Raw genomic sequence first — 176459 nt, 5'->3', positions numbered from 1 at the left:
CATGGTACTGCACTCGGAAGGGTGTGGGAGAGTAGGACACCGCCGGACAACACCTCAAAAGGATCAACCCCTAGCAACGACGCTAGGGGTTGAACCACTTAAAACACAACACACCACCCGGGCACACACCACTCGGGCACCCCGGCGCACAGGCACCAAACACAGGACACCCCGACGCCCCAAGACAGCACCACCCGACACCAGCCCCCGCGCCACACCAAAGCCACAACGCGCGCACCCAGCAAACACCTACCACCCGCGCGGACGGCTCTCCGATTCGAACAGCTGACGGTAAACGCAGTGACTAAGATGAGTTCATGTCTTCTCACGAGTCCTTCCTTTCTGAGCTGCGTGCTTTACTATCCGAAGGCGCTGTCAGCTCAGCAGCAGAAGACCTGAACTTTTACTCCGTGGATCAAGGCCCGGTAGTCGACCTTCAATTACCCTTGGCCGTAATTTGGCCAACTGAGGTGTCCGACGTTCAGGCCGTGCTGAGATTAGCCGGTAAGCACGGTGTATCCGTGGTCAGCCGCGGTGCCGGGACCGGCGTCTCGGGCGGGGCACACGCCACCCGGAACTCAGTCATCCTGAGCTTGGAACGGATGAATCGGATTCTCGAGATCCATCCCGAAGATGAGATAGCCGTGGTGCAGCCCGGTGTGATTAACGCTGAACTGAACGAAGCCGTCAAACCCTATGGGCTGATGTATGCACCTGACCCCGCCAGCTACCGGCTCTCCACCCTCGGCGGCAATATAGCCACCAACGCTGGTGGCCTGCGCTGCGCCAAGTACGGCGTCACCCGTGACTCGGTGTTAGCTCTTGACGTGGTATTAGCCGATGGCTCCCTCATCCACACTGGACACCGAACGTTCAAGGGCGTGGCGGGTTACGATCTCACCGGCCTGTTCGTCGGTTCCGAAGGAACGCTCGGCATCGTGGTCGGCGCGACGCTGAGGCTGAAGTATCTGCCGGTTTCCTCGCGGACCCTGGCTATCTTTTTTGAGGATTTCCGCACCGCTGCCGCCGGCGTTCTCGCAGTAGGCAAGGCCCGGGTTCAGCCAGCAATTATGGAGCTTCTCGACGGAGCGTCGATGCAAGACATTGACAACAGAATGCATTCCAGGCTGCGTAGTCGCGGTGGTGCATTGCTGCTCATTCAGACGGACGGTTTTGCAGCTCAGGCTGAAGCAGAGGCAGTGGCCGCTGCGGTGGCGCCGCTGGGTGGCACTCTCTATCAAGAAGACCCGGAGGAGGCCCATCGACTTCTCGAGCTGAGACGTAACTCCCGGGGAATGGATGCCGATTTGGAAACCCGGGTTGGCGAAGACGTCGCGGTACCCCGATCCAGGCTGGTCGATTACATCGCGGCGACTGAGCTGCTAGCCGCCCGTCATTCGGTGAACGTGCGCGTGGTCGCTCATGCCGGTGACGGTAATCTGCACCCCACTTTCTGGATTCAAGACGAGGATCGGGAGGGCATCAACAGACTTAATGCGGCGCTCGATGAATCGGTCGAATTAGCACTGGCCATGGGCGGTACGATCACCGGCGAACACGGAATCGGCCAATTCAAATTGCGCTGGCTCGGCCAAGAGCAAAGCCTCGAGGTGAGGCAGCTGCAGAGCCGGCTCAAACTGCTCTTCGATCCCGAGCAGCTACTGAACCCCGGCAAAGCGATCTGATTCCGCAGATATCCCGATGATGCCGATGATATATTCATACGCAGTGATATGTGCCACACCGAAACCGTGAGAACTCAGTGAAATTAGATAAGCCTAGAATCCGAAATGCCAAAGCACCGGCGGTGCTCGTGCTCAGCGCACTGGCTCTGATCGGAGTGGGCTCTACTGCTCAAGCTGATGAGTTCGGCACGACGGCTCCGCCGAGCAGCAATCAGACCGAGGCTCCCGCCAGCCCTGGCACCGGCACCGCGATCCCCGCCCCACCAGCCACTGAAGATGCCCCCAAAGCTCCGCAGCCAGGGAGTGGTGGTTTGATCAAGCCAAGGCCGACTCTGCCTTCGCAGCTGGCCACCCCGGCCCCGGAAGTGAAAATCACTGAGCAGCCGGCTCCCACCGTTCAGACCCTTCAGCCCAGTAGCAGCCCGACTTCGGCAGCGGCGAGCAGCTCTGCTAGCTCGAGTACCGCGAGCGCGACAAGCAGCGAAAGCACTTCCGCCCGGCCCAGTAATAGCGTTACCCAGCTATCCAGCGCGCCCGCGCCTGCCTCCGCCAGTGACAATCATCCGGGTCCCAATCTACTGGTCGTGCTGTTGATCGTGGCAGCTGTTGTGGTGGTTGCCGGAGGGGCAGTGGGGATATTCGCGCTCAATAGGCCGAAAGCCGCACACCACTAAAAACTTGCGCCTCTTCGTCCGTGGAGCCGCTCAGGAGGGCTTTCCTAGGATCCGGATCAGCGGATCCGATGAGGCTGTTCCTGGTCGGGATATTCTTCGGCGGCATTATCTTCGGCGTCGTTCAGCACGCCGCCCTCGAGGAGCTTCATGGTGTCATCGTCTGCGGTGATAATGAGTGCGGCCTCGTCCCTGCGATGCCTCAGTACGGTATCGAGGTAGGACTGTACTGACTCGGCCAAGGGCACATTCCGATCTAATTTCTCGGAGATATACCAGCGGTGCTCCAGCACTTCGTGAACCACCTCGGCGGGTTCCAGCTTCCCGGAGAGCTCGCGGGGAATGGAACGCACGATCGGCTCGAAGACATGGCGCACCCAGGAGTGCGCACTGATTTCCTCATCCAGATCGGGGTTGTTGTCCGCCCGGTATGTATCTATGTCGTTCAACAGGCGTCTTGCCTGGTTCTCCTGAGCGTCCAAGCCGGTGAGCCGCAGTAGCCGCCTCTGGTGATGGCCGGCGTCCACGACCTTGGGCTGCAATTGGATGGTGGAACCCTCGGGATTGGTCTTGATCGCGTACTCTTCGACGTCGAAACCGAGTTCGTTGAGTCGCCGGATTCTAGCGCCAACGCGCCAGCGTTCGCCCAGCTCGAAGGATTCCTGATCGGTCAGCTCGGCCCACAACCGGCGGTAGGCATCCATAATCAGTTCACTGGTGGCCACTGGATCGACTTCGCCGTCGATCAATCCGCCCTCCAGCAGGTCCATCAACTCGCCGGCGATATTGACTCGGGCGATCTCCAGATCGTATTCGCGCTGACCACTTGAGAGATCGGGATAGAGCTCACCGGTTTCGGCGTCCACCAAATACGCGGCGAAGGCTCCGGCATCGCGTCGGAAAAGCGTATTGGAGAGCGAGACATCACCCCAATAGAAGCCGATCAGGTGCAGCCGGACCAGGAGTAGTGCCTGAGCGTCGATCAGCCGGGTCAGAGTGTCTTTGCGCAGCATCTGGGAGAAAAGCGCTCGGTAGGGCAAGGAGAACTTCAGATGCCGGGTGACCAGTACCGGATCCAGAGCGACGCCTTCCGCGGTACGACGCCCGGTGATCACCGCCACCGGTTCGACGCAGGGCACATCAAGCCGCTGCAACTTGCGCAGCATATGGTATTCATGCCGAGCTACGTGTTCCCCGGTCTCCTTGATCGCGATGACCGAATCGCCGAGGTGAGCGAAGCGCACCACGTGACGTGAAATGCCGCGAGGCAGTGCTGCCAGGTATTCACTCGGCCAGTCCTCCAGTCGGAGATGCCAGGGAAGATCCAGCAATTCAGGATCGCTGGCGGCCGCCGTGATATTGAGCGAACCCAGGACGGAACTGGGAACCTCGGATTCACGAGGTAGTTTTCCGTGCTGATCGAAGTTGGTGGGCTCGTCTCGCCATTGGGCGTCGGTCATAGCTGTTCTTTCTCGGGACGGCGATGGCTCCGAACGTCATCGCGCTTGGGCGAGGCGACGTCCGGAGCCATCTTAGCTACTAGCTTCTCTTAGAGTGAGATGCCGCGTTAGTCTCCCAGGCGGAGACCCGAGGCGCTGTCGAAGAGGTGGACGTGGCCCTGCTGGGGACGGACGTGCACGGTGTCGCCCTTGAGCGGTGGGCGGCGGCCATCGACGCGAGCGACGATGTCGTAGTCCTTGCCGTCCAGCGTGGTGTGGCCGTAGATATAGGCGTCGGCACCGAGCTCTTCGACGACGTCGACCTCAACCGGCAGGCCCTCGCCGTTGGGATCCGTTTCCAGATCTTCCGGACGCACACCCAGGGTCACCGTATTGCCAGCCGCGTCGTTGAGCACCTCGCGAGGCACCGGGTAGACCACGCCGCCGAACTTCACTCCGCCGTCAACCGTGGGCAGTTCGATCAGGTTCATCGCGGGGGAACCAATGAAGCCGGCCACGAAGACGTTCTGCGGGCGATCATAGAGATTCCGAGGAGTGTCCACCTGCTGCAAGATGCCGTCTTTGAGAACCGCAACCCGGTCTCCCATGGTCATCGCCTCGACCTGGTCGTGGGTGACGTAGACAGTGGTGACGCCGAGGCGCCGGGTCAGCGAAGCGATCTGGGTGCGGGTCTGCACGCGGAGCTTGGCATCCAAGTTGGACAGCGGTTCATCCATCAGGAAGACCTGGGGGTTACGGACGATGGCACGGCCCATGGCGACGCGCTGGCGTTGGCCGCCGGAAAGAGCTTTCGGCTTGCGGTCGAGGTAGGGCTCGAGATCGAGCAGTTTGGCGGCTTCTCGGACGCGCTGCGCGCGCTCTTCCTTGCTGACGCCGGCAATCTTCAGGGCGAAGCCCATATTATCTGCGACGGTCATGTGCGGATAGAGCGCATAGTTCTGGAAGACCATCGCGATATCGCGATCTTTCGGCGGCATATCGGTGACGTCACGGTCGCCGATCAGAATCCGGCCCGCGTTGACGTCTTCGAGTCCGGCCAGCATACGCAGTGAGGTGGATTTCCCACAGCCCGAGGGCCCGACGAGGACAAGAAATTCGCCATCGGCGATTTCAATGTTCAGCTTGTCGACGGCGGGCTTATCAGTGCCCGGATACAAGCGGGTAGCGTTATCAAAAGTAACTGTAGCCACAGTTATCTATCCCTTCATCGGCAGGTACGTGCCGAACGATCCGTAGTGAATGGTTGATATTCAGTTGTCCATCCACTATTTCACACTTTCAGCGTGAGCAGCGTCACACTCGGTGTGGTTGGGTATGGTTCCGCCGAAAGCTCAAAAGCGTCCCCAATAGTTCTGCTGTCTCGGTCACTGAGCTGATCCGGAAGGCCGCTGCGGTCTCGCCGTCGCCGACTTTCACGCCGACGTCGTCAGCTAGCAGTGCGCGAAAGCCGTTCTCATCGGTGGTGTCATCTCCGGCGAAGAGGATCGCCGTCGCCCCAGTACGTTTCCGCAGCAGTTCCAGGCCCTGGCCCTTGTCCACTTTCAGTACAGCAGCTTCGAGGACTCGTTTGCCTTCGTGCAGCTGGATCGGAAGTGCCGCCAGAGCTTCGATCGCCGCGGTGACGGCCGCCTCGGCGGTCTCCTCGGCGCTTTGCCGGGTATGCAGCACCGCCCCAGCGGGCTTCAGTTCGACGGTGACTCCGGGATAGTTTCCGGAAACTCCTCGCAAGATCTCGGTGGTCTGCCGAACCAGGTCTTCTTGTTCCGGGGTGAGTGCAAGGGGCGAAGCTCCCGGGCCGAACCAACTTTCCGCACCGTGACTGCCGATCAGCAGGGTATGCTCCGGCGGGCTGGCGGACTGCCTCAAGCTGGCCAGGGCGCGGCCCGAGATGAGCGCCGTCACGGTGTCCGGAAGTTCGGCCAAGGCGGCGAAGGCCTCTGCATTGGCGGGCAGCGCTCGGGCGTCCTCGGCTCGGGGAACCAGCGGAGACATAGTGCCGTCGAAATCCATCGCCACCAAAAGTCTCGGAGTCCTCGCTAGTTGCTTCAGCGCGTTCTGCAAGTCAGTGCTGAGCATCAGACGCTACGGAGCTGGTTGAGGAATTCCTGGGACCAGCGCTCCACATCGTGATCCAGGATCTGCCGTCTCATCAATCGCATGCGTCGCGCCGACTCGGCTGGGCGGATGGTGATGGCAGCCATGATCGCGTCTTTCAAGCCATCGATATCGTGCGGGTTGGTCAGGATCGCCTGGCGCAGCTGGTCAGCTGCCCCGGTGAACTCGCTGAGCACCAGTGCGCCGTCGTTATTCGCTCTGGTGGCGACGTACTCCTTGGCCACCAAGTTCATCCCGTCGCGCAGCGCGGTGACCAGCATGACGTCGGCCGCTAAGTAGAGCGCGACCATTTCCTTGAGCGGATAGCTGTGGTGCAGATAGCGAATCGCGGTGTGCTGGATGGTGTCAAAGGTGCCGTTGACCCGGCCGACAGTGCTCTCCACCTCTTCGCGGAGCATCCGGTAGCTCTCCACCCGCTCGCGGCTTGGGCTGGCCACCTGAATGAGCGTCACATCGCCGACATTCAACCGGCCTTCTTCGAGGAGCTCGCCGAAGGCTTTCAGCCGATGCCTGATGCCCTTGGTGTAGTCGAGGCGATCGACACCGAGCAGCACGGTTTTCGGATTCCCCAGGTCTCGCCTGATCTGGCTGGCCCTTTCCTGAACCTCCGGAGTGGCGGCGAGGGCGGAGATCTGGCCAGTGTCGATGGAGATCGGGAAGGCTTCCGCGCGGGCGGTGCGCTCGCCGATCCTGATCTGGTTCTGCTTCACCGTGGCATTGACGTAGCGGCGGACACAACGCAGGAAATTGCTGGCGTCATTGGGGCGTTGGAAGCCGATCAGATCGGCGCCCAGCAGGCCTTCCAGGATGGTGCGGCGCCAGGGCAGTTGGGCGTAGATCTCCAGCGGCGGGAAGGGGATGTGGTTGAAGAACCCGATGCGTAGATCGGGACGACTCTCGCGGAGGAACTTGGGAACCAGCTGAAGTTGATAGTCCTGAACCCAGACAGTGGCACCCTGAGCGGCAGACTTGGCAACCGCGTCGGCGAAGCGATGATTCACCGTGCGGTATGACTCCCACCAGGTTCGGTGGAACTCGGGGGGAGCTATCACATCATGGTAGAGCGGCCAGAGGGTCGCGTTGGAGAAGCCCTCATAGTAAAGTTCGATTTCCTCATCACTGAGTGGAACCGGAATGAGTCGCATTCCATCGTGGGTGAAGGCATCCAGCTGTTCGTTGGGGGCGCCGTGCCAGCCCACCCAGGCGCCATCGGATTTGCCCATCACCGGCGCCAACGCCGTCACCAAACCGCCCGGGGAACGCCGCCAGTCATCTTTCTCGGAGCCTTCGACGCGGTCCACGGGCAAACGGTTGGAAACGACGATGAAATCGAACTTTTTGGTGCTCTTCTTGGATTTATCGTTAGCTGACATTGTCTGCTCCCTGCCGTTTAGTCCCGCTAATAGCTTATCCATAGTTGGCTGACAGCCGGTTTTCCGGCTCCTCGCGGAGTTTTGCGAAGGCCTCATGAGTTGCCCGCGATGAGCTCGAGGAAGGGCGTCAAGGCTTTGCGGGCCGGACTCGCAGACCGGGGTTGAAGCTGCTTTCGAGGCTGGGGGAGCGCTGTGGGTTTCAACAGATCCCAGGCCCGATGAGGTGTCTATGCGGGATTGCCTCTAAAATGGAGAAGTTGACTATTCACGGCGTGAGCCGCGCACAGACATGAGGAACGATGAGTTCACAGAACCAACCGAAAATGACCAAGGCTGAGCGAACCGCGGCAGCCCGCGAGCAAGCACGACTGATTCGGGAAGCCGCGGTCAAGAAGCAGAAGCGGAACGGTTGGTTCATCCGCGGCGGAGTCGTCATTGCCGCGCTGGCGATCATTGCCGTGGTCACGCTTATCGTGGTGACCACCATGCAGAACAACGCTCCGATCGCCAACAGCGGACCGGTACCTGCGAATGCCAACGCTTTCGGCGGCGTCACGATCGGCAAGGACGGCAAGGTCACTCCGCCGGCGCAGACCGCCGGGAACGTGGATACGAATAATATTCCTACCGCGGCCGCAGCACCGACCCCGACCGGCACTGCCTCCGCAGCTGCCCGCGATCTGGGCAGCATCGGCATCAAAGCCAGCGCCGCAGGCCAGCCGGTGAGCATCGTGGTGTACATCGATTTCATCTGCCCGGTTTGCAAGGTCTTTGAAACGGCGAATGCTTCGGTTTTGAAGGAGTTCGCAGATCAGGGCAAGGTCACCTTCGAGTACCGTCCCACCGGTCTGCTCGATCAGCAGTCCACCACCAACTACTCCTCGCGTGCCGCTGCGGCAGCTGCCTGCGTAGCGAATAACAACCCAGAGAAGTACCTGGATTTCTTCACCAAGCTCTATGAGAACCAGCCCTCGGAAGGCAGCGCTGGCCTTAGCAATGACCAACTCAAACAATATGCTAAAGATCTCGGAGCGAATATCGACAGCTGCGTAGATGATCGGACGTATAGGCCTTTGGTCAACTTCGTCACTAAACAGGCTGGTTTGAGCGGTATTAACGCCACCCCGACGATCTACGTGGATGGGCAGAAGTTCGAGGGTAACGCACAGGCCCAGTTCACTGATTTCAAGGCTTTCGTGCAGGGAATCATCGATGCCAAGGCGGCGAAGAAGTAAATTTCCCTGAATTCTTTAAGTTCTTTGAGGCGCCTCCTCGGGCACCGGCTTGCTGTTCGCGGCTGCTGGTGCCCGAGGAGGCGTTTTTCGTGCCCTGAATATCTGGGCTAAACTTGTCCAGGCGCTTTCGGATACTTCTTCCGCTGGCGCTCACGCCTCCTTAGCTCAGTTGGCCAGAGCACCTGTCTTGTAAACAGGGGGTCGCCGGTTCGAATCCGGCAGGGGGCTCACCTGAAATCCCGTGCTTTCCATGTGTTTATAAGGGGAATCGCGGGATTTTCTATGCCCGGAATCATCTGCGGGGACCACCTTGATAGGGCCTCATATGTCATCAATTCCTCCCCCAAACCTCCCCCGATTCTGGAGCATCCCCATGAAAAGAAAACTCACCATCGCCGCCGTCATCATCGGCACCCTCACTATCCTCGTGCGGCGGAAACCCGGTCAGTATTGCTTCTGATCAGTCTTTCCTGAAAATCGTGAAGCCAGGTCTCGCCGAGGCGGGTACCGGTACCCTGCCGGATGCTGACCTCCTCCAGATGGGCAAAGACGTGTGCCTGCATTGAAGCAGGGTAAAAGCTTGGATGCGCAAATGAAGGCGATCCGTGACGCGTCTAAAGGCTGTCTTGGCGGCTGAGATTGGGTTCGTCTACGGTGCTGTGGTGGTGGGCTTCTGTTGGGTGGGTTAGGTGGGATGGTGGAGAGTTTTTGGATTTTGATGAGGCCGCTTTGTCAGCTATTGGCAATAGTGTCTATAAGGTCGAATAGGCCTGTCATATGTGACTTGAAGGCATCATCCGGCCCACCGAGATACGGAATATTCAGGTTGAGGGCGATGATTACGCCGCGGCGAGGGAAGCGCTAGAACAGCAAGTCCTTGAAGCCTGGCAACTCGTCTAAGTCAAGACCACTTAACTTCGGAGAGCCCCGCCAATGTGCGGGACTCTCTGAAGTTGATTCTGTGTTTTTCCTGAGACGCACTCACAGTATCCGTGATTCCTCCGTTATCAAATCACCAGCTTTCTTTCAGGTTTCGTTGAAATGGTTGAACTGTATTAATAAACACTCCGTATTAATTGAAAGGTTGGTTATGAAGGTAACGAATTTTGCAGGCAAGATTCTCGCTGTCGGCATGGCAGGAGGAGTGTTGTTGTCTGTTTTGGGGATGGCTGAACCGGCAAATGCTTCAACTGTCGAGAGCGCAAAAGCTGCTACTTGTAGCATCAAAAATGTCGCCTTGACCGCCGCAAAAAGTGGTACAGCGGTAATGGAAAGCTGCGGAGCGAAAGTTAGTGTCAGCCTCGGCACTCCCAAAACCGTTACTGCCAAGGAAATCTTGGCTGATAGTAGCTTGAGCAGTGCTCAGAAAACTGATCTGGTGGCTGCGGCTGCGGTGCATGTCATCAAGACCAATCATTGGTCGCAGTTCACTACTGGGGGGACATACACTCGCACCCAGAACGGGCAATTTTACTATGACGGTAAGGAAGTTTGGGTTACCGAATCTCGCTATGGTTGGCAGGGTTCTCACGCTTGCTTCACCAACTACGCAGGACCAGGTGTTGACCTGTCTGATAAGGCTTGCAGCGAAAGCGGTACGCTCAACCAACGCAACCTCTACTCAGCATGGACTGTGCGCGTGGTTGTAGCCGGTGTCCAGGTGGCCAGCTACGACGTAGATATGACTGCGGTTCTTTACCCGAACGGCACTATCTCCGGTTTTGGTGGTACGGTCGGTTAAGGACTAATTGAGGGGTGAATGAATTGGAGACAGTCGGAATGGTAATCTTCGCCATAATATCGGGGATTATTGCGGCAGCAGTTATTGTGTTCTGGATTACTGCGCTTATCCAGATAGCTAAGGAAAAAATGTTGGACCCAACTGCTAGAGCACTTTGGATTCTGATTGTTTTGTTCTTCCCTATCCTTGGTGCAATCCTTTGGTTTATTATTGGAAGTAAAAGTCAGCAAACTTTCAAGTAAAATACTGTTATATAAAAATAGTCCCCGACACCTTGAGGTGTCGGGGACTATTTTTATGCAGCGAGTTTGCCGCGTATGAATGTTTTTCGGAGGTGGTGCCACGAGCGGTTTCCTCGGTTGGGCCGGGTTTTCCTTTTCCTGTAAGTCTTACCCACGCCCCATGCGGGTTCGTCGTTATAGCTAGTTTGCGCGGTGCCGCAGTTGTCACTCCACACAGAGTTGTCCGTGATTGAGACATAGATAGCGTCAGAGTGCGGTGAGCTTCCCGTATAAGGTTGCCATTCCCAATCAGTATGCTCCCCAGCAATGCAGGACTCTGGCGCAGACATCAAGACCATTCAGCACATGTGCGGCCACAAATTCGCACTGAATACATGGGACATCTATGATCGCCTGTGGCGTAAGCATCTGGAGGAAATCCTAGCAAAGATGGACGCTTTCGTTGAAGCTGAAAGGTCAAAGTTGTGAGATGAATGATGGGTGTTAGGTTAGACCAGATTCTCCCCCAAAACTCCCCGGAAGGTGTGGTGCCCTTATGAATAAAAGCCAACATGGTCTGTCGCACCTGTCTTGTCAACAGGGGGATCGCCGGTTCGAATCTGGCAGGGGGCTCTCTTACTTTCATCTCAAATCGAGTGTGCAGATTTACACCGTTTGAAGGTGTTTTAAGATGTAGATCTGCACACTCGATTCAGCCTCTCGATGACGTTCAGAGCGATCTACTGACCTTCCCGCCGTCGTACCAATTCAGCAATCCAGATCGGGGCGAAGGGCGAGGTGCAGTTCGGCGGGGTCGGGTAGTCCTTGAGCACTTCCAGCCGCTCGCCAATCTCAATGGCCCGAGCCCGATATTCCGGGTGCTCGATTCCGATCTGTGCCAGGCAGTGGTTCATCGCCCACTGCAGACGCTCCGGAGCGTCCTTCATCTCAGCTTCGATGGTGTCGAGCAGCCTCGGAAGGTCAAGGCCTTCGGGGTTTTTTGCCACTTTCTCCGTGGTCAGGGCCCAGCCCGCGCTCGCGATCACCGGATCAGCATCGGCAAACCAGTTCTGGCGTAGCTCTTCGAAGTGCGGGCTCTTCTTCACCACGTAGTTGATCAGCCAATCCTGCACTTTTGGAATCCGGGCTTCCCGCAGCATGGTGTTCAACTCATCGCGCTCGAACAGCTTGGGACGGCAGATCAGGATTGCCAGCAGTCGCTCCGGAGTATCACCGGTCTGCCACAGTTTTGCCGCCAGTTCTTGCTGCGTCTTCAATCGCTTTGCAACTGCTCGTAGCTTGCTGAGATTCACGCCGTGGTCATCGCCGTGCTTCTCATTGATGGCGCGCATTTTCGGATCTTCAAGCGCGGCCAGCTCGGCCCTCACTTGAGCCAGTGTCGTCTCTGCCACTTCAGCCCCCTGTAGATAAGGTCTGCTCTTCAGCCTACAAGGAATGCGCAATTCGCCAAGTGAGTCGTGCTGCTACTCACTCTCGCTGGCGGCCTTCTGGACTTTGAGTGCTTTTTCCTCACGGGCCAGCTGCGAATTCCATCTGCCGTAGGCGAAATAGATCGCCAAACCAAGAACAGACCAGACAGCGAAGAAAATCCAGGTTTGAGTCGCCAGGTTGAACATCAGATAGATGCAGAGCAGGGCCGAAAGTACGGGGATGACAGGCCCGAAAGGCACCCTGAACGCAGGCTTCAGATCGGGCCGCTTGCGGCGCAGGATCAAGATTCCGATGCTCACCATGACAAAGGCGGAGAGGGTTCCGATATTGATCATCTCACCCAGCAATTCAATCGGTGTGAAGCCGGCCAGCACCACCACTACGACGCCGCAGATGATCTGCGTGTGCGCCGGTGTGGCACGTTTATCAGAGGTACGTGAAAGAGCCCGAGGCAGCAGGCCATCGCGGCTCATCGCCATGGAAACCCGGGAGAGCCCCATCAGCAGCACCATGATGACGGTAGTGAGACCGATCAGTGAACCCAGAGAGATGATCACCACCGCCCAGTCTGCTCCCACCAGCTGGAAGGCAGTTGCTAAGGAGGGGTCTGCGGCCTTCGCCAGCTCGGTATAGGGCACCATTCCGGTGACCGCCAGGGTGACCAGGATATAGAGCACGGCGACGACCGCGAGCCCAGCGAAGATACCTCGCGGCAGGGTGCGCTTCGGGTCTTTGACCTCCTCAGCACTGGTGGCCACGACGTCGAAACCGATAAAGGCGAAGAAGACCAGGGCTGCGCCGGAAATGATTCCGGTGAAGCCGTACATGGCGGGAGCGGAGCCGGATAAGAAGGAGAGGAACGGTTGGGTCAAGGCGCTCGCCGTGCTCGGCGGAGCGTCCTGTGCCGGTGGGATGAAAGGTGCGTAGTTCTGCGCCTTGACGAAGAAGAACCCGACCACGATGACGAAGAGGACGATGACGATTTTGATGATCGTGACGATGTTGTTGACCCGCGCTGACAGTTTGGTGCCAAGTACGAGCACCACGGTGAAGATCGCCACGACGATGGCCGGCCCCCAGTAGACGGTCAGCGGGCCGAGAGGGATTTCAGCGGGCAGGTCTATATTGACCGCCTTTAGGAAATCGGAGAGGTAGACGCCCCAGTACTTGGCGATCACCGCGGCGGCCATCAGCAATTCCAGAATCAGGTTCCAGCCGACCACCCAGGCCAGAACTTCCCCCATGGTGGCGTAGGTAAAGACATAGGCGCTGCCGGTCACCGGGATTGCGGTGGCGAACTCGGCGTAGCACATGATGGCCGCGGCACAGGTGATGGCGGCCAGGATGAAGGAGATCGTGACGGCGGGGCCCGCGTTCTGCGCGGCCGCTTTCGCTCCCACCGAGAAGATGCCCGCGCCCACAGCCACCGCGACGCCCATGATCATCAGATCCCAGGTGTTCAACGATCTCTTGAGTGTGCGGCCCGGCTCCGCAGAGTCCGCCATCGACCGCTCAATCGACTTGGTGCGCATCAGCCCCATAGTTTTTACCTTGTATCCATTCGAGTAACCAGATTCCTTAGCTGCCAAACTATCAACCTTAGCCAAGCCATGGGTGACCGACCTTCTTTTTCGGGGGTTTTCTCAGATATTGAGAAGGGCCTCTGAAAGAATAAGTGGATGGCTCTCTCCAGATTTCCGATCCGCAGAGTGGCTGAGGACCCGGAAAACGCCCTCGGCCGGGATCACTGGCCAGCAACTCTGCCTCCAGTCGCTCAGATCTTAGAGCTGGGATTGGATCTAACCCCCGCGACGATTCTGGTCGGCGAGAACGGCTCTGGAAAATCAACCCTGATCGAGGCGATCGCCCTGGCGTACGGGCTCTCCGCCGAAGGTGGCTCTACTGGTGCCCGGCATGCAACTCGGTCAACCGAGTCAGTTCTGGCTGAGCACTTGCAGCTGGTACGGAACGCCGGTGCTACTCGAAGGGGTTATTTCTTAAGGGCGGAAACCATGCATGGCTTCTTCACCTATCTGGAGGAAAATCCGAGCACCTTTCTCCAAGATCTGCCTTTCCATGAGATGTCGCATGGTGAGTCTTTCCTGCAACTCACCGCAGACCGGTTCCAAGGAGCAGGACTTTGGGTCCTTGACGAGCCCGAGTCGGCGCTTTCTTTCACCGGCTGCCTCAGCCTGCTGTCGATTCTGAAAGAACTGCTGGCAGCCGGCGAATCCCAGGTGATCATGTCCACTCACTCGCCACTCCTCGCGGCTCTTCCCGGGGCGCAGATTCTGGAAGTCGGCCCTTGGGGACTGCGCCCGAGGCAATGGGAAGGTCTGGATCTGGTTTCTCATTGGCGGTCCTTCCTCTCTGCGCCGGAAAGATACCTGAGGCAGCTCTAGCATCTGTGTTCATCGAGTGTAGAGATCTCCACACCCGATGAAATGACGTAGCCTGAATCCATGAATAGCGAAGAGATTCACGGACACATTTCAGACCTGGTACAGCGCGAGCAGGAATTGCGCAGTGCCTCTGCTTCGGAGGGCGACGCCGCCAGCCGAGCCGCCGAACTGCGCCAGATCGAAGTACAGCTGGACCGTTTCTGGGACCTGCTTCGGCAGCGTCGGGCGAGGATCGATGCCGGTGAGAACCCCAACGAGGCTGAACTGCGCTCCAGCGATGAGGTGGAAGGCTACCGCCAGTAGTCCGGGCCCCAATGGCAGCAAGCGCATCCCTTCAGCCGCCGACGGCGTCCCGCGGGTTACGCCGTCAGGAATCCGCTGTCAACCGCCGTACAGCAGCCCTGACCAGTTCTTCATCGGTCACGAAATAGGCGTTGGGGTCCGTGCCGTCGGCTGAGCCGAGGGCGAGCGCCGCACTGCGCGCGGCGGCGCCCTTGGCTTTGGCCGAGAGATGAATGGCGGAGACTCCGGCCTGGTCCCGAAGAGCCGGGATGTCATCGATCCGCACACCCCCGCCCGCCATGATCTCCAGGCCTGAGCCTGCCTGCACCATGGCTTTCAAGGTGGGAATTCCCGCGGCGGCCCGAGGTGCCTGGCCGGAGGTCAGAATTCTTTTCACGCCCAGCGCAAAGAGCGCGTCCAAGGCCCCGAGCGGATTGACCGCTTGGTCGATGGCGCGGTGGAAGACGATCTCCAAGTCAGGGTTCTCCGAGCGAGCAGCTGCAATGAGCTGCTCGGTTGCTTGAAGATCTACCTCTCCGTTCGCGGATAGAGCACCCAGGACGACGCCGGCAACTCCCTGCTGAGCGCACCAGCGGGCTTCTCGTGCTGCGGTGTGAAGCTCCTCCGCAGAGTAAACGAAGTCTCCTGGCCGAGGCCGGATCAGCACCTGGACGGGTAGCCTGCTTGCGCTCAGGGAAGCCTCGATCAGCCCAGCGGAGGGCGTGACCCCGCCTAGTTCAAGTGCACTGCACAACTCGATCCGGTCGGCTCCTGCGTGCTCCGCAGTAGCTGCTCCGGCGGCCGAGGCTACAGCGATTTCTAACTTCAAGGGCGGTCCCGATCATTCATTGGACGCTCACCGCGTGCACCGACGTGACACATCGCACCTCGGGGTTGATCTGCTGATGCACGAAACCCCTGATCGCCACCGCAACCTGAGACACCACTTCAGGAGTCCGATGGTCCAGGTCGATGCCGATTCGGGCAGTGACTTTCAAGCCATCCTGATGGGATTCGACCAGCACGGTACGCAGCGGCGGCGGTTCATCACCTCGGACAAAGGCCAGGAATTGATCTGCTGCGCTGCGCACTACGCTCTGCGGCGGATAGAGCTCGTTGACGCCGTCCACCGCCAGTACCACCGAGTTAAGTGCATCGACAAGTTGTTCGGAATCTGCCCCGCTCATCAATCACCAACTCCCTGGTTCGTTTCGTGCAGAATATCGACGATCGAGATATCGATCGCGCTGATCTTCAACTGCGTATGCTGCTCCAGTGTTTCACGGATCTTAAGACGCAGCTCATCGGCTAGCGCTCTCAACGGGGGGCCCCACAGGGCGGTGACCCGAACATCCACGATGACCGCCGACCCAGGATCGGCCAGTTCTCCGATCAGTCGGCAGCGTCCGATCATCGCACCGTCCAGCTCATCGCCAACCGCCCTGATCAGGGCGATGACCGAGCCTTCGGTCTGGCTCAATTCATCCTCGGGATCGGCTTCAGCCTCGACGGGTTCCGCATGCAGCGGAATGTCGCGGCCCGCGCGAGCCTCGAAGGCGATATTGCTGAAGATCGATCCCAGCCAGTCGGTGTCTTCTTCTGATTGAGCCTGTGAATCGTGGTCAACAAGTTCACGGGTCAGCGTGTTGAGCTGCTCCAGGGCATGGAGTGCAGCTTGGCATTCAGCACAAGCATCGATGTATGGATCGGCCGGTTGCTTTCCGGCCGCCAGATAGTCGCTGAGCTGATCAAGGGAGTGGCCGCAGCTGAGCAGATCGGGTGTTTTGCTCATCGCCATTCCTCCATTTCTTTCATAAGGGCTGCTCTAGCCCTGGCAAGTTGCCCACGGACCGCCGTGACACTGAGATCGAGTTCTTCGGCGATCTCCTGATAGCTGTTCTCGCCGATTTCGCGTAGTACCCAACACCTTCGTTGGACGTCGGGAAGGTGGCTAAGCGCTGAAGACAGCGCACTCAACTGTGAACCCGCCAGCGCCTGGCGCTCCGGAGATCCGGACTCGGGGCTGGCGATCTCCACCGACTCGAGGTCGGTGTTGTCCTTACGTTTCCGCAGCAAATCAATGCTCTTATGACTGACTATACGTAGCAGCCAGCTTTTGACCTTATTCGGTTCCTGTAGCGTGCCGAGCGTGCTCCAGGCTACTATCAGGGCCTCTTGAACGACGTCTTCAGCCTCGGCGTTGGAGCTGAGCAATCTAGTGGCATATGACCGCATCAGTAGCGCATAACGGCGTGCCAAGGTCTCAAAGGCGGCGACGTCGCCGTCCAGGGCGCGTTCAACCAGGAAAGCATCGCTTGCAGTACTGATTTTGTTCGGTCGGGTGTCCGCCACAAGCCTCGCCTTTCCTCTTCGGAATCCGGAACCAGGGTTAAAAGCGGGTCTGCCGGGACAAGTCATGGGGGATACTTGTCCCGGCAAACCCTACCTTTTCAGGAAGAAATTAGTCCTTCTTCTTGAAACCTTCCAGCAACTTCTCGCCAGCAGCCTTCAGGTTCTCACCGGCGTCCTGAGCGAAGTCTTTCACGTTCTCCACCGCGTCCTGGGCGAAGTCCTTGACGTTCTCCAAGGCATCCTTAGCACCGGCCTCAACCTGGTCGGCCTGTCCTTCGGCTTTGAGCTGGTTGTCGCCGGTCAGGTTGCCCGCAGCTTCCTTGGCGTTTCCGGCCAGGTCCTGCAGCTTGTTCTCAGCTTTGTCTTCGATACCCATTGTTATCTCCTTTGTGTGTTTTTCTTAGTGGAACGGGCGCTACTGCACCCGGTGTTCGTGTGACCAGCCGCTACGTGCTCCAGCATTGATCGAGATCAGCACCGGCAGCTCCCTGCCTAAGAGCCGGTCAAGACCGGTCACCAGGTTTTCAACGGAGTCAGCGAGTTGCCGGGGCGAGGACCCTTTACGAGCCTGAATCGAGATCTTCAATCCAGCCTGTTTTTTGATCTGCCAAGCACTCACCGAGCTGCTGAGAACCCGAGCATCTTGGTTGAGCGCTTCCTTCAGGGTGCTCTGCGCAATATCGTCACGCATCGTGAGGGACCCTTCGGGAGCTTCTTCTCTTTCCAGAACCCCTGTCCTGCCGCCGCCCTGGGATCCGATCCAGCAGAGCAGCAGAATCAAGGCGAGGATCAGAACAGCTACCAGGGCGAGCCAGATCCAGCTGATCTGCCAGTCGGCGATCTGGATACGGCTTGCCGCGAGTTGTTCGGAGAGCCAGTTCCGGCTCTGCGTCAATGAGTCAGTCCAGTACTGTCGGGCGGTGGGCCAAGCCCCGGCTAAGGCGGTTGCCAGACCGATAGCCAGCATGAATACTGCGAGGATCAGGAGCAGGAGCCGGTTCAGTCCGCGGTGAGTGGTACTCATACGCCCACAGCTCCTTGGGTATTAATACTGACGGATAGTCGGAGGTTCTTGGCCAAGTCCCAGGACTGAACCTCGGACTCCAAACCGCTCTGAATCGACTGTTGGTTGACAGCGATTCCCGACGTCGGGCGTACTTCGACCTTAGCCTGTGACCCCCGCACCTGTGCAAGCACCTGCTCGGGTTGCACTCGGGCGATCCGGCTTGCGGTGCGAGCCAGCGCCGAGGCGATGACCGAATCATCGACCACTACCGCGCTGCGCTCGCTGAGCAGAACCCTGCGGGCTTTACGCCCGGGGCCGAGCGCAGCGACCAGCAGAATCACACCGACTATCAGAATGCCGATGCCCGCCAATACCAGGCCGACGGGCAGCGTGCTCTCCGGAAGCCGGATCAACCAATCAGCCATCTGGGCCGGACTGGCTAAGAGCGGGGAATGCTTCAGCAAGTGCAGCACCAGCTCGGTGCCCAGCCACAGCAGGACCAGCACGAGAAGGACCGCTGAGACCACCGAGATAACTGCTCTAGAGCGGTGGGTTTCGCGGCGGATCATCCGGGGTTGAGCCGCCGTAGCTGCCGCGCTGGAAACCGCAGCAGAAGTCATCACTTGAGTGCTCATTGCAGCGCCGCCTTTCCTTCGGTGATGGTGTTGGAGAGATCGATATCGATCCGCCCAACCGTGGAGCCGGTGAGTTCCGTTGCACGGGCTCCCAGTACTCTGCGAGCAGCTGAGGCCTGAGCCACCAAATCTCCACCGCTTCGGGACAGTAAATTCGCGTCCTGCGCAATATCGATGAGCGAGGGAACCTTGACTGGAACGCTGACCTCAATGGCCAGCTTCCCGCCGTCGTCCGTGGCCTGTGCTTTGACCTGAGATGCCTTCAAGCTGAAGGCATCCGCAGCGATGGCCGCCAGCACCCGGTTCAAAGCGGTCCGAGAAATCCGGGTGTAGCCGGCCAAAGAGCCGGTGACCGGCGTACCGGCTGCCTGCGGGGCGGTTGCCCAGGCTTCTTGATCGGGGGTGTTGACGGCCTGGCTCATGAGGAGGTCCGTTTGCCGGTCAGTGCGTCGAAGACGCCACGCAGATCCAGCTTTCCTTCGAAGGTGCGACCCAGAATGGCTCCCACCACCATGAAGATCAGCATCAGGATGAATCCCCAGAAGCCGAAGGCCAGGGCTGCCGCTGCCAGGACGGCGGCTATTGCGATACCAGTGACTGTGCCGCTCATTCGACTCGGCTCCCTTCAATGGCCTTAGCGGAATCCTGAGTGTCCGAGCTCTTGTCATCGGAGGGGATGTGGATATCGCTGACCGTGATATTGACCTCGACGACGTCCAGGCCAACCAGTTTCTCCACCGCGCCGTAAACGGCGGAGCGAACCTGATCCGCCACGCCCTTGAGCGGCGAGGGGTACTCGACTACCAGGGTGATATCCACGGCGACCTGCTTTTCGCCGACCTCTACGGAGACTCCCTGAGTGAGATCGGTGTTGCCTACCACGTCACGAATAGCGCCTAGAGCTCGAGCAGCGCCGCCGCCCAGAGCGTACACTCCGGGAACTTCACGGGTGGCGATGCCGACGACCTTGGCTACTACCGCGTCTTCAATGGTGGTTTTGCCCGCATTGGAAGCGTTATCTGCGCTGCTCGGGCTGGCAGCCTTCGCTGGAGCGCTTGTGCTGCTCGCGGACTTTGCGGTGTTATGTGCCGGTGTGCTCATCGTCTCTCCTGATGGTTGATTGATGCTTTCAGAAGTAAGTCGGACGCCGGTGCGGAAACGTCACGCCTTATTCACTATGATCTGGATCACATCACTGCCGGGCTGTCGAGCGTGATTGGAAATCGTGGGGGTCTGCCCGGCTACACTGGAGCAATCGCCCCTGTGAAAGAAGCGAGGAAAGTCATTGCCAGCTTTTACCGCCCGGTTTGCCAGTTCCCAAGAACGTGAGAACTGGGATGCCCTGGTCACCTCAAATCCGCAAGGAGGCAATCTGCTGCAATCCGCGGCTTTTGCCGAGGTCAAAGCGGACTACGGCTGGAATCCGCGTTTTCTGGCCATTGAATCAGCGGAGTACACCAGCTACAACCTGGTGCTGGAGAAATCGGTTCCGCTGCTCGGCAAGCTGTGGTACCTCATCAAAGGGCCGGATATGGCCGAGGTGGAGCATATTCCGGATGCGTTGCGAGCGGTCCGCCGGCTGATCGATCAGCAACGGATGAATGTCTTCGCCTTGCGCATCGAGCCCGATGTGGTCGATACGCCGGAGGTGAGGCAGGTGCTGAGAGATTCCGGGATGCGCAAGACCCCCAATCTGCAGCCCAACGATTCCACGGCCCTCCTTGATACTAGCCCTGAACCGAATCTGCTGATGCGTAACTTGTCCTCCAGGGCCAGGAACGCGATTCGCCGGGCTCAACGCGAGGGAGTTGAAGTCGAGCAGGTAGCCGCCACCGAAGAAAATTTCCGCACGATGTACCAGCTGATGGCCGGGACCATCGCGGAAAAAGGTAAAACCGAGCTCAGGGAATTCGAGTATTACCGGAAGTTCTGGCAGGGCTTTATCAGCCGTGGGCAGGGCAGGCACTACTTTGTCTACGAAGATGGCCACGTCGCAGTCGGTGCCTTTGTGATCAACTACGGGCGGAAAGGCACCTATAAAGACGGCGGTTCGTTGATCAAGCGCTCCCGTTACGGCGATTCTCATCTCGTCCAGTGGGTCGCCATCAATGATTTGAAGCAACTGGAAACGCCCATTGTGGAATACGACTTCTGCGGTACACCGCCCGCTGACCGGCTCAAAGACCCCACACACCAACATTACGGATTGGGACTTTTCAAAACGTCGTTCAGCAAAACGGTGACCGACTTCGTGGGTTGTTGGGATCTCGTGCTGAGCCCGCTGAAATACCGGCTGTGGGAACTGGCCGGCGAGCGGATCGCCAGGCAGCTCTATACCCGACGCACAGGTCAGCAGTTCTACTGATTTTCAGCCAAGGAGGAGCGCCATGAACGCCAACGATGGCTCCCGGCACGACGATCAAGGCCCGGCTGCCAAGCGGGACCAGGGGCGGCCCGCTGAGGCGCGTCCGACGTCGAAACAGATTCCCAGTGTGCAGCGTTCAAGAGAGAATTTCGCGGCTCGGCGCGGGCTACGCAGATTAGTGCAGAGCGATGCTCCGCCCACCGCGCCGATGAGCATCGTCGATCGCCTGGCCGGCAGCCCTTACGCGAATCCGATGATTCAAGTCGGTGGCGTGGATAACTCCGCGCGGAAGACCATTGACTTCACCCTGCTGCTCGCTGAGACGATGTTCCGGTTCGGCGCGGGAGCGCTGGAAGTCGAGACCAGCATGATTGCGGTGACGGCTGCCTTTGGCCTGCGGAACATCGAAGTGGACATCACCAACCAGTCGGTCAGTATCAATTACGCGCCGAAAAACGCCACCCCGATCACCCTTTTGCGGGTGGTACGCTCCTGGACCAATAACTATGCGGGGCTCACCCAGGTTCATCAGCTAGTCACCGAGATCGTTTCCGGCGGAGTGGGGCGAGAAGAAGCTCAGCGCCGGCTCAATGACATTCTGCGCAGGCCGAAGCCCTATCAACGCTGGATGGTCACCACCAGCAGCGGCGTCTTTGCCGCCTGCGTGGTGGCGGTGATCGGTGGTGGGCTGGCGGGTGCACTGATCGCCATGGGCTCGACCCTGTTGGTCGGCCTGCTGAGCCGGTGGCTCTCCCGCTGGCGGGTACCGGATTTTTTCATCACCGCCACCGGGGCTTTCCTGGTCACCGCGATCGCTTTGGCCTTCGTCCGCTTTGAGATCCCGATTCAGCCCGGCGCCGTGGTGACCGGTGGCATTTTGCTCTTGCTGCCTTCGGGGCGGCTGGTCTCCGCGGTGCAGGATGCCATCAATGGCTTTCCGGTTACCGCTGCCGGTAGATTCCTCTCGGTGTTCCTCACCTTCGGCGCCATTGTCTCGGGTATCGCGGTGGCTTCGGCTTTCGGCGTGCTGCTGGGCGCCAACGCGAAGTCTGTCATCGACGCCCCCAAGTCTGAACCGCTGCCGCTCTATTTAGCCCTTCTGCTCATCCTCTTCGCCACGGTGCTGATCGGCGTGGTCGAGCAGACCTCGCCGAGACTGCTGATCCCCACCGCCATGGTGGGAGTTCTGGGATACTCGGTGTTCTTCGTGGTGGGACAGCTGGGTCTGGGCACCAGGCTGGCACCTGCCGTGGCGGCCGCCGTGGTCGGCATTTTGGCCAGGCTGATCGCCCTGCGGTTGGGAGCGCCGCAGCTGGTGGTGGCGGTGCCTTCGATCCTGTTTCTCTTGGCGGGGCTCTCGATTTTCCGGGCGATGTTCGTGCTGACCATCTCGAATGATTCGGCCCTGGACGGTGTGATCGGCCTGTTCAATGCGATCGTGGTGATCATGGGCGTCGCCGCCGGGGTGGTGCTGGGAGACAACCTCGCTCGGCCGCTGACAAAACTCGGCAAGCTTTCCGCTGGCATCGATCCGAGGCGAAATCGCCGTCGTTAACTTGTCGGAGCGGCTCGGTGCGAGTCTGGCTACGGTGACTATTTGAGCAGCCGTGACATTCTTCGGTCCGCCAGCAGCTTGCCGCCGGTCTGACAACTCGGACAATACTGCAGAGAACGGTCGGCGAAGGCCACTTCATGCACGGTATCGCCGCATACCGGGCAGGCTTCGCCGGTTCGCGTGTGCACTCGCATGCTGGAGCGCTTGGCGTCTTTCAGCTCTGAGGCGGGCTTTCCTGAAGCCTGGGCAATGGCTTGCTGAAGAATGGACCGGATTGAGTCAAAGAGTGTCTGGACCTGCTCTTCGCTCAGCGAGTTGCTCGGCGCAAAGGGTGAAAGCCTGGCCAGGTGCAGAATTTCATCGCTATAGGCATTGCCGATGCCCGCGATCTGGCGCTGATCTCTCAGCACGCCTTTGATCTGGGCTCTTTTCCGGGAGAGGATCTCCGATAGCTGTTCTACGGTGAAATCCTCAGCCAGCGGGTCTGGACCCAGCGTGGCGATGCCCGGCACCTCGGAGGCCTCCCGCACCAGGTAAATCGCCATGCTCTTTCTGGTACCCGCTTCGGTGAGGTCGATCCGGGCGTTATCGAAACCGAGCCGCGCGGTGATGTAACCACCGGGTTTGAGGGCAGCCGGGCGTTTCTGCTCAGCCGGAACCACCCCGGCGGAGAAACGCAACCAACCAGCTTTCGCGAGGTGGAAGATGAAGTGCAGTCCGACGTCGTCGGTGGTTGAAGGGCCGAAGCGCAGATCGATGAATTTCCCCTGGCGGCTGACATCTTTCAGTACCCGACCCAGCAGCTCCCGCTCGCTAGGTGCAGCCGTCTTCAGAGCGGTGAAGGAAGTGATCTGCACAGACTCCAGCACGCTGCCTGCCAGCTCAGCGTTCAAGAACTGGCTGAGCCCCACCAACTCCGGTAGTTCAGGCATGCATCCATTCTGCCCCGAGGCGCCGACAATGTCACCGCAGGCTGTTTCTCAGAGGATCTTACCGATCGGTTCGCGCTTCTCCGCCTGGAACGTGTCTTCGGTGCGCCCCCGTGCCCAGTACCCGGAGAGTGACACCTGGCTTCTGAGCAGCCCACGCTGTTTGAAGAGCACATCGCGAAGGGCCTTCATATACTCGCGCTCGCCGTGCACGAAGGCATCAACTGTGCCTTCCGGCCAGCTGGAGGTGGCCACCGCGTCGATCAGCAGGCTGCTAGCACCCGCTGGCACCTCGCCTCGGGTCAGCCAGTTCACGCTCATCCCCGCCGGAGCCTGGATGGTCTGAATATCAGCCTCGCTGCCGACCTCGAGATAAGCGAGCCCAGTGGCATCCGCGGGCAGTGCCTCCAAAGCCGCAGCCACCGCGGGAAGCGCGGATTCGTCACCGGCCAGTAGATACCAGTCAGCCTCGGGCTGGGGGCGGTAGGCGCCGCCTGGCCCGGAGAGCAACAGCCGGTCACCTGGCTGTGCGGAGGCCGCCCAGGGACCGGCGAGTCCTTCATCGCCGTGCACGACGAAATCGATGGCGAGTTCCTTGTCCTGCTGGTTGATCCAGCGCACGGTGTAGGTGCGGGTTACCGGCCAGTGCTCGCGTGGCAGGGTCTCTCGGAGCCCGAAGACATCAATCGGCTCGGGGTATTCCACCTCGGGTAGCAGGAAGTGAAGCTTGACATAACGATCAGTGAAACCGTTGTCCTGGAAAGCATCAAAGCCCTCTCCGCCGAGTACTACCCGCACCATATGCTCACTGAGCCACTCGGTGCGCAGCACCTCTAAGGCGATGTGCTGGCGAGACTTGGCGGGACTGGTTGCGGGCATGGAAACTCCTCGGTATTACTTAGGTTTACCTAAGTAGCCTAGCGCACTCGGTGAGTTAAACCACGGTCCAGTCGATAGCGGAGCTTCCTTGCTGCTCCAGAAGCTGGTTGATTTTACTGAAGGGCCGAGAACCGAAGAATCCTCGTGAGGCTGACAGCGGGCTGGGGTGCGGAGAGCTCACGATCGCGGTGGCACCGAGAAGCGGGGTCAGATTACGAGCGTCGTTGCCCCAGAGCAGCGCCACCAGTGGTTTGTTCCGGGCGACCAAGGCTCGGATGGCTGTCTCGGTGACGGCTTCCCAGCCCTTTCCGCGGTGCGAGCCAGGGCTGCCCACGCGCACACTCAGGACTCTGTTCAGCAAAAGCACCCCTTGCTGGGACCAGCTGCTCAGATCGCCGTGCGCTGCTGGCGGAATACCCAGATCGTCCTGCAGCTCGCGGTAGATATTGCTCAGGCTCCTCGGCAGCGGCCGGGTGTGCCGTTCGACAGCGAACGACAGTCCAATCGGGTGCCCGAACGTCGGGTAGGGGTCTTGGCCGACCACGAGTACTTTCACCTGTTCCAAAGGCTGCTGGAAGGCCCTGAGGACATGTTTAGGGGCGGGCAGGAAGCCCGGACCGCCATTGCTCTGCTGGGCGGTGTCGAACTCCGAATGCAGGAACCTGCCCAGATCTTTTAGCTGTGGTTCAACGCTGCGCAAGGCGGCAGCCCAGTCGGGGCTGAGCAGGCTCAACGGATCAGTGGTGAGTCGTTCGAGAGCTTCACGGTTGCTGAGTTCTTCCACTCCTCCATTCTTCACCATCGGGCAGGAAGCAGATAAATGACAACGGTGTGATTCCCCATTACCATGGAATGAGTAAAGGATCTTGGAACTGAGGATAGGGGAGTGTCGTGGCAGCGCTACCACTCACGTTGGAGGATTTAAACGCTGGAATCTCTTCCGGCGAAACCGCTCTCAGTGAGCGAGATCAGCAAATTCTCTCCTTGGAACGTCATTGGTGGAAGTATGCCGGGGCGAAAGAGCAAGCGATTCGCGATCTCTTCGACCTTTCCTCGACGCACTACTATCAGATCCTCAATTCACTGATCGACACCGAGGACGCGCTGGCCTTCGATCCGATGCTGGTCAAGAGATTGCGTAGACTACGTACAACGCGGCAACGCGCCAGGACGGCTCGCCGTCTGGGTAATTAACGAGCGCAGGCTCGTCGTCTGGCAACTCCACTGAAAGCGCCTTCCATGAGTAACTACCCGCGGGATGAATTCGACAATGTTCCGGAATCGTCCTCACGTCAGGGCGTTCACCGTTCGGTGATGTCTGAACCTCGCCGGAGCCTCTGGCCTATTCTGGCTTTCGCCGTCGTCGCCCTGGTGATCGGTGCGGTGGCTTTTCTGGTGATTCCGAAGCTCATCGGCGGAGCATCGACCGCGGCTGGGGACAGCAGCTCTAGCGCGTCCTCCAGTTCCACTGCGACCGCGACAAGGCCGAGTGCTTCACCCACCACCCCACCACCCACCACCCCTCCGCCGACGACCTCTAAGCCTCCGACGACGCCGAGTGCGCCGCCGCTGGATAAAACCCAGCCGGTCAATGTCTATAACGGTGCGGGAATCGGCGGTCTGGCAGCCCGGGTGGCTCAACAAGTGCGCGGTGATGGCTGGGTCGTCCCGATCAGCGCCAACTGGAGTGGAGTTCCGCAGCCAAGCTCGGCGATTTTCTACAATGGAGCCAGCCAGAAGACTAATGCCGAGGAACTGGGTAAATTGCTCGGCATCACTCGGTTGGTGGATACCGCTGAACTCGGTGTTCCGCTTGCAGTGGTGCTCGGCCCGGGTGCCCAGTAGCACTTTCGGCCAGGAGCACCTTCAGATGGCACTCTTTGGCACCACACCCGGTGTATCTCCCGGCTTTCCGAGCCGGGTCTGGCTACAGTTGTCAGCAAGCCGCTAGCCGGTGGCAGGGGCAGAAGCAAGGACGCTAGAGCGGGAGTCGTGATGAAGAAGCCGAGAAGTATCGGACTAGTGGGCTTCTTCGCCGTGGCACTGCTGCTCGCTGCCTGCTCGGGGCAGACCGGAAACGCCCGGATCGCCTCTCCTCAGCCTTCCGGCGTCGAAGTGCTGACCATCGGCTTGCTCCTGGACAACACCGGCGATCAGTCTTTTTTGAATCCAGCTCAGCAGGCAGCCGCGAAATTGGCTGTCCAGCAACTCAACCTGGCCGGTGGAGTGAACGGCCAGTCGGTCGAGCTGCTGCCATCCGACCCGGCTGACTCAATCGCCGATCAGCTCAGGAAATTGAGCGCTGGAAAGGCCTCGGTAGTGATCGGTCCCACCGATTCGGCTCAGGCGAGCGAGGCGATCGCAGCGCTCAGCAAGAGTCGCACCGTGCTGATCTCTCCGGCGAATGCAGCAACCGCACTGAATAAGGTCAGCAGCGGGGGCTATTACTTCCGTACCGCTCCGGTGGAAACCATGCAGGCGAAGCTGCTGGCCCGGTTGGCGGCGGACTCGGCCAAGGGTCAGAAGATTGCGGTGCTGTATGAATCCGCTGACAGCAGCAAGGAGATCGCTCAACAGGTGATTTCCGCGGTAGCCGATTCCGGGGCTCAGCAGACAGTCTCGATTGAGGCTTCAGATGCGGCAGCCGCCGCCGCAAAGGTGAAGGCTGAGAAGGCTGGATCCGTTGTAGTGATCGCACGGCAGCGTAGCCAGCAGATTCTGGCGGAATTAGCCAATGCTCAAGTGCCGGGTTCCACGCTTTTGCTGGACGACGGGGCAACTTCTTCGTACGGAGCCAATCTCGCGCTCAATGCGCTTCAGGGTGCCCAGGGGATTCTTCCCGGCGTCTTTCCGCCCGCGGCATTCCAGGAAGAACTGCTGAAAATTGATCCTGCCTTGACGTCGCTGAACTACGCGGCGGAGAGCTATGACGCTGTGATGCTCTCGGCCTTGGCGGCGATCAGGGCCAAAGACTCTTCGGGGGCCTCAATCGCTTCCCGGCTGATCGAGGTTTCGGGTGGAAGCGGCAACGGTCAGAAATGCCAGCAGCTATCCGACTGCCTCTCTCTGCTCAGCCAGGGAAAAGCCATCGATTATGACGGCGTCTCCGGGCCGGTCAACTTTGATGATCAAGGAAATATCACGGTGGCGAACTATCTGGTCTATCGCTACGGGGCCGGAAACCTTCCGGTGCTGAACCGCAGCGAACAAGTGAAATAGCTCTCTGAGGTTCGACCGCTCCCGGGTTTTATCGCTCATAGTGCTGCGCTCCGCCCCGACTGGGGCGGAGCGCAGCACTATGATGAATCGCCCCAGTGCTTAGTCCCGCAGTGGAACACCCCTGGCATCGGTGCGGAAGTTCTGCGAACCGGTGAGAATCAAAATACCTTCGATGAGTCCCCAGACGAAGGAGACGAAGGAGAGGATTCCCAGCGAGAGCACAGTGATCAGCAATTGCGCCACGGCCTTACCGATATAGCCCAGGTAGAAGTTGTGGATTCCCAGAGAGCCGAGGAAGATGCCGAGCAGGCCAGCTGCGATCTTTGACTTGGCATCGCCGCCCGCTGCGTAGGGTTGCTGATAAGGCTGCTGGTAGTAACCCTGCTGCGGAGGCGCCTGCTGATAGTTGGGCTGCTGATTGAAAGGAGCCGCCGGTGGCACCTGCGGAGCCTGATATTCGAAGCCCTGCGACGGAGCAGAAGCCTGAGGAGCAATAGGCTCAGTCGGTGCAGAGGGCGGGCTGAAGGGCGAGTCCGTCGGCTCCGACGGTTTATCCGCTCCGGCTGCCCCTGGGGTTTCACTCATGGTCATCTCCTTGCCTGAGGCATCCATAGATACCTTCTGCGTTATATATCTTCTTCTCTGGAAGATTATCCAAGAATTTTAGCGAAAACCAGAGTTGTTCCATTCAATGGGTGAGAATCGAGGGTATTCCCTGAGCGAAACTCCGGTTCGAGAGGTCATCTCCGCTTGCACTCTCTACCCGTGAGTGCTAATTATTGACTTAGCACTCTCCCATGCTGACTGCTAATTTTTAGCGGCCGGTCGGGGAGCCGACTGGTTCGGTGAGGCAGCGCGCGGAATGTACCGAATGCATGATGCGCCTGTCGTCCGTCGCGGGCACCTGACCGGTTATGAGAACTCACATGATTGTCCCGAAAGGACTGAAGCCTCCATGGCCAAAATCATTGCATTCGACGAAGAGGCGCGCCGCGGTCTCGAACGGGGTCTGAACACCCTGGCCGACGCCGTCAAGGTGACCCTCGGCCCGCGCGGCCGCAACGTCGTCTTGGAAAAGAAGTGGGGCGCTCCCACGATCACCAACGATGGTGTTTCCATCGCCAAGGAGATCGAGTTGGAGGATCCTTACGAGAAGATCGGCGCCGAGCTGGTCAAGGAAGTTGCCAAGAAGACTGATGAGGTCGCTGGCGACGGCACCACCACGGCGACCGTGCTGGCTCAGGCCCTGGTCCGTGAAGGTCTGCGCAACGTCGCAGCCGGAGCTGATCCGCTGAGCCTGAAGCGCGGCATCGAGAAGGCAGTTGCCGCCGTCACCGAGCAGCTGCTCGCTTCCGCCAAGGAAGTTGAGACCAAAGAAGAGATCGCCGCTACCGCCTCGATCTCCGCCGCTGACACCCAGATCGGCGAATTGATCGCCGAGGCCCTGGATAAGGTCGGCAAAGAGGGCGTCATCACGGTTGAGGAATCCAACACCTTCGGGCTGGAACTCGAGCTCACCGAGGGCATGCGCTTCGACAAGGGCTACATCTCGCAGTACTTCGTCACCGACGCCGAGCGTCAGGAGACCGTGCTGGAAGATCCTTACATCCTGGTGGTCAACTCCAAGATCTCCAATGTCAAGGACATGGTTGCCATCCTGGAGAAGGTCATGCAGTCCGGCAAGCCGCTGCTGATCATCGCCGAGGACGTGGAAGCCGAAGCACTCGCCACCCTGATCGTGAACAAGATCCGTGGCCTGTTCAAGTCCGTCGCCGTGAAGGCTCCGGGCTTCGGCGACCGCCGCAAAGCTCAGCTGGCCGATATCGCCATCCTGACCGGTGGTCAGGTCATCTCCGAAGAGGTCGGTCTGAGCCTGGAGAACGCTACCCTGGACCTGCTGGGCCAGGCTCGCAAGGTTGTCGTCACCAAGGACGAGACCACCATTGTCGAGGGCGCGGGCGACGCCGATCAGATCGCTGGCCGGGTCGCTCAGATCCGTGCCGAGATCGACAACTCAGATTCCGATTACGACCGCGAGAAGCTGCAGGAGCGCCTGGCCAAGCTGGCCGGTGGCGTGGCAGTGATCAAGGCCGGTGCGGCGACCGAGGTCGAACTCAAGGAGCGCAAGCACCGTATTGAGGACGCCGTGCGTAACGCTAAGGCTGCCGTTGAAGAGGGCATCGTCCCCGGCGGTGGCGTGGCGCTGATCCAGGCTGGTGTGAAGGCTTTCGAGAACCTGAAGCTCGAAGGCGACGAGGCAACCGGCGCCAATATCGTGAAGGTCGCCATCGATGCACCACTCAAGCAGATCGCGATCAACGCGGGCCTCGAAGCCGGTGTTGTGGTGGACAAGGTTCGCGGCCTGCCGATCGGCCATGGCCTGAACGCTGCAACCGGTGTTTACGAGGATCTGCTCGCCGCCGGCGTGAACGATCCGGTCAAGGTGACTCGCTCTGCGCTGCAGAACGCCGCCTCGATCGCTGGCCTGTTCCTGACCACCGAAGCCGTGGTTGCGGATAAGCCGGAGAAGAAGTCTGCCGCTCCCGCTGGTGGCGACGACATGGGTGGCATGGGCGGAATGGGCGGCTTCTAAGCCCTCTTCACCCTTCCTGATTTACCCGCGAGGGCCCCGCATCCACGGATGCGGGGCCCTCGCTCTTTACTCAGATTCCTGAAACGCTGTGACGCCTAGGAGCGTTGCTGCCACCGAGGGCCGTTGTCGCCCCTGGACAGCGACTCTCAGCATCACAGTGTCCGCTCAGAACAGCTTCTGGGCTTTGCTCTCTTCGGATTCTTCCAGTTCGAGCAGGAAGACCTTGCGCTCGATGCCTCCGGCGTAGCCGGTCAGCTTACCGTCTTGGGCGATCACCCGATGGCAGGGGATGAGGATGCTCAGTGGATTGGCGCCGACCGCGGCTCCCACTGCCTGTGCCAGGCTAGGGTCACCCAGTTGTTTCGCCAGTTCGCCGTAGCCGATCGTCTGCCCGTAATCGAGATCCCGGAGTAGCGTCCAGACCCGTTCTTGAAGTTCCGAGCCACGGGTTTCCAACGGCAGCTCGAAGCTACGACGTCGGCCGGAGAAATACTCTTCGAGCTGCTTGTGAGCAGCCAGGAGCAGTGGCGCGTCGGGGGCAGCGGAGCCCCACTGCGCTCGATCCGGTAGCTTCTTGTGCTCGCTGAAGTAGAGCCCGGTCAAAGCGTCCTCCGAGGCCAACAGGGTCAGCGTGCCGAGCGGTGACTCGATCTGGGTATACACGGTCTCCATTATGCAGGTCCTCGGTTTTATTCGGGTCCCGGGGACACTGTGATATTTAGGATACTGGTTCCGTTTGAATGAGAAGGGAAGGGAAGGGAACGAATCGAAACATCGGAGGATTAAGCACTTCAAACAGAGTCAGTGGCGAGAAGCGTCTCTTGCGTTTAGTAGCTTCCTCATGATGCTGTCAGTGACGACCGATACTCTGAGAATCAACTACAAGAGAGGAACGCATGAACATCATCGAGTTACGCGAGCCTGATCATAGATACAAACTCTGACTACTGGAACAAAATCGACGACGGCCCGTTATTTCATTATGAATACAGTGTTGAAGGATTCAGTGATAACTCGAGGATCACTGACGTTCACGGACACTCCTCGCGCGCGGTACTTTCGTCCAACCTTCGCATTGCGATTGAATGGGGACTCCATACTCGTCCCGATGACCCGCGTGAAAAAGAATCTCCTTTTGGCGTTACCTTCCCCGATCAGACAGCTACTGAGTTCTTCGTCGATGTGTTCTCGACGGTGCCATGATTGACCGACTGAGGATGATCCACGTGGATGGGCATCGAGCAATCCTGCCGCTACCTGATGTGTGGTCCGAGGGTGGAAAGCAGGTTTATTGCGTGACCCAGTGGCCGTACGTGGTGGCGAGGCTGCTCAACGATCTGGATGGCCATGATGAATTCGAACGTTATTTCAAACAGTCGATCATCGAACGTGCGAGTTCTTAGCTTCGAAGCGTAGTCAGAATTGTTTCGTCAATCTTAAGAAGTTAAGCAATAAGCTACCTGAGCGCGGGCGGAGCTAGAAGTTCAGATACCACTGCGTTCGAGTAGTTCGTGAACAGAGATCTCTAGCACGCTGGCGATACCAATCAACGTGGAGAGCCGAGGGTTCGATGGCGTCATGGCTTCTTTCCGCCCTGATCCCTTGCCGGACTCGATGAGTTGAACTTGGTTCTTTGTGATGCCTGCGCGGAAGGCCAAAGTCTCCTGAGATAGGCCATGTTCCTCGCGGAGTTGTCGTAGGACTAGTCCGAACTGTTTAGCTGCCGAACTGTCCCATCTCACCAAACCATCGTGCTAACCAGGCCTGAAATGAAACACCCTATATAAATGGTCAGTTATAAATGGTATAATATATGTTTATGTTGTGAATTTGGTGAAGTGGATGTGAGGTTCGAACAAACGAGACCGCATTGTCATCTTAAGCTGACGCGTGCACGGCTGGCTTGGGTTGCTGTAAGCCGCTCGAGGCATCCTTGACCAGGTAATGAAATGGGAATCTAGCAATGTGTTGATCCTTCGCGCTTTGACTTCTCTGTTGCTCGTAGCCGTTTAACATCTTGGCATTGACGGATAAATTCAAGATAGGCATCGCCCAGAAGCTCGGTAACCGATCTCATCTGACGATCCTTGGCTTGGTGAATTTTCCACGTGTTATGCAGGTAATCTGGGGGGCGGCACTTCATATAGAAAAGTAGCAGATCTCGACTGTTCGGAGGATGAGATTATCGCTCGGCATAAGGAGTGATCAAAGTTATCGACCCTGCGGATCTTTCTCTACCTCTATCTGAGTCTCATCAGGAAGCCACGTCCTCGCTAAAGGATTAGGGGGTGAATTTACCGACTTGAAAAGCTACTTTGCAAGGAATAGGTTAGGAAATTAATAAATTCGGATGCTTTTCGGAAGAATTCGTATTTACGTGATGCTGTCTAAGGAAATGACTACCTAGGATTTTTCTTAGGTGATCTAACAATGTAAGTCGTAACGAGAGGAAATAATGCGTTCTACAACGAAGTTCCGTACTAAACTATTTGCCGCGGGGCTGGCCGGAGGCGTCTTTCTGTCTGCGCTCGGTATGGCCGTGCCGATAGCTAACGCTGCTACCGTCCCAGGTTCATCGATCACCTCCGAGTTCTCTGGACTTGCGGATCAAATGAAGCTACCGGCCGCACCAACTGCACAGATCAAGGCGAACTTCGCCACCTTACCTGACGCAAAAAAAGCTACTCTCGTGAAGACATTGAAGAGCGATAGGCCCTGGGAAGCTCTTGAGTTAGGCGACGCGAAAACCAGCACAGTGGCAAAGCTTGTGTCTGGTGTCGAGAGTTTCGCTGCTCAGCAGCGAGCAGCCGTATATAACGTCACGTCAAACTTCTCTAAGCCGACCTATATCCTCGGTGTCAACACCGGTGCTTGGAACCTTCGTTACAACTACAACACCGGCAGCGGGCGAGTGCTCTCAGATAACTATTGTGAAGCCTGGTACAGCGGCTACACCGGATTCTGGAACTTTTCGATCTCGACGAACAAGTGGATCGCTAACGGCGAAGGTACTTGTATCGGACTCTTCCGTGGAAGCATCGTTTATCAAGGCTCAGGTCTTACAATGAACAAGGAAGCTGGGATGACGGTCAATGGTCCTGGAATACTCCGGACCTGGCTAAATAACATCTAGATAATAGGAGTGAGCGCATGGCTACGGATGCAACTAACATTGCCCCCGTCAAGAACAACGAAACAGTGCGCTCCTGGAGCATCTTTGGAGCCACACTTCTGACCACAGTGTTTGGAATATTCGCTCCGATCGTTTTCGTAGCGGCGATTATCTTGGCTGTGGTGGCAACGTTGAACATTAAGAAAGCAACTACTTCTCTGACTCGAGGACTACTGATTGCTTCGGTAGCTGTCGCAGGAGTCGGATTATTGTTCATGGGAGCGGTTAGTATTTCGCTAGCAATGGCCTAGTGGATAGAGCGTAGGTTCGAGCGAGGCACCACTATTAAAGGGTGGTGCCTCGCTCGTGCTTACTCTCTGAGGCGCGAGACCTGTGGAAGTACTTAAGGTGTTACGCATTCGCAACGCTTAATCTTGTCAGGATAGAAGCATTAACGAACCTGCCCAAGAACGCTCTCATTCAAATAGAAGTGCTTTCGGCTTGGTTCGGTGCTCGCAGTGATCCTGGCCGTACTGATAACGCCGGTAGGTCTCATTCTTGGCTTGATACTCAGCGGCGATTACAAGGATTGTCTGTGGAACAGGAAATGGGCTATCTTTGCGATCTGGGTAGGTGGAGTCATCACTTTGGTTAATCTCGGAATGGCTATGAGTGGACCGCTGCTATCGATTGGTTGATTTTTCGGTGTAAACTAGTAAGTTTTCTGCATGGAATTTCGGAAAATCTCAATCTATCAACGACCCGAACGCTTTTCAGCGAGAAAATTCTAGCGTGCTTATTTGCTTTTGCTCCACTGTCGGTAGTAATCGATAGGCTTACTCCTGAGAACCGGACTTCGATGAACAGGATGTTGCGATGGTGTGGTGGCCAGAACCGCAGAACATGGTCCATGCGCTTGGCCCGAGTGATGTTGTCATTGATATCCGGGACGCGGGAATGTACGAGAAGTGGCATGGTTTTCCTGGAATGGCTCGTGATGGACTAACTTGTCTTGATTGCGGGCGTGCGGTGCTGCCGAGGCGGCTAGGCGAGGGAACGAAGGATCAGCACGATATTCTGGCTCATTGGCCGGAAAAAGGACGAAATCTTGACGCAGATTGCCGAGAAGCCCGCGCTACTGGAAGCGGTCTCGGTTTGAAGCGCGCCCTGAAGTTCGCAATTGGAAAGCATCTTGAGTCAAGGGGATTTAAAGCCGAAATAGATCCTGCTCGATCAGGTGAGAACATCGATGTCCAGACGGCGTTCGGAATTCGTAAGATAGCCATTCGAGTAGAACTCGGCAACTTCAGCCGAGAAGATTACCTGGCTGCACAAGAAAGGCTCACCAAGCAGGGTTTTGAAGTGCTTTGGCTAACGTATCGCTGTAATTGGATAGATAAAGCCCCGGCGCTAGGTATCCGATTCGACACTGATGCGCCTGTAAGTGGCAGCTTAGATATGGGCGGATTTTTCCCGATAGTTGATAACGGCTACTTGCTCAACGAGCCAACACAGTTAAGGCAACCGGATAGGCACGAGGTCGGGCTCGGGACAGTTCTCGATCAGTTCATGTCAGGTGTAATCCAAAATCATTCGACTAGTTCTCAATATCAAGGATGGGCAACCACTGCTGCCTGGGACTTACATATAGTTTGGCTTCTCCGACGATACGCCATGGTCCGAGACAGACAGAATAAAGCGGAAGCTGAACTTCGACAGGCAACAGAAGATCACCACAATCAACTACGAGTGTTGGAGAAACGTCATCTAGACGACCAGCGTCTCCTCGGGAATCTTACTTCACAGCTGAAGTCCGCCCAATTGAACAATGGCAGTCTTCAGGAGAAGCTTGATCGACGGGCATTAGAGCAGAAAACAGCGAACGACTGGATAGATGAAGTCGAAAAACGTAGAAATTCAAGCCCTCTCGTCCGGCTTGCTCTCCGTCGACAAGCGGAGCTTCAGAACAAAAATGATTTGGAAGCTTGCACGAGTCCAACGCCAGGCTGGATAGATCGGTTCAACCTCATCTGGCCTTGGGGTGTTTTCGCCGTCATTCTTGGTGGACCGGCTATCGTCGTGGCACTTGTGGTCTTCGGCAAATTGCTATCTAACGCTGGGGGGGGTGGCGCTGGCCGTTGATTTTGGGGTTCGCTCTGCTGCCATTGTTTGGCTTGTGGGCGAGTCAGTATTGGTGCTGGGCTAGAGATACGATCTCACCTCAGAGGTGTCTCCGTAAGCGCACTAAATTCTGGGCACGCTGCTCCCAACGTGTTCATGCTCTTAATCTCTTCGATCTCTGGGGGCTGCTCTGCTCGATCGAAGCTATCGCGCTAACGATTTGGGGCGTACACTCACTTACCGCGGTATAGCGACTACTATCATGGGCCTGCCCCGGGTTTTGTTGACTCCTTGGCTTAGAGGACCTGCCACCGCTGATGACGGCAACGACGGCTATGAAAACTCACACTCATCGAATATGAAACAATCAACCACGCCGCACACCAAGCGGTCTAAGACCCCGAGTCGACAAAACCAGGGCAGGCCAGCTTTGGCTCACGCTCGCTCCGTGCGGAACATAAGATGACATCATGACGATTACTGCGGCCGCCGATGGTTCGGCTCTGGGAAATCCCGGCCCCGCTGGCTGGGCCTGGTACGTTGACGACAGCTGCTGGCGGGCAGGGGGCTGGCCTCACGGCACCAATAATCAGGGCGAGCTGATGGCGGTACTGGATCTCTTCCGCTCTACCGCTCATCTACCGGAAGAGCATCTCAGGATTCTCTGTGACAGCCAGTATGTGATCAATTGCGTCACCAAATGGATGCCGGGCTGGAAGCGCAAAGGCTGGCGCAAGGCCGATGGAAAACCGGTGCTGAATCTGGAATTGCTGCGCGAGATCGATCAGGAACTCATCGGTCGAAGCTACGAATTCGAGTGGGTCAAAGGGCACGCCGGTCACGATCTGAATGAAGCAGCCGATCTACGCGCCAGAGCGGTTGCTACGGCCTTTCAGAACGGTACAGAACCCCAGCCCGGCCCCGGCTTTGCTGGACAGAATGATCCGGTTACGAGTGAACTTCGGCCGATGGCGCTGTTATCGGAAGCTGACCTTTTCTCTACGGACGAGGAACCGGACCTTCTTTCCACTGTCGTCGAAGAGCCCGACCTTTTCTCGGTACTGGAAAGTGACCCAGTGCAGGCCGATCCGATCCAGGCCCTACAGGAATGCGATCGGGCGCTGCTGCACGCGGATCCCAGTGAAGCGGCGATCCTGCTGGCCGAGGACTTCGAAGAGATCGGTTCCACGGGCCGGTTCATCAGCAGGGACGCCGTGCTCGCCGATTCCGGCAGCCTGCCCGTCGTCACCCTGGAACCGTTGAGCGCGAACCTCGATCAGGATCTCGCGGTGTTGCACTATCGGGTTGCCGGTTCGGCGGGTACCGCCGTGCAGACCTCACTGTGGCGCCGCAGCACGGGGCAGTGGCGGTTGCAGTTACGGCAGACCACCCCTGAGCTGGACTAATCTTCGTCGGTGAAGTTCGCTACCCGGTACGGCAGATGTACCGCGAGGGTGGCTCCGCCACCGGTCGTTTCGCTCACCAGAACTTCGCCTTGATGGCTGGAGATAATCGCTGAAACGATGGCGAGTCCCAGCCCGGAACCGCCGGTGTCCCGGTTGCGTGAGCTCTCCGCGCGGTAGAAGCGCTCGAAGATCCGGGACTTCTCAGATTCTTCGATGCCCGGGCCGTGGTCACGAATCTGCAGAATGGAAAACTGCTGCTGGTTGATTTCCCGGATCCCGACAACGACCTCGATCGGGCTGCCTTCCGGGGTATAGCGCAGGGCGTTGGTCATCAGATTAGCCACCACCTGGCGGAGCTTCGCCTCGTCACCCAGGGTTGGTGCATTGACAGCGGGCCCATCATCGAGTCCCACCACGGTGATCTTGCGGTCTGGTGCGCTCGCCCTGGCGTCCACGGCGGCGTCATTGCCCAGCACTAGAAGGTTGATCGACTTATTCTCCGGAGGGCGCTGCTCATCGATCCTGGCTAGCATCAACAGATCCTCCACCAGAGTGCCCATCCGTTTCGCCTCGCTTTCGATCCGGCCCATCGCGGTGGAGACGTCGTCCTTGCTGGACAGCGCGCCATGCCGGTAGAGCTCGGAGAAACCTCGAATGGTGACCAGCGGGGTCCGTAACTCATGCGAGGCATCCGCGATGAAGCGCCGCATCCGGCGTTCAGACTCAGTGCGAGCGTCGAAGGCGACTTCGATATGCGCGAGCATGGTGTTGAGCGATTCGGAGAGCTTACCGACTTCCGTCGCAGGGTTCTGGATCTCTACGCGTTGAGAGAGATCGCCGGCGGCGATGGTGGCCGCGGTGCGTTCCACCCTGACCAGAGGCCGGAAGGAACGGGTCACCGTGAGATAAGCGATGATCGTGCCGACCGCCACCACGATGAACCCGGCGAGGAACATCACTAGGGCGATTCGGTTCACGGTGTCGTCGAAGTTCTCATAGGTCACGGCGACCAGGACGTAGCCGAGCCCTAAGGCGCTCTGCTCCACGCCTTTGATCTCCACCGGGGCGATCACCATGGCACGCCATTTAACGGAGTCGTTCTTATCGTGGATATCGAAGGGCTTCGCATTGATCGTCGTCGCTTCCGGAAGCGTGTAGAGCTGGAATTCCGGTTTGGCGACGGTGGGTGGCGACTGATTGACGATATCGCCGTTCTGATTCACGATCTGGAAATAAGTATCGTTCGCGGTGATGCTGGCGAAACCGGTAGTGACGATCCCGTTGTAGATGCGCAGCTTTGCGTCCACCTGCTCGAGCAGGGATTGCCGCAGCACGGAAAAGACGATTGACCCCAGAGCGATCATGGAAAGCACGAGCAAAACACTGATCAGGGTCACCAGCTGGGAGCGCAGCGAAGCTCGCCGCCAGAATCGAAGCAAAGTTAACGCTTTTCAGCGGTTCGCAGAACGTAGCCCACGCCGCGCTTGGTCTGGATCAGGGCGGGCAAGGAAGGATCGGCATCGACCTTGCGCCGCAAATAGGAGATGTACGATTCCACGATCGAGGCATCTCCGTTGAAGTCGTACTCCCAGACATGATCGAGGATCTGGGTCTTGGAGAGCACCCGATTGGGATTGAGCATCAAGTAGCGCAGCAGTTTGAACTCGGTGGGAGAGAGCTCGATCGTATGAGGACCCCTGCGCACTTCGTGGGCGTCGTCGTCAAGCTCCAGATCTTCGACCTGAATGATCGCGTCGTCGTCATCCCGTGGTCTGGTGCGCCGTAAAACGGCTCGGATTCGAGCCACTACCTCGTCGAGGCTGAAAGGCTTGGTGACGTAGTCGTCGCCACCCACGGTGAGCCCGGTGACTTTATCGTCGGTGTCATCCCGGGCCGTCAAAAAGAGCACGGGAAAATGCTTTCCCGCAGCGCGCAGCCGCCGGGTGACGGTGAAGCCATCCATATCGGGCAGCATCACATCGAGTACCGCCAGATCGGGGCTGCGTTCCTCCGCGGCAGCTAAGGCCTCTTTGCCATTGCCCGCCGCCACGACGCTGAATCCGGCGAAACGCAGAGAGGTCGACAGCAACTCTCGAATATTGGGTTCGTCGTCAACAACCAGCAGGCGCGCTTCGGGCTCGTTTTTATTCACAGCCCTATCATGGCCGATTTAGCTGGGAGTTTCCTGAATGCGACATGTTGGTGTGCTCTGCGCCAGCTGTATTCAGTCCTTGGCAAGATCTTTGACGTCCAGAATTCGGTAGGCGTAGCCCTGTTCGGCGAGGAAGCGCTGACGCCGGGCGGCAAAATCCTGATCCAGGGTATCTCGGGCGACCAGGGTGTAAAACCTTGCCGAACGGCCATCCGCTTTCGGCCGGAGCAAGCGGCCGAGGCGCTGGGCTTCCTCTTGACGTGAGCCGAAGGAGCCGGAGACCTGGATCGCCACCGAGGCTTCGGGCAGATCGATCGAGAAATTGGCCACCTTGGATACCACTAGGGTGTGCTCTTCCCCGCGCCGGAAAGCATCGAAGAGTCGTTGGCGTTCTTTGACCGGGGTGTCTCCCTTGATCACCGGGGCATTGATCCGCTCGCCGATCTCGTCGAGCTGATCGATGTATTGCCCGATCACCAGCAACTGATCTTCGTGATGCTGCTTGACTAGCTCCTCGACGACCGCGGTCTTGCTCTCGCTCGTGGCGCAGAGCCGGTACTTATCGGCGTCCTCGGCCATCGCATAGGCGAGCCGTTCATCTTTGGGCAGGTCGATCCTGACCTCGACGCAGTCGGCGGGGGCGATATAGCCCTGAGCTTCGATGTCTTTCCATGGCGCGTCGTAGCGTTTCGGCCCGATCAATGAGAAGACTTCGCCCTCTCGGCCGTCTTCTCTGACCAGGGTCGCGGTCAGGCCGAGACGCCGTCGTGCTTGCAGGTCGGCGGTCATCCGGAAGATCGGAGCGGGCAGCAGGTGGACTTCGTCATAGACGATCAAGCCCCAGTCATTCGCGTCCAGGAGTTCCAGGTGCGGGTACAGCCCGCCCCTTTTGGTGGTCAGCACCTGATAGGTGGCAATCGTCACCGGGCGCACTTCCTTCACCTGTCCCGAGTACTCGCCGATCTCGCCCTCGGTGAGCGAGGTTCGCTTGAGCAGTTCATCCCGCCATTGCCTGGCGGAGAGCGTGTTGGTCACCAGGATCAGCGTGGTGGTGCCACTGGTCGCCATCGCGGCGGCCCCCACCAGGGTCTTACCGGCCCCGCAGGGCAGCACGACGACGCCGGAGCCACCGGCCCAGAAATTCTCCACCGCGAGCTTCTGGTACGGGCGAAGCGCCCAGCCGTTCTCGCCGGTGGACTCGTTCAAAGCGATCAGGTGCGGAGTGCCGTCGACATACCCGGCCAGGTCCTCGGCGGGCCAGCCGATCTTCAGCAGCAGCTGCTTGAGCGCACCGCGCTGCGAAGAATGCACCACGACGGTCATCGGGTCGATGCGCGGCCCTAATAAATCGCCGATCTTCTTGGCCCGGATCACCTCTTCGAGCACCGGGAAGTCATCGGTGCGCAGCACGAGGCCATGAACCGGGTCCTTTTCCAGCCGCAGCCTGCCGTAGCGGCTCATCGTCTCCTCGATGTCCAGCAGCAAGGAGTGCGGCACCGGGAAGCGTGAGTACTTCAGCAGGGTATCCAGCACTTGTTCGGCATCCAGCCCTGCGGCGCGGGCGTTCCACAGGCCGAGCGGAGTGAGCCGATAGGTGTGAACATGTTCGGGGGCGCGCTCCAATTCGGCGAAGGCGGCGATCGCGTGCCGGGCTTCTGTGGAGTCCGGATGGTCGACCTCCAACAGCACGGTTTTATCGCTCTGCACGATCAGCGGTCCATCGGTCACTGCAACTCCCTCGTCAGGTTTTCTTGAATGATGTCCACATCCACGATCCGGTGGATTGAGATCACCCGTTCCGTTTCGCGGCTCGGGTCAAAGACGCGTACCCGGCCGTTGTTCACCGCCTGTGGAACAAGTTCCAAGCGCTCCGGATTCCCGGAGGAATCCACCACGGTCAGCCGCACCGAGTGCCGGTTCCTGATCGCCTCGCGTAGCGTTTCTATGCTGAGCTGCGGGACCACCGCGGAATTTGCCGGAACTCCGGCCGGTTTACTGCGTAGTGCCTTGAGCTGGACGGTGTGGTCGGCCTCAAGCGGTTCTTCCAACGGAGGCAGGGCCACGGTAGCCTTCGGCCGGGTGCTTCTCACGACGTCGCCCGCGCCCTCCAGCACGGGGGCGTAACCCAGTTGCCGCATCGCCCTGGCTAGTTCGCTGGTACTGGCCTGGCTACTCAGAATCCCCGGAGCGAGTTCTCGTACGCCGAGGGCGGCAAGCGCTGGCTCATGAAGCAAGGCCGTGATCAGGACCTCATCGGAACTGCGCAGGATGCTGCTCACGGCTTCAACCCGGAGCGTCCCGTGCCGGACAGCGGTATCCCGAATCAAGTACTCCAGCGGTTGCGGAACCGCTGTGCTGCTATGCGCAGCGAGGAAATCGACGATGCTCTGCGGCTCCCGCCCGGCGTCGAGTGCCCTCCGCACGCTCTGCGCTGAAAATCGGTAGGTAGTGGCAGGCCCCTGGCCTTCCCGTTCGGCCAGCAGAGCGAGTTCGGTGCTCAGCGAGGGTTCCAGGAAGCCCGGAGCCACCGCTGTCAGATCGCCCTGCAATAAGACTTTGTCGATGGCGGCGGGGAGTTGCGCCGCCAGACCGCGCGCCGCCTGGTCGAACTGCCCAAGGCTGAAGGAGCGACCGAACTCGGTGAGAGCGCCACTTCCAGTGAGGCCGAGCAGCTCTGCCTCGGCGAGCATCCCCCCGGCCAGCCGGTGCATCCGGCGCCAGAGCCGCGGGCGCTCCCAGCGAGCCCGAGCGAAGAGCGAATCGGGCTCTATTGCCGCTGTTTCTCCGGTTTGGGACGCCGGCGTCAACGCCTCGAGGGTGCGCAGCAGCAAGAGCCGTAGCTGTGGGGCATCCGTACGGCGGGCCTCAGCGGCCAGCAGATTGATCGTGCCCTGGCCGCCGGGCAGCGGTGCTCCCACCAAGGCTGGAGCGCGTTCCAGCTGGAGCCAGCCCTGCGCCAGCAGCAACCACTGCTGCTCGCGTGGCAATTCCCAGGAGCCCGAGACGGCAAGCCAGGTCGAGGTGTCTGCGTCCAGATGGATCAATCCGGCTGCTGCGCTCAGTTCGAGCAACAGCGAAAGCCGACCCTGCTCGATCTCCAGCCCTTGGGCGAGCGGGCGAAGAGCCCGGGTGCCGACGCCTCCGCTGCGAAGCGTCGGCAATGGCTGTTCATCGATGGCTTCCTGAAGGGCTCCGATTTCGCGCAGTACTTCAGCGATGGAACCGAGCGCGGCATTGTCTCGACGTGCCGTGCTGACGGGTATCTCCAGAGCTGGCTCAGGCTTGGGGGCGAAATCAGCCAGCAGCTTTCCACCGCGTTGCGCCATGCCCGCTTCGCGGGGCAATTCAACGTGCTCCGCATCGAGAGGGACCAAAACTGCTTCGGAGAGCAGGAAATCCAAGGCACTCGGTGGCTGTCCGGTTTTCTCGGTTCGATGTACCCGGGAGGTCCTCGGCATCAGGCCCAGCGGCCCGTCATCGAACCTGGAGAGCAGTTCCGTGGTCTTCTCCGGTGCCCGGCCAAGCAATTCCTGCCACCAGCCTGCTTGATCGAAGCGGGCAGCTAGGGTTTGAGCGGGGTTCGGTGGCTCGCTACCCTCGGAGCCCAGCCCGAGCCGGGTCACGCTGTGCTGCATCCAGTCGAGGGTTGAGCGTTGCAGCTCGCGATAGCTGCGGCCCAGGCCAGCGGGATGCGGACCGATCACTTCGTAGAGACTTCCCACCGGCAGATAACCGGTGCCGCTTCGATAGAGCAGGGCCAAGGAATTGAGCTTGCGGAGAATCTTCTCCAGCCCGGTTTTGGAAAGCCCCGCGATCAAGGGAGCCAGTTGGCTGGCGCTGAGCTGTCCGGTGTTGCTTCGATCTACTTCCACCAGAACGGCTTCCAGGACTTGCAGATGAGGTTTGTCCAGGGCGTCGAGCGCTCGCTGCACACTGATCCTGGCGCAGGCCCGGGCCGCCAGGGCCGCGAAGTCAGGTACCGGAGGAGAGACCAGATCCGGCCGCGCAGTGAAAAGCTCTCGCAGCGCGGCGTCGCTGCGAGAGGCCAGCTCCTGGCTGAGTGCTCGAATGGAGGACATCCTTCTAAAGCTACTCGCAACTGAGCCTGAGCTACAGCCGGAGTCCTCTAGAGTCGGCGTCTACGACGTATTGCGTGAATGATCGACAGGCCGAGCAGGATGAAGGCGGCGGGCAGGCTGTACATCACGATCCAGTTCAGCACGGGCCAGGATTCGCCGCCGGAGAGCCGTACCGCTACCAAGTAGCTCAGTACGCCGAAGCCGAGTACAGCGAGCAAGAGGGCTACTAGGTTGAGCAGTCGCCACCAGATCGCTGATGGCTCGGGCTGGGTCTGTGTCATGCGCTTAACGTTAACAGCGGGTAAAGCAGCTAACCTATTAAGGACAAACTATTGAGTATGAAGAGGTAAGTAACGTGCCCACCGGCAAGGTGAAGTGGTTCGACAACGAAAAAGGCTTCGGGTTCCTGGCGTCTGACGACGGGCAGGAGGTTTTCCTGCACGCCAATGCGCTGCCCGCAGGGGTGAGCGATATCAAAGTCGGCACCCGGATGGAGTTCGGGGTAGCCGATGGTAAAAAGGGTGCCCAGGCGCTAAGCGTTCGCATTCTGGATGCACCGCCCTCGGTGGCCAAGGCGGCTCGCAAACCGGCCGGAGACATGGCTGTGATCGTCGAGGACCTGATCAAGCTGCTCGAGCACACCGCCAACGGCCTGCAAAAGGGCAAGTATCCGGATAAAACCAGCGGCTCTAAGGTGGCTGCGGTGCTGCGCGCCGTCGCCAATGATCTCGATGCCTGAGACCGCCGAGACCAAGGTGGTCGCAAAGGCCGCCCATCGTTTCGGGGTTCCGGTGTGGCGCACAGCTAAACCGGACGCTGTGCTGGCTGCCGCCGTTGAGGTGGCGAAGCAGGAAATCCTCTCGATCGCCAAGCCGGATCAGCTCGGCTCTCACCTTGCCGTGCGCAGCGAAGGTGAGCGAGTGGCGACGCATCTTTTTGAATGCACCAAAGATGGTTACCGGGGCTGGCAGTGGTTCGCCGTGGTCACCCGAGCACCACGAACCAAGATCGTGACGGTCAGTGAAGTTGGCTTGCTGCCCACCGATGACTCGGTGCTCGCCCCGGAATGGCTGCCCTGGTCGGAACGGGTCCGTCCGGAAGACGAAGCGGCTGCTGCGGAGAAGCCCCAGCCTGCGGACTCCGCGGTCCAGGCCGCAGAGGCTGAGCCGGTTCTTCCTGAGGGCTCTGCCCCCGAATTCGACGATGTCGAGCCTGTCGAGGATCACGCCGAATTTGATGAAGCTCAGCAGGAAACGGATGCTCCGAAAACGGAGGGTTCCGCTAACTGAATAGCTGCCAGCTGAATATTTCGCGAGGCTGTGGCCGAGTCGCTCTCAGCGGCTCGGCCACAGCCTTTAATTCAAAGAGCTGAGGTTCAGGAGTTCTCGATCACATAGTCGATGCACCGAGTCAGGGCAGTCACGTCCTCCGGCTCGATGGCCACGAAGGTGGCAATCCGGAGTTGGTTCCTGCCGAGTTTCCGGTAGGGCTCGACGTCCACGACGCCGTTGGCGCGCAGGGTTTTCGCGAGAGCCGTCGCATCGATCGAATCTGCGAAGTCAATGGTCGCGATCACCCGCGAACGGTCTGCCGGATCGCTGACAAAAGGACTGGCCACCGCCGAAGCCTCTGCCCATGAGTAGATCCGTTGCGCGGAGTCCGCGGTGCGAGCGGTCGCGAAGTCCAGACCGCCCTGCCCGTTGAGCCAGCGCACCTGCTCATTGAGAGTCACCAGAGTGGTAAGTGAAGGCGTGTTGTAAGTCTGGTTCAGCCGGGAGTTATCGATTGCGGTCTGCAGGTTCAGGAAATCGGGGATCCAGCGTTCGCTTGCGTTGATCCGTGCGGCTCGCTCCAGAGCAGCGGGGGAGAATAGCCCGAGCCAGAGCCCGCCGTCTGAAGCGAAATTCTTCTGCGGCGCGAAGTAGTAGACATCGCTTTCGGCGATCTCCACGGCGAGCCCGCCAGCCGCTGAGGTGGCGTCGATCAGGGTGAGCGAGCCTTGATCGCCGCCAGTGACGCGTTGCACGCTCGCAGCCACGCCGGTTGAGGTCTCATTATGTGGCCATGCGTAGACGTCGACGCCGGGCTCCGCCACCGGGCTGGGGCGGCTGCCTGGGGCCGAGGTGATGATCGAGGAGGCCTCGAGGAATGGCGCTTTATCGGTGGCCGCTGCGAACTTGGAGCCGAATTCGCCGAAACTCAAGTGCTGGGCTTTTCTTTCCACCAGGCCGAACGTCGCGACGTCCCAGAACGCCGTAGAGCCGCCCACCCCGAGGACCACTTCGTATCCTTCGGGGGCTTTGAAGAATTCAGCCAGTCCGGAGCGGATATCACCCACCAGGTTCTTCACCGGGGCCTGACGGTGTGAGGTGCCCAGAATGGTTCGTTCGGCGGCTTGCAGAGCTTCCAGCTGTGCCGGTCGGGTTTTTGACGGACCGGCACCGAAGCGGCCGTCCTGAGGCAGCAGATCGGCCGGAATGCGGAGGAATGCGGGGGCGTCGGTCACGTGGATCTCCCAAAAAGCACAGGTTCGAAGATGCCCCAGCGTGAGGGGCAGGTTCGGTCTTGGACAGGTGGCTGTCTTTATTCTGCCATCAGCTTGAGCGCTGAGGATTTTCTGCGACTCAGCAGGCAGGATAAGTTAGATATAGGTTTTGAGCGTATGGCGGCGATGCAAGGGGTGTTATTCAGGTGACTGCTGATTTAGTCGACACTACAGAGATGTATCTCAAGGCGATTCTGGAGCTTGAGGAAGAGCTCATTGTGCCTCTTCGCGCGAGGATCGCTGAGCGATTGCATCATTCCGGGCCTACCGTATCGCAGACCATCGCGCGAATGGAGCGAGATGGTCTGGTCATCGTCTCCGGTGATCGGCACCTCGAACTCACTGAGCTGGGTCGTGAACGAGCCACCAGCGTGATGCGCAAACATCGGCTCGCCGAGCGCTTGCTCTCCGACGTGATCAAGTTGGACTGGGCCTATGTGCACGAAGAGGCTTGCCGCTGGGAGCACGTGATGAGCGAACAGGTCGAAGCCAAATTGTTCGAGCTATTGGGGCATCCGGAGGATTCACCGTATGGCAATCCGATTCCGGGGCTGGAGTCCTTCGGCGGGCACAAGGCGCGGGAGTTCACCGACGGGGTGGTGAATATGGTCTCTGCGATGGAGAAGTACACTCCGGATTCCAAGGTCACCATTGGCAGGCTTTCGGAGCGGATCCAGGTCGATCCGGAATTGCTCGGTCAGCTCGACGAGGCCGGGCTGAAACCTGGTGCGAGGATTTCACTCGAGCAGGTCGGGGAGTACATCTCGGTTCGAGTGCCCGGTGTGGAGGGTGCCTTGGAGCTGCCGCCCGAAGTCGCCGTGCATGTCTTTGTCTCCATTGACTGAGCCGTATAACGAATTGTTATCAAACTGCTCGATGACGTATGATTTAGTTTCGTCGCCGTAATCTTTTGGCGTTATCCCAACCAGCACTGAGCCTTGCCTCTGGTTGCGGAGAATAAGCAGTTCAGGCAAGGACGGGGGAACCATTACCGGCCGGTTGAATAACCGGTCTTGGGGTGAAGTCTTCGGTCAAAGCAAGCGTAAGCAACGAAAGACCGAAGGCCGGATCGCTCTCTAGATCCGAATCCGACAGCTAACCTCGCAAGTGATTCAAGAGAGGAAACTGGCTCTTTGAGCGTTTCAGCACCACAACAGCACGGCAGGCGTAGTGCTGCTCGAGAAGCCCTCGCAGCGCCCTCAATCGAACTTCAGAGCAGGCCGCGAGACGCCGCTCGCCGCGCTCGTCAGCGCGTCGAGCTGAGCCCCGAGATCCTTCCGATGCCGTCGGCGCCCGTTCCGACTCGTGGCCGCCGCAGCGCCGCGCTCAGCACGGACGTTCGCAAAGCCACGGCACTCAGATCCCCCAAGATCGCGCAGCGCAGCGGCTTGGTGCTCGCTGCGGCGTCGCTCTCCTTGGCGGTTCTGGTGCCCGGTACCGCAGCGACGTTCGCCCCAGCCGCCGCCCAGAGCAGCGCAGGCAGTTCCGCAGCGGTTTCCGCGGATGCCACTGCTGAATTGAGCTTCAGCCGCCCAGGCTCGACCGGGAGCCTGGATCCGGACAGCAAATTGCATGAGGCGCTGAGCGTCTCGGCGGCAAAGGTCACCCCCGCCGCCGCCAAGGGAAGCCTGGCGGCTCCTTTGACCAAGCTCGTGCCCACCTCACCTTTCGGCTATCGAGTCAATCCGCTGACCGGGGCGATGGGTGAACTGCATACCGGACAGGACTTCGCGATAGCCTGCGGCACCGATGTTTTCGCAGCTGCTGGTGGCACTGTGACTTTCGCCGGTTGGCACAGCGGAGGCGGTGGCAACCGGGTGGTGATCGATCATGGAAATGGTTTATCGACGTCCTATAACCACAACAGTTCTCTCGTGGTGAAGGTGGGGCAGAAGGTGAGTCGCGGAGAACTCGTGGCGCTGAGTGGAACCACCGGTGCTTCTACCGGATGTCACGTGCACTTCGAGGTGATGGTCAATGACAAAACAGTTGATCCAATGGGCTGGCTCTAAATAATTTTCACAATCTTTACACTGCTGATTTCAGGGCCTGATCGCGAATAAAACTGCCGGTCAGAGCAAGACTCCGGAGTGGATTAATTACCGGATTGTCACGGCTGTTTCCGAAATATAACTTTTCCGTGATCAGAATGTGACATTCCCCCGAACCTCATGTACCGTTGTTTTTGCGCCAAATTTTGTAGGAAGTTGGCGCTCTCGGGTAGATAGCCTAACTCTGCCATTACCTCGAGATCCGTTCGCAACATTCGTCTGGCAGAGACGGGGGAACCACATGCGGGCTTCTTCAATGAAGTCCTTGGGGTGAAGCCGCAGAAGTTCATCGGTCAATCTGATGAGTCAATGCGGCCGGGTGACTCCCATCCGAATCCGACAGCTTACCTCGCAGGCTTTGGGAGAGGTTAAAAGTGTCTTCAAAGGCATCTATCGGTCGCCACCGCGCGGCCACTGTCAGTAGCAATCGCCTGAGTGAAATTTCAAAAGCGGTTTCTTCAAATGCTGGCAGCTTTGGTCGTCAGGCAGCTGTTGTTGCCGTGGCCACTGGGCTTGTGACGAGCTTCGGAATCCCGGCTTTGGCCGCGAACACCGATGGCACCGCAGCTCAGGACGCAGCATCCAGTCGGACGACTTCCGACGTCGCTCAGGTTGTTTCAGCAGCCAAGAATCTCACTCTCAAGTTCCAGCAGCCCGCAACCGCCTCAAGCCTTGAGCTCACCCAGGTGGATGCGCAGGCTCAGGACGTGAAGCCGGCCTCGCAGCAGGTTGAGCAGAGCCAGGCCAAGGCGCCGGCCGCCGCTCCCGCCAAGGTCGCATCGCCCGATAAAGCTACCGTAGGATCCGGAAAGCTCTCCGGCGTCGCCGCAGTTGCTTACTCCGGCATCGGACACGCTTATGTTTTCGGTGGAACCAGCCCGGTGACCGGTTGGGACTGCTCAGGCTTCGTGCAGTGGGCTTATGCCCAGGCCGGCATCTCGATCCCGCGCACTAATCAGTGGGGCGTGATGGTCCAGACTTCCACACCTAAGCCGGGCGACCTGGTCGTTCAGAACGGTGGCTCCCATGTGGCAATCTACGTTGGAAACGGTATGGAGATCGGTGCTTTGAACCCCTCCGACGGAACTCAGCTCACCTCGGTGACCGCTGTGGGCTCCGCTGTTTTCTACACCATGCCCTAATCACTTGAGAAGCGGGCGCGGAGGCTCGCAGACAAAAACCTCCGTGTCATGAACGCAAACACATCGCATCGTAGCCAAGAGGAATTGAAAGAGAGACCCATGAGCAATCGTGAAGGGATCGCACGGCACCGAGCAGAGGTCGCTAAGACCAGCTCGATAGCAGTTATTGCCAAAGCCGTCAGCGACAACGCCGGTGGGGTCGGTCGTCAAGCTGCGGTTATTGCGGCAGCATCCGGTCTGGTGCTGACCACGGGGATCGCGGCCAACGCGGCACAGCCGACCGATGTCGAGCGTGACAGCAATACCTCCACCCTGAAGATTCAGAACTTGTCGCAGGCCGTCACGGCCTCTTCGAAAGTTCAGATCACTTTCCAGAGCCCGAAGGCTTCGTCTTCGACACCGGCCGCTGAGTTGAACGCTCCTGCCGTTGAAGCTCAGAGCAATAGCACCACCGCGGTAGCTGAGAAGCCTGCGGCCGCTGCTCAGGCAGTGCCGGCTGCTGCCCCTGCCGCTCCGCAGGCCACGAAAGCTGCTCCGACTGCTTCCAAGAGCGGTATCGGCGCGACCATTGCTGCAGCGGCTTACGCTCAGCTGGGAGTCGCTCAGGACTGCACCGCGCTGGCCAGTAACTCCCTGGCCGCCGCTGGCATCTTCTATCACGGCTGGCCGTCGGGTTATCTTTCACTGGGGCGCACCATCAGCCAGGGTGAAGCACAGCCGGGCGACTTGGTCTATTACAGCAGCAACGGTTTCGGTGGACAGCACATCGCGGTTTACGTAGGTAATGGCATGGCTGTGCACGGTGGCTGGAGCGGTGGCACCACCGCGCTGTTCTCGGTGAACATCAGCAGCGGCGCTCCTACCGCGTTCATCGCTATCGGGCACTAGTACCTGAGAGTTTTGACTGGAGTCCCACACCGTACGGTGTGGGACTCCAGTGCTTTAACGTTGCGTCCAGGTGAATTCTTTCCGACACGTGCTGGCGGAGCGGTGCAGAATTCGCTGATTCATGGGTGTTCCGCCTAGGCTTGTCTTGAGTTCAAGACTCGGGGCTGCGACAGGGCAGCCGGCTCCGCCGAAACGACTCCGGGTCAGCGAAGAGGAACTACGTCTATGCGTACTCTTGTTCTGAATGCTGGATACGAACCCCTTGCGGTTGTTACCTTCCGCCGGGCATTGATCCTTGTCCTCGCGGGCAAAGCCTCGGTTTTAGCCGAAGGCGACGACCCCGTGGTGGGTGCCCAGGACATTCTGGGTCGCCCCTCGGTGATTCTGCTCAATCGCTATATTCGCTTGCCGTATAACCGCCAGACGCCGGTCAGCCGGCGTGGTGTTCTGCGGAGGGACGATCATCGCTGCGGTTACTGCGGAAAATCCGCCAGCACGATAGATCACATTCAACCCAAATCTCGCGGCGGCGCTCATAGCTGGGAGAATCTGGTGGCCTGCTGCTTGAGCTGCAATAACCGCAAGGGAGATCACACCCCCGCAGAGATGAATTGGCAGTTGCGGCTGACTCCGCGGCCGCCACGCGGCGGGCACTGGCAGATTCGAGAACTGGAGAAACCTGTTCCTGAATGGGATCCGTTTCTGAGCGAATCAGCGGCCTGAGTTCCTGAGAGCCCGCTTAGCCAAGGATTCTCAGCACGTTCTGCGACGTCGTGGCTCCTATCGGTGAGAGAAATCCCCGCTGTCGCGCTCGTACAGCACAACTTGAACCGCATCTCTCGCTTAAGCTTGGAACTTCCTCACAACCTCTCTCGATGTCTTGTCGAGCCCCTACCTTGTGGATAGGCTGAGCGCTGGTTTGTCGCGTTGGCAATATCAGCTTAACCGGATTAGGCTCGATTAAATCGATACTAGAGATAAAAATCCCCGTGGAGGAGATCCTTGTGCACGATGATCGTCATCTGACTGAGGCCCGCTTGGACAGGTTCGTTCGCGAGCGCCTGGATCAGGCAAGCTATCTGAGGTCACTGCCGCTTGCCGTGAGTGGATGGGACGTGCCAGATGAGCCCGTGCCCTTCAGTGAGGCGATCCTCCAGCAGTATCGGCCCGTGACGAGCGGTGAGCCCTGGGGCGCCCCTTGGAGCACGCGATGGCTGCACATCACGGGTCAGCTACCCGAAGACTTGCTCTCCTCGGGGCACCGGCTCGAGATCGTGGCCGAGCTCGGTTACAGCGATGAGATGCCCGGCTTCCAGTGTGAAGGCATCGCTTGGCACCGCGATGGAAGCATCCTCAAAGCGTTGTCTCCGCGCAATAAATACCTTCCGGTAGAGCGATTGGGCATCGGTGCTGACGGCGCCATCGATTTCTATATCGAGGCTGCGGCAAACCCCGACGTCGCTCAGGGCTGGACCTTCCAGCCCAATCCCTTGGGCGATAAAGCAACCGCGGGCAAGAAGCCGCTCTACGTGTTCGGTGGAGTGGCCCTCGCGGTACTTGACGAGACGGTCTGGGAGCTGCGGCAGGATGTCTGGACCCTGGCCGGGCTGATGCACGAGTTGCCCACTGAACTGCCGCGCAGGCACGAGATCTTGCGTGCCCTGGAGCGGATGCTGGATGTGATGGATCCCGATGACGTCTCCGGCACCGCTGCGGCAGGCAGGGAGGCTCTCGCGGGGGTACTCAGTCAGCCTGCTTATGCTTCGGCACACCAGATCGTGGCCACCGGGCACGCGCACATCGATTCCGCGTGGCTCTGGCCGGTCCGGGAAACCATCAGGAAGTGCGCCCGCACCTTCTCCAATGTGGTGGCTTTGATGGACGAGCATCCGGACTTCGTCTTCTCCTGTTCCTCGGCCCAGCAGCTCTCCTGGATCAAGGAGTTCTACCCGGAGCTTTTCGAGCGCATTAAGCTCAAGGTTGCGGCCGGACAGTTCGTTCCGGTCGGCGGCATGTGGGTGGAATCCGATACCAATATGCCCGGCAGCGAGGCGATGGCTCGGCAGTTCTTGGAAGGCAAGAGCTTCTTCCGCCGCGAATTCGGGGTGGATTGCAAAGAAGCCTGGCTGCCCGACTCCTTCGGCTATTCGGGCGCCCTGCCGCAGATCGTGGCTTCGGCCGGCATCGACTGGTTCCTGACTCAGAAGATCTCTTGGAACCAGGTCAATGTCATGCCGCACCACACCTTCCAATGGGAGGGCATCGACGGCACCCGCGTTTTCACGCATTTCCCTCCCGCGGATACCTACAACAGCGAATTGAGCGGGCGCGAGCTGGCTCATGCGCAGAGCAACTACCGGGAGAAAGGGCGCAGCAATGTCTCCCTGGTGCCCTTCGGCTGGGGCGACGGCGGGGGCGGGCCAACCCGCGAGATGATCGCCGCGGCGCGGCGCACCGGCTCGTTAGAGGGCTCTCCGGCGGTCAGAATGGGCAGTGCGAAGAGCTTCTTCGAGCAGGCACAGGCAGAATACCCGGCGCCGCCGGTGTGGCTCGGGGAAATGTACCTGGAATTGCACCGTGGCACTTACACCTCGCAGTCGAACACCAAGAAGGGCAACCGGCGCAGCGAGCATCTGCTCCGCGAAGCGGAGCTGTGGGCCGCCACCGCGGCCGTGCGCAAAGGATCGGCCTACCCGGCCGCGGAGCTCAAGAGGCTCTGGCAGCTGGTCCTGTTGCAGCAGTTCCACGATATTCTGCCGGGCAGCTCAATCGCCTGGGTGCACCAGGACGCCGAAAGGAACTACGCCGCGATCGCCCAGCAGCTCGAAGGAATCATCACCTCCTCGATGCGTGCCCTGGTCGGTGAAGGCGACACCCAATTCACCTTCAATGCTGCCCCGCACGAGCGGTCGGGCATCCCTGCTCTCGCCGCCGCTCCCGCGGTGAGCGTTGATGCTCCGGTCGAGATCTCCGAACTCGACGGCGGCTATGTGCTGGACAACGGAATCATCCGGGCGGTCATCGACTCCAATGGCCTGGTCACCTCGCTGATGGACTATGCAAGCGGCCGCGAGGCCATTGCTCCCGGGGGAGCGGGCAATCATCTGGAACTGCACAGGGACACCCCCAATGCCTGGGATGCCTGGGACATCGACGAGTTCTACCGGCACAATGTCACCGACTGCCGTGAGGCTCGCTCCGTGACGCTGGAGAGCGCGGGGTGGGACGCCGTCGTCGTGGTCGAGCGGCTGATCGGCGCCTCGCCGCTCACCCAGCGGATCAGTCTCTCTGCGGGATCGCCCTCGCTGACCATCAGTAATCACATTGACTGGCAGGAGAGCCAGAAGCTGCTCAAGCTCGGCTTCGAATTGGATGTCAGAGCTGACCGGAGCGCCTCAGAGACTCAATTCGGCCACGTCTTCCGACCGACGCATACCAATACCTCCTGGGAAGCCGCCAAATTCGAGATCTGCGCACATCGCTGGATCCACGTCGCTGAAGCCGGGTACGGGGTGGCGGTCAGCAATGCTGCAACGTACGGGCACGACGTTACACGCGCGGTACGCGAAGCTGATGGCGGTACCACCACGACCGTGCGGCTATCCCTGCTCAGGGCACCTAAATCCCCGGATCCCTTCACCGATCGGGGAGAGCACGAGCTGGTGGTGACCATTCGCCCCGGCGCCCAGATTGCCGACGCCGTCGAAGAGGGCTATCGGACCAATCTGGCCCCGCGCAGCATCAGCGGCGCAGAGGCCGTGGAACCGCTGTTTAGCGTCTTCAATGCCGCCCTGGTGGTGGAGGCCGTCAAGCTCGCCGAGGACGGCTCGGGAGACGTCGTCGTCCGTCTGTACGAATCCTTGGGGGAGCGGTCCACCGGTCTGATCCGGGCGACCTTCCCGGTGACCGGCGTCGAGGTTACCAACTTGCTGGAAGAAACAGTGGAGGCTCCCGTGGGAGTGCTGCTGGGCGCTGACTCGGTCGAGCTGACCTTGCGGCCCTTCCAAATACTCACCTTGAGGTTCAAACGCTAAGCGGTCTCCAGAACTGGGCGGGGCCAGCTGAGTCGCACCGCCCCGTCCAGTTATCCCACTGAGTGTTACCAGAGTTGCTGAAGTGACGATTTGGTTATCACTTCTGTCACTTCCGTACCACTGAGTGGGATGGCTGGACACTGTTTGGTCGAGGTGCGGGTACTTCTTCGTCATGGGCACAAAAATGGAGGTGGGATATCCCGCCTCCATTTTCAATTTATACCTTGAGAGGGGGCTTGCGGCAAGGCCCCCTCTGAGGCGCACAATGGTCAGTCGCGGCAGCAATACCGAAGGCCGCGAGGATGAGAGCGAGAACAATCGTGATGAGCCCCCTGACCAGTAGCGCCTTTAACCTTCCCCAGAATCTCTCAGCTAAAGCCGATCCGGCGCTGATCGCCCAGGACGAGCGTCATTTCATCGCCATCGAGCGAAGTCTTGAACAGAGCATAACCGAGCTTTCCAAGCGCCTTGAGGCCGAGCGCAAGGCCCCAGCGGGTAAAGGTCAGGCGGCTCTGGACCGCGACCAGGAAATCCATCGGCTGACCGCGCGGCTGCGTGCCCTGCGCCGCTTCGGGCTGGACCTCTGTTTAGGGCAGATGATCAGCGCCGAGCATCCCGATCCTGTTTATATTGGCCGTTTCGGGTTGACCGACAGCTCCGGCCATCGCCTATTGCTTGACTGGCGCGGCCCGGCTGCTGAGCCCTTCTTCGGTGCGACGCACGCCAACCCCATGGGACTGCTCAGCAGACGGCGCTATCGCTGGGCGCAGGGACGAATCACCGACTACTGGGATGAGGTTTTCACCCCGGAAGGCCTGCAAGGCCGTGCTGCGCTCGATGATCAATCGGCGTTCATCGCCAGCCTGGGCGGCAATCGATCACCCCGGATGAGGGATGTGCTGGGCACTATCCAAGCCGATCAGGACGCAATTATTCGCGCGGGATCGAGGGGCGCACTCGTGGTCGACGGCGGCCCTGGAACCGGTAAAACAGTGGTCGCGCTGCATCGCACCGCCTATTTGCTCTACGCGGATCCGCAGCTTGGCCACCATCGCGGCAAGGTCCTGTTCGTCGGTCCGCATCAGCCTTATCTGAACTATGTGGCTGATGTGCTGCCCAGCCTAGGTGAGGAAGGCGTGCAGACTTGCACCTTGCGGAATTTAGTACCTGAAGGTGCTCTCGCCGTCGAAGAAACAGATCCTGAGGTGGCCCGGCTGAAGGCGACTGCAGCATTGGTGGCGGCGATTGAACCCGCCGTCGCGCTGTATGAAACACCTCCTACCGGCGGAATGCTGGTAGAAACCCCCTGGGCCGATCTCTGGTTGAGCGCCGCCGATTGGGCGGAGGCCTTCGCCGCCGCGGATCCAGCTTCTCCACACAATGAGGCGCGGGATCAGATCTGGGATGCGCTGATCCGGATCCTGGTAGATAAGCACCGTTCGGAACTGGAGGACTGGGAGGATGACGAAGACGAGTTCGATGCCTACTCGATCAAAGGCGAAGACGTCGAGAGCAGGTTGCGCCGCTCGCTCGCGGCCAACCGTGAACTGGTACAGACCTTCGCAAAGGCCTGGCCGTTGCTTGAAGCTGGCGAAATTGTCGGTGACCTCTGGTCGGTGCCCGCTTATCTGCGAAGCTGCGCCCCCTGGCTGCAATCCGAAGAGATCTCAGCGTTGCAGCGTGCTCAGCCCAGCGCCTGGACGGTTTCAGATCTGCCCTTTCTCGACATTGCGAGATTGCGGCTCGGCGATCCGGAGGCTTCACGACGGCGGCAACGCCAGGCTGCCGCTGCCGCCGCAGCACAGGAACGTATGTCCGATGTGGTGACTGATCTGATCAGGGACGACGACTCTGAGCTGGGCGTGATGTCCATGTTACGCGGCCAGGATCTGCGGGCCGCCTTGATTCACGACGAGGCCGCTGCGGCGGCCGGTCCGGAACTGCTCGCCGGTCCGTTTGCGCATATCGTGGTCGACGAAGCGCAGGAACTCACCGATGCGCAGTGGCAGATGATGCTGCTGCGCTGCCCATCCCGGAGCTTCACCATCGTCGGAGACCGGGCCCAGGCCAGGCACGGATTCACCGAGTCCTGGCAGCAACGACTAGAGCGACTCGGTTTCGACCGGGTGGAGCTGGCCTCGCTGACCATCAATTACCGGACGCCGGAAGAGGTGATGACCGAGGCGGAGCCGGTGATTCGGGCTGCGCTGCCGGATGCCAATGTGCCGACGTCGATCCGCAGCAATGGCCTTCCGGTCACCTATGCAGCTATTTCGGAGCTCCAGGTGATTATCGACGACTGGCTCTCGACTCATGACGAGGGCATAGTCTGCGTGATCAGCGCTCTAGAAACGCAGACGCTGTCCTTTGAGCCGAACCCACGGGTCAGCTTACTGACTCCGGAGCTGGTCAAAGGACTGGAATTTGACCTGGTTATCCTGATTTCACCAGAGAGCTTTGGCGAGGGGATCGAGGGCGCCGTCGATCGCTACGTGGCGATGACCAGGGCAACCGCGCAGCTCGTTGTCTTGAGCGGTTCGTAGGCCACCGGAAACCCCGCACTCAGTAGTTGTGCAGCACTCTCTGGAGGAACTGCTGAGTGCGCGGTTCGCGAGGTGCGCTCAGCAGCTGAGCGGCGGGGCCGCGTTCCACGATGACTCCGCCGTCCATGAAGACCACTTCGTCCGCGGTCTGCCGGGCAAAAGCCAACTCATGGGTGACGATCACCATGGTCCAGCGTTCCTCCGCCAGTTCCTTGATCACGGCGAGCACATCGCCCACCAGCTCAGGATCGAGCGCGGACGTCGGTTCGTCGAAGAGCAGTAGCTGCGGTTTGAGGGCGAGGGCGCGCACAATGCCGACTCGTTGCTGCTGTCCACCGGAGAGTTCGAAGGGATAGGCGTCCTTTTTCGCCAGCAGGCCCACCCGGTCCAGCAGCACTTCGGCCTCGGCGCTGACCTCAGCCCGAGGTCGCTTCTGGACCTGCACCGGGCCTTCCAGGATGTTCTGCAGAACCGTCATATGGGGGAACAGATTGTAATGCTGGAAGACCATCGCGGAGCGGTCTCTTAGCTGATCCAGTTCCCGCTTGCCTCGGGACGCCGAGAAGTCCACGGTGGTCGCGCCGATCGTAACGGTCCCGCCGTCGGGAGTCTCCAGCCCGTTCAAAGACCTGAGCACCGTGGTCTTCCCCGAGCCGGAGGGGCCGATTAGGGCCACCACCGAGCCTCTCCGGACCTCCAGATCAACGCCTTTGAGCACCTCGTTGGAGCCGAATGCCTTGTGCAGCCCGGAGACCTGCAATACGACTTCCGCTGCCTGAGGCTGAGAATCAGTGGGCGACATAGCGATCCAATCTCTTTTCCAGTGCGGACTGGATGGTGGAGAGCACAAGGCAGATCAGCCAGTACACCACGGCTGCTTCCAGATACAGCGTCATGAACTCACCATCCACCGAAGCGATCTGCTGGGCTTCTCGGAATAGCTCGGTGACCAGGATCAGTGAGGCGAGTGAGGTGTCCTTGACCAATGAGATGAAGGTATTGGACAGCGGTGGCAAAGAGACCCGGGCCGCCTGAGGCAGGATGATCCGCCGCAGAGTCAGTGAGCGGGACATGCCGATCATATGGCCGGCCTCCCACTGCCCCTTGGGAACCGAGAGGATCGCCGCCCGGATCACTTCGGCCGCATAACCACCGACATTGAGCGAAAGCGCAATGATGGCGCTGGGCCACGGCTCAAGCTTGAGCCCGATACTGGGCAGACCGTAGAAGATCACGAAGAGCTGCACGAGCAGGGGTGTGCCGCGAATAATCGAGATATAGAAGCGCCCGATGCCCGAAACCACTGGATTTCGGCTGAGCCGCATTAGTGCGACAAGTAGCGCGATGATCAATCCCAGCACGAAAGACGCCAGGGCCAGCGGTATGGTCGCCCGCACCGCACCGAGCAAAATCGGCCCGAGCGAACTCCAGATCAGGTCCCATGTCATGGTTCAGCCTAGCCTGCCTGCCGGGGACTACTTGGAAACGTCGGCGTCAAAGTATTTTTTCGAGAGCTTGCTCAGCGTGCCGTCCGAAGCCAGCTCGGTGAGCGCCTTGTTGATCGCCTCACTCAAGGCGGTGGACCCCTTGCGGAGAGCGAAGGCGCTCTCGGACTTGTCCGTGGTCTCCGCCGCGATCTTCAGTCCGGCATTCGGGGTGTTCTTCACGAAGTCCAGGTAAGTGAGCTTATCGTTGACGACGGCGTCCACTCGATCCTGCTGCAACAGGGCCACGGACTGCGCCCAGCCTTCCACTGATTGCACGGTTGCACCGCTCTGCTGAGCCAGCTTGTACCAGTTACTGGTCAGTGATTGTGCGGTCGTCTTGCCCTTGAGGTCATCGAAGCTCTTGATCGAATCATTGCTCTGCTTGGTCACGATCACCCCCGCCGAGACGGTGTAAGGGGCGGAGAAATCATACTTCTTCTGCCGATCTGGGTTGATCGAGATCTGGTTGGCGATCACGTCAAAGCGCTTGGCATCCAGGCCCGCGAAGATACCGTCGAACTGGGTCTCCTGGAATTTGGCTTTGACGCCGAGTTTGGCCGCCACTGCCTCGGCGACCTCGACGTCGTAACCGGTCAGCGAACCGGAGCCGCCCTCATGGTAGCTGAACGGCTTGTAGGTCCCCTCGGTGGCGATGACCAGCTCGCCTTTGCTGGTGACATCGCTCAGCGAATGATCAGCACCATCGGCAGGGCTGCTGGAACATCCGGCCACAGCCAATCCGAGGCTGAGCAGCAGGCCGACGGCCAGAACTTTTCCGCGTTTCATCGATCATCCTTTTCGGTTGTAAGCCAGCTGGATTCTAAGGCTCAGCGTGCGACATTATCAGCACAAACGTTCAGAACCCGCAGTTCTATTTCTTCTGATGACAATACAGTTCGGAGTTTTAGGAACAAACTGTCAGTATTTCGCGCTACCTTACTGATTGTGCCGAAAGAGATGGGGACCTCGCTTTGAGTATGGAAAATGCCGCGTGGCATTCGTTGTGGAGCACCGCGAGTGCCAAGGACGACGATGGCGGCATCAAGAAAGACACCCTGAAGCGAACCTTCGCCTTCGCCGGACCGTATCGCTGGCGGCTGGTGATTTTCGTGGCGCTCTCGGTGGCTTCGGCGTTCATTGCGGTGGCTACCCCCTTGCTTGCGGGACAGATCGTGAACGCCATTGTGGCTCGCACCGATCTGCAGTTGATTCTCACTCTTTCGGCACTGATCGCGCTGGTCGCCTTACTCGACGCCGGGGTGGGCCTATTGGTGCGCTGGCTCTCCTCCAGACTCGGAGAGGACGTCATCCTCGACCTGCGGACCAAGGTCTTCGACCACGTGCAGAAAATGCCGATCGCCTTCTTTACTCGGACCCGTACCGGTGCTTTGGTGAGCCGGCTGAACAACGACGTGATCGGAGCGCAGCAGGCCTTCAGCGGCACGCTCTCCGGGATCGTGAGCAATCTGGTCACCCTGGTGCTGACCCTGATCGTGATGCTCGGAACGTCCTGGCAGGTCACCGTGATCGCTTTGCTGCTGCTGCCCATTTTCTTACTGCCGGCGCGCCGGTTCGGCCGTAAGGTGGCTGGGCTGCGCAAGGAGTCGGTCAATCTCAATGCCAGTATGAGCATCCAGATGACCGAGCGATTCTCCGCTCCCGGGGCCACTTTGGTGAAGCTCTTCGGAAGACCCGCTGAGGAATCCCGGGAGTTCGAGGTCCGGGCCAGCCTGGTGCGCGACATCGGCGTGCGGACCACCATGATGCAATTCGTCTTCGTCACCGCGCTCACTCTGGTCTCAGCCCTAGCGCTCGCCCTGGTCTATGGTTTGGGCGGCTATTTCGCGCTGCGTGGAGATCTGGCGGCGGGCGACGTCGTCGTGTTGGCTCTGCTGCTCACCCGGCTCTATGCGCCGCTCACCGCGCTGGCGAGTGCCAGGGTGGACACGATGAGCGCCCTGGTGAGTTTCGCCAGGGTTTTCGAGATCCTCGATCTGAAGCCGCTGATTCAGCAGAAGCCTGATGCCCGGCCGCTGCCCGAAGGCCCGCTCAGTGTGGAATTCGATTCGGTCCGGTTCGGTTACCCCTCAGCGGATAAGGTCTCGCTGGCCTCGTTGGAGGAAGTGGCGATCCTGGATGCTCGCGGCGGCGAGGAAGTGCTGCACGGTGTGAGTTTCACCGCGGAACCCGGTCAGACGATCGCCCTGGTGGGATCCTCCGGAGCGGGAAAATCGACGATCGCCCAGCTGCTCTCCCGGCTATACGATGTGGATTCCGGGGCAGTGCGGCTCGGCGGGGTGGATGTCAGGGATACCACCTTTGAGTCGCTTCGAGCTTCTTTGAGTATGGTCACTCAGGACGGGCATTTGTTCCACGATTCCATTCGGGGCAATTTGCTGCTCGCCCAGCCTGAGGCCAGCGAGGAAGACATCTGGTCAGCGCTGCGCCGGGCGCGGCTCGCTGACGTGATTGCCGCCATGCCCGACGGCCTGGACACCGTGGTCGGGGAGCGCGGCTATCGGCTCTCCGGGGGTGAGAGGCAGCGGCTGACGATCGCCAGACTGCTTCTTGTGCAGCCCGCCGTAGTGATCCTGGATGAGGCCACCGCTGCGCTTGACTCGACCAATGAGGCCGCGGTCCAGGCTGCCTTGGGCGAGGCGCTGCGAGGCCGCACCGCGATTGTGATCGCTCATCGGCTCTCCACCATTCGCGAAGCGGATCAGATTCTCGTGGTGGAGGGGGGTGCGGTGCTGGAAAGGGGCAGCCATGACGAGCTGCTGGCGTTGCAGGGCCGCTATACCGAGTTATACGAGACGCAGTTCGCCTCCGGTTCGGCTGAGGTCAGGGACTCGCACTGAGCCGGGACCAGCTGGAACTGATGAGCTGATCCTTGTGGGGGCCGGCGACCTCCCAGATGACTCGCAGGTGCTCGGCGTCGAGCACCGTGTAGTCCACTCGATACAGATCCGCTGAGCAAGGATGCTCAGTTTGCCAGCGGCCCGAACTCAGATCGAGTTGATGAAAATAATCGCCGTAGTCGAAATACCAGTCCAGCACGCGCGGATCGGGCGTGGCACGTAGTAGGTAGTCCCGTTTGACGGGCACTCGGTGGTCGCGCGGCGCTGAGCCGACTTCTTGCGGAGCATCCCAGCGCAGGGTGCCCGATTCCCGATAGTGCAGGCCGGAATGGCTGGAACTGAATTCCAGATCGCCCTGAAACTCGCCCCGCTGGCCGGTGCTGCGTTCTAGCAGAGTCCGTTCAATGCGCCAGGAACCGAGCAGAAAAGCAGCCAGATTGGAGATTGCGACTGGCTGCTGAGCCGCCGCCGGGACTACTTGCGGAGAACTGCTGGGGGGCATGAGAACAGCCTAATTCAAAGATGGTTCGGGTGCCCTATGACAGGTAGTCCGTGGCGGAAGGGGATCAAAGCCGGGGGATCACCACGGGAGTTGACCGAAGGATGACGTCGAGCTCATGGGCGATATCCGTCGCCTTTCGCTTTCCATCGCGGGAGTGCTCTATGGCGATGGCGTAGATCATCGAAGTGGCGTGGGCAGCCGCGGAGACCCAGAGGCTATTCACCTTGTCGCCGCAACGACGGGCGATCGCCTCTTCGAGCAACTGAATTTCTTGATTCTGCAGGTCCCACAGCTGGGCGCGCGGGCGGGTGGTGGTGTCGAGAATCGCACGGAGCTGGTTGATCTGATCGGCGTTTTCGTCGTAGAACTGCAGATACTCTTTCAGCGCGTATCCCAGAGCCACTTCAATGCTTTCCTCTGCTGGGCGGTCCCCCAGTATTCTCGGAACCATGCCGAGGCCTCCGATGATCGGATCTAACACGATCAGGTCTTTGGTGGGGAAGTACCGGTACAGGGTGGAGAGACTGATATCGGCTTTTTCTGCGATCTCCTCCATGGTGGTTCGGTCGTAGCCCTTCTGGGTGAAGAACTCGAAGCCCACCTCGAGGATGGTTTGTCGGGTTCGGACAGCTTTTCGTTCTCGTAATCCCATATCGGCATCCTATCGTCTTCGATAATTGATTTCTTTTGGGTATTACTGCTTACTAGATGCTTTCCCTCGCCAAGCTCGAGGCGATCTCATTCAGCGACGCCGAAGCTGAGTGATTGGGCAAGAGATCGCTGCGGTGCACCAGCCCTGCTGCTCCGATCAAGGGGCCCTCATCTGCCAGTGCGGCCGGCACGACGTCGATACCCCGGATCGTATCCAGCGCGGCGGTGTCCTCCACCACGAGCTGGATCATCCTGAAGAGATCAGGGGTGATCCGGGCGAAACCGCCGCCGATGGCCACCGCTTCCAGATCGAGGAGCGCCGACGCGGAAGCGATGGCAGTGCCGATCGCCCTGGCGCAGCGCTGCACGGCGGCGATCGCCAGAGGAGACCCTTCCCGGTAGTCGGCGGCGAGCTCTTCACCGGTGGAGCCTGGCCAGCCGTGCTGCCTGGCCCAGTCCACAATGCGCGGTCCGGAGGCCATTCCTTCAAGGGTGCTGGAGAGATCTCGGCCGGCTCCGCTGTGGGAGCGCACTTGCAGCTGACCGATATGCCCGGCATTGCCTGATCGTCCGCCGATCAAGCGGCCTTCCAGGATCAGCCCGCCGCCGATGCCGGTGGAGACCACCATTCCCATCGCATTCCGGTAGCCTCGTAAAGCACCGAGCCAGTATTCGGCGAGCAAGATGCACAGACCGTCGAGTCGGAGCACGGTGCGTTCCGAACCGAGTCCTGAATGATGCGCCACGAGTTCGTGCAGCGGATAGTTCCGCCAGCTCGGCAGGTTGAGGGGGGACACCGTGCCATCGGGAATCGAGATCGGACCGGCGCTGCCGATCCCGGCACCGACAACGGCCCTTCCCACCGGGGCTATCGCCATTGTCTGGTCGATCACCCGTCGCACCGCATCGGCGAGGACTTCTCTTGAGCTCCCGCTGCCGGTGGGGGCGCGGTGGCGGGAACCTGCCAAGACCGCCCCGGCGTCGTCGATCAGTGCCGCCTCAACTTTGGTACCTCCAACATCGATGGCCAGGGCAAGAGGGCTCAGTGTTGCAGGTGTTGAATTGAAAGAGTGCGGGGTGCTCATCGGGCCTCATCGTCGGGGTAGGGGGTGCGGGGTGCTGCACGCCGAGCCTCAGGGCGTCGACGTGCAGCGGCCCGGATCAGGAAGCAGTCGTTGCGGCGGGGCTTCCTGGGTAGCTGGCCACCACCAGCCCGGAGACATCGAAGTCCTCGTTCAGGCCATCGAGGTGGATCCGAATCACCTCGCCATCGCGCAGATCGACGTAGTTGTCGTCGAAACGCGCCCCTGGTGCGGGAGAGAGCACCCGCGCCAGATAGCTATAGCCACGAGAGGTCAGCTCGATGGTAGCGGAGTGCGGTCCGGTTCTCTCGATCTTGGTCTCCAGGGTCGAGGGGCCGAATTCCAGGTCCTTGATCTCGGCGAGGAATTTGCGGTTGACCGGAAAAGCCGAATCCGGGCTCTCGACCCGCAGATAGCGGTTCGTGGTGGAGGGAATCGTTGCGGCGTCGATGCTCCAGACCGAGCTGCTTTCCCCGGGGTGCACGGTGACACTGATGGTCTGCTGGCTATCCACCGAGCCATCGAAGTTCTCCAGCGAGACGATTGCCTCGGTCGTGACGGTTTCCGGTCCGGAGTTGGTGATCCAGAGCTCGAAAGTGCCGTTCTGATCGTCACGGAAGCTCGCGATCACCGGGGCGTAGACCCGCTTGGTGAAGTAATAGCCGGCCTTGGGGACGGCGTCGTAATCAAGGATCGACCAGCTGAATCCGGGCCAGACGTCGTTGAACTGCCAGATCAGCGTGCCGCTGCAATGGGGCTGACGGCGCCGGTAGTGTTCGATGCCGAACTTCAGGCCCTCCGCTTGCACCGCCATGGTGAAATCGACGTATTGCTCGATGCCCTGAGGCAGCCCGGTGATGACTTCGAGCATCGCATCGCCCTTGTCTTTGGGGTGATCCTTGTTGTGCTCGTCGAAGGAAGGGCTGTGCACCGAGAGTTGTTCGGCCGGGATCCAGCGCTGCAGAGTGCTCAACTCCGGGGAGGCATGAATGCCGAACTCGCTGATGAATTTGCCCGAGTCATCGGCGTAACGACGGAAGTGACGGGCATCGCCGAGAGTGGGGAAATCCTTCTTCTCTGGGCCGAGGTTTATGCCGTGCCAAACTTCCCAAGCGTGCCGATCCCCGTCCAGGACGCCATTGGCCGCCATAAAGCCTTCGGCCTCCGCTACGCCCCAGGGGCTGCCGGGCCAGTACTCGACGGTGCCACCGAATTTCTCAACCGCTTCAGGGAGGATCCGGAAGAAGAAATCGTAGCCCCAGTCGCCGGGCTCGTAGTTCTGATAGGCGGCGCCGTGCAGGGCTTGGACTTCATTGTTGCCGCACCAGAGCGCGATGCAGGCCCGGTTGCGTAGCCGCCGCACTTGGTACTCGGCTTCCAGGGCGACTTCGGCTTGTAGATGGGGATCCGCGCTCGGGTAGTCGATGCAGGCGAACATGAAATCCTGCCAGACCAGGAGGCCTAATTCGTCGCAGGCGGTATAGAAAGCATCGTGCTCATACACGCCGCCACCCCAGACCCGCAGCATGTTCATATTGCCGTCGTGCGCCCGCTGCACGAGTTCGCGGTAGCGCTCCGGAGTCACCGAGCCGACCAGCATGCTAGCGGGCAGCCAGGCCCCGCCCCGAGCGAAGATCGGAGTGCCATTGAGGATGAAGCGGAAGAGGTTGCCGCCCTCGGTATCCGGCTGACGATCGAGGGTGATGCTGCGGATGCCGATTCGGTCATCCACTCGGTGAAGTTCGACGTCGTTCTCGGACAGGGTGACTTGCACCTGGTACAGCGATGGAGTGCCGAGATCATGAGTCCACCAAAGGTCGACGTCCTTCAGCGTGAGCTCTATGCTGCCCACTGCTCTATCGTTCAGGGCTGCCAACTCGAATTTGACGCTGGTATCTTGTCCGCTCGGGGAGACAAGGGTGATTTGAGCGGCGAGAGGTCCGCTGGAATCCAGCACATCTGCCTCCACGGAGAGCCGTAGCTTAGCCGTTCGCGCTTCAGCATCGACCTGCTCAGTGCTGACAAAGTGCGAGGTGATCACCGCGTGCTGTTCGCGAACCAACTCGACGGGGCGCCAAATGCCAATGGAAGGAATTCGTGGGCCGAAATCCCAGCCCCAGGAGAAGGCTGCCTTTCGGCGCAGAGTTGACAGCGGAAGCATCTCGGAGAACGGGTTCGCCATTTCCGCACCCTCTTCGGGTGCTTCGGTTCCAGCCATTGCGGCAGAGAGTTCAGCGAAACGGGTCATTTCCGAGATGACCGCGTTCGGGATCTCCAGGCCGTGCAGCGGCGGTGAGAAGCGGAGCAGCAGGGTGTTCTTCGGTTGCAGTTTGGTGGTGACATCGTAGATTGCGGGGCGGAACATATTCTCGTGTGAACCGAGCAACTCGCCATTGAGGAAGATATCCACCACGGTGTCTAGCCCATGGAAGATCAGGCGGAGCCGTTCGCCTGCGGTGAGATCAGCGGGGCCTTCAAAACTGCTGCGGAACCACCAATCCCGCTCTTCGATCCAGCGCACTGAAGCCTCATTGCGATCGTAATAAGGATCCTCAATGGTGCCAGCGGCAAGCAGTGATTCATGGACTCCGCCCGGAACCACTGCGGGAAGCCAATCATCGGCTTCAGCCCAAGTCTCAGGATCAGCGGAATCGAGTTCCGCGCCAATCGGAGTTGCCAGTAGCTTGAAGTCGGCCAGAGCGTTGGAAATGACAGTCACGGTAAGGTTCTTTCGTCGAATTTAACGGGTGGGCATCAGCGGGTTGGAAGAGTGCGAGTGATTGGAGCCGTGCGACCACCTTCATCGTGTTCATGGCCGATCTCGGGAACCCGGATAACCGCTAATGAGCCGAGGAAGCCCAGCGCGGCGAGGCTCAGGTACAGCGCAGGGAAGCCGCCGAGAGCGAGTAATAGCGGTGCGACAAGAGGCACCAGCGATTGCGGCAGCGAGTTGGCGATGTTGATGATAGCGAGGTCTTTGCCGGTGTCTTCGGTGTTCGGCAGCACTCGAGCGCACATCGCTAGATCGATGGAGAAGAACACCCCGGTGCCTACCGCGCTGATCACCGAGGAAACGATGAACCATTCGATTGAGGGCGCGAAAGCCGCGAGGATCAAACCGCCGCCCGAGAGCACGCCGGCAATGATCACGAACGGTTTCTGACGTTTCACGAGATCGGAGAGATACCCGGCGAGCAGGCTGGAAAGCACGAGCGAGACGACGCTCAGTGAGGAGAGGCCGAGCATAATATGGCCGAGTTCCTCAGTACTCACGCCGAAACGCTGCAGTAAGTAGAAAGCACCATAGCCGCCTGCGGCATAACCACAGGTGATCAGGAAGCGTACGATCCAGGCCCAGCCGAAGGCCGGGTGTTTGCGAGGGTTGAGCCAGAAGGACTTCGCCAGAGACAGCAGATTGAGCTGTTTTGGATGGCTGCTTTGAAGATGGCGTTGTTCTTTGATCAGGAACACTGCGATGATCGTCAGCGCGACCGAAACCACTGCGATGATTTGCCATTGAGCAGCGGAATCCGGGGTGAAGCCATTGACCAGGGCAATACCGATCAGCGGGCCAATGGCCAGGGTGACGCCCAGTAGGCCGGAGACCCCGCCTCGCCGCTCCGGCGGTACCTGATCCGGCATCACTGCGCCGGTCGCAGCGAATTGGAAGTTGGTCAGCCCCTGGACCAGGCACCAGAGCACGACGACCTGCCAGACCTCGGTCGTCACGCTGAGTGCCAGCAAGAGCAACGCGCCGGTGATCGATCCGAACAGAATCCAGGTACGACGTCGGCCGAAGCGGAAGGTGGTTCGGTCACTGATCCGTCCCGCAATGGGGCTCGCGATCATTGCCACAATGGCGCCGCAACCGGTCACGATGCCGAAGGCTGCGGTAGCGTCTGCGCCGTTGGCAATCGCGGTCAGCCGCAGGGTCAAGAGCAATTGAAGGGGAGTGAGCAGCGCGATGAAGAGTCCGATATTACTGAGCATGAGCGCCGGTACAAGCCGTCCGAGGGGAGTTCGCGGCTTAGTGGACCAGTCCTCATCGGCAGGGGGCAGAGAGCTTGCGTCGACGGCCATGGCACTCCTTTGTGCGATACATTCAATAATATGAAAGATACTACCAAAAAGAACTAATTGTCAATAAGTAGTTCATTTCGCAAGGTGCAGGAGGTTGAAAGACGCCGAATCCGCGATTCCTGAGATGGTGCACGAGTGGCTCATCTCGCGGGGGAATCGGCGGGGAAGCCAGTGGTTTAACCGGAGAGGGTTGGATAGCGCAGGGTGAGCCAGGGAGCGTTCAAGCAGAAAGGCGCCCCTCCCACGACAAAATCGGGAGGGGCGCCTTGTGGTTTGTTACTTTTTATTTTGCGAGTGCAGCGATCAGCTCAGCAGCGACGGCGTCGCTGGACTGCGGGTTCTGGCCGCTGATCAGGTTTCCATCACGCACTACGTGGCTGGTCCAGGGCGCGCCGCCTTCGACGATTGCGCCGCGCTCGGCGAGGGTTGAGGCGACGAACCAGGGCGTATTCTCGCCGAGTCCACCGGTCTTCTCCTCCTCGTCGGTGAAGACAGTCAAGCGGCGGCCTGCAAAGGCGAAGACGCCCTCTGCATTGATGGCGCTGAGCAAGCCAGCTGGGCCGTGGCAGAAGGGTGCGATGAGGGTTCCTGCCGCATTTGCTGCGGTGAGGATCGAGCCGAGGGTGGCATCGGTGGCGAGGTCGGCCATCGGGCCGTGGCCACCGGGCAGCACGATCGCTTCGTAGTCGGCGAGCACGACGTCGTCGAGAGAAAGCGGATGAGCCAGGCTGGCGTCAATTGCTGCGATATAGGCGGCGAACTCGTCAACACGAGCTTGGTCGCCGACCACCGATGCGGAGAGTGAGCCGGGGTCAACCGTCGGCTTGACGCCGCCCGGGGTGGCGATGGTGATTTGATGGCCAGCTTCTGAGAGATCGCGGTGTGCGACGACGAGTTCTTCGGCCCAGAAGCCGGTGGGGTAGGAGCTGCCGTCGGCGAGGGTGAGCGAATCGGCGGCGGTAACGACCATGAGAATATGAGACATAGGGACATTCCTTTCGACCTTGTAAGTCTCGTCCTGAAGGGCAACGCCGACGATCGGAATTCTGATGGATTCCATCAGTAAATTTATGCCCCAGCTGCGGCTCAGCGGATGATCCGGCTCAACTCGTCCGCCAGTGAGCGCAACCGCGGGATGCGAGAGATATCGCCGCTGCGGGTTGCCAGGTGAACGGTGTTGAGCGGGGCGAACTCCGGGGTGTGCAGCAGGGTGAGCGCTCCGTTTTTGAGGTCCTCGGTGACCAGGTAGTGCGGCAGCACCGACATACCGGCACCGGCGATGAGTGCTGAGCGGATACTACGCAGGTCGGGCACAACCGCGCTGAGTCGCAATTCCTGGGGGCGTCGGCCGAAGACTGTCCGCCAATACCTCCGAACGATCGGAAGATTTTCGGCGTAGGCAATGACCGGGATCTGGGTCCATCGATTGATGTCGGAGGTCACTGCGCTATCGGATAGTTGTTGCCATGCTGGAGCGGCGACGAGCACGAACTCTTCGTCGTAGAGCGCGGTCGCGGTGATCCCGTTGATGCGCGGGCGGATGGCGCTGATCACGGCATCGAGTGAGCCGGTCCGCAGTTCTTCGAGGAGGTCGTCCGCGAGACCGAATTCGAACCAGAGCGGCGCACCGACGGCTTCACTGAGCTCACGAAGGCGCGGCATGACCATGGTGCCCAGGAGTTCTGCTGGGCCGCCAATATGGATTGCCCGGGGCTGCGTGCTCGCCGAGGCTGACAGAGCAGCGATGTCATCGAGAGCATCGACGTGCGCGGCGAGCTCCCGGGCGAGCTCGCTACCCTTCCCGGTCGCCGATACCCCGGAGTGATTGCGCACGAACAGGGCGAATCCGAAGACCGCCTCGAGGGATTGGATATGGGCTGAAACCGTCGGTTGTGAAATGCCGAGCAGATTCGCGGCTTCAGTCAGCGAACCCGCACGGTACACCGTGACGAAAGTGCGCAGATGCTCGAAGTTCATCATGACTGATAAGCGTAACCCCTGGGATTCAGTTCACTGCGTGGGACGGCAGGGTGACTGCGTGCAAGGCGTCGACTACTGGTGCAAGCTCGGGTCGTGAGGACGCTTCCTCCAGAACTCTTTCCAGGGTTGCATCGTGGATCGGATGGGCGCGTTCGTAGAGTTCCCTGCCGGGAGCGGTGAGCTCGGTATAAATGCCACGCCGATCGTCTGCGCAGAGAACGCGCGTCAAAAGCCCCCGGTCTTCGAGTCGGTTCACCAGGCGAGTGGTCGCACTCGGGCTCAGTGCGGTTGCGCGGGCCAGCTGTTGCATCCGCATGTGCCAGCCATCCTGTCGCTCTAGGGCATCCAGCACCGTGTACTCCACGACTGATAGCCCAGCGGCTTGGCCCAGCTGGTTCTCCAGCTCTGATTCGATCAGTCCGTGAAGCGCGGCAAGCGTGCGCCACCCCCGAGCGCGTACCTCGACGGCGTCGTCATCGATGCTCATGCAACCACTCCTCAAATATACTTGCTTGCGCGTTTTATTTGCGTATGCAAGTATTATCTACTAAGACGCAATATCACGCGTCTGCAACTACTTATCGAATATACCAGGAGAATCATCATGCCCCTAGGACTGTTCGCCCTCGCCTTAGGGGCGTTTGGCATCGGACTGACCGAGTTCGTCATTATGGGCCTGCTGCCCGAGGTTGCGGCGGACTTCGGAGCTACCGAATCCGCAGCGGGTTGGTTAATCTCGGGCTATGCCTTGGCTGTCGTGGTCGGCGCCCTCGGACTGACCGCCGCAACCGCTCGACTGCCCCGCAAGCCCGTGCTACTGGGTCTCATCGTGCTGTTCATCATCGGCAATGTACTCACCGCTCTCGCTGAGGACTACAGCGTTGCCATGATGGGACGCATCGTCGCCGCACTGTGCCACGGTGCCTTCTTCGGCATCGGTTCGGTTGTCGCAGCCACCCTCGTCGCACCCGAGAAGAAGGCCGGAGCCATCGCCATGATGTTCACCGGTCTCACTGCCGCGAATGTGTTCGGCGTGCCGTTCGGCACTTTCCTCGGCCAGCAGTTCGGCTGGCGCTCCACCTTCTGGGTGATCTCTGCAATCGGTGTGCTCGCCTTCATCGGCATCGCCACTCTGGTACCTAAGCTCCACCGTCCTGATTCGCAGGTCAGCCTTCGCCGGGAATTGGCCGCGTTCCGCTCCGGCCAGGTGTGGCTTTCCCTGATCGTGACGATCCTCGCCTACGGCGGCATGTTCGGTGCCTTCACCTATATCGCCTATACGCTCACCCGGGTCAGCGGTTTCGAAGCCTCGGCGGTGCCGTGGCTGCTAGTGCTCTTCGGCACCGGCCTGGTGCTCGGCAACTGGCTCGGCGGACGCCTTGCCGACCGTTCCATTGACGGCACACTGATCTTCTTCATCGCCGCGCTTCTCGTGGTGCTTACCGTCTTCGCCCTGGTGGCCGGTTCCGGTATGGCGGCGGTGATCGCTTTGTTCCTGATGGGTGGCTTCGGCTTCGGAACCGTGCCTGGCCTGCAGAGCAGGATCATGAACTACGCTGGCTCAGCACCCACGCTCGCCTCCGGCGCGAATATCGGTGCGTTCAATGTGGGCAATGCCCTCGGTGCCTGGCTGGGTGGCCTCGGAATCGCTGCGGGACTCGGCTATACTTCCCCGATCTGGATCGGGGCGATCATCACCGCAGCGGCCCTGGTCGTGATGATTTTCGCCACCGCGAGCAGCAGAGCCCGCAAAGCGGCAACCACTCGCAGCGAGGTGGCGGATCTGAGCCGCGTGACGCCGGTCGCCAGCTGAATCGGTCAACCACGCGCTTTCGCGGACGGGGCTCTAGGACTGCTGCGTCAGCCCGAGCAGGAAGCCTTGATCGCGTCGTACTGCAACGAAACTGCGGCACTCTTCATGTGCCGCAGTTTCGTTGTTGCCATCGTGGTGCCCCTGGCGGGATTCGAACCCACGACCTTCCCTTTAGGAGAGGGACGCTCTATCCTGCTGAGCTACAGAGGCCGGAAACACCAGAGTTAGCTTACAACAGTGTCGCTCGGCAGCACGATGCGCTCCGGGCTTCGGCTCAGCGCCTCCGGCAGAATGCTAGGCCTCGCGGCGCAGATCCAGCCGCTCCGGAAGCGGCCGGAAACCAGCAGATCGATAGGTGGCGATTCCGCCGGTGTTGGAGCTCGGGGTGCAGACCAGGGCGCTTGAAGAACCCAGCTCGAGAAGTGCGGCTGCTGCGGCGAGGCTGATCGCCTTCCCGTAGCCGTGCCCCCGATGATCGTGATGCACTCCCATCGGCTCAAGGAGCCCAGGTCTGCCCTGACCAGCCGACCAGACAGTAGCCACCGCAACGGCATTCTCGCGATCGTCATAGCCGATCAGGGAACGGGCTTCAGCATAGGGCGATCCACTCGCCATGGCCCGCCAACGTTGCGGGGTGAAGCTTGAGCCGTCGAAGGCGGCCCTTACCACGGTGGCATAACGCTGTGCTTTTTCGGCGCCGATCACCTCGATCCGCATGACCGGGTCCGGCACCGACTCGTCGAGCTCTCGCCGCAGCGGCGTCCACAGCTCGTCGGGTTGCCAGCCGACCGCGGTCAGTAGCTCCCTGAGCAAGACGCCACTCGGGGTTTCTAGATGAGCCTTTCCGGCTGGCAGCACGCCATGCTCTGGCTGAACCAGATCCCGCACCAGCCGTTCAGCCAACTCCTCGTCCTGCTGTGCCTGGGGAGCAATGGTCAGTCGCAATAGCTGAGGGCCGTCCAGCAGCCCGAGCGCGAGAATCTTTCCCGCCCGGCTCCAGCACCGCACCGCTGCGGCCGTCGCCTCGGCACCGAATCGCCAGAACCAGCCCAGGTCCCCGGGGTGCAGTTGAAAACTGGCCTCGTCGTCTTGCCATTCCGCTAAAACCGCGAGAGCCTGGCCCAACTCGCTGACCTGCGGCTTGCTCATGACAATCGCCATACCGCGATTAAACACCGGTTGCCAGGCCCGCGCAGTCCTAGCCGGAGGTGTGTCTCCGGCTAGTCGGTCAGACCGCCGATCCAGCTGTGCACCAGCGGCACCACGCTGGAGCCCTCACCACTTGCAGCCGCCACACGTTTCATTGAACCTGCTCTGATATCTCCCACCGCGAAGATCCCCGGCACAGTGGTAGCGAGGTTCTCGGGTGGTACACCCTCCACCCAGGTTTCTTTAGGAACATCGCGGCCGGTCAGCACGAAGCCTCTTTCGTCCTTGATCACTTCCGCGGGCAACCACTCGCACAGGGGTTCAGCGCCCAGCAGCAGGAAGAGGCCACCGGCGTCATGGCGGCTCAATTCACCGGTGACGGTGTCTTTGAGTTCGATCCACTCCAGGCGCTCTCCGCCGCCGCCGTCCACGACCTCAGAACAGCTGCGCACCGTGACCAAGGGGTTGTACTCGATCTCATTGATCAAATAGTCCGACATGGTCTCGGCGAGGGTGGGTCGTCGGATCAGGATGGTCACCGAACGGGCATAACGGGAGAGATGGAGGGCCGCTTGTCCTGCTGAGTTTCCGCCGCCCACCACGAAGACATGCTGATCTTCCATCTCCCGGGCCGCCGTCATCGCCGAACCGTAGAAGACGCCCTGGCCGACCATCGAATCAATCGATTCGACCCGCAACTTCCGATAGGAAACGCCGCTGGCAATCACCACGGCCCTCGCCCTGAGCTCACCGCCCCCGGTCTGCAGGGTGTGCACGCGCTCTCCAACGGTGAGGCCTTCCACTGGCCAGCCGGTGAAGAATCTTGTGCCGAAACGTGTCGCTTGACTGCGCGCTCGCTGGGCCAGCCGCATTCCGGAAATACCGCGGGGGAAACCCAGGTAATTCCGGATCATCGAGCTGGTTCCGGCTTGGCCGCCGATCGCTTCAGCCTCCACCACCACGGTGGAAAGCCCCTCCGAGGAGCCGTAAACCGCCGCGGCGAGGCCCGCCGGGCCGCCACCCACAATGACCAGATCGACCACCTGGTCGACATCGATATCGCTCGGATCGCCATAGATGGAGATCGCGACGTCGTGCACTGTGGGCGCGCAGAACGGCTCACTGCCGAGCGCCCGGACAATAGGATAAACCGGAGTCTCGTCCTTCAGCTGAGCCAGCACTTCCTGCCCCTCCGGGCTCTCCGGAGAGAAGGTGCGCACCGGCATTCCCATCCGGTAGAGGAAATCGCGGATGGCGAGCGTGCCGCCGTCGAGCACGGGGGTGATGATGCGGACGGTTTCCGCCTCAGGGGCGGCCACCGTGGAACCCCAGTCGGAAAGCACCTCCGTGACGGCGGTGTGGAATTCCTCGTCCCGAACACCCCGTGGCATCAAGAGGAACGCATCGAATTTCCCTTTGGCCAGAGCCGGGCGCAGGGTCTCAGAGTCTTCGCGGAAGTTATCCATATGCGCGGTGACCAATCGCCGCGCGGTGGGGACCAGAGCGCGCCAGTTGTAAAAGGCTTTGAGAACGTGAACATCGGCCAGCCTGGAGTCTGCGACGTAGAGCGCTACCTGTCCGCCCGCTGCCCGGATCTGCTCGGTGACCTCAAGAGCCTGCTGGGCTGAACTCGCCGAATGCACATCATAATCGCGCTGATACCGCCAGAATTGCTCTTCAAGAACGTCAGCGTACTTATCGGAGACCAGGACAATTGCGGGATTGGGCATAACAGCAGTCTATGTTCCGGGGGAATCGGTCGACCAGCCATCAGCCGGGCGGTTCCGCGCTCAGCGGAGAATCCCGACTGGGCTCAGGATGCTGAGCCGCTGAGCAGCGCCGGATAGGGATACTGCGCTGAGCGGTGCTGGAAGCTCAGGATCGCCGGGTTCCGCACCTCACCGGAGTCGATCTCTATGGCTCGGCTGATGGTTTCATTCTCGGCCCAGGACGTCGGCCCGGCCATCACTGCGCTCAGGAAAGGCTGGAGGGCTTCGCTGATTTCCCAGCTCGCCGAGTTCCACAAATAGGAGGGACTGTGATCGACGCCGTAGTAACTGATGTGATCACCCACCTCAAAGATCGGGGTCTCGAAGGATGTGGGAACTGCCCAGCTGAAACCCATGCCGAGATCGCAGGACACATCGACGATCAGGCTGCCCGGTCGGAAAGCGGAGAGGTCCTGTTCGGAGAGGAACATCAAGGGCGCTGTCGGGTCCTGCAAGGTGCAATTGACTACCAGGTCGCTCTCCGCAAGGAACTCGGCGAGCGGAACCCGGCCACGGTCACTGATCACATGGCTTGAAAAAGGAGTCTGCGGGTCATGATCGAATTGGATGATCTGCACCGAGTGAATGGGCGAGCCAACCGCTGCCACGCCGCGGTTGGTCAGCACCGTGACATCGTGGATGCCGAGGGCATTCAGCGCGGTGACCGCACCTCGCGCGGTGGCCCCGAAACCGATCACCACTGCGCTGAGCCGCTGACCATAGTCACCCGTGGTGCCGCGCAAACTGAGCGCGTGCAGCACCGAGCAATAACCAGCCAGCTCGTTGTTCTTATGAAAGACATGAAGCCCGAAGCCGCCGTCGGAGGCCCAGTGATTCATCGCCTCGAAGGCGATCAGGGTGAGTTTTTTGTCCACCGCGAGCTGGGTGATCCGCCGGTCCTGCACGCAGTGAGGCCAGCCCCAGAGCACTTGGCCCTCGCGGAGCTCCTCGAGATCCGAGGGCTGAGGTTTGGGTAGCAGCACGACGTCGGAACTCGCGATCAGCTCTACCCGCTCCATCATGCCGCCCACCAAGGGAGCCAGCTGGGCGTCGGAGACACCGTTGCGCTCGCCGTACCCGCGCTCAAGCACGATGCGTCGGCGGAGCCTGGCGTCGATCCGGTCGAAATGCGCCGGATGAATGGCCAGTCGGCGCTCATCGGGCTTACTGGAATTCGCCAGGATGCCCAGGCTCAGTTTGCTCATCGGCTCAGCGTTTCTTGGGCTGGGCCGATTTCTCACTCAGTGTGAGATTGATCTTAGCGGCCTCGCCAGCGCGCTTATCGGCTCTCTTCTCTTTGATCGATTTGCCGGATTTTTTAGACGCGGCTTGCCGTGGCGATTTATCAGCCATTGGTGCTCCCTATAAAGGGGAGCCCGAATGACTCCATACCCCCGACAGTACACCCGCTACGGCTTCCCGGTGCTCGTCGTGGCAACCCAGCCGCTGTCGGCGGCTTTGGCTAGGCTGCTTTTATGACGAGCCAGCGCGAACAGGTCCGCAGTCTCTTCGGAGCCTGGGCGGTGATCAGCGTGATCCAGGTATTCCTTGCGGAGTTGGTGGTGAGTCGGTCCTGGGCGGGGGAGCAGTCCTATAGCCCGATCTTCAATGTGATCAGCGATCTGGGTGCTGCGCACTGTGGTATTCACAGTGCCCGATTCGTCTGCTCACCACTGAACTGGCTGATGAATGCTTCACTTGCTTTGCAAGGGCTGGGGATGATCCTTGGAGGCCTGCTGCTGAGTTCGACTTTGCTCGGTGTAGCTGCCGGTGTGAGGAGCTCTCGGGCAGCGCACGCCCGGCTAGCGCACTCCCCGGCGGCACAACTAAAAGCCGCGGCTTGGGCCCGCTGGTTGCTGGTGGCCGCAGGGGCGGGAGTGATCCTGCTGGCGGTTTTCCCCGAAGATACCATCAGCGCTCTGCACTTCACCGGTGCACTCACCTTCTTCGGTGCGGGCACCATCGCGCTTCTGCTGCTCTGGTGGATCTGGTATCAGCGCAGTGCGCTGAGCTGGGTACTTCTGGTCTTAGGCGTGGTGTCCGCCGTTGCCACCGTGGCCTTCGCGATCTTCAGCGTGTTCTTGCAGATCCCCGGGTTTCCGGATGGCCTGGTTGAACGGCTGATCGTCTACCCGCTGATCATCGGGCTGTCCCTGGTCGGCATCCGGGTGGCTCGCGGGGTGCGTCAGCAGCGGCTCGCTGAACGGGCTCGGTTAGCGGGCTGAATCTCCGCTGTCCCCGGTCTCTATTGACCGGGCGGCTTCGCCGGGCCTTTCCGCTTGCCCCATGGCGAGAACGCGAAGACGGCCGCGAGCAGGGAGATCACCAGCAGGGCCCAGGAGATCATCGTGAGGCTGCTCGCCCAGGCCACCTGTGCTGGATCGACAGGACTGGCCGCCAACATGGCGTCGATCAGCACATTGGCTACCAGCTGGACGACGGCGAAGAGCACCGGCGCTGCCCAGAGGGCCCAGCGCAGTGCGCGCCTGCCCACATTGAGTCCGATCAACAGCAGCCAACTGAAGCCGAAGACCAAGGGGAAGAGCGTGCCCGCTGTCTTGTGCACGTATTGCAGCTGCCCGAGGGCGTCGGCGTTCATCGCTGCCTTCAACCGGGTGATATCACCGGTATCAAAACCAAAAGCCATGGAATCCGGCATCGCCAGACCATTGGAGAGCTGGGTCATCTGGTTCAGAGTGAGCAGGTGAAAGTACCAGAACAGGAAAGCGCTGGCCACCACACCGGCGATCAGAATGAGATTAGCATTGCTCTTCGCCTTCGCGGGGCTGCGCTGCGTGCTGGGGTTCGCTGCTTGCACGGGGACCCCTGGCACCCCCGGGGTCGCCCTGTCACCGTGTTTGGCTGCGCGTTGAGCGGGAGTCTTGGCCATGGCACCATTCTTCCACTTTTGGCTGAGCAGCTCGGCTGCCTGTTGGCTGGCTCACGAAACTGGCTGTCCGGGTGATGAATTCGTTAGTGTCGAAGGAGTCCAGTATCGGCAATTTGGAAAGAGCCCATGCCAAAGTTATCCGTTGTTCCTACTGTCTTGGCGTTGCTTCTGGCCGTCTCACTCAGTTCCTGCTCGGCCTCCAGCGATAGTGGAACTTCGCCCAGCGGGTTCTCCATCACTGCCTCGGCATCCCCTTCAGCGGGGCTGATGGCCAAGCTGATTCCCGCGGATGTCAGGGTGCTCAACGAGCCCGCCCAGGCCAAGACCACTCTGGTGCTCTTCACCGATTACCAGTGTCCGTATTGCGCCAAGATGGACACCCAGATTCAGCGGTTGAAGACCGAATACCGGGATCAGCTGAGGATCGTGGTTCGAAACCTGCCGCTGACTAAGCATCAGAATGCGCAGTTCGCGGCTCAAGCAGTGGAAGCCGCTGCAGAGCAGGGCGCTTTGGAGAAACTCGCGAGCTTGGTCTTCAGCAAACAGGCGGAATGGGCTCAAGCGAGTTCGGGATTAGAGCAGCGATTTACTGGCTACGCTCAGCAAATCGGCTTGGATATCACGAAATTTAACAGCGATCTGAACTCTTCAAAGATCAAATCTCGGGTGGCCAGAGATCTACAAGATGCCACTGACCTAGGCTTGCGCGGCACTCCCTCATTGGTTTTGGACGGCAAGCTGCTCAGCGTAGATTCCACCGACTATCAGACGGTCAAAGGGCCGGTGGACCGGGTGCTGAGCGGTCGGTAAAGGTCGCTAAAGCCTGAGTAGGCTGGGAACATGCTTCAACCAGAGATCCTCGATCCCTCCCTCAACGACGCGCAGCTAGCTTCCAGTCTGGTGCGGAACGCCGCGATCCTGGCGTTCGCCATGCGCGAGGAAGGACTCACCGGTGAGCGCAAGACTTCGGTCTCCGACGTGGTCACCGCAGCGGATAAGGCAGCCGAAAAGTACGTGCTGCAGCAGCTTCGGGTCTGCCGCCCGGACGACAGCATCCTGGGGGAGGAAGGTGCCAGCTACGCCGGCAGCTCGAACCGGACCTGGGTGATCGACCCGGTGGACGGCACCTACAACTTCCTCTCCGGCTCCAGCTACTGGTGCTCGGCGATCGCCCTGGAACAGAACCCGGCGGATCGGCTATCGGCTGAGGAATCGGCGGATCCGGAGGTTATTCTGGGCGCGGTCTACCAGCCGCAAGAGGATAAATTGTGGCTCGGCGGCGTCGACCTCCCAGCCACTCTGAATGGAAGTTCCTTGGCCTCGCTACCCGACCAGCCGCTCAGCCAGCTGAGCGCCGGAACTTATTTGCACCCGAGCTGGCTGATGCAGCCGCTCGCTCGGGAACCTTGGCTCGCCGCCGTCGAACGGCTCGCCACTTTCCGCTTGCTCGGCTCCGGCTCTTGCGATCTCTCCCGAGTGGCCCAGCAGGAACTCGGCTGCTGGTTCCAGCACAGCACGGCTCTCTGGGACTGGCTGCCCGGAAAAGCCATTGTGCGCGCGGCCGGCGGCAGCACCGCCGTCGTGCGGGTCAATGGTTTGAACTGGTTCCTGGCCGGTGGTGCGACGGCGGTTGCTGAACTCAGCGAGGCGCTGCGCTCAGCAACGCTATGACAGCTGGAGCCGTTCTAGCAGCTTCAAAACGACCCTAGCTGTCACAGCGTTGGACGCCGGGGATCAGAAAGCGGGGGTGGCAGGAACTAGACTTGAAAAACCATGGATATGCTCTTCGACCCGCGTCCCTCCCCGTCCAGCTCAGCCCAGTCAGCCTCAGCCGTTTCGCTGCCCGAAATAGATGCGAAGGAGTTGCTGCACGGGCTGAACCCGCAGCAGGAGGCTGCGGTGACGCACTCCGGCTCGGCCTTGCTGATCGTGGCCGGAGCCGGTTCGGGGAAGACCCGGGTGCTCAGCCACCGGATCGCTTATCTGCTAGCCACCGGGCGAGCTCACCCGGGGGAGATCCTAGCGATCACCTTCACCAACAAGGCCGCGGCGGAGATGCGCGAGCGGATCGCCGCGCTGATCGGTGACCGGGCGAAGAACATGTGGATCTCCACCTTCCATTCTTCCTGCGTGCGGATCCTGCGCCGCGAGGCCAGCACCGTCGGTTTGAACTCCAGTTTCTCCATCTACGACTCGGCAGACAGTCTGCGGCTGATCACTCTGATCGCTAAAGGCTTGGACCTGGATCCGAAGCGGTTCACCCCCAAGTCGATTCAGCATAAGATCTCCGCGCTGAAGAACGAGCTGATCGACGACGACAGCTTCGCCAGCACCGCGACCGGCCCCTTCGAGCAGGGCGTCGCCGAGGTCTATCGGGGCTACACCCAGCGGCTGCGTCAGGCGAACGCCCTGGATTTCGACGATCTGATTGCCCAGACGGTCTGGATGTTCCGGGCCTTCCCGGGCGTCGCCGACTACTACCGGCGCCGCTTCCGGCACGTCATGGTCGACGAGTACCAGGACACCAACCACGCGCAGTATGCCCTGGTCCGGGAGATCGTCGGTGAGCCGCCCGAGCAGGCCGAACTCACCGTGGTGGGCGATTCCGACCAGTCGATCTACGCCTTCCGCGGTGCGGATATCCGCAATATCGTGGAGTTCGAAAAGGACTACCCAAACGCCCAGACCATCAAGCTCGAGCAGAACTACCGCTCCACACAGACGATTCTGAGCGCTGCCAACGCGGTGATCGAGAAGAACCCGGACCGGCCCGCCAAACGTTTGTGGACGGCGGAGGGCGACGGCGAGAAGATCATCGGCTATGTGGCCGAGAACGAGCACGAAGAAGCCCGGTTTATCGCCGAGGAGATCGACAGGCTGCAAGACGAAGAAGACCTGCGGCCGGGCGATGTCGCAATCTTCTACCGGACCAATGCGCAGAGCCGTTCCATCGAAGAGATCCTGATGCGGGTCGGCCTGCCCTACCGCGTGGTCGGCGGCACCAGATTCTACGAGCGCAAGGAAATCAAGGACGCGCTCGCCTACCTCCGCGTGCTGGTCAATCCCGAAGACGACGTCAACCTGCGACGGATCCTCAACGAACCCAAGCGCGGCATCGGCGACCGCGCCGAGGGCGCCGTCGCTGCGCTCGCCGAACGCGAGCGCAGTTCCTTCATGGCGGCGTTGCGTCGCGCCGACGAGGCTCCCGCGATGGCGACCCGGAGCCTCAATGCCGTCAACGGCTTCGTGAAGCTGATCGACGATCTCACCGAGGTGGCCAATACTTCTGGGGCGGCCACCGCCCTGGAAGCGGTGTTGGAGCAGACCGGTTACCTCGAAGGCCTGCGCGCCAGCACGGACCCGCAGGACGAGTCCAGGGTGGAGAACCTGGCCGAACTGGTCGCCGTGGTCCGCGAGTACGAACGGGACAATCCGGAGGGCTCGCTGACCGATTTCCTTGAGGGGGTGGCGTTGGTCGCCGATGCGGACCAGATTCCGGATGCTCCTGGCTCCGACACCGAAGCCGCGGTGGCCGAGGCCAAACGGCTCGGCGTGGTCACCCTGATGACGCTGCACACCGCCAAGGGCCTGGAATTTCCGGTGGTCTTCTTGACCGGTATGGAGCACGGCATCTTCCCGCACGCCCGGTCCGCCACCGACGAGAAGGAAATGGCCGAGGAGCGGCGGCTGGCCTATGTGGGGCTGACTCGGGCTCGGAAGCGCCTCTACCTGACCCGTGCCGAAGTGCGCAGCCTGTGGGGGCAGAGCCAGTACAACCCGGCCAGTCCTTTTATCGACGAAGTGCCGCCCGGGCTGATCGACTGGAAACGGGAAGGCTCGGTGCGCAGCATGCCTTCGATCGGCTCCTCCGGCTTCGGCAGGGACCGCTTCTCCGGCTCCTCTTGGGGGGCTGGCCGGGCTTTCGGCACCGGTGGGGCGGGCGATTCCGGGAATCTTCCGGCCAGCCTAGCTACTCGGGCTGGCCGGGTACAGCCGCAGAAGGAAGTTATCGCGGTGGCTGTCGGAGACAAGGTGCAGCACACCAGCTTCGGGCTCGGTACGGTGATCGGGGTCGAAGGCTCCGGAGACAAGACAGTGGCCAAGGTGCGGTTCGCCAGCGAGGAGAAACGGTTGCTGCTGCGCTATGCTCCGCTGAGTAAGGCTTAGCGAACGCTGGAGCGCATGGTGGATCGAACGATGGATCAGGGCGCGGGAGACGCCCAGAGGAGTGGGAGCCGCCAATCAGTGGTTCGCACCGCACTATGGATTGCTGCGGCGCGGGCGGCGGAATCTAGTCGAGTCGATCGGTTATTCAATGATCCCTGGGCAGCTGAACTTGCAGGCGAGGTCGGTCGCAAGATGTTAGCGGCATCCCCGCCGAACCCATTTCTGCCGGTGCGAACACGCTATTTTGACGATCGAGTTGCTGAGTCATGTTCGATCGGTGGGCAGCTCGTGCTGCTCGGCGCAGGGATGGACACCCGAGCTTATCGGCTGGATCTACCCAGAGGTTTGCGGGTGTATGAGATTGACCATCCGGAAGCTTTCGTCGAGAAAGAGTCGGTATTGAGCGAGGCGCGCCTGCAGCTCGAACGGTGTGTGGTCAGAGCTGATTTGAGCGGAGCCTGGCAGCGGGAATTGCTTGGCTCAGGATTTCGACCGGAAAGACACACCGTTTGGCTGGCGGAAGGGTTGTTTTTCTATCTGGAACAATCTCAGGTTCAACACCTTTTGCTTGGCGCCGCTGAGCTTTCCGGCCCGGGGTCCGTCTTTCTGGCCGATATGTTTGGCAGCGGATTATTGACTTTGCCGAGCATGCAGGACTTCGTGCTGAAGAAAAAACAAGCGGGGTTGCCGTTGCCGTTCTGCACTGATGATCCGCACCAATTATTTGCTGCCCAAGGCTGGCCGACCGTCGAAATCGCAGAACCGGGGAGTGCTAAGGCGAACTTCGGTCGGATGCGCGCACTCCCTAGCGAAAGCCTCACCCAGTCGTCCTCCACCTCTCGCAGCTATTTGGTCAGCGGTGTTCGCTAGCCGACTGTTCGACACCAGAAACTGGTGTGCCAATTCGTTTTGGGGCAAGCTATGGGGGTGAGCCGAAGAGTCGGAACCCTGGCCCGTGTGCTGCTGTGCACCCTCGCGGTGCTCCTGGCGTGCACTGGCTGCTTCACGCTGAACAGCCCGGATCCGAAAGCCAGCAGCCCCTCTGGATCAGCGCCGTCCTACCTGGAACGGCTCAAGGCCGCGAAGACCGTGGAGCCCACCTCGACCGCGGCGAAAACCCTATCCGAGGGTCTGCAGGGCTTCCTCTCACCGGCACACGATATCGCCTGTGTTTTCACCTCTTCCAGGGGCGGGCAGATCAACACCCCGCTCGAGCCGAATGACTTCGGCAACTCCAGGAATCAGCGATTCCCGGTGATTCCAGTGGTGCAGTGCGAGCTGGCTGATTATCCGGAGCCCGCCGCAAAGGACGTGAAAGACAATTGCGGCGGTACCGGCATCGGCTATCTAGGCGGGGTAGTGCTGCTCACCCCGCAGAGCACGCAGTATGGGGCTTGTAGGGCTGGACTGACCGGCATGGAAGCCTCTGGAAACGACGCTTCCAGCACTAAACAGCTAATCGCCACCTTCCCCTCTTTGGATTCCGGGCTATCCATCGACGCCAGGGGGTACCGCTGCGCCACATTGGACTCCGGGGTGTCGTGCGCCAACCTCTCGAACGGCGTGGGGTTTTTCGTCTCCAAGGATTCCTACCAGCTTTTCAGCGAGTGACTTAGTTTGGGCGAGGGCCGGTGGAGGGCCTCGAAGTGTGGTGTTGCTCACTAAACGGGTACTCTGGAGGCGGCGCTTAGCGTCACTGCACTATCGTTCCTAGGGGACAGAAAACCAACCGAAAAACTACTACTTCGACGTAGAAGGACTTGAGCCCGTGGACCTGTATGAGTACCAGGCGCGTGACATGTTTGAAGCACACGGAGTTCCCGTGCTCGCTGGCATTGTGGCGCACACCCCAGAAGAAGCTAAAGCGGCAGCCGAGAAGATCGGTGGAGTAACCGTTGTCAAAGCACAGGTGAAGGTCGGTGGCCGCGGCAAGGCCGGCGGCGTCAAGGTGGCTAAGACCCCTGACGAGGCTTTCCAATACGCTTCCGACATCCTGGGTATGGACATCAAGGGGCACACCGTGCACCAGGTGATGATCGCCCAGGGCGCCGATATCGCTGAAGAATTCTACTTCTCGGTCCTGCTGGACCGGGCCAACCGCAACTACCTGGCGATGTGCTCGGTAGAGGGCGGTATGGAGATCGAAGTCCTCGCCGTGGAGCGGCCCGAGGCACTGGCCCGGGTAGCGGTCGACCCCGCCGTGGGTATCGACCAGGCCAAGGCCGAAGAGATCGTGGACACCGCCGGTTTCGCCGCCGAGGTCCGCGACGGCGTGATTGAGACCATCAAGAAACTCTGGGACGTCTTCAAGCAGGAAGACGCTACCCTGGTTGAGGTCAACCCCTTGGTCAAGACCGGCGACGGCCGCATCCTGGCCCTCGATGGCAAGGTCACCCTGGACGCCAACGCGGATTTCCGGCACCCCGATCACGAAGCGCTCGAAGACAAGGCCGCAGCTGATCCGCTGGAGGCCAAGGCCAAGGCGAACGACCTCAACTACGTCAAGCTCGACGGCGAGGTCGGCATTATCGGCAACGGCGCTGGTCTGGTGATGTCCACTCTGGACGTCGTCGCATACGCCGGTGAGAACCACGGCAATGTGAAGCCCGCCAACTTCCTGGATATCGGTGGTGGCGCCTCGGCTGAGGTGATGGCCGCCGGTCTGGACGTGATCTTGAACGACGAGCAGGTGAAGAGCGTCTTCGTCAACGTCTTCGGCGGAATCACGGCGTGCGACGCCGTCGCCAATGGCATTGTGAAAGCCCTGGAGATCCTGGGCACCGCGGCGAACAAGCCGCTCGTGGTCCGGCTCGACGGTAATAACGTCGAAGAGGGCCGCCGCATTCTGACCGAGGCCAACCATCCCCTGGTGACTCAGGCAGCCACCATGGACGAAGGCGCCGATAAGGCCGCCGAACTAGCCCATTCCGCTCTCGCTAACGCTGCGAAGTAAGGACGAGAAAAGATGTCTATTTACCTCAACAAAGACTCCAAGGTCATCGTCCAGGGCATCACGGGCGGCGAGGGCACCAAGCACACCGCCTTGATGCTCAAGGCTGGCACCCAGGTCGTCGGCGGCGTGAACGCCCGCAAGGCCGGCACCACGGTCAGCCACACGGACAAGGACGGCAAGACGATCGAACTCCCGGTTTTCGGTGCGGTTTCCGAGGCCATCGAGAAGACCGGGGCCGACGTCTCGATCATCTTCGTGCCGCCGGCCTTCACCAAGGACGCCGTGGTCGAGGCGATTGAAGCCGGGATTCCGCTCGTGGTGATCATCACTGAGGGCGTTCCGGTTCAGGACTCCGCCGAGTTCTGGGCACTGGCTCAGTCCAAGGTGGATGCCAATGGCCAGCAGATCACCCGGATCATCGGCCCGAACTGCCCCGGCATTATCACCCCCGGTGAAGCGCTGGTGGGCATTACGCCGAACAACATCACCGGCAAGGGCGGGGTCGGCTTGGTCTCCAAGTCCGGTACCTTGACCTACCAGATGATGTACGAACTGCGGGATCTGGGCTTCTCCACTGCGATCGGCATCGGCGGTGACCCGGTGATCGGCACCACCCACATCGATGCGCTGGCCGCTTTCGAAGCCGATCCGGAAACCAAAGCCATCGTGATGATCGGCGAGATCGGCGGTGACGCCGAGGAGCGTGCCGCTGAGTTCATCAAGGCCAATGTGACGAAGCCGGTGGTCGGCTATGTTGCTGGCTTCACCGCTCCGGAGGGCAAGACGATGGGCCACGCCGGTGCCATTGTCTCGGGCTCCGCGGGAACCGCTCAGGCCAAGAAGGAAGCCCTTGAGGCTGCTGGCGTCAAGGTTGGCAAGACGCCGTCCGAAACCGCTCAGTTGCTGCGCGAGGTTTACGCAGCGCTCTGATCCTTAACGAAAAGGGAGGCGGCAGATCTGATCTGCCGCCTCCCTTTTCGTTTATCCGAGAATTAGCAACTCAGATTATCGCCGTAGCTCACACCGATCACATCAGCGATGTGCTTGTAGTTGGTGATCCGGGCGTTCATCTGATCCGGGTTGCTGCCATTGCACTCCAGGCCGCCGTTGATAGCGCGGATGGTGGCGCCGAAACCGTTGCCGTTCACCATGGCGTTGTGCGGGGTGACGCTGGTGGCACCGCTCTGGGTGTTCCAGTACCACAGACCGGTACCCCAAGCGAGGGTCGGGTCGGTCGCGACCAGATCCGGGTTGTGCAGCAGATCCACGCCGAGCGAATCACCCGCGGCCTTGTAGTTGTAGTTCCAGCTCAGCTGCAGTGAACCGCGTCCGTAGTACTGGTCGTTGCCAGCAGGGCAGCCGTAGGGCTGGCTAGTATCGCAGTAGTGCGGGTAGTTCGCGGTGTTCAGCTCACGCAGGTACTGCAGGCTGCCGGTTTCATGCTGCACATTGGCCAGGAAAGCCGCGATCTCGCGCTTCTTGGTGGTGATATCACCCGTGGTGGCGAAAGCCGGGTACTTCGCGGCACCGCTGACCAGGCCCTGGTAAGAGTAAGTGGCAACTCGGTTCGGGAAGAGCGAGTTGAATTGAGCCTCGGTGATCGGGAAGTCCGTCGGATTAGTGGTGGTGGTCCCGGGGTGTACTGTCCACTTCTGGTTGGTGGCACCCGTACAGGTCCAGATGTCTACCGGAGTCCTGTTGTCCGAAGCGCCGCCGCTGGTCTCGAGGCACTTATTGGCCGAGATGCTGACGATATCGCTGAAATCGGAGAAGCCCCACTTCTGGTTAGTGCTGCCGTTGCAGTCCCAGAGCTGGACTCGAGCGCCGTTGTCGGTGGAGCTGTTCACCACCTGCAAGCACTTGCCCTGTGCCTGCAAGCTCTGATCGTCACCGATCGTGAGCTGCTGAGCGATCGTGCTGTTGCAATCGTAGATTTGCACGAGGGTTCCGTTGGAAGACTGACCGTCTGTCATGTCGAGGCACTTGCCACCGATGCCGGTAATAGTCCCGGTGGTTGCGGCCTGGGCGGCGCTGGGCGCAGCCACCAAAAGCAGGCCGGCTGCCGCGGAAGCCATCAGTATTGCGAGAAGTTTTTTCACTGCAGGGTATTCCTTTCGAGCGGTCAAAAACATAGTCAACTGGAGTTACCTGAAGTGCGAGCGACTGGCACGAAGAGTCTTTCGTCCGGGTCCATTGAATACAAGGCCTTTTGAGAGATTTTCCGACGATTTTGAGAAGTCTGTGGAAAGTACTTACTTACTCTGAACTCTAGAAAATAGGCTCTCCAACGATCTCCTCCAGGGGTCTTCCGCGAGTCTTTCGAAGCCTCAACCGGCCTTAAAAGAGACGCTCAAAGGGGTGAAAGCCAACCATCCTGTCGGTATGCTTGGTTAGTCTTTCTTCAGCACGAAATCTCCACGATTCCTGGGAAGTTGTCATATGCTTATCAAGCTTCTGAGACAGTACTCGAAGCCCTATGTTCCGTACCTGATCGCCGTCCTGGTCTTCCAGCTACTGGCCACCATCGCCGCTCTCTATCTGCCGAGCCTGAACGCTCAGATCATCGATCAGGGCGTGGCCAAAGCGGATACCGACTATATCTGGCGAGTCGGCGGAGTGATGCTGCTGGTGGCGCTGGCCCAGGTGGTCACCGCGGTAGCCGGAATGTACTACGGGTCTAAGGCTTCAATGGCGGTCGGCCGGGATCTGCGCCGAAGCGTCTTCCGCAAGGTGTCCAATTTCTCGGCCCAGGAGCTCGGCAGCTTCGGTGCCCCCACCTTGATCACCCGCGGTACGAACGACATCCAACAGGTTCAGATGGTGCTTCTGATGGGTCTGAACTTCATGGTGTCCGCTCCCATTATGTGCATCGGCGGCATCATTATGGCGCTTCGAGAGGATCTCAGCCTCTCCTGGCTGGTCTGGGTCTCGGTGCCGCTGCTTCTCGTGGTCGTAGGGTATCTGGTCTGGCGGCTGATGCCGCTGTTCAAATCCATGCAGGGTTTCATCGACAAGATCAATGGAGTGCTGCGCGAGCAGATCGTCGGAATCCGGGTGGTCCGGGCCTTCGGCCGCGAACCCTTCGAAACTAAGCGTTTTGACGGTGCCAATGAGAACATCACCAAGGTCTCGCTCAAAGTCGGTGCCATTTTCGTGCTGATGTTCCCGCTCATCACGATGATCTTGCACATTGCCACCTCGGCGGTGCTCTGGTTCGGCGGCCAGCGAGTGGACGCCGGTCAGATGCAGATCGGGTCGCTCACCGCCTTCCTGCAGTATCTGCTGCAGATCCTGACCGCAGTGATGATGGGTACCTTCATGGCGATGATGATTCCGCGTGCCGTGGTGTGCGCCGAGCGGATCAGCGAAGTGCTCGACACACAGACCACTCTGCTGATGCCGCGGACCACTACCGAGCCTGAGGCTAAGCGTGGCGAGGTGGAATACCGGAACGTCAGTTTCAGCTATCCCGGGGCCGAGGCTCCGGTGCTGAAGAACATCTCCTTCACTGCCAACCCCGGTCAAACAGTGGCCATTATCGGGGCCACCGGCGGCGGGAAAACTACTCTGCTCTCGCTGCTGCCGAGGCTTTTTGACGCCGCTGCGGGAGAGGTGCTGCTCGACGGCGTGCCGGTCACCCAGCTGAGCCGAGATGCGATCACCTCACGGGTCTCCATGGTGCCGCAGAAACCCTATCTGTTTGCCGGAACCATTGAGTCGAATCTGCGCTTTGGCAAACCGAACGCCAGTGAGGACGAGCTCTGGGAAGCGCTCACCGTTGCACAGGGGGCAGATTTCGTCCGGGAGAAAAGCAAAGGCTTGAACTCCAGGGTTGCGCAGGGCGGTGGCAATGTCTCCGGCGGTCAGCGGCAGCGGCTGTGCATCGCGCGCTCCCTGGTGACCGAACCCAAGGTTTATCTTTTCGACGACTCCTTCTCAGCGCTCGACGTGGCCACTGATGCTCGCCTGCGTAAAGCACTCAAAGAGAAAACGGCCGAGGCCACGGTGATCATCGTGGCGCAGCGGGTCGCCACCATCGTCGACGCCGATCTGATCCTGGTGCTCGACGACGGTGAGATCGTGGGGCGCGGCACTCACGAAGAGCTCCTGCAGAGCTCCGAGGTATATCAGGAAATCGTGGCATCCCAGATCAGTGCGGAGGAAGTGGCATGACCAAGAAAAAAGATGCAGACCCCGCAGCGCTCGACGCCGAGCAAACAGCTCAGGGTGCTCTCGCCACCGAAGTTGCCGATGATGACGATTTCGAAGAAGAGGAATATAAGCCGACCGAGGCCGATGGTGGGATGTTCGGGGATGTCCCGGCGAAGAAGGCCAAGGCTTTCTGGCCCTCGGCTAAGCGGCTGATCGGCCTGCTGAAACATGAATGGCTTGCGCTGACCGCGATTTTCATCGCGGTAGTCGCCTCCGTGGTGCTCACCGTGATCGGTCCGAAGATCCTGGGCAAAGCGATGGATGTGATTTTTGACGGCGTGATCGGCATGACTCTGCCGGCGAATCTGACGAAGGATCAGGTGATCGCCGGGGCCAAAGCGCAGGGTAATAACGATTTCGCTCAGATGCTGGCCACCTCGAACGTGGTGCCCGGTCATGGTGTCGACTTCAACGCGCTCTCCTTCTTGATCCTGGTGGTGCTCTCGATCTATTTCGTGGCCTCATTGTTCAACTGGTTCCAGGGATACGTGCTCAATGTGGTGGTGATGCGGGCGATCCGGCAGCTGCGCACCGATGTGGAGGCGAAGCTCAACAGGCTGCCGCTCAATCACTTCGACACTGGTCAGCGCGGCGATGTGCTCTCCCGGGTGACCAACGACGTCGACAATGTGCAGCAGGGCTTGCAGCAGGCCTTTTCGCAGCTGGTCAGCTCGGTACTGTTGTTGCTGGGCTTCACCGTGATGATGTTCCTGGTGTCCTGGCAATTGGCGCTGATCGCCTTGATCGCCATCCCGCTCTCCGGTGTGGTGGTCGGCATTATTGGCAGCCGTAGTCAGAAGCTTTTCGCCGCTCAATGGAAGAACACCGGCGCGCTCAACGGCCAGATCGAGGAGTCCTTCTCAGGCCATACTCTGGTGACCTTGTTCGGCCGCGAGCAGGACATGCTGGAGCGCTTCGATGAGCGGAACGAAAATCTGTTCAAAGCCAGCTTCGGCGCACAATTCGCCTCCGGCTTGATGATGCCGATCATGCAGTTCATCAACTATCTGAGCTATGTGGGCATTGCGGTGATCGGCGGCCTGCGCGTTGCCTCCGGTCAGATGACCCTGGGCGATGCCACCGCCTTCATCCAGTACTCCCGGGAGTTCAACCAGCCGCTGACCCAGATGGCCGGAATGGCGAATATGCTGCAGTCGGGCGTCGCTTCCGCTGAGCGAGTCTTCGAATTCCTGGATTCTGAGGAGCAGGAACCGGAGAACGCAAAGCAGCACTTGCCCGCTAAGACCGATGGGCACGTCGAGTTCAAGAACGTCAGCTTCAGCTACACCGCGGATAAGCCGCTGATCGAGAACCTTTCGTTCTCGGCTCGTCCGGGTGCGACGGTGGCGATCGTCGGGCCGACCGGTGCGGGCAAGACCACCCTGGTGAACCTGGTGATGCGATTCTACGAGCTCAACTCGGGGCAGATCACTGTTGACGGCGTCGATGTGACCGAACTGAGCAGGGCAGAGCTGCGTTCCAAGGTGGGTATGGTGTTGCAGGATGCGTGGCTCTTTGAGGGCACGATCTACGAGAACATCCAGTACGGCAATCTGGACGCCACCGAGGAGCAGATCATGGAGGCGGCCAAAGCCACCTACGTCGATCGTTTCGTTCGAGCGCTGCCAGATGGTTATCAGACGGTACTCGATGATCAAGGAGATAACGTCAGTGCCGGTGAGAAGCAGCTCATCACGATAGCCAGGGCCTTTGTGGCCGATCCTTCGTTGCTGATCCTGGATGAGGCCACCAGCTCTGTCGATACCCGTACCGAAGTGCTGGTGCAGAAGGCGATGGCGGCACTGCGCACCGACCGGACGAGCTTCGTGATCGCACACCGGCTCTCCACGATTCGCGACGCCGATACCATTCTGGTGATGGAGGCAGGCCGAATCGTCGAGCAGGGCAATCATCAGCAGCTTATCGATGCTCGTGGGGCCTATTACCGGCTCTATATGTCTCAATTCGCCGGTGAAGGAGCGGGTGAGGACGAGGCCTCAGCAGTGCAGGGATCTAGCGGCCAGCAGGCTCAGTAGCTCAGGCTTATTGGCTGAACTGCTCTTGAACTGGGATGATATCGAAGCACGGTAGCTCCTTGAGCTTATGAGACGAGCCTTCGTGTGAGATGTGTCAAATCTCATGGATCCGAGCATTGGCATCAGCACCCAGCACTACAGATCGGAGCCGCTATGGCCAGCGAGGCAGCAGATAAGGCCAAAGTGGCGCCGGAAACCGTGGAGTTCGTCACCATGACCCACCGGGAGATCCTGCAGGCGCTCACCGGGTTGTTAGCGGCTTTTTTCACCGCGATCCTCAGCAGCAATGTCGTTGCCAATGTGCTCCCGGCGATCATCTCGGATCTGAGAGGCAGCCAGGTCGATTTCGCCTGGCTGATCACCGCCTCGCTTCTGGCGGGCGCGGCTACCACACCGATCTGGGGCAAACTGGCTGATTTGTTCAGTAAGAAATTCCTGGTGCAGCTCAATATCGTGATCTTCGTGCTCGGCTCCATACTGGCCGGATTCTCTACCACGATGCCATTGCTGTTGACCGCCAGGGTGATCCAAGGCATTGCCATGGGTGGTCTGACAGCCTTGGCCCAGGCGATTATCGGCACCATGATCCCGCCGCGTGAACGAGGCCGCTACGCGGGCTATATGGGTGCGGTCTTAGCGGTGGGAACCGCCGGCGGTCCTCTGCTCGGCGGACTCATCGTCGATAGTCCACTGGGTTGGCGCTGGACCTTCTTCATCTGCGTGCCACTCGCGGTGATCGCAATGATCTTGCTGCAAAGAACTCTCAAGCTCAAATACGTTCGCCGTCCGGCGAGCATTGACTGGCTGGGTGCCCTGCTGCTCACATCAGGTGTTTCACTGCTTCTGATCTGGGTCTCCTTCGCGGGCAAGAGCGGCTACTATCCCTGGTGGTCCTGGCAGAGCGCGCTGATGGTGGGCGGCGGAATCGTCCTGCTGCTCGGCATGCTCTTCGTGGAATCCAGAGTGGGGCAGCCCATCATTCCTTTGAAGATCATCGCTCAGCGCACCACCGCTCTGGTGATTGTGGCTTCGGTGGCCGCAGGCATCGCGATGTTCGCCTCTTCGAGCTTTTTAGGCCAATACTTTCAGGTCTCTCGGGGGACCACTCCGACTCAGGCGGGCCTGTTGATGCTGCCGCTCATTATCGGAAACCTCGCCGGTTCAGTAATCTCAGGTCAATTGATTTCCAGGTTCGGCAAATGGAAGATCTTCCTGGTGCTCGGTGCTGTGATGATGGTGATCGGTCTGTCATTAGCGGCTACCGTCGATCATTCGACCGATCTCATGCTGATCGGGATCTACACCGCTGTGCTCGGCGTCGGCCTGGGCATGCTGATGCAGAATCTGATACTTGCCGTGCAGAACACCGTGCGGGCGCAGGACATCGGTTCTGCGAGTTCTTCGGTGGCGTTTTTCCGCACTTTCGGCGGCGCGATCGGAGTCTCAGTGCTCGGCGCGGTGCTCGCCAACCGGGTCAGCGAGTTGTCATCCGCGGGGCTGGCCAAACTGGGGCTTCCCGCCGATAACCCCGCTGGAACGGGCGGTCTCGATCTGGCGCATATGTCGGAACCGGTCAGGAATGTGGTGCGCGCCGCCTACGGCGATGCCACCGCGCTGATCTTCGGCGTCGCGGCGGTTATCGCCGTCCTGGCAGTGATCTCAGTGCTCTTCATCAAGGAGCGGGCACTTCGCCGAACCATCGATATCGAGCCCTCAGCCGTCACCGACGCCACATCGGCAAAGTAGGCTGAAGCCATGAGCGCGCAGAACCCATATTTCATCAGCCGGGAACGTTTCGTTCCAGCGAGTGCCGAGCAAATCTTCGATTTATTGGCGACTCCAGCCATGCACGCCGTGATCGACGGCTCCGATTCCGTCAGAGATGCCCTGCCCAACGGCCCGGAAAGACTTTCAGCGGGTGCCAAATTCGCTATGGACATGCGTATCGGTGCTTCGTATAAAGTCATGAACTACGTCGTTGAATTCGAAGAGGGGCGGCGGATCGCTTGGCGGCATTTCTACGGCCATATCTGGCGCTATCTGCTGCAACCGGTGGACGGCGGAACTTTGGTGACCGAGCAATGGGATGCCCGCACCGTGCGCAGACGCTGGGTGCTTCGACTCACTGGCTTCAGCAAACGCAATATTCGCGGAATCGAGAGAACTCTGGAGAAGCTCGACGAGCACTTCCGCGCCGTTGAAAACGCCTGAGACCAGCGATGAGCGTACGAAACCTTGAAGTAGAGGATCTTGAGCAATTCCACGAGCTGCTGACCGCCGGAGCCAGTTCCTTGGCTGGCTGGCATGTGCAGTCCCTGAATCTCCGAGGGGTCGATTTCAGCGGGCTCTCGGTCGCTGCAGCGGTTTTTCTGGGATGTACCTTCGACCCCGGAGCCGAGGCCGAATTGCGGGCTCGCGGCGCCTTGATCTTCCCGGTGCTGCCCGGGGTGCCCTTCGATTCCTATCGGTCCAAGCTCTACACCGGCACTGAGCTTTTCGGCGGTCTGGCGGCGGGCTATGAATCGACCCTTGACGGCAGGATCTATCAGTGGACGCTGAGCACGCCGCGTAACCTTGACGGCACCCTTGCCACCGCGATGCACGATCACTCGATAGGGGACGCCCTGGATGATCTTTTCGATTCCGAGCTAGCCGGACGAAAGGTCGTCGGGGTGATGGGCGGGCACGCCGCCAGCCGCGGCAGTGAGGCCTACCGAGAATCCGCGGAACTGGGCAGCGGCCTGGGCCGGCGTGGCTTCGTGGTGGCCACCGGAGGAGGTCCGGGAGCCATGGAAGCGGCGAATTTAGGTGCCTGGCTGAGTGGCCGACCTACGGCAGCTCTGGACTGGGCGATGGCTCAGCTTTCGGAGGTCCCGGATTTCAGGCCTTCGGTCGATCGCTGGGTTGCGGCAGCTCAAGCCGTTATGGCGCGTTTCCCGGACGGTCAGCTCAATCTCGGCATCCCTACCTGGTTCTATGGTCATGAACCGCCCAATATCTTTGCCAGCCGGATAGCGAAATACTTCGCCAATGCGGTGCGGGAGGCGGTTTTGCTAGAGCGCTGCAATGGCGGGATCGTTTTCCTGCCGGGAGCCGCCGGGACCGTCCAGGAAATCTTCCAGGATGCTTGCGAGAATTATTATGCCGCGGAATCAGCCGCCGTCCCGATGGTGCTGCTGGGCCGGGAGTACTGGACTGCACAGCTTCCGGTCTGGCAGTTGCTGACGAAGCTGGCCCAGGGCCGAGAGATGGCTCAACGGATTCAGCTGGTTGACTCAGTGGCGGAAGCCCTAGCGTCTCTGGGCTGAGGTTTCCGGGCCACTGGAAGCTATCCGGTGGTGGTGCCGAACAGCAGGCCGAGCAGGTAGGTGACCAACGCCGCGCCGAAGCCGATCAGCAGCTGCCGGATTCCCCGGGAGAGTGGCGGGGCTCCGGAAAGCAAGCCCACCACCGCTCCTGTGGCCAGCAGCGCTAAGCCGACCAGCACTGAGGCTACCGCTATGGCCGTGAAACCGCTGAGCCCGAGGAGGTAGGGCAGCACCGGAATGACGGCGCCGGAGGCGAAGAAACAGAAGCTGGAGACGGCGGCACCCAGCGCGGTTCCAATGGTCTCGTGCTCATCACTCTCAGGTTTCCCCGCCACCTCTGCTTGCAGGGAGAAGCTGGGGTTGCAGTCGCAGGCAAACCGTCCCATCCGTTCGGCCGCGCGATGCTCGGCGTCCTCCGGACTCATCCCGCGGGCCCGGTAGACCAGAACCAGCTCATTGGCATTGATATCCAGAGCTTTGGCGGCGGACAGCGTGATCTGGGTCGGCTTCGAGGCGTCCAGCAATTCGCGCTGTGAACGTACCGAGACGTACTCACCCGCACCCATCGACAGTGCTCCGGCGAGCAGACCCGCAATGCCGGCCAGTAACACCAGATGCGGGGCCAGCCCGGCCCCGGCCATACCCATCACCAGGGAGAGATTGCTGACCAGCCCATCGTTCGCACCGAACACGGCGGCTCGGAAGGTTCCGGAGAGCCGATTACGGCCACGGGTTGCCAGTCCGCGCACCACCTCTTCGTGGATCGCTTCGTCGGCAGCCATCGCCGGGGTGGCGTCCACATCGGTCGAGTAACTGGAACGGGACTCAGCCCGTTGAGCCAGAGCCAGGACGAAGACCGAGCCAAAGTGCTTGGCCAGAAAGCCCAGCAGACGGTTATTGAACGAGGCCTTGCGGGGCGCTGAGGCGTGTTCGCCGAGCAGGGTCAGCCAGTGCTGCTCATGCCGCTTTTCGGCTTCGGCCAGGGCGAGCAGAATATCGCGCTCCTCGCCCTCGCGTTTCGTCGCCAGGGCGCGATAGACGGCGGCCTCGGCGCGCTCATCGGCGAGGTGGGTGCGCCACCGCTTGATCTGCGCTTTACTGGCCTGCTGTACGCCCGGAGAGTAACTTGCCACAGCCCCACTTTAGCCCGAATTCTCGCGGTTTTTCGGCTGGCTATCCTCGGCAAAAAGCTTCGGCGCACCGTAAAATCTTTCGGCTGCGCGCAGATATTTTCACCGCCCGTAGACTTGCGATCGCCCACTGCAACTCACAGTGGGCGATCGCAGAATCAATGAGCTAGCCGAAGAACCAGGGAGTCAAACGATGCCAGGGCCGATTCCGAGGGGCTTGGCTCCGGTGAGTTCGGCAGCAGCCGAAAAACTCGCGGCTCGCCCTGCCGGCACCCGGTTTTCGCCACCGTAACCGTCAATTCCAAGGTCTTCGCATTCCATTGGCAGCGTTGCACCGAATTTGCCATCGCGGTTATTAATTCTCTTGCTTCGCCGCTCCAAAAACTTCGCCAACACCCACTTTCGATCAGCGAAACTGTTCCCAGTACGGCGTCAACCGCGGGAAGGACAAAACGTATTCCGGACACCTAAAGCGCCTCCAGCCGAGTGCTCTTACCCCTCGGGTTTGTCTCGCGGCCCGATGGGTCGCTTCGTCATCCGAGCCACCCTTGCACATGGGGTTGGCGTGTGGTCAGTCCGAGCTTTGCCTACTGAAAGGCAACCACAACTCATGAAGCTTTTTCTAATGTAACTCTGCCCTGGAGCGCACGCAATTCTACCGGGCGTTTGGCGGAAATCCTTATATTTTTCTTATCTTGGAGCCGTTGAGTCTGAGCTGCCAAGCGGTCCGTACTTCAGCTGACGTTTCTTTGGTCGCTAAAGACACCGCTAGATAGACCAGCAACGAAGATCCGAGACCCCAGTAGATGGGCTCGTTAGCATAAATACCATCCTCGCTGGCTATCGCTCCGCTCGCATAGAGGGTGAGCAGCAGCAAGGTGACTACGGTGCCGACAGCCATCGAGGCCGCTGCTCCCAGTCCGGTGCCGCGCTTCCAGAACAGACCGCCCAGAATGGCGACCAGCAGGCCACCGACCAGGATGTCGTAGGCGATGGTGAGTGCCGCCACCACGTCGGGGGTTACGATGGCAATCAGAATGGCCGCTACGCCTAGCCCGAGAACCCAAAGCCGGTTGGCCCGCACATCGTGCTCCGGATTATCGGTATCTGAGGTGTCGATTTTTCTGCCGAACCAGCTGGCCACGAAGGGCAGCACATCGGCGCGAGCCACCGTTGCCGCAGCGATCAGTGCGCCCGAGGCGGTCGACATCATGGCGGCGACGGCGGCGGCCAGCACCAGACCCCCTAAACCGATGGGCAGTAAATGGGCGGCCACCTCGGCATACACGGCGTCCTGACCCGCGGTTTTCACATCGATCTCCGGCAGGGCCACCCGAGCGGCCATGCCGATCAGCGCGCCGGCCACCCCGTAAAGAATGCAGTAGACTCCCGCGGTGGCTCCGCCCCAGCGTGCCACTGCGGGAGTCTTGGCGGTGAAGACGCGTTGCCAGATGTCTTGGCCGATCAGCAGACCTAGGGTGTAGACGACGAAATAGGTCACGATGGTCTGTACCCCGATGCCGTCGAGCTGGAAGAAGCTCTGCCCGACGCGATCCCGGATCGCATCGAAACCGCCTTGCGCTTGGGCAGCGGCGAGCGCAAAGGGCAGCATCAGCGCGAAGACGCCTATCGTCTTGATCACGAATTGAGCCATATCGGCGAGCGTAATGGACCACATGCCCCCGATGGTGGAGTAAATCAGCACGATGGCGCCGCCTATCGCAATCGCCAGCCAGCGTTCCCAGCCAAAGAGCACCACGAAGATCGTGGCGTAAGCACTCGTTGAGGTGGCACAGAGCATCACCGTATAGGCCAGCATCACGATCGAGGAGGTCTGAGTCGCCCGATGCCCGTAACGCAGGCTGAGCATCTGCGAGACGGTGTAGATCTTGAGCTTCTGGATAGTCCCGGCGAAAGCCAAGCTGAGCAGCAGCACGCCCGCGCCAATCGCGACCACGAGCCAGAGCCCGGAGAGGCCCTTGCTGTAGCCGAGTCCCACGCCGCCCACGGTTGAGGCACCGCCCAGCACGACGGCGGCCATGGTTCCGGTGTAGAGGAATGGTCCCAGCCGGCGCCCGGCCACCAGGAAATCCGCATTGTTCTTAGTGCGGCTCTTACCCCAGAAACCGAAGAGCAACATGGCGAGCAGATAAACGATGACGATGATGATGTTGACAGTCACGATGCTCCCTAAAATTGCCCTATGAGCAACAGATGTTGTTTGTTAGGCTAAGAGGTGAGGTAGCTAACAGTCAAGGGTCGTCTGAGTTATGCACGGGATCCGGCCCCGCTCAGGAAAGGTTGTCTGGTGAAAGCACTCCCGGTTGAACCCAGCATGGCACCGGTGGCCATCGGCTCACGGATCCGGGCCGCTCGTCAGGCACAGCGGCTGACCATCGATCAGGTGGCTGAAGCCACGGGGCTCACCAAAGGATTCCTCAGTCGGGTGGAGCGGGATCTGACCTCACCCAGTGTCGCCTCCCTCGTCACCTTGTGCCAGGTGCTGTCGATCTCAATCGGAGAGTTGTTCGCGGTGCCAGAGACGCATCTGGTGCGCAGGGCGGAAGCACCCAAGATCTCGCTCGGCGGTGAAGGCATCATCGAGCGTCTGCTGACCGCCAGATCGGAACGCCGAGTGCAGATCCTCAGTGCGCAAATTGCCCCGCACGGTCGCGGCGAAAGCGAGTTGTACGCGGTGGACTGCGAGGTCGATGTGCTGCATATCGTCAAGGGCCAGTTGACCCTGATCATGACCAATGAGCGCTATCAGCTCACTGCGGGGGACACGCTGTCCTTTCCCGGTCGGGAACCGCACAGCTGGATCAACCACAGCGCGGAGCCAGTGGAAGCACTCTGGATCCTGATCCCGGCGGCCTCAGGTAACTGAGCGTTCGGCGGCTGGCTCAGCCGACGTGCACCCAGGGACGCCTGCTGACCTCGGGTTCCGCTTCGCGGAGCACCTCTCGGGTCACCGGAGCGATCTCGCCTTCGCCGACGAAGAGGAATTTGAGCATATTGGTGATCGGATTCCCCTCCGTCCAGCGGAAGTAGATGTGTGGCATCAGCCCCGTGACATCGCGGATGTGCAGCAGGATCGCGGCAATCGTGTTCGGCACATTGCTGCTGTGCACCTGGAGGACGTTGAACTGATGCCGCCGCACCCCGTGCACTTCCAAGGCCTGCTCGAAATCCGATGAATCGTCGATGGTGACTTCGATGAAAATCACTTGTGAAGCGTCCGGCAGGTGGCTGATCTCGATCGCGTGATCGATCTTGTGTCGGTACTCGGCAGCACTCTGCTTCTTCGGCTCGTGCGCGATGATCCGGATCGGACCATCCTCATTGGCTGCCAGCATTTCAAGCGCCCCGGCGTCCAAGCGGATATGAGTGGCACGTAATTCGAAGGAGCGCCGCATCCGGCTGAGCAGGCTCACGATCAGGATGCCCAGGATGAAGAGCACGGCGATCCGCAGGCCGTCTGGCCGCTCGATCGAGTTGGTCACCGTGGTGTAAAGGAACACCACCGAGATGACCCCGAAGGCGATGGTGCGGCCGCGCTGCTTCCTGCGCCGTGCCGAAAGCGTCACGGCGACCGAGGCCGAGGTGATCAGTACGAGTACGCCGGTCGCGTAGGCTCCGCCCTGAGCGTTCACATCGGCGTCGAAAATGACCGTGATGGCGAAGGCGATCACGATGAAGACCAGCACCAAAGGCCGTAGTGCTCGGGTCCAGGCCGGTGCCATGCCGAAACGCGGCAGGTACCGAGGTACTAGGTTCAGCAGCCCGGCCATCGCCGAGGCTCCCGCGAACCACAGGATCGCGATCGTGCTCAGATCGTAGACCGTGCCGAAGCCGTCTCCTAGCAGTGAGTGCGCCAGATAGGCCAGCGCCCTGCCATCGGCCTTGCCTCCGGGCTGGAACTCCTGAGCAGGGATCAAAATGGTAGTGGCCAAGCTGGAGGTGATCAGGAAGGTGCTCATAATCAGCGCAGCGGTAGTGAGCAGCTTATGAGCACCCTTGATTCGGCCAGCCGGCTTGGCTTCGCTATCTCCGGGCTTGCCTTTGATCTGAGGCATGACCGCGACGCCGGTCTCGAAACCCGAGAGGCCCAGCGCGAGTTTGGGGAAGACCAACAGGGCCACCGCGATGATCATCACCGGATTGCCGTGCTGAGTGGTGAGCGCCGTCCACCAATCACCGATCTGTAAGGGGCTCTGCGCGGCTTCGACAACAGCGAAGCCGACCACCACGGCGTTGAGCGCCAGGTAGAGGAAGACCAGCACCACGGCCACTCCGATGGCTTCTTCGAAGCCTCGGAGGAACACCGCGCCGAGCAGGGCGATCAGAATTAAGGTGATGATCACGTTCTGGCCGTGGAAGAAATCTGGCGCAAAGGGATTCTCGATCACGTGAGCCGAAGCATCAGCGGCGGAGAGCGTGATGGTGATGATGAAGTCGGTGGCAGCGAAGCCGAGCAGCGCGAGTACGAAGATCTTGCCCCACCAGCGAGGCAGCAGCTTCTCCAGCATGGCGATAGAACCTTCGCCGCGAGGGCTCTCACTGGCGACCCTGCGGTACACCGGGAGCGCTCCACCGAGGGTGACCAGGACCAGCACCACGGTGGCCAGCGGTGCCAGCACTCCGGCGGCGAGTGCGGCAATGGCTGGCTGATAGCCGAGCGTCGAGAAGTAGTCGAGGCCGGTCAGGCACATCACACGCCACCAGGACTGCGGTTTCTCGGCGGATTCGTGAGACCTCTGAGGTTTCCCAGAAGGGCTCGGCATGCCTTCGAGCAGCCAGTCCTTGAACTTCTGGCCGGCATCGCGGCGGTTGCTTTCAGGCTCGGCTGGGGGTCTGTACAGTGAGGTCACGGTGGTCCTTTCGAGGACCTGCTCGGCCCGGCGAAAGGATCGTAGCATTGGAGATCTGGGAAATAGGGCCGTCTTTACGGAATCTTTACGGGGTGCGCCGGATGGAGTGGTTGGGGTATAATCGAGGGTGCAAGGTGCCACTCGATAGCTGAGGCTCCTTCGCGGACATAAGCCAGCGATCCCAAACGTCGAGAGACGCCCCGGATCAGGACAGACCACCCCGGCCTAAGGGGTGATCCCGATTGGCTCCCGAGTTTCACCGGGTTACGACGCGAAGTGCCAAAGGTCTGACGAGGAGGGGCAAATCTCGGCAAACTGCCGTACCTCTCATCCGCTGGTGAATTCTCATCCGGTTGTGCATCCTGCTGGACGAGGGGAGAGAACCATGAGTTCTGGCCATAAACCCTGTCCTGTACGGTCTTTTCGCTGATCTGACAGTCATCAGCTGACGCTGATCAACGCTCGCCGTCCAGAGACGACTCGCCCCACCGGGGCTATTCCACGTAGTTTTCACCTTCCTTCAAGCGTGCCCTGATGCTTTCGCAGCTCCGGGGCGGCGCTTGTCGTGCTGCCGAAAAGGAGCATTCTCATGCAAACCGTCACCCGCCGCCCGCTCACTCCACCGGGCCGTGCCGCTTCCACCCCGCGAGGCCTCGGACGCCGTCGTCATCAGCAACTCAGCGAGCGCCTGGCTGAGCAGAATCAGCACCTGGCTGCTGCTGCGATGGCACCGCCGCAGGAACTGTTGAATGAATACCAGAGCAGCCTGCGCGGCCTCCCGCCGCTCGGGGTCGCTCGCGCCGAAGAGCGTTTCGGCCGCAATGAGGTCAGCCATGATCGGCCGGCACCGGCCTGGTGGCAGTTCCTCACCGCCTTCAATAACCCCTTTGTGCTGATCCTCTGCGTGCTCGCCGTGGTGATGCTCTTCACCGACGTGATCTTCGCCGACCCAGCGGATGGCCCCTCCTATAAAGGAGTGATCACCCTGGGCATCATGGTGCTGGTCTCGGTCAGCATGCGTTTCTGGCAGGAATACCGTTCTGGAAAGGCCGCTCAGTCCCTGCAGTCCATGGTGCAGACCACGACGGCGGTCACCCGGCAGAACGAATATGGCGAGCCGGTCACCACGGAACTGCCGATCGAGGAAGTGGTCCCCGGGGACATCGTGGAACTCGCTGCGGGCGATATGCTCCCGGCGGATCTGCGATTCCTGCGCACCAAGGACCTGCAGATCAATGAAGGCATGCTGACCGGAGAATCGTTGCCCACCGAGAAGAGCCCGGTGACCGCGATGGACGTGGATCAGCAGAATCTGCTGGAGGCTGACAGCCTCGGCTTCAAAGGCACCTCGGTGATCTCCGGAAGCGGTACCGCGCTCGTAGTGCACACCGGCGCCGACACTTATTTCGGCGCGATGAGCAGGGAACTGACGGGTAAGCGTCCGGAGACCAGCTTCGACCAGGGCGTGAAGAAAGTCAGCTTCCTGCTGATCAAGTTCATGCTGGTGATGGTGCCTCTGGTTTTCGTGATCAATGGGCTGACCAAGGACTGGACGAGCGCCTTCCTCTTCGGCCTGGTCACCGCGGTAGGTCTCACGCCCGAGATGCTGCCGATGATCGTCACTGCCAACCTGGCGCGAGGGGCGGTCAAGATGTCCAAGCGCCAGGTGATCGTGAAGCGGCTCAATGCCATTCAGAACCTGGGGGCGATGGACGTGCTGTGCACGGATAAGACCGGAACGCTCACCGAGGACCGAATCGTCTTGGAGCGTCATCTGGATGTGCACGGTACCTCTAGCCTGAAGGTACTGCGAATGGCGGCTGCGAACTCCCGTTTCCAGACCGGGCTGCGGAATCTGCTGGATCGAGCAGTGCTTGATGCCGCCGGGCCCGAGGTGCTCAGCGAGCTAGAAGGTGCCTACTCACTCATCGACGAAGTGCCCTTTGATTTCTCCCGACGCCGGATGACGGTGGTGCTCGACGGCGGCAGCGCTCCGCTGATGATCACCAAAGGAGCGGTGGAGGAAGTGCTTGAAGTGTGCAGCACGGTGATGCTGAAAGGCCACCCAGCTGCTTTGACGCCGGCGCGTCGGCGCGAACTGGAGGAACTGGTCGCCGGGCAGAATGCTGAGGGGCTGCGCGTGCTCGCTCTGGCCACCGCCACCGCTACCCGCCGTGAGGACTACTCGGTGCAGGACGAGCGGGAGATGACGCTGCTGGGATTCCTGGCCTTTCTGGACCCGCCCAAGGAATCTGCTGCCGCGGCCATTGCGGCCTTGCATCGGCATGGCACTCTGGTCAAGGTGATCACCGGGGACAACGAGCTGGTGGCCCGGACGGTATGCCATCAGGTCGGTATTGCCGATGACGCCGGTCTGCTCACCGGCGTCGAGCTGGAAGCGCTGGATCAGGATGAAGCGGCCTTCGCCGAAGCTGTGGAGCGCAACACCATCTTCGCCAAAGTCAATCCGATGCAAAAGGCCCGGATTGTCGAGCAATTGCGCTCCAATGGGCACACCGTCGGGTTTATGGGGGACGGCATCAATGACGCCGCCGCGCTGCGCGCCGCTGATGTGGGTATCTCGGTTGGTACCGCTGTCGATATCGCTCGGGAATCGGCTGACATCATCCTCTTGCGCAAAGATCTGACGGTTCTGGAAGCCGGGATTCAAGAGGGCCGACGCACGTTCGGCAACATCATCAAGTACATCAAGATGACGGCCAGCTCGAACTTCGGCAATATGTTCTCGGTGCTGGTGGCCAGTGCGCTCTTGCCCTTCATCCCGATGATCCCGGTCGTGGTGTTGCTGCAGAATCTGGTCTACGACCTGTCGATGCTCTCGCTGCCCTGGGACAAAGTGGATCAAGAGTACTTGGAGAAGCCGCAGAAGTGGGAGAGCAAGGGACTGGCCAGGTTCATGCTGACCATCGGGCCGATTTCCTCGGTCTTCGATCTGAGCACCTTCGCGCTGATGTGGTTTGTCTTCGGCGCTAATTCAAACGATCAGGCAGCGCTGTTCCAATCCGGGTGGTTCGTCGAATCGCTGATCTCGCAGACCCTGATCGTGCATATGATCCGCACCGGAAGGATCCCCTTCCTGCAATCCAGAGCCTCTTGGCCGGTACTGCTGCTGACCGGGGCGGTCTGCGTTTTCGCGCTCGTGCTGCCTTTCAGCGATTTCGGTCAAGGGCTGGGATTGGTGAGCCTGCCCTGGACGTATTTCCCGTGGCTGATCGGCACTCTGGCGGCTTATTGCCTGCTCACCCAGGGTGTTAAGCAGCTCTTCATCCGCCGCTACGGCCGCTGGCTTTAGCGATAGATCGAGGAAGCCGTGGTTGAGGTGCTTAGAGAGAAACATTTGATTCACATTGAGCAACTCGAGGTTGTAGCATGGGTCCCATGAATGAGCAGCGTCTTGAGGTTGGCGGCAAAGTGGGTCCGATCGACTCCTCTCGGATTCCACGTTATGCCGGTGCGGCAACTTTTGCCCGGCTTCCTCGCCTGGATCAGGTGAACCGGGCCGATATCGCCGTCGTCGGCATTCCCTTCGACAGCGGAGTCTCCTATCGGCCCGGGGCACGGTTCGGAGCCAACCACGTTCGTGAAGCATCCCGCCTGTTGCGCCCCTACAACCCGGCGCAAGAGCTGGCGCCTTTCGAAGTGGCGCAGGTCGCCGACGCCGGCGATCTTGCGGTCAACCCCTTCAATATCAATGAAGCGATCGAGGAGATTCAGCACAGCGCGCTGGAGCTGACCGCTCCTGACGTCGCCGGGCACGCGGCGAAGCTGCTCACCCTCGGCGGCGATCATACGATTGCGCTGCCGCTGCTCCGAGCGGCCGCCGAACGTGCTGGATCCCCCGTGGCGCTGCTGCACTTCGATGCGCACCTCGATACCTGGGACACTTACTTCGGAGCCGAATACACCCACGGAACGCCCTTCCGCCGAGCGGTGGAGGAAGGCATCCTGGACACCGAGGCGATCAGCCACGTGGGCACTCGTGGGCCCCTCTACGGCAAGAAGGATCTGGAGGACGACCGTCGTTTCGGCTTCGGCATCGTGACCTCTTCGGATGTCTTCCGGCAGGGGGTTGACGAGATCGTGCACAAGTTGCGGGATCGGATCGGCGACCGTCCGCTCTACGTTTCAGTGGACATCGACGTGCTTGATCCGGCCCATGCTCCGGGGACCGGGACCCCCGAGGCCGGCGGCATCACTAGCCGGGAGCTGCTGGAGATCCTGCGCGGGCTGCGCGGAATGAATCTGATCGGGGCCGACGTCGTCGAAGTTGCACCGGCCTACGACCACGCCGAGATCACCGGCGTCGCGGCCTCTCACGTAGCCTATGATCTGGTGAGCTTGCTGGCCGACGGCGTGCAACGAGCCAACCACCCGGAGACTGAGGAGCAGGGACGATGAGCGATGCCAGAGCAGAGAACGTCGAGCGCGGAGTCCGCAATGGTGGCGATCTGGTGGTTGAGACCCTGCACGCTCTGGGTGCCAGGACGGTGTTCGGCATTCCGGGGCAGCACGCCCTGGGGCTCTTCGATGCATTGAGTCGCTCAGAGCTGGAGTTCGTCTCTTCGCGGGTGGAGAACAATTCTGCCTTCGCGGCGGATGGCTACGCGCGGGCCACCAACGAGGTCGGAGTGCTCTTCCTTTCCACCGGTCCCGGCGCGCTGACCTCGCTGGCCGGCCTGCAGGAGGCCTACGCCACGGGAGTGCCGATGATCGTGGTGGCCAGCCAGATTCCGTTGGATGGCTTAGGTGCGCGTCGTAAGGGCATGCTGCATCAGCTCGACGATCAGAAGGCTTCAGCCGCCAATGTGACCAAGAGCCAGCGGCTGATTCAGCACGCCTCCGGTATTCCAAGCGCGATTCAGGATGCCTGGACCGAGGCGGTCTCCTCCCCGCAGGGCCCGGTCTGGATCGAGATTCCGCAGAACGTGCTGTTGGACCCGGTGCTGGTGCCCCAAGTGGAGGACGCGCTCGCCGAGCCCTTTGACAATCCGCCGCGTGTTGAGCTGGTCCGCGAGGCGGTCAAGTGGCTCGCCAAGGCTGAGCGGCCCGCGATTGTGGCCGGTGGCGGCACCCGGCGCGGCCACGCTGAGGCTTCTTTATTGTCGATTGCCGAGAAACTCAAGGCACCTGTGGTTTCCTCGCCCGGTGGCAACGGGTCTTTCCCCTGGACGCATCCGCTCTCCTTGCAATCGTGGGTCGAGGATCGCTTCGTCACCGAAGTGCTTGAGGACGCCGATGTACTGGTGGTGGTCGGTTCCTCCTTGGGAGAGGTGACTAGTAACTACTTCACTCTGGAGCCGCGTGGTCGGATCATCCAAATCGACGCCGAGCCCCGAGTGCTGGAATCGAATCGTCCCGCATTGGGGATCCGAGCCGACGCCGGGCAGGCCCTGGAAGCGATCGACCAAGCACTGAGCGCCGAAGTGCTTGCGGGCCGGGTCTCCGACTGGCACGGCGAAAGCCCGGAATCAGTGGTGGCGGCAACGCTGGCCAAGGTGATGGCCAGGTTGGACGGCCAGGACCTGAGCAAAGAGCGGCAGTTCATGGCCGATATCCGGGCCGCCGTCCCCGACGATATGCAGACCTTCTGGGATATGACGATCGCCGCGTACTGGGGCTGGAGCTGCTGGGACGCCCGGGCTGGCGAGTTTCACTCAGCCCAGGGCGCCGGTGGTCTAGGCTATGGATTCCCGGCGGCCATCGGCGGCGCCGTGGGCCTGGCTGTGCAAGGCAAGCCGAGCCGGGTGCTGGCGGTCTCCGGGGACGGTTCGTCGATGTACTCGATCGCTGAGCTGGCAACCGCCAAACAGCATAACGTGCCGGTGACCTGGCTGATTGTCGATGACGGGGGCTACGGCATCCTGCGGGAGTATATGGTCGGCGCTTTCGGCAAGGCCACGCACACCGAGCTGGCCAGGCCCGATTTCGTCAAGCTCGCTGAATCCTTCGGGGTGCCGGCGCGAAGGGTTGAGGCCTCGGCAGTGCGTCAAGCCTTGGAAGAGGGCTTTGCCGCGGAGGGGCCCAATGTGATCGTGGTGGAGACTCTGCTGCAAATGTTCGCCCCGACTCATATGTGAGTGGTGTGCCCGGCGCGAGCTGGATCGGCTGGCACTCCTTTATGTGATCTTTTTTGATTCTAATTGACGTATTACAATCAACTATGAACATTGAGCGATTGCGCCTGACCATGGCTTCCCTGGGGCCGCTTAATCCTTTGCCGAATGTAGGCAAGCCTTTGGAAGACCCTTACCAGATCAGCGGGGACGTGCCGCCTGAGATCATTGAGAATTCTCGCTACGGCCACCCCGCGACACTGCACCCCTACCAATTGCAGGATCAGTATTCCAGGCAGCTCAATGACTCAGAGCAGACCGTCGTCACCCTAGAGAACGATCACCTGAGGGCTCGTTTCCTGCCCGAATTGGGTGGCCGTCTGTGGGAACTCATCGATAAAAAATCCGGCAAGAACCTGCTGCACACCCCGGAGCAGATTCAGCTGGGCAATCTAGCCTTGCGCAATGCCTGGTTTGCGGGCGGTATCGAATGGAATATCGGCACCCGAGGGCATTCTCCGACTACCTGCTCACCACTGCACACTGCGTTGCTCACCACTCCGGAGGGCCAGGAAGTGCTGCGAATGTGGGAATTCGACCGGCTCCGTGAGGTGATCTTTCAGATCGATGCTTGGCTGCCAGCGGATTCCAGGTTCTTGCAGCTGGCCGTCCGGGTGACCAATCCCAATCCGCAGGCCGTACCGATCTACTGGTGGAGCAATGCCGCCGTGCCGCAAAGCTCGCAAACCAGGGTAATCGCACCGGCGAGCACTGCCTTCGCCAGCGACTATCAGCACGGCATCAAGCGAAAGACGCCGCAGAACCTCGAAGGAGTGGATTGCACCTGGCCCGCTCGGAATTCCAGCGCCGCCGATTATTTCTTCGACCTGGCTCCGGGGCAACGCCGCTGGATCGTCGCGAGTGATGCCCAGGGAGACGGCCTGGCCATGCTTTCCAGCTCCAGATTGCGCGGACGCAAGCTCTTCGTCTGGGGTGAAAGCCAGGGCGGCCACCGTTGGCAAGAATGGCTCACCCCGCGGGGCGGTCACTACGCGGAGATCCAGGCCGGGCTGGCCCAGACTCAATTCGAGAACCTCGCCCTGCCCGCCGGAGAGTCCTGGTCCTGGCTGGAATGCTATGGCAATGCGGAGTTGCAGCCAGAGCAGGCGCAGGGTGAGTGGGACGCCGCGGTGCGACACGCTGAGCAGCGGCTCTCGAAGGTATTACCGGAGGAAGAACTGGAAGCCAGCTATCTCCGATGGCGGTCCTGGGCTGAGCTTCCTCCGCAGCGCCAGCTGCTCAACGGTTCGGGGTGGGGAGCTTTGGAAGCTGAACGACGTCGTCGTGCCGGCGAGCCATGGCGGCTGCCGGGCGTTCCCTTTGCCAAACAGACCTTGGGCGCTGAACAGGCGTCCTGGCTACGACTTCTCGAGGAAAGAACGTTCTCCGGGGCGAATAGCTATGTCTCCGGGGCATCGTGGGCTCAGTTGCTCGCTGAGGCGGAGGGGGACGCTGCGGCCATCGCCTTGCATCGAGGCGTTCTGGCTCAGGGAAAGGGAGAACACGCCGCAGCCGCTGAACAGTATCGTCGGTCGATCGAACTCCAGCCGAGCGCGCTGGCCTGGCGAGGACTCGCCATCGCTGAGAACAACCCGCGGCATTACCTGGCAGCGTGCGCACTTGAGCCGGAGCAGCAGCCTTTACTCACCGAAGCGTTGACCGCGTTGCTGACGGCGGGGGAGAGCCAGCTGGCTGGGCAGCTTCTCGAAGCCTCGGGCTTGTTGGCAACCGCGATCGCAGGCCGAGGAAGGATGGCCTTCTTGGCGGCCCAGATCTTCGCGGAGACGGCGCGAAGCCAGCAGGCAATAGCGATCCTGAAATCCGGGCTCTCGGTAGCTGATATCCGCGAAGGGGAGAACTCGATCGCAGAACTGTGGCAGCGAGTCCTCCCCGGCGAGCCGGTGCCAGGCCACTATCAGTTCACCATGTCCTGAACTCGTAGTCCGCTCGGCGACGGCCTATTCGGCGAGTGACTGCTATCGGAGGCTACTCAGCTCTCCACGCTCGTCGGAATAACTCCGGGCCTTGTGAGGTTTGAACTTTTGTATGCAAACGTATGGATAAAGGGGATGCGATGAAACGCAAAATCGTCGTCGTTTCAGCGGGTTTGAGCTCGCCGTCGTCGAGCAGATTACTGGCCGATCAGCTGCACGCTGCGAGTTCCGCCGAGCTTACCGGCCTGGGCGAGCAAAGCGAGGTGCAGGTCGTGGAGCTCCGGGACCTTGCGGTGGACATCGCCCACCATCTGGTCACCGGTTATGCGCCTCCCGCGCTGCAGGAAGTGATCGACGGTGTACAGCGGGCAGACGGCATCATCGCCGTCACGCCGGTTTTCTCGGCCTCCTTCAGCGGTTTGTTCAAGTCCTTCTTCGATCTGATTGACCCCAAGTCCTTGGACAGCACTCCGGTTCTGCTGGGAGCCACCGGGGGGACAGCGCGGCATTCCCTGGTCATCGACTACGCATTGCGGCCTCTGTTCAGCTACTTCAGGGCCGCGGTGATTCCGACCGGCGTCTTCGCCTCTCCCGACGATTGGGGCGACGCTCGGCTGGCTCAGCGGGTCAATCAGGCAGCAGGTGAATTTGCCGAGGTAATTCACCGCACCGCACCCAAAGATCCTGCCGCCACGATGGAATCATTGCCTTTTGAGCAGCTATTGGCCAATATCAACCAGCAGAACTAAAAATCTCACGAAGCCTCGTGACATTTCTGTCGCTGGGTACGACTTATCGGTGAAGGGGCAGACAAAGCCCCGCGATGATCGGTATTTTGACACCCCAAGAGGGTAGTGAGCGAGTGAATAATGGGTTTCTTCAGCTTCTTGATTCTGGGCTTGATCGCAGGCGCGATTGCTAAGTTCATCCTTCCGGGAAAGCAGGGTGGCGGCTGGTTCGCCACGCTCATCCTCGGAGTGGTAGGAGCTTTCCTGGGAGGCTGGCTCGGCGGGTTGATCTTCAATCAGCCGCTCACCGAGTTCTGGTCCCTGGCAACTTGGATTCTGGCCATCGTGGGTTCTGTCATCGTGCTCGCGGTGTACGGCATGATCACCGGCCGCAAGCGCGCCAATAGCTGAGGTCAGTTTCGGGTTGATACGGCTCGCAGATGTCTTATCAACCAGAGTGCTGAGGGGGCCCGATCATCAGATCGGGCCCCCTCAGTGATTCAGCGAACTACTCCGAAACTTTCTTCCGCTTCTTACCGTCCAGCAGCAAGGCCAAGCCGATGGCCAGTAGCCAGATGTCTTTGGCGAGCGCGGTGCCTTGCTGGGTGGGCCGGATGCCGTCGGCTTCGGTCATTCCAGGGGTTTTCAAATACAGATAGACCATCGACCCGGCAAAAGCGGTGAGCGCCAAGCCGACGAGCCTGCTCGGCAGGAAGGGGGTGAGCAGCGAAGCGCCCAGCCCCACCTCGCTGTAGCTGAGCAGCTTACCGAATTTCTCGGCTTCCAGATCCGCCAGCTGGGGGAAGGCATTGAGCGCCAGTTTTTGCAGTTGCCCAGCATGCTCGGCGTCGAGATTGAGTTTACCCACGCCGGAATTGAGAATAAAAGCGCCGCTCGCTAAACGCAGTGCCAGATGACTCAGCCTGATTGCCATTGCTGTTTCTCCTCTTTCGGTCGTCGTAGTCTCGAACTTAGTGCTTGCCGGAGCTAATTGCCAGAATCGTCGGCCCCCGGCTTGGACTAGGTCATCGCTTCAGTAGTTAGGCTTCGGTTGCCCGCTCGGCGTCTGGAGAGCCTGCGATCAATCGCTGAGGCGGCCTGCGAGATCAGGATGTTCAGGCCGATGTAGATCACCGTGACGATCAGGTAGGTCTGCACCAAGTGGCCGGTGGAGGCCACCAGAACGCTGCTGGCCTGTTGCAGTTCGCCATAAGAAACCACATAGCCCAGGGTGGTGTCTTTGAGCAGGATCACCACCTGGGCGATCAGTGCCGGCAGCACGATGCGAACGGCTTGCGGCAGTACGATGATCCGCAGAGCCTGAGCTTTGGACAGGCCGAGTGCGATGGCGGCCTCGTTCTGTCCCTTGGGCAGAGCGAGCACCCCGGCTCGGAAAACCTCGGCGATGGTGGCACCCGAGCAGATGCCGATCGGAATCACCAGCTTCCAGAACACATCGGGGTTCACCCCGTAGTTGGGTAACCCGGACATGAAGATATAGATGATGAGCAGCAGTGGCACGGCACGCAGGAACTCGATCACCGCGGTGCACGGCCAGCGCAGGAACTTCGCTTTCGACAGCCTGCCCAGTGCCAGGAACAGGCCGAGCGGCAAGGCGATCACCGCTGCCCCCAGCGCGGCCAGTGCGGTGTTGCCCAGTGCGCTCAGCAAGTACGACCAGCTGCTGGAAGTCCTGAATTCCGCCCACTTGGAGGGTGCCAGCTGCCCGCTGCGATAGAACTGAGCATAGGCCAGCACCAACAGCGTGAGGGTCAGCAGGATGCTGATCGCGGTCAGCCAGCGGACTCGACGTCGCGCCCTGGGCCCCGGGGCATCGAAAAGCGCGCTCATCGTTGCACCCGGAACTTCACTTCGAGTCGTGAACCGATCGCCCCGGCGCCGAGCGCAATCGTCGCATAGATCACCGCGGCCACCAGGAAGGTGGTGAGCCCGAGAGCTTCTTTGTTATTGATGAAACTCACCTGCGCGGTCAGATCCATCACGCCGACCACCCCGGCCAAGGAAGAAGAGAGCAGTACGCCGATGAACAGGGTCACCAGCGGCTGCACCATGGAACGGACCGCCTGGGGAAAGACCACTTCCTTCAAGACGCCGAAGAAATTGAGCCCGATGGCCCGCGCAGCCTCGATCTGCCCCGGCGGGATGGCATTGATGCCGGTCCGGAATACCTCGCAGCCGAAGGCCGCGCCCACCAAGATCATCGCCAGGATCACCGAGGGCAGATAGTCGATGGTGACGCCGATCTCCGGTAAGCCGTAGATCATCAGGATGAGCAAGGAGACCAGTGGGACATTGCGGAAGATCTCCACGTAGACCAGTCCGACGCCTCGCAAATAGCGCACCGGGCTGACCCGGAAAGTGGCGAGCACCGCGCCGAGCACTATGGCTCCCAGGAAGCCGAGAACGGTCAGCTGAGCGGTGAGCCACAGCCCCTGACCGAAGTTCCCCGCGTACTGGGTGAACAGAACCTGCACGGTTTACTCCACGGTGGGAGGCACTGGAGCTTCGGTGGTTCCGGTCTTGTCACCTATGGTGGCTAGCCAGAGTTTCTTCCAGGTGCCGTCCGCGATGATCTTCTTTAGCCATTCGTTGACGAAAGCCTTGGCGTCCGTGCCTTTGGTCAGGCCGATGCCGTAGTTGTCCTTGGGGCCGAAGGGGTCACCGACGATCTTGACGTCCTTATTGGCGGTGATCGCGTTGAGCAGAAGGGTCTGATCGATCACATAAGCATCGGCTCGGCCCTGTTGCACGGAGGCCAAGGCCTGAGCATGATCCGGCAGAGCCAGGATCTTGGCCTGCGGGGCTTCTTTCTCGAGCAGTGTCACACCGGTGGAGGAGGCCTGGGTGGCCACCGTCTTGCCGGTCAGATCGGCCAGCGACTTAATGCTGTCATTCGTCGATTTCACCAGGATCGCGGCCTGTGAAGAGTAATAAGGCCCCGCGAAATCCACTCGCTCCTGCCGCTTGGGAGTGATCGAGTAGGTGGCGAAAATCGCATCGACGCTCTTATTGGCCAGTAGATCCTCACGGGTGTCAACGGTCACCTGATCCAATTTGGTCTCCGGCTTGCCCAGGATGTACTTGGCCAGCAGCTGACTCAGACCTGCGTCAAAGCCGATGGCCTTGCCCTTCGCCGGGTCCAGCAGGCTGAACAGCTGCGATGTCTGGGTCCCGCCGACGTGCAGCACACCGTTCTTCTTGATCTGGCTCGCCCACTGGTTCGCTGAGATGGTGGCGTCGTCCGCGGTGGCGCCGGCGTTGATCAGATCGTCGTACTGTGAGCCGGAGCTGCTCGGGTTACCGCTGCTGCTATCGGAGGCCTCCGGGCTGCAGGCAACCAGGCCAAGGGCTAAGAGCGCGCCCAGGGCGGCTACCGCAGTGGGCGTCTTCGTCTTGTTCAACCAGCTCATCGCTATGCTCCTGTTCGCCGCTTTCAACGTCCACCCAGCATAGTCATCTGAGAGCCGACTCGTGAAGAAGCGGCAGGAGCATCGTTAACATGAGGAAATAGCCCCTCCAGCGGCGAGGTCCGTGGGAGAGCGCCGCCAAACATGGCAGCATGGTTTTGATGAAACTGACAAGAGGCCAGAGCGGTCAACGCGGCATTCCCATGCCTCTGTGGCTGCAGGGGGTTCTCGAATCGGCTCAACTGGCCATCATTGTCGCGCTGTTGGTGATCCTGCCGGTGGCCGCTGTCTATTTCTCCGGTGGTTTCGGAAACCAGCCCTTCGACGCCGCCGCCAGGCTGGCCGGTCAGGCCTGGCTGCTGATCCACGGGGTGCCCTTACAGCTCAATGTGCTGACCGGCGCTTCGTCGGGTGATCTGCAGAGCGGATCGCTCAGTCTGATACCTTTTGGGCTCACCCTGATTCCGTTTTTCTTCGGCTGGCGGGCTGGCAGACGGCTGGCGAGAGCTTCATATGCGGATCAGCTCTGGCAGGCTTTGCTTGGGGCGTTGCTGATCTATGGCGTCTTCGGACTCGCCACCGGTTATATCTGCAATACTCAGAACGCCTCGGCCGCATTGCCCGCCGCTACCCTGATCCCGCTCATCCCGGTGGCCCTGGGACTAGTTGTTGGTGCCCGGCGGGAAGCCGGTTCCTGGGGCAGGCTGATCGGTGTCGACGCGGCGGAACGAATGGCCAGGGTAAGCCAGCAATCACGCTGGACCGGCTCCTACTTATGGTCCGCCGTCCGAGCAGCTTTTTTGGCGGTGATCGTACTGATGGGCATCTCCGCTCTGGTTTTCGCGATCAATCTAGCGGTGCACTGGGCCGATGTGGTCTCCGTTTACCAAGGACTCAAAGCGGGGCCGATGGGTGACGCCGTGCTCACCTTGGCGCAGCTGGGCTACTTCCCGAACCTCGCAGTCTGGACCATGGCTTGGAATGCGGGCCCAGGTTTCGCGGTCGGCGTCGGGTCCAGTGTGGGACCGCTGGGTACAGTGGTTCCGCCGGTGCCCGCGATCCCCTTGCTGGGTGCGCTCCCGGTGGGGCAGCTCAGCTGGGGGGTGGTCGCCCTGGCTATTCCTGTGCTCGCGGGGCTGCTGGCGGGCTGGTGGTTCCTGCGAGAAGGGGAGAATCACTTCGACGAATGGCTGTCGATCAAAGTTCGGCAGCGCTGGTTCAGTGCAACGGCGTCCACTCTCGCCCTGGCCGCTATCGTCGGGCTCGTCGCTGGATTGCTGGCAGCTGTGCTGGCCTGGCTTTCCGGCGGTTCGGCGGGAATCGGCAGGCTGACGGTTCTAGGCCCCAACCCGCTGAGCACAGCGCTCTGGGTTGCCTGCGAGGTGGGTATCGGAGTGGTGATCGGCTATGCGGTAGGGCCTTGGCTAGAAGGCGCCCGGCAGAGAGCGGATTTTTACGAAGACGACGAAGCCCTCGATGAGTCATAGGATTCGAGGTATGCGCATAGTTGTCTTGGTCTCCGGAACCGGTTCTAATCTGCAGGCGGTGATCGACGCCGTGGCAAGCGGTTCGCTTGAGCTGACGATTGCCGCGGTGGGCGCGGATCGGCCGGGAACCTACGGGGTGGAACGGTCTGCTGCGGCGGGCATCGATACCTTCGTGGTGGACTTCAAGGCTTTTGAAGAGCGCTCAGATTGGGACGCCGCACTACTGGACAAAGTGCGTTCCTACCAGCCAGATTATGTGGTCTCTTCCGGTTTCATGAGGATCGTCGGGGCGAAATTCATCGAAGCTTTCCCGAACCGCTATCTGAACACCCACCCCGCGCTTTTACCGGCCTTCCCGGGAGCGCACGGTGTGCGAGATGCACTGGCCTACGGTGTTAAAGTGACCGGCTGCACCGTCATGTACGCCGACGCTGGAGTGGACACCGGCCCGATCATTGCGCAGCGCGCGGTCGAGGTGCTGGAAGGTGATTCCGAGGAGAGCCTGCATGAGCGGATCAAAATCGCCGAGCGAGAGCTGCTGATCGAAACGCTGCGACAGCTAACGTCGTTCTGAAGGCTTCACAACGACGTTAGCTGCTACAGGGCGGGAACTAGCCGGTTCAGGGGTGTCCGTTGGCGTACGCCAGGAGCCCGGCCGAGGAGCCGTTGAAGAGATCCTGATCTCCGCCCGGAGGTAGCGGGCCGCTGTCGGCGTACTGCCAGAAGGTCAGGTAGTCCCAGCTAGCCGGCAGGGTTCCTGGGGAACTCGCCCAACGGGCCAGGAAGAGCGCACTGTTCCCGAATCCCGCGTTGTTCCCGGTGCACTGCGTCCACCAGCTGGTGGCGGTGTAGATGGTGGGGTAGCGCCCGGTGCGGGCGTGCACGGTGTTCACGAAGTCGTGCAGCCAGGACACCATCTGGGCCTGGCTCAGCCCGTAGCAGGTGGCGCCATAGGGGTTGGCTTCGATATCCAGCATAGGAGGCAGCGTCTTGCCGTCTGAACTCCAGCCGCCACCGTTGTCCACCAGATAATTCGCTTGGTTGGCGCCCGAGGAGTCATTCGGGGTGGCGAAAGTATAAGCGCCGCGAATCAGGCCCACGTTATAAGCCCCGTTGTACTGCTGAGCGAAATAAGGATTTTTATAATAATTTCCTTCGGTGGCTTTCACATAAGCCCACTTCACTCCGGCGTTTTTAACCGCTGTCCAGTTCACGTTGCCCTGATGGCTAGCGACGTCGATACCCGCTGGTCCGGTGGGCACAGCCTGAGCCGGGAGCGAAGTGGCTGCTACCAGGCCCACGCTGAGCGCCAAGGGGGCAATCAGGGATAGCGCGCGAAATCGGGAGAGTTTGAACATAGCTTCGGTGCCTTTCTGACGGAGGTTACGAAAGGTGCGAGGAAACCGTCCACACCAGTACACTCCGAGAGATTCTTGAGCACCAGAGATTTTGGAAAAAATTTACCAGAATTCTTAGAAAAGGTAATTTGAAACCAATTCTGTGCTTAGGAAGTTTTACTGCGATTCCGTTTCAGGGGAGTCACGGAATTGAAGGTGGTCTTAAGCGCGGCCACCGACGAGTCGTAGCTCCGCTCGGCGACTCCGGTGAAGATGAAGTCCACCATGGCCAACTGTGCGATCCGGCTGGCCATCGCTCCGGCGCGGAAAGTGGTTTCCCGCGCAGAAGTGAGCAATACCCGGTCAGCTGTTGTGGCGAGAGCGGATGAGCCCACATTGGTGATGCCCACGGTGACTGCGCCGACCGCTTTGGCGGCCTCGAGGAACTCGATGGTCTCGTAGGTATTGCCGTTGTGTGAAAAACCGATGGCAACATCATGGCTGCTGAGCAGTGAGGCCGAGGAAACCGCATCGTGCGGATCGGAGAAGTCCATCGCCATTCGACCGATGCGCTGGAGTTTGCGCCGAAGATCCTGTGCTCCCAGATTGCTCGCACCGATGCCGAAGAGCAGAATCGAGCAGGCTCGATCAAGGCTGTCGATCACCGCGGCCAACGATTCCATATCGAGATTGCTGACTGTCTCTTCGATGCTCATCACCTCGGCGAAGGCGATTCTGCTCACCGTGTCCACCAGGGTATTGCCCGAATTGAGATCCGCGCCATGGCCCACTCCGGCACTGAACTGTGCGGCTTCCCGGCCAATTTCGGTGGCCAGTTCGAACCGCAATTGCACGTATCCGGAAAGGCCAACGCCTCGGCAAAAACGCACCACAGTGGTTTCCGAGGTCTTGCAGTGTCTAGCCAGCTCGGTGATGGTTTTCTCCAAGACCAAACGGGGGTTGCTCAGCACTGCCTCGGCAACTCGCGCCATTGACGGGGAGAAGGTATTTTTTGCCGCCAAGATTGTCGACTGAATACTCAAGTGCTTCCTTTCGCCAAGTACCCAACTATAGCGGCACAGTGGTCATCTCTTAATCTACCGCCAAGATTTTGGAATGCGGGGTTGTTATATGAAGTGACCCTCAGTGCAATAAAACTTTTAGCGAGGTGTCGAAAGAATCTCCATGAAAATTATTGACCACTTATTGTCACGGAAGGTAGATTAGCAACGCATCGCTGTATGAGGTCATGGGATACGTCCAATCAGTGAGGAACAAGATGACCATCGATCTAGATCGACGAACGTTGCTGAAAACAGGTGTTGGTTCCGCTCTCGCAGTAGCTGCGGGGTCCGTGGCCACGCTGGCCGCAGCCGCTCCTGCTCAAGCCGATAACTCGCGAGTTCTCAATCACGAGTACCAGGCACAGGCCACCGGTTATTGGTGCGGTCCGGCGGCCACCAGAATCGCGCTTTCGGCGCGGATCTCACCACCCAGCCAGCAGACGCTCGCCAACGCTCTCGGCACCACAGTCAATGGCACCGACTACATCGGCCAGGTCACTGGAGTGCTGAACAACTATCTGGGCACGGGCTGGTATGAGACGAAGAATATGCCCAATGATCCACCAACTCAGGCTCAGAAGAATCTGCTGTGGAACGATATTGTGCTGGACATCAATAATAATTACCCGATTGTGGCCAATATTGTTGCGCCTCCCGGTAACCAGCCGCCAGGGTACCCTTCGAATCAGACGATTTATCATTACTTCACGGTGATCGGCTACAACCCGGATAACCGACAGGTCTATATTGCCGATCCTGCGAATTTCAGTGGTTATAACCACTACTGGTTGAGTTTCGAGCAACTGGCCAGCTTGATTCCACCGAAGGGGTATTCCGCATAGTCTCACAGCCATCAGTGCTCAGTTCACTGAGCATCCATCGACTACGGGTTCCGCTGCGGAACTCTTTTAAGACGTCAGTGCGAAGCGCCCACGAGCTGGAGACCGTGCTGGTTCGCTTGACGGATCAGCACGGCCGCAGCGGCTGGGGGGAGACCCCGATGAGCAAAGTAACCGGAGTCTCCGCCGAGGCGAGCATCCGGAGTCTTGATGGACCTCTGCGGGCGCTGCTGTTTGCGACGAAGAGCCTGGAAGAGGCGCTGGCTGCGGTGCAGCACAGCCCGGAACCGGCGGCGATCAGGTCGGCGCTGGACTGTGCGCTGCATGATCTTCTGGCCCAAGCAGCGGGGGTTTCGCTGGCCGCCCGACTGGGTGGGCAGGGCTTGACGGTGCAGACCGATATGACGCTTTCGGTGGCTGCCGGAGCCGAGTCGGTAGCCAAGGCACTGGAGCATCTTGAACAGGGATTCGACTGCCTGAAAGTCAAAATCGGCGCGGAACACGATGCCGTCGCAGCCCTGCGGGCCCTCCGTGCTGCGGTGGGCCCGCGGGTGATGCTCCGGGCGGATGCCAATCAGGCGTTCCAACCGCAGGAGGCGATCAGGGTGATCCGTGAGCTTGAAGACGCCGGAGTCAACCTCAGCTTTGTCGAACAGCCGGTCGCTGCTGCCGACCTCGCCGGCTTGGCTCGGGTGAATCAGGCGGTGGAGACACCCATTATGGCGGATGAGAGCCTCTGGAGCCTGAATGATCTGCAGGAGCTGCTGCGACTAGGGGCTGCTTCTATGGTCAATATCAAGCTGGCTAAAACAGGAGGCCTGAGTGCGGCTCTGGAATTGCTGAACTATGCCCGCAACGAAGGGCTGGAGGTGGTGATCGGTTGCATGCTGGAGAGTCAGGTCGGTATCTCAGCCGCGGCGTCCTTGGCCACCGTGCTGCCGCAGCGAGCACAAGACCTCGATGGCGGTCTGTGGTTGCGAGAATCCCCGGTGCTCGGCGGAGTCGCTTATGCGGGGCCTGAGATCTCGCTTCCCGATCGACCGGGTCTGGGAATCATCGGCCTACAAGGGCAATAGTGCCCTGCTCAGGGCGCGAATCGTCTCGGCCGCCTCGGGATCCGCGAGAGCCCTGGTGCAGATCGCCAGCAGATAACCCTCACCGGGCGCGGCCTCGCGGGGGATCACGAAAGCCACGTCGTGCTGGATGCCCGTGACCCAGCCGGATTTCGAACCCCAGTCGAGGGCACTATTCATCTCCTTCAGTTCTTCACCGATCACCGGGTACCGCTGCTCGCGTAACCAGTTCACGGCGAGGGCGGTGTTCTGCGGCCCGGCCGCTCGACCGGAGACGATGAACGACATGATCTTGCACAGATCCGCTGCCGTGATCTGGTGGCTGAACCCTCGTTGCAGGGCCGCGAGATCACCGATCAGCCGCTCCATCGTCGAATCGTTCGCCCCGCAACGGCGGAGTGCCTCCATCACCGCGGGAAAACCCAGTGCCTCGACCAGCAGGTTCGTCGCCTCATTCGAGGAGACAGAAATCATCCGGCCGAGCAGTTCCTGCAGGCTCATCGAGGCTCCTTCGGGAGCCATTCCGTCGTCGTACTCATCAGGATCGAAGGAGAAGGTTCCGCCGAGCCGACTGTTAAAGGTATGAGTCGAAGCGAAGGGCTGATCGAGTCGCAGCGCTCCTCGTTCGACGGCGTGCAATGCCGCTACCAGAACGGCCAGCTTGATGGTGCTCGCCGAGTAAAAATGCGTATCGGCATTCCGCTGGGCCAGTACCTCGCCGTCCAACGTGGTCAGGCAATAGGCAATCAGCGGGGTGCCGTCGCTGTAATCAGAGCTGACCGGCATGATGCTCCAGGGAATCATAGACCAGGTTTGAAACCATCTGTCGTAAGGCCTGGACATCGCTGAGCTCACGACGGGGATGAACTCGATTGGTGAGTAAGACAATGCTCAGTTTTGTGGTCTTGTCGACCAGCAGAGAAGTACCGGTGAAGCCATTGTGCCCCCGGGCTTCGGGATGATTGCCGACCCAGCTGCGCTGGGCTATGCCCAGCCCCAAACCGTACTGGAAGTCCAGCTCGCTGTGGGTGATCAACTCCGGCGTCAGCTGGGTCCGCCACATTTCGGCTGCGAGTTCCGGGGAAAGAATGCCTGGTGAGCCCATTCTCAGTGACTCGCCGAACGCTAAGACGCCCTGGACGCTGCCGAACATTCCGGCGTTTCCAGTCAACCCGCTCTCACGGTGACTGCTCAGCGCCCAGGCTGCTTCATCGTGGACCACGCCGCGCACCATGCCGCGGCCCCATTCCGGCTGGTATTCGGTGGCCGCGGTGTGCTCGAGCCGGGGGCTGCCGGTGAGTTCCTGAGTTGCGAGGTGCGCTAAGACCCGTTCTTGGACGAGTTCAGCCCAGTGTGTTCCGGTGATCACCTCCGCGAGCACCATCATGGTGTTGTAACCGGCGCAAGAGTATTCGAACTCGATGCCCGGTGGCTGGTCCAGTTCGGTGTGCAGCAGATCAGCGACCAGATCTGCGCGGTTGAATCCGCGACCCGACCCCAGCGCATGTCGCCAGCCTTCCCACGTTGCGGGTAACCCGGAGGTGTGGGTGAGTAAATGCCACAGCGTGACGCGGTCCTTAGCCGGTGTTCGATATTCCGGCAGGAAGCGTCCTATCGGTTCACCTAATTCGAGCCGACCCTCATCGACCAAGCTGAGCACCGTCAGAGCGGAGAAGATTTTAGTGATCGAGGCCAGATCGTAGAGAGTGCTAGGCTCTGCCTTAATCCGGGCATGCACTGGAAGCGGCTGACCGGCGTCGTCAAAACTTACGGCATCACCGACCACGATGGGTGTTAACGCTTTACCATCGATAGCCACGGCGCAAACAGCTGAAGGTGCGATCCGTTCAGCGACCGCTCGATTCAGCAGCTCTTCTAGATCCGCTCTGAGGGATTGCATTAGTCCATCACCAATCTGGGATTGTCGTCGGCGATCAATTGCGCAGCCAGTCCGAGGGGCAGACTATGCGCCGCCGGGCCGTGCCCAAAACCCAGCTCCCAGATGATCGGGATTCCCAGCGGGCTGAGCAGCTCCTCGCATAACGCCCTGACTTCACTGAGCTCAGCGCAATTCTTCCACGAACCAAGGGCAAGCCCACTCATCCCGTCGAACCAGCCCGCCCGCAGCAAGTTCTGCAGGTAGCCATCGATTTTGTATGTTTCCTCGTTGACTTCTTCTAGCAGCCCGATCTTTCCGGTGTTCGAGAGCTTTCGCTCGCCGTGCGCTCCCATCGTCATGCAGAGCAGGCTGAGATTGCCTCCCGTCAGAGTGCCCCGTGCGCTGCCGCGGACGAGGGATTCGGCCCCTGGTGAACTGAAGCTCCGGCCGCTGTACGGGGTGAAAATGGCTTGCCGGAGTCGTTCGGTGGAAATCGGATCGTCCAGTAGATCACGGGTGGCAACCATCGGAGCGAACCACGTGGGAAGGCCGAACTGCTGCTGCCAGAACTCATGGATCGCCGTGACATCTGAGGAACCGAAGAGAGGTTTTGGTCTGGCAGCCCGTAGTGCGGACAGGTCCAGGAGATCGAGCACTCGGACGGCGCCGTACCCTCCCCGGGCGAGGAAGATCCCGGCGATCTGCGGATCGAGCCAGGCTTTTTGCAGATCATCGGCGCGGCCCTGATCGGGGCCGGCCAGATAATTCACCCGGGGATGCGGGCTCTGCAGATGGTCGCCGATGACCACCCGCAGTCCCCATGATTCGAGGAGCGTTTGAGCGCGCTCCAGGAGCTCGGACGCCGGTGGCCCGGAGACGGAGAGCAAGGCAACCCGATCACCCGTTTGCAAGGCCCCCAGCGAGTTCAAAGCAGATCCGAGTCGCTCGTGCGCATCGTATTATTGGTGGGCACCACGCTCAGCAAGGTCCGGGTGTACTCGTGCTGCGGATTCAATAACACGTCCTCCACAGCACCTTGTTCCACGATTTCTCCTTGGTACATCACCACGACGCGGTCCGCGATGTTCCAGGCGAGGCCCAGATCATGGGTGATCACCAAGGCGCCGAGCCCTAGTTCGCAGCGCAGCCGCAGCAGCAAAGCCAGAATCTCGGCTCGTACCGAGGCATCCAGGCTGGCCACCGGCTCGTCGGCGACCAGGAATTCCGGATCCAGAGCGAGCGCTCCGGCGATCACCACGCGCTGCCGCTGACCGCCGGAGAGTTCTTGCGGGATGGCGGAGAAATAGCGTTCCGCCGGATGCAGCTCGGCCTTGCGCAGGGCGGCACCGACGATCTCGCGTTCATCGCCCGGCAGCCTGTGCAATCGCGGGCCCTCAGCTACCGCCTCGTAGACCGAATGCTTGGGATTCAGCGCGGCGCTGGGGTCCTGCAGAACGAATTGCACCGACTTCCGGTAGGCCTTGAGGGCCTTGCGGTGATGATCCAGCGGCTGGCCGCGGAACAGCACCTCGCCCTGGGTGGGGCGCTGCAGGCCCAGCAGCGTCCTGGCCAGGGTGGTCTTCCCCGAGCCCGATTGGCCGACCAAGGCGACGATCTCGCCCTGTTTGCAGCTCAGATCGACCTTGTTCACCGCCCGGACCGTGCCGCGACCGCCGAAGATCACCGAAAGATTCTTGGCCTCCAGCACGGTCTCCCGGTTGGCGTCCTCCTCGCTCGTCGGAGGGGCACTGTACCCCGGTAGCTTGCGGCGTGAAGCTGGGTCTCCGATCAGCGGAAAAGCGGAAGCCAGGGCTTGGGTATGCGGGTGCTGCGGATGCTTCATCACTTCAGCAGAGGGACCGTCTTCGACGATCTTGCCGTGTTGCATCACCACTATTCTTTCGCAGGTGGCGGCGAGTACCGAGAGGTCATGGCTGATCATCACCAGGGAAAGATGCCGCGAGGTCACCAATTCCTTGAGCACATTCAGCACCTGAGCCTGCACCACGACGTCTAGGGCGGTGGTTGGCTCATCGGCGATAATCAATTCGGGATCGCAGGCCAGCGCCATCGCGATCATCACTCGTTGCTTCTGGCCGCCGGAAAGCTCATGAGGGTAGCTGGCCCCTTTGCTCACCGGAAGATCGACCAGTTCCAGGAGTTCCTTGACCCGGGCCTGACGAGCGGAGTCCTCGCGATATTTGCTGTCCAGCTGCTTGGCATGGATGAGCAATGGCTCAGCGATTTGCTCAGCTACCTTTCGCACCGGATTGAGCGAGTGCATGGCACCCTGAAAGACAATGGAAGCTTGGGTCCAGCGCACCGCACGAAGCTTGCCCCAGCTCAACTCGCCAATATCGTCGTCTCCGAGCTTGACGCTTCCGCTGAGGGTGGCGTTGGCCGGCAACAGCCGCAGCACCGACATCGCTAGGGTGGACTTTCCGCAGCCTGATTCCCCGGCGAGGCCCACCGTGGAGCCCGGCGGGATCTGTAGGGTGACGCCGTCCACCGCGGTGAGCTGTCCGGGGCCGTTCTCGGTGTGAGTCCGGTAATTCACGGTGAAGTCGGTAAAGGTCAAGCCGAGCATCAGCGGCCTCGCAAGGTGGGATTGATCACGGATTCCAAAGCGCGGCCGACCAGGGTGAAACACAGCACGACCAGCACGATGGCAATTCCTGGCGGCAGAATGAACCACCAGAAACCGGCGGTCGCGGCACCGGTGTCGAGAGCAGATTTCAGCATCGACCCCCAGGAGATACTGCCCGGATCACCCAGCCCTAAGAAGGAAAGGGTCGATTCGGCGATCACCGCCGATCCCACGGTCAAGGTGGTATTAGCCAGCACGAGGGGCAAAACGGCCGGCAGCACGTGCTTAGCGATGATGTGCCAGTGCGAGGCGCCGAGTGCCCAGCTCCGTTCGATATAAGGACGCGCTTCCACGGTAAGCGTTTGCGAGCGCACCAGGCGAGCCGTACCGGCCCAGGACGTGACGCCGATCGCCAGGATAATGGTGAAAGCGCCGGGACCGATCACCAGCGACAGCACGATGGCCAGCACGAGCCCGGGCAGCACCAGGAAGAAATCGATGATCCGCATGAACACCGCTTGCACGATGCCGGGGAAGTGACCGGCGGCCATTCCCATCAAAGTGCCGATCACCATGGAGACCACGGTGGCGCAGAAGCCGACCAGCAGCGAGATCCGGGCGCCCCAGATCAACATTGCCAGCACTGAGCGGCCGGCCGGATCGGTGCCGAGCGGATTGGCCCAGCTGGGAGCTTGATTCTGGGGGGAGGTGATTCTGGTGACGTCCAAGGTCTCAGCCGGAGCCAGCAGCGGTGCCAGCAGAGCCAATCCGATCACCAGCAGCAGGCCGATCAGGCCGATCAGCCCTGCGCGGTTCGCGGAGAACTCTCGCCAGATCTCTTTGCTGCGCTGCACCCGCCGAGCTTGGGCGACACTGAGCCTGCTGATCGAGGTGCTCATCCGGCACGCAGCCTCGGGTCGAGCAATCGATAGACGATATCCGCAAAGAAGTTCGTCAGGATCACAATCGAGGAGAACACTACGAAGGTCCCTTGCAATAAGGGCAGATCGGGCGTGGAGAGGCCCTTGAAGGTCAGCAGTCCGAGCCCGGGCCAGGAGAAGACGGTTTCCACCGTGACCGCACCGGCTACCAGGCCGCCCATGGTGAGGAAGATCAGCGTCACAGTGGGCAAGAGCGCATTGGGAACCGCGTGCCGACGTCGTACCTGATCCTCACGCAGGCCTTTGGCCCGGGCCGTCACCAGGTAATCCGAGGACATCTCCTCGAGCAGCGAAGCGCGCATCACCATCAGATACTGCGCATAGACCACGGCGACCATGGTGAGCACCGGCAGCACCATATGACGCAGCACATCCCAGAGGTAAGCCAGGCCAGTGAACTGACTCCCCGCCGTCACCATGCCGCCGGTCGGGAACCAGTGCAGTACCCCGGCGAACAGCAGCAGCACTAGCAGCCCCAACCAGAACGTCGGCACGGACCAGAAGACCAGGGCGATTCCGGTCTGACTGCGATCGAAGCCACTGCCGTGCTTCCAAGCCGCCCGCTGACCGAGCCAGAGCCCCAGCACGATGGAGATTAGCGCCGCGCTTCCGGTGAGCAGTAGCGTCGGCCCGAGGCCCTCCAGGATCAGGCTGGAGACGGGTTTGCTGAAGTAGTAGGAATCGCCCAGTCTGCCCTGGGCTAAATCAGTCAGATAGTGCCAGAACTGGCCTAGCAGCGGTTGGTCTAGGCCGTACTGCTTGATCAGGATTTCCTTCTGCTCAGCCGTGACGTTCCGGCCTTTGGTGAGCGAGTTGACCGGATCACCGAGAATTCTGAAGGCGAAGAAGCCCAGAATCACCACCATCACCAGAGAGATGAGGGTGCCGCCCGCTTTGAAAGCCAGGTAGCGTGGCCACGACGACCCCTTGCGGGGTTCGTCGAGATCCGCTGCAATGCTGGCCTCATCGACCAGCGGCAAGGCCAAAGATCACTCCCGGTCGTCGGCAGTAGTGCTACGACGGCGGAAGAGCAGGAAGGCGATCAGCGCCAACACCACAACCACCACCGGAATGATCACCCAGGCCCAGTTGAAGCCCGCGTCGGAAGCGCTCGCCGAATTGATTGGAGTGGCGCTGTAGTAACCCCACGGGCCATTCTGCTCGGTGATCACACCGCCCTTTGACGGCTGAGTGGTGAAGGGCTGGAACTTATCCGAACGATAGGCCTCCAGCGAATTGGCGTAGTACAGCACATTGTTCACCGCGGCGTTGTAGATCAGCTGCTGCGCTTGCTTGACCAGATCGCTGCGCTTGGCCTGATCCAATTCGGCGTGCTGTTGCTTGTAGAGCTCATCGAACTTGGGATCGCACAGCCCGTTCTCCGTGGTGTTGTTACTGCCGTCGGAATCCGGCAGCGAGGAGCACTGGTTGATCGAGAGCTGGTAGTCCGGATCCGGCCCGATGCCCCAGCCGGTGAAGTACAGATCGAAGTTTCCCTTGCCGGAATCATCGTTGACCTGAGCGTTGGATTTCATCGTGGTCACCACATCGATGCCGATATTCTTCAGCCACGGCTTGAGGTAGTCAGCGATCTGCTGATGCGTCGGATCGGTGTTCCGGCCCAGCAGGCGCAGCTTGAGCGGCTTTCCGGTCTTATCTCGCCGGATGCCGTCGGCGCCCTTGGTGTAGCCGTTCTCATCGAGCAGCTTATTGGCGGCGTCTGGGTCGAACTTGAGCGGCAGATCGGCGGGATTAATGTCCCAGTGGTAGAGCGAATAAGCCGCCGGCACTTCGCCGGTGCCCTGGGTGCCCAGGCCCTGCAGGACTTTTTCCAGCAGGGTCTTATTGTCCATCGCCATCACAATGGCCCGGCGCAGGTTCACGTCCTGCAGGGCGGGGTTGCCGTCACCGAGCAGCTTGCCGTCCTTGGATTTAGTTCCGAGGTTAATGCCTATCGCGTTGTAACGGCGGCCTTGGCCAGCGTTGGTGGTGATGCCAGCTTGGCCTTTGAGGGACTCGAACTGAGCCGGCGTCAATCTGCCCACGACGTCGATCTCACCGTTCTTGAGCGCCTGCACGGCGGCGTCGCTGTTCTGATAGGGGGCCCAGATGATCCCGTCAACCTTGGCCTTACCCTTCCAGAAATAAGGGTTGGCCTTCATCGTCACACCGGCGGCTTTATCGTAGTTGCTGATCACGAAGGGGCCAGAGCCCACGGTGTCCTTGTCATTGGCGTAGGTTGTCGGATCGGACTGCTTGGACCAGATGTGCTGGGGCATAATCGGTAAATCGCCACCCGGGTTGGGGGCTTGTACATTATTGAGCGTCATCACCAGGTTCTCGGAATCTTTGGCTTCCACGCTCTTCACGTTGGCTACCAGGGCACCATTAGCCTGCTTGAGCTTCGCATTGTTTTTGATCGCGTTGAAGGTCCAGACGGCGTCGTCAGCGGTGATCGGCTCGCCATCGGACCACTTGCGATCGGAGGGCATATGGAAAGTCCAGGTCTTGCCGTCCGCGCTGTGCTCCCACTTATCAGACAGTCCGCCGACCGGCTCATTGTCCACGCCCCAGGCGACCAGGTTCTGGTACTGCAGAGTCAAAATATTGGTCCCGGTGGCGGTGATGGAGATGAAAGGGTTGAGTGAATCGATATCGCCGATCAGCGCGAGCTTAAGGTTGGTTCCGGAGCCATCTGAAACGGCGCTATCTGCGCTGGCAGCCGGTGCGCTGATGGCCGCTGGGGTGAGGATGAGAGCGGCGCTGAGCAGGCCCGCCGTCCAGCGTTTCACGGTGATCTTCTTCATTCGGTGAACCCCTTGGATCCTTAGTCGAGCCGTCATATGAATCGTATCGAGCTTAAGGTAAATAAATTACAAAATTGTTAATAGCGGTGGAAATTACTTACCAGAACCCTATAGTCTCAGGGAGAGGAAAAGAACCCCCGGAGGTTATTGTGATCGTGGATGCAGCTGAGCTATGCGCAGAACTGATCCGATTCGATACCAGTAATTTTGGCGAAGGAAAGAGCAATGGGGAGAGGCGACTCGCCGAATTCATTGCGAAAAAGCTGAAATCCGCCGGTTATCAGCCTTTATTAATGGGTCCTGATCCGGAACGGCTCTCTTTAGTGCTTCGAGTTCCCGGAAAGCGGCGAGAACTCCCCGGATTGCTCGTGCAGGCGCACCTGGATGTGGTTCCGGCGGAAGCAGAGCAATGGAGCCTTGAACCCTTCAGCGGATTGATCAAGGACGGCTATATTCATGGCCGGGGTGCCTGCGATATGAAAGACATGGTGGCCATGACGCTGGCCACCTTGCTGGAGTGGGCTGCCAGCGGGGAGCGACCGCAGCGGGATGTGCTGGTAGTTTTCGTGGCCGACGAAGAAGATCGAGGTGACTATGGGGCTGCCTGGCTGGTGGCGGAGCATCCCGAACTCTTCGCCGGGGTGCAGGCTGCCATCGGTGAATCTGGTGGCGCGGCTCAGCTGCTGAAAGCCTCAGACGGTTCGACCGTCAGGCTTTATCCGATAGCTACAGCGGAGCGTGGCACCCTGCACCTGCGAGTAAGGGCTGAGGGTGTCTCCGGTCATGGATCGCGGCCGGTCAAGGTCAATGCGGTCAGAAACCTGCTCGATGGCTTGCATCGCGTGGCGCACTATTCCTGGCCCTTGCAACTGACCCCGGTGGTCAGCAGATACTTGGAGCAGACCACGAAGGCTCTTGGCTTCACCGCTGATCTCGGCAGTGAAGAGGGCGTCCGATCTGCGATCGAGGCGATGGGCGAGGCCGGTGAAGTGGCCGCCGTGACGGTGCGCTGCTCGGCCACCCCCACCGTGCTGCGAGCGGGTTACAAGGTGAACGTGATTCCCGGGGTTGCAGAGGCCGATATCGATGTTCGATGTGTGCCCGGGGCAGAGGAGAGCACCTTGGCCACCCTGGACGAGCTGCTCGGGCCCGCCATCAGTAGGAGCTTCATCGCACACGAATCACCTGTCAGCTCGGAGATCGATTCGCCGTGGTTCGCCGCAATGACCGACAGCATCATGCGTTACGACCCCGACGCCGTCGTCGTGCCGTATTGCATGGGCGGCGGAACCGACGCCAAGGCTTTCAGCTCATTGGGCATTTCCTGCTATGGATTTTCGCCGCTCGGAGCCGATCCGGACGGCCGGAGCCCTCAAGGGGTGCACGGAGTGGATGAGCGAATCCCGGTGGCCAGTGTGCGTGCCGGGCAGCGCATCCTGCATGACTTCTTGAGCCATGTCTGAGTCGAAACGGGGGAGTGTTTCAGAGGCTCGGCTGGGAGTCTTTGAGAGCTTCCTGCAGAAAGCCTGCTCGACGCTCCAAGGCGCTTGCCGCCTGCGCAGGAGAGAGCCCGGTGAGCAGTACCAGGATCGCTGCCTTGACCGATCCGTCCACTGAGTCCAGGGCGGCCGAGGCGGCTCGAGGGTCGGCCCCGGTGGCCCGGATCACGGTGCGCTCACTGCGGGCGCGCAATTTATCATTGCCGGCCTGCAGATCGACCATCAGATTGCGGTAAGTCTTGCCCAATCGCACCATGGCGAGAGTGCTGATCATATTGAGCACCATTTTCTGCGTGGTGCCCGCTTTGAGCCGGGTGGAGCCGGTGAGGAACTCAGGGCCTACCTCGATCTCGAGTCTTAGCTCGGCGAGATTTCCGAGCGGAGACCTCGCATTGCAGGCGAAGCCCACGGTGAGTGCGCCGGAGGCTTTCGCGGTCTCGATGGCACCGAGTACATAGGGAGTGCGCCCCGAAGCTGAGATGCCGACGACCGTGTCGTGGCCGTTCAGGTCAAAGGCTGCTATGTCCCTGGACCCGGCTGAAGCGCTGTCTTCGATGTTTTCAATGGCATTCTTGAGAGCGCTATCGCCGCCCGCTATCACCCCGACCACCAGCCCAGGATCGGTGCCGAAGGTTGGCGGGCATTCGCTGGCATCCAGCACGCCGAGTCGGCCGGGGGTTCCTGCTCCGACGTAGATCAATCTGCCGCCTTGCCGCATCCTCAGGACGAGCTGATCGATGATGTTCGCAATGGTCGAGACGGCGGTGCCGATGGCCAGAGGGACTTTGAGATCTTCCTGGTTCATCGCGGAGACCAGGTCGAGGGTGGACATGGCTGCCAGGTCGTCGAGTGCTGGGTTGGAGGCTTCCGTCGTGAGAGTCGCCAGCTCGGCGCGCAGCTCCGTGTATTTATCCATGCAGGTCACCAGGTCCTTATTCCAGCCATCGTAAATAATCTACACGCTCGTTAAAAGGCTTGTAAATTTGCGACATTCGGCCGATAGGTGCCTGAGTGCCGCCCGAGATCTTCCCTCTGGCTGGCTCAGTTCAGCTGGGGGCTTGCTGTGGATGCGCCGATGCAACTTGTATACCTATGTTTAGGACCGTAGGGTTTCGGGTTATGTGAGAATCGTTCTCAATTTATGACTGTCGACCTTGTCCACTAGGAGGTCGATCTGAGGGAGTGTTTCTAATGGGTAAAGTTTTGAGATGGTCCGCGGCCTTGGGCGCGCTCAGTCTTGGCTTCGCCGGGGTTTTCCCGAGCGTCGCACATGCTGCGTCGGCTGGCAACGACGTCGCCGGTCTTAGCTCTTTTGATTATGACCTTGGCCAAACTGCGTTTGCTGATCCGGGCCTGAGCGATGGCGGGATGAGCGAGTTGGCTGGCAGGGTTTATCTGCCAGCGCGGCCTGCCCACGGCAAAGTGCCCGTGGTCTTCTTACTCCACGGTTCATGGATTGGTTGTCTCAACTCCACGACCTGGAAAAGCTATCAGGATGCTCTGCATACAGCCGGGTTGCCAGGAGCCCTGGATAATAACGCGACAAAGTTCCTGACAGACGGTACGCCCTTACCACCCGAGGTGAAAGCAGCGAGAAAAGATTATTACTCAAGTGTGAGCGGTTGGCCTTGCCCATCGGGAAGCACCCCGACCAAAAGCAATCTCGGCTATGAATATCTAGCTCAATCCCTGGCTCAAAAAGGTATTGCGACGGTGAGTATCGCCGCTGACGGTCTCAATCAGTTGCAAGGAGATAATCGAAGGACAAGAGCGAATCTGCTCAATAAACAGATGGGCCTATGGCAAGAATTCACCACTCAGGGAACCGGCGTTTTGGCCAATGCGTTTAAATCGGCCGGTGCCAATATATTGGATCTGCAGAGGATCGATATGACCCGAGTAGGTACTTTAGGCCACTCACGAGGCGGCGGCGGCGTCATCAATCAAGCCTCCCAAGCCTATCTATCTGAGGTGCCTGCGGGAGTCCAGCTCAAAGCCGTTGCAGCACTCGCTCCGTCCTTCATCGGCAGAAATTTTCCAGCCAACGAGGACACCCAGGATCTTCCGGGACCACAGATTCCCTTCACGATGTTCGGAGGCAATTGCGATTCGGTTGCACAGGGGAGCAACGCACTGATCGATAGCTTGGCCAAAGAAGCGAAACTTCCGCAATACCGCAATGTGATTTTATCCGGCGGCGTCCACAACTTTTTTAATACCCGGTGGGCTCCGTCGAGCGAGCTGCCTGAGGCGACCGACGACGCTCTGCACCCGGACCCCAACCCACAGGGCACGTGTCAGGCTCTCTTTGCGGGGAGTGGTCAGGTGAAAGAACTGACCGAGCAACAACAGCGCGGAATCGCTGCGGAATATCTGACGAAGTACTTTCAGCGTTATTTGCTCGACGATAAGTCGTTAGAGGCGGCATTAGATGCCTCCAACGCTCCGATGACAGTGACGAAAGCTATTACTGTGCCGGTAAAGCCCGAGCCGAGTCCACCGGTAGATCCTGGCTCAGGTCATCCGGCAAATTCCGGCTCGAATCCCGCTGCTAACGGAGGTTCGGCGGCGGGTGCCGCGGGTTCTGCCGCTGGGGCCGGAAGCTCGGCAGCCCTTCAGACTGCCGGCGCGGGAAAAGCAGCCAGCGGCGGAGCGGGACTCGGCGATCAAGACCAGCCAGCAATTGAGCAGGCAGCCAAATCCACCGGACCGTTGGCAAACACCGGAAGTAGCACGGAGCCCTTACTCTGGGCGGGCGGCGGAGCGGTGATCTTGGGCGTGCTGGCTCTTCTGGTTCTGAGTAAACGTCGACAGCCGAAAAACAAACACTAGATCCATCACCAAAAGCGTTCTAGGTCAGCGGGGAGAATGCTTCGGTCTTCTTCCCGCTGTGTCTGCCGAGAATTTAGCCGGCGAGTAGTTGCGCAACAGCCTGCGCGCTGACTCTGGAAGCGTCAAAGCAGTTGAGGGTGCGAATTGCAGGATCCAGACCGGGAGCTAAACCGGCATTGATGCAGATGGCCTGCGGGCTGATCTCCGCCAGTTTTTCCAGCTGGGAGAACTGCTCCCCGCTATTGGTGAGAGAATCCGCCAGCACAACTAACGAAACATTCGACGCTGCGGGGTTGAACAGTTCTTCTCTGTCTCGAACTTCGACGTGCCGGTATGCGGAAAGCGCGGTGGAAAAGAAATTGCCGACCTTCCCGGTGGCCAGATTCTGGGTGCCGCGAAGATCGAAGAACTGCACCCCGCCTTCTGCTAAGCGAGGCATCTGTGGTGCGTTCGTTGTACAGGCCTGGCTGATCAGACTCAGCCAGTCGATTGTTTTTTCCGGGATCGTTGGTTTCGCCTGCTGGTTCTCGCACCACTGAGCGAGAGTCAGCACCTTGCGCTGGGCACGGCGCAGCGTACTCAACGGCAAGGTGCCGTCCGAGACAGCGGAGACGAGTGCCCGGAAGACCTCCTGATATTCCGCTTCGTCTGTTTTGCTGCCCGGGTTATCCGGGTTTCCCAGGCACAACAGATCCGCGCCGGCTAGCATCGCCTGCACTGCTCCGGGGCCGGAACCCACGGTGGCCCGGATCGCCGCCATATCGAGGGCATCGGTGATCTGCACGCCGTGGAAACCCAGCTCCCTGAGCAGCTCACCCGCTGCCGGGTTCAGGGTGGCCGGCAGTTCTTGTTGTTCCGGGCTGCCCAGACCGGGCACCACGATATGCGCCGTCATCACCGCTTGAGTGCCATTGCTGATCGCAGCGCTGAGCGGGGGCAGATGCTTGGCCCGGAGTTCCGCCAACTCCAGTTCCAGACGGGGCAGCCCCAGGTGGGAGTCGGTCACCGTGTCCCCATGACCGGGGAAATGCTTAGCGCAGGCGCTGACGCCGAGCGACTGGAGTCCGCGCACCATAGCCGCACTGTGCCGCGCAACTAGCTCGGTGTCCGAACCGAAGGAACGGATCCCGATCACCGGGTTGAGCGGATTGGTGTTCACATCGGCGACCGGGGCGAGATTGAGATTGATCCCGGCGGCGAGGCACAAGCGGGCCAATTGTCGTCCGGCCGCTTCGGTCAGGTCAACATCATCGAGCTGACCCAGCATTGCGGCACTGGGCAAGGTTGAGCCGGCGGAGGCCTGTAGCCTGCTGACGCTGCCGCCTTCTTCATCCACGCCGATCACGGCTTGCGGATTGGCCGCCCGGATCTCCGCGGAGAGCGCGGTCAACTGAGCCGGGTCATCCGGATCGATGTTCTGCCGAAAGTAGACCACTCCGGCCAAGCCTTCCCGCAGCTCCTCACGGAGCCACTCCGGCAAGGTTCGGCCGTTGAATCCAGGCCAGATGACCGCGTTGACCAATCGCTTCAGTTCTTCAGGGGCGGCCTGGGTATCAACCATGTGTCATAGCTTATGGGAGTCGATGAAGACAACGGAGCAAACGTGGCAGCGGAGTCGTGACATAAACTTGAGCCGTGACTCCTGTAGAAATTGACCGCGTCCCGATCCGTCGAGCACTGATCTCCGTTTACGACAAAACCGGGGTGGAGGAGTTAGCCACTGGGCTGCACGCCGCCGGGGTGAGCATTGTCTCCACCGGCTCCACGGCAGCCAGGATCCAGAGCGCGGGGATTCCCGTTATCTCTGTGGAGGAGATCACCGGATCGCCCGAGATGCTCGACGGCCGGGTGAAGACCCTGCACCCCCGAATCCACGCCGGTATTCTGGCTGATCGGCGGCTGGAAGATCATGTTCAGCAATTGACGGATCACCAGATTGAGGCCTTCGATCTGGTCGTGGTCAATCTTTACCCCTTCGTCGAAACGGTTCGTTCGGGCGCTGCGCAGGACGCCGTCATCGAGCAGATCGACATCGGCGGACCTTCCATGGTGCGTGCTGCGGCGAAGAACCACGCCTCGGTCTCCGTGGTGGTGGACCCGGCTCGCTACCCCGAGGTAGTACGGGCTGCTCAGCAGGGAGGGTTCCTGCTCACCGAACGTCAGCAGCTCGCAGCAGCGGCTTTTGCGCACACCGCGAGTTATGACAACTCTGTGGCCTCCTGGACCGCAGCCCAATTCGGCGACGGTGCCGATGAGAGCAACTGGCCACCCTATGCCGGGCTATCCCTGGAACGCTCAGAGGTGCTGCGCTATGGCGAGAATCCGCACCAAGCGGCAGCACTCTACGTGGACAAAGCCGCGACGCCGGGAATCGCTCAGGCGGATCAGCTGCACGGCAAAGCGATGAGCTACAACAATTTCGTCGACGCCGATGCGGCTCTGCGTGCGGCTTTTGATTTTGACCAGCCTGCGGTGGCGATCATCAAGCACGCCAACCCCTGTGGCATCGCGGTGGCTCCGGCCGGCTCGGCGGATCCTGTGGCGGAGGCCCATGCTCGGGCGCACGCCTGCGACCCGATGAGCGCCTATGGTGGCGTGATCGCGGTGAACCGTCCGGTGACGGCGGGACTGGCGGCAAATCTTAAGGGCGTGCTGACCGAGGTGATCATTGCGCCGTCCTTCGACGCCGACGCTCTTGAGCGGCTTCAGCTGCGTCAGGATATCCGTCTGCTCACGCTTCCCGAGGGCTATCGGCGCGACCCCGCCGAATATCGGCAGGTCTCCGGCGGGGTGCTGCTTCAGCTGGGGGACACCATCGCAGCCGAAGGCGACGATCCGAGCAACTGGCAGCTGGTCGCCGGCGAAGCCGCGGACGAAAAGACCTTGGCCGATCTAGTCTTCGCCTGGCGGGCGATCCGGGCGGTGAAGTCGAATGCCATCCTGCTGGCCAATGACGGCGCCGCAGTGGGCGTCGGTATGGGGCAGGTCAACCGCGTCGACTCCTGCAAACTCGCGGTGGAGCGAGCGAATTCGCTGGCTCTGGACGAGAACGGCAATCCGATCGAACGCGCTCGCGGTGCGGTGGCTGCCTCTGATGCCTTCTTCCCCTTCGCGGACGGTCTGCAGATCCTGCTGGACGCCGGAGTGCGCGCCGTTGTTCAGCCGGGTGGCTCGAAGCGAGACGACGAAGTCGTAGCGGCTGCTCAGGCGGCGGGCGTCACGATGTACCTGACCGGGGCGCGGCACTTCTTCCACTGATTCCGCTGAGGCCCGCCGAGCTCGAGTGAGTGAGATACGGGATCCGATTCCCCATAGCGTTTGAGACTTTTTATCGCTAATGTTTGCCTGTAATCACTTCAGACAAATGTAGGGAAATCAACGATGCTCTCCACCTACGCTTCGCTGCCCGCTCGGGCTGTTATCAATGACACCGGGATTACCCTGATGACCTGGGGCCTAATCATCGCCGGAATCCTCATGCTCGCTACTGCTTTTCTGCCGCGGCTCAAGACAGGGCAGCGGGTGACCGCCATTATTTTCGGTGTGCTCTTCATCGGCTACGGCATCTATGTCTCGTTGCCGTCGACACGCGACGTTTTCATCAGCCTGTATATGTTCATCGTCCCGGTGGTGGTGCTGATCGCCAATATCTCGGGCTCGATCAAGGGCAACCGTGACGTCACCGTGCAGCACCATGGCCCGGCTGGCTACGATCCCCAGCAGAACCAGGGGTATCCGGGGCAGAATCCGGCTGGTTATGGCCAGCCGGGTCAAACCGGATACTACCCTCAGGCTGGGCAGCAGCCCTCTCAAGGGCAGAACCCTAGCCCAGCCGCGTACCCGGACCAATCCGCTCCGTCGGGCCAGTCAGCTCAGCCTCCTTACGGGCAGCAAGCCTCACCCCAGCCCTATCAGGGTCAGCCCGGTGGCGATCCTTATCGCCAGCCCACTGACCCAACCGCCTAGCCGCTGACGCTGGGGCCCGCCGGAGAGCATCCGGCGGGCCCCAGCGCTTTCTGTCCTGAGCGGGTTCCATCCAGCTGGCGTTTTCCGCCCCGGGGATGCGCTCTCTCAGCACTGGCGTGCCCAGCGACCATCGCTGATCACTCAACTCCTCCTGCTCCGGTGGTTCTCTTGCCTCGGGCCAAGCCCTCCATGAACACCCGGGCCATCCGCCGATTGAAACTCGGCGGTTCGCCGGGCACCGGCTGGCAGATCAAAGCGACAGTGGTGAGCACCTCACGGGCCGTCACGTCGTCGCGGGCGCCCTGCTCGCTCGCTGCTCGGTCGAGCAGGCTCTGCAAGGCCGGTTCCAGCCTGTCCAGAAGCCGTTGGGGGAGATCGTCATAAGCAGGGTCGCCGGAGTGAAGCGCTGCGGCGAGGCCGCTTTTGGTGCCAACGAAATCCGTGAAGCGCTCGGCCCAGGCCAATAACGCCTCCCAGGGGCTGAGCTTCTTCCCGAGCTCTTCTGCGGCCTCGATACATTCGTCGATCTCATGTTGCAGAACAGCGATGATGAGATCGGATCTGCGGGGGAAATGCCGATAGAGCGTACCGACGCCTACCCCTGCGCTGTCGGTGATCTGCTTGGCCGGGGCAGCCACCCCGCTCTCCGCGAAAATGGTTTTTGCGGCTCCCAGCAGAGCGTGCAGATTCCGTTGCGCGTCAGAACGCTGCGCGCGAGGCGGCTCGATGACCTGACCCTCAGCCCGGGTGCCCGGTTTCATCCTCTCGGCTGCCATGGTGCTCCTCTTGATAAACGGAAAATGTTTCCGTATAGTTTCGGAAAGAGTTTCCGTTTATTTGAAGTCTACGTCATCGGAAAACCTCGAACCCGCACCTTCACGTTGGGAGAACCTTCATGCAGTATCGAAACCTTGGCCGAACCGGTATTAAAGTCAGCCCTTATGCACTTGGTGCGCTGATGTTCGCAACTGAAGTCGGTAACCCCGATCCAGAGGACTCCGTCCGAATCATCCACAAGGCTCTCGATGCCGGGATCAACCTCATCGATACCGCGGACGCCTATGGCGATTCCGAGGAAGTCGTCGGCCGGGCACTCAGGGGCCGCCGGGATGATGTGGTGCTCACCACGAAGGTCAGTCGCCCGATGGGCAGCGATCCCAATCAGCAAGGTGCCTCTCGGCGCTGGATCATGACCGCCGTCGAGAACTCATTGCGCCGTCTGCAAACCGACCATATCGACGTCTATCAGATTCAGCGCCCCGATCCGGACACCGATATCGAAGAAACGCTGTCCGTGCTGACGGACCTCGTCCGCAGCGGCAAGATCCGGGCTTTCGGCAGTTCGACGACGCCGGCGTCGAACCTGGTGGAGGCCCATTGGGTGGCGGAGCGCAGAGGCCTGGAGCGGTTCCGCACCGAGCAACCGCCGTACTCGATTCTGAATCGCAGCATTGAGCGCGAAGTGCTCCCGGTCGCGCAGCAATACGGCATGGGTGTGCTCGCCTGGGGGCCATTGGGCCAGGGGATGCTCACCGGGCGGGTTCGCCGGGGGCAGCAGAACGACGTCACCCGGGCGAACTTCTTCAAAGCGTTCAGTGACGAGCGGCGCCTGGACGCGGTTGAACAGCTGATTCCGCTGGCTCAGGATGCGGGGCTGTCGATGACCCACCTCGCGATGGCCTTCGCGATCTCTCACCCAGCGATCAGCAGTGCGTTGCTCGGGGCCAGGACCATGGAGCAACTCGATGACCTGCTCGCCGGGGTCGACGTCGTGCTCTCCGATGAGGTCCTGGATCGGATCGATGAGATCGTGCCGCCAGGAACCGATATTGGCACCCTCGATCAGGCCTATCAACCACCGGCCATTCAGAGGACGGAATTGAGACGTCGGACACTCGCTGGGCGTTCTGCTGCCTGAGCCGGAGGTCTTCTGCCGCCCACCAAAGCCTGTATTCGCTTCAGTGGAAGGCTGGCTTTGTCGAGGCCAGCTGGGGTAAGGGCGGATTTAACCCCAGTACCACACACATGGCATAGTTAGAAGCAGAATTTCGAAGACAATTCACCAAGCCTTTCAAGGAGATCTGCAGTGGCTGAAGTATCCAAAATCAAGGTAGTGGGCCCCGTCGTTGAGCTCGACGGCGACGAGATGACCCGGATCATCTGGCAGTTCATCAAGGATCGTCTGATCCACCCCTACCTCGACATCGACCTGCGCTACTACGATCTCTCCATTCAGAACCGTGATGCCACCGACGATCAGGTGACCATCGACGCCGCGAATGCGATCAAAGAGCATCACGTCGGCGTCAAGTGCGCCACCATCACTCCGGACGAGGCCCGGGTCGAGGAATTCGGCCTGAAGAAGATGTGGGTCTCGCCGAACGGCACCATCCGCAACATCCTCGGCGGCGTGGTCTTCCGCGAGCCGATCATCATCTCCAATATCCCTCGGCTGGTGCCGGGCTGGAACAAGCCGATCATCATCGGCCGTCACGCCTTCGGTGACCAGTACCGGGCCACCAACTTCAAGGTCCCCGGCCCCGGCACTCTGACGCTGACCTTCACCCCCTCCGACGGCGGCGAAGAGATCAAGCAGGAAGTCGTCACCTACCCTGAAGAGGGCGGCGTCGCGATGGGGATGTACAACTTCAATGACTCGATCAAGGATTTCGCTCGGGCCAGCTTCGCCTATGGTCTGCAGCGCAATTACCCGGTCTATCTTTCGACCAAGAACACCATCCTGAAGGCCTACGACGGCCAGTTCAAGGATCTCTTCCAGGAGGTCTTCGACAACGAGTTCAAAGAGCAGTTCGATGCCGCTGGCCTGACCTACGAGCATCGCCTGATCGACGACATGGTGGCCTCCGCGATGAAGTGGGAGGGCGGCTACGTCTGGGCTTGTAAGAACTACGACGGCGATGTGCAGTCCGATACCGTGGCGCAGGGCTTCGGCTCGCTCGGCCTGATGACCTCAGTGCTGATGACCCCGGACGGCAAGACCGTCGAGGCTGAGGCGGCACACGGCACGGTGACCCGTCACTACCGCCAGCACCAGCAGGGCAAGCCCACCTCGACCAACCCGATCGCCTCGATCTTCGCCTGGACCCGTGGCCTGATGCACCGTGGCAAGATCGATAACACCCCCGAGGTCGTGCAGTTCGCGGAAACCTTGGAGGACGTGGTGATCAAGACCGTGGAATCCGGCAAGATGACCAAGGATCTCGCTCTTCTGGTCAGCTCGGATCAGGCCTTCCTGACCACCGAGGATTTCCTGGCCGCACTGGATGAAAACCTCTCAGCGCGCTTGGCTGGCTAAGACCTCAATAAAAGAGCGCCCCTTCTGCGGAAGGGGCGCTCTTTTATTTAACTTTGATGTAAGGCCTTAACAGTTTCTGTGTTTTTGCTGAGCGGAATACCGGACTATACTGTGATTCGACTCACATTGTGTAACACAATGGACCCATACTTGTTATCTGATCTTTGCCACAAAGTGTGTCCAAAACCACGAAATTGGCTGTAATGTCAGAAAACATATTCGGTCTGATGCAGGGCACACTCGCACGCCCTGTGCTGACCACTGTTGGAAGGGATATCTATGTATCGCAAGAAAATGCTTGCTGGCCTGGCCATTGCAGCCACCGCCGGTTTGCTCATCACCTCCTGCGCCAATCAGGCCAGCACCGGGGGAAGCAACTCCGCATCGAGCGGCAACGGCGTGAACATCCCCGCCGTCACCTCCGTGGATGTCCCGAAGGACGCGGTACTGCCGAAGGGCGATGGCAAGGCCAGCTGCCCGTCAACGACGACGTTGGCTTTCGGGGGAGCCGAGACCGGCGGTAACGCACAGCTGGGCATCAACATCTACAACGGGGTGCAGCTGGCGATCAATCAGCACAACGAAGCCAACCCCGGTTGCCAGGTGCAGTTCAAGAAGTTCGATACCGAAGGCGATCCCAACAAGGCCACCGGCCCGGTGACCCAGATGGTCTCCGACGCCAGCATCATCGGTGCCGTCGGTCTGGCCTTCTCGGGGGAATCGAAGGCCACCGGAACCATCTTCGACGAAAAGGGCCTGGTGCACATCACCCCGTCCGCGACCAACCCGGCGCTGACCCAGAACGGCTGGAAGACCTTCTTCCGCGGTCTGGGTAACGACTCCGTGCAGGGGCCGGCCGCAGCCAACTTCCTGACCGGCAAGCTCGGTGCCAAGAAGGTCTACGTGGTGCAGGACGACTCCGATTACGGCATTGGCCTGGGCACCTCCACCACCGCGGCGCTCAGCAGCGATGTGCTGGCGGGCTCGGACAAGGTGACCACGGGTCAGAAGGACTTCTCAGCGGTGATCTCGAAGATCATCAATGCCAAGGCTGATGCGGTGTTCTACGCCGGTTACTACGCCGAAGGCGCTCCTTTCGATCAGCAGCTGGTGGGCAAGGGCTACACCGGAACGTTCGTCGGCCCCGATGGGGTCAAGGACGATCAGTTCATCAAGGGCGCCGGGGATGCTTCCTCGAATGCCTACTTCACCTGCCCCTGCATCCCGGGCGAGCTGATCCCGAGCTTCCAGAGCGAATACAAGAAGCTCACCAACGCTGAGCCGGGCACCTACTCGATCGAAGGCTACGATGCCGCCACCGTGCTGCTGGCCGGTATCGACGCCGGTAAGCAGAACCGCGCTGATCTGCTGGCTTGGGTGAAGAGCTACGATAAGGACGGCTTGAGCAAGCACTACAAGTGGGACGACAAGGGCGAGCTGCAGGCCCCCACTGTCTATGGCTACAAGGTAGAGAACGGGAAGATCGTGCCGATCGGCCCGATCGATAAGTAAATACCCCGTGCAGATATGCTGTGGGGTCCGCAGCCGGACCCCACAGCATATTTTTGATCAGTCTTCCCCTGAGAGCCAGGACAAAATATGCTCGCTACCCTTATTCATGCTGTGCCACAACTGGTGCCAGCCGACGGTGAATGGATCACCTTCGACGTCAATTCATTCGCGCAGAACTTCTGGAGTGCCACCTTTGACGGCCTCACCTTCGGCGCTATTTACGCACTCGTAGCCCTTGGATACACCCTGGTCTACGGTGTGCTGAACCTGATTAACTTTGCCCACTCTGAGGTCTTCATCGTCGGTTGTTACGGGGTGGTCTTCACCCTCGCCGGGCTCGGCTTCGGACCCTCGGCTCCGAACCTCGACATCTGGTCGATCATCCTCAACCTGCTGCTCGCCATGCTGGTCGGTATGGCCGCATCCGCCTTGACGGCTTTCCTGCTGGAGAGACTGGCCTATCGACCGCTCCGGAAAAAGAACGCACCGCGACTGGTCTTCCTGATCACCGCGATCGGTGCTTCCTTCGTCATCCAGTATCTGTTCTTTATCTGGCGGGGGCCGAATCCCGAGCCTGCTGTCATCATGTTCAAGCCGACGCCGGTGTTCGACGTCTTCGGCACCATCATCGATTCGCAGCAACTCGTCATCGTGATCGCCGCGGTGATCATGATGATCGTGGTCGACCAGTTCATCCGCAGATCGCGCACCGGCCGCGGGATCCGGGCGGTCGCACAGGACCCGGACACCGCGACCCTGATGGGGGTCAATAAAGAGCGCATCATCGTCACGACCTTCGTGATCGGTGGCGTGCTGGCGGGTGCCGCCGCCTTGTTCTACGTGATGAAGATTCCCTCCGGCGTGCAGTACAACGGCGGTTTCGTGCTGGGTATCAAAGCCTTTGCTGCTGCGGTGCTCGGCGGCATCGGCAATGTACGCGGAGCCTTGCTCGGCGGCCTGCTGCTCGGCGTGATCGGCAACTACGGGCAGATCCTGCTCGGCAACTCACAATGGACCGACGTGGTCGCTTTCGTGGTGCTGGTCCTGGTGCTTCTGGTGCGGCCGGAAGGCATCCTGGGTACATCGCTGGCGAGGAGTAAAGCATGAGAAATTTCTTCAGCAATCTCGGGAGCAAATGGAATACCCTGCCGAGGCCGCAGCAATGGGCCTTCATCGCCATCGTGGTGGTGCTCGCCTTCTTGCTCCCGGTGGTCAACCCGCCGTTCATCACCACGGAACCAGGCACCAACTTCTCCATCACCTGCGCGCAGATGGCGGTCTACGCCCTGGTCGCAGTGGGGCTGAACATCGTGGTCGGCTACGCGGGGCTGCTCGACCTGGGCTATGTGGCCTTCTTCGCCGTCGGCTCCTATGTGGCAGCCATGCTGACCAGCCCGGACTCGCCGTTCCTGAAGATCCCGTTCCTCTGGACGGTCCCGGTCGCCATGGCGGTCACCATGTTCTTCGGAGTGATCCTCGGTGTGCCGACGCTACGACTGCGCGGCGACTACCTGGCCATCGTGACCCTGGGCTTCGGTGAGATCATCAGGATCCTGGCCACCATCATTCCCGCGATGCGCGGTCAGGTCGGCTTCCAGGACGTCGGGCGGCCTCCGGGTGTGGCAGCCGACGGGACCCCGCTCTTCGCGAATTCGAACGGCCTTCCCTGGTATTGGCTGACCCTGGTGGTCATCATTATCGTGCTGCTGCTGGTCGGTAATCTGGAACGCAGCCGAGTCGGCCGCTCTTGGGTGGCGATTCGCGAGGACGAGGACGCCGCCGAGATCATGGGTGTACCGGTCTTTAAGTACAAGGTCTGGGCCTTCGCACTCGGGGCCGGAGTGGGAGGCATCGCCGGGGCGCTCTTCGGCGGGCAGATCGGCTTCGTGAACAATCAGAAGTTCGACGTGCCGACGTCGGTGCTGTTCCTGGCCGCAGTGGTGCTCGGCGGCGCCGGCAATAAGGTGGGTGCACTGATCGGTGGTGCCCTCGTGGCCTATATCCCGCTGCGCTTCACCGCGATCGCTGACTATAAGTATCTGATCTTCGGGCTGGCCCTCGTGCTGCTAATGATTTTCCGCTCTCAGGGCCTGCTGGCGGCTCGTCAGCGACTGCTGGCCTATGGGCGGAGTGCCTATCTGCGCTTGAGAAAGCTCAAGAACGACGAACCGGGTTCTGGCGGACTGAGCGGGTCGATCGCTGAGGGCAAGGAGGCAAAAGCATGAGCACGGATTCAGTGGATGAAGCCGCACTGGCAGCTCAGGGCATTGATCTCCAAGTGGCTCAGAAAGCCGCTCCCAACCGGGACTACAAGGTTCAGGTGGGGGACAACCTGATCGAGGTGAAGAACCTCACGGTGAAGTTCGGCGGTCTGACTGCGCTTGACGATGTGTCCTTCAATATCAAGCGGGGCGAGATCCTCGGTTTGATCGGGCCGAACGGTGCGGGCAAGACCACGTGCTTCAATGCGATGACCGGTGTCTACAAACCCACGAGTGGCAAAGTGCTGCTTGAAGGGCAGTCGATCGGCGGAATGCAGCGGCACAAGATCACCCAGATCGGGTTGTCCAGGACCTTCCAGAACATTCGCTTGTTCCGTGAGATGACCGCTCTCGAAAACGTGGTCGTGGGGCTGGACGCGAGGCATCGCACCAGTGTGCTCGGCGCTTTGCTCCGATTGCCCAGGCACGTCCGCGAAGAGAAGAGCGCCATCGAGCGTGGGATCGCGCTGCTGGAGTTCGTCGGCATCGCAGATCACGGGGAGACCCTGGCGAAGAACCTTCCCTACGGCTACCAGCGTCGGTTGGAAATCGCCCGAGCGCTGGCCACCGATCCGAAGGTGCTCTGCCTCGATGAACCGGCCGCCGGCTTCAATCCGGCGGAAAAGGAAGAGCTGATGGAGCTCATCCGCACGATTCGCGATGACGGGTATACGGTGCTCTTGATCGAGCACGATATGAAACTCGTGATGGGGGTCACCGATCGAATCGTGGTGCTGGAATTCGGCAAGAAGATCGCCGACGGCCTGCCTCATGAGATTCGCGAAGATCCCAAAGTTATTGCGGCCTATCTGGGGGTTCCCGAAGATGACATTGCTTGAGTTGAAGAACGTCGATGTGCACTATGGCCGGATTCAGGCCATCAGGGGTATGTCCTTCGGCGTCGAAGAAGGCGAGATCGTCTCACTCATCGGGGCTAATGGTGCGGGCAAGACCACCACGATGAAGACTATCTCGGGATTGCTCAGCCCGAGTGCTGGGTCCATCACCTTCGAAGGGCAGGAGATCACCAAGGTCAAACCCCATATCCGGGTGGTGCGAGGGATCTCTCAGGCTCCCGAAGGGCGGGGAATCTTCCCGGGGATGACCGTGATGGAGAACCTGGACATGGGAGCTTTTGGGCGGTCGGACAAAAGCGGTCTGGCGCAGGATCTGGAGCGCGTCTTCGACCTCTTTCCGCGGCTCAAGGAACGCCAGAAGCAGTTCGGCGGCACCATGTCCGGTGGCGAGCAGCAGATGCTGGCGATCGGCCGGGCGCTGATGTCGAATCCGAAGCTGCTGCTGCTCGACGAGCCCTCCATGGGCTTGGCTCCGCAGTTCATCCGGCAGATCTTCACCATCATCACCGAGATCAACAAGCAGGGCACCACAATCCTGCTGGTTGAGCAGAACGCCAATCAGGCCCTGGCTAGGGCCCACCGGGCGTTCGTGCTGGAAACCGGAGAGATCACGCACAGCGGTACCGGAAAGGAACTGCTGGCGAATCCGGCGATTAAAGAAGCCTATTTGGGCGTAGCCTAAGCCTGTGGGGCAACGCCCACAGGTCCTACTGATTGAGTTGAGGGAAATGAGAAATCAAAAAGCAATAGCCTCGGCAGCGCTTGCCCTGGGAATCGGCATCGGTTCACTCGGCTTGGCCACTCCTGCTCAGGCCGTCCCAGCGTCACCCAATGTGCTGGGCGAGATCGAAATGAGCTATTACCCGACGGTGCCGGAGTGCAATTCACGCCTTTACGAGCTGAAGAAGTACGACGCCGTGATCGTTCAGCCGTGTACCTGGAGCGATATCTACAAGTGGTACGTGCTGTACCGCCAGACCTAAAGAGCTCTCTGAATGACCGGTGGTAGTTTTCCCGAGAGATGCTCTCGCTCTCTACCGCCGGTCATTGGGATAACTGACCCCTAGCTGCGCCCGGACGCCGTCGAAAAGCCTCATGACGTCGAGGGAATCCTGCCAGGGCATCGTAGGGCTCTCTTGCAGGCCCTGCTGAATGCAGCGGGTCACTTCACGGAATTGATAGGTGTAACCGCTGCCCACCGGGCTGAAGTTCTCCACCCGATCCTGGTCCCAGCCGCTGCCGTTCCAGCCATAGCGAATCGCCAGACCAGCTGGGTTGTTGATCGACCCCACGGTGCTCATGGTGCCTTCAGCCCCGGCGATATCGGCTTGCCGAGGCCCTTGAGCCACTAAAGAACTCAGCAACTGGGCTTGTGCTCCACGCCGATAGTCCAGGGTGATCGCATTCTGTGCGTCCACCCCGAAATCTGTCAGGGTTCCGGCAGCCTGCACGGATTCGGGAGTGCCCAGCGCCACCCAGGCCCAGAGCAGCGGGTAGACAGTAAGATCCAATAACGCTCCACCGCCCGCTTCTGGCGCCCAGATGCGCAAGTGCGGGTCCTGTGGTGCCGGGAAGCCCAGATCAGCGCGTACCCAGCGGATCTCTCCCAGCACTCCGCTGACCACAAGCTGCGCACCGCGCTGCACGCCGGGAGTGAAGCGCGCCCACATCGCCTCCATCAGGAACAGCCCGCTCGAGCGGGCCAGCTCGATCAGCTCCTCGGCTTCCCTGGCGTTGATGGTGAGCGACTTCTCGCAGAGCACGTGCTTGCCGGACTCCAGAGCTGCCTTGGCAATTTCGAAGTGCTGGGCGTGCGGAGTGCCGATATAGACCACGTCCACCAGCGGATCGTCGAACATCCGCTGGTAGCCGGTGACGCCGTCCTGATCGAAATAATGGTTGGGAATGCCGAATTTTCGGGCAAATTCAGCTGCACTCGCCTCGGTCCTGGAGGAAACGGCGTGCACCAAGGAATCTTCTAAAAGATCAAGATCACTCGTCACCTTGGTGGCGATTGCGCCGGTGGACACCACTCCCCAGCGCAAGCCCTGCCCGGTGGCGGCCAGCGGATCAGGGGCGCCGTCGCCGTACCAGTCAGGACGAACGAGATAGCTGGGGAGGGATTCTGCTGCCATATCCTCATTCTTGCACTAGTGGACTGTCAGATGAACTGCCGGGGCACGCTACTTCGTTTTCACGGTGGAGTAGGCAAGGATTGAGGCATGGCAGACCACGAAACCCCCCAGACTCGCAGAAATCAGCCGGCCCCGCAGGCGATTCCTTTCGCTTTGAAGATCGGTTCCGAGTGGGCCTGGCGACTCGGTGTCATTCTGCTGGTTGCTGGGGCTATCATCTGGCTTTTGCGATTCGTCAGCTTCTTGATCATCCCGGTGATGGTGGCCGCGCTGCTCGCCGGCCTGTTGATGCCGGTGGTGCGCTGGCTAGTGAAGCGAAGAGTACCCAAGGGCCTGGCCGTGGCAATCACCGAAGTCGGGATGATCGTGGTGGTCCTCGGCGCCCTCGCCTTGGTTGGCAGGCAGCTGGCGCTCGGCTTCCACGATCTCTGGAGCCAAGCCCTGGAAGGCGTGCAGCGAGTTCAGAAGTGGCTCTCCGATGGGCCGCTGCACCTCTCCGCTCATCAGATCGATGGCTATCTTCAACAGGGCGCAAAGGCCTTGGAGGGCAATAGCGACAGCATCCTGAGCGGTGCTCTCTCCTTCGGCAGCACGGCCGGCCATTTCGGCACAGGGCTCATTCTGTCGCTGTTCATCCTGATCTTCTTCCTGCTGGAAGGGGAGCGGATCTGGCTCTTCTTGGTTGGTCTGATGCCCCGGATCGCGCGCCCGGCGACTAACGGAGCCGGACGCAAGGGCTGGACCTCCTTGGTCAGCTACGTTCGAGTGCAGGTCTTCGTGGCTTTTGTGGACGCCGTCGGCATCGGCGTCGGCGCCGCCATCCTGCAAGTACCGCTGGCCCTGCCCTTGGGCGTCCTGGTCTTCCTGGGCTCCTTCATCCCCATTATCGGTGCCTTAGTCACCGGCGCTATCGCGGTGCTGCTCGCTCTGGTGGCGAACGGCCCGGTCAATGCGCTCATCATGTTGATCATCGTGCTCGCGGTGCAGCAACTGGAAAGTCATGTTTTGCAGCCTCTGATCATGGGCAAAGCGGTATCCCTGCACCCGGTAGCGGTCATTCTCGCGGTGGCTGCAGGTTCATTCCTGGCGGGCATTCCGGGTGCGCTGTTCGCGGTTCCGGTGCTCGCCGTCACGAATTCCGCAGTGCGATACATCGCCGCTCGGGGGTGGGAGCAGGACCCAGCGGTGCAGCCAAGAGAGCAGGCTGACCCGCCCGGGGGCGGATCAGCCTCAGATGAATCAGCCTCCGGCGAGCGGAAAGCCGCCGGAGAGAGCTAAACCAAGCTCAGGTTGCCAGGCAGTTAGTCCCAACGATCCAGGAATCGTCCCAGATATAAGCGGCTAGACCGTAGCCGATCGTTTCGGTGGGGGTATAGATCGAAATGATCTCGTCGGAATGACCCAGTGTGCAATCAACGGGCTCATCGGACTTAGCGCCATCTTTGACGTGCACCACATGCTGTCCATTGGCGTCATAGACATCAAGCCAGCCAACGCAGCTATAGGGGTCGAGTCCGTTCCAGTCCTGGGCGACCCCTGCCGAATCAGTACAGACAAAGGTGTAGGGGGGCAGCGGGGTCGCTGCCTGGGCGGGGGCTGCCAATAATGCGCTGCCTGCCACCGCTATTAGCGATGCCGCGAAAAAGCTCTTAGTGAAGGACATGATGCTCCTGACTTCAGGGTGTAATAAAGACTAATGAGTCACTTTGTGGATAAAACTGAAACGGTATTTTCAGGAATTCTTAGGCTGCCGAACAGTTGTTCCCAGCAATCCATGAGTGATACCAAATGAAGGTGTTTATACCTTGGCCGATCAAACCGTCCTGTTCCGTGGTGATATCAAGAAGCTCAGGATTCTCGGGGTTTTCTACACAACTCACCGTGCTGGTCGCGTTCGCACCATCTTTGACGTGCACCATCACGTTTCCATTGGCGTCGAAAACATCCAGCCAGCCAACACAGCTATAAGGATCTATTCCGTTCCAATCGTGCACTATACCGAGTGCGTCGGTGCACTCGTAGTTGAAGGGGGGAGTCGGCGTGATATCTGCCTGGGCGGGGGTGGCTAATAATGTGCTGCCAGCGACGGCGAGAAATGGCACAGCTAAAAGGAATTTCGTGGAAAGCATTCGTCATACTCCTTGGATTTGAGTGACAGAGGGCGTCCCCCACGGGCCTTCTATGGCAATCAAATCCTAAATCTGCTCAGCCAATCTGTATAGAGCTCGAAGATTAAATAACTGAGGCGGCTCTCACTCGAGAACCGCCTCAGTCAGATGAGCTGTGAATTACTTAGTCAGTGCTTCCAGCGTGGGGTTGTTCTTGTAGGCCTCTGCAGCATTGGCCTTGGTGACAATCACCGGCTCCAGGAACTTGGTGGGCACCTTCTTGGTGCCGTTATCCTGCTCCGAGGTGGTGGCCGGAGTCTTGCCAGCCTGCAGATCCTTCGCCATATCGATCGCAGCGTTCACCAGGTTACTGGTGTCCTTGTTGATCGTGGAGTACTGCTCGCCAGCCATGATCGACTTGACCGATTCGACCTCGGAGTCCTGACCGGTGACAACCGGAATCGGCTTGCCAGCCTGCTTCACCGAGTTGATGATGGCGCGAGCCAGCGTGTCGTTCGGGGAGAGCACGCCATCCAGGGAGGCGCTGCTGTAGTAACCGGAGAGCAGGGTGTCCATCCGCTTCTGGGCGTTCTCGGCCTTCCAGCCAGCGGTAGCAGCCTGGTTCTGGGTGTTCTGACCGGAGACGATCTTGACCGTGCCGTCGTCGATCTTCGGCTTCAGCACGCTCATGGCGCCATCGAAGAACGGCTTGGAGTTGGCATCATCGCTTGAACCCGCGAAGACCTCGATATTGTAGGGACCGCTGGCCTTCTTGGCCTTCATGCCGTCCAGTAGTGCCTGGCCCTGCAACTCGCCGACCTTGAAGTTGTCGTAGGCCACGTAGTAGTCGATGGCATCGGTGTTCTTCAGGATCCGGTCATAAGCGATGATGGTCGCGCCGGCATCCTTGGCCTGCTTGACCTGCGTGCTCAGCTGCGAGCCATCGATCGCACCGACGATGATGACCTTCGCACCATTGGTGATCATTGAGCTGATCTGGTTCTGCTGCTCGGTCACACCACCATTGGCGAACTGCACCTCGGGCTTAAAACCAGCGTTCTTCAGGCCGTCGTTGAACAGGCCCTCAGCGAGCACCCAGTTCTCCGAGGTCTTCTGCGGCAAGGCAACGCCGATCGTAGCGTTCTTGTCGAAGCCGGCAGCGCTGGAGCTTCCGTTGCTGCTTGAGTCGCCTCGACCGCAACCGGTCAGGGCGAGCGCCGAAATTGCCGCGATGGCCGCAACCGACGTCAGCGTCTTAGTGAATTTCACCATGGTTATCGCTTTCTTCTTATTAAGTGGAAATTATTTTGTGGAGGTTTCGAGGGGGACATTATCGGTGGCCGACTGCAGTCCCGCTTTTTCATTGCGCTTGAAGTTCTTCATCATCAGTCCGATGACGGAGGCTCGGCCCTGAGACTTGTTGTAAACATCGATGGCCACCGCGAGCAGCAGCACCAGGCCCTTGATGATCTGGGTCATATCCGCACCGACGCTGAGCAACTGCAAACCATTGTTCAGCACGGCCATCACCAGGCCACCGATCATTGAGCCAACCACGGTGCCGACGCCGCCGCTGACCGCAGCACCACCGATGAAGACGGCGGCAATCGCATCGAGTTCCCAGCCGGTGCCATCGAAAGGACCGGAGGCAGCAGAACGGCCGATGAAGACAATGGCGGCGACGGCAGCCAGGATCGACATATTCATCATCACCAGGAAGTTGACCTTCTTGCTCTTCACGCCGGAGAGCTCGGCCGCGTTCTTATTGCCGCCGACCGCATAGACGTGACGTCCCACGATGGTCCTGGAAGAGATGAAGGCGTAGACCAGCACCAGCACACCCAGGATGATGCCGGCAATCGGGAAGGAGGTGCCTGCGCGTCCGCTGGCGAAGATCAGCGTGACCAGGACGATCACGATGCCGACCAGCCCGATCCGGACCCACATCACCCAGGCCGGTGGAACATCCATGCCGATCTTGACCGACTGAGAGCGGGAGTACAGCTCACCGAAGACGAGTGCGGCTAAGCCGACGATGCCGAGCAGAAGGGTGAGATTATTGAACCCTGAGTCAGGACCGATCTCGGGCAGGAATCCGCCGCCCAGGTACTGGATCTCGCTGGGAACCGGAACAGAGTTGGAATGCCCGATGAGCTGGTTCAGGCCGCGGAATAGCAACATGCCCGCGAGGGTCACGATAAAGGCTGGAATTCCGACGACGGCGACCCAGAAGCCTTGCCAGGCTCCGATCGCGGCGCCCAGCAGCAGGCCGAAGATCACACCGGCCCACCAGGGGAATCCCCAGTCCTGAATACTCAGGGCCACCGTAATGCCGACAAAAGCCGCCACCGAACCGACCGAGAGGTCGATATGCCCGGCGATGATCACCAGCACCATGCCGATGGCCAGGATCAGCACATAGGAGTTGCCATTGATCAGGTTCTGCACATTGAAGGAGGTGAGGACCTTACCGCCAGTGGCGATTTGAAAACCCAGCAGCAGCACGACGAGCGCACCAATCATGCCGAATTGGCGGAGATTGCCGCCGAAGATTTGCTTCACGTGATTCATCGTTGAAAATTCCTTGTTGACTGGGAGCTTCGCTTAGGCGGACTTCTTGGCGGCGGTCATGCGTTTCATCAGGCTTTCCTGAGTTGCTTCATCTTTGTTCAGCACCCCGGTGATTGAACCTTCGAAAATGGTGTAAATCCGATCCGAGAGCCCTAGTAGTTCAGGCAGTTCCGAAGAGATCACAATGACGCCTTTACCCTGCTCAGCGAGCTTCTGGATAATGCCATAGATCTCGTACTTGGCTCCGACGTCGATGCCTCGGGTCGGTTCGTCCAGGATCAGCAGGTCTGGGTCGGTGAACATCCACTTGGCCAAGACCACTTTTTGCTGATTGCCGCCTGAAAGCTTGGCAACGCCCTCATCGACGCTCGGCGTCTTGGTTCGCAGTTGCTTCCGGTACTCTTCGGCAACCGAGTACTCTTCGTCGTCATTGACCACCAATCCGTGGGTGATCTTCTTCAAAGCCGCCGACACGGTGGTTGATTTGATGTCATCGAGCAGGTTCAAACCGAGGCTCTTCCGATCCTCGGTCACATAGCCAAGGCCGTGGCGGATCGCCTGGGAGACATTGTTCAGCGTGATCTCTTGACCGTCTTTGACGATGGTGCCGGAGATAAAGCGGCCATAAGAGCGGCCGAAAACGGAGCGGGCCAACTCGGTTCGGCCGGCGCCCATCAGTCCGGCGAAGCCGACGATCTCCCCGCGTCGCACGTTGAAGGATTCGTTTTTGCAGACCAGTCGATCAGCGATCTGCGGATGCGCCACATTCCAGTTCTTCACTTCGAAGAAGACCTCTCCGATATTCGGAGTGTGCTCAGGGAAGCGGGATTCCAGGGTCCGGCCCACCATGCCGCGGATGATCCGGTCCTCGTCAACGCCGTCGGCCTTCACATCGAGCGTCTCGATCGACTTGCCATCGCGGATGATGGTGATCGAGTCAGCGACCGCTTCGATTTCGTTGAGCTTGTGGCTGATCATGATCGACGCGATGCCCTTGCCCTTGAGGCCGCGGATCAAATCGAGCAGATGCTGAGAATCTGATTCGTTCAGAGCCGCAGTGGGCTCGTCAAGGATGAGCAGCTTAACCGACTTGTTCAGCGCTTTGGCGATTTCCACCAGTTGCTGCTTACCGACGCCGATTTCCTTGATCGGGGTATCGGGATCGTCCCTCAGGCCGACTCGCGCCAGCAACTCGATGGACCTGCGGCGCGCCTCGCTCCAGTTGATCACGCCGAACTTGGTGGGCTCGTTCCCCAGGAAGATGTTTTCGGTGATCGACAGCTCCGGAATCAATGCGAGTTCCTGGTGGATGATCACGATGCCGGCGGCCTCTGAGGCGCGGATGTCCTTGAACCGGCAGACCTCGGATTGATAGACGATATCGCCTTGGTAGCTGCCGTAGGGATACACCCCCGAGAGAACCTTCATCAAAGTTGACTTACCCGCGCCGTTTTCCCCACAGATGGCGTGGATCTCACCCGCACGTACGGTAAGGGAAACCTCTGAGAGTGCTTTGACCCCAGGGAATTCCTTGGTGATTGAGCGCATTTCCAGAATTACTGGAGCTGTCGCCGAACTACTGGCTGACATGAAATATCTCCCCCCGGGACACTAGCGTCGGTGCCGTCCCAGCCTCTACGTCTGAATAAAGTAAACTAGCCCAGGCCGTTGTCGTCAAGTTTTGAACGCAACGACCAGATAACGGTTTAGTTGAGCTATCTCATTCATGTCTCAGGGGGATGCATGAATTCCCTGTTGCTGGAATACCAGGGCCGCTCCACCGAGCGCTTCGGCGCGATTTCCCATTGAGGACATAGCCAGTTGAGTGGATTCGCCGACCAAGGGCACCGCATGGCGGATCAGGCCGCGGCGGATGGGGTCCAGCAGGATCTCACCCAATTCGGCAAGCGGCCCGCCGACCACCACAACCTCGGGGTTGAGGAGGTTCGCGATTGACCCCATCACTCGGCCGATCGCCTGGCCGGCGTCGTCGATCACTCGCAAAGTCGCGGTGTCGCCGTGGATCGCTCGCTGCACAATATCCTCGGTGGTGATCGGCTCATTGGTGCCGCGGGAGAGCAGCTCGATCATGGTCGCTGTGGAGGCTACAGTCTCGAGGCAGCCGCGGTTGCCGCAGCGGCAGATCAAGCCCTGTTCGGAGATGGTGGAGTGCCCGATCTCTCCTGTCACGCCGATGTGCCCGTAATGCGAACTGCCGCTGAGGATCAGGCCTGCCCCGATACCGCTGCCGATTTTGACGAAGATCAAGTTGCTGGTGGAGCTGTGCGGCCCCCAGGTGACTTGAGCGAGGGCCCCCAGGTTGGCGTCGTTATCAACGTATACCGGGACTTTGAGGGCGCTTTCCAGGAGTTCCAGGATGTTGATGCCGACCCATTCCGGCAGGATGGCGCCCTGTAAAACGGTATTGGTGCGACTGTCGATGGGGCCAGGAATGCCCACTCCCGCTCCGACGATCGCGTTATGCGGAAGCTTGATTTCCTTGAGCAGCTCATCGAGCAATCTGGCAGCGGACTCCACGCCTTCGATGGCGCGGTGACCGAAACGCAGTGGTATCGAACGTTCGGCGAGAATCCGGTAGTCCAAGCTCGCGATGATGACCCGCACATGGGTGCGGCCGACGTCGATTCCTACCGCTACGGCGCCCGCCGAATTGAGGCTGACCGAGACAGCGCGTCGTCCTGAACTGGTGGTGGGGGATGTGGAGATCAAACCGTCGTCGGACATGATCTTGACGATATTGGAGACGGTCGCCGTCGAAAGGCCGGTGTGCCGGGAAAGTTCGGCCTGGGTGAGCGGGCCAGAACCAAGCAGGGTCTCCACAATGCGCTGCTGATTGCGCAACCGGAGTGCGGACTGCGAACCCGGGTTGTACGGAGCTTTGTGAGTGGACTGCGGTTCGGCCGACATATAGGTAGAGTGCATCACTTTGCGATTGTCGTCAAGAAATGAACGCATGAGAGGTTTTTATAGTCGTCTATCAAAAACTAGTTAACCCATTATTTGGAGTTGCTTTGTTCATTTGAGCTTTACTCCGAGGTATTGGTTCTCAAAAGGGTGCTGCGAGGGGATTTTTCCCCACCGAATTCGGGTTTCAGCGGGGTAAACCGTCTCTCCCCACTGAACCGTCGGTTCAGTGGGGAGAGATGATTCGGTGCGGAGAAACAGTGGGTGGGCGCGTCTTCGAGTGCTAGGTGTAGCGGAGCGAGGGCGTAGTTGAGTGAGGGTGTAGCGGAGAGCGGATCCGAGGTCAGCCGTGAAGCGCCCGGTGGTGCTGGGCCAATACGCTGTAGTGCGCCGCGTTCTGTTGAATTCCGGCGAATTCTTGATCGGTCAGTTCACGACGGACTTTAGCGGGGACCCCAGCGACCAGGGAACGTGGCGGAATCACGCTGCCCTCAAGCACCACAGCCCCTCCGGCGATCAGCGAACCCGCTCCGATCCGTGTTCCGTTCATCACGGTGGCTCCCATTCCGATCAAGCAGTCGTCCTCGATCGTGCAACCGTGGACCACCGCCCCGTGACCTACGCTCACCCGGTCGCCCACGCTGGTGGGGAAGCCTGGATCCGCGTGCAGCACTACGTTGTCCTGCAAATTAGTTTCTTCGCCGACGCTGATCTGTCCGCTGTCGCCGCGTATCACCGCACCGTAGAAAGCACTCGCGCCGCGACCCAAGGAAACCTCACCGATCACTGTGGCATTCGGTGCGAGGAAGACCTCGGGGCCGACGGACGGGGTGTTCCCAAAAAATTCATAAACAGGGCTCATGGCACTACCGTACCGCTCCTTAGCTGATTCTCGCGGCCGCTGCCATCGATCAGTCGAAGACGATGGTTCGGTGCCCGTCCAGCAGCACCCGGTGCTCGGTGTGCCAGCGAACCGCCTGGCTCAGCGTACGGGCTTCCACCGCACGTCCCATCTGAGCGAGCCGTTCCGAAGTGTGGGCATGATCGACGCGGATCACCTCCTGCTCGATGATCGGTCCTTCATCGAGATCTGCCGTGACGTAGTGTGCGGTCGCCCCGATGAGCTTGACCCCGCGGGCGTGGGCTTGGGCGTAGGGCCTGGCGCCCTTGAAGGACGGCAGGAAAGAGTGATGGATATTGATCGCCCGCCCGGTGAGCTCACGGCACAGCCCGTCGGAGAGGATCTGCATATAACGTGCCAGCACCACGAGCTCGATGTCTTGTTCGGCGATGATCTCGCGGAGCCAGTCTTCGGCCTGCTGCTTTGAGGCTGGATCCTTCGAATCCACCGGAAGGTGATGGAACGGGATGCCGTAGAACGCCGCCATCTCGGCCAGATCGGGGTGGTTGGAGACAATGGCCGGGATAGTGATCGGCAAGGCCCCGGAGCGTTGCTGGAAGAGCAGCTCATTGAGGCAGTGGGCTTCCTTGGAGGCCATCAGCAAGGTGCGCACCGGAGCGCCCACCCGATGCAGACCCCAGTCCATCGAAAAAGCTTCGGCGACCGGTTGTAGGCTCTCGTGCAGCGACTCGAAGGAGGTGGTCGTCGCCACCTCTACCCGCATGAAGAAACGGCCACCGGACCCCTGTTCGGCGGGGCTACCGTACTGTTGTGACTCGGTGATATTGCCACCCGCCTCGACCAGGGCTCCGCTCACCGCATGAACGATTCCGGGTCGGTCGGGGCAGGACAGCGTGAGGGCGTAGCTAGCGGTTTCGGTTGCGCTCATAGCACCAATCTAGTGGCTGACCGGGAATGCCGGAGCCTGAACTCGCTGGTCCTCGGCGAGCTTCTTGAGTGCGGCCAGGGCGGCCGCGCGCCCAGCCCTGGTGGCCCCCAAGGTTGAGGCGGAAGCTCCATAACCCACTAGGAACAGGCGAGGCTCTTTGACCACCCTGACGCCGTCCATCACGATGCCACCGCCCGGCTCACGCAGTTTGAGCGGAGCCAGATGGTCGAGCGAAGCCCGGAATCCAGTGGCCCAGAGCACCGCGTCGATGTCTTCAACCGAGCCATCCGCGAAAACCGCGGCGTGCCTGGTGAAAGACTGTAGCGGGCCGCGGGAGACCAGCACCCCGGAGGCGATCCCGTCCTGATACATCGGCGTCATCGGCAGGCCGGTGACGCCGACTACGCTGATCGGCGGCAGACCGGCTCTGGTGCGCTCATTGACGGCTCGCTCGACGTCGCGCCCCCAGTCGGGATTCTTCTCCAGGCAACGGAACTCAGGGGGACGACGAGTGGACCACAGGGTCTGCGCCCCGGCCTCAGCGAGCTGTAGCAGGAACTGCGCCGCAGAGGTACCACCCCCGACCACGAGCACTCGCCGCCCGGTGAATTCCTCTGCGGAACGAAAATCGTGAGTGTGCAATTGCCAGCCCTCGAAGTCCGCGGCCCCGGGGTAGTAGGGCCAATAAGGTTTGTCCCAGGTGCCGGTGCCGCTGATCAGCACTCGAGTTTTCAGCGAAGTGACCCCACCATCCGGGCCCTGCACCTCGATGATCAGCGGGGCATTCTCGGTGCCGGGATCTGAAGTGCTGGGATCGGTAGCGCCTGGATCTGAAGCCACGGCATCTGTGCGCACCGTGAGCACTCGTGCGGGGCGTAGCACCCGCAAACCCAGCTGCTCTTCGAATCTGCCGTAGTACTCGGCGACGACTTCTGAGGCCGGGCGGGAGGAATCCGGGGTGCCCAAGGGGAAGTCAGGGAGGTCATGGATGCCATGAGCGGCTCCCAGGGTCAGCGAGGGCCAGCGATGCCGCCAGGCACCGCCGGGCCCTTCATTGGCATCGATTACCAAGAAGTCCACTCCGGGGATCAAGCCGCGTCTGCTCAAGTGATAGGCGGCGGAGAGCCCGGCCTGGCCAGCGCCAATCACGACAACTTGGTACATGCCAGCCTCAACGTGCCGGGTGCGGATCGAATTCCCTGGTGCGTCCCTGGCACGCAGGAGTCTTTAAGACAGCGCTGCTGGTTCCGATACTGACGCTGCTCGGTCTTTGAGCTAAGCTGGTGCCGTCGCAACTGGCGTAAGGTGGTTCACCACCGGGGAGCGACCGAGCCATGGAGGCTCACACGCCGACCATGGATCGAACGCCTGGGACCGAGGTCATATCTACCGGTACTGTCGACTGCGACACCGGTAGTTACGACCACTAGAACCGCCCTCAGCTCAGGAGTCATCATGTCGAACGATCCCTCGAACACTTCTCTGGCCGAACTCGATCCCGAAATAGCCCAAGTCCTCAGTGATGAACTGGGGCGTCAGCGCAATACCTTGGAAATGATCGCCTCCGAGAACTTCGCGCCCCGAGCAGTTCTGGAAGCCCAGGGCTCGGTGCTCACCAATAAATACGCCGAAGGCTACCCAGGACGTCGCTATTATGGCGGCTGCGAATACGTGGATGTCGCCGAGAATCTGGCGATCGACCGGGTCAAAGCGCTTTTCGGTGCGGAGTACGCGAATGTCCAGCCGCACTCCGGTGCTCAGGCCAATGCCGCGGCGCTCGCCGCGATGCTCAATCCGGGGGATAAGATCCTCGGACTCTCCCTCGCTCACGGCGGGCATCTCACCCACGGTATGAAGCTCAACTTCTCCGGCAAGCTCTATCAGGTTGCTGCGTATCAGGTGGAACAAGACACCTTCCGGATCGATATGGACAAGCTTCGCCAGCAGGCGAAGCTGGAGCGCCCCCAGGTGATCATCGCGGGTTGGTCGGCTTATCCGCGGCACCTGGATTTCGCCGCCTTCCGCTCCATCGCCGATGAGGTTGGAGCCTTGCTCTGGACCGATATGGCTCACTTCGCGGGCCTGGTGGCTGCCGGCGTGCACCCCTCTCCCGTGCCGTACTCGGATGTGGTGACCTCCACGGTGCACAAGACCCTTGCCGGTCCGCGTTCCGGGGTGATCCTGTCGAAGGACGCCGAGCGCTGGTCGAAGAAGCTAAACTCAGCTGTTTTCCCGGGGCAGCAGGGTGGCCCCTTGATGCATGTGATCGCAGCCAAAGCGGTGGCCTTCAAAGTGGCTGCCTCGGCCGAGTTCAAGGAGCGACAAGAACGGGTGCTGGAAGGCGCTCGGATCCTGGCCGATCGGTTGAACCAGCCGGATCTCACCGAAGCCGGGGTTTCCGTGCTCACCGGAGGCACGGATGTGCACCTGGTCCTGGTGGACCTGCGGAATTCGGCCCTCGACGGCCAGCAGGCCGAAGACCTGCTGCACAGCGTCGGGATCACGGTCAATCGCAATGCAGTGCCTTTCGACCCTCGCCCGCCGATGGTCACTTCCGGCCTACGGATCGGCACTCCCGCCCTGGCTACCAGGGGTTTCGGAGCTGCAGAATTCACCGAGGTGGCCGAGATCATCGCTACCGCGCTCAAAGCCGGGAACGCGGCCGACGTCGAAAGCCTCAAGGCCCGGGTGAATAAGCTGGCCGAAGGTTTCCCGCTCTACCCGGGAATTGAGGGCTGAGGATGACCGCGAAATTACTGGATGGCGAAAAGGCTGCAACCGAGGTCAAAGCCGAACTCGTCGAGCGCATTGAAATTCTGCGTTCACGAGGTGTGACGCCGGGCCTGGCGACCGTGCTGGTCGGTGAGGATCCGCCCAGTCATGCCTACGTTCGGATGAAGCATCGGGATGCCGCGGCCCTGGGCCTGGTCTCGGTGGAGCGTCAGCTCCCCGCGGAGACCAGCCAAGAAGAACTCAATGCGGTGATTGACGAACTCAACGCCAACCCTGAGGTGCACGGCATCCTGGTGCAGATCCCACTGCCTAAGCATTTGGACGAGCAAGCTGTCCTGGAGCGGATCGATCCGGCGAAGGACGCCGATGGCTTGCACCCGGTGAATCTGGGCCGGCTAGTGCTCAATGTCAACGGACCGATCGACACTCCGCTGCCCTGCACCCCGGTAGGGGCCATCGAGCTGATGCTGCGCAATGGCATTGAGCTGGCGGGGAAGCACATCGTCGTCGTGGGGCGCGGGATCACCGTAGGCCGTGCGCTCGGTCTGCTGCTGACCAGGCGTTCGATCAACGCCACGGTGACCCTGACCCATACCGGGACTCAGGATCTGCCCTCCTACCTGAGGCAAGCCGATGTGGTGATTTCCGCCGTCGGTGTTCCGCATCTGGTCAAGGCCGGCGATCTTAAGCCCGGAGTGGTGGTGCTGGATGTCGGGGTTTCCCGAGAGATCAACGAAGCCACGGGAAAGCCGCGGTTGCTCGGTGATATCGATCCCGCTGCGGCAGAAGTGGCGTCCTGGCTCTCACCCAATCCGGGTGGCGTCGGGCCGATGACCCGTGCCCTGCTGATGAGCAATGTGGTGGCCGCCGCGGAGCGCCAGCACCCCTGATATTTCTTCTCACGCTGTGATACTTGGGGTCGCTATGGCACGTTCATAGCGACCCCGGCTATCACGGCCTTCTTAAATTCACAGTGGTGCCCTACTTGCACTAAGTGCAAAGTTGCACTTAGTGTATACATGTGACCCAGGTGATCGAACCACTGAATCGTCGTGAGCTGAATAAAGCTGCCACGCGGGAGGCCATCGTGGCAGCCGCCCTGCAGCTCTTACGCAGCCGTGGTCTCAATAAATTCACCGTGGAAGACGTAGCGGAGACCGCAGGGATCTCCCGCCGGACCTTCTTCAACTACTTCTCCTCCACCGAAGCCGCGATTGCCTCCACTACAGAGGGCTTCCTCGATCAGGTGATCGAGAAGTTCATCGGACGTCCGGCTAGCGAATCGCTGCTTGAGGCGGCGCAGCAATCACTCAGGGCGCTTGCCGACCCCACCCAGCTGGCCCTGATCGCTGAGGTCTACAGTCTGACCAAACCGCACGACACGGTGGCCAGAGTTCAAGCCGAAGTCTGGGATGACTGCGAAGCGAAGCTCGCCTTGGCGCTGGTGCCGAGGCTTGGCGATAACGCTCACCCGCTCTATGTCCGAGCCTTGGCTGGATCCGTTCTGGCTTGCGGCAAATCCGCAATTGAAATCTGGTTCGAGCGCCATGGCACCTCGGTGACCCAAGACTCCCTCAGAGACCTGCAAAACCTACTCATCGAAGTCATCGGCTATTTGCGCGATGGCTTCGTGCTCGATGAATCCCGCTAAGAAGGACGGAAAACACCATGGCACTCTTGCTCTATAGGCTGGGGAAATTCTCGGCCAAACATCGCTGGTCGGTGCTGGTCGTCTGGCTGGTGATCCTGCTGGGCGTCGGCACTTCGGCAATCGCCTTCCATGGCCAGACCACCAATGACTTCAAGATTCCGGGCACCGAAACCCAGCGGATGCTCGATAAGCTCAAGCACGATCTTCCTAGTGCGGCTGGCGGCAGCGGAAGCATCGTCTTCCAGTCCGACGGCGGATTCACCGCCGAACAGCAGACCGCGGCGGCAGATGCACTCAAGAATCTAGCGGCCAAAGACTATGTGCAGGCGACAGTCGATCCGTTCGTTCAGCAGAAGCAGCTGGACGACGGCGCTGTGCAACTCGCCGATGGGCAGAAGCAGATCGATGCCGCTAACGCGCAACTCTCTGCAAAGAGCAATGAACTGGAAGCTGCCAGGGCCCAGGTGGGGCAGCTCAAGGCGACGTTGGCTCAAGCGGTGCCGCCGAACCCTCCGGCGCTGGTCGCTCAGTACGAAGCCGCCAAGGCTCAGCTCTCTGCCGGTGAGGCGCAGCTGGACGCCGCGAAAGCTAAGATCTCCGCGAATCAGGCCACTCTCGACGTCTCTAAGAAAAAACTTGATTCCTCGGCCGGGCTGCGATTTGTCAGTCAGGACGGCAAAGTCGCGATAGCCCAGGTACAGTTCAAGGTCACGCTCTACAGCCTTGACCCCAAAGATCGCCAGCAAGTCCAGGAGATCGTCAATAAGGTGACCGATTCCGGCATCAAGGTCTTTTACGATAAGCAGATCACCGAGGATGTTTCGCAGATCTTCGGCACCGCCGAGATCGTCGGTGTGGTGATTGCCGCCATTGTGCTGCTGGTGATGCTCGGCACCTTGATCGCGGCTGGCTTGCCGCTGATCATGGCGATCGTCGGCGTCGGCATCGGGGTGGGTGGCACCTTCGCGCTGACCGGCGTCATCGAGATGAGCTCGATCTCGCCCATGTTGGCCCTGATGCTCGGCCTCGCTGTGGGCATCGATTACTCCTTGTTCATCGTGAATCGGCATCGTCAGCAGTTGCTCTCCGGCATGGAGGTCCGTGAATCGATCGCCAAAGCCACCGGGACCAGCGGTAACGCCGTGCTCTTCGCGGGTCTCACCGTGGTCATCGCGCTTGCCGCGCTCGCCGTCACTGGCTTGCCATTCTTGGCAGTACTGGGCATTGCGGCTGCCGCCACGGTGGCCATCGCGGTGCTGGTGGCTCTGACTCTGACCCCTGCTGTGCTCAGCCTGGTGGGCACCCGGATCATCTCCAAGCGGGCCTGGAAGAAAGCGCAACTGGCTTCAGGCTTGACTATGCCGGAACACTCCGAGAGCGCTGAGCAGCCCGCAGAGCATCGGGCCGCGCACAGACAAGAAACTCCTGCAGACGCTGAGCTTGCGAAGAGTGGCAGCGGCTGGGGAGGCCCACAGTCCCGAGGGTCCCACGCTGAGCTTGCGAAGAGTGGGAGGGGTTGGGGAGGCGTGGTGACTAGGCACCCCGTGCTGACCCTCGTCGCCAGTGTGCTGGCTCTCGGCGTGGTCGCACTGCCGGCGCTCAATCTGCGGTTAGCTCTTCCCGACGGCGGATCTGAGCCTGCGGATTCCAGTGCCTACCAAGCCTATGAGCTGACCGGGAAGAACTTCGGTGAAGGTATGAACGGCCCGATTGTGGTGGTGGGTGAGCTGCCCGAAGGGCTGAGCGCGGAACAGGCTCAGCAGAAGCAGTACGACGTCGCGGATAAGCTGCGTCAGATCACTAATGTGAAGGCCGCCCTCCCAGCGAGCATCAGCGATGATCGTCGGACGGCAGTGTTCCAGGTGATTCCCTCGGAAGGCCCTGCCAGTGCCAGCACGGTGCAGGTGGTCTCCGATATTCGCGCTGATGGGGGCAAGATCAAGGATGCCACCGGGGTGCAGATCGGCCTGACCGGTCAGACCGCGGCCAACGTCGACGTCTCCAATAAGCTCGGCGAAGCGCTACCGCCCTACTTGGCCATCGTGGTCGGCTTGTCGCTGATCCTGCTGCTGCTGGTTTTCCGCTCCATCCTGGTGCCGTTATTGGCTACCGGCGGCTTCCTGCTCTCCCTGGCGGCGAGTTTCGGCGGCGTGGTCGCGGTCTACCAATGGGGCTGGCTGGGTAGCTTCTTCGATGTGCACAATCCGGGTGCGGTGCTGAGCTTCCTGCCGATCATCCTGATCGGGGTACTCTTCGGCCTCGCAATGGATTATCAGGTCTTCATCACCTCAGGAATGCGCGAAGCCTTCGTGCACGGCGAAACCGCGAAACAAGCCGTGCGCACCGGCTTCGGCCATGCGGCCCGAGTTGTGGTGGCTGCGGCCATCATTATGGCCAGTGTGTTCGCGGGCTTCATCTTCTCGCATCTGACCATGATCAGACCGCTTGGTTTCGCACTGGCCTTCGGCGTGCTGCTGGATGCCTTCGTGGTCCGGATGACCATCGTTCCGGCGGCCATGCACTTGCTCGGTAAAGCCGCCTGGTGGACGCCGCGCTGGCTGGATCGCATCCTGCCCGATGTGGACGTCGAAGGCGCCAAAGTGGTGGCCTTGCACGAAGAAAGTGGAACAGCTAAGAAGGCTGATCCCGACGGCGAGCTGGCTGGCAATCGCAGTTAGGCCAAAGCGGCGGCGAGCTAAACCGCTAGCCGAACCGAGGTAGCCGATGGCTGAACAACGCCGTCCCGGCTCCGAGCTTCCGAATCAGGAGGGTCAAGGAGCCGGGGCGGCGTTTTTCTGCCTAAAGCCCTTATCAAGATCGAATATATGTACTAGTCTGTTCTGGTGCTCAAAGATGAATCACCCTCGGATGCCCAGGACTCCTTCGTCGCGAACCGTCCCGGTTTAACTCAAGCCGGCTTAACTCAAGCGGGCTCGACTCAAATGGACTCAACTCAACCCGATTCTGTTCATCCTGGGCAGGCAGTAGTCACGGCCCGTGAGCTGCGCAAAGTCTACGGTGACTTCGTGGCGGTGGACGGGATCTCTTTTGAGGTAGCGCCGGGGGAGTCCTTTGGCCTGCTCGGACCTAATGGGGCTGGCAAGTCCACCACCATGCGGATGATCGGCGGAGTCTCCCAGCGCACCTCGGGAGACCTCAGCATTATGGGTCTCGACCCGGAACGGCACGGGCCGCAGGTACGAGCCCATCTGGGAGTGGTTCCTCAGCAGGACAACCTGGATGAGGAACTCAAGGTCCGAGACAATTTGATCATCTATGGCCGTTATTTCGGGTTGCCGCTCAGTTATCTGAAGCCCAAAGCCGATGAATTGCTGGAATTCGCTCAGCTCACCGATAAAGCCGATGCCAAGGTCGACTCGTTGTCCGGTGGGATGAAGCGGCGGCTCACCATTGCCCGTTCGCTGGTCAACGATCCTAAGATCCTGTTGCTCGATGAGCCGACCACAGGCCTCGATCCGCAGGCTCGGCATATTCTCTGGGATCGGCTTTTCCGGTTGAAAGAAGCCGGGACCACGCTGATCCTGACCACTCACTATATGGATGAGGCGGAGCAACTGTGCGACCGACTCGTCGTGGTGGACAAGGGGAGCATTATGGCGGAAGGCTCCCCGGCGTCCTTGATCCGTGAGTATTCGACGCGTGAGGTGCTCGAACTGCGTTTCGGGTCAGAGCGAAATGCCAGTGTGGCGACTGAACTGGAGGGCATCGGTGAGCGCACCGAGACGCTGCCCGACCGTGTGCTGATCTATACCGATGACGGCGAGGCGGCGCTGGAACAGGTTTCCGTCCGTGGTCTGCACCCGCTGACCTCCTTGGTGCGCCGCTCCAGCCTGGAGGACGTATTCCTCCGGCTGACCGGAAGGAGCCTCGTTGACTGAGCAGCCTCAAACCGAGCCGGGCAGGCTGCTGCCGGTCCCGTTGACTCCCGAGCAGTCTGCGGCGAAAGCCGTGAAGTTCGGTTCCTGGTACTTCGCCGAACAGGTGCTCCGACAGATGCGGGTTTACCTGTGGTCGGTGCTTGCTTATTCGATCGGCTCGCCGCTGGCCTATCTTTTCGCGATGGGCATGGGCCTGGCTTCCCTGGTCAATGCCAGTGCGCAGAATCAGTTTGGCGGGGTGAGCTATCAGGTTTTCATCGCCCCGGCCCTGGTGGCCTCCACGGCCCTGATGTCGGCCGCCGGGGAATTCATGTTCCCGGTGATGGACGGATTCAAATGGCGGCGGCTCTACTTTGGCCCGCACGCCTCGCCGCTGACCCCGGAGCAGATCGCCAAAGGCCACATCATCGCGGTATTCATCCGGATTCTGCTGCCCACAGCGATTTATTATCTGATCGTGCTGTTGTTCCAGGCCGCGCCTAGCCCGTGGGGCTGGTTCTCTGTGCTGACCGCGACCTTGGCGGCAATGACCTTCGGGCTTCCGCTGATGGCCTGGGTTGCTACCTTGAAGAACGACGCCGGGCAGTTCGCCGTGGTGCAGCGTTTCATCGTGATGCCGCTCTTCCTGTTCTCAGGGACGTTCTTTCCCTTGAGTCAACTGCCCTGGTTCTTGCAGTGGATCGGCTGGATTTCGCCGCTCTGGCACGCCACTGAGCTCGGCAGGGTGCTGAGCTTCGGCTATGCCGAGCCGGGGTGGCTGACCATTGTGCACATCCTTTATCTGCTTGTCATTGCTGCCGTGGGCTGGACCATGGCTCAACGCTTCTTCGCGAAGAGGATGAATTTATGAGCCAGACCTCGGACACCCAGCGCCCTGGAGTAGGGGTTCTCACCACGCAGCTGACAGCGGATGCAGCATTGGACTCCAGGTTGTCCCGGCCCTTCGCTTCGCTCTACTCCGGCAATGCCCGATCGGTGATCGCCCGAGGGCTATTGGCCACCCGGAGCACCAATTGGCTGGTGATGCTCTCTGGCTTCTTCGAACCGGTCCTCTACCTGTTGTCGATGGGGGTTGGCTTGGGTGCCCTGGTGGGAACGGTGGCAGGCCCGGGCGGTCAGGCGATCAGTTACGCTGCCTACATCGCCCCCGCGTTGTTGGCTACCTCGGCGATGAACGGCGCGGTCTACGATTCCACCTGGAACGTCTTCTTCAAGATGAACTTCGCCAAGCTCTATCAGGGCATGCTCTACACCTCGCTGGGCCCGCTCGACGTCGCGCTCGGTGAGATCTTCCTCGCCCTGCTCCGGGGACTGGTCTACGCCACCGGCTTCACCATCGTGATGGGGCTGATGGGACTGATCACCTCATGGTGGGCGCTCTTGATGATTCCGGCCTCGGTCTTCATCGCCTTCGGTTTCGCCAGTTTCGGAATGGGGATCACCAGTTTCATCAAGACTTTCCAGGGGATGGACTGGATCAATTTCGTGATGCTACCGATGTTCTTGTTTTCGGCGACTTTCTATCCCCTATCGGTCTACCCGCAGCCGATCCAATGGCTGATTCAAGCGATGCCGTTATGGCACGGCGTGGAGCTGCTGCGTGAACTCGGCGCGGGCGTACTCGGCTGGGGCACCCTATTGCACATTCTCTACTACTTGGTGATGATCCTGCTCGGCTTGATACTGACCACCTCCAGGTTGCGGAAGCTCTTCCTGCGCTGAGCGGTGGATGCCTTAGCCGCATCCTTTTTGCCCGGTGGGCCGAGCAGCGGTGCTGACGTTCAAAATTCTGCTGCCGAACGCTTTAGGATCGCGCTATGAGTTCGGTGTGGGAGTTATCGAAACCCGGGGTGCTTGCGGAGCTGCATCCTCAGCTGAAGCAATATTTCAGCGAGATTCCTGCGGGGCAGATTGCCCGCGGCGCGGGATACTTCGAGTGGGCGGGCAGCCCGCGGCGTTGGCTATGGCCGTTCTTGGCCGTATTGGGCAAGGATCAGGTGCTTTTTCCAGCTTGGCAGCAGCGGGTCCGCTTCGAGATAGAGAACGAGCCTAGGATCAACCAGCATGGTCAAAATTCGATTCTTGCCCGGAGGACTTTTTATTTCGAACGAGGTGCCCGGACCATGCTCGATGAGATCACCGCGGAACGGTACTCAGCTCCGGGAAGCTCGTCGACTGACCACCTGTTGATCGACTATTTAGGGCGTAGCCGCCGTCTGGCCGCTACTTTGCAATTGACCGCGGAGGGTGGCGCACTGAGAGTGAACAGCACAGCGGTCAGCCTTCGCTGCTGGGGCCATCGCTTTGAGCTGCCGCGCTGCATCGCACCGAGAATTGAACTGACCGAGCGTTTCGACGAGCTCACCGGCCTGCAGTCGATGTCTTTGAAATTGTTTCAACCACAGCTCGGTTTGCTCTACGAATACTCTGGCAGCTTCCGCTATTGGCTGGAGCCAGCGGAAGGCCGATGCTCCGCCGAGTCCGGCGGAAGCACCGGCATGACTCAGACCACGGGTCAGCGATAAATGCTACTGTAGCCAGATTATTCGGCTACTACCGGGAGTTTTAGTGAGTGTACCCGAGGACCGAGCTGATGCCGTATCAGCTCATCCGGCTGCGAACGCACGGGGTCGTCGCTCAGCGACCAATCCCTCTTCCCGCGATCTGACCTCGCTCAAAGCGGTGATTCTCGGAGTGGCCGCCGGGCTGCTCGGTTTGCTCCCTTGGCTGCTGAGCGGCAGCCGTCTGCCGCTGCAGAACCTATGGCAACTGGACACTCCGCCCGATGCGATGCCGGTGTCCTGGCTTCCCCTGAGTCAGTACCTGGTGATCGACCTTCTCTCGATCATCGTCACCCCCGCTGCGATCGCAGCACTGGTGTTGCGCGGCTGGAAGCCGGTGCGCCGACGTCTGGCGATCTGGTGCGTTGCTCTCGGCTTAGTCGCTGTGCAATCGACCGCGACCATTCAAAGCTTCAGCGTGTTGAGCACCGGGATTGACCTCGGTCTCCGCGCTGATCGAATCAGCCAGCTGTACTTCTACGGGCTGCTGATCGCCGTGCTGGGCTTTATCCTGGCGGGGTTCGCAGTGCTCTGGCTGATGGTGGCCCGCAAGGTGGCTGTTGCGAGCCTGGGGTTCGGTCTCGTCGCCGTTCCGGTCAGTTCGTGGATCACCTCTTGGTTCGATGATCTGCTGCCAGTGGGCATTCTTCCTTCAGGGGTGGTGGAATTGGGCCGTTGGGCTCCCGCCGTGCTGATCGGGCTCACCCTGGCGTGGTGCGGTTTCAAACCCGCCAGCCGAATTGTGATCTGGGTGCTGAACCTCATGCTGCTCTGGTTCCTCCCTGGACTCGTTACCGCGCTGAGCGCTGCCCTGGGCACCCGGGTGCTGCGGGGAGATGTGCCGCAGACCCTGGAACTCTTCGGGCAGGTGCTGGTTGCTGCCCTCACAAGCGCGGAGGTGATAGCTCCACTGCTGCTCAGCGTGATCATCGCCCTGCTGGGAGCCCTGGGCTTGGTCCTCTGGCGACGCCGCACCGCTAACTGAGCTTGCGACGTCGTCCGAAACGGTGACGTGAACCTCGTTCGCCCCGCGCGGAAGCAGCCTGAGCGAACGCTAAGCCCTGCGACAATGGAAACATGTTCCCGCAAAGCACAGCTAACGATTCAGCCGGTACGAAACGTCGTCCGGGCCGCTGGGCGGCCATCGGACCGATTGTCCTCGCGGTGGTGTTCTTGGTCGCTCTGGTGATGGCGGCCAATAACAACACAGTGCTCGGCTGGTTCATCGTCGTGGTCGCTCTCGCTTGGCTGATCCTAGCCACCCTGGTCTACATCGGGGTTTACCGAGCCGCTCGTTTTGGCGCTGATCAGCTTCGCCGGGCGCAGTCAACCTTGCAGAAGAGCCGATCCGAGGAAGCCAGCACCCATCTGGTGGACGGCGCACCGAGTGATGGCATCCGCGATATGAAACTGGATCATAGTTTCAAGATCGTGCAGGTCCAGGCAAAGGTGATCGCAGATCAACTCGCTCAGGGCAAAGACCCCGAGGCGATTGCCCGGGCTCTGGAAACCATCCAGATCACCGCCCATAACGGGCGCGATATTCTCGGGGTGAATAAGAAAGACGATCCCGGCTCTGAGTCGGTGACCGGCGTGGTCATCGACGGGTAGAGTTGTTCGAGTGAGTACTCCAATCATCGAGAAAGCGAAGAACACGCTGCGCGTGGCCTCCGTCAATGTGAACGGGATCCGCGCCTCTTACCGTAAAGGGATGGCAGAGTGGCTGGCTCCCCGCGAGGTCGACATTCTCTGTCTGCAAGAAGTCAGGGCGCCAGACGATATTGTGGAAGGCTTCCTGGCAGAGGACTGGCATCTGCTGCTCGCCGCTGCGGAAGCGAAGGGCAGGGCCGGCGTCGCCATCGCCAGCCGGAAGGACTCACTTGAACCGATAGCCACCCGGGTCGGCATCGGAGATGATTACTTTGCCACCGCTGGACGCTGGGTCGAAGCCGACTACCGGCTCCCCGATGGGAAACAGCTCACCGTGGTGAGTGCTTATGTGCACTCCGGAGAAGCGGACACTCCCAAGCAGGTCGATAAATACCGGTTCCTGGATGTGATGATCACCAGGCTGCCGCAGCTGAGCGCACACTCCGACTATGCCCTGGTGGTGGGAGATCTCAACGTCGGCCACACCACCTTGGATATCAAGAACTGGCGCGGCAACGTCAAGAACGCTGGCTTCCTGCCCGAGGAACGCGCCTATTTTGATCGTTTCTTCGGTGAGGAAATCGGTTGGCGGGACGTGCACCGTGAACTCTCGGGCCCGGTCGACGGGCCCTATACCTGGTGGTCTCAGCGCGGGCAGGCCTTCGATAACGACACCGGCTGGCGCATCGACTATCAGATGGCGACTCCGGATCTGGCCGCTGCGGCGACTTCAGCTGTGGTGGACCGGGCCGCGAGTTACGACCTCCGATGGTCCGATCACGCCCCCCTCGTCGTCGATTACAACATTCGCTGAACGGTAAGTATGACTGAGAATAGTCGCGCCCGCATTCTGTCCGGTATGCAGCCCTCCGCTGACTCCCTGCACTTGGGGAACTACTTGGGCGCTTTGCTCAACTGGGTTCGCATGCAGGAAGAATACGATGCATTTTTCTTCATCCCCGATCTGCACGCGATCACCGTGCCGCAGGATCCGGAGATCCTGGCGCGTCGCACCCGAGTGACCGCAGCGCAGTACATCGCTGGCGGCGTCGACGTCGAGAAATCCACGTTGTTCGTGCAATCCCATGTGCCCGAGCACACTCAGCTGGCGTGGGTCTTCAACTGCCTGACCGGTTTCGGCGAGGCTTCCCGGATGACTCAGTTCAAGGACAAGAGCCAGAAGGAAGGCTCCGACCACGCCAGCGTGGGGCTGTTCACCTACCCGATCCTGCAAGCCGCGGACATCTTGCTCTATAACCCTGAATTTGTCCCGGTGGGAGAGGACCAACGGCAGCACGTCGAGCTCAGCCGGGATCTGGCGCAGCGTTTTAACTCACGATTCTCCGAAACCTTCGTGGTGCCGAAACCGGCGATTCAAAAAGATACCGCGAAGATCTATGACCTGCAGAACCCCAGTGCGAAGATGAGCAAATCCGCGCAGTCTCCGGCCGGCCTGATCAATCTGCTGGATGATTCCAAGGTGATCGCCAAACGCATCAAATCAGCGGTCACCGACGACGGGACCGAGATTCGCTTCGACCGCGAGGCCAAGCCCGGAGTCTCCAACTTGCTGACGATTTACTCGGTGATCACCGGGCAGCCGATTGCTGAGCTGGAAGAGCAGTACCAGGGCAAGATGTATGGCCACCTCAAAGTCGATTTGGCCGAGCTGGTTGTCGATCGGCTCAGCCCGATCCGAGCCCGCGCGGAAGAGCTGCTGGCAGACCCCGCTGAACTCGACCGGTTACTCGCGGTGGGTGCGCAGAAAGCTCGCGAGATTGCCGCCGTGACCGTCGAACAGGTTTACCGACGTGTCGGCTTCCTGGCGGCAGACACCTCCGGGGTCAAGGCGCGGTAATCCATGACGGTGACAGGGGCAAGCGAAAACGGGGTGCAAAGCGGAGAAGTCCGCTCTGTCGGCGTCGTCGTGGCTCTCCCGGAACCCTACGCTGCGGAACTGAAGCGCTGGCGGGCCTCCTTCGGGGATCCTTTGGCCGAGGTGGTTCCGGCGCATATCACCCTGGTAACCAGCACGCCGACTGAGGACTGGTCGGCAGTGCGGGAGCACGTGCGGAATATCGCTGCTCGGCAGCGGCAGTTCAGAGTCGTGCTGCAGGGCACCGGCGGGTTCCGCCCGGTCTCACCCGTGGTCTACGTCAAGGTCGTCGAGGGTTTCCAGGAATGCGTTGAACTGCACCAGAACCTGCAACGGGGAGTGCTCAGCCGAGAGCTGCCTTTCCCCTTCCACCCTCATGTCACGGTGGCTCACGATATCTCAGAACTTGGCCTGGATGAGGCGGAGCAACGATTGAGTGACTTCACAGCCTCCTTCGAGGTGTGCAGCATGGGGCTTTACGAGCACGACGCCGACGGCGTCTGGCAGTTACAGGAGGAGCTCCCCTTCGGTGGCCAGAGTTAAGAGCACCGGGCTGAAGAGGAGCAAGCTCAGGCAGCAGGGGACCGCGCAAACTGGGCCGCTGCCTCCGGCTCCTCAGGATCGGGCCGAGTTGCGGCGGCGACTCGTGGTGGCTCAAACCAAAGTGGGTAAGGCCAAACGCGAGAAGGCCGGATTCTTTCCCGTGCTCTTGGCCAGACTGGAGCTGCTCATTGCAAAGAGCAATCTGTTCCGGCCAGTGCGCGCCTTTCAGCTATATTCGATGAGACACGGGCCCCTGATGGCCGCAGGCTCGGGGTACACGATGTTCTTCTCGGTCGCCTCCATGCTGGTCGCGGGTTTCTCGATCTTCGGGCTGGTGGCTAATGGAAATCGGGAACTGCAGAACATCGTGGTTCAGGCGATCGATCGTTCCACTCCGGGCCTGATCAACACCGGATCAGGGGGCTTGGTCCGACCCGAAGACATCTTCTCCTCGGGCGGTGGCTTCAGCTGGGCGCTGGTGATCTCCCTGGTGGCGCTGTTGTTCACTTCCCTGGGGTGGATCGGTGGCCTGAGGGAGGGCATCCGGGGTGTTTTCGGCGCCGGGCCGCCGCTGGCCAATCCGGTGCTGGTGAAATTGAAGGACATCCTCACCCTGCTGGTCCTCGGAGTCGTCCTGGTACTCACTTCGGTGGTCAGCTTCGGCGCCGCGACGGCGCTCAGCTGGGTCAGCTCGTTGTTATCCCTTCAGGCTGCCTGGGCTGGGCCGCTGGTCAATGGCGCTTCTGCGCTGTTCACCCTGGTGCTAGACCTGGCAGTCGCCTTGGCCCTGTTCAGAGTGGTTGCCGACGTCGAAATGCCGCGTGCCTCGCTCTGGCAAGCCGCTTTGATCACCGCTATCGGCTCCACCATTCTGCGCAGCGCTTCAAGCCTGCTGCTGGCCAATGTGGCCGGCCGGGTGTCTTTCCTGGCACCGTTCTCGGTGATCTTGGGGCTCTTTGTCTGGTTTTATCTGCTCTCCCAGGTCTACCTGCTCTCGGCGGCCTGGGGTGCTATCGGCCAAGCCGACGCGGAGCAAAACTCCGCCAAAACCCCTCGCTCTTAAACCAGCTATCCCACCGAGTGTTACGGACGGGACGGAAGTGGCTTGAAAAAGTGCACTTCCGCCACACCTGCAACATTCAGTGGGACAACAGGTGAGAAAGCGGGGTAGTGGGGAGGGCTTGGATCAGATCTGACGGGTCAGAATGGCCTGTTTGACCTCGGAGATCGCCTTGGTCACCTGGATGCCTCGGGGGCAGGCCTCGGAGCAGTTGAAGGTGGTGCGGCAGCGCCAGACGCCTTCTTTGTCGTTCAGGATCTCCAGCCGCATGTCTCCGGCGTCGTCGCGCGAGTCGAAGATGAAGCGGTGCGCGTTCACAATGGCGGCCGGGCCGAAGTACTGGCCGTCGGTCCAGAACACCGGGCAGCTCGAGGTGCACGCGGCGCACAGGATGCACTTGGTGGTATCGTCGAAGCGTTCCCGCTCCTCGGCCGACTGCAGGCGTTCCTTGGTCGGTTCGTGGCCCTTGTTGATCAGGAACGGCATAATCTCGCGGTAGGACTGGAAGAAGGGCTCCATGTCCACGATGAGGTCTTTTTCCACCGGCAGGCCCTTGATAGGCTCGACCGTGATCGGCTTCTTGGTGTCGAGGTCCTTCAGCAGGGTCTTGCAGGCCAGCCGGTTACGGCCGTTGATCCGCATCGCATCGGAGCCGCAGACGCCGTGTGCGCAGGAGCGGCGGAAAGAGAGCGAGCCGTCGTGCTCCCACTTCACCTTGTGCAGTGCGTCCAGCACGCGGTCGGTGCCGTACATGGTGAGCTTCCACTCATCCCAGTGCGCCTCGCTGTCTCCGCCGCCATTGGCATCAGGGCCGCCCGCCTCGGGGTTGTAGCGGCGGACGCGCAGCGTGATGTCGAAGGTGGGGATCTCGCCACCGCCACCGACACTGGCCGGCAGGGTGACCTTGGAGGCCGGCTCGGGGGCAGTCTCCGCTGTTTCCACTGTGGTTGTCATCAGTACTTCCTCACCATGGGCTCGTAGCGGGTGAATACGACGGGTTTGGTATCGAGGCGAATCCCGGCGATGTGCTCGGATTCGGCCTTGTTGTCGAGATACGCCATCGAGTGCTTCATGAAGTTCTCGTCGTCTCGATCGGGGAAATCTTCGCGGAAGTGGCCGCCGCGGGACTCCTGGCGGTGCAGGGCGGCAACGGTCATCACTTTCGCCAGCTCCAGCAGGAAGCCGAGTTCCACGGCCTCCAGCAGATCCAGGTTGAAACGCTTGCCCTTGTCCTGCACGGTGATCCGCTGGTAACGCTCTTCCAGGGAGGCGATGTCAGCCAGTGCCTTATCCAGGGTTTCGGCGGAGCGGAACACCTGCATATTGGCGTCCATGGTGTCCTGCAGATCCTTGCGGATCGCTGCGACTTTCTCGGTGCCCTCAGAATTGCGCACATGGTCGAGCAGCGAAATCGTGTAGGCCTCAGGGTTCTCCGGAAGCTCCACGAACTCCGCCGTCTTGGCGTACTCCGCCGCCGCGATACCGGCCCGCTTGCCGAAGACGTTGATGTCGAGCAGCGAGTTGGTGCCGAGTCGGTTCGAGCCGTGCACCGAAACGCACGCCACCTCACCGGCGGCATAGAGCCCCGGGATCACGGTGTCGTTGTCCTGCAGCACCTCGGCTTTGATATTGGTCGGAATGCCGCCCATCGCGTAGTGCGCGGTGGGGAACACCGGCACCGGCTCAGTGTACGGTTCGACGCCGAGATAGGTGCGAGCGAACTCGGTGATATCGGGCAGCTTGGCATCGATGTGCGCCGGCTCGAGGTGAGTCAGGTCGAGTAGCACGTAGTCCTTGTTCGGGCCGCAGCCACGGCCTTCGCGCACTTCGTTGGCCATCGACCGGGCGACGATATCGCGCGGGGCGAGGTCCTTGATGGTGGGGGCATAGCGTTCCATGAAGCGTTCGCCGTCGGAGTTGCGCAGAATAGCGCCTTCGCCGCGGGCCGCTTCGGAGAGCAGGATGCCCAGACCGGCCAGACCGGTCGGGTGGAACTGGAAGAACTCCATATCCTCCAACGGGATGCCGCGGCGGAAGGCGATCGCCATGCCGTCGCCGGTCAGGGTGTGTGCGTTCGACGTCGTCTTGAAGACTTTACCGGCGCCACCCGAGGCGAAGACCACAGACTTGGCCTGGAAGACGTGCAGTTCGCCGGAAGCCAGGTCGTAGCTGACCACGCCCGCTACCCGCTTCTGACCGTCCTCTTCGACGGTGAGCAGATCGAGCACGTAGTACTCGTTGTAGAACTCGACCTGATGCTTGACGCAGTTTTGGTACAGGGTCTGCAAGATCATGTGCCCGGTGCGGTCGGCTGCGTAGCAGGCGCGACGTACCGGAGCCTTGCCGTGATCGCGGGTGTGACCGCCGAAGCGGCGCTGATCGATTCGGCCCTCCGGGGTGCGGTTGAAGGGCAGGCCCATCTTTTCCAGGTCCAGCACGGCGTCGATGGCTTCTTTCGCCATCACCTCGGCGGCGTCCTGATCGACCAGGTAGTCACCGCCCTTGACGGTGTCGAAGGTATGCCATTCCCAGTTGTCCTCTTCGACGTTCGCCAGTGCGGCGCACATGCCGCCCTGAGCGGCACCGGTGTGCGAACGAGTCGGGTAGAGCTTGGTCAGCACTGCGGTTCGGGCTCGCTGCCCGGCTTCGATGGCGGCGCGCATACCAGCACCGCCTGCCCCGACAATCACCACATCGTACTTATGAACCTGCATGCAAAATGCTCCTTGAGAGGCATCGAACTGAATCTGTTTCGACCTGAGTCGGGGACGAAGTCATCGGGGTGATGGCTAGGGCGCCGGGCAGAAGCTGCCCTGCAGCGGGACGCCGTCTGCTCCGACGACGCACGGATCGAAGGTGAAGATCACCAGGGTGCCGAGCGTGATGATCACCACGGTGGCAATGTAGAGCACGGTCTTCAGGGTGATCCGGGTGCCGGCTTTTTCCGCGTAGTCGTTGATGATGGTGCGCACGCCGTTGGTGCCGTGCAGCATGGCGAGCCAGAGCATCAGCAAATCCCAGATCTGCCAGAACGGGCTGGCCCACTTACCGGAGACGAAGGAGAAGTCAATGGCGTGCACGCCTTCGCCAACCATCAGGTTCACGAAGAGGTGGCCGAAGATCAGCACCACCAGGACGACGCCGGAGAGCCGCATGAAAAGCCAGGCGAACATCTCGAATTTTGAGCCTGAGCCCTTATTCCGCTTGTAATTGACCTGAGATTTGCCGCTGCGGGGCAATTCGATGGCAGTCATTTTAGTGACCTCCCCAGAGTGGCGGCAAGACGATGCTCAATTGGCGGATCAGGAAGGGGACCATGGTCACGACCCAGAGGCCGAGCACACCCCAGAGCAGCTGGCGCTGATACTTGGGGCCCTTCTTCCAGAAGTCGACCAGGATGATCCGCAGACCGTTGAAGGCGTGGAAGACAATGGCCGCTACCAGGGCGGCTTCACCCAGGCCCATCAAGGGGTTCTTATAGGTGCCAATCACCGCGTCGTACGCCTCGGGTGAGACTCTCACCAAAGAGGTGTCCAAGACGTGCACCAATAAGAAGAAAAAGATCACCACACCGGTAACACGATGTCCCACCCAAGACCACATGCCCTCATGGCCGCGGTAAAGGGTGCCAGCTGGTTTCGTCGGCACTGAATAAACCTCCCGGTATTGCAGAGCAATTTGTGCATGGTCCTGCTCGCCTAAGCCTAAATCTAGGCTTCGCTCACAGCTTACTCAACTTAGGCTTCCCTTGCTCTGTGCGCCAGGTCACAGCGGCGTGCCAGCAGTGGCGCTTAGCTGAGACCCAGCTCATACACAGCAGCGGATCTGCTGAGTTTTCCACCACTTATCTCACCGAATTCCGGACCCTCAGGGGATTGGTGAGCTAAAGTGATTCGCAATGACTTCCATAGATTCAACTGACGATGCGGTTCTGTCCGAAAACCAGCAACTGGCCCTGCGGCAATTCCACGCGGTGATCCCTGCGGGTGGTGTCGGTACCCGGTTGTGGCCGCTTTCCCGAGCCGCCGCTCCTAAGTTCCTGCATGACCTGACCGGTTCGGGCAGCACCTTGTTGCGTGCCACCTACGATCGCTTAACCGCGCTCGCGCAAGACCGGATGATGGTGGTGACCGGGGTTGCGCATCGCGACGCGGTCTGCCGGCAGCTTCCGGAGGTTCCCGATTCGGAGCTCGTGCTGGAGAGCGAACCGAAAGATTCCGCTGCCGCTATCGGCTTGGCCGCGGCGATCCTGTACCGGCGAGACCCCTCGATCATTATGGGCTCCTTCGCCGCCGATCACGTGATCAGCCCGGATGCGGTGTTCCAGTCCGCAGTGCGTGAAGCGATTCTGACCGCTGCTCCGCAGCAGGGTTCAGCGGGCAAGATCGTCACCATCGGGATCACTCCCACCCATGCCTCCACCGGTTTCGGTTACATCCGCACCGGTGAGCAGCTGGCTGTGCACGGTGCCCCGCACGCGCACTCGGTGGTCGAGTTCGTCGAGAAGCCTGATCAGGCGACCGCTGAGAAGTACCTAGAGAGCGGTGAGTACAGCTGGAACGCCGGGATGTTCGTCGCTCCGGTGGCCCTGATGCTCAAGCACCTGGAGGCCAATGAGCCGGAGCTGTATGCGGGTCTGAACGAGATTGCGCAGGCTTGGGACACTCCGCAGCGCGATGAAGTGACCGGACGGATTTGGCCGACCCTGCCGAAGATCGCCATCGACTACGCGGTCGCCGAACCGGCTGCTGCGGCGGGCGACGTCGCGGTCATTCCGGCGGCCTTCCGTTGGGACGACGTCGGAGACTTCGCCGCCATCGGCCGGCTGAACAGCGCGAACGAAGTAGACGACGTCACCGTCCTCGGCGAAGGTGCCCGGGTCTTCACCGAGGATGCCTCCGGCGTTGTGGTGACCGATACCAAACGGGTCATCGCGTTGATCGGTATCGACGATGTGGTGATCGTGGATACCCCCGACGCGCTGCTGGTCACCACGACCGCTCACGCGCAGCGGGTCAAGGCAGCGGTGGACGCTCTCAAAGCCAATGGCGATATGGATGTGCTCTGAGCGCGAACTCGCTGGTTGTGGCGGGCCCTGTTACACGGTGATTACGCCGTGTTGCCAATGAAACGACCGTCAGTGGCTAGAGTTTCGGTGTGCGCAATTACTCTCATGAAGCGGGATCGACTCAGCCAATAACTCCTTGGCTGGAACCGCTGCTGCCCGAGCTTCTGGAGTTCCGCCGAGATCTGCACGCCCATCCTGAGCTCTCCCGGCAAGAGCACCGCACCACTGACAAGCTGGTGGAACGGCTCAGTGCCGCCGGACTGAAGCCGAGGCGTCTCGAGGGCACCGGCGTCATCGTCGATGTCGGCGACGGCCCGATCGCCACCGCACTGCGTGGCGATATTGATGCGCTGCCGGTGATCGAAGAGACCGGGCTGCCTTTCGCCTCCAAGAATCACGGAGTGACTCACGCCTGCGGCCATGATGTGCACACCACCACCATGCTAGGGATCGCCTTGCTGCTCGCCGCGCTGCACGAGCAGGAGGCGCTGGGGGCGACGATCCGGATCATCTTCCAGCCGGCTGAGGAGACCCAGCCCGGCGGCGCCCTGGACTGCATCGCCCAAGACGCTTTGCAGGGGGTACCTCGGATCATGGCGCTGCACTGTGACCCGAGAATCGACGTCGGCAAGGTCGGCACCCGGATCGGGGCCATCACCTCGGCTTCGGACACCATCAAGATCGAGCTCACCGGGCGTGGGGGTCACACCTCTCGCCCGCATCTGACCGAGGATCTGGTCTTCGCGCTCGCGCAGATCGCGATCAATGTGCCAGCTGTGCTCTCCCGCAGGATCGATGTGCGCAGCGGGGTCTCCGTGGTCTGGGGGCAGATCCAAGCTGGGGCCGCCCCCAATGCCATCTCAGCCAGCGGGTTCATGGCCGGGACGATGCGCTGCCTGGATCGAGACGCCTGGCACTCCGCCGGGGAACTGCTCGACGACGTAGTCCGTCAGGTCGCGGCGCCCTACGGTGTCGACGTGCACTTGGAGCACATCCGCGGGGTGCCTCCGGTGGTCAACTCGGAGCACGAGACAGCGATTATTGAGGCAGCGGCTCGCGCCGAGCTAGGCGAGGACGCCGTGGTACTCACGCCGCAGTCGATGGGTGGCGAGGATTTTGCCTGGTTCTTGCAGGATATTCCCGGGGCCATGATGCGGTTGGGCACCCACACCCCGGGCGGTGAGGTCTACGATCTGCACCGCGGTGATTACATCCTTCATGAGGACGCCCTGGGCTATGGCATCAGGGTGCTGGCAGCCGCTGCGCTGCGTACCATTCGGGATCTTCCTTAGCCCGGTTTAGCTCTTGTTCCCGCGTCTGTTCCCGCGCCAGCGGGGCGGACCGAAGAGGCTCTCAATGAGATGGCTTGATCGATGAGAGAGGGTTATAAATAATTAAATTGCGCACAATATAATTGTGTACTATTCTTCAAATATGGCCGAGCGACAGATCCTCAAGCAGCAAGTATGTTTTGCCTTGTACTCGACCTCGCGTTCCTTCACCGCTTTTTACCGGCCCATGCTGGAGGAACTGGGGCTGACCTATCCGCAGTACCTCGTGTTGATGCTGCTCTGGGAGCAAGACCGGGCGAGTGTCACTGAGCTCGGTGAGGCCCTGCAACTCGATTCGGGAACTCTCTCCCCGCTGCTCAAGCGCCTGGAGAGCTCGGGCTTGATTCGGCGTCGTCGCTCGAATGACGACGAGCGCCGGGTTGAGATCGAACTTACCGATGACGGAGTGGCCATGCAGCGGCGAGCCAGCGCGATCCCGGCTCAGCTCGCTGAGGCGGCAGGAATCGGCATCGAAGAACTGACTCAATTGTGTGCCACCCTCAGCAAACTCAACGCCTCTCTACGTCACGTCACTACTCAGTAATTCCAACCCCTAAGGAGCATCATCATGAAAGCCCTCTACACCGCAGAAGCCCTGGCCACCGGCGATGGCCGCGACGGCAAAGCCCGCACCTCAGACGGCAAGCTCGACGTCACTTTGGCGAGCCCGGCAGAACTGGGTGGTAGCGGCGAAGGCACCAACCCCGAGCAGCTCTTCGCGGCGGGTTACGGAGCTTGTTTCCATTCAGCACTCCGCACGGTGGCTCGTCGTCAGAAGGCAGATGTCTCCGACTCCACCGTGCTCGCCAGGGTCAGCATCGGAGCGAACGGTCAGGGCGGCTACGGTCTGGCCGTTCAGCTCGATATCACTTTGCCGAAGGTGGACGCCGAGACTG

160 protein-coding genes, 2 tRNA genes, 1 pseudogene and 5 riboswitches (1 of these 168 cut by a window edge) are annotated in these 176459 nt (G+C 60.4%); of the genes and pseudogenes, 84 read left to right on the top strand and 79 right to left on the bottom strand.

The window, feature by feature from the left end:
• Positions 1–317 precede the first annotated feature (317 nt).
• Complete coding sequence (locus ABDK06_RS13640; RefSeq protein ID WP_394941932.1) at positions 318–1685, top strand: FAD-binding oxidoreductase; 1368 nt, start codon at positions 318–320, stop codon at positions 1683–1685.
• A 77-nt stretch (positions 1686–1762) separates the two neighbouring features.
• Complete coding sequence (locus tag ABDK06_RS13635; RefSeq protein ID WP_394941930.1) at positions 1763–2359, top strand: hypothetical protein; 597 nt, start codon at positions 1763–1765, stop codon at positions 2357–2359.
• Between the two features lie 56 nt (positions 2360–2415).
• Here ABDK06_RS13635 and ABDK06_RS13630 read toward each other — a convergent pair whose 3' ends face one another.
• From ABDK06_RS13630 to otsA, 4 genes are all read right to left on the bottom strand, one after another.
• Complete coding sequence (locus ABDK06_RS13630; RefSeq protein ID WP_394941928.1) at positions 2416–3816, bottom strand: DUF4032 domain-containing protein; 1401 nt, start codon at positions 3814–3816, stop codon at positions 2416–2418.
• Positions 3817–3923: 107 nt separating this feature from the next.
• Positions 3924–5006: an ABC transporter ATP-binding protein gene (locus ABDK06_RS13625; protein WP_394941926.1), complete on the bottom strand. Its 1083-nt coding sequence runs from the start codon at positions 5004–5006 to the stop codon at positions 3924–3926.
• 103 nt (positions 5007–5109) lie between these two features.
• Positions 5110–5892, bottom strand: a complete 783-nt coding sequence (gene otsB, locus ABDK06_RS13620; protein ID WP_394941924.1) for a trehalose-phosphatase — start codon at positions 5890–5892, stop codon at positions 5110–5112.
• Entirely contained in the window at positions 5892–7304 is a 1413-nt protein-coding gene (otsA, locus tag ABDK06_RS13615) for an alpha,alpha-trehalose-phosphate synthase (UDP-forming) (protein ID WP_394941922.1), read from the bottom strand. The genes otsB and otsA overlap by 1 nt, the downstream gene beginning before the upstream one ends.
• Positions 7305–7603: 299 nt before the next feature.
• Between otsA and ABDK06_RS13610 the strand changes: the two genes are divergently transcribed.
• The 4 genes from ABDK06_RS13610 to ABDK06_RS13595 all read left to right on the top strand — a co-directional run bounded on the left by ABDK06_RS13610 (position 7604) and on the right by ABDK06_RS13595 (position 10522).
• Positions 7604–8539, top strand: a complete 936-nt coding sequence (locus ABDK06_RS13610) for a DsbA family protein (RefSeq protein WP_394941920.1) — start codon at positions 7604–7606, stop codon at positions 8537–8539.
• A 154-nt stretch (positions 8540–8693) separates the two neighbouring features.
• Positions 8694–8767 (top strand) — tRNA-Thr (locus ABDK06_RS13605).
• A gap of 808 nt (positions 8768–9575) precedes the next feature.
• Positions 9576–10280, top strand: a complete 705-nt coding sequence (locus ABDK06_RS13600) for a hypothetical protein (RefSeq protein WP_394941918.1) — start codon at positions 9576–9578, stop codon at positions 10278–10280.
• Positions 10281–10294: 14 nt separating this feature from the next.
• The gene (locus ABDK06_RS13595) at positions 10295–10522 is read left to right on the top strand and encodes a PLD nuclease N-terminal domain-containing protein (RefSeq protein WP_394941916.1); all 228 of its coding nucleotides are present in this window, start codon (positions 10295–10297) and stop codon (positions 10520–10522) included.
• Between the two features lie 719 nt (positions 10523–11241).
• Here the strand turns inward: ABDK06_RS13595 and ABDK06_RS13590 are convergent.
• Both ABDK06_RS13590 and ABDK06_RS13585 read right to left on the bottom strand, forming a co-directional pair.
• The gene (locus tag ABDK06_RS13590; protein WP_394941914.1) at positions 11242–11913 is read right to left on the bottom strand and encodes a DNA alkylation repair protein; all 672 of its coding nucleotides are present in this window, start codon (positions 11911–11913) and stop codon (positions 11242–11244) included.
• Positions 11914–11985: 72 nt separating this feature from the next.
• On the bottom strand, positions 11986–13494 hold the full coding sequence (locus tag ABDK06_RS13585; RefSeq protein ID WP_394941912.1) for an APC family permease: 1509 nt from the start codon (positions 13492–13494) through the stop codon (positions 11986–11988).
• Positions 13495–13632: 138 nt separating this feature from the next.
• Here ABDK06_RS13585 and ABDK06_RS13580 point away from each other — a divergent pair, with 138 nt between their 5' ends.
• Positions 13633–14355 (top strand): AAA family ATPase, encoded by a 723-nt coding sequence (locus ABDK06_RS13580; protein WP_394941909.1) that lies wholly within the window; start codon positions 13633–13635, stop codon positions 14353–14355.
• 60 nt (positions 14356–14415) lie between these two features.
• On the top strand, positions 14416–14658 hold the full coding sequence (locus ABDK06_RS13575) for a DUF2630 family protein (RefSeq protein WP_394941907.1): 243 nt from the start codon (positions 14416–14418) through the stop codon (positions 14656–14658).
• A gap of 64 nt (positions 14659–14722) precedes the next feature.
• Here ABDK06_RS13575 and ABDK06_RS13570 read toward each other — a convergent pair whose 3' ends face one another.
• The 10 genes from ABDK06_RS13570 to ABDK06_RS13525 all read right to left on the bottom strand — a co-directional run bounded on the left by ABDK06_RS13570 (position 14723) and on the right by ABDK06_RS13525 (position 19731).
• Entirely contained in the window at positions 14723–15466 is a 744-nt protein-coding gene (locus ABDK06_RS13570; protein WP_394941905.1) for a copper homeostasis protein CutC, read from the bottom strand.
• 16 nt (positions 15467–15482) lie between these two features.
• Entirely contained in the window at positions 15483–15824 is a 342-nt protein-coding gene (locus tag ABDK06_RS13565) for a hypothetical protein (protein ID WP_394941903.1), read from the bottom strand.
• Complete coding sequence (locus ABDK06_RS13560) at positions 15824–16429, bottom strand: SH3 domain-containing protein (RefSeq protein WP_394941901.1); 606 nt, start codon at positions 16427–16429, stop codon at positions 15824–15826. Before ABDK06_RS13560 ends, ABDK06_RS13565 begins: the two co-directional genes overlap by 1 nt.
• Entirely contained in the window at positions 16426–16989 is a 564-nt protein-coding gene (locus ABDK06_RS13555; RefSeq protein WP_394941899.1) for an RNA polymerase sigma factor, read from the bottom strand. Before ABDK06_RS13555 ends, ABDK06_RS13560 begins: the two co-directional genes overlap by 4 nt.
• Before the next feature lie 109 nt (positions 16990–17098).
• On the bottom strand, positions 17099–17365 hold the full coding sequence (locus ABDK06_RS13550) for a CsbD family protein (protein WP_394941897.1): 267 nt from the start codon (positions 17363–17365) through the stop codon (positions 17099–17101).
• Positions 17366–17404: 39 nt separating this feature from the next.
• Positions 17405–18013, bottom strand: coding sequence for a hypothetical protein (locus ABDK06_RS13545; protein WP_394941895.1), 609 nt, complete (start codon positions 18011–18013; stop codon positions 17405–17407).
• Positions 18010–18630 (bottom strand): Asp23/Gls24 family envelope stress response protein, encoded by a 621-nt coding sequence (locus tag ABDK06_RS13540; RefSeq protein WP_394941893.1) that lies wholly within the window; start codon positions 18628–18630, stop codon positions 18010–18012. Before ABDK06_RS13540 ends, ABDK06_RS13545 begins: the two co-directional genes overlap by 4 nt.
• On the bottom strand, positions 18627–19052 hold the full coding sequence (locus tag ABDK06_RS13535; protein ID WP_394941891.1) for a hypothetical protein: 426 nt from the start codon (positions 19050–19052) through the stop codon (positions 18627–18629). The genes ABDK06_RS13540 and ABDK06_RS13535 overlap by 4 nt, the downstream gene beginning before the upstream one ends.
• The gene (locus ABDK06_RS13530; RefSeq protein ID WP_394941889.1) at positions 19049–19240 is read right to left on the bottom strand and encodes a hypothetical protein; all 192 of its coding nucleotides are present in this window, start codon (positions 19238–19240) and stop codon (positions 19049–19051) included. The genes ABDK06_RS13535 and ABDK06_RS13530 overlap by 4 nt, the downstream gene beginning before the upstream one ends.
• Positions 19237–19731: an Asp23/Gls24 family envelope stress response protein gene (locus ABDK06_RS13525; protein ID WP_394941887.1), complete on the bottom strand. Its 495-nt coding sequence runs from the start codon at positions 19729–19731 to the stop codon at positions 19237–19239. The genes ABDK06_RS13530 and ABDK06_RS13525 overlap by 4 nt, the downstream gene beginning before the upstream one ends.
• 184 nt (positions 19732–19915) lie before the next feature.
• Between ABDK06_RS13525 and ABDK06_RS13520 the strand changes: the two genes are divergently transcribed.
• A complete protein-coding gene (locus tag ABDK06_RS13520; protein WP_394941885.1) occupies positions 19916–20995 on the top strand; it encodes a lipid II:glycine glycyltransferase FemX in 1080 nt (359 codons plus the stop codon).
• Between the two features lie 22 nt (positions 20996–21017).
• Positions 21018–22550 (top strand): threonine/serine exporter family protein, encoded by a 1533-nt coding sequence (locus ABDK06_RS13515; protein ID WP_394941883.1) that lies wholly within the window; start codon positions 21018–21020, stop codon positions 22548–22550.
• Positions 22551–22588: 38 nt separating this feature from the next.
• Here the strand turns inward: ABDK06_RS13515 and ABDK06_RS13510 are convergent, their stop codons facing one another.
• From ABDK06_RS13510 to ABDK06_RS13500, 3 genes are read right to left on the bottom strand one after another with little or no spacing between them, the layout of a single operon-like run.
• The gene (locus tag ABDK06_RS13510) at positions 22589–23482 is read right to left on the bottom strand and encodes an Fpg/Nei family DNA glycosylase (protein WP_394941881.1); all 894 of its coding nucleotides are present in this window, start codon (positions 23480–23482) and stop codon (positions 22589–22591) included.
• Between the two features lie 48 nt (positions 23483–23530).
• Positions 23531–24358, bottom strand: coding sequence for a siderophore-interacting protein (locus ABDK06_RS13505; RefSeq protein ID WP_394941879.1), 828 nt, complete (start codon positions 24356–24358; stop codon positions 23531–23533).
• A 55-nt stretch (positions 24359–24413) separates the two neighbouring features.
• Positions 24414–25142: a uracil-DNA glycosylase gene (locus ABDK06_RS13500; RefSeq protein ID WP_394941877.1), complete on the bottom strand. Its 729-nt coding sequence runs from the start codon at positions 25140–25142 to the stop codon at positions 24414–24416.
• Between the two features lie 128 nt (positions 25143–25270).
• Here ABDK06_RS13500 and ABDK06_RS13495 point away from each other — a divergent pair, with 128 nt between their 5' ends.
• The 3 genes from ABDK06_RS13495 (at position 25271) to ABDK06_RS13485 (ending at position 27577) form a co-directional block, all read left to right on the top strand.
• Complete coding sequence (locus ABDK06_RS13495; RefSeq protein WP_394941958.1) at positions 25271–25552, top strand: DUF3263 domain-containing protein; 282 nt, start codon at positions 25271–25273, stop codon at positions 25550–25552.
• A gap of 45 nt (positions 25553–25597) precedes the next feature.
• The gene (locus tag ABDK06_RS13490) at positions 25598–26203 is read left to right on the top strand and encodes a LytR C-terminal domain-containing protein (protein ID WP_394941875.1); all 606 of its coding nucleotides are present in this window, start codon (positions 25598–25600) and stop codon (positions 26201–26203) included.
• A gap of 150 nt (positions 26204–26353) precedes the next feature.
• Positions 26354–27577 (top strand): ABC transporter substrate-binding protein, encoded by a 1224-nt coding sequence (locus tag ABDK06_RS13485; protein WP_394941873.1) that lies wholly within the window; start codon positions 26354–26356, stop codon positions 27575–27577.
• A 99-nt stretch (positions 27578–27676) separates the two neighbouring features.
• Here ABDK06_RS13485 and ABDK06_RS13480 read toward each other — a convergent pair whose 3' ends face one another.
• Positions 27677–28162, bottom strand: coding sequence for a TM2 domain-containing protein (locus ABDK06_RS13480; RefSeq protein WP_394941871.1), 486 nt, complete (start codon positions 28160–28162; stop codon positions 27677–27679).
• 370 nt (positions 28163–28532) lie between these two features.
• Between ABDK06_RS13480 and groL the strand changes: the two genes are divergently transcribed.
• Complete coding sequence (groL, locus tag ABDK06_RS13475) at positions 28533–30170, top strand: chaperonin GroEL (protein WP_394941869.1); 1638 nt, start codon at positions 28533–28535, stop codon at positions 30168–30170.
• A 165-nt stretch (positions 30171–30335) separates the two neighbouring features.
• Here the strand turns inward: groL and ABDK06_RS13470 are convergent, their stop codons facing one another.
• Both ABDK06_RS13470 and ABDK06_RS13465 read right to left on the bottom strand, forming a co-directional pair.
• Positions 30336–30842, bottom strand: a complete 507-nt coding sequence (locus tag ABDK06_RS13470) for a methylated-DNA--[protein]-cysteine S-methyltransferase (protein WP_394941867.1) — start codon at positions 30840–30842, stop codon at positions 30336–30338.
• An 812-nt stretch (positions 30843–31654) separates the two neighbouring features.
• The gene (locus tag ABDK06_RS13465) at positions 31655–31912 is read right to left on the bottom strand and encodes a helix-turn-helix domain-containing protein (RefSeq protein ID WP_394941864.1); all 258 of its coding nucleotides are present in this window, start codon (positions 31910–31912) and stop codon (positions 31655–31657) included.
• A 713-nt stretch (positions 31913–32625) separates the two neighbouring features.
• Here ABDK06_RS13465 and ABDK06_RS13460 point away from each other — a divergent pair.
• The 4 genes from ABDK06_RS13460 to ABDK06_RS13445 all read left to right on the top strand — a co-directional run bounded on the left by ABDK06_RS13460 (position 32626) and on the right by ABDK06_RS13445 (position 36809).
• Positions 32626–33303 (top strand): hypothetical protein, encoded by a 678-nt coding sequence (locus tag ABDK06_RS13460; RefSeq protein WP_394941862.1) that lies wholly within the window; start codon positions 32626–32628, stop codon positions 33301–33303.
• Between the two features lie 17 nt (positions 33304–33320).
• Positions 33321–33593 carry a hypothetical protein gene (locus ABDK06_RS13455; RefSeq protein WP_394941860.1) on the top strand — a complete coding sequence of 91 codons (273 nt, stop codon included), beginning with the start codon at positions 33321–33323 and terminating at the stop codon, positions 33591–33593.
• Positions 33594–34158: 565 nt separating this feature from the next.
• On the top strand, positions 34159–35424 hold the full coding sequence (locus ABDK06_RS13450; protein WP_394941858.1) for a competence protein CoiA family protein: 1266 nt from the start codon (positions 34159–34161) through the stop codon (positions 35422–35424).
• A 449-nt stretch (positions 35425–35873) separates the two neighbouring features.
• A complete protein-coding gene (locus ABDK06_RS13445) occupies positions 35874–36809 on the top strand; it encodes an RNase H family protein (protein ID WP_394941856.1) in 936 nt (311 codons plus the stop codon).
• Here ABDK06_RS13445 and ABDK06_RS13440 read toward each other — a convergent pair.
• The 5 genes from ABDK06_RS13440 to ABDK06_RS13420 all read right to left on the bottom strand — a co-directional run bounded on the left by ABDK06_RS13440 (position 36806) and on the right by ABDK06_RS13420 (position 43321).
• Positions 36806–38248, bottom strand: a complete 1443-nt coding sequence (locus tag ABDK06_RS13440) for a sensor histidine kinase (protein ID WP_394941854.1) — start codon at positions 38246–38248, stop codon at positions 36806–36808. The two genes, ABDK06_RS13445 and ABDK06_RS13440, sit on opposite strands and share 4 nt — an antisense overlap.
• A 2-nt stretch (positions 38249–38250) precedes the next feature.
• Complete coding sequence (locus ABDK06_RS13435; RefSeq protein ID WP_394941852.1) at positions 38251–38961, bottom strand: response regulator transcription factor; 711 nt, start codon at positions 38959–38961, stop codon at positions 38251–38253.
• A 72-nt stretch (positions 38962–39033) separates the two neighbouring features.
• Positions 39034–40689, bottom strand: coding sequence for a DNA repair helicase XPB (locus ABDK06_RS13430; RefSeq protein ID WP_394941849.1), 1656 nt, complete (start codon positions 40687–40689; stop codon positions 39034–39036).
• Positions 40686–43040: a helicase-associated domain-containing protein gene (locus tag ABDK06_RS13425; protein WP_394941847.1), complete on the bottom strand. Its 2355-nt coding sequence runs from the start codon at positions 43038–43040 to the stop codon at positions 40686–40688. Before ABDK06_RS13425 ends, ABDK06_RS13430 begins: the two co-directional genes overlap by 4 nt.
• Positions 43041–43087: 47 nt before the next feature.
• Entirely contained in the window at positions 43088–43321 is a 234-nt protein-coding gene (locus ABDK06_RS13420) for a hypothetical protein (RefSeq protein WP_394941845.1), read from the bottom strand.
• A 74-nt stretch (positions 43322–43395) separates the two neighbouring features.
• On the opposite strand from ABDK06_RS13420, the gene ABDK06_RS13415 reads away from it, so the two are divergent.
• Both ABDK06_RS13415 and ABDK06_RS13410 read left to right on the top strand, forming a co-directional pair.
• A complete protein-coding gene (locus tag ABDK06_RS13415) occupies positions 43396–43779 on the top strand; it encodes a cold-shock protein (RefSeq protein ID WP_394941843.1) in 384 nt (127 codons plus the stop codon).
• Complete coding sequence (locus tag ABDK06_RS13410) at positions 43772–44329, top strand: DUF3027 domain-containing protein (RefSeq protein WP_394941841.1); 558 nt, start codon at positions 43772–43774, stop codon at positions 44327–44329. Before ABDK06_RS13415 ends, ABDK06_RS13410 begins: the two co-directional genes overlap by 8 nt.
• Before the next feature lie 86 nt (positions 44330–44415).
• On the opposite strand, the gene serC is transcribed toward ABDK06_RS13410, so the two are convergent.
• Entirely contained in the window at positions 44416–45546 is a 1131-nt protein-coding gene (gene serC / locus ABDK06_RS13405; protein WP_394941839.1) for a phosphoserine transaminase, read from the bottom strand.
• Between the two features lie 185 nt (positions 45547–45731).
• Here serC and ABDK06_RS13400 point away from each other — a divergent pair, with 185 nt between their 5' ends.
• From ABDK06_RS13400 to helR, 7 genes are all read left to right on the top strand, one after another.
• Entirely contained in the window at positions 45732–46430 is a 699-nt protein-coding gene (locus ABDK06_RS13400) for a metal-dependent transcriptional regulator (RefSeq protein WP_394941837.1), read from the top strand.
• Between the two features lie 107 nt (positions 46431–46537).
• Positions 46538–46711: riboswitch (cyclic di-AMP (ydaO/yuaA leader) on the top strand.
• Positions 46712–46718: 7 nt separating this feature from the next.
• A complete protein-coding gene (locus tag ABDK06_RS13395; RefSeq protein ID WP_394941835.1) occupies positions 46719–47597 on the top strand; it encodes a M23 family metallopeptidase in 879 nt (292 codons plus the stop codon).
• A 236-nt stretch (positions 47598–47833) separates the two neighbouring features.
• Positions 47834–48008, top strand: a riboswitch (cyclic di-AMP (ydaO/yuaA leader).
• 143 nt (positions 48009–48151) lie between these two features.
• Positions 48152–48778 (top strand): C40 family peptidase, encoded by a 627-nt coding sequence (locus ABDK06_RS13390; RefSeq protein WP_394941833.1) that lies wholly within the window; start codon positions 48152–48154, stop codon positions 48776–48778.
• A 99-nt stretch (positions 48779–48877) separates the two neighbouring features.
• Positions 48878–49666, top strand: coding sequence for an NlpC/P60 family protein (locus ABDK06_RS13385; protein WP_394941831.1), 789 nt, complete (start codon positions 48878–48880; stop codon positions 49664–49666).
• A gap of 225 nt (positions 49667–49891) precedes the next feature.
• Complete coding sequence (locus ABDK06_RS13380; protein ID WP_394941829.1) at positions 49892–50389, top strand: HNH endonuclease; 498 nt, start codon at positions 49892–49894, stop codon at positions 50387–50389.
• Positions 50390–50670: 281 nt separating this feature from the next.
• Positions 50671–53700 (top strand): alpha-mannosidase, encoded by a 3030-nt coding sequence (locus ABDK06_RS13375; protein WP_394941827.1) that lies wholly within the window; start codon positions 50671–50673, stop codon positions 53698–53700.
• A 323-nt stretch (positions 53701–54023) separates the two neighbouring features.
• Complete coding sequence (helR, locus tag ABDK06_RS13370) at positions 54024–56243, top strand: RNA polymerase recycling motor ATPase HelR (RefSeq protein ID WP_394941956.1); 2220 nt, start codon at positions 54024–54026, stop codon at positions 56241–56243.
• Positions 56244–56262: 19 nt separating this feature from the next.
• Here helR and ABDK06_RS13365 read toward each other — a convergent pair whose 3' ends face one another.
• From ABDK06_RS13365 to ABDK06_RS13355, 3 genes are read right to left on the bottom strand one after another with little or no spacing between them, the layout of a single operon-like run.
• Positions 56263–57045, bottom strand: coding sequence for an amino acid ABC transporter ATP-binding protein (locus ABDK06_RS13365; protein ID WP_394941825.1), 783 nt, complete (start codon positions 57043–57045; stop codon positions 56263–56265).
• Complete coding sequence (locus tag ABDK06_RS13360) at positions 57032–57691, bottom strand: amino acid ABC transporter permease (RefSeq protein ID WP_394941823.1); 660 nt, start codon at positions 57689–57691, stop codon at positions 57032–57034. The genes ABDK06_RS13365 and ABDK06_RS13360 overlap by 14 nt, the downstream gene beginning before the upstream one ends.
• A gap of 27 nt (positions 57692–57718) precedes the next feature.
• On the bottom strand, positions 57719–58516 hold the full coding sequence (locus ABDK06_RS13355; protein ID WP_394941821.1) for an amino acid ABC transporter substrate-binding protein: 798 nt from the start codon (positions 58514–58516) through the stop codon (positions 57719–57721).
• Positions 58517–58701: 185 nt separating this feature from the next.
• Between ABDK06_RS13355 and ABDK06_RS13350 the strand changes: the two genes are divergently transcribed.
• Complete coding sequence (locus ABDK06_RS13350; RefSeq protein ID WP_394941819.1) at positions 58702–60588, top strand: ABC transporter ATP-binding protein; 1887 nt, start codon at positions 58702–58704, stop codon at positions 60586–60588.
• Here ABDK06_RS13350 and ABDK06_RS13345 read toward each other — a convergent pair.
• From ABDK06_RS13345 to ABDK06_RS13310, 8 genes are all read right to left on the bottom strand, one after another.
• Entirely contained in the window at positions 60572–61090 is a 519-nt protein-coding gene (locus ABDK06_RS13345; RefSeq protein WP_394941817.1) for a DUF6314 family protein, read from the bottom strand. The genes ABDK06_RS13350 and ABDK06_RS13345 overlap by 17 nt on opposite strands.
• A 64-nt stretch (positions 61091–61154) precedes the next feature.
• Positions 61155–61742 carry a TetR/AcrR family transcriptional regulator gene (locus ABDK06_RS13340; RefSeq protein WP_394941815.1) on the bottom strand — a complete coding sequence of 196 codons (588 nt, stop codon included), beginning with the start codon at positions 61740–61742 and terminating at the stop codon, positions 61155–61157.
• A gap of 52 nt (positions 61743–61794) precedes the next feature.
• Positions 61795–62826 (bottom strand): ROK family protein, encoded by a 1032-nt coding sequence (locus tag ABDK06_RS13335; protein WP_394941813.1) that lies wholly within the window; start codon positions 62824–62826, stop codon positions 61795–61797.
• Positions 62827–62902: 76 nt separating this feature from the next.
• Positions 62903–65542, bottom strand: a complete 2640-nt coding sequence (locus tag ABDK06_RS13330) for a beta-mannosidase (RefSeq protein ID WP_394941811.1) — start codon at positions 65540–65542, stop codon at positions 62903–62905.
• Positions 65543–65577: 35 nt separating this feature from the next.
• Positions 65578–66903, bottom strand: a complete 1326-nt coding sequence (locus ABDK06_RS13325) for an MFS transporter (protein ID WP_394941809.1) — start codon at positions 66901–66903, stop codon at positions 65578–65580.
• A 283-nt stretch (positions 66904–67186) separates the two neighbouring features.
• Complete coding sequence (locus ABDK06_RS13320) at positions 67187–67888, bottom strand: type 1 glutamine amidotransferase domain-containing protein (protein ID WP_394941807.1); 702 nt, start codon at positions 67886–67888, stop codon at positions 67187–67189.
• 101 nt (positions 67889–67989) lie between these two features.
• Positions 67990–68883 carry a LysR family transcriptional regulator gene (locus ABDK06_RS13315; protein ID WP_394941805.1) on the bottom strand — a complete coding sequence of 298 codons (894 nt, stop codon included), beginning with the start codon at positions 68881–68883 and terminating at the stop codon, positions 67990–67992.
• A gap of 25 nt (positions 68884–68908) precedes the next feature.
• Positions 68909–69370: a MarR family winged helix-turn-helix transcriptional regulator gene (locus ABDK06_RS13310; protein ID WP_394941803.1), complete on the bottom strand. Its 462-nt coding sequence runs from the start codon at positions 69368–69370 to the stop codon at positions 68909–68911.
• Positions 69371–69487: 117 nt separating this feature from the next.
• Here ABDK06_RS13310 and ABDK06_RS13305 point away from each other — a divergent pair, with 117 nt between their 5' ends.
• Complete coding sequence (locus ABDK06_RS13305) at positions 69488–70696, top strand: MFS transporter (protein ID WP_394941801.1); 1209 nt, start codon at positions 69488–69490, stop codon at positions 70694–70696.
• Positions 70697–70829: 133 nt separating this feature from the next.
• Here the strand turns inward: ABDK06_RS13305 and ABDK06_RS13300 are convergent.
• The 5 genes from ABDK06_RS13300 to ABDK06_RS13280 form a co-directional block, all read right to left on the bottom strand.
• Positions 70830–70906, bottom strand: a tRNA-Arg gene (locus tag ABDK06_RS13300).
• Positions 70907–70990: 84 nt separating this feature from the next.
• Positions 70991–71845, bottom strand: coding sequence for a GNAT family N-acetyltransferase (locus tag ABDK06_RS13295; RefSeq protein WP_394941799.1), 855 nt, complete (start codon positions 71843–71845; stop codon positions 70991–70993).
• Positions 71846–71916: 71 nt separating this feature from the next.
• Positions 71917–73575: an NAD(P)/FAD-dependent oxidoreductase gene (locus ABDK06_RS13290; protein ID WP_394941797.1), complete on the bottom strand. Its 1659-nt coding sequence runs from the start codon at positions 73573–73575 to the stop codon at positions 71917–71919.
• Positions 73576–73658: 83 nt separating this feature from the next.
• Entirely contained in the window at positions 73659–74819 is a 1161-nt protein-coding gene (locus ABDK06_RS13285) for a N(5)-(carboxyethyl)ornithine synthase (RefSeq protein ID WP_394941795.1), read from the bottom strand.
• Between the two features lie 4 nt (positions 74820–74823).
• Positions 74824–74967 carry a hypothetical protein gene (locus ABDK06_RS13280; protein WP_394941793.1) on the bottom strand — a complete coding sequence of 48 codons (144 nt, stop codon included), beginning with the start codon at positions 74965–74967 and terminating at the stop codon, positions 74824–74826.
• A 122-nt stretch (positions 74968–75089) separates the two neighbouring features.
• On the opposite strand from ABDK06_RS13280, the gene ABDK06_RS13275 reads away from it, so the two are divergent.
• Positions 75090–75839, top strand: a complete 750-nt coding sequence (locus ABDK06_RS13275; protein ID WP_394941791.1) for a DUF998 domain-containing protein — start codon at positions 75090–75092, stop codon at positions 75837–75839.
• 20 nt (positions 75840–75859) lie between these two features.
• On the opposite strand, the gene ABDK06_RS13270 is transcribed toward ABDK06_RS13275, so the two are convergent.
• Positions 75860–76504: a hypothetical protein gene (locus ABDK06_RS13270; RefSeq protein WP_394941789.1), complete on the bottom strand. Its 645-nt coding sequence runs from the start codon at positions 76502–76504 to the stop codon at positions 75860–75862.
• Positions 76505–76630: 126 nt separating this feature from the next.
• Between ABDK06_RS13270 and ABDK06_RS13265 the strand changes: the two genes are divergently transcribed.
• The 7 genes from ABDK06_RS13265 to sucD all read left to right on the top strand — a co-directional run bounded on the left by ABDK06_RS13265 (position 76631) and on the right by sucD (position 84554).
• Entirely contained in the window at positions 76631–77314 is a 684-nt protein-coding gene (locus tag ABDK06_RS13265; protein WP_394941787.1) for a DsbA family protein, read from the top strand.
• Positions 77315–77344: 30 nt separating this feature from the next.
• Entirely contained in the window at positions 77345–78175 is an 831-nt protein-coding gene (locus ABDK06_RS13260; RefSeq protein ID WP_394941785.1) for an inositol monophosphatase family protein, read from the top strand.
• A gap of 108 nt (positions 78176–78283) precedes the next feature.
• Entirely contained in the window at positions 78284–80671 is a 2388-nt protein-coding gene (gene pcrA / locus ABDK06_RS13255; protein ID WP_394941954.1) for a DNA helicase PcrA, read from the top strand.
• 78 nt (positions 80672–80749) lie between these two features.
• The gene (locus ABDK06_RS13250; protein ID WP_394941783.1) at positions 80750–81541 is read left to right on the top strand and encodes a class I SAM-dependent methyltransferase; all 792 of its coding nucleotides are present in this window, start codon (positions 80750–80752) and stop codon (positions 81539–81541) included.
• Between the two features lie 57 nt (positions 81542–81598).
• Complete coding sequence (locus tag ABDK06_RS13245; RefSeq protein ID WP_394941781.1) at positions 81599–82282, top strand: hypothetical protein; 684 nt, start codon at positions 81599–81601, stop codon at positions 82280–82282.
• Positions 82283–82439: 157 nt separating this feature from the next.
• A complete protein-coding gene (gene sucC / locus ABDK06_RS13240; RefSeq protein ID WP_394941779.1) occupies positions 82440–83624 on the top strand; it encodes an ADP-forming succinate--CoA ligase subunit beta in 1185 nt (394 codons plus the stop codon).
• Between the two features lie 12 nt (positions 83625–83636).
• Positions 83637–84554 carry a succinate--CoA ligase subunit alpha gene (sucD, locus tag ABDK06_RS13235; protein WP_394941777.1) on the top strand — a complete coding sequence of 306 codons (918 nt, stop codon included), beginning with the start codon at positions 83637–83639 and terminating at the stop codon, positions 84552–84554.
• Between the two features lie 62 nt (positions 84555–84616).
• Here sucD and ABDK06_RS13230 read toward each other — a convergent pair whose 3' ends face one another.
• Positions 84617–85723 (bottom strand): glycoside hydrolase family 19 protein, encoded by a 1107-nt coding sequence (locus ABDK06_RS13230; protein ID WP_394941775.1) that lies wholly within the window; start codon positions 85721–85723, stop codon positions 84617–84619.
• A gap of 340 nt (positions 85724–86063) precedes the next feature.
• On the opposite strand from ABDK06_RS13230, the gene ABDK06_RS13225 reads away from it, so the two are divergent.
• The 5 genes and pseudogenes from ABDK06_RS13225 (at position 86064) to ABDK06_RS13205 (ending at position 93180) form a co-directional block, all read left to right on the top strand.
• Entirely contained in the window at positions 86064–87797 is a 1734-nt protein-coding gene (locus ABDK06_RS13225) for an ABC transporter ATP-binding protein (protein WP_394941773.1), read from the top strand.
• Positions 87794–89872, top strand: coding sequence for an ABC transporter ATP-binding protein (locus tag ABDK06_RS13220; RefSeq protein WP_394941770.1), 2079 nt, complete (start codon positions 87794–87796; stop codon positions 89870–89872). Before ABDK06_RS13225 ends, ABDK06_RS13220 begins: the two co-directional genes overlap by 4 nt.
• Before the next feature lie 153 nt (positions 89873–90025).
• Positions 90026–91612, top strand: a pseudogene (locus ABDK06_RS13215) (MFS transporter); the annotation flags it as partial.
• 15 nt (positions 91613–91627) lie between these two features.
• On the top strand, positions 91628–92083 hold the full coding sequence (locus ABDK06_RS13210; RefSeq protein ID WP_394941768.1) for an SRPBCC family protein: 456 nt from the start codon (positions 91628–91630) through the stop codon (positions 92081–92083).
• Between the two features lie 8 nt (positions 92084–92091).
• Positions 92092–93180 carry an LOG family protein gene (locus ABDK06_RS13205; protein ID WP_394941766.1) on the top strand — a complete coding sequence of 363 codons (1089 nt, stop codon included), beginning with the start codon at positions 92092–92094 and terminating at the stop codon, positions 93178–93180.
• Positions 93181–93200: 20 nt separating this feature from the next.
• Here the strand turns inward: ABDK06_RS13205 and ABDK06_RS13200 are convergent, their stop codons facing one another.
• A complete protein-coding gene (locus ABDK06_RS13200; RefSeq protein WP_394941764.1) occupies positions 93201–94313 on the bottom strand; it encodes a VIT1/CCC1 transporter family protein in 1113 nt (370 codons plus the stop codon).
• Between the two features lie 480 nt (positions 94314–94793).
• Positions 94794–94926, bottom strand: a riboswitch (SAM riboswitch).
• A gap of 63 nt (positions 94927–94989) precedes the next feature.
• The gene (locus ABDK06_RS13195) at positions 94990–96450 is read right to left on the bottom strand and encodes a sodium:solute symporter family protein (protein ID WP_394941952.1); all 1461 of its coding nucleotides are present in this window, start codon (positions 96448–96450) and stop codon (positions 94990–94992) included.
• A gap of 168 nt (positions 96451–96618) precedes the next feature.
• On the opposite strand from ABDK06_RS13195, the gene ABDK06_RS13190 reads away from it, so the two are divergent.
• Positions 96619–97197 carry a cupin domain-containing protein gene (locus tag ABDK06_RS13190; RefSeq protein ID WP_394941762.1) on the top strand — a complete coding sequence of 193 codons (579 nt, stop codon included), beginning with the start codon at positions 96619–96621 and terminating at the stop codon, positions 97195–97197.
• Between the two features lie 16 nt (positions 97198–97213).
• Here the strand turns inward: ABDK06_RS13190 and ABDK06_RS13185 are convergent, their stop codons facing one another.
• Positions 97214–99181, bottom strand: a complete 1968-nt coding sequence (locus ABDK06_RS13185; RefSeq protein ID WP_394941760.1) for an amino acid permease — start codon at positions 99179–99181, stop codon at positions 97214–97216.
• Between the two features lie 133 nt (positions 99182–99314).
• Positions 99315–99486, top strand: a riboswitch (M-box (ykoK) riboswitch).
• A gap of 284 nt (positions 99487–99770) precedes the next feature.
• Here ABDK06_RS13185 and mgtA point away from each other — a divergent pair.
• The 6 genes from mgtA to ABDK06_RS13155 all read left to right on the top strand — a co-directional run bounded on the left by mgtA (position 99771) and on the right by ABDK06_RS13155 (position 108388).
• Positions 99771–102494 (top strand): magnesium-translocating P-type ATPase, encoded by a 2724-nt coding sequence (gene mgtA, locus ABDK06_RS13180; protein WP_394941758.1) that lies wholly within the window; start codon positions 99771–99773, stop codon positions 102492–102494.
• 86 nt (positions 102495–102580) lie between these two features.
• Complete coding sequence (gene speB / locus ABDK06_RS13175; protein WP_394941755.1) at positions 102581–103600, top strand: agmatinase; 1020 nt, start codon at positions 102581–102583, stop codon at positions 103598–103600.
• Positions 103597–105279 (top strand): thiamine pyrophosphate-binding protein, encoded by a 1683-nt coding sequence (locus ABDK06_RS13170; protein WP_394941753.1) that lies wholly within the window; start codon positions 103597–103599, stop codon positions 105277–105279. The genes speB and ABDK06_RS13170 overlap by 4 nt, the downstream gene beginning before the upstream one ends.
• Before the next feature lie 83 nt (positions 105280–105362).
• Positions 105363–107249, top strand: a complete 1887-nt coding sequence (locus tag ABDK06_RS13165) for a DUF5107 domain-containing protein (protein ID WP_394941751.1) — start codon at positions 105363–105365, stop codon at positions 107247–107249.
• A gap of 140 nt (positions 107250–107389) precedes the next feature.
• Entirely contained in the window at positions 107390–107998 is a 609-nt protein-coding gene (locus tag ABDK06_RS13160; protein ID WP_394941749.1) for an FMN reductase, read from the top strand.
• Between the two features lie 120 nt (positions 107999–108118).
• Positions 108119–108388, top strand: coding sequence for a GlsB/YeaQ/YmgE family stress response membrane protein (locus ABDK06_RS13155; RefSeq protein WP_394941747.1), 270 nt, complete (start codon positions 108119–108121; stop codon positions 108386–108388).
• A 97-nt stretch (positions 108389–108485) separates the two neighbouring features.
• On the opposite strand, the gene ABDK06_RS13150 is transcribed toward ABDK06_RS13155, so the two are convergent.
• The 4 genes from ABDK06_RS13150 to ABDK06_RS13135 form a co-directional block, all read right to left on the bottom strand.
• Complete coding sequence (locus tag ABDK06_RS13150; RefSeq protein ID WP_394941745.1) at positions 108486–108911, bottom strand: hypothetical protein; 426 nt, start codon at positions 108909–108911, stop codon at positions 108486–108488.
• A gap of 86 nt (positions 108912–108997) precedes the next feature.
• Positions 108998–109828 carry an amino acid ABC transporter permease gene (locus ABDK06_RS13145; protein ID WP_394941743.1) on the bottom strand — a complete coding sequence of 277 codons (831 nt, stop codon included), beginning with the start codon at positions 109826–109828 and terminating at the stop codon, positions 108998–109000.
• Complete coding sequence (locus ABDK06_RS13140; protein ID WP_394941741.1) at positions 109825–110472, bottom strand: amino acid ABC transporter permease; 648 nt, start codon at positions 110470–110472, stop codon at positions 109825–109827. The genes ABDK06_RS13145 and ABDK06_RS13140 overlap by 4 nt, the downstream gene beginning before the upstream one ends.
• 3 nt (positions 110473–110475) lie before the next feature.
• Entirely contained in the window at positions 110476–111408 is a 933-nt protein-coding gene (locus ABDK06_RS13135; RefSeq protein ID WP_394941739.1) for a glutamate ABC transporter substrate-binding protein, read from the bottom strand.
• A gap of 158 nt (positions 111409–111566) precedes the next feature.
• On the opposite strand from ABDK06_RS13135, the gene ABDK06_RS13130 reads away from it, so the two are divergent.
• Positions 111567–112892 (top strand): cell division protein PerM, encoded by a 1326-nt coding sequence (locus tag ABDK06_RS13130; protein ID WP_394941737.1) that lies wholly within the window; start codon positions 111567–111569, stop codon positions 112890–112892.
• A 10-nt stretch (positions 112893–112902) separates the two neighbouring features.
• Positions 112903–113466 carry a phosphoribosylglycinamide formyltransferase gene (gene purN, locus ABDK06_RS13125; RefSeq protein ID WP_394941735.1) on the top strand — a complete coding sequence of 188 codons (564 nt, stop codon included), beginning with the start codon at positions 112903–112905 and terminating at the stop codon, positions 113464–113466.
• 46 nt (positions 113467–113512) lie between these two features.
• Here the strand turns inward: purN and ABDK06_RS13120 are convergent, their stop codons facing one another.
• Both ABDK06_RS13120 and ABDK06_RS13115 read right to left on the bottom strand, forming a co-directional pair.
• Positions 113513–114250: a lysozyme gene (locus ABDK06_RS13120; protein ID WP_394941733.1), complete on the bottom strand. Its 738-nt coding sequence runs from the start codon at positions 114248–114250 to the stop codon at positions 113513–113515.
• A 146-nt stretch (positions 114251–114396) separates the two neighbouring features.
• The gene (locus ABDK06_RS13115) at positions 114397–115251 is read right to left on the bottom strand and encodes a MurR/RpiR family transcriptional regulator (protein WP_394941731.1); all 855 of its coding nucleotides are present in this window, start codon (positions 115249–115251) and stop codon (positions 114397–114399) included.
• A 257-nt stretch (positions 115252–115508) separates the two neighbouring features.
• Here ABDK06_RS13115 and ABDK06_RS13110 point away from each other — a divergent pair, with 257 nt between their 5' ends.
• Both ABDK06_RS13110 and ABDK06_RS13105 read left to right on the top strand, forming a co-directional pair.
• Positions 115509–116135 (top strand): C39 family peptidase, encoded by a 627-nt coding sequence (locus ABDK06_RS13110; protein ID WP_394941729.1) that lies wholly within the window; start codon positions 115509–115511, stop codon positions 116133–116135.
• 14 nt (positions 116136–116149) lie between these two features.
• The gene (locus ABDK06_RS13105) at positions 116150–117208 is read left to right on the top strand and encodes a mandelate racemase/muconate lactonizing enzyme family protein (protein WP_394941727.1); all 1059 of its coding nucleotides are present in this window, start codon (positions 116150–116152) and stop codon (positions 117206–117208) included.
• Here ABDK06_RS13105 and ABDK06_RS13100 read toward each other — a convergent pair.
• From ABDK06_RS13100 to ABDK06_RS13070, 7 genes are read right to left on the bottom strand one after another with little or no spacing between them, the layout of a single operon-like run.
• Positions 117194–117991, bottom strand: a complete 798-nt coding sequence (locus tag ABDK06_RS13100) for a serine hydrolase (RefSeq protein ID WP_394941725.1) — start codon at positions 117989–117991, stop codon at positions 117194–117196. The genes ABDK06_RS13105 and ABDK06_RS13100 overlap by 15 nt on opposite strands.
• On the bottom strand, positions 117975–119105 hold the full coding sequence (locus ABDK06_RS13095; RefSeq protein WP_394941723.1) for a serine hydrolase domain-containing protein: 1131 nt from the start codon (positions 119103–119105) through the stop codon (positions 117975–117977). The genes ABDK06_RS13100 and ABDK06_RS13095 overlap by 17 nt, the downstream gene beginning before the upstream one ends.
• The gene (locus ABDK06_RS13090; protein WP_394941721.1) at positions 119105–120013 is read right to left on the bottom strand and encodes a S66 peptidase family protein; all 909 of its coding nucleotides are present in this window, start codon (positions 120011–120013) and stop codon (positions 119105–119107) included. Before ABDK06_RS13090 ends, ABDK06_RS13095 begins: the two co-directional genes overlap by 1 nt.
• Positions 120010–121671: a dipeptide ABC transporter ATP-binding protein gene (locus ABDK06_RS13085; protein WP_394941719.1), complete on the bottom strand. Its 1662-nt coding sequence runs from the start codon at positions 121669–121671 to the stop codon at positions 120010–120012. Before ABDK06_RS13085 ends, ABDK06_RS13090 begins: the two co-directional genes overlap by 4 nt.
• Complete coding sequence (locus ABDK06_RS13080) at positions 121671–122570, bottom strand: ABC transporter permease (protein WP_394941717.1); 900 nt, start codon at positions 122568–122570, stop codon at positions 121671–121673. Before ABDK06_RS13080 ends, ABDK06_RS13085 begins: the two co-directional genes overlap by 1 nt.
• The gene (locus ABDK06_RS13075) at positions 122567–123598 is read right to left on the bottom strand and encodes an ABC transporter permease (protein WP_394941715.1); all 1032 of its coding nucleotides are present in this window, start codon (positions 123596–123598) and stop codon (positions 122567–122569) included. Before ABDK06_RS13075 ends, ABDK06_RS13080 begins: the two co-directional genes overlap by 4 nt.
• Positions 123599–123601: 3 nt before the next feature.
• The gene (locus ABDK06_RS13070) at positions 123602–125419 is read right to left on the bottom strand and encodes an ABC transporter substrate-binding protein (RefSeq protein WP_394941713.1); all 1818 of its coding nucleotides are present in this window, start codon (positions 125417–125419) and stop codon (positions 123602–123604) included.
• Positions 125420–125568: 149 nt separating this feature from the next.
• Here ABDK06_RS13070 and ABDK06_RS13065 point away from each other — a divergent pair, with 149 nt between their 5' ends.
• A complete protein-coding gene (locus tag ABDK06_RS13065; RefSeq protein WP_394941711.1) occupies positions 125569–126882 on the top strand; it encodes a M20/M25/M40 family metallo-hydrolase in 1314 nt (437 codons plus the stop codon).
• Positions 126883–126901: 19 nt separating this feature from the next.
• Here the strand turns inward: ABDK06_RS13065 and murQ are convergent, their stop codons facing one another.
• Positions 126902–127834 carry an N-acetylmuramic acid 6-phosphate etherase gene (gene murQ, locus ABDK06_RS13060; RefSeq protein WP_394941709.1) on the bottom strand — a complete coding sequence of 311 codons (933 nt, stop codon included), beginning with the start codon at positions 127832–127834 and terminating at the stop codon, positions 126902–126904.
• Between the two features lie 275 nt (positions 127835–128109).
• Between murQ and ABDK06_RS13055 the strand changes: the two genes are divergently transcribed.
• Positions 128110–129750, top strand: a complete 1641-nt coding sequence (locus ABDK06_RS13055) for an LPXTG cell wall anchor domain-containing protein (protein ID WP_394941707.1) — start codon at positions 128110–128112, stop codon at positions 129748–129750.
• A 73-nt stretch (positions 129751–129823) separates the two neighbouring features.
• Here ABDK06_RS13055 and ABDK06_RS13050 read toward each other — a convergent pair whose 3' ends face one another.
• The gene (locus tag ABDK06_RS13050) at positions 129824–131311 is read right to left on the bottom strand and encodes a glycoside hydrolase family 3 protein (RefSeq protein WP_394941705.1); all 1488 of its coding nucleotides are present in this window, start codon (positions 131309–131311) and stop codon (positions 129824–129826) included.
• A gap of 74 nt (positions 131312–131385) precedes the next feature.
• Here ABDK06_RS13050 and purH point away from each other — a divergent pair, with 74 nt between their 5' ends.
• Both purH and ABDK06_RS13040 read left to right on the top strand, forming a co-directional pair.
• On the top strand, positions 131386–133008 hold the full coding sequence (gene purH, locus ABDK06_RS13045) for a bifunctional phosphoribosylaminoimidazolecarboxamide formyltransferase/IMP cyclohydrolase (RefSeq protein WP_394941703.1): 1623 nt from the start codon (positions 131386–131388) through the stop codon (positions 133006–133008).
• Positions 133009–133131: 123 nt separating this feature from the next.
• On the top strand, positions 133132–133716 hold the full coding sequence (locus ABDK06_RS13040) for a DMT family transporter (protein ID WP_394941701.1): 585 nt from the start codon (positions 133132–133134) through the stop codon (positions 133714–133716).
• 137 nt (positions 133717–133853) lie between these two features.
• On the opposite strand, the gene ABDK06_RS13035 is transcribed toward ABDK06_RS13040, so the two are convergent.
• Entirely contained in the window at positions 133854–134492 is a 639-nt protein-coding gene (locus ABDK06_RS13035; protein ID WP_394941699.1) for a TetR/AcrR family transcriptional regulator, read from the bottom strand.
• A gap of 119 nt (positions 134493–134611) precedes the next feature.
• On the opposite strand from ABDK06_RS13035, the gene ABDK06_RS13030 reads away from it, so the two are divergent.
• The 8 genes from ABDK06_RS13030 (at position 134612) to ABDK06_RS12995 (ending at position 142645) form a co-directional block, all read left to right on the top strand.
• Positions 134612–135634, top strand: a complete 1023-nt coding sequence (locus ABDK06_RS13030; protein WP_394941697.1) for an aldo/keto reductase — start codon at positions 134612–134614, stop codon at positions 135632–135634.
• A gap of 168 nt (positions 135635–135802) precedes the next feature.
• On the top strand, positions 135803–137032 hold the full coding sequence (locus tag ABDK06_RS13025) for an NADP-dependent isocitrate dehydrogenase (RefSeq protein ID WP_394941695.1): 1230 nt from the start codon (positions 135803–135805) through the stop codon (positions 137030–137032).
• Between the two features lie 279 nt (positions 137033–137311).
• Positions 137312–138544 (top strand): branched-chain amino acid ABC transporter substrate-binding protein, encoded by a 1233-nt coding sequence (locus ABDK06_RS13020; protein ID WP_394941693.1) that lies wholly within the window; start codon positions 137312–137314, stop codon positions 138542–138544.
• A gap of 87 nt (positions 138545–138631) precedes the next feature.
• The gene (locus ABDK06_RS13015; RefSeq protein WP_394941691.1) at positions 138632–139651 is read left to right on the top strand and encodes a branched-chain amino acid ABC transporter permease; all 1020 of its coding nucleotides are present in this window, start codon (positions 138632–138634) and stop codon (positions 139649–139651) included.
• Complete coding sequence (locus ABDK06_RS13010) at positions 139648–140769, top strand: branched-chain amino acid ABC transporter permease (RefSeq protein WP_394941689.1); 1122 nt, start codon at positions 139648–139650, stop codon at positions 140767–140769. The genes ABDK06_RS13015 and ABDK06_RS13010 overlap by 4 nt, the downstream gene beginning before the upstream one ends.
• On the top strand, positions 140766–141644 hold the full coding sequence (locus ABDK06_RS13005) for an ABC transporter ATP-binding protein (protein WP_394941687.1): 879 nt from the start codon (positions 140766–140768) through the stop codon (positions 141642–141644). Before ABDK06_RS13010 ends, ABDK06_RS13005 begins: the two co-directional genes overlap by 4 nt.
• On the top strand, positions 141631–142344 hold the full coding sequence (locus ABDK06_RS13000; RefSeq protein ID WP_463401508.1) for an ABC transporter ATP-binding protein: 714 nt from the start codon (positions 141631–141633) through the stop codon (positions 142342–142344). The genes ABDK06_RS13005 and ABDK06_RS13000 overlap by 14 nt, the downstream gene beginning before the upstream one ends.
• Positions 142345–142390: 46 nt before the next feature.
• A complete protein-coding gene (locus tag ABDK06_RS12995; protein WP_394941685.1) occupies positions 142391–142645 on the top strand; it encodes a hypothetical protein in 255 nt (84 codons plus the stop codon).
• Positions 142646–142696: 51 nt separating this feature from the next.
• Here ABDK06_RS12995 and ABDK06_RS12990 read toward each other — a convergent pair whose 3' ends face one another.
• Positions 142697–143797: a Gfo/Idh/MocA family protein gene (locus ABDK06_RS12990; protein ID WP_394941683.1), complete on the bottom strand. Its 1101-nt coding sequence runs from the start codon at positions 143795–143797 to the stop codon at positions 142697–142699.
• 87 nt (positions 143798–143884) lie between these two features.
• On the opposite strand from ABDK06_RS12990, the gene ABDK06_RS12985 reads away from it, so the two are divergent.
• Entirely contained in the window at positions 143885–145075 is a 1191-nt protein-coding gene (locus ABDK06_RS12985; RefSeq protein ID WP_394941681.1) for an AI-2E family transporter, read from the top strand.
• Between the two features lie 7 nt (positions 145076–145082).
• Here ABDK06_RS12985 and ABDK06_RS12980 read toward each other — a convergent pair whose 3' ends face one another.
• The 9 genes from ABDK06_RS12980 to ABDK06_RS12940 form a co-directional block, all read right to left on the bottom strand.
• Positions 145083–145460 (bottom strand): hypothetical protein, encoded by a 378-nt coding sequence (locus tag ABDK06_RS12980; protein WP_394941679.1) that lies wholly within the window; start codon positions 145458–145460, stop codon positions 145083–145085.
• A gap of 79 nt (positions 145461–145539) precedes the next feature.
• On the bottom strand, positions 145540–145926 hold the full coding sequence (locus tag ABDK06_RS12975) for a hypothetical protein (RefSeq protein ID WP_394941677.1): 387 nt from the start codon (positions 145924–145926) through the stop codon (positions 145540–145542).
• 159 nt (positions 145927–146085) lie between these two features.
• Entirely contained in the window at positions 146086–147177 is a 1092-nt protein-coding gene (locus ABDK06_RS12970; RefSeq protein WP_394941675.1) for a substrate-binding domain-containing protein, read from the bottom strand.
• 30 nt (positions 147178–147207) lie between these two features.
• Entirely contained in the window at positions 147208–148476 is a 1269-nt protein-coding gene (gene mmsB, locus ABDK06_RS12965) for a multiple monosaccharide ABC transporter permease (RefSeq protein ID WP_394941673.1), read from the bottom strand.
• A 33-nt stretch (positions 148477–148509) separates the two neighbouring features.
• Entirely contained in the window at positions 148510–150066 is a 1557-nt protein-coding gene (mmsA, locus tag ABDK06_RS12960; protein ID WP_394941671.1) for a multiple monosaccharide ABC transporter ATP-binding protein, read from the bottom strand.
• Positions 150067–150207: 141 nt separating this feature from the next.
• Positions 150208–151404 (bottom strand): ROK family transcriptional regulator, encoded by a 1197-nt coding sequence (locus ABDK06_RS12955; protein ID WP_394941948.1) that lies wholly within the window; start codon positions 151402–151404, stop codon positions 150208–150210.
• A 340-nt stretch (positions 151405–151744) separates the two neighbouring features.
• The gene (locus ABDK06_RS12950) at positions 151745–152263 is read right to left on the bottom strand and encodes a gamma carbonic anhydrase family protein (RefSeq protein WP_394941669.1); all 519 of its coding nucleotides are present in this window, start codon (positions 152261–152263) and stop codon (positions 151745–151747) included.
• A 49-nt stretch (positions 152264–152312) separates the two neighbouring features.
• Positions 152313–153191 (bottom strand): formyltetrahydrofolate deformylase, encoded by an 879-nt coding sequence (purU, locus tag ABDK06_RS12945; protein WP_394941667.1) that lies wholly within the window; start codon positions 153189–153191, stop codon positions 152313–152315.
• Positions 153192–153200: 9 nt separating this feature from the next.
• Positions 153201–154355, bottom strand: coding sequence for an FAD-dependent oxidoreductase (locus ABDK06_RS12940; RefSeq protein WP_394941665.1), 1155 nt, complete (start codon positions 154353–154355; stop codon positions 153201–153203).
• Positions 154356–154472: 117 nt separating this feature from the next.
• Positions 154473–154572: riboswitch (ZMP/ZTP riboswitch) on the top strand.
• Between the two features lie 74 nt (positions 154573–154646).
• Here ABDK06_RS12940 and glyA point away from each other — a divergent pair.
• From glyA to ABDK06_RS12870, 14 genes are all read left to right on the top strand, one after another.
• Entirely contained in the window at positions 154647–155930 is a 1284-nt protein-coding gene (gene glyA, locus ABDK06_RS12935) for a serine hydroxymethyltransferase (protein ID WP_394941663.1), read from the top strand.
• A gap of 2 nt (positions 155931–155932) precedes the next feature.
• Positions 155933–156814, top strand: a complete 882-nt coding sequence (locus ABDK06_RS12930) for a bifunctional methylenetetrahydrofolate dehydrogenase/methenyltetrahydrofolate cyclohydrolase (protein ID WP_394941661.1) — start codon at positions 155933–155935, stop codon at positions 156812–156814.
• A 131-nt stretch (positions 156815–156945) separates the two neighbouring features.
• Positions 156946–157575 carry a TetR/AcrR family transcriptional regulator gene (locus ABDK06_RS12925; protein WP_394941659.1) on the top strand — a complete coding sequence of 210 codons (630 nt, stop codon included), beginning with the start codon at positions 156946–156948 and terminating at the stop codon, positions 157573–157575.
• A gap of 17 nt (positions 157576–157592) precedes the next feature.
• Positions 157593–160253, top strand: coding sequence for an MMPL family transporter (locus ABDK06_RS12920; protein WP_394941657.1), 2661 nt, complete (start codon positions 157593–157595; stop codon positions 160251–160253).
• A 264-nt stretch (positions 160254–160517) separates the two neighbouring features.
• Positions 160518–161474: an ABC transporter ATP-binding protein gene (locus tag ABDK06_RS12915; RefSeq protein ID WP_394941946.1), complete on the top strand. Its 957-nt coding sequence runs from the start codon at positions 160518–160520 to the stop codon at positions 161472–161474.
• Positions 161467–162324, top strand: a complete 858-nt coding sequence (locus ABDK06_RS12910; protein WP_394941655.1) for an ABC transporter permease — start codon at positions 161467–161469, stop codon at positions 162322–162324. Before ABDK06_RS12915 ends, ABDK06_RS12910 begins: the two co-directional genes overlap by 8 nt.
• A complete protein-coding gene (locus tag ABDK06_RS12905; protein ID WP_394941653.1) occupies positions 162321–163196 on the top strand; it encodes an ABC transporter permease in 876 nt (291 codons plus the stop codon). The genes ABDK06_RS12910 and ABDK06_RS12905 overlap by 4 nt, the downstream gene beginning before the upstream one ends.
• Before the next feature lie 95 nt (positions 163197–163291).
• Complete coding sequence (locus ABDK06_RS12900; RefSeq protein WP_394941651.1) at positions 163292–163999, top strand: DUF4166 domain-containing protein; 708 nt, start codon at positions 163292–163294, stop codon at positions 163997–163999.
• Between the two features lie 43 nt (positions 164000–164042).
• The gene (locus ABDK06_RS12895) at positions 164043–165020 is read left to right on the top strand and encodes a hypothetical protein (RefSeq protein ID WP_394941649.1); all 978 of its coding nucleotides are present in this window, start codon (positions 164043–164045) and stop codon (positions 165018–165020) included.
• A 92-nt stretch (positions 165021–165112) separates the two neighbouring features.
• Complete coding sequence (locus tag ABDK06_RS12890) at positions 165113–165646, top strand: hypothetical protein (protein ID WP_394941647.1); 534 nt, start codon at positions 165113–165115, stop codon at positions 165644–165646.
• Between the two features lie 10 nt (positions 165647–165656).
• A complete protein-coding gene (locus ABDK06_RS12885; protein ID WP_394941645.1) occupies positions 165657–166499 on the top strand; it encodes an exodeoxyribonuclease III in 843 nt (280 codons plus the stop codon).
• Positions 166500–166508: 9 nt separating this feature from the next.
• Entirely contained in the window at positions 166509–167543 is a 1035-nt protein-coding gene (gene trpS / locus ABDK06_RS12880) for a tryptophan--tRNA ligase (RefSeq protein ID WP_394941643.1), read from the top strand.
• A 3-nt stretch (positions 167544–167546) separates the two neighbouring features.
• Positions 167547–168104, top strand: coding sequence for a 2'-5' RNA ligase family protein (locus tag ABDK06_RS12875; RefSeq protein WP_394941641.1), 558 nt, complete (start codon positions 167547–167549; stop codon positions 168102–168104).
• Positions 168091–169167 carry a YihY/virulence factor BrkB family protein gene (locus ABDK06_RS12870; RefSeq protein ID WP_394941639.1) on the top strand — a complete coding sequence of 359 codons (1077 nt, stop codon included), beginning with the start codon at positions 168091–168093 and terminating at the stop codon, positions 169165–169167. Before ABDK06_RS12875 ends, ABDK06_RS12870 begins: the two co-directional genes overlap by 14 nt.
• Before the next feature lie 123 nt (positions 169168–169290).
• Here the strand turns inward: ABDK06_RS12870 and ABDK06_RS12865 are convergent, their stop codons facing one another.
• The 4 genes from ABDK06_RS12865 to sdhC all read right to left on the bottom strand — a co-directional run bounded on the left by ABDK06_RS12865 (position 169291) and on the right by sdhC (position 172812).
• Positions 169291–170118 (bottom strand): succinate dehydrogenase iron-sulfur subunit, encoded by an 828-nt coding sequence (locus tag ABDK06_RS12865; protein WP_394941637.1) that lies wholly within the window; start codon positions 170116–170118, stop codon positions 169291–169293.
• The gene (sdhA, locus tag ABDK06_RS12860) at positions 170118–171878 is read right to left on the bottom strand and encodes a succinate dehydrogenase flavoprotein subunit (RefSeq protein ID WP_394941635.1); all 1761 of its coding nucleotides are present in this window, start codon (positions 171876–171878) and stop codon (positions 170118–170120) included. The genes ABDK06_RS12865 and sdhA overlap by 1 nt, the downstream gene beginning before the upstream one ends.
• A gap of 75 nt (positions 171879–171953) precedes the next feature.
• On the bottom strand, positions 171954–172418 hold the full coding sequence (locus ABDK06_RS12855) for a succinate dehydrogenase hydrophobic membrane anchor subunit (RefSeq protein ID WP_394941633.1): 465 nt from the start codon (positions 172416–172418) through the stop codon (positions 171954–171956).
• A gap of 1 nt (position 172419) precedes the next feature.
• Positions 172420–172812 carry a succinate dehydrogenase, cytochrome b556 subunit gene (sdhC, locus tag ABDK06_RS12850; RefSeq protein ID WP_394941631.1) on the bottom strand — a complete coding sequence of 131 codons (393 nt, stop codon included), beginning with the start codon at positions 172810–172812 and terminating at the stop codon, positions 172420–172422.
• Positions 172813–173062: 250 nt separating this feature from the next.
• Between sdhC and ABDK06_RS12845 the strand changes: the two genes are divergently transcribed.
• The 4 genes from ABDK06_RS12845 to ABDK06_RS12830 form a co-directional block, all read left to right on the top strand.
• Positions 173063–174232 (top strand): mannose-1-phosphate guanylyltransferase, encoded by a 1170-nt coding sequence (locus ABDK06_RS12845; RefSeq protein ID WP_394941629.1) that lies wholly within the window; start codon positions 173063–173065, stop codon positions 174230–174232.
• 89 nt (positions 174233–174321) lie between these two features.
• Complete coding sequence (locus ABDK06_RS12840; protein WP_394941627.1) at positions 174322–175524, top strand: amidohydrolase; 1203 nt, start codon at positions 174322–174324, stop codon at positions 175522–175524.
• A gap of 142 nt (positions 175525–175666) precedes the next feature.
• Positions 175667–176107 (top strand): MarR family winged helix-turn-helix transcriptional regulator, encoded by a 441-nt coding sequence (locus ABDK06_RS12835; protein ID WP_394941625.1) that lies wholly within the window; start codon positions 175667–175669, stop codon positions 176105–176107.
• 24 nt (positions 176108–176131) lie between these two features.
• Positions 176132–176459 carry the 5' portion of an organic hydroperoxide resistance protein gene (locus ABDK06_RS12830; protein ID WP_394941623.1) on the top strand. Its footprint extends 101 nt past the window's final position, so the window shows 328 of its 429 coding nt (coding positions 1–328); its start codon is at positions 176132–176134; the stop codon falls past the right edge of the window.

The sequence above is a fragment of the Psychromicrobium ferritrahens genome, assembly GCF_043789415.1.
Taxonomy (GTDB): Bacteria; Actinomycetota; Actinomycetes; order Actinomycetales; family Micrococcaceae; genus Renibacterium.
Note: the sequence above shows the minus strand (reverse complement) of the source record. Positions and strands in the feature narration are given on the sequence as shown.

Excerpts from the sequence above, each read along its gene's own strand:
- ABDK06_RS13640 (WP_394941932.1), top strand. The coding sequence starts at position 318 with ATGTCTTCTCACGAGTCCTTCCTTTCTGAGCTGCGTGCTTTACTATCC.
- ABDK06_RS13630 (WP_394941928.1), bottom strand. The coding sequence starts at position 3,816 with ATGACCGACGCCCAATGGCGAGACGAGCCCACCAACTTCGATCAGCAC.
- otsB (WP_394941924.1), bottom strand. The coding sequence starts at position 5,892 with ATGCTCAGCACTGACTTGCAGAACGCGCTGAAGCAACTAGCGAGGACT.
- otsA (WP_394941922.1), bottom strand. The coding sequence starts at position 7,304 with ATGTCAGCTAACGATAAATCCAAGAAGAGCACCAAAAAGTTCGATTTC.
- ABDK06_RS13610 (WP_394941920.1), top strand. The coding sequence starts at position 7,604 with ATGAGTTCACAGAACCAACCGAAAATGACCAAGGCTGAGCGAACCGCG.
- ABDK06_RS13585 (WP_394941912.1), bottom strand. The coding sequence starts at position 13,494 with ATGGGGCTGATGCGCACCAAGTCGATTGAGCGGTCGATGGCGGACTCT.
- ABDK06_RS13580 (WP_394941909.1), top strand. The coding sequence starts at position 13,633 with ATGGCTCTCTCCAGATTTCCGATCCGCAGAGTGGCTGAGGACCCGGAA.
- ABDK06_RS13575 (WP_394941907.1), top strand. The coding sequence starts at position 14,416 with ATGAATAGCGAAGAGATTCACGGACACATTTCAGACCTGGTACAGCGC.
- ABDK06_RS13565 (WP_394941903.1), bottom strand. The coding sequence starts at position 15,824 with ATGAGCGGGGCAGATTCCGAACAACTTGTCGATGCACTTAACTCGGTG.
- ABDK06_RS13560 (WP_394941901.1), bottom strand. The coding sequence starts at position 16,429 with ATGAGCAAAACACCCGATCTGCTCAGCTGCGGCCACTCCCTTGATCAG.
- ABDK06_RS13550 (WP_394941897.1), bottom strand. The coding sequence starts at position 17,365 with ATGGGTATCGAAGACAAAGCTGAGAACAAGCTGCAGGACCTGGCCGGA.
- ABDK06_RS13545 (WP_394941895.1), bottom strand. The coding sequence starts at position 18,013 with ATGAGTACCACTCACCGCGGACTGAACCGGCTCCTGCTCCTGATCCTC.
- ABDK06_RS13540 (WP_394941893.1), bottom strand. The coding sequence starts at position 18,630 with ATGAGCACTCAAGTGATGACTTCTGCTGCGGTTTCCAGCGCGGCAGCT.
- ABDK06_RS13535 (WP_394941891.1), bottom strand. The coding sequence starts at position 19,052 with ATGAGCCAGGCCGTCAACACCCCCGATCAAGAAGCCTGGGCAACCGCC.
- ABDK06_RS13530 (WP_394941889.1), bottom strand. The coding sequence starts at position 19,240 with ATGAGCGGCACAGTCACTGGTATCGCAATAGCCGCCGTCCTGGCAGCG.
- ABDK06_RS13525 (WP_394941887.1), bottom strand. The coding sequence starts at position 19,731 with ATGAGCACACCGGCACATAACACCGCAAAGTCCGCGAGCAGCACAAGC.
- ABDK06_RS13515 (WP_394941883.1), top strand. The coding sequence starts at position 21,018 with ATGAACGCCAACGATGGCTCCCGGCACGACGATCAAGGCCCGGCTGCC.
- ABDK06_RS13510 (WP_394941881.1), bottom strand. The coding sequence starts at position 23,482 with ATGCCTGAACTACCGGAGTTGGTGGGGCTCAGCCAGTTCTTGAACGCT.
- ABDK06_RS13505 (WP_394941879.1), bottom strand. The coding sequence starts at position 24,358 with ATGCCCGCAACCAGTCCCGCCAAGTCTCGCCAGCACATCGCCTTAGAG.
- ABDK06_RS13490 (WP_394941875.1), top strand. The coding sequence starts at position 25,598 with ATGAGTAACTACCCGCGGGATGAATTCGACAATGTTCCGGAATCGTCC.
- ABDK06_RS13485 (WP_394941873.1), top strand. The coding sequence starts at position 26,354 with ATGAAGAAGCCGAGAAGTATCGGACTAGTGGGCTTCTTCGCCGTGGCA.
- ABDK06_RS13480 (WP_394941871.1), bottom strand. The coding sequence starts at position 28,162 with ATGAGTGAAACCCCAGGGGCAGCCGGAGCGGATAAACCGTCGGAGCCG.
- groL (WP_394941869.1), top strand. The coding sequence starts at position 28,533 with ATGGCCAAAATCATTGCATTCGACGAAGAGGCGCGCCGCGGTCTCGAA.
- ABDK06_RS13470 (WP_394941867.1), bottom strand. The coding sequence starts at position 30,842 with ATGGAGACCGTGTATACCCAGATCGAGTCACCGCTCGGCACGCTGACC.
- ABDK06_RS13460 (WP_394941862.1), top strand. The coding sequence starts at position 32,626 with ATGCGTTCTACAACGAAGTTCCGTACTAAACTATTTGCCGCGGGGCTG.
- ABDK06_RS13455 (WP_394941860.1), top strand. The coding sequence starts at position 33,321 with ATGGCTACGGATGCAACTAACATTGCCCCCGTCAAGAACAACGAAACA.
- ABDK06_RS13450 (WP_394941858.1), top strand. The coding sequence starts at position 34,159 with ATGGTGTGGTGGCCAGAACCGCAGAACATGGTCCATGCGCTTGGCCCG.
- ABDK06_RS13445 (WP_394941856.1), top strand. The coding sequence starts at position 35,874 with ATGACGATTACTGCGGCCGCCGATGGTTCGGCTCTGGGAAATCCCGGC.
- ABDK06_RS13425 (WP_394941847.1), bottom strand. The coding sequence starts at position 43,040 with ATGTCCTCCATTCGAGCACTCAGCCAGGAGCTGGCCTCTCGCAGCGAC.
- ABDK06_RS13420 (WP_394941845.1), bottom strand. The coding sequence starts at position 43,321 with ATGACACAGACCCAGCCCGAGCCATCAGCGATCTGGTGGCGACTGCTC.
- ABDK06_RS13410 (WP_394941841.1), top strand. The coding sequence starts at position 43,772 with ATGCCTGAGACCGCCGAGACCAAGGTGGTCGCAAAGGCCGCCCATCGT.
- ABDK06_RS13385 (WP_394941831.1), top strand. The coding sequence starts at position 48,878 with ATGAGCAATCGTGAAGGGATCGCACGGCACCGAGCAGAGGTCGCTAAG.
- ABDK06_RS13380 (WP_394941829.1), top strand. The coding sequence starts at position 49,892 with ATGCGTACTCTTGTTCTGAATGCTGGATACGAACCCCTTGCGGTTGTT.
- helR (WP_394941956.1), top strand. The coding sequence starts at position 54,024 with ATGAGCCCCCTGACCAGTAGCGCCTTTAACCTTCCCCAGAATCTCTCA.
- ABDK06_RS13365 (WP_394941825.1), bottom strand. The coding sequence starts at position 57,045 with ATGTCGCCCACTGATTCTCAGCCTCAGGCAGCGGAAGTCGTATTGCAG.
- ABDK06_RS13360 (WP_394941823.1), bottom strand. The coding sequence starts at position 57,691 with ATGACATGGGACCTGATCTGGAGTTCGCTCGGGCCGATTTTGCTCGGT.
- ABDK06_RS13355 (WP_394941821.1), bottom strand. The coding sequence starts at position 58,516 with ATGAAACGCGGAAAAGTTCTGGCCGTCGGCCTGCTGCTCAGCCTCGGA.
- ABDK06_RS13345 (WP_394941817.1), bottom strand. The coding sequence starts at position 61,090 with ATGCCCCCCAGCAGTTCTCCGCAAGTAGTCCCGGCGGCGGCTCAGCAG.
- ABDK06_RS13340 (WP_394941815.1), bottom strand. The coding sequence starts at position 61,742 with ATGGGATTACGAGAACGAAAAGCTGTCCGAACCCGACAAACCATCCTC.
- ABDK06_RS13335 (WP_394941813.1), bottom strand. The coding sequence starts at position 62,826 with ATGAGCACCCCGCACTCTTTCAATTCAACACCTGCAACACTGAGCCCT.
- ABDK06_RS13325 (WP_394941809.1), bottom strand. The coding sequence starts at position 66,903 with ATGGCCGTCGACGCAAGCTCTCTGCCCCCTGCCGATGAGGACTGGTCC.
- ABDK06_RS13320 (WP_394941807.1), bottom strand. The coding sequence starts at position 67,888 with ATGTCTCATATTCTCATGGTCGTTACCGCCGCCGATTCGCTCACCCTC.
- ABDK06_RS13315 (WP_394941805.1), bottom strand. The coding sequence starts at position 68,883 with ATGATGAACTTCGAGCATCTGCGCACTTTCGTCACGGTGTACCGTGCG.
- ABDK06_RS13310 (WP_394941803.1), bottom strand. The coding sequence starts at position 69,370 with ATGAGCATCGATGACGACGCCGTCGAGGTACGCGCTCGGGGGTGGCGC.
- ABDK06_RS13305 (WP_394941801.1), top strand. The coding sequence starts at position 69,488 with ATGCCCCTAGGACTGTTCGCCCTCGCCTTAGGGGCGTTTGGCATCGGA.
- ABDK06_RS13295 (WP_394941799.1), bottom strand. The coding sequence starts at position 71,845 with ATGAGCAAGCCGCAGGTCAGCGAGTTGGGCCAGGCTCTCGCGGTTTTA.
- ABDK06_RS13290 (WP_394941797.1), bottom strand. The coding sequence starts at position 73,575 with ATGCCCAATCCCGCAATTGTCCTGGTCTCCGATAAGTACGCTGACGTT.
- ABDK06_RS13285 (WP_394941795.1), bottom strand. The coding sequence starts at position 74,819 with ATGAGCAAACTGAGCCTGGGCATCCTGGCGAATTCCAGTAAGCCCGAT.
- ABDK06_RS13280 (WP_394941793.1), bottom strand. The coding sequence starts at position 74,967 with ATGGCTGATAAATCGCCACGGCAAGCCGCGTCTAAAAAATCCGGCAAA.
- ABDK06_RS13275 (WP_394941791.1), top strand. The coding sequence starts at position 75,090 with ATGACGAGCCAGCGCGAACAGGTCCGCAGTCTCTTCGGAGCCTGGGCG.
- ABDK06_RS13270 (WP_394941789.1), bottom strand. The coding sequence starts at position 76,504 with ATGGCCAAGACTCCCGCTCAACGCGCAGCCAAACACGGTGACAGGGCG.
- ABDK06_RS13265 (WP_394941787.1), top strand. The coding sequence starts at position 76,631 with ATGCCAAAGTTATCCGTTGTTCCTACTGTCTTGGCGTTGCTTCTGGCC.
- ABDK06_RS13260 (WP_394941785.1), top strand. The coding sequence starts at position 77,345 with ATGCTTCAACCAGAGATCCTCGATCCCTCCCTCAACGACGCGCAGCTA.
- pcrA (WP_394941954.1), top strand. The coding sequence starts at position 78,284 with ATGCTCTTCGACCCGCGTCCCTCCCCGTCCAGCTCAGCCCAGTCAGCC.
- sucD (WP_394941777.1), top strand. The coding sequence starts at position 83,637 with ATGTCTATTTACCTCAACAAAGACTCCAAGGTCATCGTCCAGGGCATC.
- ABDK06_RS13225 (WP_394941773.1), top strand. The coding sequence starts at position 86,064 with ATGCTTATCAAGCTTCTGAGACAGTACTCGAAGCCCTATGTTCCGTAC.
- ABDK06_RS13220 (WP_394941770.1), top strand. The coding sequence starts at position 87,794 with ATGACCAAGAAAAAAGATGCAGACCCCGCAGCGCTCGACGCCGAGCAA.
- ABDK06_RS13210 (WP_394941768.1), top strand. The coding sequence starts at position 91,628 with ATGAGCGCGCAGAACCCATATTTCATCAGCCGGGAACGTTTCGTTCCA.
- ABDK06_RS13205 (WP_394941766.1), top strand. The coding sequence starts at position 92,092 with ATGAGCGTACGAAACCTTGAAGTAGAGGATCTTGAGCAATTCCACGAG.
- ABDK06_RS13195 (WP_394941952.1), bottom strand. The coding sequence starts at position 96,450 with ATGTTGCTCTTCGGTTTCTGGGGTAAGAGCCGCACTAAGAACAATGCG.
- mgtA (WP_394941758.1), top strand. The coding sequence starts at position 99,771 with ATGCAAACCGTCACCCGCCGCCCGCTCACTCCACCGGGCCGTGCCGCT.
- speB (WP_394941755.1), top strand. The coding sequence starts at position 102,581 with ATGAATGAGCAGCGTCTTGAGGTTGGCGGCAAAGTGGGTCCGATCGAC.
- ABDK06_RS13170 (WP_394941753.1), top strand. The coding sequence starts at position 103,597 with ATGAGCGATGCCAGAGCAGAGAACGTCGAGCGCGGAGTCCGCAATGGT.
- ABDK06_RS13165 (WP_394941751.1), top strand. The coding sequence starts at position 105,363 with ATGAACATTGAGCGATTGCGCCTGACCATGGCTTCCCTGGGGCCGCTT.
- ABDK06_RS13160 (WP_394941749.1), top strand. The coding sequence starts at position 107,390 with ATGAAACGCAAAATCGTCGTCGTTTCAGCGGGTTTGAGCTCGCCGTCG.
- ABDK06_RS13155 (WP_394941747.1), top strand. The coding sequence starts at position 108,119 with ATGGGTTTCTTCAGCTTCTTGATTCTGGGCTTGATCGCAGGCGCGATT.
- ABDK06_RS13150 (WP_394941745.1), bottom strand. The coding sequence starts at position 108,911 with ATGGCAATCAGGCTGAGTCATCTGGCACTGCGTTTAGCGAGCGGCGCT.
- ABDK06_RS13145 (WP_394941743.1), bottom strand. The coding sequence starts at position 109,828 with ATGAGCGCGCTTTTCGATGCCCCGGGGCCCAGGGCGCGACGTCGAGTC.
- ABDK06_RS13135 (WP_394941739.1), bottom strand. The coding sequence starts at position 111,408 with ATGAGCTGGTTGAACAAGACGAAGACGCCCACTGCGGTAGCCGCCCTG.
- ABDK06_RS13130 (WP_394941737.1), top strand. The coding sequence starts at position 111,567 with ATGAAACTGACAAGAGGCCAGAGCGGTCAACGCGGCATTCCCATGCCT.
- purN (WP_394941735.1), top strand. The coding sequence starts at position 112,903 with ATGCGCATAGTTGTCTTGGTCTCCGGAACCGGTTCTAATCTGCAGGCG.
- ABDK06_RS13120 (WP_394941733.1), bottom strand. The coding sequence starts at position 114,250 with ATGTTCAAACTCTCCCGATTTCGCGCGCTATCCCTGATTGCCCCCTTG.
- ABDK06_RS13110 (WP_394941729.1), top strand. The coding sequence starts at position 115,509 with ATGACCATCGATCTAGATCGACGAACGTTGCTGAAAACAGGTGTTGGT.
- ABDK06_RS13100 (WP_394941725.1), bottom strand. The coding sequence starts at position 117,991 with ATGCCGGTCAGCTCTGATTACAGCGACGGCACCCCGCTGATTGCCTAT.
- ABDK06_RS13095 (WP_394941723.1), bottom strand. The coding sequence starts at position 119,105 with ATGCAATCCCTCAGAGCGGATCTAGAAGAGCTGCTGAATCGAGCGGTC.
- ABDK06_RS13085 (WP_394941719.1), bottom strand. The coding sequence starts at position 121,671 with ATGCTCGGCTTGACCTTTACCGACTTCACCGTGAATTACCGGACTCAC.
- ABDK06_RS13080 (WP_394941717.1), bottom strand. The coding sequence starts at position 122,570 with ATGAGCACCTCGATCAGCAGGCTCAGTGTCGCCCAAGCTCGGCGGGTG.
- ABDK06_RS13070 (WP_394941713.1), bottom strand. The coding sequence starts at position 125,419 with ATGAAGAAGATCACCGTGAAACGCTGGACGGCGGGCCTGCTCAGCGCC.
- murQ (WP_394941709.1), bottom strand. The coding sequence starts at position 127,834 with ATGGATAAATACACGGAGCTGCGCGCCGAGCTGGCGACTCTCACGACG.
- ABDK06_RS13055 (WP_394941707.1), top strand. The coding sequence starts at position 128,110 with ATGGGTAAAGTTTTGAGATGGTCCGCGGCCTTGGGCGCGCTCAGTCTT.
- ABDK06_RS13050 (WP_394941705.1), bottom strand. The coding sequence starts at position 131,311 with ATGGTTGATACCCAGGCCGCCCCTGAAGAACTGAAGCGATTGGTCAAC.
- ABDK06_RS13040 (WP_394941701.1), top strand. The coding sequence starts at position 133,132 with ATGCTCTCCACCTACGCTTCGCTGCCCGCTCGGGCTGTTATCAATGAC.
- ABDK06_RS13035 (WP_394941699.1), bottom strand. The coding sequence starts at position 134,492 with ATGGCAGCCGAGAGGATGAAACCGGGCACCCGGGCTGAGGGTCAGGTC.
- ABDK06_RS13030 (WP_394941697.1), top strand. The coding sequence starts at position 134,612 with ATGCAGTATCGAAACCTTGGCCGAACCGGTATTAAAGTCAGCCCTTAT.
- ABDK06_RS13020 (WP_394941693.1), top strand. The coding sequence starts at position 137,312 with ATGTATCGCAAGAAAATGCTTGCTGGCCTGGCCATTGCAGCCACCGCC.
- ABDK06_RS13015 (WP_394941691.1), top strand. The coding sequence starts at position 138,632 with ATGCTCGCTACCCTTATTCATGCTGTGCCACAACTGGTGCCAGCCGAC.
- ABDK06_RS13010 (WP_394941689.1), top strand. The coding sequence starts at position 139,648 with ATGAGAAATTTCTTCAGCAATCTCGGGAGCAAATGGAATACCCTGCCG.
- ABDK06_RS13005 (WP_394941687.1), top strand. The coding sequence starts at position 140,766 with ATGAGCACGGATTCAGTGGATGAAGCCGCACTGGCAGCTCAGGGCATT.
- ABDK06_RS13000 (WP_463401508.1), top strand. The coding sequence starts at position 141,631 with ATGACATTGCTTGAGTTGAAGAACGTCGATGTGCACTATGGCCGGATT.
- ABDK06_RS12995 (WP_394941685.1), top strand. The coding sequence starts at position 142,391 with ATGAGAAATCAAAAAGCAATAGCCTCGGCAGCGCTTGCCCTGGGAATC.
- ABDK06_RS12990 (WP_394941683.1), bottom strand. The coding sequence starts at position 143,797 with ATGGCAGCAGAATCCCTCCCCAGCTATCTCGTTCGTCCTGACTGGTAC.
- ABDK06_RS12985 (WP_394941681.1), top strand. The coding sequence starts at position 143,885 with ATGGCAGACCACGAAACCCCCCAGACTCGCAGAAATCAGCCGGCCCCG.
- ABDK06_RS12980 (WP_394941679.1), bottom strand. The coding sequence starts at position 145,460 with ATGTCCTTCACTAAGAGCTTTTTCGCGGCATCGCTAATAGCGGTGGCA.
- ABDK06_RS12975 (WP_394941677.1), bottom strand. The coding sequence starts at position 145,926 with ATGCTTTCCACGAAATTCCTTTTAGCTGTGCCATTTCTCGCCGTCGCT.
- ABDK06_RS12970 (WP_394941675.1), bottom strand. The coding sequence starts at position 147,177 with ATGGTGAAATTCACTAAGACGCTGACGTCGGTTGCGGCCATCGCGGCA.
- mmsB (WP_394941673.1), bottom strand. The coding sequence starts at position 148,476 with ATGAATCACGTGAAGCAAATCTTCGGCGGCAATCTCCGCCAATTCGGC.
- mmsA (WP_394941671.1), bottom strand. The coding sequence starts at position 150,066 with ATGTCAGCCAGTAGTTCGGCGACAGCTCCAGTAATTCTGGAAATGCGC.
- ABDK06_RS12955 (WP_394941948.1), bottom strand. The coding sequence starts at position 151,404 with ATGTCGGCCGAACCGCAGTCCACTCACAAAGCTCCGTACAACCCGGGT.
- ABDK06_RS12950 (WP_394941669.1), bottom strand. The coding sequence starts at position 152,263 with ATGAGCCCTGTTTATGAATTTTTTGGGAACACCCCGTCCGTCGGCCCC.
- purU (WP_394941667.1), bottom strand. The coding sequence starts at position 153,191 with ATGAGCGCAACCGAAACCGCTAGCTACGCCCTCACGCTGTCCTGCCCC.
- ABDK06_RS12940 (WP_394941665.1), bottom strand. The coding sequence starts at position 154,355 with ATGTACCAAGTTGTCGTGATTGGCGCTGGCCAGGCCGGGCTCTCCGCC.
- glyA (WP_394941663.1), top strand. The coding sequence starts at position 154,647 with ATGTCGAACGATCCCTCGAACACTTCTCTGGCCGAACTCGATCCCGAA.
- ABDK06_RS12930 (WP_394941661.1), top strand. The coding sequence starts at position 155,933 with ATGACCGCGAAATTACTGGATGGCGAAAAGGCTGCAACCGAGGTCAAA.
- ABDK06_RS12920 (WP_394941657.1), top strand. The coding sequence starts at position 157,593 with ATGGCACTCTTGCTCTATAGGCTGGGGAAATTCTCGGCCAAACATCGC.
- ABDK06_RS12915 (WP_394941946.1), top strand. The coding sequence starts at position 160,518 with ATGGACTCAACTCAACCCGATTCTGTTCATCCTGGGCAGGCAGTAGTC.
- ABDK06_RS12905 (WP_394941653.1), top strand. The coding sequence starts at position 162,321 with ATGAGCCAGACCTCGGACACCCAGCGCCCTGGAGTAGGGGTTCTCACC.
- ABDK06_RS12900 (WP_394941651.1), top strand. The coding sequence starts at position 163,292 with ATGAGTTCGGTGTGGGAGTTATCGAAACCCGGGGTGCTTGCGGAGCTG.
- ABDK06_RS12890 (WP_394941647.1), top strand. The coding sequence starts at position 165,113 with ATGTTCCCGCAAAGCACAGCTAACGATTCAGCCGGTACGAAACGTCGT.
- trpS (WP_394941643.1), top strand. The coding sequence starts at position 166,509 with ATGACTGAGAATAGTCGCGCCCGCATTCTGTCCGGTATGCAGCCCTCC.
- ABDK06_RS12875 (WP_394941641.1), top strand. The coding sequence starts at position 167,547 with ATGACGGTGACAGGGGCAAGCGAAAACGGGGTGCAAAGCGGAGAAGTC.
- ABDK06_RS12865 (WP_394941637.1), bottom strand. The coding sequence starts at position 170,118 with ATGACAACCACAGTGGAAACAGCGGAGACTGCCCCCGAGCCGGCCTCC.
- sdhA (WP_394941635.1), bottom strand. The coding sequence starts at position 171,878 with ATGCAGGTTCATAAGTACGATGTGGTGATTGTCGGGGCAGGCGGTGCT.
- ABDK06_RS12855 (WP_394941633.1), bottom strand. The coding sequence starts at position 172,418 with ATGACTGCCATCGAATTGCCCCGCAGCGGCAAATCTCAGGTCAATTAC.
- ABDK06_RS12845 (WP_394941629.1), top strand. The coding sequence starts at position 173,063 with ATGACTTCCATAGATTCAACTGACGATGCGGTTCTGTCCGAAAACCAG.
- ABDK06_RS12835 (WP_394941625.1), top strand. The coding sequence starts at position 175,667 with ATGGCCGAGCGACAGATCCTCAAGCAGCAAGTATGTTTTGCCTTGTAC.